Below are 211,207 nucleotides of genomic sequence, written 5' to 3'. Positions count from 1 at the left end.
AAGTACGGAAGAGATAACCGCTGAAGGCATCTAAGCGGGAAACTCGTCTGAAGATAAGGTATCCCGGGGACTTGATCCCCCTGAAGGGTCGTTCGAGACCAGGACGTTGATAGGTCGGGTGTGGAAGCGCAGTAATGCGTTAAGCTAACCGATACTAATTGCCCGTGAGGCTTGATCCTATAACACTGATGGTTATGACCTGGTGATGTAGCGTTCCAAGTGTCGTTCAATACAAAATCTGGCTGCACCGTCAGCAGCCAGCCAACACCAATTACACCCCACCGTGCGTGATCATCGAGTCTGACTCTGATCGCCACACGTTGTGTTTCTTCCAAGATTGGAGCAGTTGCCTAACCGCAGCCGCTCAACCAGTTACGCTTGACGACCATAGCGAGTTGGTCCCACTCCTTCCCATCCCGAACAGGACAGTGAAACGACTTTGCGCCGATGATAGTGGACGGACGTCTGTGAAAGTAGGTCATCGTCAAGCTTTTATTCCGCAGAACCCCACAGGTAACCCCTGTGGGGTTTTGTCTTTGTGAGAGCCCCTTGCGGGCGCCTGTCGAGATCTGCTCCAGGCACGCGCATCGGTCTCGCTACAGGATTGGAGCGTTTGCCCACGATAGGGCAGGCACTCAAGCAGTTACGCCTGACAACCATAGCAAGGTGGTCCCACTCCTTCCCATCCCGAACAGGACAGTGAAACGCCTTTGCGCCGATGATAGTGGACGGACGTCCGTGAAAGTAGGTCATTGTCAGGCTTTGATTCCAGGAACCCCGCAGCTCGCGCTGCGGGGTTTTTTCTTTTGCGGTGTTGTGCGATGAGCTAGCAAGCGGTCGGCGCGGCTGCGGGCGGCTGGGGCTTTTGGGCGAGTGGTTGCGGACCGTCAATCAGGCTGCAAGCCGCGCCAGCATTGAATGTGCACAAATAACAACGGCCGTGGGCGGGGTAGCTTTGTGCGGTAAGATTGACCGAGTCAATTCGTTGGAGCGTTATCGTGAGTGATCCCCAGACCCCCGTGCCCGGAACGACGTTAGACCTGCGCACGCTGACCCACGTTGCCTATGGCTTGTACGCCCTGGGCTTCCTGACGAGCGGTTTCCTGGGCATCGCCACGCTGGCGGCCGTAGTGCTGATGTACCTGAAGCGCTCGGACGCCGCAGGTACCGTCTATGCCGCTCATTTCGACTGGCTGCTGCGTACCTTCTGGTGGGCCCTGCTGTGGCTGGCCATCAGCGGCATCGCGACGCTCATCTTCATCGGCTGGATCGGCCTGGCCGCGACCGTGATCTGGGTGCTGTATCGCCTGATCAAGGGCTGGCTGTCGTTGCTGGAAGGCTCCGCGCCGACTACCTACGCCTGAAGGCTCGCGTTCAAACAGAAGGCCGGCATATGCCGGCCTTTTGCTTTGTTGAGTCTGATCTTGCAGCCCGTACTTGGACAGCAGGTGCGGGCATCAGCGAACAAGCGCTGAGTGCGATTCAGCGTTTCGAAGGCCTCTGCTGGTGCAGGATTATTCACGCATGACATGCATGCCCGCAGCATGTGCAGCCATCGCGCATGGGCCAATCCATGTTGCTTCCGAATGCTGGCCGCGAGACCGTGAGGAAGCCATGCCAACTGCCTGAAGAGGCGCGCCAGGCTTGGCTTTCGGGGAATGCTGGTGTGGGGAATCGGGCCGTGCCGGTGAGGTTGCGGCGAGGCTGTCGCGGTGAGAGAAAGCTGCGCTGGGGAGGCGAGCTCGCCCAGGAATGAACCGGGGCGTCGCGACGATATGAAGGCAGGGACGTACGGGGTACGCCCTTTGCCTGCTTACTTCAGATGTGCGTTGACCAGCTTGGTCAGTTCGAACATCGTGACCTGATCTTTGCCGAAGATCGGGCGCAGCTTGGCATCGGCGTTGATGTTGCGCTTGTTGCTGGCATCTTGCAGGTTGTGCTTCTTGATGTATTCCCAGATCTTTTTGGTGACCTCGGTACGCGGCACGGCTTCCGAGCCGATGACGGCGGCCAGTTCGGCGCTGGGGGTCAGGGGCTTCATGAATGCAGCGTTCGGCTTGCGCGCGGTCGCGGGTTTGGAGGTTGTGGCCATAATGCGGCGCTCCTTCTCTGGCTGTTGGAAAAATTGTCCTGCGGCCGGAGCATAACGTGTCTCTCTCGTAAAGACAAAGGCATTTATCCTCTGTAGCAACTAAAATGCACAGACTGTCCCCTCTATATCGTCATTCTGTAACCTCCTATGTACGCACGATCTCCTTTGGAATCAATTCGCCTCTTTCATGACGAATTGACGGCGCTGCGGCGCGATTTGCACGCGCACCCCGAGTTGGGCTTCGAGGAAGTCCGGACCTCCGGAATCGTGGCGGGCGCGCTGGAGGCGCTGGGGATCGAGGTGCACCGCGGCATCGGCAAGACTGGCGTGGTGGGCGTCATCCGCGGCAAACGCTGCGATAGCGGGCGCATGATAGGCCTGCGTGCCGACATGGACGCCTTGCCCATGACCGAAGACAACGACTTCGGGCACAAGTCGACCAAGCCTGGCCTGATGCACGGTTGCGGCCACGACGGTCACACCGCGGTACTGATCGGCGCGGCCAAGTACCTGTCGCAGACGCGCAATTTCGATGGCACCGCGGTTCTGATCTTCCAGCCCGCGGAAGAGGGGCGCGGCGGCGCGCGCGCCATGCTGGAAGATGGCCTGTTCGATACCTTTCCGTGCGACGCGATCTACGCGCTGCATAACTGGCCGGGCCTGAAGCCGGGCACGATAGGCATCAACCCCGGGCCGATGATGGCCGCGGCCGATCGCTTCGAAATCCTGATCACAGGGCGCGGCGGCCACGGCGCGCATCCTTACCAGACCATCGATCCGGTCACCATCGCAGGGCAGATCATTACGGCGTTGCAGACCATCGTGTCGCGCAACGTCAATCCGCTGGATTCGGCGGTGGTGTCCATCGGATCGCTGCAGGCCGGGCATCCCGGCGCCATGAGCGTGATTCCGCGCGAAGCGAGAATGGTCGGCACGGTGCGCACGTTCCGCAAGTCCGTCCAGGAAATGGTGGAGACCCGCATGCGCGAGTTGGTGTCCGCGATTGCGGGCGCTTTCGGCGGCACTGCCGAGGTCACTTACGAACGGATCTACCCTGCGACCTTGAACACGCCGCAGCACGCCAATCTGGTGGCCGACATCGCCACCGAGATGATAGGCAAGGAGAACGTCGTGCGCGATCTGACGCCCTCGATGGGCTCCGAGGATTTCTCTTTCATGTTGCAGAGCAAGCCAGGCGCATACTTCCGCCTGGGCCAGGGCGGAGCCGATTCCGGCTGCGTGCTGCACAACTCGCATTTTGATTTCAACGATGCCGTCATCCCCTTGGGCAGCGCGATGTTCAGCGCGCTGGCCGAACGGGGCATGCCGCTGGCAGATTAAGAAGCCTTTCCATGTCTACTCAAAACACGACTCAGCTCACCATCACCCGGCCGGACGACTGGCACCTGCATCTGCGCGACGGCGCTGCCCTCGAGGCGGTGGTGGCGGATACCGCGCGCCAGTTCGCGCGCGCAATCATCATGCCCAACCTGAAGCCGCCGGTCACGACCACCGAACAGGCGTTGGCCTATCGTGGCCGCATTCTGGAGGCCTTGAAGAAGGCGGGCGGCAATCCCGATGCCTTCACGCCGTTGATGACGCTGTATCTGACCGACAACACCACGTCGGAAGAGATTTTCCGCGCCTACGAGTCGGGCCAGGTCTACGCCGTGAAGCTTTATCCGGCAGGCGCCACGACCAACTCCGATGCCGGCGTGACCGATCTGCTGGGCAAATGCACGAAGGCGCTGGAAGCGCTGGAAAAATGCGGCATGCCGTTGTTGGTGCACGGCGAAGTGACGGATCCGTCGATCGACCTGTTCGACCGCGAAGCAATCTTTGTCGAGCGCGTGATGAAGCCGCTGCGCCGCGCCTTCCCCGCCTTGAAGGTGGTGTTCGAACACATCACGACGAAAGAGGGCGCGGAATACGTGCGCGACGCGGAAGGTCCCATCGCAGCCACGATCACACCGCAGCACCTGCTGTACAACCGCAATGCGATTTTCCAAGGCGGCGTGCGGCCGCACTTCTACTGTCTGCCGGTGCTTAAGCGCGAAACGCACCGCCTTGCGCTGGTCGAGGCGGCGACCAGCGGCAGTCCGCGCTTTTTCCTGGGCACCGACAGCGCGCCGCACGCGCGCGGGTTGAAGGAGCATGCTTGCGGTTGCGCCGGCTGCTACACGGCATTGCACGCGATGGAGCTGTACGCCACCGCCTTCGACGCGGTCGGCAAGCTGGACAAGCTGGAAGGCTTCGCCAGTTTCCATGGCCCGGACTTCTACGGCCTGCCGCGCAACACCGGCACGCTGACGCTGGTGCGCGAGGCCTACCAGGTGCCCGAGGAAGTCGCGTTCGGCAACACGACGCTGGTTCCGCTGGCTGCGGGTGAAGCGCTGACCTGGCGCGCGCGGGGCTAGGCAATTGCGCCGTCCGGCAAGTCCGGAACAAAAGAAATGCCCCCGGATTTCGGGGGCATTTTTCATGCGCCTCTATATGTATATAGAGACAAGCTGATTACAGCGTGCCTTCGCGGCGCGCTTCCAGCAGTTCCCAGCGGGCGAAGCGCTCTTCGAGTTCGCTTTCCAGCTTGGCCAGTTCGCCGTTGATGCGTTCGACTTCGGCGGGCGCGTCGCGGTAGAGGCTGCCATCGGCGAGCTTGCCGGCAAGTTCCGCTTGTTGCGCCTCCAGGGCGGCGATGGCGTCCGGCAGGCCTTCCAGTTCGCGCAGTTCCCAGGAGTTCATCTTGGCCGACTTGGCCGGTTTGGGCTTGGCGGCCTTGGCGCGCGCGGCGGCATCGTCGACAGGCCGGGCGGCAGGGGTTGCGTCTTCGGCCGGGGCCGCGGGCGCGGGCCGCTGCGCGACCCATTCATCGTAGCCGCCCACGTAATCGCGCCAGCGGCCATTGCCTTCGTAGGCGATGGTCTGCGTAACGACGTTGTTCAGGAAGGCGCGGTCATGGCTGACCAGCAGCACCGTGCCCTGGTACTCCTGCAGCAATTCTTCCAGCAGTTCCAGCGTTTCGATGTCGAGGTCGTTGGTGGGTTCGTCCAGCACCAGCACGTTGGCAGGGCGGGCGAACAGGCGCGCCAGCAGCAGGCGGGCGCGTTCGCCGCCGGACAGGCTGCGCACGGGCGAGCCGGCGCGGGCGGGCGAGAACAGGAAGTCCCCGAGGTAGCTCATGACGTGCTTGCGGGCGCCGCCGATTTCCACCCATTCGCTGCCCGGGCTGATGATGTCGACGAGCGTGGCGTTTTCGTCCAGCTGCGCGCGCATCTGGTCGAAGTACGCGACCGCGACGTTGGTACCCAGCCGCGTCGTGCCGCTGTCGGGTTGCATCTCGCCCAGGATCAGCTTGAGCAGGGTGGTCTTGCCGGCGCCGTTGGGGCCGATGATGCCGATGCGGTCGCCGCGCAGGATGGTGGTGGAATAGTCGTCCACCACGATCTTGTCGCCGAAGGCCTTGTTCACGTGGTCGAGTTCGGCGACCAGCTTGCCGGAGCGCTGGCCCTCGGCCAGCGCGAGCGAGACGTCGCCGACGCGTTCGCGGCGTTCGGCGCGTTCGACCCGCAGCCGTTCCAGGCGGCGCACGCGGCCTTCGTTGCGGGTGCGGCGGGCCTCGACGCCCTTGCGGATCCAGACTTCTTCCTGCGCCAGCAGCTTGTCGAAGCGCGCTTGTTCCAGGCGCTCGGATTCGAGCCACTGGGCCTTGCGCTCCTGCCACTGCGAAAAGTTGCCGGGAAAACTCAGCAGGCGCCCGCGGTCGAGTTCGACGATGCGGGTAGCCACTGCGTCCAGGAAGCGGCGGTCGTGGGTGATGATGACGGCGGCGCCTTTCCAGGTGCGCAGCATGTCTTCCAGCCAGGCGATGCCTTCGAAGTCCAGGTGGTTGGTGGGTTCGTCCAGCAGCAGCAGGTCCGGCTCATCGACCAGGGCGCGCGCCAGCGCGACGCGCTTGCGCGTGCCGCCGGACAGGCCGGCGATCTGTACGTCCGCGGGCAGGCCGAGTTTTTCGAGCACCGAGCGCACGCGCGAGGGGCGCTGCCAGTCTTCATGATCGCCCTCGACATTGCAGACCACATCGAAGACGGTGGCGTTTTCGTCCAGTTCGGGTTCCTGTTCGACCGTGGCCACGCGCAGACCCGAACTGCGGGCGATGTCGCCGTCGTCGGGCTGGGTCCTGCCGTCCAGCAGTCTCAGCAGCGAGGACTTGCCGGCGCCATTGCGGCCGATGAGGCCGATGCGCTCGCCGGCCTGGATGGCGAAATCGGCGTGGTCCAGCAGCGGGTGGTGGCCATAGGCCAGCTGGATGTCGGTAAGGGTGATGAGAGTAGCAAGGGCCATGTGATGGGTATTGTCTGCGGCGTCTGAGCGAATCAAGGCGTATTGTCGCAGGAACCCCGTAACGCCGTTTGCACGGCTAGTGTCGCGGCTTCTTCGGGGACGGAGCTGGCGGGTGTAATAGAATACGCACCGCAAGGCGGGTCGGACGATCGCGGTGGATGCGAATCCATCGAGGAAGGTCCGGACTCCACAGGGCAGGGTAACGGCTAACGGCCGTCCGGCCGCGTCTTCGGGCGCGGTTGAGGAATAGGGCCACAGAGACGAGTCTGCGGGGCGGGCGTGCATCGCGCGCACAGATACGGCCACCTCCGTATCGCGCCGTCCGGCAACGGGCGGCGGCATCGCAGGGTGAAACGCGGCAACCTCTATCCGGAGCAACATCAAATAGGCATGCGTGCGGTCTTCGGACCGCGTAGGGCGGCCCGTCCAAGCATGCGGGTAGATGGCTAGAGCGGCTCAGCAATGATCCGTCCAGAGGAATGATCGTCCGCCAGGGAAACCTGGTGTACAGAATCCGGCCTATAGACCCGTCTTGCAACTCATTCGCAACGCGAGCCTGGTCCTGGCTGGAACCTGGCGTCGCGCTGGCCGGGCCGGACCATTTTTGGGGCCGCTCAAATCGGCGGGCCCGGCTGGAAGCCTTGCCAACCGGAGCAAACGACCGACCGTAAAACAATGCAAAGGCATTGTTAGCCGCCACTTCTGAAGAAGGACTTTTAGATAGTGCCGCAACCTCCTGATTTATTGGGAGGTTTTTCTTTTTGCGGATTTACATATTGATCTAAGTCCTTGTTGTGATTGAAAAAATTGCAACCACGCGCTTGACCGCCCCGATCCCATACCGTAGAGTGGGAAATAGTAGGAAATTGTGCAATTAAGTGGGGTAAAAGTGGTGTTTCAGGGAAGCAGCGCGCTCACGCTGGATGCCAAGGGACGGATCTCGATTCCGACCCGGCACCGTGACGCGCTCATGTCGCAGGCCGATGGCCGGCTGACCCTGACACGCCACCCTGACGGCTGCTTGCTGGTCTACCCGCGGCCCGAGTGGGAAAAGAAGCGCGAGCAGATTGCCGCCTTTCCCATGACGGCGCGCGCGTTGCAGCGGCTGTTGCTGGGCAACGCTCAGGACGTGGAACTGGATGGCTCCGGCCGGGTCCTGATCGCTCCTGAACTGCGCAACGCTTCCGGTATGACGCGCGATGTGATGCTGCTCGGTCTGGGCGCGCACTTCGAGCTGTGGGACGCCGCTACTCTGGCCAGCCGCGAGGCTGAGGACCTGGCCAAGGGTATGCCGGATGTGTTGAATCAGTTTTCGTTCTGAAAAAGTTATGGAATTCGAACATCGGCCCGTTCTGCTGGAGCCGACGGTGGACGCGCTATTGCTGCCTGACTTCGGCGGCAAGGGCGCGGCACGGTCGCATCAGCAGGCCGGGCCGGCTGCGGCTACGCGGGCGGAAGGCGGCGTCTTCGTCGACGGCACCTTCGGGCGTGGCGGGCACAGCCGCGAACTGCTTGGCCGCCTGGGCCCGAGCGCCAGGCTGGTGGTGTTCGACAAGGATCCGGAGGCGATCGCCGTAGCCAGGCAACTGGCGGCAGCGGACCCGAGGGTCACCGTGGTGCATGGCGGCTTTGCCACCATGGCCGAAGAATTGGAGCAGCTCGGCATCGGCAAGGTCGATGGCGTGATGCTGGATCTGGGCGTTTCCTCGCCTCAGATCGATGACGCTGAGCGTGGTTTCTCGTTCATGCGAGACGGCCCGCTCGATATGCGGATGGACACCACTCGTGGTCCCACGGTGGCGGATTGGCTGGCGCAAGCCAGTGTGGATGAGATGCGGGAGGTCATAGCGGATTATGGCGAAGAACGGTTTGCTTTTCAGGTTGCAAAGGCGATTGCTGCTCGCCGCGCAACAAGGCCGCTGCGCACCACGCTCGAGCTTGCCGAGTGCGTCGCCAGCGCCGTCCGCACGCGCGAAAAGGGGCAACATCCGGCCACACGCACCTTTCAAGCTCTACGGATTTACATCAATCGGGAACTCGAAGAGCTCGCGCGCACCCTCGCGGCAGCTCTAGACCTGCTCGCCCCGGGAGGGAGGTTGGCGGTGATCAGCTTTCATTCGCTTGAAGACCGCATGGTCAAGCAGTGCATCGCGGCGGCGGCTCGTCCGGCCGCCGCGCATGCGCGCCTGCCCCTGCGCGAAAGCGAAATGCCCCAGCCGGTCCTGCGCTCCCTGGGCCGCGTGCTGGCCGAAGACGACGAAGTCTCGGCCAACGCCCGCGCCCGTTCCGCCGTCTTGCGCGTAGCCGAACGTACCGAGACGCCGCTGCCCGCCGAGGGCGGCTTCGCGTTCGTGAAGATCGGTTCGCTGCCGGGCAGCGACCTGGCACCCCCGCCGCGTCGCGGCAAGGGAGGGCGCCGCTAATGGGTCGCGTCAACCTGATCGTTGCGGCTTTGCTGATGCTGTCGGCCATTTCCCTGGTCACCAGCCGGTATCAGTCGCGCCAGCTCTTCATCGAGCTGGGACGTGATCAGGCGCAGGCTCGCGACCTGGAAACCAACTGGCGGCGCCTGCAGCTGGACCGCGCCGAACTGGCCCGCAACGCGCGGGTCGACGCCATCGCGCGCGATGGCCTGAAGATGATCTCCATCGTTCCGGATCGCACGCTGTACTTGAACCAGCCGCCCGCTTCCGCCACCGGAGGCGCGCAATGAAACGCGTCCCCTTCTTCGATAACCCCGTGCTGCGCGGGCAATTGCCCACCTGGCGCGCGCGCCTGGTGCTGATCCTGCTGTTCGGCGGGTTCACCGTGCTGGCCGGCCGCGCCCTGTTCCTGCAGGGGCTGTCCACCGAATTCCTGCAGCAGCAGGGCGAGCGGCGCTATGAGCGCACGCTGACCCTGGCCGCGACGCGCGGCAAGATCATGGATCGCAACGGCGCGGTGCTGGCCTCCAGCGTGCCGGCGCGCGCCATCTGGGCGATTCCGGAAGACGCCAAGCAGGCTACCCCGGCGCAGATGGACACGCTGGCGAAGCTGCTGGAAACGCCGCCGGCCGACCTGCGTCACCGCCTGGTCGACGAAGACAAGAACTTCGTCTACCTGAAGCGCCAGGTCTCCATGGACGTGGCCGACAAGATCAAACAATTGGGCATGCCCGGCGTGCACCAGCAGCCCGAGACCCGCCGCTACTACCCGGACGGCGACGTGATGGCTCACGTGGTGGGTTTCAATAGCGTCGAGGATCAGGGGCAGGAGGGCGTCGAGCTGACGTTCAACCAGCAGTTGTCCGGCCGTCCCGGCAGCCGCCGCGTCATCAAGGACCGGCTCGGCCGCGTGATTGAAGATGTGCAGGCCGTGACCCTGCCGGTGGATGGCCGCGACCTGCGCCTGTCGATCGACACGCGTCTGCAGTATCTGGTGTTCAAGGCGTTGAAGGACGCCATGGACAAGCACCAGGCCAAGGGCGCGACCGCCGTGGTCGTGGACGTGCATACGGGCGAGATCCTGGCCCTGGCCAACGTGCCGACCTTCGATCCGAACAAGCGCGAGACCTTCCACGGTTCCAAGCTGCGCAACCAGGCCATCACCGACACCTTCGAGCCGGGCTCGATCATGAAGCCGTTCACCGCCGCGTTGGCGCTGGACCTGGGTCGCATCAGCACCAAGACCCTGTTCGAAACCGGCAACGGCCGATTCCAGTATCAGGGCAGCACGATCAGCGATGTGAGCCGCAACGGCACGCTGGACGTGGCCGGCGTGCTGCGCAAGTCCAGCAACATTGGTATGACGATGATCTCCGAGAAGCTGGAATCCCGCGAAATGTGGGACCGCTTTACCGAACTTGGCCTGGGCCAGGCGCCCCAGGTGGGATTTCCCGGCGCGGCGCCCGGACGCCTGCGTCCCTGGGATCGTTGGCGCCTGATCGAAAAGGCCACCATGGCCTACGGCTACGGCCTGTCGGTGTCGCTGCTGCAGGTGGCGCGCGCCTATACCGTTTTCGCCCGCAACGGCGACATGGTGTCGCTGACCCTGGTCAAGCGCGACAGCGATCCCACCAGCGTCAAGATCTACACGCCCAAGACGACTGAAATGGTGCGCGGCATGCTGGAAGCGGCCGCCGGCCCCGAAGGCACCAAGGCTGCCCAGGTGCAGGGCTACCGCGTCGCCGGCAAGAGCGGCACGGCGCGCAAGATCGTCGACGGCAAATACAGCATGCAGCGCTATCGGAGCTCCTACGTGGGCTTCGCTCCGGTGTCCGATCCGAAGATCGTCGTGGCCGTGTCCATCGACGAGCCGACGATCGGCGGCTATTACGGCGGCGCCATCGCCGCGCCCGTGTTCTCCCAGATCGTGGGGGGGAGCTTGCGGCTGATGGGGGTGCGCCCGGACGCGCCCTTCGAATCCACAATTGTTGCTGGTCTCAAGGAGCCAGGCAGATGAGCGCCAAAGGCTTCCTCTCCAACCCTGTCGCCACGGTTGCCGAAACCGTGGCGTGGTTGCATTCGCGCGTGTCGTTGACCGCGCACCTCAAACTGGACTCCCGCGATATCGAGCCGGGCGATGTGTTCGTCGCCTGCCCGGGCCTGTCCAGCGACGGACGTCTCTATATAGAGAAGGCGTTGGCGCTGGGCGCCAGCGCGGTGTTGTTCGAAGCCCCCGCCAACGATGCCGTCGCGGCCGTGGCGGACCGGGCCGCGATGCTGCCGGTGACTGGCCTGCGCGCCCTGCTGGGCGAGTTGGCCGACACCTGGTACGGCCGGCCCTCGGCCGAGCTGGCGGTGGTGGCGGTAACTGGCACCAACGGCAAGACGTCGTCGGTGCAATGGATTGCGCACGCGCTGAGCCGCAATGACAAGCCCTGCGGCACCATCGGCACCCTGGGCGCCGTGCTGCCCGACGGGCAGACGCTGGGCGGCGACCTGACGACGCCGGACGTCTTGACCGTGCACCGTACGCTGGCCGCCATGCGCGACGCCGGCGCCAAGGCCGTGGCCATGGAAGCGTCTTCCATCGGCATCGAGCAGGGCCGGATGGATGGCGTGCGCGTTGCGCTGGCCGCCTTCACCAACCTGACGCGCGATCACCTCGATTACCACGGCACGATGGAACGGTACGAAGCCGCCAAGGCGCGCCTGTTCCGCTGGCCGGGCCTGACCGCCGCCGTGATCAATGCCGACGACGAAGCCGGCCGCCGCCTGATTGCCGATCTGCCGGCAGGCATGGCAATGGGCTACAGCCTGAGCGAAGCGCAGGACATTCCCGCCGCCATGCGCGCGCGCGATCTCCAGGCCACCGCGCAGGGTCAGATCTTCACGCTGGTGTCGCCGCATGGCGAAGCCCAGATCGTGACGCGCCTGCTGGGCGCGCACAATGTATCGAACCTGCTGCTGGTAGCGGGCGTGCTGTATCAGTTGGGCCTGCCGTTTGCGCAGATCGCGCGCGAACTGGCCGCGACGGACCCCGTCGACGGCCGTCTGCAAACCGTCGAGCCGGTGGCGCACAGCACCCAGGCCAGCACGGGCCGCGGCCCGCTGGTGGTGGTGGACTATGCCCATACCCCGGATGCGTTGTCGCGGGCGCTGACCGCCTTGCGCGCCGTTGCGACCGCGCGATCGGGCCGCTTGATCTGCGTGTTCGGCTGCGGCGGCGAGCGGGATCCGGGCAAGCGTCCCGTGATGGGCCGCATCGCGGCGGACCTGGCCGACCATGTGGTCGTGTCCAGCGACAACCCGCGCACCGAGTCGCCTGAAGCCATCGTCGAACAGATCCTGACGGGCATCCCGGACAGCGTGAAGCCCGACGTGCAAGTGGACCGCGCGCGCGCCATCATGCAGACCATCTGGGCCGCGACGCCCGACGATGTGGTGCTGCTGGCCGGCAAGGGTCATGAAACCTACCAGGACATCGGGGGCGAGAAGCTGCCTTTCGATGACCGGGAATGGGCGCGGCTGGCGCTGCTGCTGCCGCAGGTCAAGGGCGTGTCGACCGACACCCGCCGTATCGGCGAAGGCGAATTGTTCGTGGCGCTGGTGGGCGAGAACTTTGACGCCCATAACTATCTGGATCAAGCCGAAGCGCGCGGTGCGTGCGCGGCCGTGGTGGCGCACGCCGTGCCCGACGCCAGGCTGCCGCAGCTGGTGCTGGGCGACACCCGCGTCGCGTTGATGCGCATCGGCGCTGCGTGGCGCGCGCGGTTCACGCTGCCCGTGGTGGCGGTGACCGGCAGCAACGGCAAGACCACGACCAAGGAAATGATCTCGGCGATGCTGGCCGAGTGGCAGGGTGAAGCGGGCCGCCTGGCGACCGCGGGCAACCTGAACAACGACATCGGCGTGCCGCTGACTCTGCTGCGCCTGCGGCCGGAGCACCGCGCGGCCGTATTCGAACTGGGCATGAACCACCCCGGCGAGATCGCGCAACTGGCCGCGATCGCGGCGCCCTCGGTGGCGCTGGTCACCAACGCTCAGCGCGAACACCAGGAATTCATGCATAGCGTGGAAGCGGTGGCGCACGAGAACGGCGCCGCCATCGCGGCGCTGCCCGAGGATGGCGTTGCCGTATATCCCGGCGACGAACCGTATTCGGCGATCTGGGATGCCCTGGCCGAGCCGCGCCGCGTGTTGCGTTTCGGCCTGCAGCCCGGCCTGGACGTGTACGCCGAGCAGATCCTGGCTGACGTGAACGCCACCCGCTGCCGTGTGGTGACGCCGGTGGGCGTCGCCGACCTGGCGCTGCCGGTGCCGGGCCTGCACAACCTGCGCAATGCGCTGGCCGCCATTGCCAGCGCGATCGCGGCGGGGGCGCCGCTGGACGGCGCGGTGCGCGCCCTGGCAGGTTTCAGCCCGGTCGCGGGTCGCATGCAGCACAAGAGTATGAGTGACGGAACGTTGCTCATTGATGACACTTACAATGCCAACCCCGACTCGGTTCGCGTAGCCGTGGACGTGCTGGCCCGCATGGCCGGCAAGCGCGTCCTGGTGCTGGGCGACATGGGCGAGGTCGGGGACAACGGCCCCGCCATGCATGTCGAGGTGGGCAATTACGCGCGTGAGCAAGGGCTCGACGCGCTCATCACGCTAGGCGAAGCCAGCCGGGCGGCCGCGGCCGCATTCGGAGTGGGCGCACACGCCTGCGCATCGGTAGACGAAGTGGTTGCCGCAATGCGCGGCTTGCGCGCGTCCTGCGTATTGGTAAAGGGATCGCGCTTTATGCGCATGGAGCGGGTAGTGACGGCTTTTTCTACGAATGAAGGTGTGACGGCCAAGGGGCAGGGAGAGCAGAATGCTGCTTGAAATCGCCCGCATGCTGTCTGACGATGTGCGCGCACTGGGGGTGTTCGAATACATCACCCTGCGCGCTGTTCTGGCATGCGCGACCGCGCTGTTGATTGGCCTGGTGGCGGGTCCGCGCGTGATTCGCAAACTGACCGAGATGAAGATCGGCCAGGCCGTGCGCTCCTACGGTCCGGAAACCCATCTGGTCAAGACCGGTACCCCCACCATGGGCGGTGTGCTCATCCTCATTTCCATCGCCATCAGCACGCTGCTGTGGGCGGACTGGACCAACCGCTTCGTGTGGGTGGTGTTGCTGGTGACCTTCGGCTTCGGCTGGATCGGCTGGATGGACGACTACCGCAAGGTGGTCTATCGCGATCCGGAAGGCATGCCCGCGCGGCAGAAGTTCTTCTGGCAGGCCACCATCGGGATGGTGGCCGCGGTGTATCTGGCGTTTGCCGTGTCGGCGCCGGCCAATACCGAACTGTGGCCCTTGTTCAAGGCCTGGGTGGGCAGCGGTTTCACGATGTCTTTGCCGACGCGCGCCGACTTGATCGTGCCTTTCTTCAAGAGCGTGAGCTATCCGCTGGGCGTGCTCGGTTTCGTGGCGCTGACCTGGGCGGTCATCGTCGGCACCAGCAATGCCGTGAACCTGACCGACGGCCTGGACGGCCTGGCCATCATGCCTACCGTCATGGTGGGCAGCGCACTGGGTATCTTCGCCTACGTGGTCGGCCGCGTGGACTATTCCAAGTACCTGCTGTTCCCCTACATCCCGGGAGCGGCGGAATTGATGGTGCTGTGCGCCGCGATTGGCGGCGCCGGGCTGGCATTTTTATGGTTCAACGCGTATCCGGCCCAGGTCTTCATGGGCGACGTCGGCGCGCTTGCCTTGGGAGGCGCGCTGGGCACCATCGCGGTCATCGTGCGCCAGGAAATCGTGCTCTTCATCATGGGCGGCGTGTTCGTGGTCGAGACCCTTTCCGTGATGATGCAAGTGACATGGTTCAAGTACACGAAGCGACGTTATGGAACAGGTAGACGCATTTTCCGCATGGCCCCGTTGCATCATCACTTTGAAGTGGGCGGCTGGAAAGAAACCCAGGTGGTCGTGCGTTTCTGGATCATCAGCATGATGCTGGTGCTGATTGGCCTCTCTACCCTGAAGTTGCGATGAATACGATGGAAACCTCCCGCGCAGACGCGCCGCTCGTCCTGATCCTCGGATTGGGCGAGACGGGTGTCGCCGCCGCTCGCTGGTGCGCCCGCCTGGGTGCCCGCCTGCGCGTGGCCGACACGCGCGCCGAACCGGGCGGGCTGGCCGCGCTGCGCGAATCACTGGCGCAAAGCGAAGTGGAGTACCGCCTGGGCTGCGACGAGTCCTTCGACACGGCGCTGCTGGACGGCGTGAATCAGGTCGTGCTGAGCCCCGGCTTGGCGCCCTCCCAGGCACCCGCGGCCGAGCTGCTGCGCGAGGCCGAGGCCCGCGGCATCGAGGTCGTCGGCGAGATCGAATTGTTTGCGCGCGCTTTGGCCGATCTGGCCGAGACGCGCGAGTACCGGCCGCGCCTGTTGACCGTGACCGGCACCAACGGCAAGACCACAGTCACCGCGCTGACGCGCCAGCTGGTCGAGGCCAGCGGCCTGTCGGCGGTGGCTGCGGGCAATATCAGCCCCGCGGCGCTGGCCGCGCTGATGGAAGCGCTGGACGCCGAATCGCTGCCGCAGGTCTGGGTGCTGGAGCTGTCCAGCTTCCAGCTGGAAACCACGCGCTCGCTGATGGCCGACGCGGCCGTGGTGCTGAACGTCACCCAGGATCACCTGGACTGGCACGGCGGCATGGAAGCCTACGCGCAGGCCAAGGCCCGCCTGCTGAAGATGGCCCGCGTGGCCATCGTCAACCGCGACGATCCGTACACCGTGGACATGGTCGCCACGCTGAACGCGCTGAACGTGCGCAGCTTCGGCCGTGACGTGCCGGAGCTGGTCGGCGACATGGGCCTGGAGCTGGGCCAGGGCGTGGCCTGGCTGGTGGCCTGCGAACCCAACGATTTCGATGAACCCGCGCCGCCGGTGCGCCGCAAGAAGGACGCGCCCGAACCGACGCGCGCCAAGGGCCGTATGAGCCGCCTGATGCCGGTGGACGCCTTGCGTATCCGCGGCATCCACAATGCCTTGAACGCGCTGGCCGCGTTGCAGTTGGCGCGCTGCCTGGACCTGGGCTGGGGGCCGATGCTGCGCGCCTTGCGCGAGTACACGGGCGAACAGCATCGCGCGGCCTTCGTGCGCACGATCGGCGGCGTCGACTACATCAATGACAGCAAGGGCACCAACGTGGGCGCCACTGTGGCCGCGCTGGAAGGCCTGGGCCAGCAAGTCGTGCTGATCGCCGGCGGCCAGGGCAAGGGCCAGGATTTCTCGCCGCTGATTCCCGTGGTGGCGCAGCATGCGCGTGCCGTGATGCTGATCGGCCAGGACGGCCCCGAGATCGGCCGCGTGCTGGCGTCGACCGGCGTGCAGTGCGTGACGGTTGAAACCCTGCGCGACGCCGTGCGCGGCGCCGCTGAATTGGCCCAGCCGGGCGATGCCGTGCTGCTGTCGCCCGCTTGCGCCAGCCTGGACATGTTCCGCAACTATCCGCACCGCGGACAGGTGTTCGTGGAAGAGGTCGAAGACCTGGCCCGCGACCGTGGAGAGATCGCATGAGCCTGATCGCCGATCTCACCGCCAGCGTCAACGCCGTACGGCCCGGCCGTACCCGCATGCGCAATTTCGATCTGCCGCTGGTCATCGCGGCGTCGACCTTGCTGCTGCTCGGCCTGCTGATGGTGTATTCGGCGTCGATCGCGCTGGCCGACGGCCCGCGCTATGCCTCATATGGCCGCTACTACTTCGTGATCCGCCACGGCCTGTTCATCAGCGCCGGCCTGGTGGGCGCGGCGGTGGTGCTGGCGGTGCCGATCCGCGTGTGGCAACGCCTGGCGGTGCCGCTGTTCGTGGTGGCGATGGTGCTGCTGGTGGCGGTGCTGATCCCCGGCATCGGCCGCGAGGTCAACGGCGCGCACCGCTGGATCCCGCTGGGTCCGCTGAACTTCCAGCCCTCCGAACTGATGAAGCTGGCTGCGCTGCTCTACGCTGCCGATTACACCGTGCGCAAGCAAGAGCACATGCAGGCCTTTGCCCGCGGCTTCCTGCCGATGGCGTTTGCGCTGGCCGGCGTCGGCATGCTGCTGCTGCTGGAGCCTGACCTGGGCGCTTTCATGGTGATCGTGGCGATCGCGATCGGCATCCTGTTCCTGGGCGGGATCAACGGCAAGTACTTCAGCAGCCTGCTGGCCGTGCTGGTCGGCACTTTCCTGATGTTGATCTGGCTGTCGCCGTGGCGTCGGGCGCGCCTGTTCGCGTATCTGGATCCCTGGAACGAAGACAATGCCTACGGTAGCGCCTACCAGTTGTCGCATTCGCTGATCGCTCTGGGTCGTGGCGAATGGCTGGGCGTGGGCCTGGGCGCCAGCGTCGAGAAGCTCCATTACCTGCCGGAAGCGCACACAGACTTCCTGATGGCGGTGGTGGGCGAGGAATTGGGCTTTGCGGGCGTGATGCTGGTCATCACCCTGTTCGCCATCATCGTCTATCGCGGTTTCGACATAGGCCGCCAGGCCATCGCCATGGAACGCACCTTCGCGGGCCTGGTTGCGCATGGCGTGGCGATGTGGTTTGGCGTGCAGGCCTTCATCAACATGGGCGTCTGCCTGGGCCTGCTGCCCACCAAGGGCCTGACCCTGCCCCTGATGAGCTATGGCGGTTCGGGCATCGTGATGAACCTGTGCGCGCTGGCCATGCTGATCCGGGTCGACGTGGAAAACCGCGTCATGATGCGTGGAGGGCGGGTATGACGGCCTCTCGCACCATTCTGATCATGGCTGGCGGTACCGGCGGACACATCATGCCGGGCCTGGCCGTGGCTGATGTGCTGCGCGAGCGCGGCTGGCGCGTGCTGTGGCTGGGCAATCCTGAAAAGATGGAAGGCCGGCTGGTGCCGCCGCGCGGCATCGAGCTGGTTCCGCTGCGTTTCCAGGGCGTGCGCGGCAAGGGTGCTTCGGCGCTGCTGAAGCTGCCGTTTCTGTTGCTGCGCGCATTCGGGCAAGCGTGGTCGCGCCTGTCCGACGTGCGGCCCGACGTGGTGCTGGGCATGGGCGGCTACGTCGCTTTCCCGGGCGGCGTCATTGCGGCGCTGCGCGGCACGCCGCTGGTGGTGCATGAACAGAATGCCGTGGCCGGCACCGCCAACAAGTGGCTGGCCAGGATGGCCCGCCGCGTGCTGAGCGGCTTTCCCGGCGTGCTGCCCAAGGGCGAGGCCATGGGCAATCCGGTGCGCGCGGACCTGTGCGCGTTGCCGGACCCGGCCGCGCGCTACGCCGGCCGCAGCGGCCCGCTGCGCGTGCTGGTCGTGGGCGGCAGCCTGGGCGCCCAGGCGCTGAACACGACTTTGCCGCAGGCGCTGGCGCGCCTGCCGCAGGAAAACCGGCCGGTGGTGGTGCACCAGGCCGGCGAGCAACATTTGCCCGCGCTGCAGCAGGCCTACGCCCAGGCGGGCGTGGAAGCCGACTGCCGCGCATTTATCGATGACATGGCGGGCGCCATGGGCGAAGCCGATCTGCTGATCTGCCGCGCGGGCGCCATGACGGTGTCCGAAGTGGCCGCGGCGGGCGTCGCAGCCCTGTTCGTGCCGTTCCCGCATGCCATCGACGACCACCAGACCGCCAACGCGCGCTTTCTGAGCGACGCGCAGGCTGCCTGGCTGCAGCCGCAGACCGGCCTGACGCCCGAATGGCTGGCGCAGTGGCTGGGCCAACGCTCTCGACAAGAACTCCAAGCCGTGGCCGAACGGGCCCGCGCGCATGCGCGCCCCGAAGCCGCGGCCCATATCGCCGACGTCTGTGAACAAGCAGCGGGGCGCGCATCATGAAACACAGAATTCAACACATCCATTTCGTAGGCATCGGCGGCTCGGGCATGAGCGGCATTGCCGAGGTGCTGCTCAACCTGGGCTACACCATCAGCGGTTCCGACCTGAACGAGTCGGCGGTGACGCGCCGCCTGGCCGGCCTGGGCATGAAGATCGCAATCGGCCACGTGGCCAGCAACGTCACGGGCGCCGCCGCCATCGTCACGTCCACCGCGGTGGCGGGCGACAATCCCGAGGTGATCGCCGCCCGCGCCGCCCGCATCCCGGTGGTGCCGCGCGCCATCATGCTGGCCGAGCTGATGCGCCTGAAGCGCGGCATTGCCGTCGCCGGCACGCACGGCAAGACGACCACGACCAGCCTGGTGGCCAGCGTGCTCGCCGCTGGCGACCTGGATCCGACCTTCGTGATCGGCGGCCGCCTGAATTCGGCCGGCGCCAATGCGCGGCTGGGGCAGGGCGACTACATCGTGGTCGAAGCCGACGAATCGGATGCCTCGTTCCTGAACCTGCTGCCGGTGATGGCCATCGTGACCAACATCGATGCCGATCACATGGACACCTACGGGCACGACGTGGCGCGCCTGAAGAGCGCTTTCATCGAGTTCACGCAGCGCCTGCCGTTCTACGGCAGCGCGGTGCTGTGCTCGGACGACGCCAATGTGCGCGAGATCATGCCTTTTGTCTCGCGGCCCATCACGACCTACGGCCTGAACGAAGAGGCGCAGGTGCGCGCCTACGAAGTGCAGCCGGAAGGCACGCGCATGCGCTTCAACGTGCAGCGCACGCATCGCGACACCCTGCTGCCGCCGCTGCAGGTCGAACTGAATCTGCCGGGCCTGCACAACGTGCGCAACGCGCTGGCCGCGATCGCCGTGGCGACCGAGCTGGGCGTGGCCGATGCAGCCATCTGCGAGGCGCTGTCGTCCTTCCATGGCGTGGGCCGCCGCTTCACGCAGACGGGCGAATTCCCTGTGCCGGCCAGTCATGGCGGCGGCACTTTCACGGTGATCGACGATTACGGCCATCACCCGGTGGAAATGGCCGCGACGCTGGCCGCCGCGCGCGGCGCCTGGCCCGACCGCCGCATCGTGCTGGCCTTCCAGCCGCACCGCTACACGCGTACCCGCGACTGCTTCGAGGATTTCGTGCGCGTGCTGGGCACGGCCGACGCGGTGTTGCTGACCGAGGTCTACGCCGCGGGCGAACCGCCACTGGTGGCGGCGGACGGCCGAGCCTTGTCGCGCGCCCTGCGTGTGGCCGGCAAGGTCGAGCCGGTGTTCGTCGAGGACGTGACGGAACTGCCGCAGGCCATCGTGGATTTCGTGCGCGATGGCGACGTGGTGATAGTGATGGGAGCGGGTTCGATCAGCAAGGTCCCCGCTCAAGTTGGAGAACTGGCATGAACACGCAATTCGGCAAGGTCGGTGTGTTGTACGGCGGACGATCCGCCGAGCGCGAAGTGTCCTTGATGTCGGGCACGGGCGTGCACCAGGCGCTGCTCAGCGCCGGCGTCGACGCGCACCTGTTCGACACGGGCGAGCGCAGCCTCTCCGAGCTGGCCGCCCAGGGTTTTGACCGCGTGTTCATTGCCTTGCACGGCCGCTACGGCGAAGACGGCACCATCCAGGGCGCCCTGGAACTGCTGGGCATCCCCTATACCGGCAGCGGTCCGCTGGCCTCCGCGCTTGCCATGGACAAGACCATGACCAAGCGCGTGTGGCTGCAGCACGGCCTGCCCACGCCCGACTTCGAATTGCTGGACGCCGACACCGAGCTGCGCTTGGTACCGGACCGCCTGAGCCTGCCGCTGATCATCAAACCGCCGCATGAAGGCTCGACGGTCGGCATTACCAAGGTGGTGGGCTATTCCGACATGAAGGAAGCCTATGCCGCGGCCGCGCGTTTCGACGCCGAAGTGCTGGCCGAGCAGTTCATCACCGGTCGCGAGCTGACCGTGGCGGTGCTGGGCGGCGGCAAGACCGCGCGCGCGCTGCCCGTCATCGAGATCGCCGCGCCCGGCGGCAACTACGACTACGAGCACAAGTACTTCTCCGACGACACGCAGTATTTCTGCCCGGCCACGCTGCCGCCCGAAGTGGCCGCGGAAGTCGCCGAGATCGCGGTCAAGGCTTATCAGGCGCTGGGCTGCGAAGGCTGGGGCCGCGCCGATTTCATCCTCGACCGCGACAACCGGCCGTGGCTGCTTGAAATGAATACCTCGCCTGGCATGACCAGCCATTCACTCGTTCCCATGGCCGCCAAGGCGGTGGGAATCAGCTACGCCGATCTGTGCGTGGCGATCTTGTCCGAGGCTGCGTGCAAAGTGCGCAGTCCGGCCCGCAACGCTTGACCCGGATACTCTGTGTGGAACGACGCTCGCACCACCAACCTGATCGCCAACACGCTGGCCGTGCTGGCGGTTTGCGCCATGCTCGTCGCGGGTGTGGTGTGGGTGGCGCAACGCCCGTTCTTCACGCTGCAGGCCATCGAGCTGGAATCGATGCCGGACACCGAGCTGCACTACGTGTCCACGGGGGCGGTGCGATCGGCGATCGCGGGCCGCTTCAAGGGCAATTTCTTCACGGTGGACCTGGACGAAGCGCGCGAGATCTTCGAATCGGTGCCGTGGGTCCGGCACGCCACCGTGCGGCGGATCTGGCCCAATGTGTTGCGCGTGCGGATCGAGGAACAGCAGCCCCTGGCGTTGTGGAACGAGAACCAGATGATCAACACCTGGGGCGAGGCGTTCACGGCCAACACGGGCGAGGTGGACGACGAGACCGTTCTGCCGCAGTTCTCCGGTCCGGAAGGCACCGAGTCGCTGGTCGTGCAGCGCTACGCCGAATTGGCGCGCTGGTTCGCCCCGCTGGACATGCACGTCACGCAGCTGGACCTGAGTCCGCGCTACGCCTGGCGCGTGGTGTTGTCCAACGGCATGTCGCTGGACCTGGGCCGCGATCCGGGCGCCGATGCGCCGGATCCGCATGGCCTGCCCGGCGCTCTGCCGTTCGCGGCCCGCATTCAACGTTTTGTGCAGGCGTGGCCCGCCGTGGCGGGGCGCCTGGAAGGGCGCACCGTGACGCAGGCCGATTTGCGCTATCCCAATGGTTTCGCCCTGGCGCTGGCCCCGTTGCCGCCGTCGGAAACCAAATCCAAATCCATACCGAAACCTCCCAAGAAACGCTAACGCCATGACCCGTGACATCAAGGACCTTATCGTCGCCCTCGATATCGGCACCAGCAAGGTGGTGGCTGTGGTGGCTGAAATTTTGCCTGAAGGGCGATTCGAAGTGCTGGGCCTCGGCCAGCACGAATCGCGCGGCATGCGCAAGGGCGTGGTCGTCAATATCGAGACCACTGTGAATTCCATTCAGCGCGCGCTTGAAGAAGCCGAGCTGATGGCAGATTGCAAGATTCGCGACGTCTACACCGGCATTGCCGGCAGCCATATCCGCAGCTTCAATTCCAGCGGCATGGTCGCCGTGAAGGACAAGGAAGTCACCGCCACCGACGTTGCCCGCGTCATCGAGACCGCCAAGGCGGTGAACATCCCGACCGACCAGCAGGTGCTGCACGTGCTGACGCAGGAGTTCATCGTCGACGGCCAGGAAGACATCCGCGAGCCCATCGGCATGAGCGGCCTGCGCCTGGAAGTGCGCGTGCACATCGTGACCGGCGCGGTCAGCGCCGCCCAGAACATCGTGAAGTGCGTGCGCCGCTGCGGCCTGGAAGTGCAGGACCTGATCCTGCAGCCCCTGGCCTCGAGCCTGGCCGTGCTGACCGCCGATGAAAAGGAACTCGGCGTCGTGCTGGTCGACATCGGCGGCGGCACCACCGACGTGGCCATCTTCACCGGCGGCGCGATCCGCCACACCGCCGTGCTGCCCATCGCCGGCGACCAGATCACCAACGACATCGCCGCGATGCTGCGCACGCCGACGCCCGATGCCGAGGAAATCAAGCTGCGCTACGGCGTGGCCAAGCAGGTGCTGGCCAGCCCCGACGAATCCGTGGAAGTGCCCGGCCTGGGCGACCGCGGCCCGCGCCAGGTCAAGCGCCAGGCGCTGGGCGCCGTGATCGAGCCGCGCGTCGAAGAACTGTTCACGCTGGTGCAGCAGGTCGTGCGCGACTCCGGCTACGAGGACCTGCTGGCTTCCGGCGTGGTCCTGACCGGCGGTTCGGCGCAACTGCCCGGCATGATCGAACTGGCGGAGGACGTGTTCCTCAAGCCGGTGCGCGTGGCTGTGCCCGAATACGAAGGCAGCCTGGCCGACGTGATGCGCAATCCGCGCTTCTCGACGGTGATGGGCTTGTTGCAGGAAGCAAGAATGCAGCGCGTGCGCGGCCGCAAGGTCGCCGCCCAGACAGGCAACTTCAAGAGCCTGCTGGCGCGCATGAAGGAATGGTTCATGAACTGAGTTGTAAAGGGCAGGTTGGGGCCTGTCCTTGGTGCGGTTCGCAGCGGTATTGCGGACCGGGCCAGAAGAGGGGAGGCGCTTCAAACCCGTTGCGGGCCCGTCCGGCGACGAGTTTGAGGCGATTCACAAAACATAGGTTGGTTGGGGAATTTTTGTGATTTGCGAAATCGGACTTGTGAGGGAGTCATCATGATGAACTTTGAGATGCTTGAGAACAACACCAAAGGGACCGTTATCAAGGTCGTTGGTGTGGGCGGTGCGGGCGGCAATGCCGTGGCGCACATGATTCGCAGCGGTGTGCACGGCGTGGATTTCATCTGCGCCAACACCGATGCGCAGGCACTGGCGGCGACCAACGCCCCGGTGCAGATCCGTCTGGGCCGCACCGGCCTGGGCGCGGGCGCCAAGCCCGAGCAGGGACGCGCGTCGGCTGAGACCGCGCGCGAGGAGATCCGTGCCGCGCTGAACGGCGCGCACATGGTCTTCATCACCGCCGGCATGGGCGGTGGCACCGGCACCGGCGCAGGTCCGGTCGTGGCCGAAGTCGCCAAGGAACTGGGCATCCTGACCGTGGGCGTGGTCACCAAGCCTTTCACCTTCGAAGGCAACAAGCGCCTGAAGATGGCCGAGGACGGTATCTCGGAACTGGCCAAGCACGTGCATTCGCTCATCGTGGTGCTCAACGAGAACCTCTATGAACTGATGGACGAGGACGCGACGCAGGAAGACTGCTTCCGTTCGGCCGACGACATCCTGCACAACGCTTGCGCGGGCATCGCCGAAATCATCAACGTCGAAGGCAACGTCAACGTCGACTTCGAAGACGTCAAGACGATCATGGGCGAGCAGGGCCAGGCCATGATGGGCACGGCGTCGGCTTCGGGCGCAGACCGCGCCCGCGTGGCTGCCGAGCACGCGATTGCTTGCCCGCTGCTGGAAGGCGTGGACCTGAACGGCGCTCGCGGCGTGCTGGTCAACATCACCGCCAGCCGCTCGCTGAAGATGCGCGAAACGCGCGAAATCATGGAAACGATCCGCAGCTACGCTTCGGACGACGCGACCGTGATCTTCGGCACCGCCTATGACGAGTCCATGGGTGAAAACCTGCGCGTGACCGTAGTTGCGACCGGCCTGGGCCGTGCGCAAGCGCGTCCGCAGCTGGTGCAGAACACCGCTGAAGTGCTGCGTACCGGCACCGACAACATGCCCATGGGCGCGATGCCGGCTGGCGGTCAAGGCGATTACCGCAACCTGGACATGCCGTCTGTCATGCGCAATCCGCGCAGCCAGGCGTCGGCCCAGGTGCGTGCTCTGGAAAGCTCGGGCATGGATCATTTCGACATCCCGGCATTCCTGCGCAAGCAGGCGGATTGAACTTGAGAGCCCGTTTCGGGCTCTAAACGCACTCCCTCATCTCCGGCTTGCCTGTCCCCACAGGCAGGCCGGAGGCGGAGCGGTCCGTGTTTCCCTTGCACGGTTTCAATAAGGGACGGAGGTATCGGTCGGTCCGGACGCCAAATGGCGCCAGGGATCGGACAGAGTTACAATACGTCAGTTACGCCGGCAATCTGCTCGTCTTCTTGCCGGCTTCCTGGCTCAAAACACCCAAGTCTCATGTTCCGACAGCGCAGCATTCAAAATCTCGTCCGCACGACAGGCGTCGGCGTCCACTCCGGACGGCGGGTCGAGCTCACCTTGCGCCCGGCACAACCGAATACGGGCATCGTTTTCCACCGCATCGACCTGCCGCAGGTCGTGGACCTGCCCGCGCAGGCCACGGGCGTGGGCGACACGCGCATGGCATCGGTGCTGCAGCAAGGCAATGTCCGCGTGTCGACGGTGGAACACCTGATGTCGGCGCTGGCCGGCTTGGGCATCGACAACCTGCATATCGACCTCACTGCCGAAGAAGTCCCCATCATGGACGGCAGTGCGGCCACGTTTGTCTACCTGCTGCGCTCGGCAGGCATCGTCGAACAGAACGCGCCCAAGCAATTCATCCGCGTCCTGAAGCCGGTGGAAGTGCGCGAAGGCGAAGGCCGCAACGAGAAGTGGGCCCGGCTGGAACCGCACGAAGGCTATGCGCTGGCGTTTTCGATTGATTTCCGCCACCCCGCCATCGACTCCACGGCCAATTTCGCCGAGATCGATTTCGCCACGCATTCGTACGTGCGTGAAATCGCCCGCGCGCGCACCTTCGGTTTCGTCAACGAAGTCGAGGCCTTGCGCTCCATGGGCCTGGCCCGCGGCGGCAGCCTGGACAACGCCATCGTCATGGACGAGTACCGCGTGCTCAACAGCGACGGTCTGCGCTACGACGACGAATTTGTAAAACACAAGATCCTGGACGCCATCGGCGACCTGTATCTGCTGGGCAAGCCCCTGGTGGCGCGCTATGTCGCGTGCAAGTCGGGCCACGGCCTGAACAACCAGCTGGCCCGCGCGCTGCTGGAGCAGCGCGATGCCTGGGAACTGATCACCTACGAATCGCAGGCGGAGGCGCCGCAGGCGTTCCGCCACGAGTGGAAGCTGGCCTGAGCGGCAAGGCCAGGCCCATCCCCAACCCCCCTGACGCGGGCCCCCTGAGGGGGCGGCGCTGGCGGACCGGCAAAGCCGGCTCCGCGGCGCCCGCGCTATCATCTTGCGCGACGGGGTTCTTGCTTGATTCCTGATCGTTCGCGGTAATTCCCCGGTGCGGTTCCCAACGGATGGCTGCGGTCGTCATCCCCTAGCGCTTAAGGCGCAAACCGGCGGCAAACCATAGTATCGATCCGTCCGAGAACTTGGTTTCGCTTCGTTTCCGGGTGCGCCGGATCAAGGACAACCCTGCCGGCTTCAGCTACTCTTGTGATGCTTCAAGAGCTTGGCGACCGCGTCGGCCAGAGGACCGGGCCGCAGGTTGCCGTGCAGTGTCTCGAACGCGCCCAGGGCGGTATTGCCCAGCGGTTGCGCCTCTTTGGGAGGGCGCGGCTGACGGGCGCCGGGCTTGGGCAAACCCGCTTGTACCTTGACGGCGATTTCGTTAAGGTTCCAGCCTTGGTCTGCCAGGGACCGCGCGATGCGCGGTGCCAATTGACGCATCTTGGCCGCATGCGCGGCACTCGGCACCACCAGGTGGAGGCACTGGTTTTCCAGCTTGCCCACCTGGCATACGGCGCCCAGCGGGGCGGGCAGAACCGCCGCCACCGCGTACTGAATTTGCAGGTGCTTGCGGGCGGTCGCCAGAACTCCGGCGCCCCGCATGTCATGACCCAGCCATCCCAGGGCGGTATCTTCTTTCCGCCGGCTGGAACTGGAACGTTGACGGTATGAAGTGGGTCTATTCATCCCGGCTCTAAGAATTAGGAAGCAAACCTTGAAAATCGTGATTATGCACGCCCGCGACGGGCAGGACGGGCATTTCACCCTGGGCGGCGCGCGCCTCGCGCTGTTTCTGGGGGGCGCCTTGATCACGGCCGCCATCTTTGGCGCCGCATTACAACGATACCTTACTCCGATCCTGCCGGCCGTACATGCCGTGGGCTGGCCCCTGGCGGGCCAATCCGGGCGCGATGCCGATTTCCTGCGGGGCAACATGAATCTGCTGGCCGCCAAGGTCGGTGCGTTGCAGGCCAAGCTGGTGAGCATCGACGGCTTGGGTCAGCGCGTGGCCAAGGTGGCCGGCGTGGCCTATACCGACCCCGAATTGGCCAAGCAGCTGGCCGTGGCGCAACCCGAGGCGCTGACCCAGCCCGAAGCCACCCAGGTCATGGACGACCTGTTCACCGACCACCCGCCGCCCAGCGCGGCCTCGGCCGAGGCGCTGGGCCGCCAGCTCGACGAGATCCAGGCCAGGCTGGCCCAGCAGTCCGACAATCTGAAACTGCTGGACGCGGCGCTGACCAAGCGGTCGGCGGACCAGGCGCGCATGCCGACCGCGATGCCGATCACCGATTATCCCTACCTCAGTTCGTCGTATGGCTGGCGCCGCAACCCCGTGACCGGCCGCAGCGCCATGCACGAAGGCCTGGATTTCGCCGCGCCTCCGGGTACGCCCATCCTGGCGGCCTCGGGTGGCGTGGTGCTGGAGTCCAAGTTCCAGCCGGGCTACGGCAACATGGTCGAGATCGATCATGGCGACGGCCTGATCACCCGCTACGCCCACGCTTCCTCCCTGATGGTGAAGCAGGGGCAGCTCGTCGAACGCGGCCAGCAAGTGGCCCGCGTGGGCAGCTCCGGCCGTTCCACGGGGCCGCATTTGCACTTCGAAGTCCGTCTGGCGGGACAGCCGCTGGACCCGCGCCTGTTCCTGGGGCCGCACCAGACCGCACCGCCTTCCACGGTGGCCCACGCCGCCCAGTGAACCTGGGCGGCCCGCGCCGGTCAAACCGGCCGGCAGCGCTACCCTGGCCATAGGTTCAGGCTATTGCGCTCCATGTGCGTTAAACTGGTTCGTTTTCCAGCGGACCCCCGCTCAACCAATAACATCAAGTCACGGGTGACGCTGCTCCGGCCTTTCGTGGGCGCGGCGTGGCTCGTGCGGCCGACATACGCATGGTTTCTCTGCTCAAAAAACTCATAGGCAGCCGCAACGACCGGCTGCTTAAGCAGTATCGCAAGCTGGTAACCCAGATCAATGGGCTCGAACCCAAGATCTCCGCGCTTTCCGACGCGGAGCTGGCGGCCAAAACCGAGGAATTCCGGTCCCGTCACGCCCAGGGTACGTCCCTGGACGATCTGCTGCCCGAAGCCTTCGCGGTTGTTCGCGAAGCCGGCAAGCGGGTGTTCGGCATGCGCCACTTCGACGTGCAGATGCTGGGCGGCATCGCCCTGCACAGCGGCAAGATCGCCGAAATGCGCACGGGCGAAGGCAAGACCCTGATGGCAACGCTGCCGGTCTACCTGAACGCGATCGCCGGCAAGGGCGTGCACGTGGTCACGGTGAACGACTACCTGGCGCGCCGCGACGCCGAATGGATGGGGCGCCTGTACCACTTCCTGGGCCTGAGCACGGGCGTGGTGGTGCCGCAGCAGCCCAACGAGGAAAAGAAGGCGGCCTACCAGGCCGACATCACCTACGGCACCAATAACGAGTTCGGCTTCGACTACCTGCGCGACAACATGGAATACCGTGTTGAAGACCGTCGCCAGCGCGGCCTGTTCTACGCCATCGTCGACGAAGTGGACTCGATCCTGATCGACGAAGCCCGTACCCCGCTGATCATCTCCGGCCAGGCCGAAGACCATACCGAACTCTACGTCCGCATGAACGCGGTGCCGCCGCTGCTCAAGCGCATGGCGCATGAGCCGAAGCCGCAGGAGCCGGAACCCGAAGGCGACTACTGGGTCGACGAAAAGAGCCAGCAGGTCTACCTGTCCGAAGCCGGGCACGAAAACGCCGAAGGCATCCTGTCGCGCCTGGGCATCCTGCCGGAAGGCGAATCGCTGTACGACCCGCGCCATATCGCGCTGATGCACCACCTGATGGTGGCGCTGCGCGCCAACACGCTGTTCTTCCGCGACCAGCAGTACGTGGTGCAGGACGGCGAAGTGGTCATCGTCGACGAATTCACCGGCCGCCTGATGGTGGGCCGCCGCTGGTCCGACGGCCTGCACCAGGCGGTCGAGGCCAAGGAAGGCGTGAAGATCCAGCACGAGAACCAGACGCTGGCGTCGATCACGTTCCAGAATTACTTCCGCATGTACGAAAAGCTGTCCGGCATGACCGGCACAGCCGACACGGAAGCCTACGAATTCCAGGAAATCTACGGGCTCGAAACGGTCATCATCCCGACCAACAAGCCCATGGTCCGCAAGGACCAGAACGACCAGGTCTTCAAGACCGACGGCGAAAAGTACAACGCCATCCTCGAAGACATCCGCGACTGCCACGAACGCGGCCAGCCGGTGCTGGTGGGTACCACCAGCATCGAGAACTCCGAGCTGCTGTCGGGCCTGCTGAAGAAAGCCAAGCTGCCGCACGAAGTGCTGAACGCCAAGCAGCACGCCCGTGAAGCCGAGATCGTCGCCGAGGCCGGCAAGCCTGGCCACATCACCATCGCCACCAACATGGCGGGCCGCGGCACCGACATCGTGCTGGGCGGCAGCGTCGACAAGCAGGTCGATCTGATCCGCGCCGACGAATCGCTGTCCGATGCCGAAAAGAACGCCCGCATCGAAAAGGTACGTGCCGAATGGAAGCCGCTGAACGAGCAGGTCAAGGCCGCTGGCGGCCTGCGCATCATCGGCACCGAACGCCACGAATCGCGCCGTATCGACAACCAGTTGCGCGGCCGTGCGGGCCGCCAGGGCGATCCGGGCTCGTCGCGCTTCTACCTGTCGCTGGAAGACTCGCTGATGCGCATCTTCGCGGGCGACCGCGTGCGCGCCATCATGGAACGCCTGAAGCTGCCCGAGGGCGAACCCATCGAGGCCGGCATGGTGACGCGTTCGATCGAGACCGCGCAACGCAAGGTGGAAGGCCGCAACTTCGACATCCGCAAGCAATTGCTGGAATACGACGACGTCGCCAACGACCAGCGCAAGGTGCTGTATTCGCAGCGCAATGACGTGTTGGAAGCCGCCAGCGTGGGCGCCACCGTGCAGAACCTGCGCGACGCCGCCGTGACCGAGATGTTCAACACCTACGTGCCGCCGGAATCGGTGGAAGAACAGTGGGATGTGCCGGCGCTGCAGAAGGCGCTGGAGGCTGACTGGCATGTGCAGCTGCCGCTGACGGAAATGCTGGAAAAGGAAACCAACCTGACCGACGACGACCTGCGCGAACGCGTGGTGAGCGCCGCGCGCGAGGCCTATCAGGCCAAGGTCGACCAGGTGGGCACGGAATCGTGGTCGCAGTTCGAGCGTTCGATCATGCTGCAGGCGATCGACACGCACTGGCGCGAACACCTGTCGGCGCTGGACTACCTGCGCCAGGGCATCCATCTGCGCGGTTATGCGCAGAAGAACCCCAAGCAGGAATACAAGCGCGAAGCCTTCGAGCTGTTCTCGGGCATGCTGGATCGCATCCGCGACGACGTGGTCCGGGTGCTGATGACGGTGCGCGTGCAGTCGCAGGAGCAGGTCGAACAGGCCGAAGCCGAAGCGGCGCAGCCGCACGTGCAGAACGTGCAATACCACCATTCCGACTACGACGAAGCGCTGGCCCAGTCTGAACCGGAAAGCGGTGCGCAGCCCGTGCGCAATGCCTTGCCCAAGGTCGGCCGCAACGACCCGTGCCCTTGCGGCAGCGGCAAGAAGTACAAGCAGTGCCACGGCAAGCTCGTCTGATCCAGGAGCCATGATGCTGCATTCCGTCGGCCGCACAGAATTCGACCATGCCGTGGTTATGGTGCGCGACCGGCTGGATGCGCTGGCCCCGCATTTCGAACGCCAGGGTTTTCATCTGAGCGACAAGGCGGTGCACAACCTGGGGTCGTGCAACCGCTTGATCGTGCTGGAAGGCACGTACGTCGAATTGCTGGGCTGGCCGCCCGGCGCGCCGCCCGCGCGCAAGGAAATCGCTGATTCCCCGTTCGGGCTGGAGGCGCTGGTGTTCCGCACCCATGACGCCGAAGCCACCCGCGAGCGCCTGCTGGCGGCAGGTTTTGCCGTCAATCCCGTCCAGGAACTGAGCCGCCCCGCCATGCTGGACGGCCAGGAAGTCCAGGCCCGTTTCCACACCGTGCGTTTCGCCGAGCAGCCCTTGCCCGGCATCCGCATGTATTTCTGTCGCCATCTGACGCCCGAATGCGTGTGGTCGCCCGAACTCATGGCGCATCCCAACGGCGCGCGCAGCTTGCTGCGCATCGATGCCCGCGCGCCCGATGCGCGCGCGGTCGCCGAGCGCCTGGCGCTGGTGGCCGGCGTGCAGGCCGAAGCCGCCAGCGGTGGCTGGGATGTGCCGCTGGCCAACCTGCGCATCCATGTGAGCCAGGATGCCGCAGCGGCGGGGCCTACGCTGTCGACGCTGACTCTGGAAAACAAGGACGGCGCGCATTACACGCTGGATACCGGCCTGTAAGCGCCAGGCGGCAGATGCCGCTGACAAGGACAAAATCGCCCGCAACGTCCGCGTTGCGGGCTTTTTTTGTCCCGAAAAGTATGGTGAGCGCGGCTGGCAAGAGCCCGCTTCCGGGGAAACCCGGGGTTGTTGGGTAAAGTGTATGCACTTTAGTATGCAGTTCATTCCCGACGATCCAACCGACCAGGTGATCCGGCATGACGCAACCCTCAGTCGCAATCCGGCCTGCAGCGCGCACCAAGGAAGCACAGGCCGAGCTGTATGGCGCGGTCAAGGCGATGGCCGTGCGCTTCGAATTCAAGCCAGGTGAGCGCATCAACGAGGTCGAGCTGGCCCGCAGGCTGAACGTCAGCCGCACGCCGCTGCGCGAGGTGCTGAACCAGCTGATGGTCGAAGGTTTCCTGACCCGCTCGGTCAATCGGGGCTTCATCGCCCGCCTGCTCGACGCCAAGCAGATCCACAGCCTTTACGAATACCGCGCAGTGTTGGAGGCGGGCATCGTGCGCGCGGCCTGCGAGCGCGCCACCGACCAGGAGCTGGCAAGCCTGCGGGAATTCGTCGAGCGTTCGCGCGACGTGCCCGAGGACAGCGACGCCACCCGCCTGCTGGAACTCGATGAGGCCTTTCACCTGACGCTGGCGCGCTATTCGCGCAACGAGGAGTTCGTGCGCGCGCTGGAAAGCGTCAACGCCCGCATCCATTTCGTGCGCTGGATCGACATGCTGCAAGGGCGCCGCAGTCATACCCAGGGCGAGCATCTGCGCATCGTCGAGGCGCTGGAGCGGCGTGACATCGACGCTTTGCCGGGACTGATGAGCGCGCATATCGGCCGCCGCCTGGACCAGATCACCGACGTCATACGTACGGGTTTTTCCACGATTTACATGCGGGACCAGGCCGAACCCGCCACGGCAGCGCCGGCCAACACCATACAAGCAGGGGAAAAGCTATGAATCACGGGATAAAGCGCGGACTGGCTGCGCTATGCATGCTGTCCGCCACGGCGGGAGCCTTCGTTGCCGCGCCGGCCGCCGCCGAAGAACGGCCGCTGGTGCTGGTTGTGCCGTATCCGCCCGGAGGCAGCACCGACATCCTGGCGCGCATCCTGCAGCCGCGCCTGTCTCAGCAATTGGGCGGCCGCGCGGTCGTGGTCGAGAACCGGCCGGGGGCGGCCAGCCAGATCGCCACGGCTTTTGTGGCGCGCGCCGAACCCGACGGCAACACGCTGCTGGTCAGCTTCGACAACCACGGCATCAACCCCGCCGTGAAACCCAAGCTGCCCTACGACACGTTCAAGGACTTCGTCGCCATTTCGCAGACGGTGCGTTTCCCGCTGGTGCTGGGCGCCAATCCCGGCGTGCCGGGGGACAACCTGAAGGAGTTCCTGGCCGCGGCAGCCAAGCAGCCGCCCAACAAGTTCAACTACGCATCCACCGGCGTGGGCTCGCTGAACCATCTGGCGCCCGAAGAGCTCAAGCGCCTGTCGAAGGTGGAGCTGCTGCACGTGCCGTACGGCGGCGGCGGACCGGCCATCCAGGCGGTGGTGGGCGGCCAGGCTAGCATGACCTGGCTGAGCTTCGCGGCGCTGCGCGGCCAGATCCAGGCCGGCAAGATCAAGCCGCTGGCGGTGGCGGGCGACAAGCGCCTGCCGGATCTGCCCAACGTGCCGACCGTGGCGGAATCCGGCTTCCCCGGCTTTGTCGCCTATTCCTGGAGCGGCATGTTCGCGCCCAAGGGCACGCCGGAAGCGACCGTCAAAAAGCTGACGGCCGACTTCAAGGCCGTACTGGCCGACCCGGAAATCCGCAAGAAAGTGACCGACGCGGGCTTTGAGATCGTGGCCTCCGACGGCCCGGCGCTGGATGCCTACGTGAAGTCGGAATATGACCGGTGGAGCGCCTTCATCAAGAGCAGCAACATCAATCTGGACAACTGAACGGCTCGCGGCCTGGCGCTGAGGCGCCCGGCCGCGACGCGTGCAACACAAGTGGAGATGACATGGAAAACATGACCGGCGCCGAAGCCATGGTGCGCATGCTGCAGCACAACGGCGTCAAGCACATATTCGGCCTGTGCGGCGACACCAGCCTGCCGTTCTACGACGCGCTGTACCGTCTGGACCACGGCATGCAGCACATCCTGACGCGCGACGAGCGCAGCGCCGGCTACATGGCGGATGCCTATGCCCGCGTGACCGGCAAGGTCGGCGTGTGCGAAGGCCCCAGCGGCGGCGGCGCGACCTATCTGCTGCCCGGGCTGGTGGAGGCCAACGAATCGTCCATTCCGGTCCTTGGCATCACCTCGGACGTGGCGGTGGGCTCGCGCGGCAAGTACCCGCTGACCGAGCTGGACCAGGAAGCCTTGTACCGTCCACTGACCAAGTGGAACCGTACCATCGACCGCGCGGACCAGATTCCCGGCATGGTGCGCGCGGCCTTCCGCGCCCTGACCACCGGCAAGCCTGGCGCGGCCCATCTGTGCTTTCCGTACGACGTGATGAAGCAGCAGGTGGACGCGTCCGATGTCTGGGCCCAGCCCGAGCACGGGCGTTTCCCGTCCATGCGCTACGCGCCGGATCCCCTGGACGTCGCGCGCGCCGCGCAGCGGCTGGTCAGCGCGCGGGCGCCGGTGATCATCTGCGGCGGCGGCGTGGTCATCGCCGGCGCCAGCGGCGCCTTGCAGGAGCTGGCTGAATCGCTCAAGGCCGCGGTCTGCGTGACCGTGAGCGGGCAGGGTAGCCTGGCCGACACCCATCCCCTGAATGCGGGCGTGGTCGGCTCCAACGGCGGCGTGATGGCGACGCGCGACGTGGTGGCCGCGGCCGACGTGGTGCTGTTCGTCGGCTGCCGCGCGGGCTCCACCTCGACCGAGCACTGGCGCTTCCCCAACCGCGACGTGCCCATCCTGCACATCGACATCGATCCCATGGTGATCGGCGCCAATTACCTGACCGAGGTCGGCATGGTGGGCGACGCCAAGCTGGCGCTGGAAGCCCTGGGCGTGGAGGTGGCGGCGCACCTGGCGCACCGTCCGTCCGACGCCGCCGACGGCGCGGTGCTGGCCGGCCGCGCCAAGGAGGCGCGCCGCGCGCAGCTGGCGCCGCTGGCCCACAGCCTGGACGCGCCCATCCGCCCCGAGCGCGTGGTGCAGTCCTTGAACCGCCTGCTGCCCGACGACGCGGTGGTCTGCGCCGACCCCGGCACGCCTTGCCCGTATTTTTCCGCCTATTACGACGTGTCGCGCCCCGGCCGGCACTTCATCACCAACCGCGCCCACGGTGCGCTGGGCTTCTCCATGTCGGCCGCCCTGGGCGCCTGGGTGGGCCGGCCGCAGTCCAAGTGCGTGTCGGTGATGGGCGACGGCAGCTTCGGCTTCACGGTGGGCGAACTGGAAACCATCGTGCGGCACAAGGCGCCGCTGCTGATGGTGGTGTTCTCGAACTCCGTCTATGGCTGGATCAAGGCCAGCCAGAAGGCGGGCTACGACAAGCGCTACTACAGCGTGGACTTCAACCGCACCGACCATGCCCGCATCGCCGAGGCTTATGGCGTGAAGGCCTGGCGAGTCGAGGATCCGTCCAAGCTGGATGCCGCCATCAAGGTCGCGATGGAGCATGACGGCCCGGCGCTGATCGACGTGGTGGCGCAGCCCTTGCAGGACGCGGCCGCGCCGGTCAGCCAGTGGATGGGTTGACGCTGTCGACCAGGTGGTTGACGCCGGTGCACAGGTCGTCCCGGGCCACGCCGTAGATGTGCAGCGATACGGCGATGTCCGGGCCGGCATTGCCCAGGCGGTGGATCTGGCGCAGGCCTTGCGTCGCGGTGACGATGTCGCCAGGGCGGCGGATCACCGTGCCGCAGGCCTGGGCGATGGCGGATTCCTGATCCCAGCGGTAGTGGGTTTCGGTGAGTTCGCCCTGTAGCACCTGGTAGGTGCACCAGGTCTTGTGGCCATGCACCGGGCTGAACTGTCCCGGACGCCAGATAAGGTAGGCCATCGTAAAGGCGCCATGCGGGTCGGCGTAGGCGATATGGCGGGTGTAGGACTCGGCCCGTCCACCGCGGAGTTCCGCGGGCAGGTTCTGCAGCATGTCGCCGGCGTTGGCGACGCTGGCGACCAGGTCGCGCAGCAGGGCGCGCGCGGCGTTCAATTGGGCGGACTGCACCGATGCGCAGAGCGATTGCAGGTCGCCGCCGGCGAGTTGGATGGAAGACATGGCAGGCCTCCGGGCAGAGCTTCCATGGTAGGAGCTTGCGCTGGAATGCCTTTGCCAAATTCGGCGCGCCAGGGCCGCAGATTGGAAAAAAATTCCATTCCGCCCGGCAGCTGCGCGCTCCTATACTGGTCCGCGTTGGCGCAAAGCTGCGCCGGGCAGCGCAATGACAGGGGAGTCAGGCATGGATCTGGGGATCAGCGGCAAGACGGCACTGGTATTCGGCGGCAGCCGCGGCATGGGCCGGGCCTGTGCCCTGCAACTGGCGCGCGAGGGCGTGGCGGTGACGATCGCCGCACGTAACCCGGCCACGCTGGAGCAGGCCGCGGCCGAGATATCGCATGAGACCGGGATAGGAGTCGGCTGGGTGTCGGCCGACCTGACGCAGGCGCAGGGGCGGGATGCGGCCATGGCCGCCTGTCCCCATCCGGACATCCTGGTCAACAATGCGGACGGCCCGCTGCCGGGCGATTTCCGCAACTGGAGCCACGACGACTGGATCGCCGCGCTGGACAGCATGATGCTGGGGCCCATCGACATGATCCGGCGGGTCGTGGACGGGATGATGGAACGGCGCTTCGGGCGCATCGTGAACATTGTCTCGCGCAGTGTGAAGGCGCCGCACGCCGAGCTGGGCCTGTCCAACGGCGCGCGTTCGGGCCTGATCGGCTTCGTCAGCGGTCTGGCGCGGCAGACCGTGCGCCACAACGTCACCATCAACAACCTGCTGCCTGGCGCCTTCGCCACGGATGCGCAGGTCAGGCACATACAAGGCATGCTGGAGCAATCCGGCGGGAAGAGCTTCGAACAGCTCTGGGACGAGCGCGGACGCGCCAACCCGGCTGGCCGCTATGGCCAGCCCGAGGAGCTGGGCGCCCTGTGCGCCTATGTCTGTTCCGCGCAGGCCGGCTACATGACCGCCCAGAACATCCTGATCGACGGCGGCGGCTACCCCGGGACCTACTGAAGTCCGGCGCCCCGGGAGGGCGCAGGCTGGACGCGGGCAGGCGGAACAGGCAACATTGGGGCCGATCCAGCCAAGGAAACCCATGGACCAGACGGACATCAAGATACTGGCCTTGCTGCAGAAGGACGCCACCTGTTCGGTCGCCGAGATTGCCGAGCAGGTGCATCTGTCCGTCACCCCTTGCTGGCGCCGCATCCAGAAGCTGAAGGATGACGGCGTCATCGCCCGCAACGCCATCTTGCTGGATCCCTGCGCGCTGGGCCTGAACCTGACGGTCTTCGTCTCCATCAAGACCAGCCAGCACAACGAGAAATGGACGCAGAGCCTGATCAATGCCGTGATGGCCTTGCCCAACGTGGTGGAGTTCCACCGCATGGCGGGCGACGTCGATTACCTGCTCAAAGTCGTGGTCGAGGACATGGCGGCCTATGACCGCTTCTACCGGCGTCTGATCGCCGCCGTGGACCTGCTGGACGTCAGCGCCAGCTTCTCGATGGAAGTCATCAAAAGCACCACGGAATTGCCGCTGGACGCGGTGTAGGCGGCCGCGCGCAATTTTTTTTCCATGGCAGGGGGCGGCGGGGATGCAAATTCCATTCGGCCTGCCGGCCGGCCCCCATCACGCAATTCTTTTGCGCGGGCTACGGCGTAGGATATTCCCCACTCCCATCATGGGACAAATCGGGATATCAGAGGACCCTATGTCGTTGGCAGTACCCGCCGGCTGCGCCGGTACGGAAAATTCGCGGCGCGCGCTTTCGGTGGATGACCTGCTGGGCGGCTGGAACGGCGTCGACGACCTGTGGGTGTTCGCCTACGGCTCCCTGATATGGCATCCCGGTTTCACCTGGCGCGAACGGCGGTTGGCGACTGTGCGCGGCTATCACCGGTCCCTGTGCCTGTGGTCGCACGACCATCGCGGCTCGCCCGACAATCCTGGCCTGGTGTTTGGCCTGGACCGCGGCGGCTGCTGCCGCGGCGTCGCCTTCCAGATTGCCGCCTGCGACGTGCCTGCGGTGTTCCAGGCGCTGTGGCGCCGGGAAATGGTCACTGGCGCCTACACGCCGCGCTGGCTCACCTGCCATACCGAAGCCGCGCCGGTGCGCGGGCTGGTGTTCCTGCTGAACCGGGCCTGCCAGGAATACGCGGCCGGCCTGAGCGACGACCGTCTGCTGGCGTCGGTGCGCAATGCCGTGGGGCATTCGGGGCCGTGCCTGGACTATGTCGTGGAAACCGAGAGAGCCTTGCGCGCGCATGGCATCGACGATTGGCGCCTGGGCGATCTGGTGCGCAGGCTGGGGCAGGTCTTCTGAGGCCTGGGGTGCGTCAGAAGTGCCAGCGGCCGAACATGAACAGCACGTTGCCCGCGCCAGCTGACCCAGGGATGTAGGTCGCGTAGAGCATCGTGTCCTTATAGCTGGCGCTCACCAGCGGCAGGATGCCGGGAAACGGCACATAGCTCATGATGTCGTGGCGCGCCGTCAGGAAGACGGTGTAGCCCGCGCCCAGACGGACGTTTTCGCTGACGCGTCCGATCTTCAGGAAGCCGTAGCCCGCGATGGGCTCGATCTTGCTGTGCGAATCCAGGAAGGCCATGGCGTACAGGCCTTGCCAGTCGCCATCTTCGTCGTAGATGCTGCGGCCGTAGCCGCCGCCCCAGGCCAGTTCGTTGAAGCTGTCGATCTTCTCTTTGCTGTAGGTGGCCCGGTTGTGCCAGGAATAACCGGTGAAGTACAGGTCATTGCCGCCTTCGGTCCAGATCTGGTCCAGGCGGTTGCAGGCGGACTTGGCCCATGAGGGCATGCTGTCACAGGCTTGGGCGGTGGCGGCGAAGGTGGCGAGCAGCAGGCAAAGGATTGCCGCCCGGAATCTTGCGGTCATTGTGGGCGCTGAAAAGGGGGAGATGACAATCCCATTACTGTAATGGAACAGTCGTCTTTCACCCTGTCAGCTAGCTGTCAAGCGGGCGTCGCCAGAGGGAAGCGGATTTTTCCTGCTGTTGTATGCGAACTACAGCAGGAAAATCGTGGCCAGGCCCAGAAAGATGAAGAAGCCCAGCGAATCGGTGGCGAAGGTCAGGAGCACGGAAGAACCCATCGCAGGATCCTTGCCGAAGCGGGCGCGCACCATCGGCACCAGCACGCCGACCGACGCGCCGACCAGCATGTTGCAGACCATGGCGGCCATCATCACCAGCGCGATCGACACCGAGTGCGAGATGACCCAGGCGAACAGGGCCGCCACCAGGCTGCCGCACAGGCCCACCATCAGGGTGACGAAGAGTTCGCGCTTGACCAGCTGCCACAGGTTGCGGCCCGTGATCCGCCCCATGGCCAGGGCCCGGATGATCAGAGTCATGGTCTGGTTGCCAGAGTTGCCGCCGATGCCGGCCACGATGGACATCAGGAACGCCAAAATGACGATCTGGCTGACCGTGCCTTCGAACTGGGAGGCCACGAAGGATGCCGTGGCGGCGGTACAGAGGTTGAACAGCAGCCAGGGGGCGCGGTTGCGCAGGGCGGTGGACACCGGCGCGAAGATATCCTCTTCCTGCAGACCGGCGCGCGACAGCGCCTGCTCCTGCGAGTCTTCGCGCATCACGTCCACCACGTCGGCGATGGTCACGCGGCCGATCAGGCGGCCCTGGTCGTCCATGACGGGCGCGGAGACCAGGTCGTAGCGTTCGAAGGCGCCGGCGGCGTCAGCATCGGAGTCCAGGGGGTTGAGCGTCAGGAAGTCCGAGTTCATGACGGCGCGCACTTCGGTTTCGGGCTCGCTGACCAGCAGCTTGGACAGCGGCAGGATGCCCTGCAGCTTGTCCTGGCGGTCCACCACGAAGATCTGGTCGGTGTGGTCGGGCAGTTCGTGCAGCCGGCGCAGGTAGCGCAGCACCACTTCCAGGGTGACGTCTTCGCGCACCCGGACCATCTCGAAGTCCATGATCGCGCCCACGCTGTCTTCCGGATAGCCCATGGCTTCCAGCAGCTGTGCGCGTTCCTCTTCGGTCAGGCCCTTCTGGACTTCGGCCACCACGTCGGGCGGCAGGTCGGGCGCCAGGTCGGCCAGCTCGTCGGCGTCCATGTTGCCGGTGGCGGCAACCAGGTCCTGGCGGTCCATCGCCTCGATCAGCGATTCCCGCACCCAGTCTTCGACTTCCAGCAGCACGTCCGCGTCGTGCTCGGGGCTGACCAGCTTCCAGATGGCTTGCCGTTCGTCCTTGGGCAGCGACTCCAGGATGAAAGCGATGTCGGCCGGATGCAATCCGTCCAGCAGGGTCTTGAGTTCGGCCTCGTGCTGGCGGTGCACCAGGTCCTCGACCAGCGAGGCCTTGGAGTCGCCTTCCTCCTGGCGATGCACCAGGTCGGCAACCAGTTGCTGGCGGCGCAGGCGTTCCTGCACTTCCGCCAGGGCGTGTTGGGCGTCTTCCGGGTCGAGGCGGCGGGGCGTCGCGGGCGGTTTCTGCGCGGCGGCGGACTGCGTCATGCGTTACGGCTCAAAGAGTGGGGAGGGGACGGCGGCGGCGGGCTTCGTCGGTGGCGACGTAGGTCAGCGTGGCCTCGGTGACCTTGACGATCTCGGCGTCCAGCCGCTGGCGCTCCGCGTAGACCTCGACGGACACCGTGACCGACGTCGTGCCGGTCTTGATGATGGCTGCGTAGAAACTGAGCAGGTCGCCCACGAACACCGGTTCTTTGAACTGGAACGCATTGACCGCCACGGTGGCCACGCGTCCGGCGGCGCGGCGCGCGGCGGGGATGGATCCGGCGATGTCGACCTGGGACATGATCCAGCCGCCAAAGACGTCCCCGTGGATATTCGCGTCCGCCGGCATCGGCATGACGCGCAATACCGCGTCGCGATCGGCGGGCAAAGTCGTAAACGGGGTTTTGGTGCTGGAGGTCATGCGGCCGACTCCACTGCTAGGGAACCAGCCGATTATGCAGGAAAAACGAGACAGCGGCGTGCATGCGCAAAGCCCGCCGCTGCCTTGGGCGCGGCGGGCCGGGGATCAGGCCGCCAGCTTGACGATGCCGTAGCCGCCGACCAGCAGCCAGAGGTACAGGATCAGGCCCAGCGCCATCACCCGGGGACCGGCCTTGCGGATCTGGGCGAAGCGGGTTTCGATGCCCAGGGCGGTCATGGCCATGGTCAGGGCGAAGACGTCCAGGCGGCGGATGGCGGCGACGGCATCGGCGGGGATGATGTTCAGCGAATTGATGATGGCCAGCACCAGGAATCCCACCGCGAACCAGGGAATGGGCAGCTTGGCGCCTTTGCCCTGGCCGCCGGCATGCGAGGCCGCGCTGCGCAGATACATGCCCAGGATCAGCAGGACCGGCACCAGCAGGGCCACGCGGGTCATCTTCACGATGGTGGCGACTTCGGTGGTGGCGGGATCGACATTGCTGGCTGCGCCGACGACCTGGGCCACTTCATGGATGGTGCCGCCGATATAGATGCCCAGGGCCTGGGTGTCGAGGTTCAGCCAGCCCGCGTGATAGAGCACCGGGTACAGGAACATGGACAAGGTGCCGAACAGCACTACGGTCGCCACGGCCACCGCGCTCTTGTGCGGCGCGGCCCGCAGCGTGGGCTCGAAGGCCAGCACGGCGGCGGCGCCGCAGATGGCACTGCCAGCGGCGGTGAGCATGGCGGTGTCGCGGTCCAGGCCCAGCAGGCGCTGGCCCACCACGGTGCCCAGCAGCAGGGTGCCCACCACGACCGCCACCGAAACCGCCAGCCCGGGCAGGCCCACGGCGGCGATCTGCTGGATGCTGATGTTCAGGCCGTAGAAGGCCACGGCGATGCGCAGCAGGCGCCGCGCGGTGAAGTTCACGCCCGCGCCCCAGTCGGCGGGCATGGTGCCGCGCAGGAAGTTGCCGTAGAGCATGCCGCAGACGATGCCCACGACCAGCGGCGAGAAACCCAACTGGCGGATCGCGGGCAGGTCCGCCAGCTGCATCACCGCGGCGGCCATCAGGCCGACGAACAGTACGCCGTTGAGTTTGTCCCGCCACGGCGTAGCGGCGGGAGTGGCGGCGGGCGAAGCCGGGGTGGCGGGCAGGGGGACGGCGGTGCTGGAAGAGGTACTCATGGCTGGCCTTTTGGCGGAGGCATATCTAAATAACTTCACGAAATATTAATTTCCCGCCTACTATTTGAAAAATCTTTATTTCAGATATGTAATATCAGGAATTCTGATAATTTAGCGACCATGACTCCTGACCAGCTGCTTACCTTCGCCGCCGTGGCCGACGCCGGCAATATCAGCCGCGCAGCGCAGTTGCTAAACCTGTCCCAGCCTGCCGTTTCCGGCCAGCTACGGATGCTGCAGGAATGGTTCGGCGAACCCCTGTACCGCCGCAGCGGCCACGGCATCGCGCTGACCGAAGCCGGCGAGCGCCTGGCCGAGCAGGCGCGCCAGCTGCGCCAGGTGTACCGGCAGGCCCAGGCGGTGCGCGAATCCTGGCGCGGGCTGGAAACCGGCGATCTGCGCCTGGGCGCCAGCACCACCCCCGCCAGCTACCTGCTGCCCAGCCTGGTGGCGGATTTCCGCCTGGCCTTCCCGGCGGTCAGCCTGCACCTGTCGGACGGCAACACGCGCGAAATCGTCGAGCGCCTGCCGGCCCTGGACCTGGCGTTCATCGAGGGCGACGTGCCCGCAGGACTGCCCGCCGACACGGCCGTGCATGCCTGGCGGCAGGACGAAGTGGTGGCGGTGGTGCGTGCGGACCACGCGCTGGCCGGCAAGGGGGCGGTCACGCTGCGCGATCTGGCGGCTTCAGCGCTGGTCATGCGCGAGCCCGGTTCGGGCGTGCGCCGGCTGGTGGAGCGTGCGTTTGCGGATGCGGGCCTGGCGCCGTCCGTGGGGCTGGAGCTGGCCGGCGTGGAGGGCGTGAAGCAGGCAGTGCGTGCCGGGCTGGGCGTGGGCTTCGTGTCCGTCATGTCGATGCGCCATGAGGATGGCGCGCTGGCGGCCTTGCGCCTGTTGCCCAAGCCGCTGACGCGGACTCTGAGCATCCTGGTGCCGCACGCGGACGCGGCCGCCCGCGCCGCCGAACGCTTCCTGGCGATGTGCCTGGCGGTCGGGGCGGCGGACGGCGTTTGAGGGTCAGGCCTTGGCCAGGCGCTTGAGCGCCAGCTGGACCCAGTATGTGCCGCCCAGCGGCAGCAGTTCGTCGTTGAAGTCGTAGCTGCCGTTGTGCAGCATGCAGGGGCCCAGGCCGTGGCCGCTGTCGCGATGTTCGCCGGTGCCGTTGCCGATCCACACATAACAGCCCGGCAGTTCCTGCAGCATGAAGGCGAAGTCTTCCGCGCCCATGGTGGGCTGCACTTGATCGTTGACGTTGGCCTCGCCCACGATGTCGCGCAGCACGTCGGCGCAGAACGCGGCTTCCTCCGCGTGGTTGATGGTCGGCGGATAGTTGCGCTGGAACGTGAACTGCACTTCGCAGTCCATCGCTGCGCAGGTGTGGCGCGCGATCTCTTCCATACGGCGTTCGATCAGGTCCAGCACGTCCAGCGTGAAGGTGCGCACCGTGCCGCGCAATTCGGCGTGGTTGGGCACGACGTTGTCGGCGCTGCCGGCGTGGATCTGCGTGATGCTGAGCACCGCCGCGTCCAGCGGATTGCGGTTGCGCGTGATGATGGTCTGCAGCGATTGCGCCAGTTGCACGGCCGCCATGACGGGATCGATGCCCAGGTTGGGCATGCCGGCGTGGGTGCCCTTGCCCTTCACGATGATGGAGAACTCGTTGCTGGAAGCCATGATGGGGCCGGCGGTCAGGCCGAACTGGCCGGCTTTCATGCCGGGCCAGTTGTGCATGCCGAATACCGCTTCCATGGGGAAGCGCTTGAACAGGCCGTCGTCGATCATGCGCTTGGCGCCGCCGCCGCCTTCTTCCGCGGGCTGGAAGATCACGTAGACCGTGCCGGCGAAATCGCGGTGCTGCGACAGATATTGCGCAGCGGCCAGCAGCATGGCCGTGTGGCCGTCGTGGCCGCAGGCGTGCATCTTGCCGGCGTTAGTGCTGGCATGCTCGAAGGTATTGGCTTCTTGCATGGGCAGCGCGTCCATGTCGGCGCGCAGGCCGACGGCGCGGTCGCCCGGCAGATTGCCGCGGATGATGCCGACCACGCCGGTGCCGCCCAGGCCGCGGTCGATTTCGATGCCCCATTCTTCAAGCTTCGCCGCCACCACATCGGCGGTGCGGAACTCCTCGAACGCCAGTTCGGGATGCGCGTGGATGTCGCGTCGGATCTTGGAAATGTCGTGATGCCACGCGACGATGGGTTCGAGCAGTTTCATGGGGCTCTCGGGCGAAAAAAGGGAACGCAACAAGGGTATCATCAATCAAAAACCAATTTAATGGAGACAAATACCATGACGCGTCCGTGGCTTGCCCATTATCCGCAGGGGGTTCCGGCGGAGATATCGACAGACGGTTATGCCTCCCTGACTGACTTGCTGGACCGGGCCTGCAAGCAGTACGCCTCGCGCATCGCGTGCACCGCGATGGGCAGCAACATTACTTATGCGCAACTCGATGCGCACGCGCAGGCGTTCGCCAGCTGGCTGCAAAGCGTCGGCCTGTCCAAGGGCGAGCGCGTGGCACTGATGATGCCCAACGTGCCCGCCTATCTGGTCAGCATGCTGGGCACGCTGCGCGCGGGGCTGGTGGTGGTGAACGTGAATCCGCTCTACACCGCCGAAGAGCTGCAGCGCCAATTGCTGGACAGCGGCGCGTCGGCCATCGTCATCCTGGAGAATTTTGCGCACACCTTGCAGCGCGTCACGGATCGCGGGCAGCTCAAGCATATCGTCGTGACCGGTCCGGGCGATCTGCTCGGCGGCCTGAAGGCGCCGCTGGTCAACCTGGCCGCGCGCTATGTCAAGAAGATCGTGCCCGCGTGGCAGATCGATGGCGCCCGCATGCTGCCGGATGTGCTGCGCGACGGCGCGCGCCAGCGCTTTGCGCCGCCCGCGCTGTCGATGGACGACGTGGCGGTGCTGCAATACACCGGCGGCACCACCGGCGTGCCCAAGGGCGCGATGCTGTCCCATCGCAACCTGGTGGCCAACGTGCTGCAGACGGAAGCGGTGGCGCAGCCGGTGGTGCACGACCTCGCGGACCAGCAGCTCACCATCATCAGCGCGCTGCCGCTCTACCACGTGTTCGCGATGACCGTTTGCGGGCTGTACGGCCTGCATGCGGGCATGCGCAATGTGCTCATCATCAATCCGCGCGACCAGCCTTCGCTCATCAACGCATGGCGCAAGGTGCCGATCAATGTGTTCCCCGGCGTCAATACGCTGTTTAACGCGCTGGCCCACAACGAAGACTTCGCGCGCCTGGATTTCTCCGGCTTGCGGCTGACCTTGGGCGGGGGCATGGCGGTCCAGCAGCAGGTTGCCGAACGCTGGCTGAAGATCACCGGCAGGCCGCTGATCGAAGGCTATGGCCTGTCGGAGACCTCGCCGGTGGCGACCGTGAATCCCACCAACGCCACCGCGTATTCGGGTTCCATCGGCCTGCCGCTGCCATCCACCGACGTGGCCATCCTCGATGACGAAGGCCGCGAAGTGCCGCTGGGCGAACGCGGCGAGGTGGGCATCCGCGGACCGCAGGTCATGCTGGGATACTGGCAGAAGCCCGAGGAAACCCGCCACTCCATGACCGCCGACGGCTATTTCCGCACGGGCGATATCGGCATCATGGACGAGCAGGGCTATACACGCATCGTCGACCGCAAGAAGGACATGATTGCGGTGTCGGGCTTCAAGGTCTATCCGAACGAAGTCGAGGCGGCCGTGGCCCAGCATCCCGGCGTGCTGGAGTGCGCGGCGATCGGGGTGCCGGACGAGCATTCGGGCGAAGCCGTCAAGGTGTTCGTGGTGCGGCGGGATCCGACGCTGACCGAGGCGCAGATCCAGGATTGGTGCCGGGAAAAGCTCACGGGCTACAAGCGTCCGCGCTATGTGGAGTTCCGCGATGAGCTGCCCAAGAGCAACGTGGGCAAGATATTGCGCCGGGAACTGCGTCCCGACGCAGTGGCGGGCGTACCCGCAGGCAAGGCGGCGTAGGGCCGTCAGTCCTTCTTGTCGAGGTGCGGCGCGATCATCTCGTGCAGGGCGCGTTCGATGGCCTTGTTGCCGGCCACGACGCGCCCGCCGATGGGCCAGGGATCCTGGCGGTGCATGTCGGAACATGCGCCGCCCGCTTCGCGCAGGATCAGCGTGCCGGCGGCCACGTCCCAGGGCGCCAGGCCCATTTCCCAATAGCCGTCGTAGCGGCCGCAAGCGGTCCACGCCAGGTCCAGTGCCGCCGCACCCATACGGCGCACGCCGCGCGCGCGGTTGATGGCGTCATGCAGCATGGGCATGTACTGCGCAGCGAATGAAAAGTCGCGGAACGGGAAGCCAGTAGCCAGCACCGCATCTTCGATGGTCGCCGTGCGCGAGCACTTGATGCGCCGTCCGTTGAGCCAGGCGCCCAGGCCGTGGACCGCGGTAAAGAGTTCCTCGCGGCTGGGGTCGTAGACCACGCCGACCACGGGCGTGTCCTCGGCCAGCGTGTCGGACGCCGATATGGCGGTGCCTGCGTGTGCGATCAGCGCGATCGACACGGCGTAATGCGGGATGTCGTGCAGGAAGTTGGTGGTGCCGTCCAGCGGGTCGATATACCAGGTGGCGCTGCCTTGGGGCTTGCCGCCCGTTTCTTCGGCGACGATGCCGAACTTGGGCGTGCGCGTTTGCAGCTCCTGGATAATGGCGGCCTCCGCCTCGCGGTCCGCCTGGGATACGAGATCGTTGCGCGCCTTGCGGTCGATCACGAGATCGGCGCGGTGATGCGCGTAGGATTGCAGGATGGCCGCGCCGGCATGGGCTGCCGTGACTGCCGCGTCGATCGCGGCGCACAGGTCGATGGGCGAGGTCTGCGAGCGGGGCTGATCATAGGTATCCATGAAACCAGTGTAAGCCCATGTATGCGTCAAATCCGTGGTGAAGCCCCGAAACCGCCATGCCGCGTGGCTTCCGCCCAACGCGGCCGCATCCGATAATCCGCGCTGATTTTCATTCTCTATTTCGTCTGCCGCCGCCGTTTCCATGTCCTTCTCCTATGCCCCCCTGATCCCCGCCAAGGCTGAATTCGACGCCGATGGCCGGCTCTACAGCCCCGCTTATGGCGATGTCTACCATTCGCCGTCGGGCGCGCTGGGACAGGCGGAACACGTGTTCCTGCGGGGCAATGGCCTGCCTGAGCGTTGGCGCGGACGCCGCGCATTCACCGTCTGCGAAACGGGTTTCGGACTGGGACTGAACTTCCTGGCTCTCTGGAAGGCATGGCGCGACGATCCGCAGCGCAGCGCCGCGCTGCACGTGGTGTCGCTGGAAGGGCATCCCTTTGAACGCGAGGACTTGGCGGCTCTCTTGACGCGTTATGCGCCCGAGCCCTTGGCCGGTCTGGGGCGACAACTGGCGGCAGCATGGCCGGTCTTGTTGCCCGGACTGCATCGCCTCGAATTCGAGGGCGGCGCCGTCACGCTGACGCTGGGCTTTGGCGATGCGCAGGTCCTGGCGTCCCGTCTGCGCGTCGGCGTGGACGCGTTCTTCCTGGACGGCTTCGCGCCTGAACGCAATCCGCGGATGTGGGAATTGCCCTTGCTGCGCGACCTTGCCAAGCTTGCGGCGCCCGGCGCCACGCTGGCCACCTGGGCCTGCACCGGCGAATTGCGCCAGGTCTTGCGGACGGCGGGTTTCGAGGCGCGGCGCGCGCCCGGCTACGGCGGCAAATGGCATATGACCGTGGCCACTGCGATTGCCCCTGGAGGTGCGGCCGCGGACGTCCCGCACGCGGAGTCCCGCTACGCCGTGGTGGTGGGAGCGGGGCTGGCGGGAGCCGGCATCGCCCAGGCGCTGGCCGCGCGCGGATGGCGTGTGACCGTGATCGACGCGGGCCGGGTGCAGGGCGCGGCGGCGCACGCAGGGCATGTCGCGGCGGCCTTGACGCCGGTGGTGGCGCGAGACGACAACGCGCGGGCGCGCCTGTCGCGCGCCGGCAGCCTGCGCGCGCTGGCGCGCTGGCAGGGTTTGCCGGCAGGCGCGGCGCCCCTGGTCTGCGGCACGGTCCAGCTTGAGCGCGACGAAGGCCGGTCCGCGGCCTTGGCCGGCACCCTGGAGACCCTGGCCTTTCCCGAACACTGGGTGCGCCAGGTCAGCCGCGACGAAGCCAGCGCCTTGGCCGGCCTGCCGCTGGCGCGCGGCGGCGTGTATTTCGGACAGGGCATGCTGCTGCGGCCAGACTTGTTGATAGAGGCCCTGCTGGCGACCGAGGGCGTCACGGTGCTGCCCGGCACGGCGGCCAGGGTCGAACGCGCCGGCGCCGGCTGGCGCGTGCGCGATGCGGAGGGCGCTGAACTGGCGCGAGCCGATACCGTCGTTCTGGCCAACGCGTTCGGCGCGCGCGCCGTGCTGGCAGACAGCGGCTTGCTGGATCCCTTGCCGCGCGTGGGCCAGATGCACGCGCTTGCGGGAGAAGTGACGCTGCTGCCTGCGCAGACGCTGCGTGGCGGTCCTCGCTGCATCGTGGGCGGCGAGGGCTATCTGCTGCCCGACGTGGGCTCTGGCTGCGTGGCCGGCAGCACCTATGTGCATGGCGCGGCCGAAGCGCGGATCGGCGCCGAGGGCCAGCGTGTCACCCTGGACAAGGCTGCGGGCCTGCTGGGCGGAGGCTTCCCCGAATTCGAATCCCTGGAGCCCGGCAGTCTGCCGGGCTGGGCCGGATGGCGGGCCGTGCTGCCCGGACGCTTGCCCGCCGTTGGAGAACTACCCCACGCGCCGGGCCTGTGGTTGGCCATCGGCTATGCATCGCGGGGGCTGTCTTGGTCGGCGCTCATGGGAGACCTGATCGCCGCGCGTCTGGCTGGGGAGCCGTCGCCTTTGGAAACCGATCTGGCCCAACTTATTTCGCCACGATGAAAAAAAGCCGAAAGGGGCGCCGGGAGCTTGTCCCGGGTGGCGTAGAATGGCAGGAATTGCCGGGATTTGGCGCCAAATTGGCCTGAGTTGGCCGCGAACCTGGCATTTTGGCGGCTCGACGGCCGCTCCTCTTGGGGGGCGCTGGCCGAAGGCTTTAGACCCCTTTTATGGATGAGATCGCAGTCCAAATGAGGGACCGAGTTTATTTCAAAGCCCAAATCCGTCAAAATAGCGTCTTTTGATGGTTTTTGGCTTAAGCCGGGGGATGCTCTGTGCCGCCCAAGTTCGACTTTGCCCATACTACCCAGCTCGAAAACGTCGAGCTGCTGACGTCCCGCCCCAGTCGCATCGATTTCGACGCGGGCGATGGGTTGCATCTGGTAGTCGAGGCGCATGCGCCTGGCGTCTTTCGCCTGCGCTGCGGCGAGGCTAATCACCTTACCGATGACAAGCCCGGCGCGCGTGCTCGCGCCGTGGCGGAAATGCTGCTCGCGCGCCAGGAGGCCGTGGGCGAAGCCGTTATCGCTCCGCGCGACGACGGGGAGGGCTGGCGGATCACCCAGGGTGACGTCTCCCTGGAAATCCTGTCCAACCCCGTGCGCGTCGCGATCTACCGCAACGACGAACGGGTGTTCGAGTCCGAGGTATCCGCGCATACGCCCGCATTCGGGCACAACGCGCTGGACCAGGCCGACGACGCCGTCTGGACGGCGGGTTTCACGCTGCAGTCCGACGAGCGCATCTATGGCCTGGGCGAAACGCCGGGCGATCTGAACCGCCGCGAAGAATCCGTGGTGTCCGACGACCCCGAGCACCGCGCCCTGCCTTTGGCATGGAGCCCGCGCGGCTGGGGGGTCTACGTCAACACCATGCGCCGCGTCGAACACTCGGTGGGCGTGGCGCCTGCGGACTCCGCCTATGTGCTGACCGTGGACGACGTCGTGCTGGACATGTTCCTGTTCGCTGGCGAACCGGGCGAGATCCTCAATCAGTACACCGCCTTGACCGGCCGCGCGGGCCAGCCTTCGCTGTGGGCGATGGGCGCGTGGCTGCAGCAGGCTCCGGGCGAAATGCCCACGGACACCGTGGCCTTGGTCGCTCGCATGCGCGAAAACCAGATTCCGGTGGATGCCGTGACGCTGGCGCAGCCTGCGGCCTGGGGCTTCCAGTCGGACAAGACGGTTTTCGAATGGGACGCCCAGCGTTTCCCGGACGCCAAGCAGATGCTGGCGCTGTTCCACAAGCACCATGTGCATGTCGCCGCTTCCGGCTTCCCGGGCGTGCTGAAGACCAGCCCGCTGTTCGAGGAACTTGAAGACCGCGGCTGGCTGTTGGCCAAGGACGACGGTTCGGCCCAGGTGTTCGACGGCACCGCCGCCACCTCGGGACAGCCGTACGGCCTGCTGGACCTGACCTACCGCGACATCTACAACCTGTGGGTGGAGCGCCATCGCCAATTGGTCGAAGACGGCCTGGACGCGCCCGCGTGCGACGCCCAGATCGCCATCCCCGACGGCGTCACGGCCCGCAACGGCGAAACCGGTCCTGCGCTGCGCAGCATGTATCCGCTGCTGGTGCGCCGCGCGCTGTTCGATGCGGTCGCCGGCCTGAAGGTGCCGCCGGAAGGCGTGGTGCCCAGCTCCGATCTGTTCCCCGCCGCCCAGCGTCTGCCGTGGCAAGTGGGGCCGCAGGTTGAAAACACCTGGGAAGGGCTGCGTCACACCCTGCGCACCGCGTTGTCGATCGGCGCCAGCGGCTTGCCCGTCCAGGTGCATGGCATCGGCTCGGCCGCGCGCGACCGCGCCGGCATGACGCCCGAGCTGTACCTGCGCTGGCTGACCGCCGGCGTGTTCTCGTCGAACTTCGCTTTCCAGGGCGTGGAAGGCCTGATGCCATGGGACTTCGGCGAAGAAACCCTGGCGCATGCCAAGACCTGGATGCAGTGGCGTTACCGCCTGGTGCCTTACGTGCTTGGCGCCATCGAGGACTCGGCGCGCACCGGCTTGCCGGTGCAGCGTTCGATGGCGATGTCGTTCCCGAACGATCCGCACGCGCATGACTGGGACCTGCAATACCTGCTGGGTCCGGCCCTGCTGGTGGCGCCGGTGACCGAACCCGGCAAGCAGGTGCGCGTGTACCTGCCCAAGGGCGAGGCCTGGTGGGACCTGAACACCGGGCACCGCTACGAAGGCGGCACCACCTGGACCATCGATTGCGAACTGGGCCAGTTCCCGGTTTTCGGCCGCGAAGGGCACATGCTCTGTCTTGGACCGGCGGCGCAGCATACCGGCGAGTTCAACTCGGCCCGCATCCTGGACGAGGTCTGGATGTTCGGCATGCCGGTGCATAACCCGGTCGTCATGCGCAACAAGATCCGCGTGATGCAGATGCAAGGCTCCAGCTACATCAAGGGGCTGGAAGGCCTGCGCATCTCTCCGTCCGAGGGCCTGGAAGTCAAGCGCCGCGGCGCGGAAGTCCGCATCTCGCGCGCACGCTGAAAAAGCCGGCTGCGGCCGGTCCGGCACAAAATGGGCAGTCAGGAAGGCTTTCCTTCCTGACTGCCCTTTCGGCGTTATGGCGTGTGCTCCTTAGGGACGCAACCGGGCGCGGGTACGGGCTCTTATATTACTTGTAGTTATAAAAAATGAAAGAAACAGTCGTTCTCTGTAGAAGAGAAAAGATACAAAATCGCTTGCCATGATTCAGATCGAGAACCTATCCAAGACCTACGCCACGCCGCACGGACAATTCCAGGCGCTGCGCGGCATCAACCTGCATATCAAGCAGGGCGAGGTCTTCGGCATCATCGGCCCCAGCGGGGCCGGCAAAAGCACGCTGGTCCAGTGCATCAACTTGCTGGAGCGGCCCAATGAAGGATCGATCGCCATCGGCGGCCAGTCCCTGACCGGCTTGAACGAGGCGCAGTTGCGCGAGCAACGCCGCCGCATCGGCATGGTGTTCCAGGGGTTCAACCTGCTGTCGCGCCGCACGGTGTACGGCAATGTTGCGCTGCCGCTGGAAATTGCCGGCGTGGCCAAGGCCGAGATTCCGGCCCGCGTCGAGCGCCTGCTGGCGCTGGTGGGCCTGGAGCATCTGCGCGACCGCTATCCCAGCCAGATCAGCGGCGGCCAGAAGCAGCGCGTCGGCATTGCCCGCGCCCTGGCCAACAACCCGGACGTGCTGCTCAGCGACGAAGCCACGTCCGCGCTGGATCCGGAAACCACGCACAACATCCTGGCCTTGCTGCGCGACATCAACCGCAAGACCGGCGTGACCGTGGTCATGATCACGCACCAGATGGAAGTCGTGCGCGAGGTCTGCGATCGCGTCGCCGTGCTGTCGCAGGGCGAAGTCGTCGAAATGGGCAGCACGCGCGAAGTGTTCGCGCAGCCGCGCCACGAAGTGACCCGCGCCATGGTGTCGGCCGCCACCGCGTCCGACCTGACCGACGCCACGCTGGCCGCGGTCAAGGAGCGCATCCAGGCGCTTGCCGCCGCCAAGCCGGGCCAGGCCGTGCGTCTGCTGCGCCTGTCGCTGACCGGCACCGACGCATCGGGCTCCTTCCTGTCCGACCTGTACAAGCAGTATTCGCTGGACGTGGGCCTGATCCAGGCGCGCGTGGAAGACATCCAGGGCGTGGCCGTGGGCACGATGTTCGTGCTGGCCCAAGGCGCGCCCGCATCGGTCAAGGACGCGATTGCCGCGCTGGCCGCCCGTGACATTACCGTTGAAGAAATAGCTCATGAGTCCGCAACTGATCGACCTGCTTATTACGTCGCTGCTTGACACCCTGCTGATGGTGGGCGTGGCCAGCGCCATCGCGGTGGTGATCGGCATTCCGCTGGGCGTGATCCTGACGGTGACGGCCCGCGGCAACATGCTCGAGAACCAGTCCGTCAACCATGTGCTGGGCGCGGTGATCAACGCCACGCGTTCGGTGCCGTTCGTCATCCTGATGGTAGCGATCATCCCGTTCACGCGCCTGGTGGCCCAGACCTCCATCGGCACCACCGCCGCCATCGTGCCCTTGTCGGTCGCCGCGATTCCGTTCATGGCCCGCATCGCCGAAAACGCCATGCGCGAAGTCGACCCGGGGCTGATTACCGCGGCGCGCGCCATGGGCGCGTCGCCCATGCAGATCATCATGAAGGTGCTGCTGCCCGAATCCTTGCCCGGCCTCATCGCAGCCACGGTCGTCACTGTCGTCAGCCTGATCGGTTATTCGGCCATGGCCGGCGCCATCGGCGGAGGCGGCCTGGGCGACCTGGCCATCCGCTACGGCTACCAGCGCTTCCAGTCCGACGTGATGGCCGCAGTCGTCATCGTGCTGATCGTCCTGGTCCAGGTGATCCAGAGCCTGGGCGACCGTTACGTGCGCCGCATCTCGCATCGCTGATCCTGCCGGCGCCGCATCCATTTCTCCTCACTTCCGACATTCGGGATACTGCAACATGAGCATCAAGGTTTTGAAGTCGCTGGCCGCGTTCGCACTCGGCGCCGCCGTTTTCGCCCAGCCCGCGCTGGCCCAGGACAAGCCGCTGAAGATCGGCGTGACCGCCGGCCCGCACGCCCAGATCTTTGATGTGGTGAAGCAGGAAGCCGCCAAGCAGGGCCTGAACATCCAGGTCATCGAATTCACCGACTACGTGCAGCCCAACGTCGCGCTGTCCTCGGGCGACCTGGACGCCAACAGCTACCAGCACCAACCCTATCTGGACAACGCCAACGCCGACCGCGGCTACAAGCTGGTCAGCATCGCCAAGACGGTGATTTTCCCCATCGGCATCTACAGCAAGAAGATCAAGTCGCTGTCCGAGCTGAAGGAAGGCGCCCGCATTGCGCTGCCGAACGATCCGACCAATGGCGGCCGCGCCCTGCTGTTGCTGCAGGCCAACGGCTTGATCAAGCTGCGTCCTGATGTCGGCCTGAAGGCGACCCCGATCGACGTGGTCGAGAACCCCAAGAAACTGCGCTTCATCGAACTCGACGCTGCTCAGTTGCCGCGCTCGCTGGATGACACCGATGCGTCGGCCGTGAATACCAACTTTGCGCTGGAAGCTGGCCTGAATCCCGCCAAGGACGCCATCGCCCAGGAATCGCCCGACTCGCCGTACGCCAATGTGCTGGTCGTGCGTGAAAAGGACAAGGACCGTCCCGAGTTCGCCAAGCTGATCGCCATCTATCACAGCCCGGCCGTGAAGCAGTTCATCGAGACCAAGTACAAGGGCGCGGTGGTGGCCGCCTGGTAAGCCCAGCACCGCCAGCTCCAGGAACGGCCGCCGCGAGCGGCCGTTTTTGTTGCTCGGTGGAAGTTATGGGTTGGGGCCTTGCACCGAATTTTGACAAACGGCGCCAAATCGGCCATAATTTCTGGCTTCGGTCGGGTTGTTAGCTCAGTCGGTAGAGCAGCGGACTTTTAATCCGTTGGTCGCGAGTTCGAGTCTCGCACAACCCACCACCCCAATTCTCGTACAAAGCAATGGCTGTCCAAGCATTGCTGTACTCAAGAAAAACGCCGCTATTTCTAGCGGCGTTTTTTTTGCTTCTTGATCATTGTGGTTCATGACCTGGCTATGGACTCGGCTTGTGGCCGGGTTGAAGCCGCTGCTGGACCGGCGCGCGTTGCAGCCGGTCCATTCGTGTTGCTCTCTTACGTAGAGGCCGCAAACGCGATGAGGGTCGGCTCCGCCATCGGCACATGCCGCGGGGACTGGGACGATGCCGTCTTGAACACTTCGACCGCATGCAGCAGGTCGCGCGCCTGTTCCGCCATGGAATGCGCCGCGGCAGCGGATTCCTCGACCAATGCCGCATTCTGCTGCGTCACGGAGTCCAGTTGGGCGATGGCGACGTTGACCTGTTCAATACCGATGGCTTGTTCGCGCGACGCGGTGGCGATCTCTCCTGTTATTGTCTTCATGCGCATCACCGAGGTCACGACGTTCTCCATGTCCCGGCCAGCCCGCGCGGCGAGATCCCGTCCGGCCTGGACCACGGAAGTGGAGGTCTCGATCAGGTCTTTGATTTCCCTTGCGGATGTGGCGCTGCGTTGAGCCAGCGCCCGGACCTCGCCGGCGACCACGGCGAAGCCGCGGCCTTGATCCCCGGCCCTGGCGGCTTCCACCGCAGCGTTCAACGCAAGTATGTTCGTCTGAAATGCAATGCTCTCGATCAGCGACACGATCTGAGCGACCTTTTCGGAGTTGGCGGAAATCTCTGTCATGGCTGCGAGCATCTCGGACACCACGCTGCCAGCTTTCTCGGCTGCCTTGGCTCCTTCAATGGCTACCTCGTCTCCGCTTGCCGCGTTGTCTTGATTCAGTCGCACGGTGGACGTCAGCTGTTCGATGCTGGCGGCTGTCTCTTCCAGAGAGGCGGCCTGCTCCTCGGTACGGTGCGACAGGTCTGCATTGCCTTGGGCAATCTGACCAGCAGCCGTCGAAATCGACGAAGCCGACGATTTGATTGCATCGACGATTCTGGATAGACGTGATCGCATGGATTCCAGACCATGCATCAAGCTGTGGTCATAGCGGGAATCGAGCTGCAGTCGGCTGGTCAGATCGCCATCCGCGATGCTTACCGCCAGGACTTGTGCATCGCCGGGATCGCCACCCAGCTGGCGCAGGATGCTGCGCGCCGTGAGACAGCCAGCAAGCACCCCAAGTAGCAGCGCGATCATGACGGTCGTTCCTACAGCCCATTGCAACTGGTTCGCGAACGTTCGGGTATCCGCCGCGCGTGCGTCGTTGATCTGCGTTTCGAGCGCCGCGAGTGTGGAAAGCGTTTCCTGGAGCACGCGTTGCTTGGGCCGCAGTTCCTCTTCCAGCAGATGTTGCGCGTTCTGGCGGTCGCCGTTCAATCCTTCTTCCATGACACGCACGAACTGCGAACGCATGTCTTGTTGTGCAACGCCGGCGGCGGCGAACAGACGCCTTTCGTCGTTGGTGGTGCCAGAGCGGCTGGAGAACATGCCACCCAGCTTGTCTCGAGATTCGTTGTAGAGTTTCTCCGCTTCATTTGCTCGCAGTAATTCGGCCTTCAGCACCGACGGATCCGTGAGGAGCAGAATGTTGCGGATCGCGATGGCCTGTTCCTGGACTTGGTAGCGCATGTCGATCGCCAGGCGCCGCTGTTCGTTGTTGATCGAGGTGATCTGATAGACATCCTGCTCCAGCGCCCGGATGCCAAACGCGCCGAGAACGCCGGACACCAGCAGCGCCACCATGATCATCGCAAAACCCATGGCAAGGCGAGTACGCATCTTCAGCTTTGATGGCTTCATTTCAATTTCGCTTTCAAAAATGGAATCTCTGTATTCGGTTCACGCTGTCCGGACTATACGGACGCGCTGCGCGCGACAAAAGACAGAAATTTTGTTCCGCCAAGCACTTTTTCCTATTTTGTGGGCGACCGTAGATCACGCCGCGCAAGCCCGCGCGGCGCAGGTGAAAGCCATCCATCGATTTATCGCGCCGGGTTGTCGGACTGCGTGATGACGCAGTTGCGGCCAGAGGCCTTGGCGCGATAGAGCAGTGCGTCCGCTTGCTTCAGCAACGCGTCGATATCGCTGATTTCATCTGCCCGCGCGCAGACCACGCCAAAGCTGCTGGTGATCGACGTTATGGTCCTGCCGTCGGCAGGGACCGTCAGGCGTTCGATGCGGCGGCGCATGCTCTGCGCCATTGCGCTTGCTTGCGCCATGCTGGGAACCGTGCATAGCACCGCGAATTCTTCGCCGCCGATGCGCGCAACGATGTCGGTGCGCCGCCATGTCTGATGGCATGCCTGGGCCACCGCCACCAGCACGTTGTCGCCGCCGGCGTGGCCGTAGGAATCGTTGATCCGCTTGAAATGATCGATGTCGAAGACGATCAAAGTCAGCATCTGTTCCGGCTCATGCAGGCTTGCGCACAAGGCTACGGCGCGGACGTGAAATGCGCGACGGTTGAGCAGCCCCGTGAGGAAGTCTGTCTCCGCCAAGGTCGCCAGATCGGCGATGAGCCGCTCGCGTTCATGCTCTGTCCGGGACTTGGCGATGGCGTCCTCCTTCAATCTCTGAATGGCGTCGAACAGGCCGCGGACTTCCTTCCGATAGCCGGCGCCGGAGATTGGCGCGGGGGCGTTGTCATTGATGGAGTTGATGATTTCGGTGGCCACGACGAATGGTCGTATCAGACGCCAGCGGAACTTGGTGAATCCCCAGGTGGCGGCCAGCAACAGCACGATGGCGACCGCTGTGGTCGTGACCAGTTCCGTCACCGCGTTGACGCGTTGCCGTTCCAGGAGCTTTTCCAATACGCTCAGAACTTCATCGCGGAAGTCGACGATGGATTGCATCAGCGGAACATAACGCTCCTGCGTGCCCGCCTGCGGACTGGGCGAGTCCGCGCTTGAAGGTGGCGTGTGGCGCAAGGTTTCGATGTACTCCAGGCCTGCGCCAAAATACTCAAACTGAACTCGGGGATACGCGCGCGTCTCGAGGTCCGCATGGGTGGAAAGCTGTACTTCAAGCAACGCACGCAATTGCGAAACGCGTCCAAGCTGCTGTTCGATGCGTTGCGTTTCCAAGTCACTGAGAGGGCGACGCTGAACCTGTGCGGGCATGAAGGAGGATCCCAGCAGGCCGGCTTGTTCGCGCAGGCCTGCTGCAAGCATGGCAATGGTCATGAGGCCGGGGCTTTCCACTTCATGTCGGATCACGACGGCCGAGTTGTCGAGCGCGGTTTCCTCGAGAGCGGGAATGAGCCCGGCCATGATGACCACCACGTCATTCAGCTCTTGCGCGCTGATCAGCGCACGCGGCCTGGCGATGAGCCGATCTGCGGCGGCGCGGTGTTGGACCAGGGTCCGCGCGATGTGCTGGATGGTGGCTCGGACATCCCTGCAACTGTCGCAGCTGCGGGTTCGGTGCAGTTCCAGCAGCTCGGCAATTCTGTTGTCGCTGGCGTTGCGCGCGAGTTGTAGTTCTTGCTGTCTGGCCTCGGATACCGGCTGGCCTTCAATCAGCGCCGCATTCATCGAACCGCGTTCCATCAGGACGGTAGCCATCGCCTCCAGCGTGCCCTGGACGACGCCCAGGCTCGACATGGCATCGCGCGCCGCCGCGTGGGCCCGCCAGCTATGCGTAAGTTGAATGCCTATCAGCGCGCTGACCGGGATGAGCACGCCGATGACATAGGCCACCGTGTAGCGGTTCAGGGATTTCAAAAGAACGGTGCGGACGAAGAGATTTCAACAGGCGGGAGGGATAGCGGCAGACTTGCCGCGTCGCGCGCGATTCACTCCTTGGCTCCGAGCGTGTCCTGCAGTATCACTTTGTTGAGCGCCAGGATGGCGATCAGGCGTTCAAGCCGGTTGCACTCGCTTTCCAGCTTGTTCAGCAACTTCAGTTCAGAGGACGCAAGCCCGTCGTAATGCGTCTTCCACTCGTGGAAAATCGCTACGCTCACGCCCATGCGCTTGCAGATGTCAGACATCGGCGTGCCAAGCGTCGCCTGTCTCAACGCATGCCTGATCTGTTCTTCCGTAAAGCCCAACCGATCCATGTTATGCACCCCCCGTATCCTGAGACGAAGTCAATTCCTTTCAAACCATGAGCGCGTACACCCCGAGCAATCGCTTTGACTCATTGCGTCAAGCTACCTGCAAGCCGCGTAGCGCCTGTAGCACTGCAACCCGGGTTTGTCCCAGCACCATGCCGTGCCAATTCGCCTCGTTGCAATAGAACGCGTCCAGCGTGGTCTGCAGGATGGTCCGCCGCAATTCGTCCGGCGCTTCGGGGTGCGCGTGCAGCCAGTTCCTGCCGCACAACGCATGCACCATGGCGTCGAAACGGACAGCCCCGAAAACAATGGCCATCGACGTCGGCAGCGACAAAGGACAGGCCTGATAAATCAGATCGGCAAGCTGGCCGGAGATATCTACCGACACCGAGTTGCCTTGATAGGGAACGGTGATGTCGCTTCCCCACCACTGGCGTGCGCGCGCCACTTCGGCGTCGTCGTGGCGGCCGGCGTAGAGTTTTTCGCCGTGGCCGCGCGGTCCCCAACCGGTGTGCACGTCGATCCAGCCGATATGGGTACGCGTACGCGCATGCTCGTGCAGGATACGGCGCAGGTTTTGCAGCGATGCCGCCGGACGGTCACCGCCATAGAACAGGCCGTTGGCGTGCGAATACTGGCCCCGCGAGACCGCTTGCGCGAATGTGGACTGCCCGTGTTCGGCGATGTACTGGGCGATCAGTTGCTGGTTGGATTCTGTGGGGGGCCATTCCTCGGGCAGCAGCAGGTCGTGCAGCCTTGCGTATTCGGGGTTTGCCGGTAGCGGTCGTCCGTCGAAGGGCAGTCCGTTGCGGTTCAGGTCGATGTTGTACTCGTCCGTCCGGGCGATCCAGGAATAGCCGTAAGGATTGACCGCATGCACCAGCAGCAAGGCCACGCCGGCCTCTCGTGCGCGGGCCAGCATGACGGTATCGTCGAGCAGCGCGAGCTGGCACCCGGAGCCGCAGAATCCTTCCACTCCCAGCACGGCGGATGTCATGATGAGAATCCGATCGGCGTCGGGGTCGCCGATGTAGGCGACATCGGTGCTCAATGCCTCGCCTTCGCTGCCGGTCTGGTCGATGCCATAGGAGTGGAACGAATCGGCGAGCGGCCTGGCCGCCTGCGCAAAACGCTCGCGCGCCTGGGCGTAGCTGCGGGAAAAGTAGCTCGCGCTGGTTCGCATCAGGCCTCCTGTAAGCCGGACAGGGCTTGCAGAACGGCCACGCGGCTTTGGCCCAGGATCATGCCGTGCCAATCGGCGGCGTTGCAGTAGAACGCATCCAGCGTGGCGTTCAGGATGGCGTCGCGCTTGGCGTCGTCGGCCTCTGGATGGGCAAGCAGCCAGTTGCGGCCGCGCAGCGCTTCGATCATGGCGTCAAGGGGAACGGTGCCGAATTCCAGCGCCATCGGCGTGTGCAAGGCGTTCGGACAAGTCTGGTAGATCAGGCCCGCCAACTGGCCGGTAATGTCCACCGATGCGGAACTGCCTTCGTAGGGAACCGCGATATCGCTGCCCCACCATTGGCGGGCCCTGGCGACCGCGGCAGCGTCGCGGCGGCCCGCGTAGATTTTTTCGCCGTGACCGCGAGGCCCCAATCCTGTATGTACGTCGATCCAGCCGATATGCTTGCTGCGGCTGCCGTGCTGTTGCAGGATATGGCGCAGATTCAGTAGCGACGCAGTGGTGTGGTTGCCGCCGTAGAACAGGCCGTCGGCGTGCGTGTACTGCCCGCGGGTCACGACCTGCGCAAAAGCCGCCCGACCATGTTCGGCGACGTAGGCGTCGATGCGCGCGATATTTGCAGCCGTGGGCGGCCATTCCGTGGGCAGCAGCAGATCATGTATCTGCGCATATCCGGAATTCTGCGGCAGGGGGCGTCCGTCGAAGATCTGGTCATTGCGGTTCAGGTCGACATTGTCTTCGTTCGTACGCGCCAGCCAGGAAAACCCGTAAGGGTTGATTGCGTGCACGAGCAGCAAAGCCACGCCGGCCCTGCGGGCGCGTTCCAGCATGGCGGCGTCGTCCAGCAGGGCCAGTTGGCAGCCCGAGCCGCAAAAGCCTTCCACGCCATGCGTGGCGGAGGTCATGATCAACAGCCGTTCCGCGTCCGGTGGACCGATCAACGCGACATCGGTTGCCAACGCTTCGCCTGCGCGGCCCGCGGGTTCGATGACGTAGGAGTGAAAGTGCGTGGCCAGTGGTTTGGCCGCGAGCACGAAACGGTGGCGAGCCTCTTCGTAGCTGCGCGAGAAGTAGCTGGAACCGAGCTGCATCAGGCCTCCTGAGCGTCGATGTCGTCGTGGGTGCGGTCGTCGATCCAGAACAGCACCACTGTTGAAAGAGCTATCGCCACCATCAGGAACCACGCCGGCGCCATGGAGTTGCCGGTCACGTGCAGCAGCCAGGTCACGAAGAACTGCGCGAAGCCGCCGAACACGGAGATGCCCAGTCCGTACACGACCGACATGCCCGTCGTGCGTACGGCCTTGGGGAAGAGTTCGGGAAGCATCGTGAATGCCGGCGCCGACTGCAGCGCCACCAGTACCGCAAACAGGGCGACGAGCAACATCAGCCGTTCGGTGCTGGGTGCGGTCATCAGCCACTGGAAGCAGGGCAGCAGGACGATCAGGGTCGCCAGACGCGACCAGAAGATCACGCGCTTGCGGCCATAGCGGTCCGCAAGCATGCCGACAAATGGCGCAATCAGGAAACCGACAGCGCCGAACACGACGCTTGCCGACAGCGTGGACGTCGCCGGCAAGCCCAATTCCCGGTTGGCATACGCTGGCATGTAGAAGCTGAGGATCTGCGTGCTGACCATGCCGCCGATGAGCAACAGGATGCCCTTGAGTATGGTGACCTTGTAGTCGGCGAAGACGCGGCGCAAAGGTTGGTGAGTGGTGGCGGGGTGCGCGGTCGCGCGTTGCGGTTTGCCGGTGTTTTGAGGCGAGCTGGTCAGCGTTTCTTCGAGGTTCCGGCGGATGTAGGCGCCCACGGGCACGGTCAGGATGCCGATCACGAATGGCACGCGCCAGCCCCAGGCCTGCATCTGTTCCGTTGTCAGTCCCATGGTCAGCAGCGTCACGACCAGTGCGCCAAGCATTACGCCCAGCGACTGGCTGCCGAACTGCCAACTGGAATAGAAGGCGCGCTTGCCTCGTGGCGCATGTTCAACCAGCAGGGTGGTGGAGGCGCCGACCTCGCCGCCCGCGGCGAAGCCCTGGATCAGTCGGGCCAGCACCATCATGACCGGGCCGACCATGCCCATTTGCGCATACGTGGGGGCCACGGCGATCAAGGCACAGCCCAGGCCCATCATCCACAGCGTCAGCGTCATGGCCGCACGGCGGCCGTGGCGGTCGGCATAGGAGCCGATGAGCATGCCGCCCACGGGGCGCATCAGGAATCCGACGCCAAAGGTGGCGGTGGTCAAGAGCAATTGGCCGTAGCCCGAGGCGGCCGGGAAGAACAGCGGGCCGAGCACCAGCATCAGAAAGGTGAAAACGGTGAAATCGAAGAATTCAAGTGCGTTGCCGATGGTGGTGCCAGCGATGACGCGCCGGCGCATGGACGGCGTGTGGAGCGCGTTGGACGCGGTCGCTGCGATTGCGATAGACATGGTTTCCCCTGGTGTCTGGTGAGAGGTGCGCCGATCCGTGGTCCCGGGCCTTGGGCTCGCCTCTCGAAGGGCACTATACGGATGCCCTTGGATAAGAAAAAGAAAGAAAATTCGATTTGGTGAACACTTTTTTATATAGAGCAGCCTCCCTTTCCCCCAGTGTTTTGATCCGGTCGCCAACATGGAATGGCGATTCAGATTCGGGGCGTCACGCCACAGGCGCGTCAGTGTCGTCATGGGGCGGCCACGCCGATCGGAAGGCATGGTTTTCCCTGGTGTCTCTCGGGGGGGGGGGCGCGGTCTGTGCATCCGGGTCTCGGCCCCCCCTTCTTTGAGAGGCACTATAAGGACGCCTTGAAATAAGAAAAAGACAGGATTTGCGTTCTAATGAATACTTTTCCTTATAGGGCGGGTGACCTGGAAAGTCCTGCGCATATACCCCGGGGGCGAATCGTGCCTTGCATGAATGGTGGCCGCGCCGGTGGCGGCGTTCCTGCCGCAGGCTGCCGGTGAATTCCGCGCGAGCACATCTGTGCGCCGCTGCTATATGGTTGCCATAGAATGAAAAACCGAAGTTGCGCGCAGTGATCTGTCCTTTTGTATTCCGCAAAAGTCCGCCGGAGCCGAACGCATGAACCTACGCCAATTGCGCGCCTTCGCGTTGATCGCCGAGCACGGCAGCATCCGCGCCGCAGCGCGAGCGCTCTCCGTGACGCAGCCCGCCGCGACCCGCAGCTTGCGCGAACTCGAACAGACCGTGGGGGTCGATCTCGTGCGCCGCAGCGTCAAGGGTGTGGAGCTGACTACCTACGGCGAGGCGCTGTACAAACGGGCCATCGTCATCCTGCAGGAGACCCGCCGCGCGCGTGAGGAAATCGGTCAGATGCGCGATGGTGAAGGCGGTACGTTGAACCTGGCCGTGAGTTCGGCGGCGCTGGTCGTCGTGCCGGACGCACTGGTTGCATTCCGCGCGCGCATGCCGCGCGTGGCGGTTTCGTTCAATGAAGTGGCGCCGCCTTACAGCCATGAGCAGCTGGAGTCCGGACGCTACGATTTTCTGGTGCAAACCGAGTACGACGGCGAGATCATCGACGGTTTCGCGCATCGTCCGCTGTTCACGCTGCCGCTCGCGGTCGGCGCGCGTCTGGGGCATCCGCTGCGCAAGGCGCGCAGCCTGGCTGAGTTGCATGACGCGCCCTGGCTCGTGCCGGGTAACCCGGAAGCCCCCACAAACCTGCTGAGGCTGGCTTTCGCCGCGCACGGCCTGTCTTTGCCGCGCGACACCATTTCCTGCCATTCGGTGGCAGTGGCGTTGGCCATCATGGCAAAAAGCGATGCGCTGGGCATTTTCGTACGCCCTTTGTTCGAGCATGACCTCCTGCCGGCGAACATGCGCATGATGCCGTTGGCGCATGAGTTGCCTTCTGCCCGCATTTCGATCCTGGCAAAAAAGGAGTCGCCGCCCACGCCGGCCGCCGAGTGCTTCATCGATTGCCTGATCGCCACACGGGACTCCATGTTCGCTGCCTCCAAGGAAGGGCGGTCCAGCGCGCAAAAATCCGGTCTCATGGACTCCGCGGGACTGGCCCTGCCGTGATGCCGGCTGTCGCCCGGAATTTGGGTCAGCGCGCCGGCCTGCCGCGCTTGGGAAGGCTCGCGCCCAGCAGCGCCATGAGCTCCCGATGGTTGCGCACGCCCAGATGCTGGAAGGCCCGGTAGCGATAGGTCAGGGCAGTGGTCTCGGACACGCCCATTTCCAGGGCTGCTTCCTTGGTGGTCAGTCCGTCGAGCACATGCGTGATCAGTTGCCGTTCGCGGCCCGATAGCTTGGTCAAGAGTTGTACCTGCAGCGGCTGGTCCGCGGGCGCGCGCCGGGTCACCTGGACATGGCGCATGACTGCCGCCGCGATCAGCGACGCGTGTTGCGACATGCGCTCGAAGTCCTTGGGACCGTAGTCCGGATACGAAAAGTTCCGGTGCAGACTGACCGCCACCCGGTAGCCGTCAGGGAACACGGCCAGCAGCGACATGCGTTCGCGTATGCCGGGCTCGTCATAGCAGACGCGGCGGTAGTGGGCATCGGCGACCTCTTCGGCGAATTGATGCCCGATCCAGAGTTGGCGCGCTTTGGCGGGTTTGCGCCGGGACAGCCAGATCATGTTGGAGTCCTGCTTGTCGAAGCCCAGGCGCATGTATTCGATGGCGGTCAGCGTCGCGACTTCACCGATGGCGCTGGCGCTCGAAACGGCTTCCACACGCCCGCTGCTGCGCAGCGCAAACACCGTGCAATGACTGGCGGGCAAGGTGGTGCCCAGCGCGTCCAGCACCCCGGCGGCGAAGTTTTCGGCGCCGATTGCATTCATCAGTGCAATGCTCAGCGCCTGGCCGGGAGGAAGGGGCCGCGGCGGCAGCGGCAGCAATTTCATAGCGGGTTAGTCTGTCCTGATTAATTAGGACATATTAACCAGTCCGGCCCCGCAGAATATGACGCAAGCCAATACGGCCTTTTTTTGATGACACGTTCAGGACTTGCGCATGCCCTTGGAAAGAATCGGACCCTTCGAGTACCGGCGCTACCCGCCGTCGCTGCCCCGGCTCAACGCGGAAGGCGGTGAGGCCCGGCATCATCGCGTGCTGATTGCGGGCGGCGGTCCGGTGGGGCTGGCGGCCGCGCTGGGTCTGGCCCGACTGGGCCTGGACAGCGTGGTGATCGAGGCCGACGACTCGGTCTGCGAGGGCAGCCGGGCGGCCTGTATTTCGCGGCGCAGCCTGGAAATCCTGGACCGCCTGGGCGTGGCGCCGGCCTTCATGGAAAAAGGCCTGGCGTGGACCCGGGGCCGCAGCTTTTACGGCACCGAGGAGGTGCTGGTGTTCGACATGCCGTCGACGCCGGGCGACAAGTACCCGCCGATGATCAATCTGCAGCAGTACTACATCGAACAGTTCCTGCTGGACGCCATCGACGACATCAATGGCCGCTTCCCGGGGCGGGTGGATATCCGCTGGGCCAGCAAGGTGGTCGAATGCCGTCCCGACGCCGGGGGCGTGAGCGTGCGGGTCGAAAATCCGCTTGGCAGCTACGAGACGCGCGCCGACTGGCTGCTGGCCTGCGATGGTGGCCAGAGCTTCATACGCTCCAGCCTGGGTCTGGAACTGAAGGGTACGGGCTATCAAGGCCGCTACGCGATCGTCGATATCGAGCTCGCCAGCGACCATCCTGCGGAGCGCCGCGCCTGGTTCGACCCGCCCTGGGCGCGCGGGACCACCATCCTGATGCATCGCCAGCCGGACAACATCTGGCGGGTGGACTATCAACTGGCGGCCGGCGCGGATGCCGCGCAAGCCTTGCAGCCGGATCAGGTGCAGGCATTCGTGCAGACGCATCTGGACGCCATCGGCGAAGGACATCTGCCCTGGACGCCGGTGTGGACTTCGGTGTACCGCGCGGGCGCGATGACGCTGGATGCCTATCGGCATGGCCGCATCCTGTTCGCTGGCAACGCCGCGCATGCCATGCCGATTTTCGGCGTGCGCGGCTTGAATTCAGGTTTTGACGATGCCGACAACCTGGTCTGGAAGCTAGCGGCCGTGCTGCAAGGCAAGGGCGCGGATGCTCTGCTGGACAGCTATTGCAGCGAACGGCGGCAGGCGTTCCACGTCAATGCCGAGAACGCCATGCGCAGTACCGAGTTCATGTCGCCGCCGCATCGCGGCTTCGATCTGATGCGCGAGGCCTGCCTGTCGCTGGCGGGCCGGCATCCGGGCATCGCGCGCCTGGTCAATCCGCGGCAGACGCGAGCCATCGCCTATGCGGGATCGCCCTTGTCGACGGATGACGAGGGCGGGGGCGATTGGGCGCCAGGCGCGCCGATGGCGGATGGCGGGACGGCGGGCGGCGGGCACCTGACCGATCTGCTGACGCCTGGCAGTTTCACTTTGTTGGCGTTCGGCGGCTGGCCGGAACAGGAGGCGCTGGAAGCGCTGACGGCTTCGCCTGCGTGGCGGTTTCTGCCTTGCCGTTGTGCCGCGCCTGCGGCGCACGCGGAGTCGCCGCAGGCCGGCATGGCCTATCTGTTGCGGCCCGACGGCCATGTCTGCGGCCGGTGGCGTTCGCCATCGCTGGACACCGTGCTGTCCGCCATCGAACGCGCCTGCGGGGCGCAAGGAGCCATTCAATGATTGTCGACGCCGCGGTCCAGGACCGTATCTATGCCCGCTGCAGCAACGCCATCGCGACCGCCGGGCGCGGGCGTGAGTCCTTGTTTCTGGCGCGCCTGGCCCTGCTGTTGTTCGAGCAGGTCCAGGACGAGCAGCGTTGCCTGGACGCCATCGAGCACGCCTTGCTTGACCTGCCCAATCCTTCGCTTTCAGCCGACTGACCGGCGACGACCATTCCAAAGGAGACAGACTTGAACCGACGCCATTTCCTCGCGGCGCTGGGGGCCTCGGCCCTGGCCGCAGCCACGCCGCTGGCCCGCGCCCAGGGCAAGTATCCCGACCAACTGATCAAGTGGGTGGTGCCGTATCCCGCGGGCGGAGGCACCGACAACCTCGCGCGCACGCTGGCCGAGTCCATGCGCGCCGCGCTGGGCCAGCAGATCATCATCGACAACCGGCCGGGGGCCGCGACCAATATCGGCGCGGAGCAGGTCGCCAACGCCAAGCCCGACGGCTACACCGTCATGTCGGCGGACAACGGCGTGCTGGCCTTTAACGAGCACCTGTTCCGCAAGCTGGCCTTCAGTCCGGAAAAGGACTTCACCTATATCGGGGCCATCGGCAAGTTTCCGCTGGTGCTGGTGGTGAATCCGGCGTTTCCGGCTGCGGACTTCAAGACGTTCATGGCGCGCGTGCAGGCCGAGCCGGGCAAGGTGGACTACGCCTCGGTCGGCAACGGCTCGCCGCATCATCTGGCCATGGAGCTGTTCCAGAGCCGGACCGGCGCCCGTCTGACCCACGTGCCTTACCGCGGCGCTGCGCCCGCCATGCAGGACGTGATGGGCGGGCAGGTGCCGGTGATGTTCCTGGACCTGGCTTCGGGCGCGTCCATCATCAAGGCCGGCAAGGTGCGGCCGCTGGTCATCGGCTCGCAGGCCCGTTCGCCGCTGCTGCCGGATGTGCCGACGCTGGCCGAACTGGGCGTGCCGGACGCCGAAGTGTTCGCGTTCCAGGGCATGCTCGGCCCCAAGGGCATGCCGGCGCCAGCGGTCGCGCGCCTGAACCAGGAGCTGAATGCGGCGCTGGCCAATCCCGCCGTGGTGAAACGCTTTGCCGAGTTCGGCTTCGAGCCGCTGCCCGGAACGCCTGATGAATTCAGGACTCTGGCGCGCGCCGAATCGGCGCGCTGGGGCGAAGTCATCCGCGCCAACAAGATCTCGCTCGATTGAGGAATCGCATGGACCATACTGCCGCTCGTCCCGTGCAGGGACTGCATCACTTCGCCTGGCGCTGCCGGGATGCCGAGGAGACCCGACGCTTCTACGAAGACCTGTTGGGCTTGCCGCTGGTGCATGTCATCAAGAAGGACTCCGTGCCCAGCACCGGTGAATTCTGCCCCTATGTGCATATTTTTTTCCGCATGCGGGACGGCTCCTGCATCGCGTTTTTCGACCTGGGCGACCAGACCGCGGCGCTGCCATCGCCGAACACGCCCGGTTGGGTCAATCACATAGCCCTGCGGGTGCCGCAGCGCGACGATCTGCTTGCCATGAAGGCGCGGCTGGAGGCCCATGGCGTGGAAGTGGTCGGCGTTACGGACCACGACAGCTACATCGAATCGATCTATTTCTTCGATCCCAACGGCCTGCGGCTGGAGCTGACGGTCGAAGTGGCCGCGCCCGAAGTCGTCGAGGGCTATGTGCGGGAGGCCCGCGCGGCGCTGGACCGCTGGACCGAGGACAAGCGGGGCGCCGCGGCGGCGCCGGGGAGACTGGCATGACCAAGCCTGCCTTGCCATTGCGCGTGGCGACGCGCAGGAACGGCACGCGTGACGGCGAGCTGATGCTGGTGAGCCCGTCGGGCCTGCGATGGATATCCGCGGGGAGCTGCGCCGCTACGCTGCAAACCCTGCTGGATGATTGGGATGCGCTGGCGCCGCAGCTCGCCCGCCGCGCGCAGGAGCTCGACGCCGCCGAGTGGGCGGGAGCGGGCGCGTTCGACGCCAGCCAGTGCATGGCCCCGTTGCCACGGGCCTATCAGTGGGCGGATGCCTCCGTCTACCGCAATCATGCGCGCTTGATCTACCAGTGGCGCCGGGAGCCTATCCCGCCGCGCTACGAAGAGGAGCCGCTGGTGTACCAGGGCGGGTCGGACGTGATGATCGGGCCGCAGGACGCCATCGTGGCGATCGACGAGGCCCATCAGGTCGACCTGGAAGCCGAGGTCGCCGTGATCACCAAGGATGTGCCCATGGGCACCGATGCCGCCCGGGCCGCCGATTTGATCGCGCTGGTGGTCCTGCTCAACGACGTGTCACTGCGCGGGCTGATTCCGGGTGAGCTCTCCAAGGGCTTTGGGTTCTACCAGAGCAAGCCGGCGACCAGCTTTGCGCCCATCGCGGTGACGCCGGACGCGCTGGGCGCCGCCTGGAAGGATTGCATGCTGGACCTGCCCGTGCGCATCGAGATCAACGGCGAGCGCTTCGGCGAGCCTCACGCCAATAGCGAGATCGTCTTCAACTTCGCACAGATCATCGCGCACCTTGCCAGGACGCGCAGCCTGGCGGCAGGCAGCATCATCGGCGCGGGGACCATCAGCAATGCGGATCCGGGCGCGGGCAGCGCCTGCATTACCGAAGCGCGGGTTCGCGCGCAGCTCGACGGAGTGCCGGAAGCGCGGCTGCCGCCCTACCTGCGGCATGGCGATCGCGTGCGCATCCTGGCGCGCGGACCGGATGGCGATGCGCCGTTCGGCGCCATCGACCAATGTGTGCAAATCGCAGGAGGAGGGCGCTGACCGCGGGGATTTCAGGACAGGGTGCGCGCCGGCATGGCCGACAGATCGTGCAGGTTCAGGCCGCAGCTGCGGGCGCGCTCCGCCATCAATTCGCTATGGGCCAGGGCGCGCCGGCTTTCGTCCAGCAGCACGTCGAGCTGTTCCTGCAGGCTGGCCGCCATGGTCCAGGCGCGTTCGGAGAACCGGGCCGAGAAGCTGTCGGCACAGGCCTTGCAGATGGCTGCACCGTTCTGTTCGAGCAGCGGGGCGCCTTGCGCAAGCGTCGATTGGCAAAAAATGCAGGCGAGTGCGCGATTCATGCTGGGCGGCCGGTCCTGGGGTTGAAGGGGCGCGCAACCCGGCGGGTACCAGCGCCCTGACATCAATGGACAACGGCGCTGGCGGCCAACTCTTAAATCGACGGGCCCTTCTAGTCCACGATAAAGCCCCCCGGGCCCGACTGGCCCAGCAGTTCGCGGGCGCATTGCGCCGCCTGGCCGACGGTGGCCACGGCCAGGAATGGCACGCCGAAGGCGCGGGTCATCTTTTCGCCGCGCTTGCGGATCTTGTCCAACGCTTCGGCATTGCCCTCCACGGCGATGAATGCCCGGCAGCGGGCCTTCAGGCGCGGCATGTTGGCGGTCTGCCATTCGATCATGGCCTTGCGGTCGGCCTGACCGGCTTCCTGGCGCATGTCGGGCACGACCATGACGAAGCTCTGGGGGTTGTTTACCAGCATTTCCATTTCGCGTATCCAGCTGGCGGAATAGCCGTCGGGCGCGCCGCCATGCCTGGACGTGACGATGGGAAACTGGGACAGGTCGTGGAAGAAAAACTGTTCGTGGTTCATTCGAATTCTCCGTGAGGAAGGGCGGCGGCGTTCTTGCCGCAGCCGCAGTGGCCGTAAAGCACCAGGCTGTAGGAGTCCAGCAGGAAGCCGCTGCGCTTGGCGATCTTCCTGACCAGCTGGCCCATGGCCGGGTCGCTGGACTCAAGGATCCGTCCGCAATCGGTGCAGACCAGATGATCGTGGTGTCCTTTGTCGTTGAGCTCGTACACGGTGGTGTGAGCGTCGAGCTGAGTTCGTTTGAGCAGGCCGGCGCCTTCAAGTTGCGTGATGACGCGATAAACGGTGGCCAGTCCGATGTTGCTGCTGTCCGAGAGCAGGTTGCGGTAGATGTCGGCCGGGCTCATGTGCAGGCCGGCGTGCTGATAGAAGAGATCCAGGATCTTCATGCGCGGGAAGGTGGCCTTGATGCCGGCATGGCGCAGTCTTGAGTGGTCCATGGGAGGTTTTCCTTGCGTGGCTGATATCCAGGTGAGAATGATGTACATTTCCAACTGGATCCGCTCACCGGAAACCGTCAACCTGTAGCTCAAACCTGCCAACCATGCTTCACGTGGCCGTTGCGCCTCCCCTGCCGGACGTATTGCTGACGCCGTTCAGCGTCCAGGGACGGCGTGAATCCAAAGGCATTGCCGTACCCTCTCATGTCCATGACGAGGGCATGCTGGTGCTCGTGCACGAGGGGCTGGTACTGGTGCAGGCGGGCGCCCAGGTTTGGACGGTGATGCCGGGCAGTTTGGGCTGGATTCCGCCCGGCGTGCAGCACGGCGCGCGCTGGTTCGGCGAGGCGCGCGGGTCCTTCCTGTACGTGCGCCGCGACGCCTGCGGGCGCCTGCCGGACCGCTGCCGCTCCTGGCCCGCGTCCAGGCTGATCGAAGCCCTGATGGACCGCTTCACGTCGGTCCAGCCGAACACGACCTTGTCTCCCGCCTACCAGGAACAGTTGTTCGACGTGCTGCTGGAAGAGCTCAAGCAGCGCGAGCATGAACCCGTGCTGTTGCCCATGCCTGTCGATCCGCGTTTGCAGGATCTGGCCAATACGCTGCTGGACCGGCCAGACGACACCGCCGGCATCGATGAGTGGGCGCAGCGCCTGAGCATGTCCTCGCGCACGCTGATGCGCCGCTTCCGCCAGGAAACGGGCGTCACGCTGGGGCAATGGCGCCAGCAGGCGCGCCTGTTGCGCGCCCTGGAGCTGCTTTGCCGCGGCGGCTCGGTCACCGAGGCCGGCCTCTCGGTGGGTTACGAGAGCACCAGCGCCTTCATCGGCAGCTTCCGCGCCGCTTTCGGCGTGACGCCTACGCGCTACCTGGCCGAACGCGAGTAGTTCAGCCCCCCGGCCGTGGGCTTTACGGATTTTCACGGTTCTCCGACAGTTTTGCCGATCTTCCCGGACACCCCCTGCCTAGTATGACGCCAGGGTCGGACAGGCCTTTTCGTCCTGCCCGCCATGCTTCAGGGGTGTTTCATGAATGACTTGTTTTTATTGGCGTTGCCGCCGTCCGGGAGTGCGCCGTGAGCCAGCAACGCGTCGGCGCGCTGCTTATCCACGGCTTGGGCGGCACCGAATTCGACATGGGCGCCATGCACAAGGTGCTGGCGCGCGCCGGGGTCGAACCCCACGGCGTGACCTTGCCCGGCCATGCCGGTTGTCCGGAAGACCTGCTTGACGTGACGGTCGAGGACTGGATGGCGGTGGTCACGCAGCGCTATCGCGAACTTTGTGCGCAATACGAGGTACTGCATGTCATCGGCATGTGCCTGGGGGCGCTGCTGGCGGTGGAGCTATGCAAGCGCGAATCGCACACGCGCGGCGCGTTGGTGTCGCTGTCCGCGCCGGTGTTCCTGGATGGATGGAGCACGCCCTGGTACCGGGCCGTGCGCTACCTGGTGTATCGCCTGCCGGGCCTGCGGCGGCGGATTCGCGTGCGCGAGGAAGATCCATATGGAGTCAAGAGCGAACTGGTGCGCGCCTTCATCAAGGCGGGGTTCGCGCGCGGCGACGGTTTCCATTACCAGTGGGTGCCGCTGGCTTGCGTGCGCCAGGTGGACCGGTTGCGCGGCATGGTGCGGCGCGGGCTGGAGCGCATGCGCTGCCCGACTCTGATCATGCATGCGGAAGAGGACGAGCTGACCAGTCCGCGCTCAGCCCGCTTCCTGGAGCGGCGCATATCCCAGTCGACGGTGGTGATGCTGGAGGACAGCTATCACATGATCTGCGTGGACCAGGAGCGCGAACGCGTGATGCGCAATGTGCTGGGCTTCCTGGGCAAGGACCCCGACATCGTCCGAATGCGCAAGCGGGTTCGGGCCCCCGCGGCCGATGTCTGCTCCGGGCAGGCGATGCTGGCGCAGGCCGGCCATTCCTGCGCCGGCTGAAACCCGACTCAGGCCGCGGCGGGCTGGTTGGGGTGCAGGGGGCCTTGCGGATCGTTCTCGGCGTCCGGCCGGGGCGGCACCGGGGCTAATCCCAGCGCCAGGCGCAGGCGCTGGCAATCCGGATTGGGCGAGCCGTCCGGCATCCAGATGTCGAATTCCCGGCACGGCGTGGGGCGGTTTTCGTAGATGGCGCAATGGATGCCGGGCTGGCCGAGTTCGCCGCGCAGCGAGATGCAGCGGCCGCCGCCGGTTTCCGTGCCCTTCATGCACGCGCGCAGCGGGCTCATCTGGGTGACCAGTTCCACCGGCACATGGCCGCCGTTCTCGCCTGCCAGTTCGCCGCAATAGAACGACACCCTGAAATGCGCACAGCACGCCCCGCAGTCCAGACAGGGGTTGGCGGCCGGGTCGTCGCCTGCCAGGACGGCGGGAGAGACGAAGGAAATGAGAGAGGACTCTAGCAGGGACATGGCGCGCGGGAGGCTGAAAACCTGTCCAGGCCCCGGCTGGCTCGCAAAACGGGCTGCATGATGCAGACCCCCCGTGCAGCGCCGGGATGCGCGCGGACAGGGCCGGCGCGGGATCAGGGCTGCAAATAGTAGCGGGATATGATCGGCGGCCGCCATGCTTTTTTTGCGCATGGGCGGACTTTTATCGGGGACGTTGCTGCGGTAGCATCGGTAGCCCCGATAGCGCCCAGGAGCCTGCCTTGAACGCCAACACCGAATCCCCCGACGGTCTGATCCGTTGCGGCTGGGTGGACACGTCCGCCGAGTACATGGCCTACCACGACACTGAATGGGGCTACCCCGAAGGCGACGACCGGGCGCTGTTCGAGCAGCTTTGCCTGGAAGGATTCCAGTCGGGGTTGAGCTGGCGCACCATCCTGTCCAAGCGCGACGCCTTCCGCCGCGGCTTCGCCAACTTCGAGCCCGCCAAGGTGGCGAGCTTCGGCGAAAAAGAGGTGTTGAGGCTGCTGGACGACGCCGGCATCGTGCGCCATCGCGGCAAGATCGAAGCCGTCATCAACAATGCCGCCCGTGCGCTGGAAATGATCGAGCGCGAAGGCTCGCTGGGCGCCTACCTGTGGCGCTTCGAAGCCCCGAAGGGGGCGCCGTCGACCCGCGGCGCCTCGACCTCGGCGCAATCCGAGGCCTTGTCCAAGGCGCTGAAGAAACTGGGCTGGAAATTTGTCGGGCCCACCACCGTCTACGCCTTCATGCAGTCGGTGGGCATGGTGAATGACCACAGCCCCGATTGCCATTGCCACGCCGCCAGCGAGAAAGCCCGCAAGGCCTTCAAGCGGCCGGCGTAGCGGCCGCGGGGCAGGGGCTCAGGCGGCGGGCTTTTCGCTGGAGGAGGATGATGCGCCAGCCTGTTCCGGCAGGCTGTAGCGGCCTTCGCGATAGGCCCAACTGGGCCACAGCGCGTGGGCCAGCGCCTCGGACGCCAGTTCTGGATCCAGCGGCACGGGCGCGTATTCCTCGGGCGCCGTATAGCGGTACTGCAGAGGCGTCTTGTTGGGCGCCATCACCAGCAGATCGTCTTCCTTCAGATAGCCGTAGGTATTGTCGTACTGCATGATCGCCCGGCCCGGCGTGCTGCGGGTGAGGTCGTGGCCGATCATGGGGTGCTCGGTGTCCACGCCTATCAGCGACAGCAGGGTCGGCGCCAGGTCGATCTGGCTGATCAGGCGGTCGTCGCGGCGCGGCTCGATGCCGGCGCCCAGGATCACGGCCGGAATATGGAAGTGGCGCACGGGCACCAGGCTGGCGCCGAAGACGCGGGAATCGTGGTCCGCCGCTATCAGGAATACGGTGTTCTCCCAGTACGGCGAGGCTTTGGCGCGTTCAAAGAAGCGGCCCAGCGCCCAGTCGGCGTAGCGCACGGTGTTCTCCACGGTGGCCGGGTTGCCGTCGGTCTGGATGCGGCCTGCCGGGTACTCCCAGGGCGAATGGTTGGACACGCTGAAGGCCAGCGTGAAGGTGGGCTGGTCGCCGTCTTCGCGCAGCAGCCGGTCAAGCTGGTTGAACATGTCTTCGTCCGACGCGCCCCAGGTGCCGACGAAGGCCGGGTCCACGAAATCGGGCCGGTCCACGATCTGCTTGAAACCGTTGCCCAGGAAGAAGCCCTTCATGTTGTCGAAGTGCGATTCGCCGCCGTAGATGAAGCGCGAATGGTAGCCATGGCGTCCGAGCAGGTCGGCCAGCGAGAAGAAGCCGCGCTGCGAGCGCGGCAGCTTCAGCACCGCCTGCGCCGGAGTGGGCAGAAAGCCCGTGACCACCGCTTCCAGCCCGCGCACCGAGCGGGTGCCGGTGGCATAGGCGCGGGTGAAGGTCCAGGCTTCGCGTGCCAGGGCGTCCAGTTCCGGCGTCAGGTCGGCTCCGCCCAGGCCGGCGCAATACTGCGCGCCCAGGCTTTCTTCCAGGATGATCACCAGGTTCAGCGGCCGCGCCGTTTTGCGGGTGGCCACCTGGCGGTGCAGGCTGGGGTAGTCGGGGTTGGCGGGCGGGTTGGGCAGGCCGGCCTGGGCCAGCACCCTCGCGTGCATCTTGTCGTCGTCCATGCCGCCGTACACGGCGGAGGCGGACTTTTCGTTCTTCATGCTGTAGACGGCATAGAACACGTTATAGAGCGAGTTCAACGCCAGCGTGTTGAGCATGCCGTCCGAGCTATAGGCGACCGAGGACGGGTTGATCGGGCGGTGGCCCAGCGTGCCGCGGATGGCCAGGATGACGATGGCCAGGATCGCCAGACTGGCTAGCGGCATCTGCCACCAGCTCAGTTGCGCGTCGGGCAGGGCGTGGCCGAACAGGCCGTAGGCGCCCCAACCAATGAGGCCCACGACGGCCAGACCGCCCACCAGTGCGCCCTTGTAGCCGCGCCAGAGCATGCCGGAGACTTCGCGCGGATGCTTCAGGTATTCGACGAACAGGCGGTTGGGGCGGGAGTCGTATTCCAGGATGAAGGGCGGGGTGGCCACTTCCAGGAAGGCCAGCAGGATGAAGGCGACCAAATACCAGTAGCCGGCCAGCGTGGCGGCCAGCGGGATGTGTCCGAACAAGGGCGACAGCACGGCCGGCAGCGCCGCCAGCACGGCGATCTGGTGCGCGTCGATGCGCAGCCCGCCGAGCAGCAGGGGGAGGAGCCCCCCGGCATCGCGCACGCGCTTGGACTGCCAGGCGGCCAGCGCCAGGCGGCTGAGCGTCAGCAGCGCAAATGCCGCTACCACGAAAATCAAGGTCGAATGCCGCATCGGGCCTCCAGGTTGTTCTGCTGCCCGGTCAGAGGGGCCGGGGTCTGTCGTTCAGGCATTTGAGCGTGACCGGCGTCGAAAATTCGGTAGGCGCCGACGTCTGGGTCACATTTCGCCGTAGGAAGCCATTTCGGTTTGTAACCGACCGTCCCAGGGCTGGGCACGCGCCATGCTGCGCAAACCCCGGCTGGCACGCGCCGGGCGCCACCGCCTGGAGAGCCGGGCGAGGAAAAATCCGCACACATTATGGGGCCGGAAAGCCTGGCTGGCCCTGCGGGCCGCGATACCCTTAAAGGTAACGAGGGCCGGTAGCGGTGCGCCGGCCGCAATGCCAAGGATAATAACCATGACGCGCTCAGGAAAAATAGCGATCGGGATTGTAGGGGGAGCGGCGCTCCTCGTGGCGATTTTGGTGGCGGTGATCGCCACCTTCGACTGGAACCGCGCCAAGCCCTTCATCAACGAACGGGCCAGCGCCGCGATCGGACGCCCCTTTGCCATCAACGGCGATCTCAGCGTCAAATGGACTCGCGAGCCCGATGAAGGCAGCTGGCGGGCCTGGGTGCCATGGCCGCATGTGATTGCCAACGATATCTCGGTGGCCAATGTGCCCTGGGCCAAGGCCCCCCAGTTCGCAACCCTCAAGCGCGGCGAGTTCAGCCTGGCGCTCCTGCCGCTGTTGCGCCAGCGCGTGGTCATCCGCCGCATCCAGCTGACCGAACCCGCCGCCGATTTGCAGCGCCTGGCTGACGGCCGCGCCAACTGGGAATTTACGTTGCCAGAAACCGGCGAGCCTTCGCCCTGGGTGCTGGACATCAACGAGATCGGCTTTGACAAGGGCCGCGCGGCGCTGGTGGACGAAGTCCTCAAGGCGGACCTGACCGTGATGGTGGATCCGCTGGGCAAGCCAGTGCCGTTCGCGGACGTAGCCGGGGCGGCCTTCGCGGCACCGGAGGGTGGCGCCGCGACGTCGCCGCGCGACTACGTATTCGGCTGGAAGCTGGACGGCAAGTTCAAGGGCCTGGCCACCAAGGGCGAAGGCAAGGTTGGCGGCATGCTTGCCCTGCAGGACGCCAGCCAGCCTTTTCCTGTGCAGGCGGACGTGACCATCGGCGGTACCCGGGCGTCAGTCGCGGGGACCTTGACCGATCCGGTCAATCTTGGCTCGCTGGATCTGCGTTTGAAGCTGTCGGGCGCGTCCATGGCGCAGCTGTACCCGCTGACGGGTGTCACCCTGCCGGACACGCCGCCGTATTCCACTGACGGCCATCTGGTGGCCAAGCTGCGCAATCCCGGCGGGGCGGTGTTCGACTACAAGGATTTCAACGGCAAGGTAGGCAACAGCGATCTGCATGGCGACATCAGCTTCGCACTGGGTATGCCCCGGCCCAAGCTGACCGGCAAGCTTTCCTCCAAACAATTGCGCATGGAGGACCTGGGGCCGCTGATCGGCGTGCCGTCGGGCAAGGTGGCGGGCGCCGCAACGGACAAGGCCAAGGACGCGCCGGCCAAGCCCAAGGGCGGCAAGGTGCTGCCCACGCAGGCATTCCGCACGGACCGCTGGCGTGACATGGATGCGGACGTTGCGCTGGACGCCGGCCGCATCGTGCACGACAGCAAGCTGCCGCTGTCGGACCTGTCCGTGCACCTGGTGCTGCAGGACGGCAAGCTGACGCTCGACCCCCTGCGCTTCGGCATGGCCGGCGGCAACATCAATTCCACCATACGGCTGGACGGCTCCGGCTCGACCCTGACCGGGCGCGTGGACATCAGCGCGCGCCGCCTGCGGCTCAAGCAGCTGTTTCCCGCCACAGCCGCCATGCAGAAAACGCTGGGCGAGCTGAATGGCGACATGGCGGTGAGCGGCGCGGGGAATTCGGTGGCCGCCTTGCTGGGCACGGCGACGGGCGATGTGAAAATGCTGGTCAACGATGGCGTCATCAGCCGCAGCCTGATGGAGATCGCGGGGCTCAACGTGGGCAACTACGTCGTCTCCAAGCTGTTCGGCGACGACGAGGTGAAGATCAATTGCGGCGCGGCCGATCTGGAAATGAAGAACGGCGTCATGACGCCGCGCGTGTTCGTGTTCGACACCGAGAACGCGCTGATCAGCATTACCGGCACGGCTGATTTCAAGAACGAGAAGATGGACCTGGACATCACCCCGGACAGCAAGGGCTTCCGCATCTTCTCGCTGCGCTCTCCCTTGTATGTGCGGGGTACGTTCGGATCGCCGGACGTGGGCGTGCATGTGTTGCCGCTGGCGGCGCGTGGCGCGGGCATGGTGGCCCTGGGCGTACTGCTGACGCCGGCCGCCGGGCTGTTGGCGCTGGTTGCGCCCAGCACCACCGACGACAATGCCTGCGGCCCCTTGCTGAAGGAGATGCGCGTGCCGCCCAAGGCCCCGCCGCCCGCTCAGCCCAAAGGCAAATAGGGCTCAGGCCGGCGAGGCCCGGCGCGCTCCGGCCTGGGCATCGTCGTCCGCGACGCAGACGGCGTTGCGGCCATGGTTCTTGGCGTAGTAGAGCGCCTGGTCGGCGCGCTGTAGTACGGCGTCGAGCGTCGCGCCATGTGCGGGGTAGGCCGCCACGCCTGCCGAAATGGTGAGGGGCGTGGCGACGGCACCCGGCTCCGTGGCAATGCGCTGGCGCAGCCGCTCGACCAGCGCGATGGCGGCTTCCAGGGGGGCGCCGGGCAGCAGCATGACGAACTCTTCGCCGCCGGCGCGCGCCACGGTGTCGCCGCTGCGCGAACCTTCGCCCATCAGCTTGGCCAGGGACTGCAGTGCGTGGTCTCCCACCGCGTGGCCGTAGCGGTCATTGATGTGCTTGAAGTGGTCAATGTCGATGACCACGGCGGCCACCGGTTGCTTCTCGGCTTGCAGCAGCGCCAGCGCCTCGTCCATTCCTCGCCGGTTCAAGAGGCCCGTCAAGGTATCCGTGGTGGTTTCACGGCGCAGGTCGCGGATCTTGTGATGGATCGAGGACAGGCCCGCCAGCAGCGCGCGCTTGAGTTGCGCGGCTTCAAAGTACCAGGAGCGCACGTCGCGGATGCGATCCGCCGAATCCGCGTTCTGCATGTGCTTGGCGATGCCGGCCAGTTCGCCTAGCGGCCGGGCGATCCAGCGCGACAGCAGCCAGATGGAAGCCACGGAAAGCAGCAGCAGGGGCAGGGTATGGAGAGCCGTGGTCAGAAGCAGATCGCCCAGGGGCTGCAACGTGGCGTCGACGTGGCGTTGCGCGATGATGCTCCAGCCCATGCCGGGCACTGGCGCATAGCCCGTCAGCAAGGCGTGGCCGTCGTCGTCGGTGAAGCGCATTTCACCGGTTTCGCCTCGCAAGGCGGGGGCGAACGCGTCGGATTTGGAGACGCTTTGTCCCAACCGGCCGCGGTCGGGGTGATAGATCAGGGTGCCGTTGCGATCGATGACGTAAAGAGAGGAGTCGCCGCGGTAGAAGTGCTGGCTCAGCAGGTGATCCAGCATGTTGTGCTCATGCAGGTAAAGCGTGCCGCCGAGAAACCCCAGATAGCGGTGGTCGGCCGAGAAAATAGGGTGGGTGTACAGGATCAGCCAGCGGTTCTTGAGGTCCAGGAACGGAGGGCTGACCGTGGGGAGCAAGGTTGCCTGCGCGCGCCTGACGGCCTCGCTGTTCAGCTGCTGGCCCAGCAACGCGCGGTCCGATGTCGATGCCGCCAGTACCCTGCCTTGCGGCGACACGACAAACGTGGAGTTGAATTGGCCGAGTTGCCGTTCCTGCCGCTGCGTCTCGGCCACCATGTGTTCGGGGTGCACTTCCATGTCGGCCAGCATTTCCGCGCTATACGACAGATAGTTTCTGAGGTCGGTCAGGAACACGTCGGTCACGGAAGCCAGCTTGGACGCGTAGGCCTGATTGAGTTCCAGCGCGGTGCGCAGCAGAAGGTCGCGCTGCACCAGGTAGCTGGCATGCAGGCTGCCCATCAGCGCGAGCACAACCGACAGCAAGCTGATCCACAGGATGAGATGCCGCAGATTGATCCGGAACATGACGTTATCCGTTGGGTATGCTTTCGGTCAGCGCGTCCCAGGCTCTCATTGCCTGTCTGGCCACGGCTTGCAAGGTCTTGCGGCTGGCGCCGTCGCGCGCCTGGATCGACATGCCGTGCAGCACGGTGGTGTAGAAGGCGGCCAGGCTCTTGAGGTCGGCGCCGGCCGGCAGTTCGCCATGCGAGGCGCCGGCATTGAGGCGGGCCAGGATGCGGCTTTGCATGTCGCGGCGGTTGTCGCCCAGGAAGTCGCCCACGCCGGCCGGATTTACGCAGCCTGCCGGCGCGCTCAGCACGATCATGCAGCCCGAGGGCGTGCCGGGAGCGGTGAAGCGTTCGGCGGACGCCAGCAGCATGGACTGGATGGCTTCGCGCGCCGTGGGCGCTTCTTGCAGCGCACGCCGGGCCGAGCCACCCTCGGTCTCGCGGTAGAGCTCCACCGCTTCGCGGAATAGTCCTTCCTTTGAGCCGAATGCGCCATAGAGGCTGGGCGAATTGATGCCCATCGCCGCCGTGAGGTCGGTCAGCGATGCTCCGTCATATCCCTTCGACCAGAAGACGTCCATGGCCTTGCGCAAGGCCTGGGCACGGTCGAAGTTCCTGGGGCGCCCACGTTCTGCCATAGGCGTGATTTTACCCGGCAGGGATTTTTGTGGTGATTGATAAAAAAATAGTTGACGGGCGGTGGAGGGCTCGGCGAATATATTTGTACTGATCACTACAAATATGGGTATCGCAATGCCGAATCTGACTGGAAAAATTGTCTTCGTCACCGGCGGCAGCCGGGGTATCGGGGCCGCCATCGTGCGCCGCCTTGCAGCCGATGGCGCCGACGTGGCGTTCACTTACGTGAGCGCCTCCTCGGCCGCCGGTGCGCAGGCGCTGGCGCGTGAACTGTCGGTGGACGGGCGCCGCGCGCTCGCCATCCAGGCAGATGCGGCAGACGCGTCCGCAGTCCGCGGCGCGGTCGACCGGGCCATCGCCGAGCTGGGCCCCATCGACGTGCTGGTCAACAACGCCGGCATCTTCCTGACCGGCGCGATCGGCGAGACCAGCCTCGACGACTACGAACGCACCATGGACATCAACGTGCGCGCGCCCTTCGTCGCCATCCAGGCGGCACAGGCGTCCATGCCGGACGGCGGACGCATCATCAACATCGGCAGCTGCCTGGCAGGCCGCGCGGGCCGCGCCGGTGTCGCGCTGTATGCCGCCAGCAAGTCCGCGCTGGTCGGCCTGACCCAGGGCCTGGCGCGCGACCTGGGCGCACGTGGCATCACCGCCAACGTAGTGCACCCCGGCCCGATCGACACCGACATGAATCCCGCCGACGGCGCGCATGCGGCGGATCTGGTGGCGGTGCTGTCCTTGCCGCACTACGGCGAAGCGCGTGACATCGCCGGCATGGTGGCGTTCCTGGCCGGGCCGGAAGGGCGCTACGTCACGGGCGCGAGCCTGGCGGTGGACGGCGGATTTGCGGCTTGAGGCCGGTCTGGAAAAAGTTTTTTCCACCTGACTTGCACAAACCAAAAAAGCTGCATATAATCTTGCTTCTTCGCACTACACACATAACGAAACGCAGCGGCAGCGGACTAAACAACGCGCAGCAAAGCGGACGAGACTGAGTGAAGTTGCAGGGCTGTTAGCTCAGTTGGTAGAGCAGCGGACTCTTAATCCGTAGGTCGAGTGTTCGAGCCACTCACAGCCCACCAGAATTCTCTAGTAGTATCAAGCACTTAGCCCACCGAAAGCGGTGGGCTTTTTGCTTTCTGGGAATTTTGACCGCACTTTGACCGCACTACGGTCTTTGAGCGGACCGTGACGGTGGCTGGCGGTCGCTGTTGCAAAAAAGATCGGGCTTAGTTTGCTGGGCGTTTTCTGCAAGCTGGCATCCAGAGAGCAATTATGCCCTGCGTTGGCGCTTATACATCACCTCTTAACATCGTGAGATAAGCACCATGGCCAACATCCAAAAGCGTGGCGAAAGCCAGTACCAAGCAGACATCCGCCGCAAAGGCTATCCCCGGCAGATCGAGACGTTCGAGACCAAAGGCGAAGCCAGGGAGTGGGCGCGCGACCAAGAAAGCAAGATGGATAAGGGTGTGTTTCGCGACCGGCGGGTTGTGGCGGACTTGACGCTGGGCGACGCGCTCGATCGGTACATGGATGAAGTCGTACCGACCAAAGCTCCCGGCGGCCAGCGCAATGAGCGTAACCGCATCCGGTTGTTAAAGAAGCACCCGCTGGCGGGCCGCTTGCTCACCCAGCTTCACGCCTCGGACTTCGCCATGTACCGTAACGAGCGCATGGGACAGGTGGGCAGTGCCAACACCGTCCGATTGGAGCTTGCGCTGCTTTCGCATCTCTACACCATCGGCAAGAAGGAGTGGGGCTGGCCGCTCGATCACGCTTTGAAGGACGTGAAGCGCCCTTCGCCGCCAGAGGGGCGAGAACGGCGGTTGGTCGGTGACGAAGAGGCGCGGTTGCTCGAAAGCGCTGTCAGCGCGAAGGACGTGCAAGAGCCAATCTGGCTGCTGGCGTCGATTCGCCTAGCCTTGGCCACCGGTATGCGCGCCTGCGAGTTGCTGAGCGTGGCATGGGACCAAGTCGACTTGGTGAACGGGGTGGTAAAGCTGACCAAGGCACGCAACGGAAGCAAGCGTGCAGTCGGTCTTAACTTCGAAGCCGTACGCGTGCTCCGCGGGCTACCCAGGAAAGGCGATCGAGTCATCCCTGGCTACTACGAGACTGGCAAGCTGGACGCAGACTTTAAGGCTGCACGGGAAAGTGCTGGGATTGTCGATCTGGTCTTTCATGATCTGCGTCACGAGGCGGCCAGTCGTTTTGCTCCTTACATGATGCCCCAGGAGCTGGCGAAGATCATGGGATGGAAGACCTTGCAGATGGCGATGCGCTACTACAACCCATCTGCTCAAGAGCTCGCGTCCAAGATGAGGCAAGTGGAGGCAGCGCGCTCTGGGCTCCCAGCGCCAACACAGCTGGCGGCCAGCAACGCGGCGGAGCCGCGGCAGCCTGAGGTCACGTCGGAGCTCCATGGCGCGTACTTCAGTCTTGCCGATTCCCTGCCGGATAACGTGATCCATGTCGAGTTCTCTCGGACTCCCGCGGCTGTTGGTAGCGCTGCCCGCAGCGCATAAGGCAATCATCGCGAGCCAGGGTGGGACGAGGAACTACCCAGACGTCTTGGCTCGCGACCAATACCCACTTCCGCAGCGGTAAGGACACATAGCTAGCAGTACGTATTACCGAGGACACATCGAAGATTTCGCTGTGGCAATCCATTTGGATGTGCCATGTCAGCATCTTTGCGTGCTCGTATTGAATCGTCCGCACCACGTCGGCCGTGGTGCGGGCAAGAGAAGTATCTTTCGCGTGTTCGACCGCTCAAGACTGCGCTCGACCTCCCATACCTCCAATTGAATCAGCCATCACAGGCCTTCTGGCTGCAACTGGATATTGATCGGCCAGCAGCTTCGCACGCCTGGCAGGATTGCGATCTACCGCCGCCAACTTATGTTGTCGTAAACCCAATGAATGGGCATGCCCAGTACGGCTACGCGCTGGCCGAACCGGTCTGCGTAACGGAAGCTGCGCGGCCCAAACCGCTGGCGTACCTCGCCGCGATTGAGTATGCCTACAACCGTGTGCTGAGGGCCGATGTGGCGTTTCGAGGCCCTCTTGCGAAGAATCCTTTACACCCGGCTTGGCGCCTGTGGGAGCCCGCGAACGACCCTGTTTACGAGCTGAGCGATCTGGCCGAGCATGTCGAATTGCCAAGCCTCGCGCTGATGCAGGCAGGGCAGTTGAACATGCAATATGCTAGCTTGGGTCGAAACTGCGCACTTTTTGAGCAATTGCGGCGCGTAGCTTACGCCACGGTCAGGTCATACTGGGGGCCAGATGGTCGGGACGCTTTCCTGGCCCACTTGCTGATTCAGGCGGCCTCACTGAACGTCCGTTTTCCGACTCCGCTGGGTACTGGCGAGGTTAAAGGCATCGCGGGGAGCATCGCACGGTGGGTATGGAAGAGGTTTACCCCCGGCGCCTTCCGCGATAGGCAGGCCGCTCGTGGCCGCGCCTCGGGCGTCGCACGCCGAAGCGCTACGCAGGAGAAGCGAGTTCAGGCGATAGCCGCTGCAAGTCGAGGTCTTTCGACCCGCACGATCGCCGAATTGGTCGGAATGAATCAGTCCTCCATCGTACGGTGGTTGCGGGCGGAAGGAAGGGGGTGATGCACGAACCATATCAGGTGACAGCGGCAAAGGCGGGCATAAGCACCACATCAAAAGTCCAGCTCTTGCCGCTCCGCCAGAGTCAAATCTCGTACGCGTTTAGTGGCTTCTTTGGTCTGCAAGGTAGCCAGCGATGGATCTGATTCGGTCAGCAAGTCTTTGAGCGTCGCGCCAGGCACAATCGCGTCCAAATATCGAAGCACCTGACCAATGGCAACGCCACCGTCTCCCCTTTCGATACGGTATGCCGTGTTTCGGGAAAGACCTGCACGGAGAGCGGCATCGATCTGTTTGATCCGCCGAGCGTGTCGCAGGCGCGCGAGTTGGCGTCCCTGGAGTCGCAATTGTTCGCTGATCTCAGCCGTCAGTGTGCTGTTTTGCCGCACCTTCATGATCGTAAAATCAATCCTTATGGAAATTGAGAGCGATTAAACGAGCATTTTCGATGCTTTGCAACTGTTGGAGTCGGGGGCTGGCCGCAAGCGACTACGCGTGACTTCTGCGCCTCATCGAGATGTCTTGTCACGAGAGCGCAGCTCCCGAAGCTCCATGCGCATTCGGCTGGCGGACGTGAGTAGGTTGATCACTGACGTCCAGTACGCTGCGCCTAAGTCTCCGTCCTCGTGAGCGAGCCGCCAGAGCGTTTGAATAGCTAAGGTCAAATCGATCGGTTCGTCAAAATCCTCGGACCCTTCAATGGCACCGCCCGGCGATGTTTCGCCGCTGCCAATACCCCGGTGGCCCGGTTTGAATCCCACGGGGGCGGCAGATGGTGCCCTTTGGCCCGTCACGACCTTTAGGCCGGACTGAGCAATCGCCGGTTTAAGTGCAAGCAAATGGTGCAGCTCAAACGCTGACAGGCCGTAGATTGGGCTAAACAGCCGATAGACGACCTCGTTGTTGTGAACGGCGAGGTACTGGAAAACTGGGCAGCTTGCTTCCAACACGTCGTCGTCTTCGCTGTCATCAGGTTCGAGCAGTCCCAGGGCTTTTGTGCATTCGGTCAGCAGGTCTCGCATCAACGGCCGTGCTGCTGGGGGCAGTCCAGTTAGTCGCAGAAGCTCTTCAATCGAAAGGCGATGTGGTCTGCCTTCTCCTTGCTCGATGCCAAGTTCTATTGCGGCATGAAGAATGCGTTTAGCGGGGGAGCCCAGACGATGCGTGTCCAGGGCATTAGGGTGAAAGTGGATCATCAGGGTTCTCCAGGAAAGTTGTCTCCAGGCTACCAATCCCAAGTTGGAACGTGAACGGTATTGCTCTAGGCGAAGAAAGCTCGCTAGCGGCAATGGCTTGTCGTGATTCATATCTACCTATACGTCTCTGGGCATGTGCCCATCGATGAGGTAATGATCATGAGCAAGGAAGCAGTACCCAAAGGGCAGCATCTGAAGCAGGCGCTACGCGTAGCAATGCGTGAACGATCGGACAGCCTGTCCAACGTTGCCGCTCAGGTGGGGATCAGTCAGAGCTACCTATCCCAGTTGATGAATGGTGACAAGCCGATCGCACAGGTTAGCGATATGCATTTGAGGAGCTTGGCAGCCTATCTTCGAGTGCCCCCTGTTGCCGGTTTTGTGCTTGCGGGTAGGCTCGCAGCTGCTGATTTTTTGGAGCAGGCTCCGCCGTTAGAGGAGCGGCTGGATCAAGCGCTGGTATCAGTCTGCGCGTCTCCATCAGCGGCGGAAGCACAGGTGCAGCTGGAGGAACTGAGGGCTTTATCGGTGCGGGCGAAGGTACTGGTCGTTCTTCTGCATCGAAGGGCGCAGCAAGTGGATCTTTTGGGCTCATCCAATGCGTGGTGGACGTCGAGAAGGTATGTGATTCAGGAATAAGTAGTGAACCACTCGGCCCTCTTCTCAAGATATGAGTAGAGGGCTGCTTTCCGTCGCAGCTGTGGCGTTAAGCACTAGTTAGCGAGTGTTTGCGAGGTGCCTAGCACGGCACACCGCGTCGCGTAACGCTGGCCTCGCTTGCCTACCTACGGAAGTGTGTGTGACAGAGGGGAAGCATGGCGTCGCGACGCACGGGAGCAAGCACGTTCATGTGCTTCGCCATGCGTTTGCGACAGACCTCGATTTGCTGGCTCTCACCGAGAGAGGAGCCTTCACGCAGATCATTTCGATCTCGGGTAAAGCCAGCCGGGCCCTTTGCCCAATGGGCGCGAGCAAGAGGGTGCGTAAGACCGGCTGGCCTTGGAAATCCTTGCTGACTCAATTGAATACAAGCTATCCAGTGGATTGCAGTGATGCGATCAGGACCTTAAAGCGAATCGCAATCGCCTTATCGGAACTCTTTGGCCTCGTGCTGCGGATGCAGCGTACTGCGCGCCGCCTACACACCTACCAGTCGGGCTGTGTCGCATTCCTTGTTTCCAAGTCTGCGAGGTGCCGACACGCGCGAACGTTCATTTCCACGAACGCATCCCAGCTGTAAATTCGCACGAAATGCTGTTCGTAGAACTGATCGACGCGGCATATCGACGGACGGCTCTCGTAAATTAGACAAACCTTTGCAGTGTCGTCATAGTACCGACACGCGCCATCGCCGCGATCCATGTGTCGTGTTTCATTGGCCAGATGGACTTGCCTGCAACACGCTCCGCATTGGGTGCATGGAAAGGAGCTGCGCAGCGCGCCAGCGGTGGAGGCTGGCACCGCTGCTTCCCGCGTGGTCGCTTCAGCCCGCGTAGGCACTAATTTCCTCGATCCGCTTCTGCGTGGAAAGGATCAGTTTGCCGTCCTCGTCGAGGATGGGTGTATCGATCATGGCTTTGAGCAGCTGCGCAAACTTTACTGTACGCAGGACGCCCTCTTGCGCCACCTCAGGGTAATCGGCATAGTCATCGCCATGTTCGGAGATGATATTGGAGAGATTACCCACTGAACGCCGCAATCTGCCGCTGAGTTCAGAGAAGACCTTGTTGGCGAGCTTGGTCACAGTCTGGACGGATCCCAACGTGGTGCATACGACGTTTCCCTCCTTCTTGAAGGTTTGAGCCTGCTCCAAGTTGCTGCGAGCATTGTTCAGCGCCTCTTCCCCTTTACTACCGACGATGTACCCAAAGATCGCCAGCGCGGGTCCTGCCACCATCCCGCCCAAGACCATGGTGCCGAGCGCCATACCGCCGCCACCTGCTGCCAGCGAACCCCCGCCCAACCACGCCAAGGTCGCATTGGTGGCCGCCGCCCCGCTCAATGTCGAGATCGCCGTGCCGGTGCTCGCTGTCGCAAGCAACATGGTGCCGTTGTATGCGCCGAATGCCAGGGCAGCACCGCCACCCAGACCACTCCCCAAGCCGAGACCGGAGCTTTTTAGCAACGCGTAGTCGTCGCGCAGCCCTTGTAGCGTTGATGCCGAGAAGTCGCCAAGCTGGAGCTTGTCTAATTCCGGCGAGTGGACGGCGTCCACATTCTTCAGCTTGCCGAACGTCTCGATGAATTCGGCGATAACGCCGTTGAATGCCCGCAGCTTGCGCGCGCCATAGTCCTCGAGAGTGCCGTGCGCGGATGCGCGCATGGATTCGACCCGCTTCTGGGTCGTCTCAACGATGGACTTTGCGTCGTCGTTGATATCGTTTGCGCTGCTGTGGTCCATGGCGCCGGTTGCGCCCTTGTAGGCGCCGTAAAGTGCGGAACCAATACCGATAGCGCCAAGGATGATGGGGACAGCCATTATTCCTGCTCCTTATTCCAGAATAATTGCGATGGTCTTCTGGGCCTCGATGTGGGTGCTCTGCGCCCGCGCCAGTAGATCTTCGACGATGTAGTCTTCGAGTTGGTGGTGATGCTTGAATTCGGATAGCACCTGCCATTGCACGCTCGAGATGCTGCCGCTGGCCAGCGACAGCAAGAACAACTCGAACAGCATCAGCTTGGGCAACGACGGCGTCGCGGCTTTGTGGTCCTTGAGAATTTCTCGCAGGATGTCTGTCGCCACTGTTACGCGCACAGCGGAATCTCCCCCTGCCGTCAGCGGCTTGGCTTCAAGACGCCGGATGAGTTCTTCGGATACGCTGGTTTGATGAAGTCCAAGCCACGCGGCGGCGGTCTTGTCGGCGACGGGCTTCAGCATGCCAACGGTCTTAAAATTCGCATCTCCGATCAGCGCAGAAGCCAGTTCTTTCATCGCTTCGAATACTTGCTTATGCCATTGAAGCGAAATCGCGTCCGCCTTGAAATCCGCGGTAGTGGCTTCTTCTCTGGGCTTCCCATTCCAGAGCATGGGTCTGTCACACAGGCTGACCAGTTCGGCCAGACGAAGAAAAACGCGCTTGTCATTGTCGGAAAGCTGCTTGAGCAGCATGGAGAGCCTCCGTTTTGGGATGTGCCATAGTTGGTCGGTGTGTGGTGCTCACAGACGCAGCGGTTCGTCGCTGGCCATGAAGAAATCGAATTCGGCTTTAGATTGGAATTGCAGCTGCTTCCCGAGTAGAGTCGCGAATCGATCAATCTCGGAGACGAAATCATCGATTCCGTTGCCTCGCAGACCATCAACTACAAGGAACATCTGCCGTGTTTCCTGTTGCAGCAAAGGAATTTCGCGGGTGATGAACGCGTCCAGCGCGGCTTGTTCGGCGGCCAGTTGCAGGCGCGCTGCCGCCTCGAGCTCTTGCACACGCGCTAGCCGCTCGCGCGATAGGCTGGCGCTCTTCGCAGCATCAAGCGCGGCATGGTAGAACACAGAGGACAAGGTATAGCCGACCATGCCCCCAATCGCAGCGCCGACGAACGGGATGGGTACTACGACTTGCCCGAGGGCAGCCATCATTCCCGACGACAACATGCCGGCCCCCTTCTCCCCGATCTCGGAAAGCAACTCGGTCTCGTTGATCTCGCCAGTGGCGTAGCGCTTGATCGAGGTACCGAGGGATATGCAGACATTCAAGGCTAGGGTGGGAGCGCTGGTGTTCGCTAGAATCCGTATGTGCTGCGACGTGGATTGCTGCATCATTGCTTTCGTCACCGCGCCAATCGCAGCTGTGCCATAGCCGACTGCGCCCGCCGCCAAGGTATCCATCGTCAACTCTTCCGCGGCCTCCTTCATTGACATGCGATCCTGTGCAATGGCGAAGGCATTCTTCAGCAGCGAAACGCTGGCGCCGACAATCGCCCCATATTTCGCGCCTTGCATTCCTGCTCGGTGTGCGGTTCGCGCCATATCGTGCATCGTGGCGCGCTTTGGATGTTCGCGATAGAAGATGGCATCCTTGGTTGTCAATCCACTATCGCGGACGTTTTCGGCAAGCTCATCGTAATTGTCTGCTTCTCGCTGAAGCTTCGCGACCACTTCGGGCGGTCTGCCCTTCTGTTCCGCCTTCAAGGCGTTGCGACGCAAAATCTCGGCCTTCTCGCGACAGAACTGCTGAGCGTCGGCATATTGTTCCGATGGCAGTTCGATCTTCACGCCGCGATATCGAGCGAACGAGCCATTCTCCCGCGCGATGTCCGAGAACAACGTATTGCGGTCGCTGACGAACTTCATCTGGGTCTGTGTGCCGTCGATGATCTTGCCGTCTATAACCTGGACGCGGTCCACGACGTTGTGATTTCGGCCATATTGCGCAAGGTCGTCCGAACGGGCGGTTCGTTGTTTCGATCCGGCGATGATGGCTTCTGCATTGTCGCGGCTAGTCGTGGCCACTTCGGCCGAATATCCAGCCTGCTGCTTGATGTTCTTTACGGCCTCGACTGGATTGGCATTGACTTTGTGCTTGGAAATTCCGTCCAGGCCTTTCGCGAACACCTGGCCCGTATCATTGTCGACGCCGCGGTAACCCTTGATGTACTCGGCTCCGGCGCTGCCGTAGCGGCCAACCGTTTCCCTTGCTGACATGGACACGCCGGCGCGGATAGCGTCACCCGAAATTGCCTCTTGCTCGGCTGGGCCTCGCTTCGCGTCGTCGCCAGGCTCCAGTGCGACGGCCTGTTTACTTTCCTTCATTGGGCAGCACCTCAAGAATTAGGTTTATGCGCAGGACTTCATCTGGGCAAGAAAATGACCCTTAACCTGTTCGAACTCTTCTTTTGTTAGGACACCGCTTTGATAAAGCGCGAAGACGTTCTTCAAGTCTTCTAGGCAGGTCCGCGTCGTTTGAGGGCCAGTCGCGATGACATTCGCATCGGCCTCCGCAGTGGCGGGCTGAGCGCATTTTTCTTTCCGGGAGCCCATATGGGCGCGGATGGCAGCGCTGCCACGGTCGATGGTGTTGGCAGCGGAACGGATGCCGCACGCGAAGAGGATGAACAGGATGACGGCAAGCGTGAGCAGAATAGGCATTCTTGGGAACCGTGGATTTGAAGACCTGCATGTACTTGACATGCCCCGGGGCCTTGTATGCTGTCATTCTCACAGGAGGTCACGACAAAATGTGTCGCAGAGAATTCGCTTCCGCGATTTCCTCACTTTCGTCGGTCAGTCGAACGTCCCAGACTTTCTCCCCGAAGCCTCGCAGCCAACGGTGCAATTGAATGGTTTCCACGACTGATACGGAGAACTCCACCCCTTGCTCGTCCACAATCTCCCGTTGATCTGCCGCCAGGGGGGACTCCCGCATAAGAAACGCGATCTCGGCGTCGACTCGAAAGCTGAGCCGCACTCGCTTCCCATCGCCGAAACTGAACTTGCCGTCGCCGTCGTATCGCTCTAGGTCGAAGTCCATAGGCGGCTCAAAGCCTCGGGTAGTGACGCACGCAGACTGAATGCGATGGAGAGCAAGTATTCGTTCGTTCGAATAGTTTTCATATCGGCACACCAGATAGAGCCTGACGCCCTGCTGCGCCAATCCCAAGGGCATCACACACGCGGATTTCGATTTCCCAGCGGCGTTGCAATAATCGACGTCGAGCCACAAGTTCGAATACAGCGCGTTGCTGACCGCGTCGAACACGCCTTCTTCAATTCGGGGTGGCAACGTCGGCTGCGTCGCGCTGATAACGCGCACCTTCTTAAGCCACTGGCGAGCGGGCTTGTTCGCAGCGGTCTGCCCCATCTGGCTGCGCGCCTGCTCGAAGAATCCGTCCATGGACTTCATGACGCTACCCGGGAGCAGGTGGTGGAGATGCTCGCCGACCAACAACAACACCAAGGCTTCTTGCTCTGACAGGCCGGGGAGCGAAAGTCCGCTAGAGTGCGCCTTCCAGCGATACCCATAAGGCTTTGTGCGTGTGTCGCACTCAATATCGAAATGCTCGCTCAGTGCTTCGAGTTGCCGCTGAATCGTCCGTAGATCGCGCACGATGCCGGCGTTGCTTAACTGCTCGTGCAACTCGGAGGCCGTAACACGACGATTCCTGGGGATACGGCGCAGCAGTTCCACCGCAATGAGTGTGGTCTCCAGGGTCGCTGATCGTTTTGCCATTCAACGGTTTACTTGATAGTCCGCGAATCGATTTTGGGATGTATCTACGACGCAGCCCGCGCATTACCATTGTGAGCTAGCGTTCCCTCAATTCTTTATATCGGTAGGCTTTTCGAATTCTTAAGGCGTTGCGAGCCGCCCTGGGATCGACAGCGGAATTCATCTGCAAATTCGCCACCGGAGCCGGAGTAGATTTCCTTTCGGGGGAGTTTGCTGGGATGTAAAGACCACGACCTTTGGGGGCCGCATTTGATCTATGCCCTGCATGCCTTTCTAGACGTGGTCTTATGGCCCAGAGTGTCGCCTGAATAGCGTGTCTATTTGATCTGGTTTCTGACAGCGTTCTTACGTTCAATCTCGTTGTTACGTTGCTTGATCTCTTCCTTGCTTACGCCGTGTTCGTCTTTGTCGCTGCACGCTGTTAAGCCTAACGAGGAGGAAATGGCAAAAACCACGGCTATCAAGAGTTTCAACATGGGTTTATTTGTGATCAAAAGTGTCTTTGTATCACATATTCCTCTCTTGATCGGATCAGCTGCTTGGCCGAAGCGCTTCGCCGAGGCCTGTGGCCCCACAGCACGGCCGTCGCAGATCTGCGCCGAGAATTGGATCTGAAACTGCCTGCGCTTCATGGACTACGAGGTCAGGGCAGGCGGCTAGGCTATGAGCAGGTGGACGTCAGGTCTACAGGCATTGATCGTTCATCCCGGGCAGCTAGCCGAAGGGGCGCGTCACGCCGATCTTGGAGTCCTTAGCCGGCCTCCGACGGGAGAACTGCACGAACCGCGCAATCAAATGCAGCTGAGCAACGTCTTCAAGGCGCAGGTCAAGTCCATATGGTCTAACGTCGAGTGGCAGGCCGCATTGGAAAGCCCGCTCGCCCTATAGTGGTGCGTCGCTGAACGTTATCAATTCCCCGCGTTTGAAAGGCCGGAGTAGGCTTCTCTCAGTCGCCAAATTTACTTTGGTATTGCCCTTAGATTTACTTTGGTATCGGCTAGAAGCCCCGAAAGAACTTACAGATCTAACGGGAAAGGAGGTCGTGATATCGGAACGTCCTAAGTGCGCTCAAAGCAAAGCTGCTCGCTCGCGATTTGCGATTGTTCGGCCATGGCGCACGATGGGTGATCGTCGGCGATGCAGCGGCATCAATCCGCGGAGAAAAACGATTTCAGGTGTTCTTCGTGCAGGTTGAATGCCGATTCGCTCTTGCGGTGGGCGTAATGCTTCAGCACCGTTTCCAGCTTGTCATGTAGCAGGGCTGCCACCACTGTGTAATGTCCTGGATTTCGATTCAGGAAATCAGTCGCCACGATGTGGCGCATTGCGTGCATCCGCAAGCGCGAGACCTCTGGGATGTAATTCTGAGCTACGTTGGCCATCAACTGCCCAACGTCCTTGTGCATCTTGCCGTGGAGATTGGGAAACACCCAAGGGGCTCCCGGATTCCGACGAACCAAAATCGGGCGGTATAAGTCCAGGTACTCCTCAATCCTGAGACCCAGCGCTTTGGGTAACGGCGCATCGTAGTCCTCATCTTTTGATCCATCGTTTTTAAAGTCCCCTTTCCAGAAGCGCAGGCGCCACGTGCCATCCTCAGCCTGATACAGGTTCGACGCGTACGTGGAAAACTCGTTAGGCCTCACATACTTCATGATGGTTAGCGTACGGTGCCGAAGCGGGTTGGACAGCGAAATCGCAATGAGCAGAGCATCTCGTTTATAGGTGGCTTGAAATACCGAGCCCGGTGCGCAGTTCGCGGAGGCGATGTCCAGTTGCTTGATAGCCCTTTTGAACGGCGCCAAAGGATCGTCAAGGCTCAGTAGATGGAACAGCGGCGCTTTGGGGTCTCGCGACTTTTTTCCCCTCCCGGCGTGTTGCCATGATTTGCACAGATTGTGTGTTTCATCGCAAAGCTGCTCCCACGACCGGCCAAAAGCGAACTCTTGCACCTTAGCTAGCAGTTGGGGATGCTGCCACAGGTACCCATTTCCTGGATTCGTCAAGTTGCAGATTGCGCCAGCCACATTGATTGTGGATTGTGTGACCAGAGCGCGCCTTCATGAACTGGAGGTAAGCTTCTAAATTCTCAGGGATGACCAAGTGTGCGAGGGTCTGCACCTTGTCTACCGGCAGTCCTAGTCCCGCCGAGGCAGTGTTTCCTACTGTTGGTTTGCTCAAAAACCCGAGAAATGCGCGAATGATTTGGAAGTTGCGGCTGGCGCTGGGGCTGTAGTGGCCCTCCGTGACGCAACAGAACCGGTCGCTCGCGATTTCTGGCCCCACCTGATCCTTGGAGAGTACGCGCCAACATCCGCGATGAGAGCGACGCAGACCTACTGGGTGTTCGGCAGTCTTGTATCGCAAGAGCGCGAACCACTCTGCCTCCAGCTCGGAGCTAAATTCGCTTCGTGGCAGATAAAAGGGATCTTTAGCCAGGGAGCGCATGCGTTCGATGTACTTGTCGCCAGCCGCCGCCATTGCGACGCGTACGTCCTTACGGGGATATTCCAGCTTGTTCTCTAGGAAACCACGTTCGAGCCCCAGGTGACGCTCCAGGCGGCGCAATGTTGGCATCCCTTTCTTTACGGGATTCGCTCCGTTCATCCATCGGGGAAGCGTCAATGGTGCGGCGCCGATAGCTTTCGCGATCTCTTCGGGCGTTTGCCCGCTACTGGCGACGGCCAAGCGCAGCTCTTTGTGGAACATTGAAACGCCCGACACGGGAGCCAACTGGGCTTTGCGGTGAAGGGAGTCGACTGTCTTTTTGATTGCCCGGAGCATGCTGAGCTTGTCGGCAGCCGTCTTGCGGTTGCCGCCGGAAACCAGCTGAGCGAACTCTTGCATGCGCTTGAGAAAGTCGGCGGTGAACTCGCGGCTGACCCGCTGACTCAGCTCCTTACCGCAGAACACCAAGTAGGCTTTTAGAGCGGACGTGTGATTGCGCAGAACCTGTTCGGAAAAGGATCCTCGCTCTTGGGTAAGGCGGTTCTTGTGTTGTTCGAGGAGCTCGGTATATGTGATGTCCATTTCGTCTTCGGATAAAGGCGAAACGGGAGGAGCGAAACTCGGTTTGACGCGCGAGGCGAGCTGGGATTGGTAGCTCACTGCGTACGACGAATAGTTGCCTAATTGAAAAATGCCCTGTGATCTTTGCTGTTTTTCTTCCATCGCGCCGCAGTAGTTATCTGAGAACGATGGGTACAATAACATGTTGAATTTAAACTAAGCTTTATGGAGCTAATATATTCGTAGTCAAATCGACTACTGGGTTGGAGTCGTTATTTGGCCTGATTTTCGAAGTTTTCGATCCTTCCGCTTCTAGGTGGTTAGTTGCATCTTGCTGGGTGCGTTTTGGTCGCGGCGGCCGACCGAGAATAGGTATAGCTCCAGACGGCGAGCATGCCGTCTAGGGCTGAAACGGTCCTAAAAAAATGGCCGATTGAGATCGGCCGTTGAGTAGCGATTAGCGACGAGTAGATCAAGGCAAAGTTTTTGCGCTGGATAGTTGCTACTGCACAAGGGTGCTTGTATCAAGTCATGCTGAATGCTATTGAAGGAGAGGTTTCAAGGTTTTTCGGACTTTGCTCTTCAAACCTTCCACAGTGCAACTGCGCGTTCGGCAAACTTCTTGGACCGATCTTCCACTTGCCTGAATTTGAAGTTGGGAATGCTTGCCAGATCCTGAGTCAACTGAATGTTTGATTTGGTGTACTCTACGCACTTCGCCTTGAACGGGTTGTTCGATGCGACTACGTTCAGTTCGTCAGCCAATAGAGTCATGTTGCCGATGCGATGGAGCATCTTGGCGTGTTTGGCTTTCCAACCGTCCCCCAGATAATTAGGCCAGTCTCCAAACTCCTTCTTCGTGCTGGATTTGTCGGCAGCTTTTGGAATGATGTGTTCGAGTTCTAGTTCATCTGGATCGGCGAGGTAATACTCGTTCTTGTGTCCGATGGCCTCATACTCGAACATTTCTAGCGCATATCTTGCCCTATCTATAACGGCGGGTACAAATGGGAACGATGCGAAGGAGGATTCAAATTCCTCATCGTCAGGAGTATGTTCTCTTAATATTGAGACAGCAGCCTTTTCGTAACCATCATTAGCTAAGCCCGTTAGGCTTGCAAAGATAGTTTCCAACTCATTCGAGCGTTTCTCGCAGATGTGCCTGCGCATCATGAAGGCTTCGAGACTCTTCAATAGCCGAAGATGAGCCTTCTCATCCAGATGCGTTCTGCCAAACATATCCAGTAACCATGTGAATGCTTGGAATGCCTTTATGCGCCAAAGATTGTCGATGTGACGATTCACTTTGTTAGATTGAGTCGCGCAGTAAAGTAAGCGTGAGTACAACTCGGCTGATTGTCGCAAGGTCTTTGCAAAGGTTATGAGCTTGACCTTTGGAGACGTATCAAGTGCTTGCTCTTCCTCGCCAGTAACAGCAACATCTTCAGCATCTTCCTCATCGTCCTCCTCACCTCTGATGGAGGCCGATGTGAATTCGGTCATGCGTTCAGCCTCTTTGACGCGACGGAGGTAGTAAGCCTTGAATTCAGCGACTAGCTTTGTTTTAGTCACTTTTCGGTGTAGTTTGCTCGCAAGCCATTGGCGGAAGAAGGCATCACTGTCCAGTCCGTCCAACGCTAAGATCAATTTTCGCCAATCTTCTTTCACCTTCTCCAGCGTACCTTCTGGTAATGAGGATGCGTGCCCTAGCAAGAAGTTTTTGATGATGTCCGTAGGCTTTAATCTCAGGCCGCGGTTGTTGATAGTCTCAAATAGTTTGTATGCATCTTTCGCTGCGCCTACATCTAGTCGGATGATCGACGCACTATTTAGGAGATTATGGTGGAACTCGTATACTTGATTCAGCGGAAGGGAGTTAATCCAGAAAGAAAAATTCTCATGAGCATCACGCAGAAATTTGTTTTCCACCTCTGCGAGGTCGTCTCCCAGCATTACTCGTACGTAATCCGCGTGATCTAAGTCACCTAGCTGCAACTTGGGTCGCTCTTTACGGTCAAGTCCCTTGCTCCGCAGCAGCTTGGATAGTTCCTGTTGAGAGTCAGTATCTCCCTCACGAGCAAAACGACGGGCCAATACTTGCATTAGTATAGTGATCGTTGTGACACGTTGCTGTCCATCGACTAGTTCCAACTGATTAATGCCTGGCTGGTGAGTCTCGGACAGGAAGAGCACTGTACCTAGTAGATGAGTGTCTCCAGAAGGCAACAGCCGCAAGTCATCAAATAGCTCACGCTGTTGTTTCTCACCCCACGCGTAGCGGCGCTGATACGCTGGTATTAGAAATTGCTCGTTGCTTGCCGCGAAGAACTGCTGAAGGCTTAAGGTGGTAGGTTTTATTTGCATTGAGTAGCTGGAAGAGGCTGAGCAATCTGTTCATATGAGATGGTGCGGCATTATGGCTGATTGGTAGGAACATGTTCCCTTCCACACATAGCGCAACAACGGGAGAAGCATAATGAATCGAAATTTCGTATTCCGGGTTAGCTCTTTGATCACTAGAATGACATAGGGATCTCCTGTTCCTCATTGAGTTGAAGTTCTTCCCTCAGCTGGTTCGGCATCTCATCGGTGAAATGGGGGAAGGCTGACCAGGTCCGCTTTCGGTTGGAGACGCTGACGTGTTGCAATAAGGCGTACAGACGACACACGAAACTGACCGTGTTGTCCCTACTGCGGGCCGAGCACCAGAAGATCAGGCCGACATTCATTACTCACCCGCTTCTGTCCGAGTCGTTGCGCGTCGTGGCTCGTCTTTCGCTCGTGACCGTAAGCGTGTTGCGGTGCAGGGAGTCGCTAAACAGCAACTGGTTGGCAGTGGGGCAAGAGTACCTACCCAGGTATTCTTGCCAAAGCCTCGAGGCACAGACCTTGCGGCAGCGCCTCCACGCTAGTCCCATGACCGCCGTACAGATTTCTCAACAACTCGCTCCCTAATCCGGAATTGGTTTGCAAGTGACCCACTGCCTCACTCAATTGCCGGAAGGGTGGAAATAGTCTCAACGGTTTCGACGCTTACCCGAATGACACGCATTATTAAATTGAGAATATAGGTTGGGTCGTTTTGCGCGCGGCACCAGTCATTCGGGTCGTCTTTGATGCCGCTGTCCTTGTCGGTCGAGACCTGATAGCGCTCCATGACCCATTCGATGGCACTCTTACCGTTTACCACGTAGTCATAGGCTTCCAATGGGATGCCGCGCAAGGTGATGCGGCTATTGAAAACTATGATGCTCTTGTCTTTATTTCTGCCGCCAAGCGAGCCAAAGCGCATCTTCTCGACGCGGTAATAAGCCAAGTCATTCAGATCTCCTTTGTCCTTCGCATCCACCTGTACCGGCCAGGGCTCTACAGTTTCATAGTTCAGGTGCAGATCAGCAAGTTTGCGACCGGCGTGGCTGAAGGCGCTAAAGTCTGGCGCATAGGGAATGCGGGGCAACACCTTTTTGAGGTCGGATGCGTATTTCTCGCGGTACTCTGGCGAATGCAGTATCCCGTAAACGTAGTAGAAGATGTCTTCTTTGGTAAGAGTCGAAGTGCGGTAGTGTTTTTGGAAGTTTGCCTGCGCCACATCAGTAATTCCGTCGCGCCTAATATATCCATCGATCTCGGTTACACGCTCCGCTTGCTCAAAACTTAGTCCTGCTTGAATCTGAGAATTTCCTGCCTTCTCATACCAGTAGAGAGGAAAGCACTGACCATTGGAAAGCGTTTGGACATCAAATACTAAATCACTGATCAGGCAGGAAAATTCTTTATTTCCCCCCGCGCCAGTGGCCTGAATGGCAATGTTGCCAACCTTTGGGGAGGGCCAAAGCTTTTCTTTATAATACTCGTTAAAAATTTGGTCATAATAAAGCCAAGACTGGCAGAAAGGTCTGTACGTAACTTTCGCAATTTTTCCGCCATCGAAAATGCCCGCTCGCCCCCTTGCGAGATGAGCAATAAGGCCTCGTGTCCATTTTATTTTTTTTGGGTTGGCATCGATCAATTGTGCAGCCAGCTTCTCACGCTCTTTTGATGAACCAGACTTTTCCAATTTGGCTTGGTGAGCCAACCGTTGCTCATTGTAGAAGTCAATCAAGGAGGTTATGTTCGAAGCCAACTCATCTCGACTTAGGTTGTATGCCCAGTTATCCCGATTGGTTTGAACGCCGCTCGCGCGAAGCGTGAAAATAGCGTCAGCGTCATCGTTTAGTGGGATAAAAGCGCCAAAGTTTCCACTTCTCTGGTTGATCCAATCGTGGTGTTCATTTGGCTCGAGAGCCTTGTGCGGCACCTGCTGATAACTACCAAAATTGCTGACTATTTCCAGCTTTTGCTCGCGGCTTAGGTAGTCGCCAATATCGTGGTAGTGGATTGCAGCCTTGCCCTGATGGTTTTTGCGCTTAATGAGCAGGGTGATGGCCACAGGGGTACGCGAACCTGAGCCAAAAACTTTCCCACCTTCTTGTCGGGATAGTTCCCCGCTAGTGCGCTGATTGCCACGCAGATTGAAGACATAAACATCTGAAAATTCGTCTTGTAAGGCTTTGCGGAAGCCGTCCATCGTGTTGCCATCAATCCAGCCACCATTAGTCACAAAGCAGACAATGCCCTCGTCCTCTATGCGGTCCGAGGCCCAGCGGAAAGCCCGGATATACGAATCGTAAAGGCTATTCTTGTTTGTCGCAGACGAGTAGGCGGCGTATGTGGCGGCAATGCGGTCATCCAGCTTCGAGTAACTCAGATTTCGGTTGTTGTCTCCCGTGTCGTCCTGCCCTACCGAATAAGGCGGGTTTCCCACGATGACTCGGATGTGACGCGCTTTCTGGCGATCTGCCCGTTCGTGGTTTTCCGGTAAGCCTTCATCAAGATCGCCCGTCTGAGGTTCGTTCATTTGGAAGGTGTCGGTGAGCACGATCCCCGGGAATGGCACATATTCTTGCCCAGTGACGCGATGAAATGCCTCTTCAATGTTGATGGCTGCGATGTAGTAGGCCAGCAGCACGATCTCGTTAGCGTGCAACTCATGGCGATACTTGTAGGCCAACTTTTCGGGTGGAATCAGTCCCGTTTCTATCATCCGCACTGGGAAGGTGCCTGTGCCAGTAAACGGGTCAAGGATGTGAACATTCTGGTCAGCCAGCTGGGTGTCGAAGTGTTTCTGGAGTGCGGCATCGGCGCTGTGTAAGATGAAGTCAACGATTTCCACCGGCGTGTAGACAATGCCCAGCCGCTCGACCATGCGCGGGAAGGCAGTCTTGAAGAACTTGTCATACAGTTCGACGATGATCTTCTGCCGGCCCTTAGGGTCCGTGATGCCTGAGGCCCGCTCGCGTACGCTGGCATAGAAGCCTTCCAGCGTTTCATGCTCCTTGTCCAGCGCCTGTGTGTCGAGGATGTCCATGATTTTCTGCATGGACTGCGATACGGGATTTTTGCTGGTAAAGGCATAGCCCTCGAATAGCGCATCGAATACCGGCTTAGTAATGATGTGCTGGGCCAACATTTCGATGGCGTCGTTCTGGCTGACGCTTGGGTTGAGGTTATTCCTGATCCCCCTGAGGAACTCGTCGAATGCCTTTTTTCCCTTGGAATAAGGCTTCTCCAGCAAGGCGCGGATGCGCATCTGGTGGCGGTCGGCGATTTCAGCGATGTCCTTAGCCCAGTCTTCCCAATAGCGGCGATTGCCGCACTTGGTGACTATCTTGGCAAACATGGCGTCCTGCCACTTGCCCAGTTCCTCCGGATCGAAAGCAAAGCCTTGCTGCTCCCAACCCATAGAATCGGCTTTCTCACTTCCACCACCCACGCCGATGACGTTCACGACCCCATTGCCTTTACCCATCAGGTCAATAGTGGCGAACTGCTTGTCCAGCCGATCATCGTGGGCACGCAAAGCGTTGAGCACCTGCCAAACTACGCGGTACTTCTTGTTGTCATCCAATGCTGTTTCGGGCGAAGTATCCTTGCGAATGCCAATAGGCAGAATCACATAGCCGTACTTCTTACGGCCTGTCGGATCTTTGCGCATCACACGACCGACCGACTGAACAACGTCTACCACAGAATCGCGGGGGTTCAGAAAGATGGCAGCGTCCAACGCAGGGACATCTACGCCTTCGGATAGGCAGCGGGCATTTGTGAGAATGCGGCATACCGACTCTTCCTTGCCAATGTTGTCCTTAAGCCAAGAGAGTCTTTGATTGCGCTCCACTACATTCATGGTGCCATCGACGTGTTTTGCTTCCAATGCGGGCAAGTAGTCGATCTGGTCGCCTAAGTCGTTGGAGATGCGTTCGAACTCGGCGGTCAGCAGCTTGGAGTGCTTGATCGATTGAGCGAAGGCAATAGCAGTGCGCATCGCTTGAGGATCGACACTGACATCCAGGCCATCCTCGGCTGCGACGTGCTTGCCCAAGCCGTTCCAGCAACCGACGATCTTTACCGCGTCATCCAACTTGAGTTCGTCCCCGCTGTCGGCGATACGCCGATTTAGCACCCTGCTGACGTGCAATTCATCTACGGCGATTACCAGCACCTTGTAGTCGGACAAGAGATCGCGCCGGACGGCTTCATCGAAGCGAAGCTGATGGAATATGGGACCGAAGGTTGCTACATCGTCCATCGAGAACACTTGCACATCGTTTTCTTCAGCCTTGCTCTTGCTGGCTTCGGCGTAGATGCGCGGCGTGGCCGTCATGTAAAGCCTCTTGCTCGACTTCACATAGGCATTGTCATGTACGCGCACGAATGCGGAATGATCTTCGTCAGGCGCGGTATAGCCCGCGGTGCGGTGGGCCTCGTCGCACACCACTAAGTCGAATGCCATTCCAGTTTTCTGCTGGGCCTGATGTATTACATCGATGGACTGGTAGGTAGAAAAGATCACCGTGATGGCGCTCGCGTCCCTCGTTGCGTTGAGAGAGGCGGCTAGTTTGTTTGCGTTCGTCGTGGCTGGATAAGCCAGTTCGTAGATGCGCATGTCCTCTTCATTGCGGCTGGCCTTGCTATCCGAACACACTGCGAAGCAACGCAACGGCACGCTTGCATCTGCTGTCCATGCTCGCAATGTTTGCGACAGAAGTGCGATGGAAGGGACGAGGAACAGGATATTCTGGCCCGGCTTGACCATCTGCTCGGCGATGATGAGTGAAGTGTAGGTTTTGCCGGTTCCGCAGGCCATGATGAGCTTGCCCCGGTCTTGGGTTTGAAAGCCCTGGATGACTTTGGTCAAGGCTTCGCTTTGATGGGGGCGCGGATCTTTCTTGGGCAGTTTGCGCAGTTGGTCAGGCTTGTCCAGCGATACCTGTGACCAGTCAATTGGGGAGGCGTCTAAGTCCTCTAGGGTCATCAACTCGACCGGGATGGTCTGTCTCTCCAGCGCATCCGCAGCATTCTTGGAGAGAGGCGCAGTCGCTACGATAAGGCGCTGAGTAAATCCACCTTTGCCCGAGAGAGTGAAGAAGTTACCCAGATCGCCCATTGGGATCGGGGAGTCATAAAACTTGCACTGGATCGCGCAGAAACCATCTTCGTCGCGCATCTTCGCCACCAAGTCGATGCCGTTGTCCGGCAGCTTGTAGCTGAGGGCTTCTCGTTGCGGCCAGTCTTTCCAGAGCCAGACATCTTCAAACAATGCAAGATACTGGGGGTCAAGTTTAAGGTACGCGCGTATCAGTCGTTCGAAGCGGTCGCCCAGGTCGCGGTTGAAAATGGATTCGTTCCTGTATTGCTGGAGGATGTCACGGATCATGGTTTTTTTTTCTCTGGCTGGGCATCGACCACTTCCGATTCCCGGCGTGGTGCGACCTTGTAGATAGTCGTTCTGGATACGTTGTAGCGTTCGGCAATTTGTCTGACCGGGATGGTCGCGTCAGACATTAGACGTTGGATCTCTTTGATCTGTAGAGGGGTCAGCTTTGGTCTGCGGCCACCTAATCGGCCTCGAGCGCGAGCCGCCGCAAGTCCTGCTTGGGTGCGCTCCCGGATCAGATTGCGCTCGAACTCGGCCAGCGCGGCAAAGACAGGGAAGACTAGCTTGCCCGCCGCACTACTTGTTTCGATTTTTTCCGATAGGCTTTCGAGGTCAGCGCCCTTCCTCTCTAGCTCGCCGACAATGCGCACAAGGTCTGGTAGGCTGCACCCCAGCCTGTCAAGACGCCAAACGATGAGGGTGTCGCCGGCACGCATGGCGTTCAGGCATGCAGCCAATTCTTTGCGTTCGGCACCCTTGGCGCTGATCGTGTCGGAATATAGGGAGCCAACCGCTACGCCAGCCCGACGCAGCGCGGTAAGCTGCAAGTCGAGATTCAGACCAGCAGTCGAAACTCTGGCATACCCGATGCGTCGCCCCATTTTGTTCGCTTCCGTAGCCAGACTAGAGTGTCCAGCAAACGAATGTTTGTCGGATGTTGAATAGTTGACGAGAAGTTTAACAACGGGGGGGTTGTTTGACCAGATGTAACTGCGCGTGCTAGCAGACGTGCGGACAGGCGAGGTAGCTGTGGCCGCCAATCAATACCTCCTGGTGGGCTGATCAGCACGCTTAGGTACCATCGAAATGGCCCGTTACGCAGTGATCGCCGCAGGGTTCTACCTCGCTGGGAAGTCCGCAGACATACGACCCATTAGGCTTCTTGCTTGAATAGACCACTCTCGAAGGGTACGTGCCGCTCGCGAAGCGCAATCAAAGACATGAAGTTTACAAAGGCGACGACACAGCAACAAATTGACCCCGTTAGGAATTTGCTGCTCGGCGGTTTAGACTCCGGCTTACGGCCGTCAAAGACGCCCGATGCACCAGAAATAAGTCAGGTTTCGAGACTTGTCGGGTGGGCCGTTTACACTCGAACGAGAAGGGCCATCAGTAGGGCCGAAATACATCGCAGGCCTGACATCAGGATCTCTAACCAAAATCCCGAGGCGCCGACGCGGTGAACCGAGACATCGACTCGTTCGATCGAATGTTAAGAGGCGTACAGGAGATGACCTCGTCTTGCAGCCCGTTCACCGGCTAAGCGGTGAATCCCTGGTACTGTCCGCACTTGAGGCCTGAGCGGTCCATGCGATCAACTTTGGAATCAAACCCCTCGGCTACGATGCCTCTAACGGCGGCGCAGTCCAGCCCTGACATTCGGCCTCAGAACCAAAGGACGCACGGCCTGCACATCGTAACGCTAGACACGCGGACGCCTCCACACGTCCAGCTCGTACCGCCCGGCTGTTTCGTCGCACACCACCTCTCCAGCACTCGCAACGTCTCGCACACAGGCAGCCCAGACCATGGCACACCCCACAGTATTGGCGATTGACTTGGAGGGTACCCTCATTTCGAACGCGGTAAGCCAAATTGCACGTCCTGGGCTTCTCGAGTTTCTCGAGCAGTGCAGCGAGCTTTTTCCTCGCGTCGTGATGTTCACTACAGTCGACGAGACACGATTTCGCGCAATCGCTGACTTGCTCATTCAAGAAGGTGTGGCCCCACCTTGGTTCGCCCGACTTGAATACGTGCCGTGGCGTGGCGCTACGAAAGATCTCGCTTTGATTCCCGATGCCGTAGTCACGGACTGCTTGCTTGTCGACGACGTCAAATCCTACGTACATCCGGGACAGCACGCTCAATGGGTCCGCATTGAAAGCTTTTTGCATCCGTATGAAGCGTCCGATACCGCACTCGCAATAGTGCTGCACGAACTGCGACGACGGTTAAGCATGTAGCAGCCAATCCGCAGCAGAGAAGCGGTGACCGGCATGCTTGTCACCGGCAGTACAGGTCCACTGGGGCGTTGAACTGGCCGCGCCGGGATCACAAGGGTGGGCCAGGGTGCGTCGAATTTGCCCTGCATTGCAACAGTATCGGGCGTTCCGGGCACCATCATTCAGTCCAGCCATCTACCTCAGCATCAGTTTCGTCCATCAGGCGTTTTAACTGCTTATCGTCGTTGTCAGACGAGGCTACCGCGAGGCTTTGGCGTTGGCACTCTTCGGCAAACCCCGGTCGCCGGGTGTCAGGCACCCAAATCCGTACTTGACGCAACCCCACCATAAGACGCGCATCCCTGTGCTTTTTCGCACCGGCGTTGATGATCGATGTCCCCATGAACAGCCCCTTGGTCGCTTTCCATGTAATTTTACGCTTGGCACCGTTACATGCAACGCACCTGGGATCCGCGCACAAATATTTTCAACAGCGAAGCTATAGGGGGCGTTTCACGGTCGCTTTCGGTCTCGGGTTCTTGTGAGGATCGTGGCTCATCGCGCTCGAGACTAACCTGTCGACCGTCGTTATGTAATGCCCGCGCCGAAAATGCTGTCAAACTTCGCCGCCCGAACGCCAGCCTGAGAGTGGCTGCTCAGGAATGGGCGGTCAGGGCGGTTGGTGCTGTGCAGCCCGGTAGGTCTGACCACTATGCAGCCTTGCGGTCATCGGTCAAGACCGAATCGAGAGCACCGAACCAGCTCCGGGTATGCACAATCCGGGCAATGTGGGCTCCAGCGTTGAGAATTTCAGCCTTGGTCATTTGGGCAATGTGCTCCCAAGAGTCCATCGGCAACACGTAAGTAGCGTTGTTGACCTGAGGGCATTCCAAGACGCACAGCTTCCGTTGTGTGAAGCCGAACACGACGTATCCCTCGAATCCGCCCAGGCCGACGGCCACAAAGTCCGGCTTCTTCGCCCCGACGGCCGACAGGCGAGCACGTAATACCCCTCGGTTTCCCGCAGGAGCACGTTCGACGACCTCTTCCAGGGCTGGCACCGCCGACTCCCACGGGTTGCGACCCGGGGGGAGTAGTTGCCAGTGCAGGCGCCGCAGTGGGGCATTGACCCAATGAGTCAAATCCCTGTTCAACACCTCGAAGCCGCCGAGTGTTTCGCGCATCATGTTGGCGCTGTTGGTCGCTACTACAACATTTGTTCCATCTTTGATGAACGGACCTGACACGACGTAGATCTGGCCGTCGGCGCGCGTCTTGATTTCCAACTCGATGCTGTAGGGCAAAACGGGGGTGCGGGGGTAGCGTTGGTACGGGACGTCCACCATCTTGGACTTTTCCTCGCTTTGGTGACGCCCCGCAAATTGCGTCCAAGTCCAAACGACTTGGCGGTAGGCTGTCTCCTTCGGCTGGTCGCGGTGAATGATGGAGAAACCCTCGGCGTTACGACGGCATGCCGGCCCTTTGCGGGCCGATGCAAGGATGCGTTGGCCAGGCATTAGCGGCACATCGAATCCTAGATCTTGTAGTCGTGCCTCGAGCCCGGGGTGGACGGCGAAACCGAGCATATATTGCTCGGATGCCTGAAGGTGGTGGAGGTACTTCGTGATGTTGCGTGTTTTCCGGTTAATCTGCATTGTTATATTTCCTCGTAAGTAATTGGGGCTGCAAGTCGCCCTCGCCTTGTAGGACTCTTCTCAACGGTTCCGTGGACGCCGATACTAAAAATTTTTCATCCGGGCCGTCCACGGCGGTTCGGTCGAGAGTCATAGGAGGAGGAGACCCCGTCTATGTCTGCTATTCCCGAACCCGACGAGCGCCTGTCTCAGGCCGAGGTGGAGGCTGTTCTACAGAGCCTGAGCCCGGCCGACTGGAGGCGAGCGGAAGCCATTGCGACGGTCTGCTGTGGTGGCCTGACTGGTTGGACGCCGGACGATCTGTTGCAGGAAGCGTTGTGCCGTCTGTTGAGCGAAACCCGGGTCTGGCGGCCAGGACTTCACCCTCTAGTGGTGCTCAAGACCGTCATGCGAAGCATCGGAAGCAATGTGCGAAAGCACAATGACGCCAGCCCTATCGACCAGAATGTGGTTGTGGAACCGGTCGGAGTCGATCAGGGCGAGAAGGTCGCCGCAGTGCACGGTAAGGTCACCGTCACCCCCGAGGACGAGCTGTCGGGAAAACAGCAGATGGCCGCCCTCTACGCCGCGCTTGGGGGCGATGAAGACTTGGAATTACTAGCCATGACCTGGGCTGACGGTCTTCGAGGTGCTGATGCTCGCGACGCACTGGGATGGGATGAAAGAAAGTATGACGCGGCTCGTAACCGGTTCTTGCGCCGACTGAAAGCGCCGGACCCTGACTTGAGGCCGACATGAATACGAAACCGACCAACGAGTTTGACAGCTTCATCGACGCATTCGTCGAAGAGCTAATCGCGACACCCGACGACCAAGTTCTTGATGGTCAAGACCCGGCTGGAGTGCAGGCCAAGGGGCTTGATCTGCTGCGTGCCGCCAAGAGAAGCGTCAGCAAATCGCGGCTAGCCGCGGCCAAGGCCGGATATGCTGCATTGAAATCAACGCCTGCTCCAGGGCCGCAGACTGTTTCCGCAGAGGAAGCACGGAGCTTCTTGGCACAGGCGGCCAATGACAACAGGTTTACCCTGGCTGCCCGCAATCTAGGCGAGCTACCTGACGACGAGGCCATCGCTCTGTATACGAAAATTAAAAGCCTTGTCTCCAGGGAGGAGGGTGGCAAGTGACCTCCACTGCTGGCGAACGCGCCGAAGCGTTGATTGCGGACCTTGGCATCAGCAGTCCTGACGAACTGGATGTCGAGGCAATTGCCTTCGATTCCCAAGTTGAGGTCGTGTATGAGGCAATGACAGGATGCGAGGCCTCGCTTGTGGGTTATCGCGACCGTGCTATTGCCACCATCAATCCCTCAGGGGTGCGTGGACGGGAGCGGTTTTCGGTGGCTCATGAACTCGGGCACTGGCATTTGCACCGCGGGCGTTCTTTCAAGTGTCGGGTGGACGACCCTAGTGCAAATTTGTCATCGGAGCGAGTCTTGGAAAAGGAGGCGGACAGCTTCGCTGCACACCTGCTGATGCCTAGGCCTCTTTTCAACCCAGTGATCGCGTCACTTGGGAAGCCGACGTTTCAGCAGCTGACCCGAATCGCGACCGAGTTTGAAACGAGCGTGATGGCTACCACGCTGCGCTTAGCCAACATCAATACGCTACCTGTCATCGTGGCCTGCTACGACAGCACAGGCAAACGTTGGGCGATGCCCGCTAGTGACATCCCGCGCCGCTGGGTCTTAAGAGAAAAGTTGGACGACGACTCTTTTACCTATGATCTGCTTCACGATGGCAAGGAGTGTCGAGGTTTAGGGAAGCAACCAGCCGAGGTTTGGTTTGAGAACGACGATGCCGGCGAGTACGAAGTCCAGGAACAATGCATCTTTAGCGCAGCTGGTACAGCGCTAGTCCTGCTCTACCTGGAGTCGTCGATGCTCGAGGTTGGATTCGACTGGAACGTTCGACGGAAATACAACGAGCACGGCTCATACTTCGATCGAAAGACAACAGCACGATAGCTTCAGGCATGCTGTGGCGCACGCTTACGGATCTCTTCGGCCTTGGTTGGGCGGCCGCGTCGGCGTGGGGCGGCCAGGTGGTTGGTCTGCCCTGGTTCTCGGGATGGTGCCGCTTGGCAATTTCCCCCACCGTCCCGTTGGGCATCAAGCCAGGCCCGGACGTCCGTTTGAAAGAATCGCAGCCGACTCCCCAGCTTGACGCAGGGCGGCAGCGACTCACCACGAGCACGGCGGTTGTATAGCGTCTGTACTGACAGTCCTAGGGTTGCGGCCAGTTGCTCAAGGGTCAGAAGGGGTTCCATGAGGACCTCCGGAGGCACTGGCACATGCCAGTCCAGAGTATAAGAAGGCGGGCTACCCATATCGGGCATGTAGTAGAAAAAAGGTTTGGCTGGGGGGATCCGGTAGCTCGTACAATCCGCGTCGGCGCCATCGAAATTGACCGCACTTTTAACGCACTGACCGCAGTAAAGTGCGTTAGGTCGCGGTAAGCTCCGGTAACCTAAGCTCATGATTTTTCTAGATATTGATGTTGGTCTGCCCCTGGCAAAACACCCCTAAAACGGACTCTTAATCCGTAGGTCGAGTGTTCGAGCCACTCACAGCCCACCAGAATTCCAAAGGCCGTTGACGTCATCGTCAACGGCCTTTTGTTTTTGCCGCGTCAAGCTGATGGCAGCGGCAGGCTGCGTGAATCGCCGGGCGTAGGAAAAACGCATCCGCGTCCCGATGGAAAAAGCGGGATGGCGGGGCATGGACTTTGATATGATTGCTAATCATTCTTATTTCCAAATCATTTCGCGCGCGCCATGTCCGCTCCCGATACCGCCCGCCATGCGGCCTTGTTGACTTGGTACAGCGATCATCATGGCTGGCTGGTCGGGTGGCTGCGCCGCAAGCTGGGCTCGTCCTGCGACGCCGCTGATTTCGCGCAGGACACCTTTGTGCGGTTGATCGGCCGCGACGATCTGACGGCGATCAGGACGCCGCGCGCCTACCTCACGACGACCGCCACCCGGCTGGTGATCGACGACGCACGGCGGCGCAAGCTCGAGGCGGTTTGCCTGGAAAGCTGGTCCATTCTGCATGGTGGCGAGACCTCGCCCGCTCCCGAACAGTTGCTTGAAACCGTCGAGATCCTGGCGGAACTGGCGCGCATGCTCGATGCCTTGCCCGCCAAGCCGCGCAGCGCCTTTCTGCTGCATCGGCTGGAGGGATGGAACTACGGCGAGATCGCGGCCGAATTGGGCGTCTCTTCCAGCATGGTGAAGCAGTATGTCGCGCGCGCGCTTGCCCATTGCTACTTGGTGATGGAGGCGGCGTGAAGGCAGAGGCTATCCCTTGCGTCGTGGCGGACGCGGCCCAATGGATGGCCACCTTGCGCGATGAGTGCGCGAGCGACGCCGACCGCGAAGCCTGTCTGCGGTGGCGGGCCGCGGATCCCGAGCACGAACGGGTCTATCGCCGGCTTGAGGATCTTTGGGGAAGTTTCGACCGGGCCGCGGCCTTCGATTCGCCTGCGGCAGCCCGCCGCATCCTGGAGCAGGCCGACCGCAAGCCGCGTACCGGCCGCCGCGCACTGGGAGCGGCCGCGCTGGCATTGCTGGTGTGTGGGGCCGGCCTGTGGCGCATGGCGCCGCCGGCCTGGCTGCTGGCCGATCACCGCAGCGGAGTCGGCGAGTGGCGCGTCATCGAACTGGACGACCACAGCCGCATTACCTTGAACAGCGATTCGGCGATCGACGTACGCTTCGATGCCCGGCAACGGCTGATCACCTTGCGGCAAGGAGAGATCCTCGTCGACGTGGCGCACGAGGACGCGGGACGGCCCTTCGTGGTGCAGACGCCGGACGGCACGGCGCAGGCGCTGGGCACGCGTTATGCGGTGCGGCGCGGCGACGGCCATACGGATGTGGTCGTGCAGGAATCCCGTGTGCGGGCCTGCGCTCAGGCTCCCGCGCCGGTGTGCGCCGATCTGGCGGCGGGGCAGCGCGTGCGCATGGGCGCGGGCCAAGTCGGCGAGGTTGAACCAGTAGACGCAGAACAGGCGCTAGCCTGGACACGGCACAGCCTGGTGGTGGATAACCAGCCACTGGCCGATGTACTGGCGGAGCTGAGCCGCTACCGCAAGGGGCGCCTGCAGTACGACGCGGGTTCTCTGGATGGCCTGCGCGTGTCGGGCGTATTCCCGCTGGAAGCGCCCGATCAGGCCCTGGCATCGCTGGCGGCCAGCCTCCCCATCACGGTCAACCGATACACGTCCTGGCTGGTGCTGGTGCAGCGTCTTTGAAAAAAAAATCTGCATTCCGCTGTCCCTGTCGCGGTTTGCTTCGTCATGACTCATGAGTAGCCATCAATCTGGAGAGGGTCGTCCGCTCATGAGTCATTCCAAGTTCACAGTGCGTATCTTGCGCGCGCTGTCCGCCGCGGCCGCGCTGGCCGCGGTTCATCCCGTCTGGGGGCAGTCGTCGAATGCGTCCGTTGCGGCAGTTGCCCGCACGGTCAACGTGCCGCCCGGTCCTCTGGCTCCCGCGCTGAATCGCTACGCCGAGCAGGCCGGCCTGATCCTGTCGTTCGATCCGGCGTTGACTGCCGGGCTGCAAAGCCCGGGCCTGTCAGGCACGGTGGCGCCCAGGGAGGCGTTCGTCGGCTTGTTGGCAGGCACCGGGCTGGAGGCGATTGCGCGCGGCGAGGCAGGCTATACGATCCGGCGCGCGTCCGGCGCTGCCGCCAGCACGCTGGAGCCGATCACGGTGCACGGCAGCGGCGAGCAGGCCTGGGGACCGGTCGACGGCTATGTCGCGCGTAACAGCGCGACCGCCACCAAGACCGACACGCCGCTGATCGAGACACCGCAGTCGATCAGCGTCATCACCCAGGCGCAGATGGCGGCGCAGGGCGTCAGCCGCGTGGACGAGGCCTTGCGCTATAGCGCAGGGGTGCGCACCGAACCCATCTACGACACGCGCCGCGGCACCTACTATGTGCGCGGCTTCAACGTCGCCAACAACGGTCAGTATCTGGACGGCCTGAAGCTGGCCTACTCGGGCGGCTACGGCGGCTGGGAGGTCGACCCCTACACGCTGGAACGTCTGGAAGTCCTGCGCGGCCCTTCGTCCGTGCTGTACGGGCAGACCGTGCCAGGCGGGCTGGTCAACCAGGTCAGCAAGCGTCCGCTGGATACGCGCAGCGGCGAACTGGCGGTGCAGTACGGCAGCTTCGACCGCAAGCAGCTCTCCGGCGACTTCACCGGTCCCCTGGACGATGCGGGCCAGTGGCTTTATCGCCTGACGGCGGTGGGGCGCGAGGGCGGCACGCAGACCAATCATGTCGATGACGACCGCGTCCTGCTGGCGCCGTCGCTGACCTGGAAGCCCAGCGCGGCGACCTCGATCACGCTGCTCGCGCAGTACCAGCACGATCGCACGGGCAATACGGCCAACTTCCTGCCCGCTGCGGGCACGCTCTGGCCGGTCGCCAACGGCCATATTCCGGTGGACTTTTTCACGGGTGACCCGACCTTCGACCAGACCGACCGGCGCAAGGCGCAGGTCGGCTACCTGGCCGAGCATCGGGTCAACGACCAGCTGACGCTGCGCCAGAACCTGCGCTATTCCACGCTGGACGTCGATTACCGCAGCCTGGGGGCGAACGGAGGCTGGGTGCAGACGCGTGAACCCTACACCGACCTGCGCCGCATTTCGCTGGTCAGCAAAGAGGGCTTCCACCTGTTCACGCTGGACAACCAGGCGCAGTTCAATCTTGCGCATGGGCCGGTGGCGCACACGCTGTTGCTGGGCGCGGATTATCAGGAATCGCGCTTTGACCGGCTCTACGGCTTGCGCACGGCCGCGGTGGATCCGATCAATGTGTGGGACCCGGTGTATGGGCGGCCGTTCCCCGGCGCGACGCCGCAGGCGTCCAACGATACCAATCAGGCGCGCCGGCAGTTCGGCCTGTATGCGCAGGACCAGATCAAGTTCTACGACAAATGGGTGCTGCAACTGGCCGGCCGCTACGATTGGGCGCGTTCCACCACGGGCGAGACGATCCTGCGCACCGGCGTGGAAACCACGACACGCAGCAACGACGAACAATTCAGCGGCAAGGTCGGGCTGGTCTACCTGGCCGACAACGGCCTGGCGCCCTACGCGTCGTACACGGAATCGTTCGAGCCGGTGGCGGGCGCGGGCTACGGCGGTACGCCATTCGAGCCCACGCGCGGCAAGCAGTATGAGATCGGCCTGAAGTATCAGCCGGCGGGCGCCCGCAGCTTCGCGCAGGTCTCGCTCTTCGACCTGCGGCAGACCAATGTGTCGACCGCGGACCTGGCCCATCCCGGCTTCAGCGTGCAGACCGGCGAAATCCGTTCGCGCGGCATCGAGCTGGAAGGCACCTGGGAAGTCACGCCGCAGTTGAACCTGCTGGCGTCCTACACCTACAACGACGTCAAGGTGACCAAGGCGGCGCGGACGGCGGTCAACCTGGGCAAGCGTCCGCCCTACATTCCCGATCACATGGCGTCGCTGTGGGCCGATTACCGCCTGTCGGCGACGGGGCCGCTGGCCGGCCTGTGGTTCGGCGCGGGCGTGCGCTACATGGGGTCGACCAATGACATTCCGGATGCGGTGCATGTGCCTGCCTACACGCTGGTGGACGCGGCGCTGCGCTACGACATGGGGAGCTACCAGTTCTCGCTGAACGCCAGCAACCTGTTCGACAAGCGCTATGTGGCGGCGTGCGACAGCGTGACAAACTGCTATTACGGTCTGGAGCGGACCATCATGGCGCGGGTGGCGTATCGCTGGTAGCGCGATTAAGTTCAGGCTTAATTCTGGGTAAACGCAGGTTGAACCACAGCGGCTGCGTTGCTCTTTATAGTGGGCCTGTACCCACCCGAGAGAGCCGCGCATGTCCAGTCCCGCCGCAGTACCCGCCTATCCCCGGGCCGTGTTGTTCGACCTGCTGACGGCCTTGCTCGATTCCTGGACCCTATGGAACCGCGCCGCCGGCTCCGAGGCCGCCGGACGCGCCTGGCGCGCGGAGTACCTGCGCCGCACCTATGGTTGCGGCGCCTATCAACCCTATGAGCGTCTGGTGCAGGAAGCCGCGTCCGCGGTCGGCCTGCCGGCATCCGCACCCGCCGCGTTGGAGGCGGGCTGGGACGAGCTGCCCGCCTGGGATGGCGCCCGTGAATTGCTGCAGGCCTTGCGGCCGCATTGCCGCCTGGCCGTGGTCACCAACTGTTCCGCCCGTCTGGGGCAGCGCGCCGCCGGTTTGCTGGGCGTGGACTGGGACGTGGTGGTGACGTCGGAGGAGGCGGGCTACTACAAGCCCGACCCGCGCCCCTATGAGCTGGCCTTGGCCCGATTGCAGGTGCAGCCGTCCGAGGCCGCGTTCGTCGCGGGCTCGGGCTACGACATGTTCGGCACCAGCAAGGTGGGCCTGCGCACGTATTGGCATAACCGGGTGGGACTGACGCTGCCTGAAGGCGCGGCGCAGCCGGAGCTGGAATCCGCGCGGCTGGAAGCGGCGCTGCCGTGGCTGCAGCGGTTCAACGCGGCCTGATGGCCGGCCGCCGTGGATGCCGCGCGTCAGTCGGCCGGCAATGAAATCGCATCCCCCAGCCCCTTGACCTCCTTCAGCACGAAAGAGGTGTAGACCTCCTTAACGCCGGGCAGGGCGCCAAGCACGTAGCGCGCCAGGTCGCCGAACGCGTCCAGGTCGCGGGCGATGACCGTCAGCTGATGGTCGTAGCGGCCCGACACGCAATGGCAGGTCAGCACCTCCGGCACGTCCTTGATGGCGTCCTCGAACGCCTTGACGTGCTCGGCGCCCTTCATGTCCAGCGAAATCCAGACGAACGCGGTTACTCCGAAGCCAAGCTTCTTGACGTCGACCTCGGCCCGGTAGCCGCGGATCACGCCCTCGTCCTCCAGGCGCTTGACGCGTCGCCAGCAGGGGGAGGGGGTGAGCGAAACGCGCTCGGCCAGATCGGCGCTGGAAAGCCGTCCGTCGACCTGCAAGGCGGCCAGGATCTGCAGGTCCGTGGGATCGAAATTCTTGCTTTGCACGATTTTTCCAAGAAATTGAAGGTTTCGCTAATTTCAATCCAAAATATTACACATTCGCGTCGAAAATTCGGAAATATTCGCGATTCCGCTCCGGTATCTTTGTTCGATTGCTGGAGGGGGCGTCGACGTCATGAATGCTCCCCGTTTGAACACTATGGAGCAGACATGAAAGATCCGAATCCGATACGCAAGAAGCTGTTGGCCCTGGAGCCTTCCGAGGGGTGCTGGCTGACCCTGGCGAGCCCGGCCGTGGCCGAGGCGATTGCGCATTGCGGCTTCGACTGGCTGGTCGTTGACATGGAGCATGCGCCCAACGACATGGCGGGCCTGACGGCGCAATTGCAGGCCATCGACGCGGCACGCGCGCATGGCGCCGCCGCGTATCCGGTCGTGCGCGTGACGGTGAACGACGCCGCGCTGGTGAAGCGCGCGATGGATTGCGGCGCCCAGACGATCATTTTCCCGAACATCGACACGGCCGAGGACGCGGGCCGCGCCATCGCGGCCATGCGCTTTCCGTGCGAAGGCAATGGCGGCGTGCGCGGCGTGGCGGGGCTGGTGCGGGCCGGCATGTACGGACAGGACCCTTCCTACGTCAGGCGGGCCAATGAGCAGGCCTGCGCGATCCTGCAGATCGAATCGGCGCAGGCGGTACGCAACGTGGCAGCCATTGCCGCGCTGCCTGGGGCGGACTGCCTGTTCGTCGGCACCGCCGACCTGGCCGCTAGCCTGGGCCGGCTGGGAGACCTGGCCCATGCCGAGGTGCGCGAGGCCGTGGGCCGCGTGATCGACGCCGGCCGCACGGCGGGCAAGGCGGTCGGCATTTTCGCCAACGATCCCGAAGAGGCCGCGCGTTACCGCAAGCTGGGCGTGCAATTCATTGCGCTGCACTCCGACGTGGCCTGGCTGGCCCGCGGCGCCCGCCAGGCGCGCGCGCAGTTCAGCGAGGCATGCCGCTGAGGCGGCGGCGCGATCTCAATCTTCTGGCAAGACAGGAACAGGCATGAATACAGCAGTATCTACCGGCGGCGCCACGGCGAGCGCGCGCGCCAGCGTGCAGAGCTTGCGTTCGTCGCAAATCCGCGAAGTCGCCAATGCGGGCATGGGCCGCGCCGACGTGCTGCCCTTCTGGTTCGGCGAACCCGACGAGCAGACGCCGCCCGCGTTCCGCGACGCGGCCATCGCCCACATCGCTTCCGGGCAGACCTTCTATGTACAAACCCTGGGCGTGCCTGCGTTGCGCGAACGCCTGGCCGGGTATGTGAGCGGGCTGCACGGTCAACGTGATGTGGACAACATCGCAGTCACCAGCTCGGGCACGTCGGCGCTGATGACGGCCGTGCAGGCCATCGTGGGCGCGGGCGATCACGTGGTCGCCGTGACGCCCTTGTGGCCCAACCTGGTGGAAATGCCCAAGGTGCTGGGGGCGCGCGTGACGACGGTTGCGCTGTCGTTCTCCGAGAGTGGCTGGCGCCTGGACCTGGACGCCTTGCTCAGCGTCCTGACGCCGGACGTGCGCGCGCTTCTGGTGAATTCGCCGAACAACCCGACGGGCTGGGTGATGACCGCCGAGCAGCAGCGCGCGGTGCTGGAGCACTGCCGCAAGCACGGCATCTGGATCATTTCCGACGACGTGTATGAACGCTACTACTACGAAGGCGCGGTGGCGCCCACCTTCCTGGACATTGCTGCGCCGGACGACCGGGTGGTCAGCTGCAATTCGTTCTCCAAGGCCTGGCTGATGACCGGCTGGCGCGTGGGCTGGGTCGTGGTGCCGCGCGGGCTGCTGCCGGAAATCGGCAAGCTGATCGAATACAGCAACACCTGCACGCCGGGTTTCGTGCAGACCGCCGCGCTTTGCGCGCTTGAACAGGGCGAGCCCGTCATCGCGCGTACCGTGCAGCGGCTGCGGCTGGCGCGCGACCATCTGGCGTCGAAGCTGTCGCAGGTGCCCGGGGTTGAACTCGCGGGTGCGGCGCCGGGGGCGATGTACACCTTCTTCCGCATTCGGGGCGTGTCGGACAGCCTGGCGTTCTGCAAGGATCTGGTCGTGCGCGGCGGGCTGGGCCTGGCGCCGGGCATGGCGTTCGGTCCCGAGGGCGAGGGCTATCTGCGCTGGTGCTATGCCAGCGCGCACGAGCGCCTGGATGAAGGCGTGGCTAGACTGGCGCGCTTTCTGGATGCGGCGCGGAGCAAGGCTGCGTGAGCGCCAAGCCTCAACCTTAGGGTACGACCCATGAATACTGCAGAGCTCCCCCGTTCCCTGGAATGGATAGAACGGCTGGTGCGTTTCGACACGACCAGCCGCCTGTCCAATCTGGGCTTGATCGAAACGGTGCGCGACCACCTGGCCGCGACCGGTCTGGCGCCCCGATTGATCTACAACGCCGACGGCAAGAAGGCGAATCTTTTCGTGACCGTGCCTGCCGCGGACGGCGGCACCCAGGGCGGGGTGGTGCTGTCCGGCCATACCGACGTCGTGCCGGTGGACGGCCAGGCCTGGAGCAGCGATCCGTTCGCGCCCGAGGTGCGCGATGGCCGCCTATATGGCCGCGGCACTTGCGACATGAAGGGCTTCATCGGAACCGCGCTGGCCATGCTGCCGTCGTTCACGTCGCGGCGTTTGCGCGTGCCGCTGCATCTGGCGCTGAGCTATGACGAGGAGGTCGGCTGCCTGGGGGCGGACATCATGCTGCGTGAATTGGCCAAGCTGGATATCCGCCCCGATAGCTGCATCGTGGGCGAGCCCACCGAGATGCGCGTCATTTCCGCCCACAAGAGCAGCAATCTGTACCGCTGCACCGTGCATGGGCATGCCGCGCATTCTTCGTTGACGCCGCGCGGCGTCAACGCGATCGAATATGCGGCGCGCGCCATCTGCCACATCCGCGACATGGCCGACGCCCATCGCCAGAACGGCCCTTTCGACCAGGACTTCGAGGTGCCGTACACCACGGCCAACACCGGCACGATCTCGGGCGGCTTGTCCGTCAACACGATCCCGGACCGTTGCCAGTTCGAGTTCGAATTCCGCACCATCCCGGGCGTGCTGGCGCCAGATGTGATCGGCGGTTTGCGCCGCTACATCACTGGCGAGCTGCGCGACCGCATCAAGGCGGAGAACCCGCAGGCCGACATCGAGCTGGAAGCGCTGGCCGAGGTGCCCGGTTTCGATACCGCCGCCACCGCCGAGATTGCGCGGTTGGCGCAGGCGCTGACTGGCGCGCGCGGCACCGAGAAGGTGGCGTATTGCACGGAGGCCGGCCTGTTCCAGCGGGCCGGCATGACGGCGGTCATTTGCGGTCCCGGCAATCTGCAGCAGGCGCACCGGCCGGACGAGTATGTCGCGCTGTCGCAGATCGGCCTGTGCGAACAGTTCATGGAAAAGCTGGCGGGCCATCTTGCGATGGCCGGCCAATGAGTTGATCGATCGTTAATTTTTAGAAAATAACAGAGGGAAAAATGGCTTATTCGGAGAAGACAACGTGGAATGCGGCCGCCGCCGGCCGCAGCAAGGCGGCGCCGGCAGGCGACCGGCGCGCCCAGGCGCGGCGCGCGGTGATCGCCGCGTCCATCGGCAATGCGCTGGAGTGGTTCGACATGATCGCGTATGGCACCTTCGCGCTGATCATCGCCAAGCTGTACTTTCCGTCCGCCAGCGAGAGCTCCTCGCTGTTGCTGGCGCTGGCCACCTTCGGCGTGTCGTTCCTGATGCGGCCGCTGGGCGCCATCGTGTTGGGCAGCTATGCCGACCGGGCGGGCCGCAAGGCGGCGCTGACGGCGTCCATTTTCCTGATGATGATAGGCACGCTGATCATCGTGGTGGTCCCCACGCATGCGCAGATCGGCGTGGCCGCATCGATCATCATCCTGGTCGCCCGGCTGATCCAGGGCTTTTCGGCGGGCGGGGAATTCGGCAGCGCCACGGCCTTCCTCATTGAATATGCGCCGGACCGGCGCGCCTATTACGCCAGCTGGCAGGTCGCCAGCCAGGGCGCGGCGATCCTGCTGGCCGCCTTGTTCGGCGCGGTGCTCAACGCGACGCTGACCCAGGCCCAGCTGGAAAGCTGGGGCTGGCGCATTCCGTTCGTGTTCGGCCTGCTGATCGCGCCGGTGGGCTACTACATCCGCCATCACATGGATGAAACGCCGGAGTTCAGCGCGGCAGAGGCATCGGCTTCGCCGCTGAGCGACATGTTCGCGGGGCAGAAGCTGCGGCTGCTGGTTACCGTTGGCTTCGTGGCGCTGGGCTCGGTGGGCAACTACCTGGCCCTGTACATGCCTACGTACTCGATCCGCCAGTTGGGTCTGCCGCCTACCATCGGTTTTCTGGCGACGCTGGTCACGGGCGTCATCATGACGGTAGGCGCGCCCTTCGTCGGCGCGCTGGCCGACCGCATCGGACCCGCGCGCATCATGATGGCCGCGGCCCTTTCGACCGCGCTGCTGTGCTATCCCTTGTTCTATCTGCTGGTGTCGTATCCGACGGTGGGCGTTTTGATGATCGTCCAGGTCATCCTGGGCATCCTGGCGACGGCGTACTTCGCGCCCATGCCGGCGCTGATGTCCGCCATCTTCCCCGTGCAGGTGCGCACCACCGGCCTGTCCCTGGGCTACAACATTGCCGTGACGATCTTCGGCGGCTTCGCGCCATTCATCCTGACCTGGCTGATCGCGACCACCGACTCCAAGCTGTCGCCCAGCTATTACCTGCTGGCCATTGCGCTCATGGCGATGGTGTCGCTGAACGTGGCGCGCCGGACGTTCCAGCAGCGTTAGGCGCCGGGCGCCGGCCTTCGCATCGGAGGCCGGCTGGCGGCGGGTGGAATGTAGCCCATTGTTGCGGGCCTGAGCGTTTTTCCGCCCAGGCTGCGGCCGTGTTCCACAGCGCGGTCGCACTATCTTCGGGACCTTCCTGATAGTACAAAATGTTGCCTGCCTCCCTTCGTGTGCTTGCTAGCATGGTCTGGCCGGAATGATCCGGCACACCGACGGAATAAGTGGAGGTTGCCATGAGCTCAAGAACAATATTCAACCGGATCGCAGTCGTTGCGGCGGCGGGTGCATTGCTGGCGGGATGCGCCACGCAGCAGCAGACCAATACCGCCGTGGGCACGGGCGCGGGGGCGGCGATCGGCGCCGGCATCGGCGCCTTGATCGGCCACGGCAAGGGCGCGGCCATCGGCGCCGGCATCGGCGCGGTGGCGGGCGGCCTGGTTGGCTACAACTGGAAGGTCGTCAAGGAAGACGTGCAGAAGTCGGGCGCTTCGTCGCTGGGCATCGACGTGGTCGAAATGCCCGACGGCAGTCTCAAGGTCAACATTCCCAGCGGCGTGTCGTTCGATACCGACAAGACGCAGCTCAAACCCGCGCTGTTGCCGGTGCTGGACAGCGTGGCGCGCTCGCTCAACCAGCATCCTGAACTGCGGGCCAAGGTGGTCGGCCACACGGACAGCACGGGCGCCCTGGCGCATAACCAGACCTTGTCGGTCAACCGCGCCAAGAGCGTGACCGACTACCTCAGCAAGCAGGGCGTGGCAGCGGGCCGCCTGACGGTCGAGGGCCGCGGGCCGAACGATCCGATCGGCGACAATGCGACCGCCGAAGGCCGCGCGCTGAACCGCCGGGTGGAGATCTACCTGTACGCGGTCCAGCAGTAAGCCTGGGCCAGCCCAGTGTCCGAGGCGGCTGGCGCAACGCGCCGCCGCCTGTTTTTTTGGAGTCCGTCATGAGCATGTTCCCTCCCGCCCGCATCGGCACCGATACCGCCGTGGCCGCCCTGTCTGGCTGGCAGGCAGTGGCGATGCGCGACGCTATCGAAAAGCGTTTCCGCTTTCCCAATTTCAATGCGGCATTCGGCTTCATGACGCGCGTCGCCATGTTTGCGGAGAAGCTGAATCATCATCCGGAATGGACCAACGTCTACAACCGCGTGGACGTGACCTTGACCACCCACGACGCCGGCGGCGTGACCGAGCTGGATGTGCGCATGGCGCAGTTCATGGACGAGGCGGCAGCGCAATTGGGCGCCACCGCGCCCAAGGCTTAGGGCGCGTTTCCTGGCGGCGTGGGCGGGAGCGGCTCTTCCGAGCCGTCCGCGTCGGGCTGCAAATGGCTGTTCACGCGGTCCAGCATGTCGCCCAGCAGGCGCTGCTCGTCGGCGCTGAGGCAGCCGAAGATCTCTTCATTGCGGCGGGCGATCAGGTCGATGACGCGCTGGTATTGCACCAGGCCGTCCGGGGTGGGCGCCAGCACCACGCCGCGTCCATCCGAGGCGGACATGGTCTTTTCCACCAGGCCGCGGTCCACCAGCGCCTGCGCCGAGCGGCTGGCCTGGCCTTTGTTCAGATTGGCCGCCAGCGCCAGATCGTTGACTGACAAGGGCGCGTAGCGGCCGATGGCCGCCAGGCAGCGCGCCTCGCCCAGAGGAATCCCGCATTCTTCCAGATAGGCGCGATTCGTGTCCCTGTCCGTGATCTTGTTGAGCACGTGCAGGCGGTAGGTCAGGAATCGTTCCAGGGCGGGCTGTTTCACGTCGGGCGGGCAGGGGCGGAGGCGGGATAGTGTGCCACAGGGCCGTTGGCCAGGCAGGCGGCTTCCGCCTGGGCCAGCAGCGCGGCGGCGTCGCGTGCATCGCTCACGCGGGCCAGCAGCGACAGGCTCAGGATCGACAGGAAGAGCGACGCCTGTTCTTCGCCGACGCGCGTCAGGGTCTGCGCCATGGCGGTATAGACCTGGTCCAGTTCATCGTTGTTCATGCTAGCTCTTCCTTGTGCGCGTCCAGTGCGATCGAGGGGTAGTAGGGCTTGAGCGCGGCGCGCAGGGTGGCGGCCGAGGGGGCGATCCAACGTCCCAGCACGTAGCCGTCAGGCCGCAGCAGGTAGACGGCGCCGGCTTGCGCGCCGTAGCGCTGGCGTAGCTGCCCGTGCGGGTCCTGCAAGGCGTCATCGCCCGTCTTCAGCACGCGCAGCGGCTGGGGGGCGTCGCGGGTGGCGGCGGTCAGGGCGTCCAGTTCGGCCGCCAGAGCGGTGTCGGGGGCCAGCGCCAGCGCGACGAAGCCGGCGCCAAAGCACGCGCTGAGATGCAGCGGCGCGCCGCGATCGTGCAGCAGCGCTTCGGGCGCGGGCTGGCCGGGCGCGGCGGTTGCGCCGGCCTGCGGCGCGCCATCATCCAGGTTCAGCGGCGAGGCATCGTAGGAGATGGGCGCCGATTGCCGCGGGTTGATCAGCTGGCGCACCCGCTCATCCGTCAGCGCCAGGCGCAGGGCGGCCTCGCGCATCAGGCGGAATCCGAAGTCCGGCGGGGCCATGAATTCGGTGCTCTTGGCGCCATAGGTCAGGTTCTGGCGGGTGGCGTGGACGCGCTCCACGCTGTAGCTGTCCAGCAGGCTGTCGGGAGCCTGGCCTCGCAGCACCCAGGCCAGCTTCCAGGCCAGGTTGCCGGCATCGTCCAGTCCCGAGTTCAGGCCCCGCACGCCGAAGATCGGCACCAGGTGGGCGGCGTCGCCGGCGAACAGCACGCGTCCGTGGCGGTAGTTTTCCAAGGTCAGGCACTTGGCGTTGTAGATGGAGATCCACAGCGGCTTCCAAGGCGCGGTTTCGCCGATCATGTCCAGATGGCTTTGCACGCGGGGCAGCACGTTCTCGGGCTTTACGGCCTCTTCGGGGTCCTCGTCGTCGCGGATCTGGTAGTCCACCCGCCACACGTTGCCGGGCTGGCGGTGCATGAGCAGGGTGGAGCCGGGATTGGAAGGCGGATCGAACCAGGCCAGGCGCTCCACGGGGCGGCTGGACTCCTGTTCGATGTCCACGATCACGTAGCGTCCTTCGTACTGCATGCCTTCCAGCTTCAGGCCCATGGCCTCGCGTACGGTGCTGCGGCCGCCGTCGCAGGCGATCAGCCAATCGGCGCGCACGGTCTGGCGGCCGCCTTCGATGTCCACTTCAGCCGTGACGCCGTCCGCGTCGGCGCTCAGGCCGGCAAGCCGCGCCGACCAGCGCAGCTCGGCCAGCGCCGGATGGCGCTGCATGGCCTGATGGGCGTACTCCTCCACGGCGTATTGCTGGATGTTGACCATGGGCGCGTAGCGCTGCAGCGGATCGTGCGGCATCTCGAAATGCAGGACTTCGCTGTTGCGGAAGTAGCTGCGGCCGCCGGTCCAGGCCAGACCGGTGGCGGTCAGGGGCCGGTCGGCGCCGACCCAGCCCATGATTTCCTGCGACCGCCGCGAGATGCAGATGGCGCGGCTGCCGCTGCAATAGTCGTCGTCGGCCTCCAGGGTCAGCGAGGGGATGCCGTATTCGGCAAGCAGGGCGGCCAGCGTCAGGCCGACGGGGCCGCCGCCGACGATGAGGACGGGAACGTGCGCGGGGAGCGGCATGCTGTCTCCAGAAATTGGTTGTTTGCGCAACTATATGCTTAAGAGGTTGCGCGCGCAACTATATTTTTGGGGCAAAAAAAACCCGCCGGATCAGGGCGGGTCTTCGGGCGCGGCGTATCTATCAGTTGCGCACGTAATAGATGCGCATCGCCTGCTGCTTCTGGGCGCCGTCCAGCACGCGCAGCACCACGACCTTGGCAGTGAAACCGTCGGGCAGCTTCAGTTGGCCCAGGGCGTAGTCGTAACGGTCGACGTTCAGGGCGGGGCCTTCCGGCGTGACGGTGGCGGCGCGGCCGTTGGGGTAGGTGCCGTCGATGGAGAAGGTCAGGGTGCCCTTGAACGGCGCGCCCTGGCGATCCTCGCGCATGACCAGCACCTGGTAGTCCAGCAGACCGGGCGCGCGCTTGAAGGTGGCCGAGCGGATGCCCAGGTTGCCGCCGCGCGGGTCGGCGGGCATGGCGTCCTGGAACAGCACCAGTTCCTTGTTCAGCGTGTCAATCTTGCTGCGGGCTTCAGAAAGGTCGGCGGTCAGCTTTTCATGGCCGGACTTGTTGGCGTCGCGTTGTTGGGTGGCTTCCTCAAGCTGGCTTTGCAGGCGCTGGCGCTCCAGGTTGGCGGTGCTCAGTTCGCTGTGCAGCTGCTCGGATTGCTCCACGGTCAGGCGTTGCGGGCCGTAGTTGGTCTGCAGGAAGAGCACGCCGCCGGCGCCCAGGGCGATGCCCACCAGCAGCAGGACCAGCCAGCGCGGCATGCGGCGCGTGCGTTGACCGGGCTGGTATACGGAAGGCTTGAATACAGCCCGTTGCGATCTTCCAAACATCCCCATTCCTAGAAAACTTCCTGTGTGTTTGCTCGCCCGCGCGCTGCGCGTGCAGGTCAAAGCGCTAGAGAATACCCCGTTAGCCGGGACCGTTGGGTGCGCGGACAAGCCTGGTTGCGCACCTTGATATTGTGAAATATGTGGACATCAGCGTGCTTGGCCGGTGAGCTCGGCATCCAGGTCGGCGAGCCGCTGCGGCGTGCCGACATCCGTCCATTTGCCCTGGTGGCGCGCGCCGCGCACCAGGCCGCGGGCCATGGCTTGCCGGAGCAGAGGCGCCAGGGGCGCTGCCGCGCCCCGGGGGACGTCGGCGAACAACGAGGGATGGTAGACGCCGATGCCCGCAAAGGTCAAACGAGGTTCGCCCTGGGCATGGACGCTGCCGTCGGCATCCAGGCGGAAATCGCCAGCCGGATGCTGGGGCGGGTTGTCCGCCAGCAGCAGCCAGGCGCCGCCTTCAGGCAATGTGCGCGCCAAGCCTGCGGCCGCGGCGGGGTCCCAGTCGCACCAGACGTCGCCGTTGACGACGAGGAAGGGCTCGTCGCCCAGCAACGGCAGCGCCTGGACGATGCCGCCGGCGGTTTCCAGCGCGGAGGTTTCGGCCGAATAGCGGATCTGTACGCCGTATGTGCTGCCGTCGCCCAGCGCCCTCTCGATTTCGTGGCCGAGCCAGGCATGGTTGATGACCACGTCTCGGATGCCGGCGGCCGCCAGCCGCCGCAGGTGCCAGACGATGAGCGGCTGGCCGCCCACGGACAACAGGGGCTTGGGCAGGCGGTCGGTGAGGGGGCGCATCCGTTCGCCGCGGCCCGCCGCGAGGATCATGGCCCGCATCAGAAGGTGTATCCGACGCTGACCTGGCGGTCGTCGAGCTTGTCCAGCAGGCGCAGCAGCGGCGTGAAGACGCCGTAGCGCTGGGCCACCTGGCGCACGTAGCCGTTCATGCGCGGAATGTGGGCCAGGTAATGCGCCTTGCCATCGCGGTGATTCAGGCGGGCGAACACGCCCAGGATGCGCAGGTTGCGTTGCAGGCCCATCCATTCATAGGCGCGGTGGAACTCCGCGAAATCCGAGTCCACCGGCAGGCCGGCCGCCCGCGCCATTTCCCAATAGCGGATGGCCCAGTCCAATTGCTGGGGTTCTTCCCAGGTCGTGCGGGCATCCGTCACCAGGGAGGCCAGGTCATAGGTGATGGGGCCGGCCAGCGCATCCTGGAAGTCGATGATGCCCGGGTTCGGTCCGTACTTCGGCTGGTCGCAGACCATCAGGTTGGGCGAATGGTAGTCGCGATGCACCAGCACCTGGGCCTGTCCGCCATTGCTCGCGGACAGCAATGCGAAGATCTTTTCCAGCGCGTTTGCGGTCTTGTCGTCCAGCGTCACGCCGTGATGCTTCTGCACGTACCACTCGGGGAAGAGCTTGAGTTCGTCAGCCAGGCGGGCGGTGTCATAAGTGCCCAGGCCGGCAGTGGAGGCCTGTTGCAGGCGGACCAGGGCGGCCAGGGCCTCTCGATACAGCGTCTGCAGTTCGCTGTCCGGCAGTCCGGCCTGAATGCGCTGGTAGTAGGTCTGCTCGCCCAGGTCGGACAACAGCAGCAAGCCCTGGTCCAGATCCTGCTCCAGCACTGCAGGCACGTTCAGGCCGACGTCCGCCAGCAGACGGTCCACGTGCAGGAAGGGCCGGCAATCCTCGTGTGCGGGCGGGGCGTCCATGACTATCAAGGTGCGCTCGCCGGCGTCCAGCCTGAAATAGCGGCGGAAGCTGGCGTCGGCCGACGCCGGACGCAGCGTGTCGATGGCCAGGTTCAGGCTGGCGGGCAGGCCGCCCAGCCAGTGGCGGATCTGCTCCAGGCGGGGGGCGTGATCGTTTTTCAAGGAAGATCCGTGTCAGAAAGGCAATATTGCTGAGAATTGTGTCCCGAGCACATAAGTCTGGGCCTATGGCGCGGCTTCTCTATAATACCGGCTCGTTTCCGTTAGCATTGGCCCTCCGTGGGTGCCGGTGTCGCGTTCCCACCATCGTCAAAAAGGGCTGTTTTCACTCGTGCGCAAGGTTCGATGGTTGATCCTCTCTGCTGTCAGTGTCGCCGCCGGAGCCGTCCAGGCCCAAGGTAGCCAGGGCAGCGCTCCCGCCGCGTCGTCGACCTCGGCGACTCCCGTGTTGCGCACCTCGCCGGGCCTGCGGATCCACCGCCTGCCGGACGACAGCATTCCCGCCTTCATGGAGGCGGACAGCATTGATGGCGATCCCGACTCTGACCTGACCCTGACGGGCAATGCCCAGGTGCGCCGCATCGACAGCGTGATCAAGGGCGACCGCATCAACTACCGCAAGGACACAGGTGAAGTCGACGTGCAGGGCAGCGCGCGCATGATGCGCGACGGCACCCTGGTGATCGGGCCGAATGCCAAGTTCAACGTCGACAAGTCCTCGGGCGAGATCGAAAAACCCAATTTCTGGATGGGCGCCAACGGCGGCTTCGCCGTCGCCGAGCATGCGGACATCTTCAGCCGCTCGCAGATGCGGCTGCACACGGTGACGTACAGCGGCTGCGCCTGCGAAACGCCGTCCTGGTACATCAAGGCCAATACCGTCGACATCGACTTCGATGAGAATGAAGGTGTGGCCCGCAGCGGTGTGCTGTATTTCAAGGACGTGCCCATCCTGGCGTCGCCTTACATGACCTTTCCGGTCAAGCGGGAGCGCAAGTCGGGCTTCCTGATGCCGACCTATGGCACGACCAGCCAGGGCGGTTTCGATTTTTCGATTCCGTACTACCTGAATCTGGCGCCGAACTATGACATGACCGTGCAGCCGCGCTACTTCTCCAAGCGCGGGCTGCAGCTCGGAGGGGAGTTTCGGTATCTTGGTCCGGGTTTCGCAGGTGATCTGAATGGCACCTACTTGCCCAACGACAATATTACGGGCACCGACCGCTGGATGTATTGGTGGCGTCACCAGCAGACGTTCTCTCATGGCTTCTATGCAGATTGGGATTTCGCCAAGGTCTCGGACGACAATTATTTTCGGGATATTTCCCAGCTGGGCTTGAATCAGGCATCCACAACCTATCTGCCTCAGCGCGCGCGCGTGGGCTGGGGATCGCCTTCCGGCTACTGGAGTGCATACGCCCAGGTCTACAAGTATCAGACGCTGCAGGATCCGGATGCGCCGTTGTCGCCGCCGTACGATAAGGAACCCGAACTCTTCTTCCGCGGAGCACGCTACGATTGGGGTGGCTTCGATGTGGACTGGACCTCGACTGCCGTACGCTTCAAGAAGCCCCTGCTGAACGGCGCACGCACAGGCCCCGAAGGCGACCGCTTGCAGTCATATCCCACGGTTTCCTATCCGATCGTGCGCCCCGGCTGGTTCATAGTTCCGAAGGCGGGGGTGAACTACACCCAATACCAGACCAATTGGTATAGCAGGGACTGGCTGGGCTTGAATGCTGGGACGTCCAGCGCGGGCACCTCGTTTGGCTACCCGCAGTCGCAATCGCGCACGGTGCCCATCATGTCGCTGGATTCCGGCCTGATTTTCGAACGCGATACGACCCTGTTTGGCAAGGCATCTACACAGACTCTCGAACCGCGCCTGTACTACCTCTACGTGCCTTACCGTGACCAGTCCAAGCTGCCGGTCTACGACACGTCGCTGGCCGATTTCAGCTTCTCGCAGGCATTCGAGGAAAATATCTACAGCGGTGGCTGGGATCGCATTGCGAACGCGAACCAACTGACGGCGGCGCTGACCACGCGCTGGCTGGACGCCAATACGGGTTTTGAGCGCATGTCGCTGGCCGTCGCGCAGCGCTTGTATTTCGCCGATCAGAAGGTCACGTTGCCCGGCGAAACGCCGCGTGAAAACGTCCGCTCGGACTTCCTCGTTGGTGCGAGCGCAGCGCTCACGGACACGCTCAGTACTGAAGTCGCTGCGCAATACAACCCATACGACAACAATTGGTCTCGCGGTCTGATCAGTGCACGCTGGGCGCCGCAACGTTTGACCACGATTGCCTTGTCTTATCGTTATCAGCGTGACCCTCAGCCTGGTGTCTACTATCAGCCGCAGGGCCAGAACCAGGTCAGCATGGCGGTACAGTGGCCGTTCAGCAAGCGCTGGTATGGTGTCGGACGGGTGGACTATTCCTTGCGTTCCGGGCCTTCCAGCACGATTGCCGATACGACGGAATCGCCCCGCGTGACGCAGGCCATCGCCGGCCTGGAGTACAAGGGAGATTGCTGCTGGGTGGGCCGCGTGGTCTACCAGCGATATGCGGTCTCCGCCACGGACGCGAACTCTGCGGTGTTCTTCCAGCTTGAACTGACCGGTCTGGGCTCCCTGGGAACCGACCCGATGAACCTGCTGAACAGAAGTATCCCCGGCTACACGCGCATTACGCCGCCTGTGCCTGCCGGGACCACATTTGAAAGGTATGAATGATGCGTAGGTTGCACTCTTTGCGCCGCCTCTCTGGCAATGCGCTGCTGTTGGCCGTGTGCGCCGGCTTGCCCGTGGCCCATGCGGCCGAGCAGGGCGGCAAGGCCGCGAACAATGGCGCCAAGCCGAATTCCGCCGCGCAGAAGAACGCTGCGCCCGCGCCGCAGCGCGAGCAGTTCGTCGATGGCATTGCTGCTGTCGTGGACAAGGACGTGATCACGCTGCGCGAATTGCGCGATGCGTCGTTGCGCATTTCGAGCGAGCTCAAGACCCGGGGCATCCAGGTGCCCGATGATCAGACCTTGCAGCATCAGGTATTGCAACGCCTGATCATGGAGCGCGTGCAGCGCCATGAGGCGGATCGCCTGGGCATACGCGTGGATGATGCGCAAATCGACCAAGCCATCCAGACCATTGCGTCCCGCAACAAGATGACCGTGGCCCAGCTACGCCAGGAAATCGAAAGAACCGGCACGAGCTGGGACGGTTATCGCAAGTCGCTGCGCGACGAGATCCGCACGGATCGCCTGCGTCAGCGCGCGGTGGATTCCACGATCGTGATTTCCGACGCCGAAGTCGACGCGTTTCTGAAGGACCAGCGGCGCAATCCGGCGTTCGGCGCCGCGCCGCAGGCAGCCCCGCAACCGCAGGCCCAGCCGCAGCCCGAACCCCAACAGGCCGCTGCGCCGTCGGGCCCGATGCTCTACGCCCTGGCCCAGATTCTGGTGCGCGTGCCGGAAGGTTCGTCGCCCGAGCAGCTGGCGGTGCTGCGCAAGAAGGCCGAAAGCCTGCTGGCGCAAGCCAAGCGTGGCGATGACTTCGCCAGCCTGGCCGCCGCGGCCTCGGACGGTCCCGAAGCCTTGCAAGGTGGCGTCATGGGTGTGCGCCCGCTGGACGGCTGGCCCGACCTGTTTGTTCAGGCCGTCGGCAATCTGCAAAAAGGCCAGGTCAGCGGCCTGATCCAGAGCGGCAACGGTTTCCACATCATCAAGGTGATGGACCGCGGCACCGCCCAGCCGGCGCCCGCCCGCACGGCCCGCGCCCCGGCGCCGGCCCAGGCGCCGCAGCCCGCCGCCGCGCCCGCGCAGGCGCCTGCGCACCAAGGTCCTGTGGAAGTGATGCAGACTCGTGCGCGCCACATCCTGATCAAGACCTCCACCGTCATGAGCGACGAAATGGCGCGTCAGCGCCTGGAGCAGGTGCGTCAGCGCCTGGTGAGCGGCGGCGCCAAGTTCGAGGACATGGCGCGCCAGTATTCGCAAGACGCGACCGCCCCGCAAGGCGGCGAACTGGGTTGGTTGAACCCGGGCGAAACCGTGCCGCCGTTCGAGGCCGCCATGAACGCCCTGAAGCCGGGTGAAATCAGCCAACCGGTGCAATCGCCCTTCGGCTGGCACCTGATCGAAGTGGAAGAGCGCCGCCAGCACGACGCCACCGACGATATGGCTCGCATGAAGGCCCGTCAGACCTTGTTCGAACGCCGCGCCCAGCCGGCTTTCGAGGATTGGCTGGAGCAGCTGCGCGCCCAGGCGTACATCGACAATCGTCTGGAAAAGCAGCAGAAGATCCAGCAGAACAACCGCTAAACGCATTACAGGCTTTACATGTCCCAGCACCAGGCGCGCAAGCGCTTTGGCCAGAACTTCCTGACCGACGAGAGCGTGGTCGAGTCCATCGTCCGGGCGGTTTCGCCCGCCCGCGACGATACCGTGGTCGAGATCGGCCCGGGCTTGTCCGCGCTTACCCGGCCGCTGCTCGAACGCCTGGATCACCTGACGGCGGTCGAGATCGACCGCGACCTGGCGGCGCGCCTGCGCAAGCAGTTTGACGCCAGCCGCCTGACCGTGGTCGAGGCCGATGCCTTGACGGTGGATTTTTCCCAGTTCGGGCCTGCGCTGCGCGTGGTGGGGAACCTGCCCTACAACATCTCCAGCCCGTTGCTGTTCCATCTGATGACCTGGGCCGATCACGTCCGCGATCAGCATTTCATGCTTCAGCGGGAAGTGATCGACCGCATGGTCGCGCAGCCCGGTTCAGGCGACTTCAGCCGCCTGTCGGTGATGCTGCAGTCGCGCTACCGCATGCACAAGCTGTTCGACGTGCCGCCGGAAGCCTTTGACCCGCCGCCCAAGGTGGTGTCGGCGATCGTGCGCATGGTGCCCTTGCCGGCGGACCGTCTGCGTCCGGTCAGCGAGCGGGCCTTCGAAACCGTGGTGGCGCGGGCATTCTCACAGCGCCGCAAGATGCTGCGCCGGGTGCTGGCGGACTGGGCGCAGCAAGTGCCCTGGGAAGCGCTGGACATCGCGCCTACGGCGCGCGCCGAGGATATTTCGGTGGACCGGTACATCCGTCTGGCGGATGCGCTGGTGGCGGCCGGAGTGCTGCAGGCCGAGTGAAGCTGGATCCGCAAAATGAAGAAGCCCGCGCAAGCGGGCTTCTTCATTTGGGTTTCTACAACATGCGCTTCTGCGCGGTCATCCAGAGCTGCATGACGTCGCGGGCGCGGTCGGCCAGCAGTTTTTCGGCGTCCGTGAGCGCCTGCTGCAGCGTGATGGGGCCGGGCGCCAGGCTGAACGCGGCGCTGATGCCGCAGGCGTGCAGCGCCTCGTAGCCTTCGCCCAGCGAGCCGGCCAGCGCCACTACGGGCACGCCCGCGCGCTGCGCGATCTTCGCCACGCCGGCCGGAGTCTTGCCCCGCAGGGTCTGCGCGTCCATGCGGCCTTCGCCCGTGAACACCAGGGTCGCGCCTTCGACCGCCTGGGCCAGGCCGCCCAGTTCGGCCACGATCTCCACGCCGGGCCGGAAACTGGCACCCAGGAACGCCTTGGCGGCGAATCCCAGGCCGCCCGCCGCGCCCGCGCCTGGGTGGTCGCGATGGTCGGAGCCCAGGTGCTTGGCGCACACATCGGCGAAATTCGTCAGCATCTGATCCAGGATCAGCACCTGTTCAGGCGTCGCGCCCTTTTGCGGGCCGAACACATGCGAGGCGCCCTGTGGGCCGCACAAAGGGTTGTCCACATCCGAGGCAATGTCGATGCGGATCTGGGCCAGGCGCGGATCCAGGCCGTGAGTATCGATGCTGGCCAGCTTGCCGAGCGCGCCGCCGCCGGGCGGCAGGCTGCGGCCGTCAGCGTCCAGCAGGCGCACGCCCAGCGCAGTCAGCATGCCGGCGCCCGCGTCGTTGGTGGCCGATCCGCCCAGGCCCAGGATGATGCGCTTGGCGCCTGCGTTCAAGGCTGCCAGCATCAGTTCTCCCACGCCGTGGCTGCTGGCGCGCATCGGATCGCGCTTGGCAGGGGCGATGAGTTCCAGGCCCGCCGCCGCGGCCATCTCGATCACCGCCGTGCCGTCCTCGAGCAAGCCCCAGACGGCGTCGACCTTGTAGCCCAACGCATCGTTCACCGTCTGTTGGCGTTCCTTGCCGCCGGTTGCCGCGAGCACGGCTTCGACCGTGCCTTCGCCGCCGTCGGCCATCGGAATGCATACCGTGTGAGCGCCGGGAACAGCGGCCTTCACGCCGCGTGCAATGGCTGCCGCGGCATCGGGGGCGGACACGCTTTCTTTGAAAGAGTCGGGGGCGATGACGATTTTCACGGGTTCAGTCGAGCTCGTTTTTCGGTTGAGGTGATGCCCATGATACCTGCGCGGGCGCGGCCGGCGTACCATAGCGTTTTTGTTGTTTTAGCGAGAGTGGATCGTCATGCCCGTATTGCGCCGCACCAAAATTGTCGCCACCCTGGGACCTTCGACTTCGACGCCTGAACGCATAGAAGCGCTGATCCGCGCGGGTCTGGACGTGGCCCGCCTGAACTTCTCGCACGGCAGCGCGGACGACCATCGCGAGCGCGCCCGCATGGTGCGCGAGATCGCCGCCAAGCAGGGCCGCTTCGTCGCCATCATGGGCGACCTGCAAGGCCCCAAGATCCGCATTGCACGCTTCAAGGACAAGCTGGTCCAACTGCAGATCGGACAGCCGTTCACGCTGTCGCGCGTGCATCCCAAGGAAGAGGGCACGGCCAGCATCGTCGGCATCGATTACCCCGAACTGGTGCAGGACTGCCGCGTCGGCGACGAGCTGCTGCTGGATGACGGCCGCGTGGTGCTGGTGGTGGACAGCGTCGAAGGCGACGAGGTCCACACCACCGTCACCGTGGGCGGTCCGCTGTCGAACAACAAGGGCATCAACCGCCGCGGCGGCGGCCTGTCCGCGCCCAGCCTGACCGACAAGGACCGCGTCGACATCAAGCTGGCCGCCGAGATGGAACTGGACTACGTGGCCGTGTCGTTCCCGCGCTATGGCAGCGATATCGACGAGGCGCGCACGCTGCTGGCGGCCGCCGGCAGCCAGGCGTGGATCATCGCCAAGATCGAACGCGCCGAAGCCGTGGCCGACGACGAGGCGCTGGACGCGCTGATCCGCGCCAGCGACGGCGTGATGGTGGCGCGCGGCGACCTCGGCGTGGAGGTGGGCGATGCCGAACTCGTCGGCATCCAGAAGCGCATCATCCAGCACGCCCGCACGCTGAACAAGGTCGTCATCACCGCGACGCAGATGATGGAGTCGATGATCTCCAGCCCCATGCCCACGCGCGCCGAAGTGTCCGACGTGGCCAACGCGGTGCTGGACTACACCGACGCCGTCATGCTGTCGGCGGAAAGCGCATCGGGTCAGTATCCCGTGGAAACCGTGCAGGCCATGGCCCGCGTCTGCCTGGGCGCGGAAAAGCACCCGACCTCGACCAAGTCGCATCACCGCCTGGGCGAGACCTTCACCCGTTGCGACGAGACCATCGCGCTGGCGGCCATGTACGCGGCCAACCATTTCCCCGGCGTCAAGGCCATCATTTCGCTGACCGAAAGCGGTCACACGCCACTGATCATGTCGCGCATCCGCTCGGGCGTGCCTATCTACTGCTACAGCCCGCACAGCATCACGCAAAACCGCGTGGCCATGTTCCGCGGCGTCTACACGATTCCGTTCGCGCCGTCGGACTACGAGCCTGCCGACCTGAGCAACGCCGCCATCGATGAACTTCGCAAGCGCAACCTGGTGCAGACCGGAGATTGGGTGATCCTGACCAAGGGCGACTTCTACCGCGACAGCGGTGGCACCAACGGCATGAAGATCCTGCTGGTGGATTGATACGGCGGGGCAGGAGCGCCGCCCGGGCGCTCCTTGCCGCCGCGCGGCGGGTTTCAGCCGAAGAACCAGTAGCACACGCCGATGGCCGCCAGCACGCCGGCCAGGTCGGCAATCAGGGCGCAGCCCACCGCGTGGCGCGCCCGCAATATGCCCACCGATCCGAAGTACACCGCCAGCACGTAAAAGGTGGTCTCGGTGCTGCCCTGGACCACCGCGGCCAGCAGCGCGGGGAAGCTGTCCACGCCGAAATGCGTCATGGTTTCCAGCATCATGGCGCGCGCCGCGCTGCCCGAGAATGGCTTGACCAGCGCGGTAGGCAAGGCATCCACGAAGCGCGTGTCCCATCCCGCTTGCATCGCCAGCCAGCGGATGCCGTCCAGCAGGAAATCCAGCGCGCCCGATGCGCGCAGCACGCCCACCGCGCAGAGCATCGCGACCAGATAGGGCAGCAGGCTCTTGGCGATGTCGAAGCCTTCCTTGGCGCCTTCGATGAAGGCCTCGTAGACCGGCACCTTCTTCCAGGCGCCCGCCACCAGGAAGGCGATCAGGATGCCGAACAGGACCAGATTGCCCAGCAGCGACGACAGCGAGGCGATGGCCGCCGCCGACATGCTGGCCAGCAGCGCCATGAATCCGCCCATGAGCAGCGCCGCGCCGCCCAGCCACAGCATCACGACCGGATCGATCAGGCGCAGGCGCTGGCAGGCCGCCACGGCCAGGAAACCTGCCAGGGTCGATGCGCTGGTGGCCAGCAGGATGGGCAGGAACACCAACGTCGGGTCCGGCGCGCCCTGCTGCGCGCGGAACATGAACAGCGTCACCGGCAGCAGGGTCAGCGATGACGCATTCAGCACCAGGAACAGTATCTGCGCGTTGCTGGCGGTTTCGGGCGTGGGGTTGAGCGACTGCAGTTCGCGCATGGCGCGCAGGCCGATGGGCGTGGCGGCGTTGTCCAGGCCCAGTCCGTTGGCGGCGAAGTTCAGCGTGATCAGACCGATGGCCGGGTGGTTGCGCGGCACGCCGGGCATCAGGCGCGCGAACAGCGGTCCCAGCACGCGCGCCAGTTTTTCCACCAGGCCAGCGCCCTCGGCGATGCGCAGAAAGCCCAGCCACAGCGTCAGCGTGCCGAACAGCAGCACCATCACTTCCACCGACACGCGCGCCATGTCGAACAGGCTGGCGACCATCATGCGGAAGACATCGGGGTCGCCGATGACCAGCCAGCGGTACAGCGCCGCCGCGGCCGCGGTAAGGAAAAAGCCCAGCCAGAGTTTGTTCAGCATGCGGAGACTGCCCGGATAGCGATGGATTGCGCGCTGCGCGCCGAGGCCCATTGTCGCAGAGTCGGCAGGCCGCAGCTTGGCCCGACGCCGCCAATTCTGGTACTTTGACCTGATACGCCCTGGGGCCTGGGGCCATAACAGTGAGGAAAACTCATGGACTTCAACGCATGGCGCCGGCGCCGCATCTCGGAACCCGCTTACCGCTGGGCGCGCAACGCGCTGCCCGCCATGTCGGCGACGGAGCGCGAAGCCATCGAGGCCGGCGACACCTGGTGGGATGCGGATCTGTTCACCGGCAATCCCGACTGGCGCAAGCTGCTGGACGTGCCGGCGGCCACGCTGACCGCGGACGAGCAGCGCTTCATAGACGGCCCGCTGGCGCGGCTTTGCGCCATGCTGGACGAATGGGACATCACCTGGAACCGGCGCGATCTGCCGCCCGAGGTATGGGACTTCCTGAAGGCCGAACGCTTCTTCGGCATGATCATTCCGCGGCGCTACGGCGGCCTGGGCTTTTCGCCCTATGCGCACTCCGAGGTCGTGCGGCGCATTTCGGCCTACTCCATCACCGCAGGCGTCACCGTCATGGTGCCCAATTCGCTGGGCCCCGGCGAATTGCTGATGCAGTTCGGCACGCCGGCGCAGCGCGACTACTGGCTGCCGCGGCTGGCCGACGGCCGCGAGGTGCCATGCTTCGGCCTGACCAGCCCCGAGGCTGGTTCGGACGCCGCGTCCATGGTGGACACGGGCGTGGTCTGCCGCCAGGTGATCGACGGGCGCGAACTGATCGGCATCCGGCTGAACTGGCACAAGCGCTACATCACGTTGGGGCCGGTGGCGACGGTGCTGGGGCTGGCTTTCAAGCTATCGGACCCCGACGGCATCCTGGGCGGCGCCAAGGACATTGGCATATCGGTCGCGCTGGTGCCGACCGAAGCGCCCGGCGTGGAGATCGGGCGCCGCCACCTGCCCGCCATGCAGGTCTTCCAGAACGGACCCAACCGCGGGCGCGACGTGTTCGTGCCGCTGGACGCGCTGATCGGCGGCGCCGAGCGCGCCGGGCATGGCTGGCAGATGCTGATGAGCGCGCTGGCGGCGGGGCGGGGCATTTCCCTGCCGTCGCTGTCGGCCGCGGCCGCCGTGATGTGCGCGCACACCACGGGCATGTATGCCCGCGTGCGCGAACAGTTCGGCATTCCCGTCGGCAAGTTCGAGGGCGTGCAGGAAGGGCTGGCCCGGCTGGCGGGCAATGCCTATCTGGTCGAAGCCGCCAGGCGCTTGACCTGCGCCGCGCTGAACCAGGGCGTCAAGCCGGCAGTGGTCTCGGGCATCATGAAGTACCACGCCACCGAGCGCATGCGCGGCTCGGTCAACGACGCGATGGACATCCATGCCGGCCGCGCCGTCATCGACGGTCCCAGCAATTACCTGGGCGCGCTGTACCGCGCCGTGCCCATCGCCATCACGGTCGAGGGCGCCAACATCCTGACGCGCAACCTGATCATCTTCGGCCAGGGCGCGATCCGCGCCCATCCCTATCTGATGCCGGAAATCCTGGCGCTGGGCAACCCCGACGAAGACCGTGGCATGGAGGTCTTCCACGACGTGTTCTGGCGGCATCTGCGCCACACAGGCATCAACGCGCTGCGGGCCATCGGCCGCGCCTGGACTGGCGGGGTGCTGGCGCCTGCGCCTTCATCCGGTCCCGTGGCCGGCCACTACCGGCGGCTGGGCCGCTATGCCTCGGGCTTCGCGCTGCTGGCCGATGCCACGCTGGCGCAGCTGGGCGGAGGCCTGAAGCGCCGGGAAATGATTTCCGCCCGCCTGGGCGACATCCTGTCCGAACTGTATCTGCAGTCGGCGGTGCTCAAACGCTGGGAAGACGAGGGCCGCAAGCACGACGATCTGCCGCTGGTGCAGTGGTGCCTGGAGCAGGGCTACGCCAGCATCGAGAAAAGCATGGATCAGGTCCTGCGCAATCTGCCAGGCCGCGTGTTGTCGTGGGGACTGCGCGCGGCCATCCTGCCGCTGCGCCTGGCCAAGGGGCCGAGCGACGCCTTGACCCGGGAATGCGCTGAACTGCTGCTCAAGCCTTCGCCCACGCATGTGCGCCTGGCGGCCGACCTGCATCGCGATGCCGGCGCTGCCGGCGACGATCCGGTAGGCCTTCTGACCCGCGCCTTCGCGCTGGCGGACGCCGTGCAGCCCCTGCGCGACCGCCTGCGCCAGTCCGGCGTGCGCGATTGGCGCGAAGCCCATCAGCGCGGCGCCATTACCGACGCGCAGGCGGCCTCGCTGGAAGAGGCCGAAGCCCTGGTCTCGCGGGTGTTGCAGGTGGACGATTTCGCGCCCGAGGAGTTGTCGCCGCAGGCCGCCAAGGCGGACTCCGGCGAGGCTTAGGGTAGGGACGCAAGCCCCCGCAAGGCGGGAGCGGGGCCTTAGTCGTCCTGATTCGGATCCATGTCCGGGAACAGGATTTCAGTGAACCCGAATTTGCTGAAGTCCTGGATGCGCGACGGGTAGAGCCGGCCGATCAGGTGATCGCATTCGTGCTGCACCACCCGGGCATGAAAACCCTCGGCCTCGCGTTCGATGAGCTGGCCGTAGGGATCTCGCCCGCTGTAGCGGATGCGGCGGTAGCGCGGCACCACGCCGCGCAGGCCCGGCACCGACAGGCAGCCTTCCCAGCCGTCTTCCATCTCGTCCGACAGCGGCGTGATGACGGGATTGCACAGGATGGTCTGCGGCACGGCGGGGGCGTCGGGATAGCGCTCGTTGCGGTCAAAGCCGAAGATCACCAGCTGCAGATCCACGCCGATCTGCGGCGCGGCCAGGCCCACCCCTTGCGCGGCGGCCATGGTTTCGAACATGTCGTCGATCAGCGCATGCAACTCGGGCGTGTCGTAGCGCTCCACGGGCGCGGCCACGCGCAGCAGCCGCGGGTCGCCCATTTTCAGGATGGTGTGGATCATTGAGGTGTCTTCCTGGCTTTGGCCGCGCGGGGCTCAGTCCTGGCGGCCCTTTTTCTGGATGAACTCGATCTTGTAGCCGTCGGGGTCTTCGACAAAGGCGATGACCGTCTTGCCGTGCTTCATCGGGCCGGCTTCGCGCGTGACCTTGCCGCCTTTTTCCTTGACCTTGTCACAGGCTTCGTAGGCGTTGTCCACTTCCAGGGCGATGTGGCCGTAGCCGGTGCCCAGGTCGTACTTGTCCGTGTCCCAGTTGTGGGTCAGTTCGATGACGGCGCCTTCGGATTCGTCCTGGTAGCCGACGAAGGCCAGCGTGAACTTGCCTTCGGGGTAGTCGTTGCGGCGCAGGACGCGCATGCCGAGCACATTGGTGTAGAAGTCGATGGACTTGTCGAGATTGCCGACTCGCAGCATGGTGTGGAGCATACGCATGGGATGGTTTCCTTAAGCGGTGAGGGGGAACGGGAAGAATCCGCCGTTGCCGGCGGCTTCCCGGGTGATGCCGATGTCGCGCAGCGCGCCGCCCATGGCGTCGACTGCCTGCCGCATCTGGTCTGGCCCGAAGGCGCCGATGCAGCCGACCCGGAACGAAGGTTGTTCGGTGTTGTAGAAGTTGCTGAGCACGTAGCCGCGGCGCTTGAGGGCGTCCACGAACAATTGCAGGTTCCAGGTCGGCGCATCCGGGGCGCGGACGTTGACGACGATGGGCCCCTGCAGCGCGGGCGGCAGGTAAGGCGCGAGGCCCAGTTCCCTGACGCCATCATATAGCGTGTGCATGTTGGCGGTGTAGCGCGCCAGGCGGGCTTCGCGGCCTTCTTCGCGGTGCAGCTCCAGCGCCACGGCCAGCGCGGCCAGCGTGGGCGCGGGCGGCGTGAAACGCGGGCCGGCATTGGGCTGCTGGCTTTGCTGGTAGATGTCGGCCAGGTCCAGCGACCAGCTGCCGGCGATGCCGCGCGCCGCTTCCAGGCTGTCGCGCCGCGCCACCACGAAGGCGGCGCCGGGCATGCCTTCCAGGCACTTGTTGGCCGTCAACACCACTGCCTCCACGGCGGGCAGGGCGTGCAGCTCCAGGGGCAGCGCGCCGAAGGCGGATACGGCGTCGACGATGACGCGGCGGCCCAGCGCATGCGCGATGCGCGCGAGTTCGGGCACGTCGTGGCAGATGCCGCTGCCGGTTTCGCTGTAGACCAGCGCCAGGTGCGTGAGCGTGGGATCCTGTTCCAGCGCCTGCGCGACCGCTTGCGGATCGATCCGATCTGTGGGGCCTACGGGCAGCGGCACGGCGACGCGGCCGGCATCGCCGGCCAGCTTTTGCAGGCGGGCGGCGTAGGCGCCGGTGGAGGGCGCCAGCAGGCGGCCGCCGGCGGGGATGAGGCTGCGGATGGCGGCTTCCACCGCGAAGTGGCCGCAGCCCGGCAGCGCCAGCGCGGCATGCTCGTCGGGCGACGCCTGCGCCGCCCGCAGGACGCCATCGCAGACCTGCCGGTAGGTCTGACGGAAATCGTTGTCCCACGGTGCATAGTCTTGCGCCATGGCGGCCTTCACCCGCGCGTCGGTCGTGACCGGGCCCGGAATCAGCAGCAACATTTTCGTGTCTCCAGAATGCCTCAGAACTGAGGCAAGGATGCGGGGTCGTGACGTCGCAGGATGTTCTTGGCGTCTTCGAAATCGGGCAGGATCTGCCCTACTTCGCGCCAGAAGTCCTGACTGTGGTTCATTTCGCGCAAATGGGCAAGCTCGTGCGCGATGACGTAGTCGATGATGGCGGGCGCGAAATGGATCAGGCGCCAGTTCAGCATGATGTTGCCGTCGCTGGTGCAGGAGCCCCAGCGGGTGGCGGCCGACGACAGGCGCCAGCGCCGGATCTTCAGGCCGCTGACTTGCAGGAAGTGGGCCAGGCGCGCGCCGAACCAGGCGCCGGCGCGCTGCTGCAGCCAGGCTTGGGCCGAATCGCGGATGCGGCCCTGGTCCGCCGAGGACGGCAGCGCCAGCCACAGGGTGTCGCCGTCCTGGGGGGCGTCGGCGTCGCCCGACAAACTGGCCTGGCGGCTGTCGCCGCCCACGCCGATCACGATGCGCTTGCCCAGGTAGGGCAGTTCGCCTCCCGGCTGCCAGCGCGTATGCGCCATGGCCAGCTGCTGCTTGCGGGCATGCCATTCGCGCAGCTTGGTCAGGATCCAGCGGGCCTTCTCGCGCACGGCGTCGTCCACCTGCGTCAGCGTCACCCAGTTCGGGGCGGTGACGCGCAAGCCGTCGTCAGTGATCACGAAGCCTATGCTGCGGCGGCGCGAGCGCAGCAGCACGAAGCCGATGGACTGCTGCTCGGTCGCGACCTCGCGCCAACGCGCGCCGGGCGGCAGCGGGTCGGGGCAGGGCGTGGGGACGAGCGAGGCCGCGTTGGGCGACAGCGTCAGCAGCGGTTCGCCCGCAGGGGCGGCGGCCGGCGGCAGATCGGGGAAGAGGGGCTTGGGCGGGACCGGCTTGGGCGAGGCCGCCTCAGGCGCGGCCGGAGCCTTTGGCGCGGCGTTCAGCGGCGGCGCGCCCGTGGGCGCGTCGTGCTGCTGTTCGTCGAACAGGAGTTCGAGCTGATCAGTGCTGGCCATACCTTTCTGGATTGAGACGCCGCATTTCCCCTTCGATCCAGTCCTGAACCTTTTTGTTCAGTTCCTCGGGGGAGAGTCCCTTGGATTCTATCGCGGGACCGATGGACACGGTAACCATGCCCGGATACTTCACGAAGGCGTTGCGGCGCCAGCATTCGCCGGCATTATGCGCCACGGGGATGACGACCGCGCCGGTGCGCGAGGCCAGCAGCGCGCCGCCCATCTTGAAGCGGCCGGTCTTGCCGGGCGGCACGCGGGTGCCCTCGGGGAACAGCAGGGGCCAGCGGCCTTCGTCCAGGCGCGTCTGGCCTTGCTTGACCACTTGATCGAAGGCATCGCGACCCTTGGCGCGGTCGATCGGGATCATGCGCAGCAGCGCCAAGCCCCAGCCGAAGAACGGCACCATGTGCAGTTCCTTCTTGTAGACGAAGCAGACTTCGCGCGGCATGTGGGCCGGGAAGAACAGCGTTTCCCAGGCCGACTGGTGCTTGGACAGCAGCACCGCCGGGCCGTCGGGCAGGTTTTCCCAGCCCTTGACCTGCCAGCGGATGCCGCAGAAGAAGCGCGCGCCCCAGATGGCCAGGCGCGGCCAGCCCACGGTCAGCTTGTAGCGCCAGTGCAGCGGCAGCGGCGCCCACAGGATGCAGGCGAAGGCATAGGGAATGACCGTGACGGCCAGGAACAGGAAGTACAGCAGCGAACGTAGGCGGGCCATTGGATCAATGGTCCTGCAGCAGCGCGTCGACCACGGCCGACAGGTCGTCGCAGACGCGGGTGTTGTCAGGCAAACCGCCCTTGGCCAGCGTTTTCTTGCCGTTGCCGGTCAGCACCAGCCAGGGCGAGCAGCCGACCGACGACGAGGCCTGCAGGTCGCGCAGCGAATCGCCCACCGCCGGCACGCCAGCCAGGTCGACGTCGTAGCGGTGTCCGATCTGTTCGAACATGCCGGGCTTGGGCTTGCGGCAGGAGCAATTGTCATCGGGGCCGTGTGGGCACATGAAGACCGCGTCGATACTGCCGCCAGCGGCGGCCAGTTCGCGGCGCATCTTGGTATGGATGGCCGTCAGGGTGTCCATGTCGAACAGGCCGCGCGCCAGGCCCGACTGGTTGGTGGCGACCACCACCTTCCAGCCCGCCTGCGTCAGCCGGGCGATGGCCTGCAGGCTGCCGGGCAGGGCGATCCATTCGTCCGGATTCTTGACGAACGAATCGCTGTCCTGATTGATGACGCCGTCGCGGTCTAGGATGATGAGTTTCACTGTGCCAGCCTGGAGATGTCAGCGACCTGGTTCATCAGGCCATGCAACTGGCCCAGCAGGGCCAGCCGGTTGGCGCGCACGGCCGGGTCTTCGGCCATGACCATGACGTCGGCAAAGAAGGCGTCCACGGCTTCGCGGACCTGGGCCAGCGTGCTCAGGCTGCCGGCGAAGTCGCCCGCGGCCAGTTGCGCCTCGGCCTTCGGGCGCAGCGCGGAAACGGCGGCGGCCAGGGCCTTTTCAGCCGGTTCCACGAGCGCGGCATCGTTCACCGCGCCGATCTCGCCTTCGGCCTTCTTGAGCAGGTTGCCGATGCGCTTGTTGGCGGCGGCCAGGCTGGCGGCCTCGGGCAGCTGCGCAAAGGCGGCGGCCGCGCGCACGCGCTCGGCCACCTGGTGCAACGGCGGGGTCAGCGCGATCACGGCTTCGACGGCATTGCGGTCGAAGTCGTTGATGAGCTGGTTGCGGTAGCGTTCGTAGATGAAGGCGCGGACTTCGGCCAGCGTGTCGGCGGGGATCTTGCCGGCGGGGAAGGTCCCCGCGGCCAGTTCCAGCAGGCCGTCCAGCGACAGGGGGCCGGCCTCGCTGATCTTGAGCCAGCCGCCTGCGGCCAGTTGTTCGAAGGCGCTGATCAGGCCCAGCGCGGCGCGGCGCAGGCCGAAGGGGTCGCGCTCGCCGGTGGGCGCCAGGCCGATGGCCCAGATGCCGACCATGGTTTCCACGCGCTCGGCGATGAACAGGGTGGCCGCGGTCAGCGTGTCGGCGGTGACGGGCGCGTCGTAGCGGTTGCGGTACTGCGTGCGCAGGGCCTGCACCACGCTGTCGGGCTCGCCGTCGCCGGCCGCGTAGTAGGCGCCCATGACGCCTTGCAGCTCGGGGAATTCGCCCACCATGTTCGAGCCCAGGTCGGCCTTGGCCAGCATGGCCGCGCGGTCGGCGGCGGAGACGTCGCCGCCCAGTTGCTCGGCCACGCCGCGGGCGATGGCGCGCACGCGTTCCACGCGTTCCAGCTGGGTGCCCAGCTTGTTGTGGTAGACGATCGAGCCCAGTTGTTCGACGCGCGCCGCCAGCGGCGTCTTGCGGTCGGTTTCGAAGAAGAACTGCGCATCGGCCAGGCGCGGGCGCACCACGCGCTGGTTCCCTTCAACGATGTTCACCGGATTGTCGGTGTGCATGTTGCTGACGATCAGGAAGCGGTGCGTCAGGCGGCCGGTAGCCGGATCGAACAGCGGGAAGTATTTCTGGTTCAGCCGCATGGTCAGGATCAGGCATTCCTGCGGCACTTGCAGGAACTGCTCTTCGAACTGGCCCACGTAGACGGTGGGGTGTTCGACCAGGGCCGTGACTTCGTCCAGCAGTGCGGCCACTTCGGGATCGTCGCCCAGGGTGGCGTTCAGGCGGCCGGCATGGTCCAGCAACTGGCGCTGGATCTCGTCGCGGCGACCTTCGAACGAGGCCACCACGCGGCCCTTTTCGGCCAGGGTGGCGGCGTAGGCGTCGGCGTCGGCGAAGGACACGGGGCCCGCGCTCATGAAGCGGTGGCCCAGCGTGTCGCGGCCGGCGGCCAGGCCCAGCGCGGACACCGGCACCACGTCGGCGCCGAACAGCGCGACCAGGCCGTGCGCCGGACGCACGAACTTGACGGTGGTGACGCCGTCGGCCAATTGGTAGCGCATGACCTTGGGAATGGGCAGGCCGTTGATGGCGGCGTCGATGCCTTCCTGCAGGCCGGCGGCCAGCTGGGCGCCGGGAGCGGTGCCGCGCGCGACCAGGTAGTCCTGCTTGCCGTCGGATTCACGTTCCAGGGTCGACAGGTCGATGTTCTCAAGGCCCTTGGCGGCCAGCTTCTTCTGCAGCGCGGGCGTGGCCTGGCCGTCTTCGGTCAGGCCGATCTTCACCGGCATCAGCTTTTCGGCATAGGGCTGGTCGGGCGCCTGAGCCAGCACGGCGGACAGGTGCACGGCCAGGCGGCGCGGCGTCGAATACGCGGTTGCGGCGCAGCCGGCGGCCAGCAGGCCGTGGCGCTCCAGCGTGGCGCGCACGCCTTCGGCAAAGGCCTGGCCCAGCTTCTGCAGGGCCTTGGGCGGGAGTTCTTCGGTCAGCAGTTCGACCAGCAGCGGGCGGATGTTCGTCGTCATTTATGCAGCCTCCCCGGCGGCCTTGTCGCGGCCCAGCATGGGAAAGCCCAGTCGTTCGCGGGAATCGTAGTAGGCCTGCGCGACGGCGCGCGACAGGTTGCGGATGCGGCCGATGTAGGCGGCGCGCTCGGTGACGCTGATCGCGCCGCGCGCGTCCAGCATGTTGAACGTGTGCGCGGCCTTCAGCGCGGCCTCGTAGGCGGGCAGCGCCAGCGGCACGTCCATCAGGCGCTTGGCCTCGGCTTCGTAGTCATTGAAGTGCGAGAACAGCATCTCGGCCGACGAATGCTCGAAGTTGTAGGTGGACTGTTCCACTTCGTTCTGGTGGAACACGTCGCGATACAGCACGCGGTTGCCGTTGGCGCCTTCGGTCCAGACCAGGTCGTACACGCTTTGCACGTCCTGCAGGTACATGGCCAGGCGTTCCAGGCCGTAGGTGATTTCGCCGGTGGTCGGCGTGCAGTCCAGGCCGCCCACTTGCTGGAAGTAGGTGAACTGGGTGACTTCCATGCCGTTCAGCCAGACTTCCCAGCCCAGGCCCCAGGCGCCGAGGGTGGGGTTCTCCCAGTCGTCCTCTACGAAGCGGATGTCGTGCTGGGTGGGGTCGATGCCCAACGCCTTGAGCGAACCGATGTACAGGTCCAGGATTTCCGGAGGCGCGGGCTTCAACACGACCTGGTACTGATAATAGTGTTGCAGGCGGTTGGGGTTTTCGCCGTAGCGGCCGTCCTTGGGGCGGCGCGAGGGCTGCACGTAGGCGGCGCGCCAGGGCTCCGGGCCGATCGCGCGCAGGAACGTGGCGGTATGCGAGGTGCCGGCGCCGACTTCCATGTCGTAGGGTTGCAGCAGGGCGCAACCCTGCTTGTCCCAGTATTCCTGGAGCGTAAGGATGATTTGCTGAAAGGTGAGCATAGGATTCTTGGAATTCGGCCGCCGGGCAAGGCTTGCCCTGGGCGTGGGAAACCCGACATTTTAACTGGCCTGGGGCGGTCCGGTTCCCGAATGCCGGGCGGACGGTTACATCTGGGCCTTCGGGGCGGTTCGCAGGGGGACAGTGTGCCGCTGGTGGACGCCCCGCGGGCCTGTCGCTGCGCCTGGAAACCAATGATCGTATGATTCCAGGTTGCGTACCAAGTCTTATATAAAACCCGGAACCTGATTCCGAGAATTCCCGGAAGGAGCAGTCCCATGTCAGACCTGATCAAGGTAGAAGTCACCGACGGCATCCAGATCATCACGATCAACCGTCCCGAGGCCAAGAACGCCATCAACCTGGAGACCGCGCAGGCCATGGCCGCGGCGCTGGACCAGCTGGACAGCCGCGACGACATCCGCATCGGCATCCTGACGGGCGGCGGCGGCACGTTCTCGTCGGGCATGGACCTGAAGGCTTTCGCCAAGTCGGGGCAGCGTCCCTACGTGGAAGGCCGCGGCTTCGCGGGCCTGAACGAGCGGCCGCCCAAGAAGCCGCTGATCGCGGCGGTGGAAGGCTATGCGCTGGCCGGCGGCTGCGAAATGGCGCTGGCTTCCGACCTGATCGTGGCCGCCAGCAACGCCAAGTTCGGCCTGCCTGAAGTCAAGCGCGGCCTGGTGGCGGGCGCTGGCGGCATGCTGCGCCTGCCGCGCCGCCTGCCGTACCACATCGCCATGGAAGTGATCCTGACCGGCGAAATGTTGACGGCCGAGCGCGCCCACTCCTTCGGGCTGGTCAACCGCATCACCGAGCCGGGCGCCGCCCTGGCGGGCGCTCTGGAACTGGCCCGCGCCATCGTCGAGAACGGCCCGCTGGCGGTGCAGACCGCCAAGAGCATCGTGGCGCAGTCGGGCGACTGGGACCAGGCCAGCATGTTCGACCAGCAGCGTCCGCTGATTGCGCACATCTTTTCGTCCGCCGACGCCAAGGAAGGCGCGACCGCCTTCGCCGAGAAGCGCAAACCGGTCTGGCAAGGCAAATAGGAAATGCCCCCACGCCGCGCCCCTGCGGGGCTAGCTGCCCCCCCGAGGGGGGCGCTGTTTGCCTTGGGGCGGCCCGGCGGCAAAAATAGTTCTTTCTCCATCGCGGCGGGCGAGTCACGCCGGCCGCGTTTTCACGTTTTTCATCTAGACCCGATATCGCCATGTCAGTCATCATCAAAGAAGAAGACTTCATCCAGTCGATAGCCGATGGCATCCAGTTCATCAGCTACTACCACCCGGTCGACTACATCCGTCACCTGGCCCGCGCCTACGAGCGCGAGGAAAGCCCCGCCGCGCGCGACGCGATGGCGCAGATCCTGACCAACTCGCGCATGTGCGCCGAGGGCAAGCGTCCGCTGTGCCAGGACACGGGCATCGTCAACGTGTTCCTGAAGGTCGGCATGGGCGTGCGTTTCGAGACCAAGCGCACGCTGCAGGAACTCTGTGACGAAGGCGTGCGCCGCGGCTATCTGAACCCGGACAATCCTTTGCGCGCCTCGGTGCTGGACGATCCGCTGTTTGCGCGCAAGAACACGCGCGACAACACGCCCTGTATCCTGCACGTCGAGCTTGTCCCGGGCGACAAGGTCGACGTGCAAGTCGCTTCGAAGGGCGGCGGTTCGGAAAACAAGTCGAAGTTCGCGATGCTGAATCCGAGCGATTCGCTGGTGGACTGGGTGCTGAAGACGGTGCCGACGATGGGCGCGGGCTGGTGCCCGCCGGGCATGCTGGGCATCGGCGTCGGCGGCACGGCCGAGAAGGCCATGCTGATGGCGAAGCAGTCGTTGATGGAAGACATCGACATGTACGAGCTGCTGGCCCGCGGTCCGCAGAACAAGCTGGAAGAGCTGCGTATCGAGCTGTATGAGAAGGTCAACGCGCTGGGTATCGGCGCGCAGGGCCTGGGCGGTTTGACGACGGTGCTGGACGTCAAGATCAGCACGTTCCCGACGCACGCGGCGTCCAAGCCCGTGGCGATGATCCCGAACTGTGCGGCGACGCGCCACGCGCACTTCGAACTGGACGGCTCGGGCCCCGCTCGCCTGGATCCGCCGTCGCTGTCGGAGTGGCCGGAAGTGCACTGGGCGCCGGACTACAACAAGTCCAAGCAGGTGGACCTGAATACGCTGACCAAGGAAGAAGTGGCCAGCTGGAAGCCGGGCCAGACGCTGCTGCTGTCGGGCAAGATGTTGACGGGCCGCGATGCGGCGCACAAGCGTATCCAGGACATGCTGGCCAAGGGCGAGCCGCTGCCGGTGGATTTCAAGAATCGCGTCATTTACTACGTGGGTCCGGTGGATCCGGTGCGCGACGAAGTGGTCGGCCCGGCGGGTCCCACTACCGCTACGCGCATGGATAAGTTCACGGACATGATGCTGGAGCAGACGGGCCTGATCGCGATGATCGGCAAGTCGGAGCGCGGTCCGGTGGCTATCGAATCCATCAAGAAGCACAACTCGGCTTATCTGATGGCGGTGGGTGGCGCGGCTTACCTGGTGTCGAAGGCTATCCGTGGCGCGAAGGTGCTGGGTTTTGCGGACCTGGGCATGGAAGCCATCTACGAGTTCGACGTGAAGGACATGCCGGTGACTGTGGCGGTTGACGCTCAGGGTACCTCTGTCCATACCACGGGGCCCAAGGAATGGCAGGCCAAGATCGGGAAGATTCCTGTCGCTGTGGCTTGATTCCGTAGGCTGTGAGAAAAACGGCTGCCAGGGGACTGGTGGCCGTTTTTTTTGGCTTTAGTGCTTAGTGCTTCGTAGGCCGCCCGGGCGGCCAATAATGACATACGTGATTTATTTGATTGCTGTGGTGGCCGCTAGCGCGCATGCGGTGAGTGGCGTGTGGGGCTCATCGTCGTCCTGTGACTGGAGTCTTCGCTGTAGGCGCGGCCCGCGTCAGTTCGTCGTCTTTAATCCCTCGCGAAACACGGCGATCTCTACTTGCGTCTTCCCCAGCACCTCCCGCAGCACTTCCTCCGTATGTTCCCCCAGCAGCGGCGGCGCGCGACGGTATTCCACCGGCGAGGCCGATAGCCGCAACGGGCTGGCTGTCACCGCCGCCATGCCGCCCGCCGGATGCGGCATATCGCGGCGCAGCTGACGTGCCAGCGCTTGCGGATGCGCCTGGGCCTGGGCGATATCGTTGATCGGTCCGCAGGGCACGCCCACGGCCTCGAGCTTGGCGATCCAGTCGTCGCGCTGGCCCTGGCGCATGATCTCGGTCAGCAGGCCGACCAGCAGCTCGCGGTTGGCCAGGCGCATGCGGTTGGTGGCGAAGCGCGGGTCGTCGCCCAGTTCGGGTGCGCCGATGGCGCGGCAGTATGCGCGGTACTGCGATTCATTGCCTGTGGCCACGATCAGGTGGCCGTCGCTGGCGGCGAACACCTGGTAGGGCACGACGTTCTGGTGGGCGTTGCCGGCGCGCTGGGGCGCCACGCCGGAGTTGAAGTAGTTCGAGTTCTGGTTGGCCAGCAGGGCGACGTGGCTGTCCAGCAGGGCGATGTCCAGGTGCTGGCCCAGGCCGCTGTTGTGGCGTTCCTGCAGGGCGGCCAGGATGGCCACGGTGGCGTACATGCCGGTGACGATGTCGGTGACCGCCACGCCGGCTTTTTGCGGACCGCCGCCGGGCAGGTCGTCGCGTTCGCCGGTGATGCTCATCAGGCCGCCCATGCCCTGGATCATGAAGTCGTAGCCGGGGCGCTGCGCGTAGGGGCCGTCCTGGCCGAAGCCTGTGACGGAGCAATAGATCAGGCGCGGGTTGATCTGCTTCAGGCTGTCGTAGTCCAGGCCGTACTTGGCGAGGCCGCCCACCTTGAAGTTTTCGACCAGGATGTCGCTGGCGGCCGCCAGTTCGCGGATCAGCGCGGCGCCTGCGGGCGTGGCCATGTCGGCTTCGACGGAACGCTTGTTGCGGTTGGCGCTGAGGTAGTAGGCGGATTCCTCGGTGTCTTGGCCCGCGCCGTCCTTGAGGAACGGCGGGCCCCAGGCGCGGGTGTCGTCGCCGACGCGCGGGCGTTCGATCTTGATGACGTCGGCGCCCAGGTCGGCGAGGTTCTGCGTGCACCAGGGGCCGGCCAGGATGCGCGACAGGTCCAGTACGCGGATGCCGGTCAATGCGGGCGGGCGGTTCATGGCTTCAGCTCCGCGGTGCCGTGGCTCATGACCACCACGCCGCGTTCCTGCGCACGGGCCTGGAAGCGGAGCTGGCCGTCGGGCAGGCGCCAGATGTCGCACTGCAGGGTTTCGCCGGGATAGACCGGCGCCGAGAAGCGCGTGTTCAGGCTGACCAGGCGCGAGGCGTCGTAGCCGCAGCAGCATTTGACGATGGCGTGCGCGACTACGCCGTAGGAGCACAGTCCGTGCAGGATGGGTTTGGGGTAGCCGGCCGCGCGTGCGACCTCGGGGTCTGCGTGCAGCGGATTGCGGTCGGCGTTCAGTCGGTACAGCAGGGCGGCGCTGGCGGGGATGCGGATTTCGCAGCTCAGGTCAGGGGCGCCGTCGGGCGCTGCGGGCAGGGCGGCGGGGCTGTCATCTCCCTGTCCGAAGCCGCCGTCGCCGCGGCAGAAGGTGCTTTGGCGCAGAGTGGCCAGGCAGGCGCCGTCTTCGCCGTGCAGGGTGCGTTCGGTGATGATGATGGCGCCCTTGTCGGCGCCCTTGTCGATCACGTGCGTGTTGCGGCTTCTGCCGATGACCACGCCCGCCGCCGGCAGGGGCGCATGCATGGTCAGCCGTTGTTCTCCGTGGACCACGCGTACCCAGTCGATGCCGGCGCGCGGATCCTGGACCCAGAAGCCCGGATAGCCCAGCACCACGCTCATGGTGGGGAAGGATTGCAAGCCTTTTTCGTACACGTAGCGCAACTGGCCGGCGTCTTCGGGGTCTTGCCCCAGGCCTATGCCCAGGGCGTACAGCATGGTGTCTTTTTCGTCGTAGCGCTGGCGGATTTCGTCGAAGCGCCAGTTCTTCACGGTTGCGTAGTCCAGGGGCATGGCGGCCTCAGATGGGATCCCAGTCGATGACGTCAGGCGAACGCTCCAACGCGTAGAAGTGCTTGCGCATGGCGGGCACGGCGATCTCGGCGATGCGCTCGGGCGTCCAGCCTTCGCCGTGGTGCACGGTGCGCAGCGGGCGCGGCTGGCTCATCAGCATGATCTCGTTGGCGCGCACCGCGAAGATCTGCGCGGTGACCTCGCTGGCCGCGTCGCTGGCCAGATACACGGCCATGGGCGCGACCTTGCCGGCTTCCATTTTCTTCAGCTTTTCGACGCGGGCTTTTTCTTCGTCGGTTTCGGCGGGAATGGAGCTGGTCATGCGGCTCCATGCGAACGGCGCAATGCAGTTGGAGCGCACGTTGTAGCGCGCCATGTCCAGCGCGATGGATTTCGACAGGGCCACGATGCCCAGCTTGGCCGCCGCGTAGTTGGCCTGGCCAAAGTTTCCGATCAGTCCGGACGTGGAGGTCATGTGCACGAACGCGCCGGACTCCTGTTCGCGAAAGTAGGGCGCCGCCGCGCGACTCATGAAGAAGGAGCCGTTCAGGTGCACGCCCAGCACCTGACTCCATTCCTCTTCGCTCATCTTGTGGAAAACCCGGTCGCGCAGATTGCCGGCATTGTTGACCACGGCATCGATGCGGCCGAAGGCGTCGATTGCCGTCTGCACGCAGCGGCTGGCGCTGTCGTACGCGGCCACGCTGTCGGTGTTGGCGACGGCCTGGCCGCCCGCCGCGACGATCTCCTTGACGACCGCTTGCGCGGGGCCATCCGCGCCGCCTTCGCCGGTGAGCGATACGCCGATGTCGTTCACCACCACCTTGGCGCCGGCCTGCGCCATGGCCAGTGCAATGCTGCGGCCGATGCCGCCGCCCGCGCCAGTCACGATCACCACTTTTCCGGAAACTATGCCGCTCATTGAAGCTGACTCCTGTGCTGCGGCGCGCGCGCCGTGTGGAAAACAGTTCCGCATCGAACGCTCTGGTTCGAGGGGATGCACCATGGTAGATTCGACGAGGCATGCGAAGAATTCAAAATTAGATATGCCCCCCTTCTGCGTGGTGGAACATGAGACACGATCTGACGGACCTGCGTTTGTTTCTGAACGTGGGGGAAACACTCAATCTGACCCGGGCTGCGGAACGCACCTTCCTGTCCCTGCCGGCGGCAAGCGCGCGGGTGAAGAACATGGAAGAGGCCTTCAAGGCCCGGCTACTGGTGCGCATGGCCACGGGCGTGGCGCTGACGCCGGCGGGCGAGGTGCTGCTCAAGCATGCGAACGCCGTGTTCCGCCAGCTGGAATGCCTGAACGCGGACCTGCAGCCCTATGCCAGCGGCCTGAAGGGACGCCTGCGCCTGCTGGCCAACACCACGGCCACCAATTCGTTCCTGGCCGACGCCTTGTCCACGTTTCTTGCGGAAAACCCTGACGTGGACGTGGAGCTGGAGGAAAAAATATCTGGCGATATCGTCATCGCCATACGCGCAGGCCAGGGAGACCTGGGGCTGGTGGCGGGCAATATCGACGTGTCGGGCCTGGACGTCACGCCGCTGTTCCGCGATGAACTCACCGTGGTCACGTCGCTGGACCACCCCCTGGCGGCCACGGAGTCCGCGCATTTCGCCGACTTGGTCGATGCCTACCAGTTCGTCGGCATCCACCCCGATAGCGCCATCCAGACCTTCCTGGAAGATATTGCCAGCGGCCTGGGCAAGCGCATCTGCCAGCGCGTGCACGTGGGCAGCTTCGAGGCCGTGTGCCGCATGGTGGAGGCGGGCGCGGGGATCGCGGTGGTGCCGCGCGCCTGCGCGGCGCGCTACAGCCGTCCGGATGCGCTGCACGTGCTCAAGCTGGATGACCCCTGGGCATTGCGCGACCGTCTGCTGTGCCGCCAGCGCGGCCGCGACCTGCCCAGTTTCGCGGAATGCTTCATCGAACATGTGCAGCGTGCGGCCCGCGGCCTGTAGCGCGTTCCGAAGAGGGGCTTTTGCAAATATGTAGCGGTGACTCCGCAGGTTCGGCAAATAATAAAAAAGGCGTCAGGCAGCAGTCCTAGAGCTTGGCCGCCCATAAAACCGAGAACCAGGAGACTGCCGTGACCGATCTACTACGCCGCCGCGCCGTTGCGCGGCTGGGCGCCGCGTGCGCCGCCGCCGCGCTGCCCGCGCTGTTCCCCAAGATGGCCCGCGCCGCCGCCTGGCCGGCGCATGCCGTGAACTTCATCGTGCCGTTTCCTGCGGGCGGCCCCGTGGACACGACCGCGCGCTTCACCACGCAGCCGCTGGGACAGCTGTGGTCGGTGCCCACGGTGGTCGACAACAAGTCGGGCGCTGGCGGCATCGTGGGCGCGCAGTTCGCGGCCAAGTCCGAGCCCGACGGCTACAACTATTTTTTTGCCTCCATCCACCATGCGGTGCTGCCCAGCCTGCGCGGCAATCTGAGCTACGACATTACGCGGGACTTCGTGCCGGTCGGCATGGCGGCGGTGTTTCCCATCGTGCTGGTGGTGAACGCGACGCTGCCCGTGAATTCGGTCAGCGAGCTGATCGCCTATGCCAAGGCCAATCCGGGCAAGCTGTCGTTCAGCTCGTCAGGCACGGGCGGCGGCACGCACCTGGCCGGCGAGTTGTTCAACGCCATGGCCGGCGTGCGCATCCAGCACGTGCCCTACCGCGGCAGCGCGCCCGCCATGCAAGACCTGCTGGGCGGACAGGTGCAGGTGATGTTCGCCGACGGTCCATCCGCCGTGCCGCATCTGAAGGGCGGCAAGGTGCGTGCGCTGGGGGTAGGCAATCCCACGCGTTCCAGCATGCTGCCCGACGTGCCTACCATCGCCGAGTCCGGTCTGCCAGGCTACGAGGCATACTCGTGGAGCGGCGTGATGGCGCCCAAAGGCACCCCGCCCGACATCGTGAAACGCGTGAATGCGGATCTCGTGAAGGTTCTGTCTGACCAGGCCACCGCGCAGGGCATGATCGCCGCAGGCGCCGAGCCCAAGCCCGGCACCCCAGAACAGTTTGGCGAGTTCGTCCGCGATGAAATCGCGAAATGGCGCGACGTCATCAAGACCGCCAACATCAGGCTGGACTAAAGCCGGCGCAGGGCTTCGCGCGCGGCGAGATATTCGGATTCCAGCTGATCCACCAGCATCGCGGCAGGCAGGATTTCCTGCGCCGCGCCCACGCCCTGGCCCGCGCTCCACACATCCTTCCAGGCCTTGGGCCGCGAACTCTTGTCCATGTTCGCGGGCGGGGCCACGCCGTTCCTGGCAAGCTCCAGGGGATCCAGGCCGGCTGCCCGGATGCTGGCCGACAGGTAGTTCGCGGGTACGCCCGAGAAGTAGGGCGTGTAGGTCACGTCTGCCGCCTGCGCCTGCAGCACCATTTCGCGATAGGCGTCGCCGGCCAGCGATTCCTGCGTCGCGATGAAGCGTGTACCCATGTAGGCGAAGTCGCAGCCCAGCACCTGCGCGGCCAAAATGTCCTTGCCGTGGCTGATGCAGCCGGACAGCGCCAGCGGGCCGTCGTAGAAGGCGCGGATCTCGTTGACCAGCGCGAATGGGCTGATCTGCCCTGCATGGCCGCCTGCGCCCGCCGCCACCAGGATCAGGCCGTCGACCCCGGCGTCCAGCGCGCGCTTGGCGTGCCGCACATTGGTGACGTCATGGAATACCAGCCCGCCATAGCCGTGCGCGGCGGCCACCACGGCTTCGGGGGCATGCAGCGAGGTGATGATGAGCGGCACGCGGCGCTCGGCGCAGATGGCCAGATCGCCCTGCCAACGCGGATTGCTGGGGTGGACGATCAGGTTGACGCCATAGGGCGCGATTTGCGCGTCGGGTGCGGCCTGGCGCTTCGCGGCCAGGCCGTTCTCGATGCGCGTGAGCCAGTCGTGCAGCTGCTCCTGCGGACGGGCGTTGAGCGACGGAAAGGTGCCGATGATCCCCGCCGCGCATTGCGCCACCACCAGGTCCGGTCCGGAGACCAGGAACATGGGGGCGCCGATGACGGGGAGGCGGGTGTGGGCGTGCAGCGCGAGCGGGGGATTCATCTGGATGCTCCGGTGGTACTCAATTGGCCTGGATGTTGGCGCTTTGGATGACGTCGGACCACAAGGCGTATTCACGGTCGATGCGCGATTGCAGCGCCTTGGAGTCGCCGGTGTTGATGGTGTAGCCGCCATCGGTCATGGCCTGGCGGAAGGCCGGATCGCTGGAGACTTCGTTCAGCGCGCGGGTCAGGCGGGCCGCGACGGCGTCGGGCAGTTTCTTCGGCCCAACCAGCGCGTACCAGCCGACCACTTCGTAGTCCTTCATGCCGGCTTCGACCATGGTGGGCACGTCGGGCAGTTCGGGGTTGCGGGTCTTGGACGTGACCGCCAGGGCGCGCGCTTTGCCGCTCTTGACGAAGGGGATGGCGGTGCTGGTGATGTCGAACATGAAGGTGATCTTGCCGCTGATCACATCGACCATGGCAGGCGAGTTGCCGCGGTAGGGCACGTGCAGCATGGGCGCGCCCGCCTGCTTCTTCAGCAGCTCGGCCGACAGGTGGTTGGACGCGCCGATGCCGGCGGAACCGAACGACACGGCATCCGGATGGGCCCGGGCGTAGGTGACCAATTCGCTGACGTTCTTGGCTGGGATCTGCGGGCCGATCAGCAGGACGTTGGCGTAGTCCACCACCAGCCCGATCAACGAGAAGTCCTTGCGCGGATCGAACAGCGTGCTGCGCTGTACCAGCGGCGACATGGTGAGGGTGGGGCTGGCGGCGAAGCCCAGCATGTAGCCGTCGGGCGCGGCCTTGGCGGTGGCGTCGGAGGCGATCATGCCGCTGGCGCCGGCGCGGTTTTCCACCACCACGGACTGGCCCAGCTTGTCGCCCAGGTACTTGGCGAAGACGCGGGCGGTGGTGTCCACGGGGCCGCCGGGGGCATAGCCCACCAGCAGCCGGATGGGGCGTTCGGGATAGGCGTCGGCCCAGGCGTTTGAGGCCGTGGCCAGCGCCGCCGTGGCGGCGGCCGCGGCGAGCAGGGTCTTGATGTTCACGCTGTAGTCTCCTTGTGGGTAAGTGGCGGGTCGTGCAGCGGAACAGCTAGCCGCGGCTACGCCAGCCTTTCTTTCAGCGGCTGCTTGAGGATCTTGCCGCTGACGGTGGTGGGAATGGTGTCGATGGGGATGATGCGGGCGGGCCGCTTGTACGGCGCCAGCTGTGCGCGCAGATGCAGCATCAGCAGGTTGGTGTCCACGGTGGCGCCGGGCAAGGGCTCGACGAAGGCGATGACTTCTTCGTTCTGGTCGGCGGTGGGGCGCCCGACCACGGCCGACAGGCGCACGCCGGGGAACGCGTTGATGACGGATTCGACTTCCAGCGGATAGACATTGAAGCCGGAGCGGATGATCAAGTCCTTGGAGCGTCCTGCGATGTACAGTGCGCCCTGTTCGTCGACGTAGCCGATGTCGCCGGTGTTGAGCCAGCCGCCGGGCAGCAGCGCCTGCGCGGTTTGTTCGGGATTGCGGTAGTAGCCCAGCATGACGCCCGGGCCGCGGATCAGGATGTCGCCGCGCTCTCCGGGTGCGGGCGCGCCGTTGTCGGGGTTGCCGATCCGCATTTCCACGCCTTCGACCGCATGGCCGGCCGAGCAGTCGCTGCGCGGCGCATCGATGCGGGTGACAAACATGGAGCCCGCGTATTCGGTGATGCCGTAGCCGTGGTGCATGGCGACGCCGAAATAGCGCTCGGCGTCGCGCTTTAGCGTGGGATCCAGCGCGGCGCCGCCCGTGTACAGGTAGCGCAGGGCAGGGGCGCGCAGCTCTGCGCGCGGCGGCGCCACGGCCATCATGCGGCTGAACATGGTGGGCACGCCCTGCAGGATGCTGACGCCGGGATGGGCCAGGGCCTTGAAGGCGTCGGCGGCGTCGAAGCGGCTGCGCAGCACCAGGCTGGCGCCGGCGTGCACCGTGGCCATCAGCACGGTGGCGATGCCGAAGATGTGCGACATGGGCAGTGCGGCGTAGCCGATGTCCTGCGGCGTCAGGCGGCGCGAGGCGGCGGACACGCGGGCGAAATGCAGCAGGCCGCGGTGCGGCACGAGGACGCCCTTGGGCGCGCCCGTGGTGCCGGACGTGTAGATCACCGTGGCCACTTCCGCGGCCGTGTCGCCAGTTTCGGCCTGCGTGGGCGCATCCGCTCTTGCGGTCTGCATGCCTGGGCCCCAGACGTCCGGGTCGGCGTCGGCGGCGCCGGCGTGCTCGGCATGGGCTGCGGCGGCGGGCGAGACGCCGCTGGTGTAGAGCAGCAGTTCGGGCTGCGCGTGAACGCGGATGGCGTCGATCTCGCGCGCGGACAGGCGCGCGTTCACGCCCACCGGCCAGGCGCCCGCCACGCTGCAGGCAAACAACGCGGCGACCATGGCCGCGCAGTTTTCACCGGCGATCAGCACGCGGTGCCCGGGACGTACGCCCTGTTCTTCGAGCCATGCGGCCGCGGCCTGCACGCGCCGCCAGAACTGCGCGTAGCTCAGTTTGCCGCCGCCTTCCTCGTACAGAAAGGTGGCGTCGGGTCGCTGGCCGGCTTGCTGCGCCAGCAATTGATGGATGCGGGTAAGAGGGGCTGCCGGGGACATGGTTGCGTCGCTCAAAGCGTGGCCTGGGTGCCCAGGATGGCGGTGGATTGGCTGGACAGGGTGCCGCCGTTGCCGTGCACCAAGGCCAGATGCGCATCGGCGACCTGGCGCGCGCCGCATTCGCGGCGCAGCTGGCGGACGGCCTCGATCATGATGAAGACGCCGTACATGCCGGGATGCACGCAGCACAGCCCGCCGCCGTTGGTGTTGACCGGCAGCGCGCCGCCAGGGGCGATGGCGCCGCCCGCGATGAAGTCCTTGCTTTCGCCCTTGGCGCAGAAGCCCAGGTCTTCCAGGAACAGCAGGGTATTGATGGTGAAGGCGTCGTACAGTTCCACCACGTCGATGTCCCGGGGCGCAACGCCTGCCATCTCGAAGGCCCGCTTGCCGGACTCGGCCGCGGCGGTCACGGTCAGGTCTTCCATGGACGAGATCTGGCGGTTCCAGACCGCGGTGGCGTTGCCCAGCACGTAGACCGGCGGACGCGGCAGGTCGCGGGCGCGCTCGGCGCGCACCAGCACGTAGGCGCCGGCGCCGTCGGTGACCAGGCAGCAATCGCGCACGCTCAAGGGATCGGACACCATGCGGGCCGAGAGGATCTGGTCCAGCGTGGCGGGTTCGCGCAATTGCGCTTCGGGATTCAGCTGGGCCCATTGGTTGGCGGCCAGCGCCACCTGCGCCAGGTGCTCGCGACGCGTACCGTATTGATGCATGTGGCGCGCGGCCGCCAGTGCGTAGGAGGACAGGGGACTCAGCGGCTCGTAGGGCGTTTCGTACGGCTGTGGATCGAACTGCTTGCGGACCCGGCCGATCTCGGCGCGGCTCAAGGTGGAAGTGCGCTGCGTGCTGCCATAGCAGACCAGCACCGCGTTGCACTGGCCGGATGCCAGCGCGTGCAGCGCGGGCAGCAGGTGCGCGACGAAGCTGGAGCCGCCCAGCATGGTGCTGTCGATGAAGCTGGGGCGGATGCCCAGGTGTTCGATGACCGGCATGGCCCACATGGGCGCGGCCACGCTGGCGGTGCAGATGCCGTCGATGTCGCGCATGGTGAGGCCGGCGTCTGCCACCGCGCGCTGCGCGGCCTGCACCAGGATTTCCATTTCGGTGTAGCCCGCGGCCTGGCCCAGGCCCGCGTGGCCCACGCCGGCCACCGCCACGGCGCCGCGCAGATCGTTCAGCGTCATTGCGCCTCCTGGTTGGGTCGGAAGATCAGGAGGCCGCGGCCGTCCTGCTGCGCCACCTGCGCGCGCACCGCCATGCCGATATGCACGGCGTCCGGCGCCACGCCTTCGACGCGGCTCATCAGCCTGACGCCTTCCCGCAGGTCTATCAGCGCCACGTTGTAGTCGCCGCCCGCCTCGGGCTTGCGGCGCACCACGGTGGTGGAATAGACCTCGCCGCGCCCGTCGGGCTCGGTCCAGGCGAGTTTGTCCGCGCCGCAATGCGGGCAGATCATGCGGGGGTAGAACACGGCGCGGTTGCAGCCCGCGCAATGCTGGATGAGGAAGCGGCCTTGGTCCAGCGCCTGGCGGTATTGCGCCTCGACGCCTTGCGGCGCGACGGCCTGCTGATCGGGAACGGTCATGATGCCTACGGGTTCCAGTGGATGACGCTTGCAAGTGTCGGCACTGGCGGCGGGTTCGGCCATTCTTCATTGCTGAAGCTGGCCTTCTGCCGGCCCGTAGTGGGGCGCCCTATGTCCTGCGCGAAGCCCGTCTTCGGAAGAGGCAGATTGTCCGGCGTGCCCCCGCGTGGCTAGATATCGGAAAAGGAGCCCGACCATGAATCTGACCTGGACGCCGCAGGAGCGGCTATTCCGCGAAGAAGTGCGCGCCTTCGCCACGGACAAGCTGCCGCAGGACATACGCGACAAGGTGCTGCGCCACCAGCGGCTGGAGCGCGAGGACTACGTACGCTGGCATAACATCCTGGCCGACCAGGGCTGGGGCGCGCCGAACTGGCCGGTCGAGCATGGCGGCACCGGCTGGAATGCATTGCAGCGGCTGATCTTCGAGGTCGAATGTTTCAAGGCCGGCGCGCCGCGCCTGTTGCCATTCGGCCTGTCCATGATCGGCCCGGTCCTGATGAAGTACGGCAGCGCCGAGCAGCAGGCGCGCCTCTTGCCTCGCATCATCCGCGTGGAGGACTGGTGGTGCCAGGGCTATTCCGAACCGGGGTCGGGGTCCGATCTGGCCTCGCTCTCGACCCGCGCCGTGCGCGACGGCGACGAATACGTCGTCAACGGCCAGAAGACCTGGACCACCCTGGCTCAGTACGCCGATTGGATGTTCTGCCTGGTCCGCACCGACCCCGAGGCCCGCGCGCAGCGCGGCATCTCCATGCTGCTGCTGGACATGCGTACGCCGGGCGTGACCGTGCGCCCCATCCGTACGCTGGATGGGGGGCACGACGTGAACGAGGTCTGGCTGGAGAACGTGCGCGTGCCCGTGGCCAACCTGGTGGGCGTGGAGAACCAGGGCTGGACCTATGCCAAGTACCTGCTGGGCCACGAGCGCACCGGCATCGCAGGCCTGGGCCATTGCCACCGCGAACTGGGCGTGCTCAAGCACATGGCGGTGCAGGCGCAGTCCCGGGGCAAGCCCCTGTTGGCCGACGGCCGGTTCCGCGACCGCATCTCGCGCATCGAGGTGGACATCATGGCGCTGGAAATGCTGCTGCTGCGCGTGGCCTCCAGCAACGACGGCACGCCGGGGCCGGAAGCGTCGGTGCTGAAGATCCGCGGCTCCGAGATCCAGCAGGACCTGGCCATGCTGCAGATGGAGGTGGCGGGGCCGGACGCCTGGCCCTATGACCCCGATTGGCTGCAGGCAGACCATGGATACAGCGGTCCTGGGCCGGAACTGGCGGCTGCGGCGGGCGCCGGCTATGCCGACATGCGCAAGACCTCGATCTACGGCGGCACTACCGAAGTGCAGAAGGGCATCATCGCCCGCCTGGTGCTGGGCCTGTAGGCCCGGCCTCGCGCAACCCGACAGGAAGACGACGCATGGATTTCATCTATACCGAAGAACAACGCATGCTGGCCGACAGCCTGCGGCGACTGGTGGACCAGGAATGGACGCACGCGCGCCGCCGGGCCCGGCAGGCGGCGGGCAAGCTGGATGCCGACGCCTGGGCCGCGCTGGCTGAACTGGGCGTTCTGGGCCTGACCATCCCGCAGGATTTCGGCGGCTTCGGCGAAGTGCCCGCCAGCCTGCTGCCCGTGCACGTGGAACTGGGACGCGGATTGGTGTCCGAGCCGGTCATTCCCAGCGCGGTCATGGGCGCGGCGCTGATCGAAGCCTGCGGCGGCGAAGCGCGCGGCTTGTGGCTGCCGGCCATCGCCTCGGGCGACGCCGTGGTCAGCGTGGCGTACCAGGAGCCCGGCCGCCGCTACGACACCGATCCGCGCGATTGCCGCGCCAGCAAGACTGCCGATGGCTGGCGGCTGGACGGCGCCAAGCATCTGGTCTGGCACGGCGCGGCGGCCACCGCGTGGCTGGTCAGCGCGCGCGGCGACGGGGGCGAGACCCTGTTGCTGGCGGTGCCGGCGGATACGGCAGGCGTGAGGATCACCGATACGCCCACGCTGGACGGCGCGCGCTGCGCCCGGCTGGATCTGAACGCGGTCAATCTGGCGCCCGAGGCCTTGCTGGCGCAAGGGACCGCCGCCGACCAGGCGCTGGCGCAGTCCTTGCAATGGGGCACGGCCGCGCTATGCGCGCACGCCGCGGGCGCAATGGAGCGGCTGCTGGAGATCACCGTCGACTACCTGAAGGCGCGCAAGCAGTTCGGCCAACCGCTGGCCTCGTTCCAGGCCTTGCAGCATCGCCTGGCGGAAATGCTGGTGGCCAAGGAACTGGCTTTGTCCATGGCTTATGTGGCGGTGGCGGCGCTGACCGAAACCGACGCAGCGCAGCGCCGCCGCATGATCGCCTCCGCGAAGTTGGAAGCCGCGCGCGCCGGACGCCTGGTGGCGCAACTGGCGGTGCAGCTGCATGGCGGCATGGGCATGACCGACGAGCTGGACGTGGGCGATTACTTCAAACGGCTGACCGTCGTGGACCAGCTGCTGGGCGATACGGCCGAACAACTGGCGGTGCTGGAGGAACTGGCATGAGCGCAGCGGCGACGACTCAGGTCGAAGGCGGCTACACCCAGATCCGCTTCACGCTGGAGCGGGGCGTGGGCGTCATCACACTGAACCGGCCCGACCGGTTGAACAGTTTCACGGAAGTCATGCATGCCGAGCTGGCGCGGGCGCTGGATGCCATGGAGGCGGACAGCGGCCTGCGCGGACTGATCATCACAGGCTCGGGCCGGGGCTTTTGCGCTGGGCAGGACCTGGGCGAGCGCAAGCCGGCTGAGGACGGAGCACGTCGCGACCTGAGCCTGATTCTTGAGCAGTGCTACCGACCGCTGATCACCCGGCTGCGTAACCTGCCGGTGCCGGTGGTGTGCGTGATGAACGGCGTCGCGGCCGGCGCAGGCGCCAGCCTGGCGCTGGCTTGCGACGTGGTGTTCGCAGTGGAGTCGGCGCGCTTCATTCAGGCCTTCAGCAAGATCGGCCTGCTGCCGGATGCCGGCGGTACCTGGTTCCTGCCGCGTTTGGTGGGCTCTGCGCGGGCCATGGGCGCCGCGCTGTTCGGCGAAGCGCTCAGCGCCAGGCAGGCGGAAGCCTGGGGCCTGATCTGGCGTGTGGTGCCAGACGCCGCGCTGGCGGACACGCTGACTGAAGTCGCCGATACGCTGGCGGCCGGACCTACGCGCGCCTATGCGGCTACCAAGGCGGCGCTGCACGCGTCCAGCGGCAACACGCTGGCGCAGCAGTTCGATCTGGAATGCCGCTTGCAGCGCGAACTGGGCTACACCGACGACTACCTGGAAGGCATGCGGGCGTTCGCGCAGAAGCGCCCGCCGGCGTTCACCGGCACCTGAGCTTTGCAGACGGCCGTCAGGGCGTCCGCGCCACCTGGATCTGTTCGATGAGTTCGCGCGCGCAACCCGGCAGAGCGTCGATGTCGCGCACCAGCAGCTTGCGTTCGCGCACCACCCAGGGCTCGTCCAATTCGACCACGCGCAGCTTCATGTCGGCGCCATAGCGCCGCGCGGCGGAGTCGGGGATGACGCCGATGCCCACGCCCGCCTGCACCATCCGGCAGATGGAATCGAAGCTGTAGAGCTGGATGCGCTGGGGCAGGCGCTGGCCCACCTGTTCCAGCTGGTCGCGCAGGAAGGCGACCAGGGTGGAACCTTCGTGCATGGTGATGAAGGGGTAGCGCACCGCCTCGGCCAGCTTGATCTTTTCCTGATCCTGCAGCGGGTGGCCATTGGGCACCACCAGCACCAGCTTGTCGGTGCTGAAGTGGATGGTCTGCAATTCGGGCGCATCCACCGGGCCGGCCACGATGCCCAGGTCGGTGGTGCCGTCCAGCACGCCGCGCACGATGTCGCGGGTCAGGCGTTCCTGCAGGTCCACGGTGACGCCAGGGTGGCCGGACAGGAATTGCGCCAGGATGTCCGGCATGAATTCCGTGACCGCCGTGGTGTTGGCGAAAATGCGGATGTGGCCGGCGTCGCCGTCGGCCTGCTCCTGGAAGTCATGTTTCAGGTGGTCCACCTGGCGCATGATGACGCGCGCGTGCTGCAGCAGCTTCTGGCCCGCAGGCGTGATCTCCACTCCGCGGCTGTCGCGGTACAGGAGGCGGGTATTGAGCTGGTTCTCCAGCGCCTTGATGCGCACGCTGACGGCTGCCAGGGACAGGTGCGCCCGCTTGGCAGCCTGGGTCAGGCTGGGGGATTCGGCGATGTGGATGAACAGGCGTAGGTCGGCGAGGTCGAAGTGCATGGGCCATATATTACGGCGCGAGGCGTCGGGCCGGGAGGCAGGGGTGCGATTCAGGCAGCGCAAACCCCGCCTTGAGCAAAAACGAATTCACAAGCGGGACGGCTTGCGGGCATGCTTCAGTCTGTAAAAACCCCAGCAGAGGATATCGGCATGACATCTACAGATCCGGCCGCCTGGATCGGCAGCGGCGAACGCAGGGCGGACGCCATGGATCCTGGCCACGCCGCGCGCATCGCAGCAACCCTGGGCGGTCCGGCGCCGGTCCAGGGCGATGCCTTGCCGCCGCTGTGGCAATGGGCGTTCTTCATTTCCACGGTGGACATGGGCGGGCTGGGGACGGATGGCCATCCGGCGCGCGGCGGCTTTTTGCCGCCGGCCCAGGACCGCAACCGCATGTGGGCGGGCGGCCGGGTCGAGTTCCGCCGGCCGCTGTTGGTCGGCGTGCCCGCGGAGCGCGAATCCACGGTGATCGATGTCAAGGAAAAGGCAGGGCGCACTGGCGCACTGCTGTTCGTGACCGTGCGCCACGAGTTCCGCCAGGAAGGCGAGGTCGCCATCCACGAGGAGCAGGACATCGTCTATCGGCAGCCGACGCCGCCCAAGCTTACGGGCAGCGAGCCCGCGCCGCAGGCGCAGTGGCGCGATACCGTTGAGCCGTCGCCGGTGCTGCTGTTCCGCTACTCGGCGGTGACCTTCAACGGCCATCGCATTCACTACGACCATCCCTACGTGACGGGCACCGAGGGCTATCCCGGGCTGGTGGTGCACGGCCCGCTCATCGCCACCGAGATGGTTGCCGCCTTCTCCCGCGCCCATCCGCAGGCGCGCCTGACCCATCTGTCGTATCGCGGCCTGCGTCCGCTGATTGCGCCCGCACCCTTCCAGGTGGCCGGCCGCTTGACCGAGCCGGGCGTGGCCCAGCTCTGGGCTGAGCAGGACGGCACGCTGGCCCACCAAGCTGAACTGAGGTTTACAGAATGAGCATAGAGGCCCCCCGTCCCCTGGACGGCATCACCGTCGTCAGCCTGGAGCACGCGATCGCCGCGCCGTTCTGCACCCGCCAGCTCGCGGACATGGGCGCGCGCGTCATCAAGATCGAACGTCCCGGCGGCGGGGACTTCGCCCGCGGCTACGACGAGCGCGTGCGCGGCCTGTCCTCGCATTTCGTCTGGACCAACCGATCCAAGGAAAGCCTGACGCTGGACCTCAAGCGCGAAGAGGCGGGTGGCGTCATGGAGCGCCTGCTGGAGACGGCCGACGTGCTGGTGCAGAACCTGGCGCCCGGCGCCGCTGCGCGTCTGGGACTGTCTTTTGACGCCCTGCACAAGAAGTATCCGCGCCTGATCGTCTGCGATATCTCGGGCTATGGCGAAGGCGGGCCCTATCAGGACAAGAAGGCCTACGACCTGCTGATCCAGAGCGAAAGCGGTTTCCTGTCCGTGACGGGTACCAGGGACGATCCGGTCAAGGCCGGTTGCTCCATCGCCGACATCGCGGCCGGCATGTACGCCTATTCCGCGATCCTGAACGCATTGCTGCTGCGGCAGAAAACGGGCCTGGGCAGCCGCCTGGACGTCTCCATGCTGGAGAGCATGGTGGAGTGGATGGGGTTTCCCATGTACTACGCCTTCGACGGCGCCACGCCGCCCGTGCGCGCGGGCGCGGCCCACGCCTCCATCTATCCCTACGGGCCGTTCCCCGTGGGCGACGGCGCCACCATCATGCTGGGCCTGCAGAACGAGCGCGAATGGCGCGTGTTCTGCGCCCAGGTGCTGCGCCAGGCGGAACTCGCGGAAGACCCGCGCTTCATCTCCAATTCGCTGCGCACCGCCAACCGCGACGACCTGCGCGCGCTGATCGTGGCCGCCTTCGCCGACCTGTCCATCGAACAGGTGACGCAGCGGCTGGAGGACGCGCAGATCGCCAATGCGCGCGTCAACGACATGGCCGGCGTCTGGGCCCATCCGCAATTGCAGGCCCGAGGCCGCTGGAGCCAGGTGGACAGCCCCGCCGGCGAGCTGCCCGCGCTGCTGCCTCCGGCCAGCAGCAACGCCTTCGCGCCGCGCATGGCCGCGGTGCCCGCGGTGGGCCAAAACACCGATGCGGTGCTAGCATCATTGGGATACGCGCCCGATCAGGTGGCGCAGTTCCATGCATCGGAGGTCGTGTGACGCATCCCGTTGTCCGTAGCGCGCTGTTCGTGCCGGCGTCGCGCCCCGAGCGCATCCCCAAGGCGCTGGCCGCCGGCGCCGACGCCGTCATCGTCGATCTGGAAGACGCGGTGGAGCATCTGGCCAAGGCGGCCGCCCGGGAAGCGCTGTGCGATTTCCTGGGGACGAATCCGCGCGCCCGGCTGTGGGTGCGGATCAACGACGCCTCCACCTCCTGGCACGACGACGATCTCAAGGCCTGCCGCGGCAAGCCCGGGGTGGCCGGCGTGCTGCTGCCCAAGGCCGAGAGCCTGGCGCAGGTGCGCCATGTGGTCCAGGCGGGCCTGCGGGTGATTCCCATCCTGGAAACCGCCCAGGGCATCCTCAACGTTGCGGAAGTCGCCGCCACGCCCGGCGTGGAGCGCCTGGCCTTCGGCAGTCTGGACTACGGCCTGGACCTGGGACTGACGCCCGATACGCCGGGGGCGCAAACCGTGCTGGACCAGGCGCGCGTGCAGGTGCTGCTGCACAGCCGCGCAGCCGGACTGGCGCCCGCGCTGGATGGCGTGTTTCCGGGCATCCAGGACCAGGCCGGGCTGGCGCATGCCGCCGGCCGCGCGCAGCAAATGGGCTTTGGCGGCATGCTGTGCATCCACCCCACGCAAGTGCCGGTGATCCACGCGGCCTTCGTGCCCGCGGCGCAGGAACTGGCCTGGGCGCGCCGCGTCATCGCCACGCATCGCGACACTTCAGCCGGCACCTTCATGCTGGACGGCAAGATGGTCGACGCCCCAGTCATCGCACGCGCGCGACTGGTGCTGGCGCAGGCGGGCGAAACCACCGGCATCTAGGCCGGTTCCGCTCACTTCTTTCCGGCAGCTCCATGGGCGAAGCGCTCTTCATCGGACACACTTATATCGACGTCACCGTGCTGGCGGACGAATGGCCTACGGGCGATGAAAAAAGCGTGGCGCGCGACTACGCGGTGTCCTTCGGCGGCAACGCGGTGACGGCCGCGTTCGCCTGCGCGCGGCTGGGCACGCCGCCGGACCTGATCTGCTCGCTGGCATCGGACTGGCTGGGCCACATGTACACGGACATGGCTGCGGCGCACGGGGTGTCGCTGCATGCGCGCAAAGTGAGCCGTTCGTCCCTGTCCTTCATCATGCCCAATCACGGCAAGCGCGCCATCGTGCGTGCGCGCGACGTGGACTACCTGAACGACTTTCCGCGGCTGGACATCGGCGGCTACCGTGCCTTGCACCTGGACGGGCATCAGCCCGACGCCGCCCTGCATTACGCGCAGGCGTGTCGGCAGGCGGGCGTGCTGACCTCGCTCGATGGCGGCGGCGTGCGCGAGAACACCGACGAGCTGCTGCGCCACGTCGACGTGGCGGTCTGCGCGGAGCGCATGTGCGAACAATTGGGGCTTGCGCCGTCAGGCCTGCTGGAACTGCTGAAGGCGCGCGGCTGCCGCATCGGCGCGGTCACCATGGGCGAGCGCGGCATGCTCTGGTACGACGAGACGGGAACGGTGGATGTCCTGCCCGCGCTGGACGTGCCGGCCGCCAGCATTGTCGATACCTCGGGGGCCGGGGACGTGTTCCACGGCGCCTACGTCTGGTCCTATCTGAACCGGCCGGAACTGCCGTGGGCGGAGCACTTCACCTTTGCGCGCGCGGCTTCGGCCCACAAGATCCAGCATCTGGGCAATGAAGCGGGCCTGCCGCAGGTCGAGGACGTGGAGCGCGTGCTGATGGCCTACGCGCCGAAGGAATAGCGGGCGGGCTTGGCCGCCGGCGTTCAGTCCGCGATGCGCATTATCGGCTGGTCGTGGATCGCGGCGATCCAGTCGCCGATGGGCTTGCCTTGCAGCGCCAGGCCGGGAGCCAGGTCGCGCAGGGGCAGCAGCACGAAGGCGCGCAGGTGCATACGAGGGTGGGGCAGCGTCAGCCGCTCATGGTCCAGCACGGTGTCGCCGTACAGCAGCAGGTCCAGATCCAGCGTGCGCGGCGCATTCTTGTAGGGGCGCTCGCGGCCGTGCCGGTTTTCCAGCGCCTGCAGCGCATCCAGCAGGGCCAGCGGGGTCAGATGCGTGTCCAGCGCCGCCACTGCGTTGACGAAGTCGGGGCCGGTGGCTTCGACCGGCGCGCTGCGGTAGAACGGCGATGCCGCCACCGCGGCGATGCCGCCGGTTTCCTGCAATTCAGCCAGGACACTGCGCAGCGTGGCTGCGCCGTCGCCCAGATTGGCGCCCAGCGCGACGTAGGCGCGCACAGGAGCGGTCATGACTTAACCCGCTGCGGGCGGCGTGCCACGCGAGGGCGAACGGCGGGGACGGCGGCGCTTGCGCGGGGCGGAGGGGGCGTCGCCGGCATCGCGCGGTTGGCGGGACACCTCTTCGATCATCTCGCTGCGGGTGACGTCGTCGGCGTTGGCCAGGTCCATCCACCATTGCGCCAGCACGCTGTCGAACTCGCCGGCGGCGGCGCGCAGTTGCAGGAAGTCGCAGGCGGCGCGGAAGCGCGGCTGTTCGATCATGCGGTAGATGGTCTTGCCCATGCGGCGCTCGAAACGTGGCTGCATGAACCAGATCTCGCGCATGTCGGACGAGAAGCGGCGCTGGATGGCGAGCTTTTCGGTCTGTTCGTCCAGCACCGAATCGGCGGCTTGCGACAGGGCGGGGATGGTGTGCTCGCCCTGCGCGCGCAGCTGCTTCCAGCGCGCTTCCACCTGTTGCCACAGCAGCGCGGCGAACAGGAAGCTGGGGCTGATGGTCTTGCCCGAGCGCACGCGCGCGTCGGTGCGTTCCAGCGCAAGCTCCACGAAATGCTCGCCGCCGGGTTGCTCGAGCACCACGTCCAGCAGGGGCAAGAGGCCCTTGTGCAGGCCGTCGGCGCGCAGCTGGCGCAGGCAGTCCATGGCATGGCCGCAGGTCAGCAGCTTGAGCATTTCGTCGAACAGGCGCGAGGCCGGTACGTTCTCGATGAGCTCGGCCATGGTGCTGATGGGCTGGCGCGTGGCCGGGTCGATGGTGCCGTTCAGCTTGGCGGCGAAGCGCACGGCGCGCAGCATGCGGACCGGGTCTTCGCGGTAGCGCTTGGTCGGGTCGCCGATGATGCGGACCTGGCGCTTTTTCAGGTCGGCCACGCCGTTGTGGAAGTCAATGACTTCCTCATTGTGCGGGTCGTAGTAGAGCGCGTTCATGGTGAAGTCGCGGCGCGCCGCGTCTTCTTCGTGCGAACCGAATACGTTGTCGCGCAGGATGCGGCCGTGTTCGTCGGTCTCCTGGTCTTCCGAGGCGGGGGCGCGGAAGGTGGAGGTTTCGATGATTTCCTGGCCGAAGACCACGTGCACCAGCTGGAAGCGGCGGCCGATGATGCGGGCGCGGCGGAACAGCGGACGGATCTGCTCGGGCGTGGCGTTGGTGGCCACGTCGAAGTCCTTGGGCTCCAGGCCCACGATCAGGTCGCGCACGGCGCCGCCGACGATGTAGGCGTCATAGCCGTGCTGGCGCAGCACCTCGCAGACCTTGATCGCGTGGCGCGAGACGTTGCGGCGGTCGATGCCGTGCTTGTCGCGCGTGATGCGCAACGGCCCCCGGGCTGCCGGCGCGAATAGTCGGCCGACGAATTTTTTTATGGTTTCAGTGATCATTTAGGACTTCGAATCTTCCATGTGGTCGAACAAGTCGATCACCTGCCAGCCGCGCTCCTGGGCGATGCCGCGCAGGGTGGGGCTGGGGTTGGCTGCGATCGGGCGGGTCACTTTCTCCAGCAGGGGTACATCGTTGACCGAATCGCTATAGAAAAACGATTCCGAAAAATCCGCAAGTCCCAAACCCATGCCGGCCAGCCAGTCGTTGACGCGCACCACCTTGCCTTCCTTGAAACTGGGCGTGCCCAGGATGCGGCCGGTGTAGCGCCCGCGCAGGTATTCCGCGTCGGTGGCCACGAGGTGGGGCACGCCGAAGGCGCGCGCGATGGGAGCGGTGACGAAGCTGTTGGTGGCCGTGACCACCGCGCACAGGTCGCCGGCTTCCAGGTGCGATTGCACCAGGTCGCGCGCGGCGGGCGTCATGGACGGGCGGATCACTTCTTCCATGAAGGCTTCATGCCAGGCCGCCAGGTCGTAAGGCGTGTGCGCGGCCAGCAGGCCGAGCATGAACTCGGCCGCCTGCTCGGCGGTGAGCTCGCCGCGGTTGTAGCGATCCATCAGATCGTCGTTCTGGCGGCGGGCTTCGGCGGGGTCCCCGGCGCGGCCCGTGCGTGCCAGATAGTCGGCCCATTGGTAGTCGCTATCCAGCGGCAACAGGGTGTGATCCAGGTCGAACAGGGCGAGACGTCGGGAGGTCATGTGCGTTGTGAATCAGGATCTGCGAGCATGGCCCGCAGCAGAGGTAGGGTGATGGGACGGCCGGTGGCCAGGGAATAGCGGTCCAGCGCGTCGATCAGCTCCGCCAGCTTGCGGATGTCGCGCTCGTGGTGCGTGAGCATCCAATTGATGATTTCGGGCGCCAGGTGCATGCCGCGGGCAGCCGCCTGGGCCGACAGGGCGGCCAGCTTGTCGGCGTCGGACAGCGGGTCAAGGCGGAAAACCAGGTCCCAGCCCAGGCGCGTGCGCAAGTCCTCGCGCAGCGGCATCGACAGCGGAGCGCGGTCGCCCGCCAGCGCCAGCGCGAAGGCGCGGCCGGTGGCGGCGGATTCGCGCCAGCGGTTGTAGAGCGCGAACAGGGCGGCCTGGCGGCTGTCGTTCATGCGGTGCACGTCGTCGACCGCCACGAACTTGGGCATGGGCGACTTGGAATCGGCTTCGGCCAGGCGGCGCAGCATGTTTTCGCCAGTCTCGGCGTCGATATAGACGGCGTCGGGGCGGGCGGTCAGCGCGCGCAGCAGATGGCTGCGGCCGCAGCCCGCGGCGCCCCAGATGTACAGGGCGCGGCCAGGAAGCAGCGCGCGCACTGCCGCCAGCGCTTCCCCGTTGGGGCCGGCGATATAGTTGTTCAGCGATGGCGCTGGCGCGGGAAGAACGTCAAGCAGCAGCTGGCGGTTCATGGGAGCTTACAGGGTGCCGAAACGAGGCGGGTAGTACGGGTCAATACGGCTACAGGTCAGTACAACGGGTCAAAACGTCGCTGGCCGGGCGCGAAACTCCGGGGTTTGCACCACGGAACCGACAAAATCAATACCGGCCAACCCTACACTTTAAACCACCTGGGGCCAGGGTGTCGCGTCGATGGGCCTGGGCTGGCTTGGGTTTGCGCCGATCCGGCCCCTCATGCCCGCCCTGGCCGGGCGAGCCGGCGCGGTCGCCGTCCGGACCGCTTTGGCGGCGCCGATCCCTGCTAGTCCCCGCAACATCGTAAAATGCAGGGCGTTCCACCAAAATCCCAGCAATTGTTACATACCCCACGGCATTTCTCATGACGAATCAACCTACCGCCCCTATGACCTACCGCGATGCCGGTGTCGACATCGACGCAGGCGACGCCCTGGTCGACCGTATCAAACCGCTTGCGGCGCGCACCATGCGTCCCGGGGTGCTGGCCGGTATCGGCGGCTTTGGCGGCCTGTTTGAAGTGCCGAAGTCGTACAAGGAACCCGTGCTGGTCTCGGGCACCGACGGTGTGGGCACCAAGCTGCGCCTGGCGTTCGACTGGAACCGCCACGACACCGTGGGTATCGACCTGGTCGCCATGAGCGTCAACGACATCCTGGTGCAGGGCGCGGAGCCGCTGTTCTTCCTGGACTATTTCGGCTGCGGCAAGCTTTCGGTGGATACGGCGGCGGCCGTGGTGGGCGGCATCGCCAAGGGTTGCGAGCTGTCGGGCTGCGCGCTGATCGGCGGTGAAACCGCCGAAATGCCGGGCATGTATCCGGACGGCGAGTACGACCTGGCCGGCTTCGCGGTGGGAGCGGTGGAAAAGTCCGCCATCATCACCGGCCAGTCGATCAAGACCGGCGACGTGGTGCTGGGCCTGGCTTCCAGCGGCGCGCACTCCAACGGCTATTCGCTGTTGCGCAAGATCCTGGAACGCGCCAACGCCAAGCCCGACGACGATTTCCACGGCCAGCCGATGGTCGACGTGGTCATGGCGCCGACGCGCATCTACGTGAAGCAGGTGCTGGCCGCCCTGGCCAAGCACGGCACCAGCATCAAGGGCCTGGCCCACATCACCGGCGGCGGCTTGCTGGACAACGTGCCGCGCATCCTGCAGCCCGGCCTGTCGGCCAAGCTGCACCGTGCCAACTGGGAAATGCCCAAGCTGTTCCAGTGGCTGCAAGAGCAGGGCCAGGTCGAAGACACCGAGATGTACCGCGTTTTCAACTGCGGCATCGGCATGGTGCTGGTGGTGGATCCGGCGCAGGCCGAAGCCATCGCCGCCACGCTGCGCGAGCAGGGCGAGACCGTCAGCACGCTGGGCGAGATCGTCGAGCAGAAGGAAGGCATGGCGCAGACCTTCGTGGTGTAAGCCACGCTGTCCGCAACGAAGAACCGCGCCACGGCGCGGTTTTTTTGTGTCTGGCGCCTGGCTAGGCGCGTCCCGCCAGCGCGACGGCCATCGCGTCTATGGTTTGCGCCACGGCGTCCGCCGCCAGGCAGTCGACGATGACGCGCTCGGGCTGCGCGCGCAGCCAGGTGATCTGGCGCTTGGCCAGCTGGCGCGTGGCGGCGATGCCTTGTTCGCGTGCGGTGGCGAGGTCGACCTCGCCGTCCAGGTGCGCCCACATCTGCCGGTAGCCCACGCAACGGACCGAGGGCAGCCCGGTATGCAGGTCGCCCCTGGCGCGCAGGGCGCGGACTTCGTCGAGCAGGCCGCGGTCCAGCATGGCGTCGAAGCGTTGCTCGATGCGGGCATGCAGCGCGGCGCGGTCGGAAGGCTCCAGGCTGATGGTGAGGTACTGGTTGCCCGTCGCGTCGCGCGGACGCTGGCTGCGCAGCAGCAGGGCCGACATGGGCTGGCCGGACAGCATGCAGATCTCCAGCGCGCGCTGGATGCGCTGGCTGTCGTTGGGCGCCAGGCGTGCGGCAGTGACGGGATCCAGCTGCGCCAGTTCGGCGTGCAGCGCGGGCCAGCCCTGGACGGCGGCGCGCGCTTCCAGCTCGGCGCGCAGCGCCGGATCCGCCTGCGGCAGATCGTCCAGGCCGTCGCGCAGCGCCTTGTAGTACATCATGGTGCCGCCCGCCAGCAGCGGGATGCGTCCGCGTGCGCGGATCTCGTCTATCAGGCGCAGCGCATCGGCGACGAAGTCGGCTGCGGAGTACGACTGGATGGGGTCGAGGATGTCCAGCAGATGCTGCGGCACCTGCGCCTGTTCCTCGGGCGAGGGCTTGGCCGTGCCGATGTCCATGCCGCGATAGATCGTGGCGGAATCGACGTTGACGATTTCCAGCGGCCAGCGCTCGGCCAGCGCCAGGGTGGAGGCGCTCTTGCCGGCCGCGGTGGGGCCGGCCAGGCAGATGACCAGCGGCGTCGCGTTGGGGGAGGAGGACGGCGACAAGCTTATTGTCCGCGCAGGAAGAGCTTGTCCAGGTCGGACACCGACCACTGGATCCAGGTGGGGCGGCCGTGGTTGCACTGGTCGGCGCGTTCGGTTGCTTCCATCTGGCGCAGCAGGCCGTTCATTTCTTCGATGGTGAGCTTGCGGTTGGCGCGCACGGAACCATGGCAGGCCATGGTGGACAGCAGCTCGTTGCGCTGTTCCGTCAGCAGGCGCGACACGCCCACGGCGCCCAGGTCGCGCAGCACGGCGCGGGCCAGCGTTTCGATGTCGCCGCGGGCCAGGATGGCCGGCACCGAGCGCACGGCGATCGAGGTGGGGCCGGACGGGCGCATTTCGAAGCCGAGTTCGTTCAGCTGCTCTTCGTATTCCTCGACCAGCGCCACGTCCTTTTCCTGGGCATGGAACACCACGGGTACCAGCAGATCCTGGCGCGGCAGGCTGCGCGCGTCCAGGGCTTGCTTGAGCTGTTCGTAGACCACCCGCTCGTGCGCGGCATGCATATCCACCAGCACGATGCCGCGGCGGGTCTGCGCCAGGATGTAGATGCCGTGCAGCTGCGCCAGCGCCATGCCCAGCGGATGTTCTTCGTCCGCGGGCAGGGCGGCGACGGGAGCAGGCACGGGTTCGCGCAGCGGCGCGGTCTTGGCGGCCGAGTCGTCATCCAGCGGGCGGTAGAGCGATTGCCAGTCCGCGGCCGGAATGCCGGCGGGTTCGGCGTGCAGGCGGAACGGCACCTGGGTGTGCGGGCGCTGCGGCGCGGGCGATGGGCGCAAGCCGTAAGACGATGATGATGCGTTGCCGCCGGCGTAGGCGGGCGGGGGCGCGTCCGTCATGGGCCGGGGGCTGCTGGCGGGCGCGTAAGGCGAGGCTTGCGGCGCGGCGTCGGTCGCCGCGGCGGTGGCGGGCCGGGCCACGGTTTCGAACCCGGCGTCGTCCGCGTCGTCGTTTTGCGCCGCGGGGGCTGCGGCGGACGCGCCGCCCGTCTGCGCCAGGGTCTGGCCGACCGCATGGGACACGAAGCGATGCACCGCGCCGCTGTCGCGGAAACGGACCTCATGCTTGGCCGGGTGCACGTTCACGTCCACGGCGGCCGGGTCGATGTCCAGGAACAGCACGTAGGCGGGCTGGCGGTCGCCATGCAGTACGTCCGCGTAGGCGGCGCGCAGGGCGTGGCTGACGGTGCGGTCGCGCACGTAGCGACCGTTCACGTAGAGATACTGGCGGTCCGCGCGGGCGCGGGCTGCGGTGGGACGGGTGATCATGCCCGCCAGGCTGACCGTGCCGACCGAGTGCGACAGCAGCAGGCCGTGTTCGGCGAATTCCGCGCCCAGCACGTCACGGATGCGCTGCGGCGGTTCGGCGGGCAGCCATTGGCGCTGCGCGCGGTCGTGATGGAACAGGCGGAAGGCGATCTGCGGATGCGCCAGCGCGATGCGCTCCATGGCGTCGACGCAGTGGCCGAACTCGGTGGCCTCGGAGCGCAGGAATTTGCGGCGGGCCGGCACGGCGTCGAACAACTGGCGCACGTCCACCGTGGTGCCCGGAGGACCCGAGGCGGGGCTGACCTGCATGCTGCCTGCATCGATCTGCCAGGCGTGCTCGCCATCGCGGGTGCGGGAAATGATGGTGACCTGGGCCACGGACGCGATCGAGGCCAGCGCTTCGCCGCGGAACCCCATGGATGCCACAGATTCCAGTTCGTTCAAGGAGCGGATCTTGCTGGTGGCGTGGCGCGCCAGCGCCAGCGGCAGCTCTTCGGGCGGAATGCCGCCGCCGTCGTCGGTCACGGCAATGCGGCGTATGCCGCCGCCTTCCAGGCGCACTTCAATGGCGCGTCCGCCCGCGTCGATGGCGTTTTCGAGGATTTCCTTGAGCACGGATGCCGGCCGCTCGATCACCTCGCCGGCGGCGATCTGACTGATCAGCAGGTCGGGAAGCGCAAGAATGGAGCGGCGTTCGGTCATGTGGCTGGCGTTCAGGTATGGCTATGTGGACGATTTTAGCGTCATGGGCGGGTGGGCTATAGTCGCGGACTGATATCCCATTCCGCTGGCAGGGTTGCTTCAATGCTCGAATTCTTCAATATGGTGCTCCACATCGACAAGACGCTCGGCGTCTGGGTCGCGCAGTATGGCGTGTGGGTGTACCTGGTGCTGTTCCTGATCGTTTTTGCGGAGACGGGGCTGGTCGTGCTGCCCTTTCTGCCGGGGGATTCGCTGCTGTTCATCGCGGGCGCGTTCGGCGCGACCGGGCACATCGATCCGTTCCTGATGGGCGGGCTGCTGATCATCGCCGCCATCACCGGCAATACGGTGAACTACTTCATCGGACGCTATATCGGGCCGCGCGTGTTTTCGATGAACCTGCGCTTTCTGGACCGCGGCGCGTTGATGCGCACGCACGCGTTCTATGAAAAGCACGGCGGCAAGACCATCGTCATGTCGCGCTTCATCCCGGTCGTGCGCACTTTCGCGCCCTTTGTCGCGGGCGTGGCCGACATGCCGCAGTCGCGCTTCCAGCTGTTCAACATCCTGGGCGCGCTGCTGTGGGTGGTGAGCCTGGTGGCCGCGGGCTACTTCTTCGGCAACATCCCGCTGGTGCGCGAACACTTGAATACCATCGTGCTGCTGGGCCTGGCCGCCGCCATCGTGCCGGTGATCGGGGCGGGCCTGTTCAAGCTGATCAAGGCCAAACGCGGCGCGTGAAGCGCCGCAGCGCATGCTGCGGCACACGCGTCACATTGAAAAGGGCGTTGCGCCGTGAAGCGCAACGCCCTTTTTCATGCGGCGGCAGACGTCGCCGTCAGCTCACATCGCCCAGCCGCGCCAGCGGCGGGTTGGCGGTGAAGTAACGCTGGATGCCCGTCATCATGGCCTGCGCCAGCTTGTCCTGATGCGAGGTGCTGCGCAGCAGGGCTTCTTCCTGCGGGTTGCTGATGAAGGCGGTTTCGACCAGCACCGAAGGAATGTCCGGCGCTTTCAGGACCGCGAAGCCGGCCTGTTCGACGCTGTTTTTGTGCAGGCGGTTGATCTTCTTGATTTCGTCCAGGAAGGCGCTGCCCACCTTCAGCGAATCGTTGATCTGCGCGGTGGTGGACAGGTCCAGCAGTACCTTGGCCACCTGGCGGTCGTGGCTGCCAAGGTTGACGCCGCCGATCAGGTCGGCCGCGTTTTCCTTGTCCGCCATCCAGCGCGCCTGGGCGCTGGTGGCGCCGCGCTGCGACAGCGCGAACACCGACGAGCCATTGGCCGAAGGCTTGATCCAGGCGTCCGCGTGGATCGAGATGAACAGGTCCGCGTGCACGCGGCGCGCCTTCTGCACGCGCACGTGCAGGGGCACGAAGTAGTCGTCGTCGCGCGTGAGATAGGCGCGCATGTAGGGCTGGCTGTCGATCAGCGCCTTCAGGCGCCGGGCGATGCGCAGCACCACGTCTTTCTCGCGCAGGCCGCTGCTGCCGATGGCGCCCGGGTCCTCGCCGCCGTGGCCGGGATCCAGCGCGATGGTGACCATGCGCTGCTTGCCGCGGCTGGCGGTGGCGGGCGGAGGCTTGGGCGCGGTGGGCAGCGGGGGCGCCGGTTGCTGGCCGCGCACGCGCGGCGGCTCGGGCGGATCGGCGCGGGTCACCGGGTTGCGCTGGATGTCTTCCAGGATGCGCGCCAGCGGGTCGTCCACGTCGGGGCCGGTCTGCTTGTTCAGGATCGCGACCAGCGGATCCTGGGCGATCTTCGGATACAGGTCCAGCACCAGACGGTACTGGTAGTCGGCCACGGGCTTGAGCGTGAACACCTGGGGCGCCACGGGCTGCTTCAGGTCGAACACCAGCCGCACCACGTTGGGGCGGTTTTGCGCCACCCGCAGGCTCTGGATGTAGGGGTCGTCAGGCCGGACCTTGGAAACCAGGTCGTTCAGGGCCGCGCTGATGGTCAGTCCCTCAATGTCCACCACCAGGCGGTGGGGGTTTTCAAGCGTGAACTGCTCAGCCTTCAGCTCGCTGTCGAGCTCCAGCGTGACGCGGGTGTATTCGTCGGCCGGCCAGGTGCGCACAGCCAGGATGGTCGCCGCCTGCGCCAGGCGCGGCAGGACCGGCAGGACGAGCAGGGTGGCGGCGACGCTGATCAGGCGGCGCCGGGTGGCGCCTGCCGAGGGGAGGGCGCCGACTGGGGCGGGGGGACAATCGCGTTCAACCATGTTTGTCCTCGAGCGGTGTACGCGGTCAGGGTGGCGTCGCGTCCGTCGCCTGCATAGGCTAGGGAAATCAGCAGGTCGGGAGGGGGCAAAAGGCCCCCGGCCCGCTCCGGCCATTCGATCAAAACGACTGCGTCGTCACGCAGTAAATCCCGGAATCCTGCGTCCAACCATTCTCGCGTATCACTAAATCTATAAAAATCAAGGTGATAGAAGTATAAGTTAGAAACTTTATAGGATTCAAGCAGCGCGTAGCTGGGACTTTTGATCCGTCCCGTGATGCCGCTTTCCCGCAACAGGGCCCGTGTGAAGGCCGTTTTCCCCGCGCCCAGGTCCCCCTGGAGGTGGATATGTCCCCCAGCCGGACCGGCCTGGCCGCCGGAAACCAGGGGGGCGAGCTGACGTGCCAGCGATTCCGTGGCGGCTTCGTCGGGCAGGTGCAAGGTCAGGCTGCAAAGAGGGGCGGACATGGCGCGGGGCGAGTGGTAAAAACGGTGGAGGGAGCACGGATGTTTGCGCAATTATAGGAATGCGGGTTTCTGCTAACCTATAACTGATTGTCATTCTCAACATTCTCGCGGCTGGCGCGCTGCCGTCAGCCGTAATCGACGTCGCCACGGAGTAGCACGCGCCATGAAGACCCGCATTGAAAAAGACACGTTTGGTCCCATCGAAGTCCCTGAGGATCACCTCTGGGGCGCCCAGACCCAGCGTTCGCTGCATTTTTTCGCGATTTCCACCGAGAAGATGCCGGTCCCCCTGGTCGAAGCGATGGCGCGGCTCAAGCGCGCGGCGGCCAAGGTCAATGCCGATCTGGGCGAACTGGATCCGAAGATCGCCGATGGCATCGTCCGCGCCGCCGATGAAGTCATTGCCGGTAAATGGCCCAACGAGTTCCCGCTGTCGGTCTGGCAGACCGGCTCGGGCACGCAAAGCAACATGAACATGAACGAGGTGCTGGCCAACCGCGCTTCGGAACTGATGGGCGGCGTGCGCGGCGAAGAACGCAAGGTCCACCCCAACGACCACGTCAACCGCGGGCAGTCGTCCAACGATACCTTCCCGACCGCCATGCACGTGGCGGCGGCGGTGCAGGTCGAGCATCATCTGCTGCCCTCGCTGAAGGCGCTGCGCGCCACGCTGGCGGCCAAGAGCGCCGAGTTCTACGACATCGTCAAGATCGGCCGCACCCACCTGCAGGACGCCACGCCGTTGACGCTGGGTCAGGAGCTGTCGGGCTACGTGGCCCAGCTGGACCTGGCCGAGCAGCAGATCCGCGCCACCCTGCCTGGCCTGCACCAGCTGGCCATCGGCGGCACGGCCGTGGGCACGGGCCTGAACGCGCACCCGCAGTTCAGCGCCAAGGTTTCCGCCGAACTGGCGCATGCCACCGGCACTGCCTTCGTGTCGGCGCCCAACAAGTTCCAGGGCCTGGCTTCGCACGAAGCGCTGCTGTTCGCGCACGGCGCGCTGAAGTCGCTGGCAGCCGGCCTGATGAAGATCGCCAACGACGTGCGCTGGCTGTCCAGCGGTCCGCGTTCGGGCCTGGGTGAAATCAGCATTCCCGAGAACGAGCCGGGCAGCTCGATCATGCCGGGCAAGGTCAACCCGACGCAATGCGAAGCCATCACGATGCTGGCGGCGCAGGTGCTGGGCAACGACGTGGCCATCAATATCGGCGGCGCCAGCGGCAACTTCGAACTCAACGTGTTCAAGCCGCTGGTGATCCACAACTTCCTGCAATCGGTGCGCCTGCTGACCGACGGCATGGCCAGCTTCAACGAGCATTGCGCCGCCGGCATCGAACCCAATCGCGAGCGCATCGCCGAACTGGTCGACCGTTCGCTGATGCTGGTGACGGCATTGAATCCGCATATCGGCTACGACAAGGCCGCGCAGATCGCCAAGAAGGCGCACAAGGAAGGCCTGTCGCTGAAGGAGTCGGCGTTGGCGCTGGGCTACGTGACCGAAGCGCAGTTCGCCGAATGGGTGGTGCCGGCTTCCATGACCAACGCGCACAAGTCCTAGTAAGCGGGCCTGTGCGTGCATGAAAAAAGACCGCCGTGGCGGTCTTTTTTCGTTGTCGGGCCTTGCCGCTCAACCTGCGCCGGTGAGCATCAGCCACAGCGGAATCGTCAACGCCGAAAGCAGCGTGCCCAGCGATATCAGCACGGCCACCATGCGGCCGTCGCCGCCCATGCGCATGGCCAGCACATAGGCCGCGGACGCGGTGGGCAGGGCCGCGAACAATAGCAGCATCTGCGATTCCAGCGGCGGCAGCGCCAGCAGATGCGCGATCAGCAGGGCCGCCGCGGGCAGCGCCAGCAGCTTGACCCCGAGCATCCAGGCGATCAGCGCGCCATGGCCCTTGCCGCCTTCCCATGAAAGGCTGGCGCCCACGCACATGATGCCCAGCGCGAGCGCGGCAGCGCCCAGGCGTCCCAGCGCCGTGTCCAGCGGGCCGGGCAGATGCACGCCGGCCAGATTGCAGGCCAGGCCGGCCAGCGTGGAAATGACCAGCGGGTTGCGTGCCAGTTCGCGCAGCAGGTTGCCGCCGCTGTGGCGCGCCAGGCCGTAGACCGCCGCCATGTTGGCCATCGGCACGGCGAACCCGACGATCAGCGCCATGACCGTCTGGCCCTGGGCGCCGCCCAGGCTGGCCGACAAGGCCAGGCCGAGATAGGTGTTGAAGCGGTAGCCGCATTGCGCGGACGAGGCCAGGCTGAGCGGCGACGGCCGCAGCGCCCAGCGCGCCAGCCAGGTCAGCGCGACGCCGGTCGCGATGACGGCTGCGCAGGCCTGCAGCAGCATGGCGGCGTTGCCGGCGGTGATGGGGGTGCGCAGGATGGACTGGAACAGCAGTGCGGGGAGCAGGACGAAGTAAACCAGGCGCTCGGTGCCGGCGAAGAATTCGCGCGAGAAATTCAGTTTGTGACGCAGCGCCCAACCCAGCGCGACCAGCATGAAATCAGGGAAAACCAGAAGGGCAACGGACATGTGAGAGCAGGTATTTGATGCGCGTCAGAAGGGGATCCCGGCGCTATGCGTCTGTAAGCATTTGCTGCTATTCTCCGTCATTCTGGCGGGCGCATGTGCCACAAGCAACCTATAAAAGCAGTGCTCTCCCTGCGCACAGAACTTGCGCCCTCCCGCCGTTCATTGCTGACCTGTCTACAGGCAGGCGCATCACACAACGGTCCGTACACACACGGGCTCGCATATTGGAGGAAACACACCTATGAATAAAGTCCGCTCCCTGGCCGTGGCCATTGCCCTGGCCTCCGGCGTTGCCGGCACCTTTGGCGCCTCCGCCGCCTTCGCTGCCGACAAGTACCCGAGCAAGCCTATCCGCGTCATCGTTCCGTTCGCGCCTGGCGGCTCGACCGACATCATCGCGCGCCTGGTGACGCAGCGCATGAGCCAGGAACTGGGCCAGCCCATGGTTGTGGAAAACAAGGGCGGCGCCGGTGGCGCCATCGGCGCATCCGAAGCCGCGCGCGCCGATGCCGACGGCTACACGCTGTCGATCGCCACCGTGTCGACGATGGCCGTGAACCCCGCTTGCCGCCCCAATGACCTGCCCTACGATCCGATCAAGGACTTCCAGCCGGTCACCAACTTCGCCAACACCGCCAACGTGGTGGCCGTGAACCCGAAGTTCCCCGCCAAGGACTTCAAGGGCTTCCTGGAAGAGCTGAAGAAGAACCCGGGCAAGTACTCCTACGGCAGCTCGGGCACCTGCGGCGTGCTGCACCTGATGGGCGAATCGTTCAAGATGGCCACCGGCACGGACATCGTGCACGTGCCGTACAAGGGTTCGGGCCCGGCCGTGGCTGACGCCGTCGGCGGCCAGATCGAAATCCTGTTCGACAACCTGCCGTCGTCGATGCCGCAGATCCAGGCGGGCAAGCTGCGCGCCATGGCCATCGCGTGGCCGACCCGCATCGATTCGATCAAGGACGTGCCGACCTTCAAGGACGCCGGCTTCCCGGTGCTGAACCAGCCGGTCTGGTACGGTCTGCTGGCGCCCAAGGGCACGCCGATGGAAGTCGTGAACAAGCTGCGCGACGCTGCCGTGGTGGCCCTGAAGGACCCCAAGGTCATCAAGGCGCTGGACGACCAGGGTTCGGCGCCGTCGGGCAACACGCCGGAAGAATTCGCCAAGGAAATCAAAGAGCAGTATGACTGGGCGAAGGACGTCGTGAAGAAGCAGAACATCAAGCTGGATTGATGCCGCGCGGGGCGGGCGCTGCCTGCCCTGTCTGCACGCAATGACGGGCGCCTTCGGGCGCCCGTCTTTTTTTGTGCGCCGGCCGCCTCAGGCCGCGGCGTCGAGTCCGGCCTGCAGCGCTTCGCAGGCGGCGCGCAAGCGTTCGATGAAGTCACGGTGCAGCGCCGACAGCGGATCCTGGTTGCGCACCATGATGCTGATCGGCACGCGCAGCGCGGGGTCCAGCCGGCGCAGGTTCATGCCGGGACGCAGCATCGCTTGCGCGGTGATGGCGTCCACGATGGCGTCGCCGCAGCCTGCGTCCACCAGCGCGCAGGCCACGTAGTGCGTTTGCACCTGGATGGCGACTTGCGGATCCAGGCCCTGCGCGTCCAATGCCATCTGCAGCAGGGCGCCGGAGGCGTCGGCCGCGTCCAGCACGATCAGCGTGTCGCCCGCCATGGCCGTCAGCTCCGCCAGCGGCAGCGGCCCCGTGCCTTCCTTGCGGCTCAGGTGCACCAGCTCCGTGTGGCCCAGCCCCATGCGGGTCAGGCCCGGATAGTCGTTGGTGTCGAAGGTGATGGCCAGGTCCAGTTCGCGCGTCAGCAGCCCCTGTACGAGTTCGGTGCTGTGATGCGTGTGGATGTCGAAGGTGATGCCGGGCTGCGCCTCGCGGCTGTCGCGCACCACGCCGGGCAGCAGCCCCAGGCCCAGCGCTGGCGCGCAGCCCAGTCGCAGGTGGCCGTTGGGATGGTCGCGCAGGCTGGCGGCCAGCCTGCGCACGCTGTTGAGGTCCTGGTTCAGGCGCGCGACTTCGGGCGTGAGGATCTCGGCTTCGCGCGTGGCGACGAGCCGGCCCTTGACGCGCTCGAACAGCTTGAAGCCCAGCTGCGCCTCGGCGTGCGCCAGGAGCTTGCTGGCCGCGGGCTGCGAGATATGCAGCGCGGCGGCGGCCTCGGTCAGGGATCCGGTACGGCGGATCGCTTCGAAAATCTCGATGTGGCGCAAACGCATGGCACGGTGGGGACGGTGGGCGGAAACCGCGATTCTAAGCCGGATGCGGCTGGCGTCGCGACAGCCGCGGGCGCCTTGACTATCATGAACCCCTGCCGGAAAGCCGGCGCACACTGGAGCTTCCCATGCGCGCACCCCGCCACGCCGCCGCCCTCATGCTTGCCGCCGCGCTTGCCGCCATGCCCGCGGCCTGGGCCCGCACGCCGCAGGCCACCGAGGACCTGAACCCCGAGGCCGCCAGCGGCATACAGACGCGCCAACTGGTGCGTGCGCCGCATTTCATGATGGCATCGGCCAATCCGCTGGCGACGCAGGCGGGCGACGAGATGCTGCGCCGGGGCGGCAGCGCGGTGGACGCCGCCATCGCCGCCCAACTGGTCCTGAACCTGGTGGAGCCGCAATCGTCGGGCATCGGCGGCGGCGCCTTCATGGTGGTGTATTCGGCCAAGAGCGGCCGTATCCAGACCTACGACAGCCGCGAGACCGCGCCCGCCGCGGCCCAGCCGCAACGTTTCCTGGATGCGGACGGCAGGCCGGTGCCTTTCGCCCGCGCGGTGAACAGCGGCCTGGCGGTGGGCGTGCCGGGCTTGCTGCGAGGCTTGGAGCTGGCGCACAAGGAGCAGGGCGCGCTGCCCTGGGCCGACTTGTTCCAGCCCGCGATCCGGCTGGCCGAACAAGGTTTTGCCGTGTCGCCGCGCTTGCATAAGCTTTTGGCCGGCAACAAGGAACTGCGCACGCAAGCCGCGGCCGCGGCCTACTTCTACGCGCCGGACGGCGCTCCCTGGCCGGTGGGCCACGTGCTGAAGAACCCGGAATTTGCGCGCACGCTGCGCGCGGTGGCGGAGCAAGGCGCGGACGCGTTCTACCAGGGCGACATCGCCCGGGATATCGTTGCCGCCGTGCGCGGCCACGCCGTGCCTGGCGACCTGACCCTGGCCGACCTGGCGGGCTATCGCGCCAAGACGCGCGATCCCGTCTGTGGCGCCTATCGCGGCTACCAGCTGTGCGGCATGGGGCCGCCCAGCAGCGGCCCGATCGCGGTGCTGCAGATGTTGGGCGAACTGGAGCAGTCCCCCCTCGCCCGCTACAAGCCGGGCAGCCTGGAGGCGGTGCATTACTTTTCGGAAGCTGGCCGGCTGGCGTTCGCCGACCGCGATTTCTACGTGGCCGATCCGGACTTCGTGCGGGTGCCGGTGCGCGCCATGCTGGACCCCGCCTATCTGCGCGCGCGCGGCGCGCTGATCCAGCCGGACCGCAGCATGAAGGTGGCGCTGCCCGGCGATCCGGAAGGCAAGCTGCTGTCGCTGGGCAAGGACGACGCGTGGGCGCTGCCCTCGACCAGCCATCTGGTGGCGGTGGACGCCCAGGGCAATGCCTTGAGCATGACGACCACCATCGAAAACGAGTTCGGCAGCAAGATCTTCGTGCGCGGCTTCCTGCTGAACAACGAGATGACGGATTTTTCCTCGTCCTACAAGGATCCCGAGGGCCGCCTCGTCGCCAACCGCATCGAACCGGGCAAGCGCCCGCGCAGCTCGATGGCGCCGATGATCGTGCTGCGCGATGGCAAGCCCTATCTGCTGGTGGGGTCGCCGGGCGGTAGCGCCATCATCAACTATGTGGCCAAGACCATTGTGGGCGTGCTGGACTGGGGCCTGGACATCCAGGCGGCCATCGACCTGCCGAACATGGGCAGCCGCAACAAGGAGACCGAGCTGGAGAAGGGCACCGCGCTGGAGGCGCTGGCGCCAGAGCTTGAGCGCATGGGGCATCCGGTGCGCATCACCGAATTCCCCAGCGGCATCCACGGCATCGTGATCGATGCTGGCGGCCTGCAGGGCGGCGCCGATCCGCGCCGCGAAGGCGTGGCCCAGGGCGGCTGAGGCCGCGCGGGCCTATTCGCCGGCGTCGGCGGGACGCAGCGTCGGCGGCAGCTTGCGCAGCGTGGCTGGCGTGCGCGACAGCTTGATCGGCGAACCCACGCCGCGATAGTCGCCTTGCTCCAGCACCATGCCGCGATGGCGGGTATGCGGATGCGCCAAGGCCTGGTCCACGGTCTGTACGGCGGCGGCGGGGACGCCTCCACGCAGCAGACGGTCGGCCAGCGCAGCGGCGTCGTGGCCCGCCAGCAGCGCGGACAGGTCGTCGCGCAAGGATGAGCGGTTGCGCAGGCGGTCGGCGTTGGTGGCGTAGCGCGCATCGTCCGCCAATCCTGGCGCTTCCAAAGCCTGAGCCAGTTGCGCGAACTGGCGGTTGTTGCCGACCGCGAGAAAGATCGGGCCGCTGGCCGTGGGCAGCGTTTCGTAGGGCGCGATGTTCGGGTGCGCGTTGCCGCTGCGCGCGGGCACCTTGCCGCTGTAGAAGTAATTGGGCGCGTGCGGATGCAGCAGCGACAGGGCGCAGTCGTACAGCGTGATGTCCAGGAATTGCCCCAGTCCGCTGCGCGTACGCTCATTGAGCGCCAGCAGGATGGCCACGGCCGCGTTCAGGCCGGTCACCATGTCCACCACCGGCAGTCCGACCCGGGTGGCTTCGCCGTCCGCATCGCCGTTCACGCTCATCAGGCCGCACATGGCCTGGGCGCAGGCGTCGTAGCCGGGCAGGCCGCCCAGCGGACCGTCCGCGCCGAAGCCGCTGACCCGGCAATGGATCAAAGCGGGGAAGTCGCGGCTCAGCGTGTCGTATCCCAGGCCCCATTTCTCCAGCGTGCCGGGCTTGAAGTTCTCCACCAGCACATCGGCGTCGGCCAGCAGATGGCGCAGCAATTCCTGCCCAGCGGGCTGCGACAGGTCCAGCGTCATGCCGTCCTTGTTGCGGTTCACGCCGATGAAGTAGGACGCCGTATCGCCCAGGAAGGGGGGGCCCCAGCCGCGCGTCTCGTCGCCGCCGGGCGGCTCGATCTTCAGCACGTCGGCGCCGTGGTCGGCCAGGATCTGCGTGCAATAGGGGCCGCCCAGCACGCGCGACAGGTCTATCACTTTGCAGCCGGCGAGCGCGCCGGCGTTGGGCAGGGTTGCAGCCATGTGGGGTCCGTTCAGTCGATGGAAACGTGGGCGCTCTTGATGAGGTCGCGCCATTTGGGCACTTCGGCCGAGATGAAGGTCGCCAGGCCCTGCGGCGTCTGGTCCTGGGCTTCGACGATGCCCTGGCTGCGCAGCGTCTGCGCGACCTCGGGATCGGACAGCGCGGTCTTGAAGGCGCGGTTCAGCGTGTCCACTACGTCAGCCGGCGTGCCCTTGGGCGCGACGATGCCGAAGAAGACGCTGACGTCGTAGCCCTTGAGTCCCTGCTCGGAAAGCGTCGGCAGGTCGGGCAGCGCATCCGAGCGCTGGGCGCTGGCCAGGCCGATGGCGCGCAGCTTGCCCGCCTTGATGTAGGGCAGCGCGGTGAGGATGTCGGTGAACGACATCGACACCTGCCCGCCCAGCAGGTCATTGAGGGCCGGTCCCGTGCCTTTGTAGGGGATGTGCATGATCTGGGTGCCGGCCATATTGTTGAAGAGAATGCCGGCCAGGTGCGACGAGGCGCCGTTGCCCGACGAGGCGTAGCTCAGCTTTTCCGGATTCTTCTTGGCGTAGGCGATCAGTTCCTGCGCATTGTTGGCGGGCACTGACGGGTTCACCACCAGGATGTTGGGCAGGTGGCCGATGCGGATGATGGGCGCGAAGCTGGTCTCGGGGTTGTAGCCCTGCTTCTTGTACAGGCTGACGTTGATCGCCAGCGGCCCCGAGGTGCCGAACAGCAGGGTGTAGCCGTCCGGCTTGGCGGTCGCCACGTACTCGGAGCCGATGTTGCCGCCGGCGCCTGCGCGGTTTTCGACGATGACGTTCTGGTTGAGCGGTTGCCGCAGCTTGTCGGCCAGCCTGCGCGCCAGGGCGTCGGTGGGACCGCCCGGCGGGAAGGGCACGATCAGCGTCACGGGCCGGGCCGAGGGATAGGCGTCCGCGGCCAGCGCGGGTGCGGCGGGGGCGATGGCGGCGGCAGCCGCCAGCAGCAAAGGGGCGAAGGTTCGGTTCATGCTTGTCTCCAGTGGTTGCGCGCCGGCTGTGCCGCCGGCGTCGGTTCTTACAGCGCGTATTGCAGGATGGCGCGGCACGCCGTGCTTTCGTCGGCCGCAATGGCATAGGGATCGCGCGGGCCCAGGCGATGCTGCAGCACCTGGTCGGCCAGCAGCGCGCGGCTTTCCAGGCCGGGTTCGGTGGCTTCCCAGCGCAGGGCGGCCATGGAAACCGCGTGGTACAGCAGCGAAGCCGCCTGGCGCGCCAGCTCGGGGCGGTCGGCCTGCGCGGCGTGTTCGGCCAGGGCATAGGTCTGCTCCAGCGCGCGCGCCTGCATGTCGGCCAGTTCGGGCGGGCAGGGGCGGCCTGCGGCCAGCAGGCCGTCGATATGGCTGCGCAGCGCCGGCAGCGAGTTTTCCCGGGTGATGGCGCGCAGCACGTCCAGCGCCACGATGTTGCTGGTGCCTTCCCAGATGGAGCCCAGGTGGGCGTCGCGCACCAGACGCGGTTCGGTCCATTCCTCGATGTAGCCGCAGCCGCCGCGCACTTCCATGGCGTCGCCGGTCACTTTGCGCGCATCGCGGCAGGCGCGGAACTTGATCAGCGGCGTGAGGATGCGCGCCAGCGCCGGATCGGCCGCGCCCTGGTCCGCGTCGGCCAGCGCACGCGCCGTCTGGAACATCACGCTGCGGGCCTGTTCGGCCCAGACCGTCATCTTGACCAACTGGCGCTGCATCAGCGGCATGTCGATCAGGCGTTTGCCGAAGGCGCGCCGGTGCTGCGAGACATAGACCGCCTCGGTCACGGCGCGGCGCATCAGGCCGGCGGCTCGCATGCCGTTGGACAGGCGCGAATTATTGATCATGTCGGCCATGTGCTTGAAGCCGCGGCCGCGCTCGCCCACCAGCCAGGCCACCGCGCCTTCCAGGCGGATCTCGCCGCTGGCCATCGAGCGCGTGCCCAGCTTGTCCTTCAGGCGCAGGATGCGGTAGTGGTTGTGCGTGCCGTCGGCCAGGTCGCGCGGCAGCAGGAACAGCGATACGCCCTTCAGGCCGGGCTGGGATTCGCTGCGCGCCAGCACCATGGCGTAGCCTGCGTCCGGATTGGAGCAGAACCATTTGTCGCCGTGGATGAGCCAGGTGCCGTCGTCCTGCGCCGTGGCGGTCACTTCGGTGGCGCTGACGTCGGACCCGGCGCCCTGTTCGGTCATGAACATGGCGCCCTGGCGCAGCGCATCGAAATCCTGCGAGGTCACTTCGGGCAGGACTCGCTCGACCAGTTCCGGGTCGCCGAACTTGCGCAGGGTGCGAGCCAGCGAGTCGGTCATGCTGACCGGGCAGCACAGGCCGAACTCCGCCTGCACGAACAGGTGGCTGAGCGCGTACTTGGCGGCCGCGGGCATGGGTTCGGGCCAACCCAGGACGCCGCCGCGGTGCGACAGCGCCGCCAGGCCGAATTCGCTGTAGGCCAGGCGCTCCAGTTCGACGTAGGCCGGATGCTTGTCGATGCGGGACTCGTCGGCGCCGGCGCGGCTGCGCACGGACAGCGTGGGCGGGTGCTTGTCGGCGGTGGCGGCCAGTTCGTCCATGACGCCGCCTGCCAGCGCGCCCAGCCGTTCCAGGTGGGGCAGCAGGTGGGCGTGCAGCGCGGGCGGCAGGTAGCGCCGGCTGAGCGCCTCGGCGTAAGGGTCCGCGCTGAACAGGTTTTGTCCGCGCGAATCCGGAACGGGCGTGGCGGCGGTGGGCGCGGTCTTGACGGGGGTATCCATGGCGGCATCCTGCTGAAGACGGGAACGATGCCTGTGATGGTGCTTGCATGGATTAATCTATACAAATACTGTTTGTGTGTAGAACAATCCAAAAAAAGTATGGATTGCAGCCCCAGGGGAGACAAATGGACCTGGATCCGCGCCTGTTGCGCTATTTCATCGCCGTGGCCGAAGAACGCCACTTCAGCCGCGCGGCCACGCGGCTGCACATTTCCCAGCCGCCGCTCAGCTACGCCATCCGCCAACTGGAGGACAACGTCGGCGCGCGCCTGCTGACCCGCACCAGCCGCCACGTCGAGCTGACCGACGCCGGCCAGGTGCTGTACCGGGAAGCCCTGACGTTGCTGCGCCAGGCGGAAGAGGTGCGCACGCTGGTGCAGCGCGTGGACGCGGGCCTGCGCGGCCGGCTGCGCATCGGCTTCGTCGGTTCCATGCTGTACCGCGGCCTGCCGGCGCTGCTCAACGCCATGCGCGCCGAGCTGCCGGACGTGGAACATGTGCTGACCGAATTGAATTCCCATGACCAGATCGAGGCCGTGCGCCGCGGCGAGCAGGATCTGGGCTTCATCCATGCCAATCCGGTGCCGCCAGGCGTGCTGGCGCGCGACTTGATGGCCGAGCCTTTCGTGGTGTGCCTGCCGCAGGCGCATCCCCTGGCCGGCCGGGAATCCCTGCGGTTGGCGGAATTGGCCGCGGACGACTTCGTGTTCTTCGCCCGGGCCGCTTCGCCCAGTTATTACGAGACGGTGCTGTCCATGTGCGTGTCGGCGGGCTTCATGCCCGTGATCCGGCACGAGGTCAGGCACTGGCTGAGCGTGGCGTCGCTGGTGTCGCAGGGGCTGGGCGTGTCCATCGTGCCGGCCTGCCTGTCGCGCAGCGGGCTGGCGGGGACGCGCTTCATTGCCTTCGAGCACGCGGCCCGCTCGGTCAGCCAGATGATCTGGCCCGAGGCTGCGCGTTCGCCGCTGCAGGAAAAGGCGGTGGAAATGGCGGCGCGCCAGTTCCCGCTGGGGGCAGGCGCGCCCGAGGATCCGCCGCCAGGCGAATCCGCCGGACGGCGATCCGCAAGCTGAGGATCAGCGGAAGACGACGGTCTTGTTGCGGTTGAGCAGGATGCGGTGCTCGACGTGGCTGCGCACGGCGCGCGACAGCACCAGGGATTCGATGTCGCTGCCGACCTGGGTCAGGTCCTGGGCGGTCATCGTGTGGTCCACGCGTTCGATGTCCTGGTCGATGATGGGGCCTTCGTCCAGGTCCGAGGTCACGTAGTGGGCGGTGGCGCCGATGATCTTGACGCCGCGCGCATGCGCCTGGTGGTAGGGGCGGGCGCCCTTGAAGCTGGGCAGGAAGCTGTGGTGGATGTTGATGGCGCGGCCGTTCAGCGCGCGGCACATGTCTTCCGACAGGATCTGCATGTAGCGGGCCAGCACCACCAGGTCGATGCCTTCCTGATCGACCAGGGCCAGCACCTGCTTTTCCTGTTCCGCCTTGGTGTCGGCGGTGACCGGCAGGTGGTGGAACGGGATGCCGTAGGACGCCGCCAGGCTGGCGTAGTCGTTGTGGTTCGAGACGATGGCGGCAACTTCGGCGTGCAGATGGCCGCTGTGCACGCGGAACAGCAGGTCGTTCAGGCAGTGGCCCTGCTTGCTGACCATGATCAGCAGGCGTTCCTTGCGGCGGGCGTCATGCAGCTTCAGCTCCATGCCGTATTCCGCCGACATCCCGTCCAGTCGCGCCCGCAGGTCGCTGGCGGCTACGCCCGCCGGGACGTCGAAGTGCACCCGCAGGAAGAAGCGCCCGGTCTCTTCGTCGCCGAACTGCTGCGAATCCAGGATGTTGCAGCCCAATTCGAACAACAGGCCGCTGACGCGGTACACGATGCCCGTGCGGTCGGGGCAGGACAGGGTCAGGATGTAGTCGTTGTGCTGCATGGTTCAGGGAGAGGAGAAAAAGGAGAAGAGGTGACAGTATTTGTTGATGGCGCCACGCGCGGCATGCGCGGCGTGGGGATCATCCGTTCAGACGGGCCAGGGTCTCTTCGGCCAGGGCCAGGCTGGAGGTCAACCCCGGGGATTCTATGCCGAACAGGTTCACTAGGCCGGGCACGCCATGCGCGGCCGGGCCGGCGATGACGAAATCGGCCGCGGGCTCGTGGGGGCCGGAGATCTTGGGGCGGATGCCGGTGTAGCCGGGCGCTAGCGCGTCATCGGGCAGGGCCGGCCAATAGCTGCGCACGGCCTCGTAGAAGACGTCGGCGCGGGCCGGGTCCAGCGTGTAGTCCTCGGTTTCGACCCATTCGGTGTCGGGGCCGAACTTGGCCTGGCCGCCCAGATCCAGCGTCAGATGCACGCCCAGGCCGGCATGCTGCGGCACAGGGTAGATCAGGCGCGAGAACGGCGCGCGTCCGGACAGCGTGAAATAGCTGCCCTTGCACAGGTAATCCTTGGGGATGTTGGACGCGGGCAGACCGTCGATGCGGCGCGCCAGCGCCGGCGCGTGCAGGCCGGCTGAATTGATCAGCACGTTGCAGCTCAGGGTCATGGCGTCGTCGCCGCCGAATTGCAGCTCGAAGCCGCCTTCGGGGCGGACCCGGCCGGACACCAGCGGCGTGTGGAAGACGCACTGGGCGCCGGCGTTTTCGGCGTCGCCCTGGAACGAGAGCATCAGCGCATGGCTGTCGACGATGCCGGTGGACGGCGAGGACAGCGCCGCGGTGCAGCGCAGCGCGGGCTCCAGGCGCATGGCGTCCTCGCCGGAAATGAACTGCAGGTCGTCCACGCCGTTGGCGCGGGCGCGCTGGGCAATGCCCTCCAGCTGCGCGGCCTGTTCCGTCGTGGTGGCGACGATGAGCTTGCCGAGCCGCTTGTAGGGCACGCCGCGCTCGGCGCAATAGGAGTAAAGCAGGTGCTTGCCGCGCACGCAGAGCCGGGCCTTGAGGCTGCCCGCCGGGTAGTAGATGCCGGCGTGTATGACTTCGGAGTTGCGCGAACTGGTGCCGGTGCCGATCGCCTCGGTGGCTTCTGCCACCAGCACCTCGCGTCCGGACTGGGCCAGCGCGCGCGCGATCGCCAGGCCCACCACGCCCGCGCCGATGACGACGCAATCCACATCCACGCTCATGGCGTTTTCCTTTCCGAACGGGCGCCAGCCGGGGTCAGGTCGAAACCGCCGGCATGGAAGACCAGCGGCGGCTCGCCGCTATGGCCGCAGCGCTCCACTTCGCCCACCATGATGACATGGTCGCCCTCGACGTAGCGGCTGCGGTTGTGGCATTCGAACCAGGCGGCGCAGTGGCCGTCCAGCATGGGCGTGCCGCCCGGCGCGTGATGCACCGTGAGGCCTGCGTAGCGGTCCGGCGTCTTGCCGGTGGCGAAGCGGCGCGCCAGCGCGATCTGCTCCGCGCCCAATACGTTGACGACGTAGCGCTCGCACTGCTCGAAGGCGGCCAGCGACGACGAACTGCGCGACAGGCTCCACAGCACCAGTGGCGGGTTCAGCGACACGGAGTTGAAGGAGCTGACCGTCAGGCCGATGGGCGCGCCATCGGGGTCGGCGGTCGTCACGACGGTCACGCCCGTGGCGTAACGGCCCAGCGCGGTGCGGAAAAAGGCGGCGTCAAAATCAGGGGAGGAGGCGGTCATGCAATCGTTAATTGGGGGCGGGCGCGCGGCGCCCGGCATCAAGGCGACAGGCGTTCGATCTTCCAGGCCTGGCCGTCGGCGACATAGCGCAGGCGGTCATGCAGGCGCGAAGGCCGGCCTTGCCAGAATTCGAAGGCGGTGGGCTTCAGGCGGTAGCCGCCCCAGTGCGGCGGGCGCGGTGGCTGTTCGCCGAAGCGCTCGCGGAATTCCCGTTCGCGGGCTTCCAGCTCTTCACGGGTGATGGGCTGGCTCTGGCGCGAGGCCCAGGCGCCGATGCGCGAACCGGCGGGGCGGCTGTGGTAGTAGGCGTCCGACTCGTCGCCGGCCACTTTTTCGACCACGCCTTCGATGCGGACCTGGCGTTCCAGCGGCTGCCAGAAGAACAGCAGGCTGGCGCGCGGCTCGGCCTGCAGGTCCAGGCCCTTGCGGGATTCGTAATTGGTGAAGAACGTGAACCCGCGCTCATCGAAGCCCTTGATCAGGACGATGCGCGCGCTGGGCTGGCCGCTGGCGTCCACCGTGGCCAGGGTCATGGCGTTGGGTTCGGGGACCTTGGCGGCCAGGGCCTCGTCGAACCAGCGGGTGAACTGCTCGAACGGGGAGGCGGCGGCCTGGCCTTCGAGCAGCACGTTCTTGTCGTAGCTTTGACGCAGATCAGAGACGGACATGGGGCTAGTAGTTCAGCGTTGATAACAAGGAGTTTATACCGCCTGGGAGGCGGTACCCTCATTGACCCCGCTCAGGGCGCAGGCAAGATTTCCCGAGGCCGGGCCTCAGGCGCCTTCCGGCAGGGTGTGCCCGTCCAGCTCCAGCCGGCGCGCGATGGCGTCCAGGCGGGCGTCATGGATGCCGGCGGCGCGCAGCGCCTGGGCGGTCTGCATCACGTATTCGGTGCAGGGGCCATAGCGTCCGGCGGCGCGGCGCACGATGGCCAGCAGCTCGGGTTCGGGCAGGGCGCGGATGTAGGCCGGATTGTCCCGGTTCATGATGAAGACCAGCGCCCGCACGGTGCCGGTATCGGTGGCGCAGTTGATCCAGCGGGGCAGATAGGCGCCAGTGGACATCTCGCGCTCCCAGAGCGCGGGGAAATAGGTTGGCACCTGGTCGCCCGCCAGGCGGTAGACCACCCCGCGGCAGGAGCCTCCCCGGTCCAGGCCGAATACCAGACCCGGGCATTCCGGGGTGCCGCGGTTGACCCGCGACCACAGGCACAGCGCCCGGTGGTGGCCGCGCAGCGTTGCCAGCCGGCGCTCCACGAAGTCGAAGTCGGGCCGCCAGATCAGGGAGCCGTAGCCGTAGACCCACACGTCTTCGCCCGATTGCCAGTGGCGCAGCGCCTCGTCCAGTGATTCCTGCCGCTCTTGCGCAGTCCAAAGACGAAAGGGCAGGCTGGCGCCGGAATTGCCGGCGGCGGGAGGAGAGGACTGCATGTTCACGGCTACGCTTTGCGTTCAGATTCGATCGGGGGATTGCGGTTGGCCCAGCCTCCGGCCATCAGGGCCACAGAGTACGCCCAGAAGAGGGGGGCAACGCCAATTACCGCACCGAGCGCGCCGAAGGTCAACGGCAGGGACACCTGCGAGCCGTTGATCAGGGCCATCCGCAGGCCCACGGCCTCGGCGGCGCGGCCCGGCGGCGAATGCTGGTGCAGCAGGGAAAGCATACTCGGCTGGCAGCAGCCCAGGGCCAGACCGAGGATGAAAGACAGCACGATCAGGACGTTAACGTCGGTGAACAGCGGGTAAAGCATGAAATCAATGGCGGCTGTCGCCATCGCTACCCGCACCAGCGTCCAGGACCGCACACGGCGCTGGATGAAGGGCAATATCAGGCGGATAACGAAAGTAGCCGCCGCGAAGGACGCAAGAATGACGCCAATGGTGGTGGCCGACAGGCCGATGGCGACGCCGAAAATGGGCACGACGAACAAATGGGTGTCCCACGCGCCGGACAAAATCGTGTTGACCATCAGGATGCGGCGCAATGCCGGCACTTCCAGCAATTCAGTAACGCGCCGCTTTTCAGCCTCTTTTTTACCTGACAGCTGCGAATCCACCGCCTTCAATTGGTGACGCAAGACATAAAGGCCGCCCGCCGAAAGCAACGGACCCAAGGTCAGCAGGCCGAAGGCCAGACGCGTGCCCAGATGGTCGATCGCCAGCCCGGCGATCAGCGGGCCCGAGAATCCGGACCCCGCCAGCGCCAGCGACATAAAGGAGAAATTGCGCAGCCGTTGAGCCGGTTCCGCGTGGCCCAGCAGGTCTTGCGTGGCGACCTGATGCAACATGAAGCCGATGCCGATGCAACAGGAGGCTATCAGCAGGGCGAACTGGGTCTGTGAGATGAAGGGCAGCGCGGTGCCCGAGGCGACCAGGGCCGTGCCGATGACCAGCGGCCGCACAATGCCGACCCGGTCGACCCAGCGGCCGGCGCGCACAGAGAACAGCATGGGCAGCACCGCGAACACCGCGACCAGCGTGCCCACCTTGAAGGTCGACAGCCCCATCTGCAGCGCAGTGAGGGAAACCGTGATCCGTCCCCCAGTGAGCGCCACGTGATTCATCATGGCCAGCAGGCACAAAAGCACCGCCCCGGAAAATTCTGGGGAACTGGGTGACGAAGAGGGGGATCTATGAGAAGTGGACACGGATACGGCGTAACTGCGTTCATTCTGGCCATATCGTCGCCCTATGTCGAGGCGCTGCTGTTTTGCAGCGCCGCAAACGTATTTTGGCGCCAATCGCATGATGGCGGCTATCTAGGGGCGAAGTCGCATGCTTATGGCGCAAGATGGCGGCACGTTCGCCGCATCTGCGTGCGAGGGCTTGCGTGGGTGACGGACAAAGCGTTGTATCGTTCATGCAACGGAACAATCACGCGGACCTTGACGTTCCGTTCCGCTTTACTGTTTTTCACCGTTTCGCCACAGATCGTCGATGGTTCGGACGCACTAGACGTTTAGGATGTGCAGGCAGCGTGGGCAAGCCTCCCCTTGTCCGGTCCGCAATTCGCAATACCGGCGCTGGCTCGATTTCCAGCGCCACATCCGACAGGTTCAATGAAAAAGTCTCGCAGCAAGTTCAAGCGCTACGCCCTGATCGCCGTTTTTCTGCTTTTAGCCGGGTTCGGCGTGCGCGCCGCATTCTTTTCCGCGCCGCCGCCGCCCACTTTCGCGGTGGCCGAGGTCACCCGGGCCGACCTTGAAGACAGCGTGCTGGCCAGCGGCACCATCGACGCCATCGAACGCGTCAGCGTCGGCGCCCAGGCTACCGGCCAGCTCAAATCCCTGAAGGTGGCGCTGGGCGACCGCGTCAAAAAGGGCCAGTTGGTCGCCGAGATCGACGACATGACCCAGCAGAACGAGCTGCGCAACGCCGAGGCCGCCTTGCAGACCCGGCGCGCCGAGCGGGCCGCCAAGGTCGCCACGCTGAAGCAGGCCGAGCTGGCCTTCCGCCGTCAGCGGCAGATGCTGGCGGCCGACGCCAGTTCGCGCGAGGCCTACGAGAGCGCCGAGGCTACGCTGGGCGTGACCCGCGCCGAAATCGCCTCGCTGGAGGCGCAGATCGCGCAGGCCGAGATCCAGGTCGACACCGCCCGGGTCAACCTGGGCTATACGCGCATCGTCTCGCCCATCGACGGCATGGTGGTCGCGGTGGTGACCAAGGAAGGCCAGACCGTCAACTCGATCCAGAGCGCGCCCACCATCATCAAGGTGGCCCAGGTGGACACCATGACCATCAAGGCGCAGATCTCGGAAGCCGACGTGACCCGCGTGAAGCCCGGCCTGCCGGTGTACTTCACCATCCTGGGCGAACCCGACGAGCGTTACCGCGCCGCCCTGCGCGCCGTGGAGCCGGCGCCGGATTCCGTGCAGAAGGACGACGCGGCGTCTTCGCTTACCGGATCGACCAGCGGCAGCTCCACCACCGCCGCCGTCTACTACAACGGCCTGTTCGACGTGCCCAATCCGGACGAGAAGCTGCGCATCTCCATGACCGCCCAGGTCTTCATCGTGCTGGGCGAGGCCAAGAACACGGTCGTGGTGCCGGCCTCGGCGCTGGGCAAGCGCGGCGAGGACGGCCGCTACGCCGTGCGCGTGGTCCTGAAGGACAACAAGACCGAAACGCGCCAGGTCAGGATAGGCATGAACAACAACGTCCAGGCGCAGGTGCTGGAAGGGCTGGAGGTGGGCGAGCGCGTCGTGTCGGCGGATGCCGCGCCGGCCGCGGCTGCGCCGGGGGCCTGACATGAGCGGGCCTTTGATATCGCTTACGGGCGTGCGCCGCGAGTTTCCCGCGGGCGAACAGACCATCGCGGTGCTGAAGGACGTCAACCTGGCTATCGAGGCCGGCGAGATGGTGGCGATCGTGGGTGCGTCCGGGTCGGGCAAGTCCACGCTCATGAACATCCTGGGCTGCCTGGATCGCCCCACCCGCGGCGAGTACCGGGTCGACGGGCGCAGCACGGGCGAGCTGGACCCGGACGAACTGGCCGAGCTGCGCCGCGAGCACTTCGGCTTCATCTTCCAGCGTTACCACCTGCTGTCCGATCTGACCGCGCAGGGCAACGTCGAGGTGCCGGCCGTCTACGCCGGCAAGCGGCGCGAGGCGCGCCTGGAACGCGCCGATGAACTGCTCAAGCGGCTGGGATTGGGCGACAGGTCCGGGCACCGGCCCGGCCAACTGTCCGGCGGCCAGCAGCAGCGCGTCAGCATCGCGCGGGCGCTGATGAACGGCGGCGACATCATCCTGGCCGACGAGCCGACCGGCGCGCTGGATACGCACACCGGCCAGGAAGTGCTGCGCATCCTGGAAGAACTGAACGCGGCCGGCCACACCATCATCATCGTCACGCACGATATGAATGTGGCGCGCCACGCCCAGCGCATCATCGAGATCAGCGACGGCGAGATCGTCGCCGACAAGCGCAATCCCGACGCGCCGCGGCGCGAACGCGTCAAGGAAGATGCGCCGGCGCTGGCCGCGCGGCCTGTGTGGCAGGCCTACCTGGACCGTTGCCGCGAGGCTTTGCGCATGGCGTTGCTGGCGATGAATGCGCACCGGCTGCGCACCTCGCTGACGATGCTGGGCATCATCATCGGCATCGCGGCCGTGGTGTCGGTGGTGGCGCTGGGCGAAGGCTCGCGCCGCAAGATCCTGGACGACATCAGCGAGATCGGCACCAACACGGTGGAGATCTTTCCGGGCAAGGACTTCGGCGACGAGAAGGCCGTCAATATCCGCACCCTGGTGCCGGCCGACGCCGACGCCCTGGCGCGCGAATCCTATGTGGACAGCGTCACCCCGGAAGTATCCACCAGCAACACGCTGCGCTATCGCAACGTGTCGGTGACCGGCGTGATCCAGGGCGTGGGCGAGCAATATTTCCGCGTGCGCGCCATCAAGCTGGCCCAGGGCAAGTTCTTCGACGAGACCAGCGTGCTGCGGCGTGCGCAGGAAGTGGTGATCGATGACGCCACCCGGCGTAAGCTGTTCGGCTCGCATACCGAGCCCATCGGGCAGGTGGTATTCCTGGGGTCGATGCCGGCGCGCGTGATCGGGGTGACGCAAAAGAAGGAAACCGTCTTCGGCAGCAATGATTCGTTGAACGTGTGGGTCCCCTACACCACGGCGCTGTCGCGCGTGCTGGGCCAGCAGCATCTGAAAAGCATCACGGTGCGCGTCAATGACGCCTCGCCGCCCGCCGCGGCGGAGCAGGCCATCGTGCGCGTGCTGACGCGGCGCCACGTGACCAAGGATTTCTTCGTGTTCAACACGGACGCGATCCGCAAGACCATCGAACGCACCACCGCCACTATGACGCTGCTGGTGTCCATGATTGCCCTGATCTCGCTGATGGTCGGCGGCATCGGCGTCATGAACATCATGCTGGTGTCGGTGACCGAGCGCACCCGCGAGATCGGCGTGCGCATGGCGGTGGGGGCGCGGCGCAGCGACATCATGCAGCAGTTCCTGATCGAAGCGGTGCTGGTGTGCCTGATAGGCGGCGCCATCGGCATCGTGCTGTCCCTGGGGCTGGGCGTGCTGGTGTCCAAGGCCACGGGCGGGTCGTTCCAGATGATCTATTCCACGACATCGATGGTGGCGGCGTTCAGCTGCTCGACGCTGATCGGTGTGCTTTTTGGCTATTTGCCGGCGCGCAATGCCGCGCGCCTGGATCCCGTCGAGGCCCTGGCCCGGGAATGAGGAAGATGAAAGCGGTTTCCCTGATCTGCAAACCTGCCGCCCTGGCGCTGCTGCTGGCCCTGGCCGGCTGCGGCAGCCTGCTGCACACCGACTACGAGCCGCCGCTGACGTCCATTCCAGCCGCCTGGACCCATGCGCCCGCAGGCGACTTCCAGGCCGGGCCGCTGGCCGATGGCGGCCAGTGGTGGCGCAATTTCAACGACCCGACGCTCAACGGCCTGGTCGACGCCGCGCTGGCGCGCAACAACAACCTGGCCGCCGCCGCGATCCGCGTGCGCCGGGCGCAGTACCAGGCTGGAATCACCGAGGACAAGCTGCTGCCGCAACTGGGCGGCAACGCCAATGTGACGCGCAACCGCAATCTGTACGGCGATCGCGCGATCTCTCGGACCAACGCGGCGGAGTTGACTGTCAGCTACGAAGTGGACCTGTGGGGCAAGCTGTCCAGCCAGCGCGACGCGGCGCAGTGGGATGCGCTGGCGACCGAGCAGGACCGCCAGAGTGCCGCGCTGTCCCTGGTGGGCACCACGGCCACGCTGTACTGGCAGACCGCCTTCATCAACCAGCGCATCGCCAGCAGCGCCGAGAGCATCGCGTACGCACGCAGGACGCAGGACCTGGTGCGCGCCCAATACGCGGCGGGCGGCGCGTCGGCGCTGGAAATGGCCGAGGCTGAACAGACCGTGGCCAGCCAGGAAGCCGCTCATACGCTGCTGGTGCAGCAACGGGTGGAATACGCCAACGCCCTGACCATCCTGTTCGACGGCCCGCCGGACCGCATGATGGCCGACCCGGCGCGATTGCCGGGCTATCCCTTGCCGCAAGCGCGCGCCGGCGTGCCGGCCGACCTGCTGGGCCGCCGTCCCGACTTGCGCGCCGCCGAGCTGCGCCTGCGCCAGTCCCTGTCCACCGTCGACGCAACCCGCGCCAGCTTCTACCCGCCGTTGACGCTGACCGGCGCCTTGGGAAGTTCGAGCCCCACGTTGTCCGATGTCCTGAAGAACCCGGTGGGCTCGCTGGGGGCGGCGCTGACGCTGCCGTTCCTGCAATGGAACCAGATGCAGCTCAACATCAAGATCTCCAAGGCCGACTACGAAGAGCGGGTGGTGAATTTCCGGCAGGCGCTGTACCAGGCGATGGCGGACGTGGAAAACGCGCTGTCCAATCGCACGCAACTGCGCTTGCAGGCAGAGCAGCTGGACGCGTCTCTGCGCGCGGCGCGCGAGGCTGAGCGACTGTACGAAGTGCGCTATCGGGCGGGAGCGGTGCCGTTGAAGGATTGGCTGGATGCGCAGGAGAAGCGGCGGGTGGCTGAGGTTTCGAGGGATGAGAATATGTTGAATCGGTTGGTGAATCAGGTGACGGTTTATCAGGCGCTCGGGGGGGATGATGTTGTTGGCGGTGGCGCTGCTGAGTCTGCTGCTGGCGCAGCGGCGGGTTCTTAATCCGTCTGGCGCGTCGGTGCGCTGGGGCGCGCGGGGCAACGATTGCGGTCCGGAGCGTTCGCTCCGGACTTGCCTCGGCGGCCCCCCCCCTTCGTCATCGTCGTCCAGGCCTTCGGCCTTCCCTTCCGATTCCCTCGGGCTTATCGACGCCCCGCGCGCCCCAGCGCACCGACGCGCCAGACTCCGCTTTTGAAACTTGGCGTCAGCTGGGGTGACTGGTCTTCGTAGGATTCTCGCCGACGGTGGGGGTTGGGCGATGGTCTTGCGGGGCCCGCCCCAGGCCGGCCGCCCGGGCGGCCTTTTGGGGCTTACGCGGCGTCTTGCGATTGGTGATGCCGCTGTGCGCTGATGATGATCTGCGCTTGAGCAGGAATCGTTGCTGGGCGACGGATTGCATATGAGTGCATGCCTGCACCCGCGCGCAGCGCCATCCGTACAACTGACTGCAACCATATGCCAAAGAAGGCCGCCCGCGCGGCCGTCTTTGGCGTCCCCGCAAGATCTTTCTCTCTTCCTCGTCGGGGAGAAGAACGCCAAGCACACCACCCGTCCCAGCGACCGGCAAGATTCAATCAGCAGAGCCTGGCGCGGCGGCGCCTGGGGTGGCGCGGGGCGTCGATAAGCCCGAGGGAATCCGAAGGAACCGCCGGAGGCGGTGACGAGGATGACGCAGGGGAAGTCCGGAGCGAACGCTCCGGACCGCAATCGTTGCCCCGCGCCACCCCGGGCGCCGCCGTGCCAGGCGTCTCAAGAACCAGCACCCGTCCCCCAACACCCGCCTGCAATAAAATACGCCCTCATGAACACCCCAGAACCCCAAGCCGACCTCGACCGCCGCTTCGGCAGTCTTTCCCGCCTCTACGGCCCCGAAGCCCCGACCCGCCTGCGCAACGCCCATGTGGCAATAGCAGGCCTGGGCGGCGTGGGTTCCTGGACCGTCGAAGCCCTGGCGCGCTGCGGGGTCGGCGCGTTGACGCTCATCGACCTGGACCACATCGCCGAATCCAACGTCAATCGGCAGATCCACGCTTTGACCGAGACGCTGGGCCAATCCAAGGTCGATGCCATGGCCGAGCGCGTGCTGGCGATCAATCCGGAATGCCGGCTGACGCGGGTGGATGACTTCGTTTCGCCCGAGAACGTCGCCCAGGTCCTGCCCGGCCCGTATTCGGTCATCATCGACTGCACCGACCAGGCCGCGGCGAAGATCGCGATGATCCTGCATGCGCGCGAAATCGGCGTGCCCATGCTGTTGTGCGGCGGCGCTGGAGGCAAGACCGATCCGCTGGCCCTGCGCGCCGGCGACCTGTCGGCTGCGGTCAACGATGCACTGTTGTCCAAGCTGCGCAACAAGCTGCGCCGCGAACACGGCTTTCCGCGAGCTTCCGATCAGAACGGCAAAGCACTGAAGCGCGTGCCGAAGATGGGCATCCATGCCCTATGGTTCGACCAGCCCGCCATCCTGCCCGACGCCTGGACTCGCCCCACGGAAGGCGAGGACGACATGGGCGCTTCGGGCCAGACCCTGGCGCCGCAAGGCCTGTCCTGCGCCGGCTATGGCTCGGTCGTGACCGTCACGGCCACCATGGGCATGGCGGCCGCCAACGAGGCGCTGCGCCTCGCGGTCTGACAAAGACGCTACAACGCCACGAACACCACGCCGTCCTCGATCCTGACCGGATAGGCGGCAATGTTCTCGCGCAGCGGCGAACAGAGCGCGCGCCCGTCGCGCACGTCGAAGCGCCCCTGATGCAGCGGGCATTCGATCTCATGCCCCTCCAGAAAACCGTCGCACAGCCGCGCATTGCCGTGCGTACAGAGATTGGCGGTGGCGTAGACCTCGCCGTCCACGCCATACAGCGCGATCTCGCGGCCGCCGGCCTGCACGGCGATGACGTCGTCTTCAGGCACCTCGTCCCGCGCGATGGCCTTGATCCATTGCGTGCTCATTGCTGTCGTGTCCTTTCTCAGATGGGGTAGATAAGCGAATTCGGCACCAGCTCGCTGTCGAAGATGCAGAGCCGCGATTCGAACTTGAGCCCGTCGGGGCCGCGCCGGACCACGTCCAGATAACGGCCCACGTTGAACACCGTGGTCAGTTGGCTGGGCTTGGTGCGGAACACGGCGTAGTTGGCCTCGGACTCGATGCGGTCGCCCTGTACCGACAGCACTCGCGGCGCGCCCACCACGTGGCGCTGGTAGTAGGGATCGTGGAAGATGGTGTCGGTGGCGCCGTAGATGCGGTCCTTCAGCATGCCGCGGCTTTCGAAGGACATGGTTGCCAGCGGATAGCCGCGCTCGTGGTTCTCGCGCGGCAGCACCTTGTACACGCAGTCTTCCAGGAAAAACTCGGGCCACTTTTCCCATTGTTCCGCGTCCAGCGCGGCGGCGTAGTCGTTGTACAGGCAGGTCAGTTGGTAGTAGAGGGGAAAGTCCAGCATCGTCAGGCCTCCATGACCCGACGCCAATACGCGTACATGCCGCGGATCAGCGTTTCCGTGACCATGTGGTCGGTGTTTTCGGCGGTCTTGCCGCCCAGTTCCGCCACGCTGCGGTGCCAGGGCTTCTGTTCGAAGCCGGATTGCGAGAACTCGATGACCTCGCCGTCGTCCGCCGACACGAAGCCCGCCGGGCCGAACAGATTGGCCTGGCGCAGCCGGCGGCGCGTCATCTCGGGCGTGTCGTCGGCGAAACCGAAGTGCGTCCAGACGAAGTCGAAGGCGTCGTGGCCCACCGGCTGGATGTGGCGCGTGGACAGCGAGTTCACCTGCTGCTGGATGATGACGCTGGGAAACAGCGTCATCAGCACGGCGGTGGGGCCGTTCCACCAGGGCTCCGGCACGATGTCGAGAAAGCGGTCGTCGTTCAGCGACATCTGCTCCTTGAAGCTGGACACGCCGCTGGTCACGCTGCCCTTGCCGCCCTGGCCGCGCGTCGAGATCATGGCGGCGTGGCGCAAGTGCCGGTCCATCTTCAGCTCGGAGCGGTTGTCGGCCCGCCACAGGCCGAAGGTGACGAACCAGGTGTGCAGCAGGCCCGGATGATACGGATCCTTGATGTTTTCCTGCATCAGCTTCCAGTTGCCGGGGATGCGCTGGCGGCTGTAGCCGTGGATCACCAGTTCGCGGCCGTCGAAGACGCGGTCGAAATAATGCAGGATGTCCGGCCCCAGATAATCCTCCAGCGGCTCGACGTCGTGGTCGAACGAGGCGAACACCACACCGTTGCGGCAGGCCACGGCCAGCTTGGTCAGGCCGTGCTCTTGCGGGTTGAAGTCGGGCGGCATGCCGCCGTTGACCTTGCCGTCCTGCTTGACGCCGCGGCGGAACGGCACGCCGATCAGATTGCCCTGCAGGTCGTAGTTCCACTGGTGGTACGGACAGACGAATTCGCTGCGGTTGCCCGAACGTTCGCGGCAGAACTGAACACCGCGGTGGGCGCACACGTTTTCCACCACGCGCACCTGGCCGTCGTTGTCGCGCAGCAGGATGACCGAGCGTTCGCCCACCGCGGTGCGCTTGAAGTCGCCAGAGTTGGGGATCTCGGCCTCCAGGCCCACGTAGCTCCAGTGCGCGCGGTAGAAGAACCGCTCCATTTCGCGCTGATGCAGGGCGGAGTCGGTGTAGACGCCGAAGGGGATGCGGTGGGATCCGTCGTCCTGCCAGCGCGGGGCGAATTGGATGGGCTGCTCGGGGGCGTTCATGATCCGCTCCGGCGACAGGGCGCGGCGGCGGACAGCGTACAGGTACGCATGGCGTGTCTCCTTGGTTCGGCGGACCGCGGGCGCGATCCAGCAGAGCCGGCGCGGCATGGGCGCTGGCGTTTTTTGCATCATCGGGCAGAAGGTGAAATAAATAAATAGAATCTGCTTGATGAGATAAATCACCAGAATCAATATTGGTGGAGACAGCCCATGAACCTGCAAGACGTGGACCTGAACCTGCTGGTCGTCTTCAACGAACTGCGCAAGCACGGCCGGGTGTCGGCCGTGGCCGAGAGCCTGGGCATCTCGCAGCCGGGCGTCAGCAATGCGCTGGGCCGGTTGCGCAAGCTGTTGGGCGACGAGCTATTCCTGCGGACCTCGCGCGGCATGGTGCCCACGCCCTACGCGCAGGATCTGGCGCAGCCCATCGCCGCCGCGCTGGAGGCGCTGCACAGCACCCTGAACGCGCGCGCCGCGTTCGACCCCGCGCATAGCGGTCGTGCCTTCGTGATCGGCGTGAACGACGTGGGCGAGACCTATTTCCTGCCGCGGCTGATGCGCGCGCTGGACCGCGCCGCGCCCGGCGTCACGGTGCGCACCGTGCGCACCACCTCGATCGACGTGAAGGACGAGATGGAGCGCGGCCGCATCGATCTGGCCATGGGCTTCCTGCCCGATTTGAAGAGCGGCTTCTTCCAGCGGCTGCTGTTCCGCCAGCCCTATGTGTGCATCTTCCGCCGCGACCATCCGCTGGCGCGCACCGGGGTCTCGGCGCGGCAGTTCCGCGCGGCCGAGCACGTGGCCATCGCCTCGGAAGGCACCGGCCACGGCGTGGTCGACCAGGTGATAGGGCAGGCCGGCATCCGGCGGCGCCTGCGCCTGACGGTGCCGCACTTCATTGCGGTGGGGCCGGTGCTGGCCGCCACCGACATGATTGCCGTGGTGCCGCAGCGCTTTGCCGACTGCGCCTGCGGTCCGTTCGGCCTGGCAACCGCGCCCTGTCCGGTGAAGATCCCGGAGTCCGTCATCAATGTGTTCTGGCACGCCCGCAACCACCGCGAGCCCGCCAATCAGTGGCTGCGGCAGGTGGTGGTCGACGAGTTTGCGGATTAAGTGTCGCGCAGCGTTACCGGAAACCAGCCGCGCAGCGCATTGGACAGGCGGATTTCCTCGGCGGCATGCAGGTCGGCCAGGGTCAGGACGCGTTCTTCCACCTTGCCCGTTTCGAGCAGTTCGGCGCGCTGCACGCCGGGCAGGCAGCCGCTGTCCACGGGCGGCGTGTACCAGTCGCCATCCAGGCGCAGATAAACGTTGCTGCGGCTGCCTTCGCAGAGTTCGCCGCGCTCATTCAGGTAGAGCAGATCGAAGATGTGCGGATGCGACGGCAGCCATTCGATGGTCTTGGTGTACCAGGGGCGGTAGGTGGTCTTGTAGCGCAGCAGCGGTTCGGATGAACGCAGCGCTTCGGGCGCCAGCATGGCTTCCTGTGCGGGTTGCAGGGGCGGCAGCGGCGCGGTCTGGATGTTGCGGCTGCCGTCGCGCGCCACCAGCAGGCGCAGCCGGTGCGGCCCCGGCGTGGCCAGGCCCAGCGCGGTGATCATGATGTCGGCTTCGACGGCCCGGCCTCCCCAGCCGTAGCCCAGGGCCTTGCAGGACGCTTCCAGACGCTTGAGGTGGCGCCCCAGCAGTGGCACGCGTCGTTCGGCATCGACCAGGATGGTCTCGATCAGTTCGGGTTGCATGGGACTCTCCTGGCGTAAAGGCGCGCTGCGGCCGCGCTCTATCCTACTACCGATGGCGGCCGGCGCGCAGGGGCGCCGGACATCCGGACTGTGGCCTCAGGCCCGCAAGATCCGGGCCTTCCAATGGCATTCCTGCCATTCCTCGGCCGGGTCGGAATCGTGCACGATGCCGCCGCCCACGCTATAGATGCCGTGGCCGGCGTGGTCCAGGACCAGGGTGCGGATGGCGACGTTCAGCGAGAAGTCGCCGTCCGGCGCCAGCCAGCCGATGCTGCCACAATACAGGCCGCGCGGCGCTGTTTCCATCTGGCGGATGCGGCGCATGGCCGCGACCTTGGGGGCGCCGGTAATGGAGCCGCAGGGAAACAGCGCGCGCAGCACCTCTTCCAGCGAGGCGTGCGGCGCCAGCGCCGACACTGTGGACGTCATGGTCCAGACGGTGGGATAGCGCTCCAGCGAGAACAGCGCGTCGACCCGCACCGAGCCCGGCTCGGCCAGCCGGCCCAGATCGTTGCGCAGCAGGTCCACGATCATCAGGTTTTCGGCGCGGTTTTTTTCGCTGGCCAGCAGCGCCTGGCCCAGCCGTTCGTCCTCGGCCGGATCGGGGTCGCGCGGGGCCGTGCCCTTCATCGGGCGCGTGGTCAGGCGCGGGCCGTCGCGGCGCACGAACAGTTCGGGCGAAAACGACAGCACCGTGCGTTCGCCGTCCTGGATGAACGCGCCGTGCGCCACCGGGTTGCGGGCGGCGATGCGCCGGTACAGGGTGGCCGCGTCGCCCTGGAATTGCAGGTCCAGCGGCTGGGTGTAGTTCACCTGATACAGCTCGCCGTCGCCGATCAGGCCGCGGATGGCTTCGATCTGGCGCACGTAGTCGACCTCGGTCATGCGCGGCGCGGGCAGGCTGATGGCGGCTGGCGCGCTGCCTGCATCCGGCGCGTCCCAGGGCGCTTCGTCGTGCTTGCTTTCGAATGCAAGCGCCGTCAGGCGTGGCCTGGCGTCGTCGCGCGGCGGCGTCCAGGGGCCGGCGGGCGGCGCCAATGCGGCTTCGGGCAACAGCCATTCGCCCAGTTCGTAGTCCAGCAACAGGGCGATCCAGCGCCCCTGCTGCCGCTGCGCCTCGATGGCGGCCAGGGCCGGGGCGACCTCGGCGGCGCAGCGCGCCTCGATCCGCGAGCACAAGCCCTCGAATCGCAGCGCGCGGCCCGCCAGCCGGTCTTCAAAGCGACATTCCATGCTTCTTACTGCTGTTGATGTGCCAGGAATTCCTTCAGGACCCGCCCGGTATGGGAATGGTCGCTCAGGGTCATGACGTGTTCGGGCGAGCCTTCGCCCACCAGCTTGCCGCCGCCCGTGCCGCCTTCGGGGCCCAGGTCCAGCAGCCAGTCGGCTTCGGCGATCACGTCCAGGTTGTGCTCGATCACCACCACAGTATTGCCGGCTTCCACCAGCCGGTGCAGCACGTGGATCAGCTTTTCCACATCGGCCATCGACAGGCCGACGGTGGGCTCGTCCAGCACGTACAGCGTATGCGGGATGCGCGAGGCGCGGCCGGTCTTGATCAGACCGTCGGTGAGACGGGCCTTGGACAGCTCGGTCACCAGCTTGATGCGCTGCGCTTCGCCGCCTGACAGCGTGGGCGAGGGCTGCCCCAGCGTCAGGTAGCCCAGACCCACGTCCTGCATCAGCTGCAGGGGACGATGGATCTTGGGATGCGCGGCGAAGTAGCCGATGGCGTCGTCCACTTCCATGGCCAGCAGTTCGCCGGCGTTCTTGCCGCGCATCTGGACGCTGAGGGTGTCGTTGTTGAAGCGCGCGCCGTTGCAGGCGTCGCAAGGCACCTTCACGTCCGGCAGGAAGTTCATCTCGATGGTGCGCATGCCCTGGCCTTCGCAGATCGGGCAGCGGCCGTCGCCGGTGTTGAACGAGAAGCGCGCCGCGGTCCAGCCGCGCATGCGCGATTCCCGGGTGTCGGCGAACTGCTTGCGCACGTCGTCCCAGAAACCCACGTAGGTGGCCGGGCAGGAGCGCGGCGTTTTGCCGATAGGGGTCTGGTCCACTTCCAGCACGCGGTCGATGGCTTCCCAGCCCTTGATGCTGTCGCAGCCGGCCCAGCCCGGCGCCTTGCCTTGCGACACGGCCTGCATCAGATTGTCCAGCAGCACTTCGCGCGCCAGCGTGGACTTGCCCGAGCCCGACACGCCGGTCACCACGCTCAGGCGGCCGACCGGGATCTTCGCGTCCACGCTGCGCAGGTTGTGCAGGCGCGCACCCTTGATCTCGATCATGGGCGTGTCGGCCTCGACCGGCCGGCGGCCTTGCAGAGGATGCTGCAAGGGCTTGGCCAGGTAGCGGCCAGTGACCGATTCGGGCGCTTCGATCAGGTCCTGCGCGCTGCCCTGGGCCACCACGCGGCCGCCGCGGATGCCCGCGCCCGGACCGATGTCGATGATGTGCGAGGCGCGGCGGATGGTGTCGTCGTCGTGCTCCACCACCACCAGCGTGTTGCCGTTGCCTTCCAGGCGCGCCAGCGCGTCCAGCAGGATGCGGTTGTCGCGCGGATGCAGGCCGATGGTTGGCTCGTCCAGCACGTAGCAGACGCCCTGCAGGTTGGAGCCCAGCTGCGCGGCCAGGCGGATGCGCTGCGCTTCGCCGCCGGACAGCGTCGGCGCGGCCCGGTCCAGCGCCAGGTAGTTCAGGCCCACTTCCTGCATGAAGTTCAGGCGTCCGCGGATTTCCGTGAGAATGTCGCGGGCGATCTCGCCTTCGCGGCCGCGCGCCACCAGTCCGGTGAAGAAGGTATGCGCGTCCGACACCGGCAGCGAGGCGAGTTCGGCGATGGACTTGTCGCGCCAGCGCACGGCGCGGGCCACGCGATTCAGGCGGTCGCCATCGCACTGGGTGCAGACCTTGGCCTCTCCTTCGTACCACGCGTTCCAGGCGGTTTCCTCGCCGGTCTGCTCTTCATCGAAGCCTTGCAGCTGCAGGCCGGTGCCGTAGCAGCCCGTGCACCAGCCATGCTTGGAGTTGTACGAGAACAGGCGCGGATCCGGTTCGGGGAAGCTGGTGCCGCAGGACGGGCAGGCGCGCTTGACCGAGAAGTGCTGCTGCTGCAGGTCGCTGTCCAGCGCCTCGTGCAGCTTGTTCACAGGCCAGACCACGGACATCACGCCCTGGCCGTTTTCCAGCGCGTTCTTGACCGCCGCGCGCAGCTCGGCCTCGTTGGCCGGATCCACGACCACGTCCGCGATCGGCAGTTCGATGGTGTGTTCCTTGTAGCGGTCCAGGCGCGGCCACGGGGCCACGGGAATGAACTCGCCGTCCACGCGCAGGTGCGAGTGGCCCTTGGATCCGGCCCATTTGGCCAGGTCCGTGTAGTAACCCTTGCGGGCCGTGACCAGCGGCGCCAGCAGGCCGATGTGCACGCCCTTGTGCTCGCGCAGCAGCCGCGCCACGATCTGGTCGGTGTTCTGCGGCTCCACCGCCACGTTGCAGTCGGGGCAGTATTGCGTGCCCAGCTTGACGTACAAGAGGCGCAGGAAGTGATGGATTTCAGTCATCGTTGCCACGGTGGACTTGCGTCCGCCGCGGCTGGTGCGCTGCTCGATGGCGACCGTGGGCGGGATGCCGAAGATGGCGTCCACGTCCGGCTTGCCGGCCGGCTGCACGATGGCGCGGGCGTAGGCGTTGAGCGATTCCAGGTAGCGGCGCTGCCCTTCGTTGAACAGGATGTCGAAGGCCAGCGTGGACTTGCCCGAACCGGACACGCCGGTGATGACGGTGAACTTGTCGCGCGGGATTTCCACGCTTACGTTCTTCAGGTTGTGTTCGCGCGCATTGCGGATTTCGATCGCCATATTGGCCTGGCGGCGCTCGCGCATCAGGGACTGCAATGGGCGGCCGACGTCCGCGTTGTAGGTTTCGCCGGGCTCGGCGATGCGGGCCGTCAGGCCGGCCTGCTCGACTTCCTGCGCGTCGGCGTCGGTGCTTACCACCACGTCGGCCGGCAGGATGCTGACTTCGTAGTCGCGCAGGGCGGCGCCCGTATGCGACTTGGGGTTGTCCATCAGGTCCTGTGGCGTGCCGGTGCCGATGACCAGGCCGCCGGCGTCGCCGCCTTCGGGGCCCAGGTCGATCAGCCAGTCCGCCGCGCGGATCACGTCCAGGTTGTGCTCGATCACCAGCAGCGTGTGGCCGGCGGCCAGCAACTTGCGGAACGCGCGCATCAGCCGCGCCACATCGTCGAAGTGCAGGCCGGTGGTGGGCTCGTCGAACAGGAACAGGCTGCCCTTCTTGGCGACCTTGGCGGTGGAGATGCCGCTGCGCGCGGCTTCGGCCAGGTGGCCGGCCAGCTTCAGGCGCTGAGCCTCGCCGCCCGACAGGGTGGGCACGGGCTGGCCCAGCCGCACGTATTCCAGGCCCACGTCGGCCAGCGGCGCCAGGCCCGTCTGCACGTCGCGCAGGCCCTTGAAGAAGTCCAGCGCCTCGCTGACCGTCATCTCCAGCACTTCATCGATGGACGCGCTCTTGCCCAGATGCTCGACGCGCACTTCCAGCACTTCCGGGCGGAAACGCTTGCCGTCGCAGTCCGGGCAGCGCAGGTACACGTCCGACAGGAACTGCATTTCCACGTGTTCGAAGCCGGTGCCGCCGCAGGTGGGGCAGCGGCCGTCGCCGCCGTTGAAGCTGAACGTGCCGGCCGTGTAGGCGCGCTCGCGCGCCAGCGGTGCCTGGGCGAACAGTTTGCGGATCGCGTCGAACGCGCCCACGTAGCTGGCCGGGTTGGAGCGCGCGGTCTTGCCGATAGGGGTCTGGTCCACCATGACCACATCGGCGATCTGTTCGGCGCCCAGCAGGCGCTCGAAGGCGCCCGGCGCTTCCGATGGCTTGCCCTTCTGCTTGAGCAGGGCGGGGTAGAGCACGTCCTGCACCAGCGTGGACTTGCCCGAGCCGGACACGCCGGTCACGCAGACCAGGCGGCCCAGCGGCAGCTCGACGGAGACGTTCTTCAGGTTGTGCGCGCTGACGCCTTCCAGCAGCAGGCGCGGCGTGTTCGCCGCCACCGGCATGGGGCGCGGCGCTTCCACGCGCTGGCGGCCGCCCAGGTAGTCGCCCGTCAGCGTGCGCGCCGAGCGCAATTGCGACGGCGTGCCGTCGAAGACGATCTGGCCGCCGCGTTCGCCGGGGCCGGGGCCGATGTCGATGATGCGGTCCGCGGCGACCATGACCTGCGGATCGTGCTCCACCACCACCAGCGTGTTGCCGGCGTTGCGCAGCCGGTGCATGACTTCGACGACGCGGTGCATGTCGCGCGGGTGCAGGCCGATGGACGGCTCGTCCAGCACGAACAGGGTGTTCACCAGCGAGGTGCCCAGCGCCGTGGTCAGGTTGATGCGCTGCACTTCGCCGCCAGAAAGCGTTCGGCTCTGGCGGTCCAGCGTCAGGTAGCCCAGGCCCACGTCGCACAGAAACTTGAGGCGCGCGCGCACCTCGGTCATGAGCAAGTCGGTGGCGGCGTCCAGCGCGCCTGAGAACGACAGCGTGTCGAAGAAGGTCCGCACCCGTTCGATGGGCAGCAGCATCACGTCATGGATGGACAGGCCGCCCAGGTTGTCGAGCTGCTCGCGGCTCCAGTTGGCGCTCACCGGCATGAAGCGCTTGTAGCGGCCGTCTTCCGGCGGCAGCACGGTGTCGGCTTCTTCCTTGGTGCCCAGGCGCCAGAGCAGCGCGTCGGGCTTGAGGCGCGCGCCATTGCAGGTGGGGCAGGGCGTGTAGCTGCGGTACTTGGACAGCAGCACGCGCACGTGCATCTTGTAGGCCTTGGTTTCCAGCCAGTCGAAGAAGCGCTGCACGCCATACCACTGGTGCTTCCAGGCGTCGTTGCCGCCCTTCCAGTCGGGAGTGCCATAGAGCACCCAGCGCTTGTGCTCTTCGCTCATCTTTTTCCAGGGCACGCCCAGCGGCACACCGGCCTTGGGCGCGTATTTCTGAAGTTCGTCCTGGCATTCCTTGTACGACGGCGTGGTCCAGGGCTTGATGGCGCCTTCCAGCAGGGTCTTGTTTTCGTCCGGAATGACCAGGCCGAAATCGATGCCGATCACGCGGCCGAAGCCGCGGCAGGCCTCGCATGCGCCCAGGGGCGAGTTGAACGAGAAGCTGCTGGGCAGGGGATCGGTGTATTCGATGTCGCAGTCGGCGCAATGCAGGCGGTCGCTGTACTTCCAGATGTGGGCGTTGCCGCCCTCGGCGTCCATGACGTACACGGCCAGGTGGCCGGCGCCCATGCGCAGCGCCGTGTCCAGCGCTTCCATGACGCGTTCGCGTTCGGTGCCGGCGAAGCGGAAGCGGTCCTGCACCACGTGCAGGATGCGGCGTGATTCAGTGCTGCCTTTTGCGGCCTTGGCCTTCTTGGCGCCCTTGGCCGGGGCGGCTGTGCGCGGCGCGGCGTTTTCCTCGGCGTGCACGCGGGTGTAGCCCTGCTGCTCCAGGAAGCCGCGCACTTCCTCTTCGGTGAAGTTGGCGGGAACGGCAATGGGAAAAGTCACCACCAGCCGCGGATCGCCGGCGGCGGCGGCGCGTTCGGCCAGCGAGTGGTACACGGAATCCGGCGTGTCGCGCCGCACCACCTTGCCGCACCCGCGGCAATACAGTTTGGCGCCGCGCGCGAACAACAGCTTCAGGTGGTCATTCAGTTCCGTCATCGTGCCGACCGTGCTGCGCGAGCTGCGCACCGGATTGGTCTGGTCGATGGCGATGGCGGGCAGGATGCCTTCGATGCGGTCCACCTGCGGCTTGTCCATGCGGTCCAGGAACTGGCGCGCATAGGGCGAGAAAGTTTCCACATAACGCCGCTGCCCCTCGGCGTACAGGGTGTCAAAGGCCAGCGAACTTTTGCCGGACCCCGACACGCCGGTCACGACGACCAGTTCGCCGGTGGCGATGGTCAGGTCCAGGTTCTTGAGATTGTTCTGGCGGGCGCCAACGATGCGAATTTGGGAGCTCATGGACGGTATCGTAGCCTGAGGGGAGAGGCCTGCCCGAGCGACAACCCATCGCTGGTTCCGAGCGCGGCGATATGGAATAATTGACTATATTGTGAGTCATGAGTCCAATATGTGGACAAAACAAGAACTCACTAGCTGTACAAATAAACAGTATCGCAGATTCGTCTGAAATTCGCGCTGTCGGCGTTGCACGTTCTGCAGATTCACTGCTAAAGGCATATGGCCATTAGCTGGAGACAAACTTGCTGGAAACCAAGGTCCCGGGCGCCGCGGCGTTCGCCAAATTCATGACGGTGCTGCAGGCGGTGGCGGATGCGCCCCAGCCGCCCACGGCCGCGTCGTTGGCGCGCAGCTGCGGCTATCCCCGGCCCACCGTCTACCGCATCGTCGCGGCGCTGGCCGAACAAGGCATGGTGGCCGAAACCGGCGGCACCTACCGCCTGGGGCCGCGCCTGATGTCGCTGGCCAGCCGGGCCTGGTCGCAGTTCGACCTGCGCGCGGCGCTGGCGCCCGACCTGCAGGCCTTGCGCGATGAAACCGGCGAAACCGTGCACCTGGCCGTGCCTGCCGGACACGAGATGACCTATATCGACAAGCTGGAAAGCCCCGGTCCGGTGCGCATGGCCTCGCGCGTCGGGGCCAGCGTGGCGCTGCATTCCAGCGCGGTCGGCAAGGCTTACCTGGCGGCGCTGGATCCAGCCTCGCGGGAACGCCTCTTGCGCGAATTGCCGCTGACTGCCCGCATGCCTGGCACCGTGACCAGCCTGCCCGAACTGCGCGCCGTGCTGGACGCGGCCGCCGCCCGCGGCTACGCCACGGACGACGAGGAAAACGAAGCTGGCATCGTCTGCTACGGCGTAGCCTTGTGCGACGCGGCCGGACGGCCCGTCGCGGGCGTCAGCGTCAGTACCCTGCTGTTCCGGCGGCGCGAAGACCCGCAAGCCGCCTATATCGAACCCTTGCTGCGGCTGCGCGATGCCGCCGCGGCCAAACTCGCCGTCCTGCCGGTATCGCCCGGCGGCGCCTGACCGTCTGCCCCCAAGGAATGCCATGACCGCAACCGCTGCCCCTCTTGCCTCCAAGCTCTCCACCCTCCTGGCCTCCCGGGTCGTCCCCGTGCTGCGCTACACGGACGCCGCCACCGCCGCCTATGCGGCCGAAGTTGCGGTGGCCGCCGGCTGCACCACGCTGGAACTGACCTGGACCATCCCCGGCGTCACCGACCTGCTGCGGGCGCTGCGCGACAAGCACGGCAGCGCGCTGCTGCTGGGCGTGGGCACGGTGCTGGACGAGCACCAGGCGCGCGAGGCCTTGGTCGCGGGCGCGGACTTCCTCGTGTCGCCGGCGCTGGCCACCGACATCGTCGACCTGGCGCATGCGGCCGACGCGCTCTGCCTGCTGGGCGCCTTTACCCCCACCGAAGTGCTGGCGGCGCGCCGCGCGGGCGTGGACGTGGTGAAGATATTCCCCGCAGACACCGGCGGCCCCAAGCACCTGGCCGCGCTCAAGTCGGTGTATCCGGATACCATTTTCTGCCCCACGGGCGGCGTCACCCAGGACAACATGGGCTCGTACTTCGCTGCCGGCGCCGCCATCGTCGGCATCGGCAGCAACCTCTATGACAAGGCGGCCTTCGCTGCCCGCGACACCGCCGCGCTGGTGGCGCAGATCGTTCGCACCCGGGAGGCCGCCCATGGCTGATTTCGATATCGTCGCGTTGGGCGAGCCGCTGGTCGAACTGAACCAGACGCATCAGGACCAGCGCCAGTATCTGCAGGGCTTTGGCGGCGACACCTCCAACGCCGTCATCGCAGCCGCGCGGCAGGGCGCAAGCTGCGCCTATCTGACGCGTGTCGGCAACGACGCCTTTGGCCAGCAGTTCCTGGACTTGTGGCGCGCCGAAGGCGTGGATACGTCAGGCGTGCAGGTGGATGAGCAGGCCCACACCGGCTTGTACTTCGTTCAGCACGGTCCCGACGGCCATGCCTTCAGCTACCTGCGCCGCGGCTCGGCCGCCAGCCTGATGACGCCGGCCAGCCTGGACTCGGGCCTGATCGAACGCGCCCGCTACCTGCACGTGTCGGGCATCAGCCTGGCGATCAGCACCAGCGCCTGCGACACCGTGTTCGCCGCCATCGAGCGCGCGCACGCGGCCGGCGTCCAGGTCAGCCTGGATTCGAACTTGCGGCTGCGCCTGTGGCCGGTGGACCGCGCCCGCGCCGTGCTGCGCGAAACCATGCGCACGGCCGACCTGTTCCTGCCCAGCATGGACGATATGCAGCATCTCACTGGCAACGACGATCCGGAACGCA

The 211,207-nt window shown here is 65.1% G+C and carries 184 protein-coding genes, 2 tRNA genes, 3 rRNA genes and 1 other RNA gene (1 of these 190 only partly in view); 98 read left to right on the top strand and 92 right to left on the bottom strand.

Translation table 11 applies throughout. The annotated features are described in order from the left end of the window. The 4 genes from IB268_RS20425 to IB268_RS20410 form a co-directional block, all read left to right on the top strand. A 23S ribosomal RNA gene (locus IB268_RS20425) occupies window positions 1-179 on the top strand; the annotation flags it as partial. Between the two features lie 198 nt (window positions 180-377). After that, window positions 378-490 (top strand): 5S ribosomal RNA (rrf, locus tag IB268_RS20420). Between the two features lie 158 nt (window positions 491-648). Continuing rightward, window positions 649-761, top strand: a 5S ribosomal RNA gene (gene rrf, locus IB268_RS20415). 237 nt (window positions 762-998) lie between these two features. Then, on the top strand, window positions 999-1,364 hold the full coding sequence (locus IB268_RS20410; RefSeq protein ID WP_013391517.1) for a membrane protein: 366 nt from the start codon (window positions 999-1,001) through the stop codon (window positions 1,362-1,364). Window positions 1,365-1,813: 449 nt separating this feature from the next. Here the strand turns inward: IB268_RS20410 and IB268_RS20405 are convergent, their stop codons facing one another. Beyond that, complete coding sequence (locus IB268_RS20405) at window positions 1,814-2,092, bottom strand: SWIB/MDM2 domain-containing protein (protein WP_006217453.1); 279 nt, start codon at window positions 2,090-2,092, stop codon at window positions 1,814-1,816. A 147-nt stretch (window positions 2,093-2,239) separates the two neighbouring features. On the opposite strand from IB268_RS20405, the gene IB268_RS20400 reads away from it, so the two are divergent. Further along, the gene (locus IB268_RS20400; RefSeq protein WP_054457611.1) at window positions 2,240-3,433 is read left to right on the top strand and encodes a M20 aminoacylase family protein; all 1,194 of its coding nucleotides are present in this window, start codon (window positions 2,240-2,242) and stop codon (window positions 3,431-3,433) included. A gap of 11 nt (window positions 3,434-3,444) precedes the next feature. After that, a complete protein-coding gene (gene pyrC / locus IB268_RS20395; RefSeq protein ID WP_054457610.1) occupies window positions 3,445-4,509 on the top strand; it encodes a dihydroorotase in 1,065 nt (354 codons plus the stop codon). A gap of 97 nt (window positions 4,510-4,606) precedes the next feature. Here pyrC and IB268_RS20390 read toward each other — a convergent pair whose 3' ends face one another. Further along, entirely contained in the window at window positions 4,607-6,433 is a 1,827-nt protein-coding gene (locus IB268_RS20390) for an ATP-binding cassette domain-containing protein (protein ID WP_054457609.1), read from the bottom strand. 133 nt (window positions 6,434-6,566) lie between these two features. Between IB268_RS20390 and rnpB the strand changes: the two genes are divergently transcribed. From rnpB to lpxC, 16 genes are all read left to right on the top strand, one after another. Beyond that, an RNA gene (rnpB, locus tag IB268_RS20385) (RNase P RNA component class A) lies at window positions 6,567-6,971 on the top strand. Window positions 6,972-7,325: 354 nt separating this feature from the next. Continuing rightward, a complete protein-coding gene (gene mraZ, locus IB268_RS20380; RefSeq protein ID WP_006226256.1) occupies window positions 7,326-7,754 on the top strand; it encodes a division/cell wall cluster transcriptional repressor MraZ in 429 nt (142 codons plus the stop codon). Between the two features lie 7 nt (window positions 7,755-7,761). After that, entirely contained in the window at window positions 7,762-8,856 is a 1,095-nt protein-coding gene (gene rsmH, locus IB268_RS20375) for a 16S rRNA (cytosine(1402)-N(4))-methyltransferase RsmH (protein WP_054457608.1), read from the top strand. Beyond that, window positions 8,856-9,146 carry a cell division protein FtsL gene (gene ftsL, locus IB268_RS20370; RefSeq protein WP_054457607.1) on the top strand — a complete coding sequence of 97 codons (291 nt, stop codon included), beginning with the start codon at window positions 8,856-8,858 and terminating at the stop codon, window positions 9,144-9,146. The genes rsmH and ftsL overlap by 1 nt, the downstream gene beginning before the upstream one ends. Continuing rightward, a complete protein-coding gene (locus IB268_RS20365; RefSeq protein WP_054457606.1) occupies window positions 9,143-10,873 on the top strand; it encodes a penicillin-binding protein 2 in 1,731 nt (576 codons plus the stop codon). The genes ftsL and IB268_RS20365 overlap by 4 nt, the downstream gene beginning before the upstream one ends. Continuing rightward, window positions 10,870-13,725, top strand: coding sequence for a bifunctional UDP-N-acetylmuramoyl-L-alanyl-D-glutamate--2,6-diaminopimelate ligase MurE/UDP-N-acetylmuramoyl-tripeptide--D-alanyl-D-alanine ligase MurF (murF, locus tag IB268_RS20360; RefSeq protein ID WP_192354719.1), 2,856 nt, complete (start codon window positions 10,870-10,872; stop codon window positions 13,723-13,725). The genes IB268_RS20365 and murF overlap by 4 nt, the downstream gene beginning before the upstream one ends. Further along, the gene (gene mraY, locus IB268_RS20355) at window positions 13,715-14,884 is read left to right on the top strand and encodes a phospho-N-acetylmuramoyl-pentapeptide-transferase (RefSeq protein ID WP_042796413.1); all 1,170 of its coding nucleotides are present in this window, start codon (window positions 13,715-13,717) and stop codon (window positions 14,882-14,884) included. The genes murF and mraY overlap by 11 nt, the downstream gene beginning before the upstream one ends. Next, window positions 14,881-16,413 carry a UDP-N-acetylmuramoyl-L-alanine--D-glutamate ligase gene (gene murD / locus IB268_RS20350; RefSeq protein WP_192354718.1) on the top strand — a complete coding sequence of 511 codons (1,533 nt, stop codon included), beginning with the start codon at window positions 14,881-14,883 and terminating at the stop codon, window positions 16,411-16,413. The genes mraY and murD overlap by 4 nt, the downstream gene beginning before the upstream one ends. Beyond that, window positions 16,410-17,603, top strand: coding sequence for a putative lipid II flippase FtsW (gene ftsW, locus IB268_RS20345; RefSeq protein ID WP_042796415.1), 1,194 nt, complete (start codon window positions 16,410-16,412; stop codon window positions 17,601-17,603). Before murD ends, ftsW begins: the two co-directional genes overlap by 4 nt. Then, a complete protein-coding gene (gene murG, locus IB268_RS20340) occupies window positions 17,600-18,676 on the top strand; it encodes an undecaprenyldiphospho-muramoylpentapeptide beta-N-acetylglucosaminyltransferase (RefSeq protein ID WP_054457602.1) in 1,077 nt (358 codons plus the stop codon). Before ftsW ends, murG begins: the two co-directional genes overlap by 4 nt. Beyond that, the gene (gene murC, locus IB268_RS20335; RefSeq protein ID WP_054457601.1) at window positions 18,673-20,079 is read left to right on the top strand and encodes a UDP-N-acetylmuramate--L-alanine ligase; all 1,407 of its coding nucleotides are present in this window, start codon (window positions 18,673-18,675) and stop codon (window positions 20,077-20,079) included. The genes murG and murC overlap by 4 nt, the downstream gene beginning before the upstream one ends. Next, window positions 20,076-21,026: a D-alanine--D-alanine ligase gene (locus IB268_RS20330; RefSeq protein WP_054457600.1), complete on the top strand. Its 951-nt coding sequence runs from the start codon at window positions 20,076-20,078 to the stop codon at window positions 21,024-21,026. The genes murC and IB268_RS20330 overlap by 4 nt, the downstream gene beginning before the upstream one ends. Window positions 21,027-21,038: 12 nt before the next feature. Further along, the gene (locus IB268_RS20325) at window positions 21,039-21,863 is read left to right on the top strand and encodes a cell division protein FtsQ/DivIB (protein ID WP_054457599.1); all 825 of its coding nucleotides are present in this window, start codon (window positions 21,039-21,041) and stop codon (window positions 21,861-21,863) included. A gap of 4 nt (window positions 21,864-21,867) precedes the next feature. Next, complete coding sequence (gene ftsA, locus IB268_RS20320) at window positions 21,868-23,094, top strand: cell division protein FtsA (protein ID WP_006217473.1); 1,227 nt, start codon at window positions 21,868-21,870, stop codon at window positions 23,092-23,094. 189 nt (window positions 23,095-23,283) lie between these two features. Then, on the top strand, window positions 23,284-24,468 hold the full coding sequence (gene ftsZ, locus IB268_RS20315; RefSeq protein WP_054457598.1) for a cell division protein FtsZ: 1,185 nt from the start codon (window positions 23,284-23,286) through the stop codon (window positions 24,466-24,468). 240 nt (window positions 24,469-24,708) lie between these two features. Then, window positions 24,709-25,632 carry a UDP-3-O-acyl-N-acetylglucosamine deacetylase gene (gene lpxC, locus IB268_RS20310; RefSeq protein WP_192354717.1) on the top strand — a complete coding sequence of 308 codons (924 nt, stop codon included), beginning with the start codon at window positions 24,709-24,711 and terminating at the stop codon, window positions 25,630-25,632. 297 nt (window positions 25,633-25,929) lie between these two features. Here lpxC and IB268_RS20305 read toward each other — a convergent pair whose 3' ends face one another. Then, window positions 25,930-26,337, bottom strand: a complete 408-nt coding sequence (locus tag IB268_RS20305; protein ID WP_082401228.1) for a DciA family protein — start codon at window positions 26,335-26,337, stop codon at window positions 25,930-25,932. A 127-nt stretch (window positions 26,338-26,464) separates the two neighbouring features. Here IB268_RS20305 and IB268_RS20300 point away from each other — a divergent pair, with 127 nt between their 5' ends. The 6 genes from IB268_RS20300 (at window position 26,465) to IB268_RS20275 (ending at window position 34,789) form a co-directional block, all read left to right on the top strand. Then, complete coding sequence (locus IB268_RS20300) at window positions 26,465-27,436, top strand: M23 family metallopeptidase (RefSeq protein ID WP_192354732.1); 972 nt, start codon at window positions 26,465-26,467, stop codon at window positions 27,434-27,436. A 191-nt stretch (window positions 27,437-27,627) separates the two neighbouring features. Then, window positions 27,628-30,363: a preprotein translocase subunit SecA gene (gene secA, locus IB268_RS20295; RefSeq protein ID WP_175163958.1), complete on the top strand. Its 2,736-nt coding sequence runs from the start codon at window positions 27,628-27,630 to the stop codon at window positions 30,361-30,363. A 13-nt stretch (window positions 30,364-30,376) separates the two neighbouring features. Beyond that, window positions 30,377-31,096, top strand: a complete 720-nt coding sequence (locus IB268_RS20290; protein ID WP_054457594.1) for a VOC family protein — start codon at window positions 30,377-30,379, stop codon at window positions 31,094-31,096. 197 nt (window positions 31,097-31,293) lie between these two features. Beyond that, the gene (locus IB268_RS20285) at window positions 31,294-32,049 is read left to right on the top strand and encodes a GntR family transcriptional regulator (protein ID WP_192354716.1); all 756 of its coding nucleotides are present in this window, start codon (window positions 31,294-31,296) and stop codon (window positions 32,047-32,049) included. Next, complete coding sequence (locus tag IB268_RS20280) at window positions 32,046-33,032, top strand: tripartite tricarboxylate transporter substrate binding protein (RefSeq protein ID WP_054457592.1); 987 nt, start codon at window positions 32,046-32,048, stop codon at window positions 33,030-33,032. The genes IB268_RS20285 and IB268_RS20280 overlap by 4 nt, the downstream gene beginning before the upstream one ends. A 62-nt stretch (window positions 33,033-33,094) precedes the next feature. Continuing rightward, complete coding sequence (locus IB268_RS20275; protein ID WP_192354715.1) at window positions 33,095-34,789, top strand: thiamine pyrophosphate-binding protein; 1,695 nt, start codon at window positions 33,095-33,097, stop codon at window positions 34,787-34,789. On the opposite strand, the gene IB268_RS20270 is transcribed toward IB268_RS20275, so the two are convergent. Beyond that, entirely contained in the window at window positions 34,770-35,312 is a 543-nt protein-coding gene (locus IB268_RS20270) for a cysteine dioxygenase family protein (RefSeq protein WP_192354714.1), read from the bottom strand. The genes IB268_RS20275 and IB268_RS20270 overlap by 20 nt on opposite strands. Before the next feature lie 181 nt (window positions 35,313-35,493). Between IB268_RS20270 and IB268_RS20265 the strand changes: the two genes are divergently transcribed. The 3 genes from IB268_RS20265 to IB268_RS20255 all read left to right on the top strand — a co-directional run bounded on the left by IB268_RS20265 (window position 35,494) and on the right by IB268_RS20255 (window position 37,589). Next, complete coding sequence (locus tag IB268_RS20265) at window positions 35,494-36,276, top strand: SDR family oxidoreductase (protein WP_192353530.1); 783 nt, start codon at window positions 35,494-35,496, stop codon at window positions 36,274-36,276. A gap of 82 nt (window positions 36,277-36,358) precedes the next feature. Continuing rightward, window positions 36,359-36,817, top strand: coding sequence for an Lrp/AsnC family transcriptional regulator (locus IB268_RS20260; RefSeq protein ID WP_042796425.1), 459 nt, complete (start codon window positions 36,359-36,361; stop codon window positions 36,815-36,817). 160 nt (window positions 36,818-36,977) lie between these two features. Beyond that, window positions 36,978-37,589 (top strand): gamma-glutamylcyclotransferase, encoded by a 612-nt coding sequence (locus IB268_RS20255; protein ID WP_054457588.1) that lies wholly within the window; start codon window positions 36,978-36,980, stop codon window positions 37,587-37,589. Window positions 37,590-37,602: 13 nt separating this feature from the next. On the opposite strand, the gene pagP is transcribed toward IB268_RS20255, so the two are convergent. The 4 genes from pagP to IB268_RS20235 all read right to left on the bottom strand — a co-directional run bounded on the left by pagP (window position 37,603) and on the right by IB268_RS20235 (window position 41,371). Beyond that, window positions 37,603-38,157 (bottom strand): lipid IV(A) palmitoyltransferase PagP, encoded by a 555-nt coding sequence (gene pagP, locus IB268_RS20250; protein WP_054457587.1) that lies wholly within the window; start codon window positions 38,155-38,157, stop codon window positions 37,603-37,605. A 129-nt stretch (window positions 38,158-38,286) separates the two neighbouring features. After that, window positions 38,287-39,759, bottom strand: coding sequence for a magnesium transporter (mgtE, locus tag IB268_RS20245; RefSeq protein ID WP_054457586.1), 1,473 nt, complete (start codon window positions 39,757-39,759; stop codon window positions 38,287-38,289). Between the two features lie 10 nt (window positions 39,760-39,769). Then, the gene (locus IB268_RS20240; RefSeq protein ID WP_054457585.1) at window positions 39,770-40,180 is read right to left on the bottom strand and encodes an acyl-CoA thioesterase; all 411 of its coding nucleotides are present in this window, start codon (window positions 40,178-40,180) and stop codon (window positions 39,770-39,772) included. A 105-nt stretch (window positions 40,181-40,285) separates the two neighbouring features. Continuing rightward, window positions 40,286-41,371: a YeiH family protein gene (locus IB268_RS20235; protein ID WP_054457584.1), complete on the bottom strand. Its 1,086-nt coding sequence runs from the start codon at window positions 41,369-41,371 to the stop codon at window positions 40,286-40,288. A gap of 120 nt (window positions 41,372-41,491) precedes the next feature. On the opposite strand from IB268_RS20235, the gene IB268_RS20230 reads away from it, so the two are divergent. Further along, window positions 41,492-42,385, top strand: a complete 894-nt coding sequence (locus tag IB268_RS20230; RefSeq protein WP_054457583.1) for a LysR family transcriptional regulator — start codon at window positions 41,492-41,494, stop codon at window positions 42,383-42,385. A 3-nt stretch (window positions 42,386-42,388) separates the two neighbouring features. Here the strand turns inward: IB268_RS20230 and IB268_RS20225 are convergent, their stop codons facing one another. After that, entirely contained in the window at window positions 42,389-43,585 is a 1,197-nt protein-coding gene (locus IB268_RS20225; RefSeq protein WP_192354713.1) for a M20 aminoacylase family protein, read from the bottom strand. Between the two features lie 75 nt (window positions 43,586-43,660). On the opposite strand from IB268_RS20225, the gene IB268_RS20220 reads away from it, so the two are divergent. Then, window positions 43,661-45,361, top strand: coding sequence for an AMP-binding protein (locus IB268_RS20220; RefSeq protein WP_054457581.1), 1,701 nt, complete (start codon window positions 43,661-43,663; stop codon window positions 45,359-45,361). Between the two features lie 5 nt (window positions 45,362-45,366). Here IB268_RS20220 and IB268_RS20215 read toward each other — a convergent pair whose 3' ends face one another. Next, window positions 45,367-46,242, bottom strand: coding sequence for an inositol monophosphatase family protein (locus tag IB268_RS20215; protein ID WP_054457624.1), 876 nt, complete (start codon window positions 46,240-46,242; stop codon window positions 45,367-45,369). Window positions 46,243-46,384: 142 nt separating this feature from the next. On the opposite strand from IB268_RS20215, the gene mnmD reads away from it, so the two are divergent. The 6 genes from mnmD (at window position 46,385) to IB268_RS20185 (ending at window position 53,714) form a co-directional block, all read left to right on the top strand. After that, window positions 46,385-48,256, top strand: a complete 1,872-nt coding sequence (mnmD, locus tag IB268_RS20210; protein WP_192354712.1) for a tRNA (5-methylaminomethyl-2-thiouridine)(34)-methyltransferase MnmD — start codon at window positions 46,385-46,387, stop codon at window positions 48,254-48,256. 272 nt (window positions 48,257-48,528) lie between these two features. Then, window positions 48,529-50,754: a TIM-barrel domain-containing protein gene (locus IB268_RS20205; RefSeq protein ID WP_054457579.1), complete on the top strand. Its 2,226-nt coding sequence runs from the start codon at window positions 48,529-48,531 to the stop codon at window positions 50,752-50,754. A 199-nt stretch (window positions 50,755-50,953) separates the two neighbouring features. Continuing rightward, complete coding sequence (locus IB268_RS20200) at window positions 50,954-52,042, top strand: methionine ABC transporter ATP-binding protein (protein ID WP_054457578.1); 1,089 nt, start codon at window positions 50,954-50,956, stop codon at window positions 52,040-52,042. Continuing rightward, window positions 51,999-52,652, top strand: a complete 654-nt coding sequence (locus tag IB268_RS20195) for a methionine ABC transporter permease (protein ID WP_042796433.1) — start codon at window positions 51,999-52,001, stop codon at window positions 52,650-52,652. The genes IB268_RS20200 and IB268_RS20195 overlap by 44 nt, the downstream gene beginning before the upstream one ends. 55 nt (window positions 52,653-52,707) lie before the next feature. Continuing rightward, window positions 52,708-53,505, top strand: a complete 798-nt coding sequence (locus IB268_RS20190; protein WP_054457577.1) for a MetQ/NlpA family ABC transporter substrate-binding protein — start codon at window positions 52,708-52,710, stop codon at window positions 53,503-53,505. Between the two features lie 133 nt (window positions 53,506-53,638). Continuing rightward, window positions 53,639-53,714: transfer RNA gene (locus IB268_RS20185), tRNA-Lys, on the top strand. Between the two features lie 192 nt (window positions 53,715-53,906). On the opposite strand, the gene IB268_RS20180 is transcribed toward IB268_RS20185, so the two are convergent. The 6 genes from IB268_RS20180 to IB268_RS20155 form a co-directional block, all read right to left on the bottom strand. Then, window positions 53,907-55,541 (bottom strand): methyl-accepting chemotaxis protein, encoded by a 1,635-nt coding sequence (locus IB268_RS20180; protein ID WP_192354711.1) that lies wholly within the window; start codon window positions 55,539-55,541, stop codon window positions 53,907-53,909. 182 nt (window positions 55,542-55,723) lie between these two features. After that, entirely contained in the window at window positions 55,724-57,466 is a 1,743-nt protein-coding gene (locus tag IB268_RS20175) for a diguanylate cyclase (RefSeq protein ID WP_175163500.1), read from the bottom strand. Between the two features lie 71 nt (window positions 57,467-57,537). After that, window positions 57,538-57,804 carry a transposase gene (locus tag IB268_RS20170; RefSeq protein WP_175163501.1) on the bottom strand — a complete coding sequence of 89 codons (267 nt, stop codon included), beginning with the start codon at window positions 57,802-57,804 and terminating at the stop codon, window positions 57,538-57,540. Window positions 57,805-57,892: 88 nt separating this feature from the next. Then, on the bottom strand, window positions 57,893-58,984 hold the full coding sequence (locus tag IB268_RS20165) for a M14 family metallopeptidase (RefSeq protein WP_125472047.1): 1,092 nt from the start codon (window positions 58,982-58,984) through the stop codon (window positions 57,893-57,895). Beyond that, the gene (locus IB268_RS20160) at window positions 58,984-60,075 is read right to left on the bottom strand and encodes a M14 family metallopeptidase (protein WP_175163502.1); all 1,092 of its coding nucleotides are present in this window, start codon (window positions 60,073-60,075) and stop codon (window positions 58,984-58,986) included. The genes IB268_RS20165 and IB268_RS20160 overlap by 1 nt, the downstream gene beginning before the upstream one ends. Continuing rightward, window positions 60,075-61,421 (bottom strand): MFS transporter, encoded by a 1,347-nt coding sequence (locus IB268_RS20155; RefSeq protein ID WP_192354710.1) that lies wholly within the window; start codon window positions 61,419-61,421, stop codon window positions 60,075-60,077. The genes IB268_RS20160 and IB268_RS20155 overlap by 1 nt, the downstream gene beginning before the upstream one ends. A 631-nt stretch (window positions 61,422-62,052) precedes the next feature. Between IB268_RS20155 and IB268_RS20150 the strand changes: the two genes are divergently transcribed. Continuing rightward, window positions 62,053-63,018 (top strand): LysR substrate-binding domain-containing protein, encoded by a 966-nt coding sequence (locus IB268_RS20150; protein ID WP_054457570.1) that lies wholly within the window; start codon window positions 62,053-62,055, stop codon window positions 63,016-63,018. Between the two features lie 25 nt (window positions 63,019-63,043). Here the strand turns inward: IB268_RS20150 and IB268_RS20145 are convergent, their stop codons facing one another. Then, window positions 63,044-63,784, bottom strand: a complete 741-nt coding sequence (locus tag IB268_RS20145) for a helix-turn-helix transcriptional regulator (RefSeq protein WP_225589009.1) — start codon at window positions 63,782-63,784, stop codon at window positions 63,044-63,046. Window positions 63,785-63,956: 172 nt separating this feature from the next. On the opposite strand from IB268_RS20145, the gene IB268_RS20140 reads away from it, so the two are divergent. Genes IB268_RS20140 through IB268_RS20120 form a run of 5 tightly spaced genes read left to right on the top strand, consistent with a single transcriptional unit; the run spans window position 63,957 to window position 68,375 of the window. Next, window positions 63,957-65,600: an FAD-dependent monooxygenase gene (locus IB268_RS20140; protein WP_192354709.1), complete on the top strand. Its 1,644-nt coding sequence runs from the start codon at window positions 63,957-63,959 to the stop codon at window positions 65,598-65,600. After that, window positions 65,597-65,800 carry a hypothetical protein gene (locus IB268_RS20135; RefSeq protein WP_054457567.1) on the top strand — a complete coding sequence of 68 codons (204 nt, stop codon included), beginning with the start codon at window positions 65,597-65,599 and terminating at the stop codon, window positions 65,798-65,800. Before IB268_RS20140 ends, IB268_RS20135 begins: the two co-directional genes overlap by 4 nt. Window positions 65,801-65,830: 30 nt before the next feature. Then, window positions 65,831-66,808, top strand: coding sequence for a tripartite tricarboxylate transporter substrate binding protein (locus IB268_RS20130; RefSeq protein WP_192354708.1), 978 nt, complete (start codon window positions 65,831-65,833; stop codon window positions 66,806-66,808). An 8-nt stretch (window positions 66,809-66,816) separates the two neighbouring features. Beyond that, entirely contained in the window at window positions 66,817-67,359 is a 543-nt protein-coding gene (locus tag IB268_RS20125; RefSeq protein ID WP_054457565.1) for a VOC family protein, read from the top strand. Next, window positions 67,356-68,375, top strand: coding sequence for a fumarylacetoacetate hydrolase family protein (locus tag IB268_RS20120; RefSeq protein ID WP_192354707.1), 1,020 nt, complete (start codon window positions 67,356-67,358; stop codon window positions 68,373-68,375). Before IB268_RS20125 ends, IB268_RS20120 begins: the two co-directional genes overlap by 4 nt. Before the next feature lie 11 nt (window positions 68,376-68,386). On the opposite strand, the gene IB268_RS20115 is transcribed toward IB268_RS20120, so the two are convergent. The 3 genes from IB268_RS20115 to IB268_RS20105 all read right to left on the bottom strand — a co-directional run bounded on the left by IB268_RS20115 (window position 68,387) and on the right by IB268_RS20105 (window position 69,641). Continuing rightward, complete coding sequence (locus IB268_RS20115) at window positions 68,387-68,674, bottom strand: hypothetical protein (protein WP_054457563.1); 288 nt, start codon at window positions 68,672-68,674, stop codon at window positions 68,387-68,389. Window positions 68,675-68,784: 110 nt separating this feature from the next. Further along, on the bottom strand, window positions 68,785-69,204 hold the full coding sequence (locus tag IB268_RS20110; protein WP_054457562.1) for a hypothetical protein: 420 nt from the start codon (window positions 69,202-69,204) through the stop codon (window positions 68,785-68,787). Continuing rightward, a complete protein-coding gene (locus IB268_RS20105) occupies window positions 69,201-69,641 on the bottom strand; it encodes a Fur family transcriptional regulator (protein WP_054457561.1) in 441 nt (146 codons plus the stop codon). Before IB268_RS20105 ends, IB268_RS20110 begins: the two co-directional genes overlap by 4 nt. A gap of 104 nt (window positions 69,642-69,745) precedes the next feature. Here IB268_RS20105 and IB268_RS20100 point away from each other — a divergent pair, with 104 nt between their 5' ends. Both IB268_RS20100 and IB268_RS20095 read left to right on the top strand, forming a co-directional pair. After that, on the top strand, window positions 69,746-70,528 hold the full coding sequence (locus IB268_RS20100; RefSeq protein WP_119451421.1) for an AraC family transcriptional regulator: 783 nt from the start codon (window positions 69,746-69,748) through the stop codon (window positions 70,526-70,528). 188 nt (window positions 70,529-70,716) lie between these two features. Beyond that, window positions 70,717-71,580 carry a carboxylesterase gene (locus IB268_RS20095; protein WP_054457560.1) on the top strand — a complete coding sequence of 288 codons (864 nt, stop codon included), beginning with the start codon at window positions 70,717-70,719 and terminating at the stop codon, window positions 71,578-71,580. A gap of 8 nt (window positions 71,581-71,588) precedes the next feature. On the opposite strand, the gene IB268_RS20090 is transcribed toward IB268_RS20095, so the two are convergent. Continuing rightward, window positions 71,589-72,050 carry a YkgJ family cysteine cluster protein gene (locus IB268_RS20090; RefSeq protein ID WP_059373686.1) on the bottom strand — a complete coding sequence of 154 codons (462 nt, stop codon included), beginning with the start codon at window positions 72,048-72,050 and terminating at the stop codon, window positions 71,589-71,591. A gap of 239 nt (window positions 72,051-72,289) precedes the next feature. On the opposite strand from IB268_RS20090, the gene IB268_RS20085 reads away from it, so the two are divergent. Continuing rightward, on the top strand, window positions 72,290-72,895 hold the full coding sequence (locus IB268_RS20085) for a DNA-3-methyladenine glycosylase I (RefSeq protein ID WP_192354706.1): 606 nt from the start codon (window positions 72,290-72,292) through the stop codon (window positions 72,893-72,895). Window positions 72,896-72,913: 18 nt separating this feature from the next. On the opposite strand, the gene IB268_RS20080 is transcribed toward IB268_RS20085, so the two are convergent. Continuing rightward, window positions 72,914-74,836: an LTA synthase family protein gene (locus IB268_RS20080; protein WP_192354705.1), complete on the bottom strand. Its 1,923-nt coding sequence runs from the start codon at window positions 74,834-74,836 to the stop codon at window positions 72,914-72,916. A 346-nt stretch (window positions 74,837-75,182) separates the two neighbouring features. On the opposite strand from IB268_RS20080, the gene IB268_RS20075 reads away from it, so the two are divergent. Beyond that, window positions 75,183-77,270: an AsmA family protein gene (locus IB268_RS20075; RefSeq protein ID WP_125472058.1), complete on the top strand. Its 2,088-nt coding sequence runs from the start codon at window positions 75,183-75,185 to the stop codon at window positions 77,268-77,270. 3 nt (window positions 77,271-77,273) lie between these two features. On the opposite strand, the gene IB268_RS20070 is transcribed toward IB268_RS20075, so the two are convergent. Continuing rightward, window positions 77,274-78,863: a sensor domain-containing diguanylate cyclase gene (locus IB268_RS20070; RefSeq protein WP_192354704.1), complete on the bottom strand. Its 1,590-nt coding sequence runs from the start codon at window positions 78,861-78,863 to the stop codon at window positions 77,274-77,276. Between the two features lie 4 nt (window positions 78,864-78,867). Further along, window positions 78,868-79,485: a TetR/AcrR family transcriptional regulator gene (locus IB268_RS20065; protein ID WP_054457553.1), complete on the bottom strand. Its 618-nt coding sequence runs from the start codon at window positions 79,483-79,485 to the stop codon at window positions 78,868-78,870. Window positions 79,486-79,600: 115 nt separating this feature from the next. Here IB268_RS20065 and IB268_RS20060 point away from each other — a divergent pair, with 115 nt between their 5' ends. From IB268_RS20060 to IB268_RS20045, 4 genes are all read left to right on the top strand, one after another. Further along, window positions 79,601-80,347: an SDR family oxidoreductase gene (locus IB268_RS20060; RefSeq protein WP_192354703.1), complete on the top strand. Its 747-nt coding sequence runs from the start codon at window positions 79,601-79,603 to the stop codon at window positions 80,345-80,347. Between the two features lie 151 nt (window positions 80,348-80,498). Next, a tRNA-Lys gene (locus tag IB268_RS20055) sits at window positions 80,499-80,574 on the top strand. A gap of 246 nt (window positions 80,575-80,820) precedes the next feature. Further along, the gene (locus IB268_RS20050; protein WP_192354702.1) at window positions 80,821-82,020 is read left to right on the top strand and encodes a site-specific integrase; all 1,200 of its coding nucleotides are present in this window, start codon (window positions 80,821-80,823) and stop codon (window positions 82,018-82,020) included. A 156-nt stretch (window positions 82,021-82,176) separates the two neighbouring features. Beyond that, window positions 82,177-83,115: a replication initiation protein gene (locus tag IB268_RS20045; protein WP_192354701.1), complete on the top strand. Its 939-nt coding sequence runs from the start codon at window positions 82,177-82,179 to the stop codon at window positions 83,113-83,115. A gap of 50 nt (window positions 83,116-83,165) precedes the next feature. On the opposite strand, the gene IB268_RS20040 is transcribed toward IB268_RS20045, so the two are convergent. After that, on the bottom strand, window positions 83,166-83,507 hold the full coding sequence (locus tag IB268_RS20040; protein WP_192354700.1) for a helix-turn-helix domain-containing protein: 342 nt from the start codon (window positions 83,505-83,507) through the stop codon (window positions 83,166-83,168). Between the two features lie 114 nt (window positions 83,508-83,621). Then, window positions 83,622-84,308 (bottom strand): hypothetical protein, encoded by a 687-nt coding sequence (locus tag IB268_RS20035; RefSeq protein ID WP_192354699.1) that lies wholly within the window; start codon window positions 84,306-84,308, stop codon window positions 83,622-83,624. Window positions 84,309-84,467: 159 nt separating this feature from the next. On the opposite strand from IB268_RS20035, the gene IB268_RS20030 reads away from it, so the two are divergent. Continuing rightward, window positions 84,468-84,947 carry a helix-turn-helix domain-containing protein gene (locus IB268_RS20030; protein ID WP_192354698.1) on the top strand — a complete coding sequence of 160 codons (480 nt, stop codon included), beginning with the start codon at window positions 84,468-84,470 and terminating at the stop codon, window positions 84,945-84,947. 507 nt (window positions 84,948-85,454) lie between these two features. On the opposite strand, the gene IB268_RS20025 is transcribed toward IB268_RS20030, so the two are convergent. From IB268_RS20025 to IB268_RS19970, 12 genes are all read right to left on the bottom strand, one after another. Next, a complete protein-coding gene (locus IB268_RS20025) occupies window positions 85,455-85,769 on the bottom strand; it encodes a YkgJ family cysteine cluster protein (protein ID WP_370540027.1) in 315 nt (104 codons plus the stop codon). 22 nt (window positions 85,770-85,791) lie between these two features. After that, window positions 85,792-86,787 (bottom strand): hypothetical protein, encoded by a 996-nt coding sequence (locus IB268_RS20020; RefSeq protein ID WP_192354697.1) that lies wholly within the window; start codon window positions 86,785-86,787, stop codon window positions 85,792-85,794. Window positions 86,788-86,799: 12 nt separating this feature from the next. Continuing rightward, window positions 86,800-87,417, bottom strand: a complete 618-nt coding sequence (locus IB268_RS20015) for a hypothetical protein (protein ID WP_192354696.1) — start codon at window positions 87,415-87,417, stop codon at window positions 86,800-86,802. Window positions 87,418-87,465: 48 nt separating this feature from the next. Then, window positions 87,466-89,055, bottom strand: coding sequence for a hypothetical protein (locus IB268_RS20010; RefSeq protein ID WP_192354695.1), 1,590 nt, complete (start codon window positions 89,053-89,055; stop codon window positions 87,466-87,468). Between the two features lie 24 nt (window positions 89,056-89,079). Continuing rightward, on the bottom strand, window positions 89,080-89,391 hold the full coding sequence (locus tag IB268_RS20005; protein ID WP_192354694.1) for an SHOCT domain-containing protein: 312 nt from the start codon (window positions 89,389-89,391) through the stop codon (window positions 89,080-89,082). Between the two features lie 79 nt (window positions 89,392-89,470). Further along, on the bottom strand, window positions 89,471-90,472 hold the full coding sequence (locus IB268_RS20000) for a YafY family protein (protein WP_192354693.1): 1,002 nt from the start codon (window positions 90,470-90,472) through the stop codon (window positions 89,471-89,473). A gap of 317 nt (window positions 90,473-90,789) precedes the next feature. Continuing rightward, entirely contained in the window at window positions 90,790-91,104 is a 315-nt protein-coding gene (locus IB268_RS19995; protein ID WP_192354692.1) for a hypothetical protein, read from the bottom strand. Between the two features lie 516 nt (window positions 91,105-91,620). Further along, a complete protein-coding gene (locus tag IB268_RS31340; protein WP_192354691.1) occupies window positions 91,621-92,424 on the bottom strand; it encodes a tyrosine-type recombinase/integrase in 804 nt (267 codons plus the stop codon). A 1-nt stretch (window position 92,425) separates the two neighbouring features. Next, window positions 92,426-93,643: a hypothetical protein gene (locus tag IB268_RS19985; RefSeq protein WP_192354690.1), complete on the bottom strand. Its 1,218-nt coding sequence runs from the start codon at window positions 93,641-93,643 to the stop codon at window positions 92,426-92,428. Between the two features lie 420 nt (window positions 93,644-94,063). Further along, window positions 94,064-95,845, bottom strand: coding sequence for a DUF262 domain-containing protein (locus tag IB268_RS19980; protein ID WP_192354689.1), 1,782 nt, complete (start codon window positions 95,843-95,845; stop codon window positions 94,064-94,066). Between the two features lie 622 nt (window positions 95,846-96,467). Beyond that, the gene (locus tag IB268_RS19975; protein WP_192354688.1) at window positions 96,468-101,237 is read right to left on the bottom strand and encodes a type ISP restriction/modification enzyme; all 4,770 of its coding nucleotides are present in this window, start codon (window positions 101,235-101,237) and stop codon (window positions 96,468-96,470) included. After that, window positions 101,234-101,839 carry a recombinase family protein gene (locus IB268_RS19970; protein WP_192354687.1) on the bottom strand — a complete coding sequence of 202 codons (606 nt, stop codon included), beginning with the start codon at window positions 101,837-101,839 and terminating at the stop codon, window positions 101,234-101,236. Before IB268_RS19970 ends, IB268_RS19975 begins: the two co-directional genes overlap by 4 nt. Before the next feature lie 927 nt (window positions 101,840-102,766). Here IB268_RS19970 and IB268_RS19965 point away from each other — a divergent pair. Further along, window positions 102,767-103,201, top strand: a complete 435-nt coding sequence (locus IB268_RS19965) for an NIF family HAD-type phosphatase (RefSeq protein ID WP_192354686.1) — start codon at window positions 102,767-102,769, stop codon at window positions 103,199-103,201. A gap of 157 nt (window positions 103,202-103,358) precedes the next feature. On the opposite strand, the gene IB268_RS19960 is transcribed toward IB268_RS19965, so the two are convergent. Further along, entirely contained in the window at window positions 103,359-103,583 is a 225-nt protein-coding gene (locus tag IB268_RS19960) for an antitoxin MazE family protein (protein WP_192354685.1), read from the bottom strand. A gap of 307 nt (window positions 103,584-103,890) precedes the next feature. After that, window positions 103,891-104,835, bottom strand: a complete 945-nt coding sequence (locus tag IB268_RS19955; RefSeq protein ID WP_192354684.1) for a hypothetical protein — start codon at window positions 104,833-104,835, stop codon at window positions 103,891-103,893. Between the two features lie 153 nt (window positions 104,836-104,988). On the opposite strand from IB268_RS19955, the gene IB268_RS19950 reads away from it, so the two are divergent. Genes IB268_RS19950 through IB268_RS19940 form a run of 3 tightly spaced genes read left to right on the top strand, consistent with a single transcriptional unit; the run spans window position 104,989 to window position 106,798 of the window. Next, the gene (locus IB268_RS19950; RefSeq protein ID WP_192354683.1) at window positions 104,989-105,573 is read left to right on the top strand and encodes a hypothetical protein; all 585 of its coding nucleotides are present in this window, start codon (window positions 104,989-104,991) and stop codon (window positions 105,571-105,573) included. Next, window positions 105,570-105,959: a hypothetical protein gene (locus tag IB268_RS19945; protein ID WP_192354682.1), complete on the top strand. Its 390-nt coding sequence runs from the start codon at window positions 105,570-105,572 to the stop codon at window positions 105,957-105,959. The genes IB268_RS19950 and IB268_RS19945 overlap by 4 nt, the downstream gene beginning before the upstream one ends. Continuing rightward, on the top strand, window positions 105,956-106,798 hold the full coding sequence (locus tag IB268_RS19940) for an ImmA/IrrE family metallo-endopeptidase (protein WP_192354681.1): 843 nt from the start codon (window positions 105,956-105,958) through the stop codon (window positions 106,796-106,798). The genes IB268_RS19945 and IB268_RS19940 overlap by 4 nt, the downstream gene beginning before the upstream one ends. A 2-nt stretch (window positions 106,799-106,800) precedes the next feature. Here the strand turns inward: IB268_RS19940 and IB268_RS31335 are convergent, their stop codons facing one another. After that, window positions 106,801-107,100 (bottom strand): helix-turn-helix domain-containing protein, encoded by a 300-nt coding sequence (locus IB268_RS31335; RefSeq protein ID WP_192354680.1) that lies wholly within the window; start codon window positions 107,098-107,100, stop codon window positions 106,801-106,803. 507 nt (window positions 107,101-107,607) lie between these two features. Here IB268_RS31335 and IB268_RS19930 point away from each other — a divergent pair. The 4 genes from IB268_RS19930 (at window position 107,608) to IB268_RS19915 (ending at window position 112,366) form a co-directional block, all read left to right on the top strand. Further along, complete coding sequence (locus IB268_RS19930) at window positions 107,608-108,123, top strand: sigma-70 family RNA polymerase sigma factor (protein ID WP_192354679.1); 516 nt, start codon at window positions 107,608-107,610, stop codon at window positions 108,121-108,123. Beyond that, window positions 108,120-109,088 (top strand): FecR family protein, encoded by a 969-nt coding sequence (locus tag IB268_RS19925; protein ID WP_192354678.1) that lies wholly within the window; start codon window positions 108,120-108,122, stop codon window positions 109,086-109,088. The genes IB268_RS19930 and IB268_RS19925 overlap by 4 nt, the downstream gene beginning before the upstream one ends. Before the next feature lie 88 nt (window positions 109,089-109,176). Continuing rightward, complete coding sequence (locus IB268_RS19920) at window positions 109,177-111,609, top strand: TonB-dependent siderophore receptor (protein WP_192354677.1); 2,433 nt, start codon at window positions 109,177-109,179, stop codon at window positions 111,607-111,609. 100 nt (window positions 111,610-111,709) lie between these two features. Continuing rightward, the gene (locus IB268_RS19915; RefSeq protein WP_192354676.1) at window positions 111,710-112,366 is read left to right on the top strand and encodes an HAD family hydrolase; all 657 of its coding nucleotides are present in this window, start codon (window positions 111,710-111,712) and stop codon (window positions 112,364-112,366) included. Between the two features lie 26 nt (window positions 112,367-112,392). On the opposite strand, the gene IB268_RS19910 is transcribed toward IB268_RS19915, so the two are convergent. Further along, complete coding sequence (locus IB268_RS19910) at window positions 112,393-112,872, bottom strand: Lrp/AsnC family transcriptional regulator (protein ID WP_054457549.1); 480 nt, start codon at window positions 112,870-112,872, stop codon at window positions 112,393-112,395. Window positions 112,873-113,037: 165 nt separating this feature from the next. Here IB268_RS19910 and IB268_RS19905 point away from each other — a divergent pair, with 165 nt between their 5' ends. The 6 genes from IB268_RS19905 to IB268_RS19880 all read left to right on the top strand — a co-directional run bounded on the left by IB268_RS19905 (window position 113,038) and on the right by IB268_RS19880 (window position 118,921). Then, the gene (locus tag IB268_RS19905) at window positions 113,038-113,832 is read left to right on the top strand and encodes an HpcH/HpaI aldolase/citrate lyase family protein (RefSeq protein ID WP_192354675.1); all 795 of its coding nucleotides are present in this window, start codon (window positions 113,038-113,040) and stop codon (window positions 113,830-113,832) included. 43 nt (window positions 113,833-113,875) lie between these two features. Further along, window positions 113,876-115,078, top strand: a complete 1,203-nt coding sequence (locus tag IB268_RS19900; RefSeq protein WP_192354674.1) for a pyridoxal phosphate-dependent aminotransferase — start codon at window positions 113,876-113,878, stop codon at window positions 115,076-115,078. A 30-nt stretch (window positions 115,079-115,108) separates the two neighbouring features. Next, on the top strand, window positions 115,109-116,293 hold the full coding sequence (argE, locus tag IB268_RS19895; RefSeq protein WP_192353541.1) for an acetylornithine deacetylase: 1,185 nt from the start codon (window positions 115,109-115,111) through the stop codon (window positions 116,291-116,293). A 41-nt stretch (window positions 116,294-116,334) separates the two neighbouring features. Beyond that, on the top strand, window positions 116,335-117,651 hold the full coding sequence (locus IB268_RS19890) for an MFS transporter (RefSeq protein ID WP_225589007.1): 1,317 nt from the start codon (window positions 116,335-116,337) through the stop codon (window positions 117,649-117,651). Window positions 117,652-117,884: 233 nt separating this feature from the next. Then, on the top strand, window positions 117,885-118,532 hold the full coding sequence (locus tag IB268_RS19885; RefSeq protein WP_054457545.1) for an OmpA family protein: 648 nt from the start codon (window positions 117,885-117,887) through the stop codon (window positions 118,530-118,532). Window positions 118,533-118,600: 68 nt separating this feature from the next. Then, complete coding sequence (locus IB268_RS19880) at window positions 118,601-118,921, top strand: 4a-hydroxytetrahydrobiopterin dehydratase (RefSeq protein ID WP_119451434.1); 321 nt, start codon at window positions 118,601-118,603, stop codon at window positions 118,919-118,921. Here IB268_RS19880 and IB268_RS19875 read toward each other — a convergent pair. The 6 genes from IB268_RS19875 to IB268_RS19850 all read right to left on the bottom strand — a co-directional run bounded on the left by IB268_RS19875 (window position 118,918) and on the right by IB268_RS19850 (window position 123,946). Continuing rightward, on the bottom strand, window positions 118,918-119,406 hold the full coding sequence (locus tag IB268_RS19875; RefSeq protein ID WP_175182155.1) for a MarR family winged helix-turn-helix transcriptional regulator: 489 nt from the start codon (window positions 119,404-119,406) through the stop codon (window positions 118,918-118,920). The genes IB268_RS19880 and IB268_RS19875 overlap by 4 nt on opposite strands. Next, complete coding sequence (locus IB268_RS19870; RefSeq protein WP_054457542.1) at window positions 119,403-119,630, bottom strand: hypothetical protein; 228 nt, start codon at window positions 119,628-119,630, stop codon at window positions 119,403-119,405. The genes IB268_RS19875 and IB268_RS19870 overlap by 4 nt, the downstream gene beginning before the upstream one ends. Beyond that, on the bottom strand, window positions 119,627-121,252 hold the full coding sequence (locus tag IB268_RS19865) for an FAD-dependent oxidoreductase (protein WP_192354673.1): 1,626 nt from the start codon (window positions 121,250-121,252) through the stop codon (window positions 119,627-119,629). The genes IB268_RS19870 and IB268_RS19865 overlap by 4 nt, the downstream gene beginning before the upstream one ends. A 121-nt stretch (window positions 121,253-121,373) precedes the next feature. Next, window positions 121,374-122,072: a DUF6776 family protein gene (locus IB268_RS19860; RefSeq protein WP_054457540.1), complete on the bottom strand. Its 699-nt coding sequence runs from the start codon at window positions 122,070-122,072 to the stop codon at window positions 121,374-121,376. A gap of 147 nt (window positions 122,073-122,219) precedes the next feature. After that, window positions 122,220-122,906, bottom strand: a complete 687-nt coding sequence (murU, locus tag IB268_RS19855) for an N-acetylmuramate alpha-1-phosphate uridylyltransferase MurU (RefSeq protein WP_119451436.1) — start codon at window positions 122,904-122,906, stop codon at window positions 122,220-122,222. Continuing rightward, entirely contained in the window at window positions 122,906-123,946 is a 1,041-nt protein-coding gene (locus tag IB268_RS19850; protein ID WP_192354672.1) for an aminoglycoside phosphotransferase family protein, read from the bottom strand. The genes murU and IB268_RS19850 overlap by 1 nt, the downstream gene beginning before the upstream one ends. Window positions 123,947-124,115: 169 nt before the next feature. On the opposite strand from IB268_RS19850, the gene IB268_RS19845 reads away from it, so the two are divergent. From IB268_RS19845 to rsmA, 3 genes are read left to right on the top strand one after another with little or no spacing between them, the layout of a single operon-like run. Then, window positions 124,116-126,518: an LPS-assembly protein LptD gene (locus IB268_RS19845; RefSeq protein WP_175214056.1), complete on the top strand. Its 2,403-nt coding sequence runs from the start codon at window positions 124,116-124,118 to the stop codon at window positions 126,516-126,518. Beyond that, window positions 126,515-128,101: a peptidylprolyl isomerase gene (locus tag IB268_RS19840; protein WP_192354671.1), complete on the top strand. Its 1,587-nt coding sequence runs from the start codon at window positions 126,515-126,517 to the stop codon at window positions 128,099-128,101. Before IB268_RS19845 ends, IB268_RS19840 begins: the two co-directional genes overlap by 4 nt. Window positions 128,102-128,119: 18 nt before the next feature. After that, window positions 128,120-128,911: a 16S rRNA (adenine(1518)-N(6)/adenine(1519)-N(6))-dimethyltransferase RsmA gene (gene rsmA, locus IB268_RS19835; RefSeq protein ID WP_119451439.1), complete on the top strand. Its 792-nt coding sequence runs from the start codon at window positions 128,120-128,122 to the stop codon at window positions 128,909-128,911. 55 nt (window positions 128,912-128,966) lie between these two features. Here the strand turns inward: rsmA and IB268_RS19830 are convergent, their stop codons facing one another. Further along, window positions 128,967-130,109 carry a glycerate kinase gene (locus tag IB268_RS19830; protein ID WP_175181094.1) on the bottom strand — a complete coding sequence of 381 codons (1,143 nt, stop codon included), beginning with the start codon at window positions 130,107-130,109 and terminating at the stop codon, window positions 128,967-128,969. Between the two features lie 106 nt (window positions 130,110-130,215). On the opposite strand from IB268_RS19830, the gene pyk reads away from it, so the two are divergent. Then, complete coding sequence (pyk, locus tag IB268_RS19825) at window positions 130,216-131,658, top strand: pyruvate kinase (RefSeq protein ID WP_054457531.1); 1,443 nt, start codon at window positions 130,216-130,218, stop codon at window positions 131,656-131,658. A gap of 53 nt (window positions 131,659-131,711) precedes the next feature. On the opposite strand, the gene IB268_RS19820 is transcribed toward pyk, so the two are convergent. Continuing rightward, on the bottom strand, window positions 131,712-132,941 hold the full coding sequence (locus IB268_RS19820; protein WP_192354670.1) for a nucleoside recognition domain-containing protein: 1,230 nt from the start codon (window positions 132,939-132,941) through the stop codon (window positions 131,712-131,714). A 153-nt stretch (window positions 132,942-133,094) separates the two neighbouring features. Here IB268_RS19820 and IB268_RS19815 point away from each other — a divergent pair, with 153 nt between their 5' ends. Continuing rightward, a complete protein-coding gene (locus IB268_RS19815; protein ID WP_125473211.1) occupies window positions 133,095-135,341 on the top strand; it encodes an acyl-CoA dehydrogenase in 2,247 nt (748 codons plus the stop codon). 38 nt (window positions 135,342-135,379) lie between these two features. On the opposite strand, the gene def is transcribed toward IB268_RS19815, so the two are convergent. From def to glyQ, 8 genes are read right to left on the bottom strand one after another with little or no spacing between them, the layout of a single operon-like run. Continuing rightward, window positions 135,380-135,913, bottom strand: a complete 534-nt coding sequence (gene def / locus IB268_RS19810; protein WP_054457527.1) for a peptide deformylase — start codon at window positions 135,911-135,913, stop codon at window positions 135,380-135,382. 33 nt (window positions 135,914-135,946) lie between these two features. Then, window positions 135,947-136,342, bottom strand: coding sequence for a lactoylglutathione lyase (gene gloA, locus IB268_RS19805; RefSeq protein WP_054457526.1), 396 nt, complete (start codon window positions 136,340-136,342; stop codon window positions 135,947-135,949). A gap of 12 nt (window positions 136,343-136,354) precedes the next feature. Beyond that, window positions 136,355-137,497, bottom strand: coding sequence for a 2-aminoethylphosphonate--pyruvate transaminase (locus IB268_RS19800; protein ID WP_054457524.1), 1,143 nt, complete (start codon window positions 137,495-137,497; stop codon window positions 136,355-136,357). Between the two features lie 20 nt (window positions 137,498-137,517). Next, window positions 137,518-138,513, bottom strand: a complete 996-nt coding sequence (locus IB268_RS19795) for a M48 family metallopeptidase (RefSeq protein WP_175213809.1) — start codon at window positions 138,511-138,513, stop codon at window positions 137,518-137,520. Next, a complete protein-coding gene (locus IB268_RS19790; RefSeq protein ID WP_054457522.1) occupies window positions 138,500-139,228 on the bottom strand; it encodes a 1-acyl-sn-glycerol-3-phosphate acyltransferase in 729 nt (242 codons plus the stop codon). Before IB268_RS19790 ends, IB268_RS19795 begins: the two co-directional genes overlap by 14 nt. Before the next feature lie 4 nt (window positions 139,229-139,232). Beyond that, window positions 139,233-139,772, bottom strand: a complete 540-nt coding sequence (gene gmhB / locus IB268_RS19785; RefSeq protein ID WP_054457520.1) for a D-glycero-beta-D-manno-heptose 1,7-bisphosphate 7-phosphatase — start codon at window positions 139,770-139,772, stop codon at window positions 139,233-139,235. Beyond that, window positions 139,769-141,907 carry a glycine--tRNA ligase subunit beta gene (gene glyS, locus IB268_RS19780; RefSeq protein WP_192354669.1) on the bottom strand — a complete coding sequence of 713 codons (2,139 nt, stop codon included), beginning with the start codon at window positions 141,905-141,907 and terminating at the stop codon, window positions 139,769-139,771. The genes gmhB and glyS overlap by 4 nt, the downstream gene beginning before the upstream one ends. After that, entirely contained in the window at window positions 141,908-142,819 is a 912-nt protein-coding gene (gene glyQ / locus IB268_RS19775) for a glycine--tRNA ligase subunit alpha (protein WP_025136700.1), read from the bottom strand. A 276-nt stretch (window positions 142,820-143,095) separates the two neighbouring features. On the opposite strand from glyQ, the gene IB268_RS19770 reads away from it, so the two are divergent. After that, window positions 143,096-143,863 (top strand): crotonase/enoyl-CoA hydratase family protein, encoded by a 768-nt coding sequence (locus IB268_RS19770; RefSeq protein ID WP_054457517.1) that lies wholly within the window; start codon window positions 143,096-143,098, stop codon window positions 143,861-143,863. 161 nt (window positions 143,864-144,024) lie between these two features. Then, window positions 144,025-145,548: a fumarate hydratase gene (locus tag IB268_RS19765; RefSeq protein WP_054457515.1), complete on the top strand. Its 1,524-nt coding sequence runs from the start codon at window positions 144,025-144,027 to the stop codon at window positions 145,546-145,548. A gap of 213 nt (window positions 145,549-145,761) precedes the next feature. On the opposite strand, the gene IB268_RS19760 is transcribed toward IB268_RS19765, so the two are convergent. The 3 genes from IB268_RS19760 to IB268_RS19750 are packed head-to-tail and all read right to left on the bottom strand — an operon-like array spanning window position 145,762 to window position 148,776. Beyond that, the gene (locus tag IB268_RS19760) at window positions 145,762-146,997 is read right to left on the bottom strand and encodes a CaiB/BaiF CoA-transferase family protein (protein WP_192354668.1); all 1,236 of its coding nucleotides are present in this window, start codon (window positions 146,995-146,997) and stop codon (window positions 145,762-145,764) included. Beyond that, window positions 146,994-147,854: a MaoC family dehydratase gene (locus tag IB268_RS19755; RefSeq protein WP_192354667.1), complete on the bottom strand. Its 861-nt coding sequence runs from the start codon at window positions 147,852-147,854 to the stop codon at window positions 146,994-146,996. The genes IB268_RS19760 and IB268_RS19755 overlap by 4 nt, the downstream gene beginning before the upstream one ends. Before the next feature lie 7 nt (window positions 147,855-147,861). Continuing rightward, window positions 147,862-148,776, bottom strand: coding sequence for an SDR family NAD(P)-dependent oxidoreductase (locus tag IB268_RS19750; protein WP_054457509.1), 915 nt, complete (start codon window positions 148,774-148,776; stop codon window positions 147,862-147,864). 149 nt (window positions 148,777-148,925) lie between these two features. Here IB268_RS19750 and IB268_RS19745 point away from each other — a divergent pair, with 149 nt between their 5' ends. Beyond that, on the top strand, window positions 148,926-149,825 hold the full coding sequence (locus tag IB268_RS19745) for a LysR family transcriptional regulator (RefSeq protein WP_054457503.1): 900 nt from the start codon (window positions 148,926-148,928) through the stop codon (window positions 149,823-149,825). Between the two features lie 128 nt (window positions 149,826-149,953). Further along, window positions 149,954-150,949: a tripartite tricarboxylate transporter substrate binding protein gene (locus IB268_RS19740; protein ID WP_192354666.1), complete on the top strand. Its 996-nt coding sequence runs from the start codon at window positions 149,954-149,956 to the stop codon at window positions 150,947-150,949. Here the strand turns inward: IB268_RS19740 and IB268_RS19735 are convergent. From IB268_RS19735 to IB268_RS19715, 5 genes are read right to left on the bottom strand one after another with little or no spacing between them, the layout of a single operon-like run. Next, complete coding sequence (locus IB268_RS19735) at window positions 150,946-151,908, bottom strand: nitronate monooxygenase family protein (RefSeq protein WP_125473202.1); 963 nt, start codon at window positions 151,906-151,908, stop codon at window positions 150,946-150,948. The genes IB268_RS19740 and IB268_RS19735 overlap by 4 nt on opposite strands. Window positions 151,909-151,927: 19 nt before the next feature. Next, on the bottom strand, window positions 151,928-152,902 hold the full coding sequence (locus IB268_RS19730) for a tripartite tricarboxylate transporter substrate binding protein (RefSeq protein ID WP_175181103.1): 975 nt from the start codon (window positions 152,900-152,902) through the stop codon (window positions 151,928-151,930). Between the two features lie 56 nt (window positions 152,903-152,958). Continuing rightward, entirely contained in the window at window positions 152,959-154,479 is a 1,521-nt protein-coding gene (locus IB268_RS19725) for a class I adenylate-forming enzyme family protein (protein ID WP_119451448.1), read from the bottom strand. Between the two features lie 11 nt (window positions 154,480-154,490). Further along, window positions 154,491-155,663 (bottom strand): thiolase, encoded by a 1,173-nt coding sequence (locus tag IB268_RS19720; RefSeq protein ID WP_054457495.1) that lies wholly within the window; start codon window positions 155,661-155,663, stop codon window positions 154,491-154,493. Further along, the gene (locus IB268_RS19715; RefSeq protein ID WP_192354665.1) at window positions 155,660-156,064 is read right to left on the bottom strand and encodes a Zn-ribbon domain-containing OB-fold protein; all 405 of its coding nucleotides are present in this window, start codon (window positions 156,062-156,064) and stop codon (window positions 155,660-155,662) included. Before IB268_RS19715 ends, IB268_RS19720 begins: the two co-directional genes overlap by 4 nt. Window positions 156,065-156,260: 196 nt before the next feature. Here IB268_RS19715 and IB268_RS19710 point away from each other — a divergent pair, with 196 nt between their 5' ends. Genes IB268_RS19710 through paaG form a run of 3 tightly spaced genes read left to right on the top strand, consistent with a single transcriptional unit; the run spans window position 156,261 to window position 159,417 of the window. Beyond that, window positions 156,261-157,451, top strand: coding sequence for an acyl-CoA dehydrogenase family protein (locus tag IB268_RS19710; RefSeq protein WP_125473198.1), 1,191 nt, complete (start codon window positions 156,261-156,263; stop codon window positions 157,449-157,451). 35 nt (window positions 157,452-157,486) lie between these two features. Beyond that, window positions 157,487-158,599, top strand: a complete 1,113-nt coding sequence (locus IB268_RS19705; protein ID WP_054457490.1) for an acyl-CoA dehydrogenase family protein — start codon at window positions 157,487-157,489, stop codon at window positions 158,597-158,599. Continuing rightward, window positions 158,596-159,417, top strand: coding sequence for a 2-(1,2-epoxy-1,2-dihydrophenyl)acetyl-CoA isomerase PaaG (paaG, locus tag IB268_RS19700; protein ID WP_192354664.1), 822 nt, complete (start codon window positions 158,596-158,598; stop codon window positions 159,415-159,417). The genes IB268_RS19705 and paaG overlap by 4 nt, the downstream gene beginning before the upstream one ends. 16 nt (window positions 159,418-159,433) lie before the next feature. Here paaG and IB268_RS19695 read toward each other — a convergent pair whose 3' ends face one another. Next, the gene (locus IB268_RS19695; protein WP_125473195.1) at window positions 159,434-160,327 is read right to left on the bottom strand and encodes a LysR family transcriptional regulator; all 894 of its coding nucleotides are present in this window, start codon (window positions 160,325-160,327) and stop codon (window positions 159,434-159,436) included. Between the two features lie 150 nt (window positions 160,328-160,477). Here IB268_RS19695 and IB268_RS19690 point away from each other — a divergent pair, with 150 nt between their 5' ends. The 4 genes from IB268_RS19690 to IB268_RS19675 are packed head-to-tail and all read left to right on the top strand — an operon-like array spanning window position 160,478 to window position 164,257. Next, window positions 160,478-161,308 carry a MaoC family dehydratase N-terminal domain-containing protein gene (locus IB268_RS19690; RefSeq protein ID WP_054457484.1) on the top strand — a complete coding sequence of 277 codons (831 nt, stop codon included), beginning with the start codon at window positions 160,478-160,480 and terminating at the stop codon, window positions 161,306-161,308. Continuing rightward, window positions 161,305-162,498 (top strand): CaiB/BaiF CoA-transferase family protein, encoded by a 1,194-nt coding sequence (locus tag IB268_RS19685; RefSeq protein WP_054457482.1) that lies wholly within the window; start codon window positions 161,305-161,307, stop codon window positions 162,496-162,498. Before IB268_RS19690 ends, IB268_RS19685 begins: the two co-directional genes overlap by 4 nt. Next, window positions 162,495-163,328 (top strand): CoA ester lyase, encoded by an 834-nt coding sequence (locus tag IB268_RS19680; RefSeq protein ID WP_054457480.1) that lies wholly within the window; start codon window positions 162,495-162,497, stop codon window positions 163,326-163,328. Before IB268_RS19685 ends, IB268_RS19680 begins: the two co-directional genes overlap by 4 nt. Window positions 163,329-163,360: 32 nt before the next feature. Then, window positions 163,361-164,257, top strand: a complete 897-nt coding sequence (locus IB268_RS19675) for a sugar kinase (RefSeq protein ID WP_054457478.1) — start codon at window positions 163,361-163,363, stop codon at window positions 164,255-164,257. 23 nt (window positions 164,258-164,280) lie between these two features. Here IB268_RS19675 and IB268_RS19670 read toward each other — a convergent pair whose 3' ends face one another. From IB268_RS19670 to hda, 4 genes are read right to left on the bottom strand one after another with little or no spacing between them, the layout of a single operon-like run. Further along, window positions 164,281-164,766 (bottom strand): 2-amino-4-hydroxy-6-hydroxymethyldihydropteridine diphosphokinase, encoded by a 486-nt coding sequence (locus tag IB268_RS19670; RefSeq protein ID WP_192354663.1) that lies wholly within the window; start codon window positions 164,764-164,766, stop codon window positions 164,281-164,283. 3 nt (window positions 164,767-164,769) lie between these two features. After that, a complete protein-coding gene (gene pcnB, locus IB268_RS19665; protein WP_119451454.1) occupies window positions 164,770-166,134 on the bottom strand; it encodes a polynucleotide adenylyltransferase PcnB in 1,365 nt (454 codons plus the stop codon). Beyond that, a complete protein-coding gene (locus IB268_RS19660) occupies window positions 166,135-166,833 on the bottom strand; it encodes an HAD family phosphatase (RefSeq protein WP_013391641.1) in 699 nt (232 codons plus the stop codon). After that, window positions 166,830-167,531 (bottom strand): DnaA regulatory inactivator Hda, encoded by a 702-nt coding sequence (gene hda, locus IB268_RS19655; protein WP_054457473.1) that lies wholly within the window; start codon window positions 167,529-167,531, stop codon window positions 166,830-166,832. The genes IB268_RS19660 and hda overlap by 4 nt, the downstream gene beginning before the upstream one ends. 368 nt (window positions 167,532-167,899) lie before the next feature. On the opposite strand from hda, the gene purM reads away from it, so the two are divergent. Further along, window positions 167,900-168,949: a phosphoribosylformylglycinamidine cyclo-ligase gene (gene purM, locus IB268_RS19650; RefSeq protein ID WP_054457472.1), complete on the top strand. Its 1,050-nt coding sequence runs from the start codon at window positions 167,900-167,902 to the stop codon at window positions 168,947-168,949. A gap of 61 nt (window positions 168,950-169,010) precedes the next feature. On the opposite strand, the gene miaA is transcribed toward purM, so the two are convergent. Together miaA and mutL are read right to left on the bottom strand one after the other, a co-directional pair. Next, window positions 169,011-169,979, bottom strand: coding sequence for a tRNA (adenosine(37)-N6)-dimethylallyltransferase MiaA (miaA, locus tag IB268_RS19645; RefSeq protein WP_054457470.1), 969 nt, complete (start codon window positions 169,977-169,979; stop codon window positions 169,011-169,013). Window positions 169,980-169,981: 2 nt separating this feature from the next. Continuing rightward, window positions 169,982-171,946: a DNA mismatch repair endonuclease MutL gene (mutL, locus tag IB268_RS19640; protein WP_192354662.1), complete on the bottom strand. Its 1,965-nt coding sequence runs from the start codon at window positions 171,944-171,946 to the stop codon at window positions 169,982-169,984. Window positions 171,947-172,048: 102 nt separating this feature from the next. Here mutL and IB268_RS19635 point away from each other — a divergent pair, with 102 nt between their 5' ends. Next, the gene (locus IB268_RS19635) at window positions 172,049-172,687 is read left to right on the top strand and encodes a VTT domain-containing protein (protein WP_175163801.1); all 639 of its coding nucleotides are present in this window, start codon (window positions 172,049-172,051) and stop codon (window positions 172,685-172,687) included. Window positions 172,688-172,784: 97 nt separating this feature from the next. Here IB268_RS19635 and IB268_RS19630 read toward each other — a convergent pair whose 3' ends face one another. Both IB268_RS19630 and tsaE read right to left on the bottom strand, forming a co-directional pair. Then, window positions 172,785-174,170 carry an N-acetylmuramoyl-L-alanine amidase gene (locus IB268_RS19630; protein WP_054457465.1) on the bottom strand — a complete coding sequence of 462 codons (1,386 nt, stop codon included), beginning with the start codon at window positions 174,168-174,170 and terminating at the stop codon, window positions 172,785-172,787. Next, the gene (gene tsaE, locus IB268_RS19625) at window positions 174,098-174,637 is read right to left on the bottom strand and encodes a tRNA (adenosine(37)-N6)-threonylcarbamoyltransferase complex ATPase subunit type 1 TsaE (protein WP_054457463.1); all 540 of its coding nucleotides are present in this window, start codon (window positions 174,635-174,637) and stop codon (window positions 174,098-174,100) included. The genes IB268_RS19630 and tsaE overlap by 73 nt, the downstream gene beginning before the upstream one ends. 163 nt (window positions 174,638-174,800) lie before the next feature. On the opposite strand from tsaE, the gene fumC reads away from it, so the two are divergent. Continuing rightward, the gene (gene fumC / locus IB268_RS19620; RefSeq protein WP_054457461.1) at window positions 174,801-176,195 is read left to right on the top strand and encodes a class II fumarate hydratase; all 1,395 of its coding nucleotides are present in this window, start codon (window positions 174,801-174,803) and stop codon (window positions 176,193-176,195) included. A 69-nt stretch (window positions 176,196-176,264) separates the two neighbouring features. On the opposite strand, the gene IB268_RS19615 is transcribed toward fumC, so the two are convergent. Then, entirely contained in the window at window positions 176,265-177,164 is a 900-nt protein-coding gene (locus tag IB268_RS19615; RefSeq protein WP_054457459.1) for an AEC family transporter, read from the bottom strand. A 241-nt stretch (window positions 177,165-177,405) separates the two neighbouring features. Here IB268_RS19615 and IB268_RS19610 point away from each other — a divergent pair, with 241 nt between their 5' ends. Continuing rightward, window positions 177,406-178,398 carry a tripartite tricarboxylate transporter substrate binding protein BugE gene (locus tag IB268_RS19610; RefSeq protein WP_054457457.1) on the top strand — a complete coding sequence of 331 codons (993 nt, stop codon included), beginning with the start codon at window positions 177,406-177,408 and terminating at the stop codon, window positions 178,396-178,398. A gap of 87 nt (window positions 178,399-178,485) precedes the next feature. On the opposite strand, the gene IB268_RS19605 is transcribed toward IB268_RS19610, so the two are convergent. Then, the gene (locus tag IB268_RS19605; protein WP_054457455.1) at window positions 178,486-179,391 is read right to left on the bottom strand and encodes a LysR family transcriptional regulator; all 906 of its coding nucleotides are present in this window, start codon (window positions 179,389-179,391) and stop codon (window positions 178,486-178,488) included. A gap of 125 nt (window positions 179,392-179,516) precedes the next feature. On the opposite strand from IB268_RS19605, the gene ggt reads away from it, so the two are divergent. Beyond that, entirely contained in the window at window positions 179,517-181,274 is a 1,758-nt protein-coding gene (gene ggt / locus IB268_RS19600) for a gamma-glutamyltransferase (protein WP_192354661.1), read from the top strand. 12 nt (window positions 181,275-181,286) lie between these two features. Here the strand turns inward: ggt and IB268_RS19595 are convergent, their stop codons facing one another. Genes IB268_RS19595 through IB268_RS19585 form a run of 3 tightly spaced genes read right to left on the bottom strand, consistent with a single transcriptional unit; the run spans window position 181,287 to window position 185,157 of the window. Then, window positions 181,287-182,414 carry a CaiB/BaiF CoA-transferase family protein gene (locus IB268_RS19595; protein ID WP_054457452.1) on the bottom strand — a complete coding sequence of 376 codons (1,128 nt, stop codon included), beginning with the start codon at window positions 182,412-182,414 and terminating at the stop codon, window positions 181,287-181,289. Between the two features lie 11 nt (window positions 182,415-182,425). Further along, the gene (locus IB268_RS19590) at window positions 182,426-183,409 is read right to left on the bottom strand and encodes a tripartite tricarboxylate transporter substrate binding protein (protein ID WP_054457449.1); all 984 of its coding nucleotides are present in this window, start codon (window positions 183,407-183,409) and stop codon (window positions 182,426-182,428) included. Between the two features lie 47 nt (window positions 183,410-183,456). Then, a complete protein-coding gene (locus tag IB268_RS19585) occupies window positions 183,457-185,157 on the bottom strand; it encodes an acyl-CoA dehydrogenase family protein (RefSeq protein ID WP_175159394.1) in 1,701 nt (566 codons plus the stop codon). A gap of 125 nt (window positions 185,158-185,282) precedes the next feature. On the opposite strand from IB268_RS19585, the gene IB268_RS19580 reads away from it, so the two are divergent. After that, on the top strand, window positions 185,283-186,230 hold the full coding sequence (locus IB268_RS19580) for a LysR family transcriptional regulator (RefSeq protein WP_054457446.1): 948 nt from the start codon (window positions 185,283-185,285) through the stop codon (window positions 186,228-186,230). A gap of 3 nt (window positions 186,231-186,233) precedes the next feature. Here the strand turns inward: IB268_RS19580 and purU are convergent, their stop codons facing one another. The 6 genes from purU to IB268_RS19550 form a co-directional block, all read right to left on the bottom strand. Further along, entirely contained in the window at window positions 186,234-187,088 is an 855-nt protein-coding gene (gene purU / locus IB268_RS19575; protein ID WP_119452128.1) for a formyltetrahydrofolate deformylase, read from the bottom strand. Window positions 187,089-187,167: 79 nt separating this feature from the next. Next, on the bottom strand, window positions 187,168-188,277 hold the full coding sequence (locus IB268_RS19570; protein ID WP_054457440.1) for an NAD(P)/FAD-dependent oxidoreductase: 1,110 nt from the start codon (window positions 188,275-188,277) through the stop codon (window positions 187,168-187,170). Continuing rightward, the gene (locus IB268_RS19565) at window positions 188,274-188,798 is read right to left on the bottom strand and encodes a flavin reductase family protein (RefSeq protein WP_059371570.1); all 525 of its coding nucleotides are present in this window, start codon (window positions 188,796-188,798) and stop codon (window positions 188,274-188,276) included. The genes IB268_RS19570 and IB268_RS19565 overlap by 4 nt, the downstream gene beginning before the upstream one ends. Before the next feature lie 38 nt (window positions 188,799-188,836). Then, window positions 188,837-189,466, bottom strand: coding sequence for a pyridoxamine 5'-phosphate oxidase (pdxH, locus tag IB268_RS19560; RefSeq protein WP_054457438.1), 630 nt, complete (start codon window positions 189,464-189,466; stop codon window positions 188,837-188,839). 105 nt (window positions 189,467-189,571) lie between these two features. Continuing rightward, entirely contained in the window at window positions 189,572-190,234 is a 663-nt protein-coding gene (locus tag IB268_RS19555) for a gamma-glutamylcyclotransferase (RefSeq protein WP_370540026.1), read from the bottom strand. Window positions 190,235-190,236: 2 nt separating this feature from the next. Next, on the bottom strand, window positions 190,237-191,445 hold the full coding sequence (locus IB268_RS19550; RefSeq protein WP_119452129.1) for an MFS transporter: 1,209 nt from the start codon (window positions 191,443-191,445) through the stop codon (window positions 190,237-190,239). A gap of 411 nt (window positions 191,446-191,856) precedes the next feature. On the opposite strand from IB268_RS19550, the gene IB268_RS19545 reads away from it, so the two are divergent. From IB268_RS19545 to IB268_RS19530, 4 genes are all read left to right on the top strand, one after another. After that, window positions 191,857-193,044 (top strand): efflux RND transporter periplasmic adaptor subunit, encoded by a 1,188-nt coding sequence (locus IB268_RS19545; RefSeq protein WP_175181113.1) that lies wholly within the window; start codon window positions 191,857-191,859, stop codon window positions 193,042-193,044. A gap of 1 nt (window position 193,045) precedes the next feature. Next, entirely contained in the window at window positions 193,046-195,004 is a 1,959-nt protein-coding gene (locus IB268_RS19540; RefSeq protein ID WP_054457614.1) for a MacB family efflux pump subunit, read from the top strand. Between the two features lie 5 nt (window positions 195,005-195,009). Further along, window positions 195,010-196,449 (top strand): efflux transporter outer membrane subunit, encoded by a 1,440-nt coding sequence (locus tag IB268_RS19535; RefSeq protein WP_175159402.1) that lies wholly within the window; start codon window positions 195,010-195,012, stop codon window positions 196,447-196,449. Between the two features lie 799 nt (window positions 196,450-197,248). Continuing rightward, a complete protein-coding gene (locus IB268_RS19530) occupies window positions 197,249-198,079 on the top strand; it encodes a ThiF family adenylyltransferase (protein ID WP_192354659.1) in 831 nt (276 codons plus the stop codon). Window positions 198,080-198,087: 8 nt separating this feature from the next. Here the strand turns inward: IB268_RS19530 and IB268_RS19525 are convergent, their stop codons facing one another. The 3 genes from IB268_RS19525 to IB268_RS19515 are packed head-to-tail and all read right to left on the bottom strand — an operon-like array spanning window position 198,088 to window position 200,152. Then, window positions 198,088-198,399, bottom strand: coding sequence for a non-heme iron oxygenase ferredoxin subunit (locus tag IB268_RS19525; RefSeq protein ID WP_054457428.1), 312 nt, complete (start codon window positions 198,397-198,399; stop codon window positions 198,088-198,090). Between the two features lie 17 nt (window positions 198,400-198,416). After that, complete coding sequence (locus tag IB268_RS19520; protein WP_054457426.1) at window positions 198,417-198,890, bottom strand: nuclear transport factor 2 family protein; 474 nt, start codon at window positions 198,888-198,890, stop codon at window positions 198,417-198,419. Between the two features lie 2 nt (window positions 198,891-198,892). Further along, window positions 198,893-200,152: an aromatic ring-hydroxylating dioxygenase subunit alpha gene (locus tag IB268_RS19515; protein WP_192354658.1), complete on the bottom strand. Its 1,260-nt coding sequence runs from the start codon at window positions 200,150-200,152 to the stop codon at window positions 198,893-198,895. A gap of 210 nt (window positions 200,153-200,362) precedes the next feature. Here IB268_RS19515 and IB268_RS19510 point away from each other — a divergent pair, with 210 nt between their 5' ends. Next, window positions 200,363-201,265 (top strand): LysR family transcriptional regulator, encoded by a 903-nt coding sequence (locus IB268_RS19510; protein WP_054457424.1) that lies wholly within the window; start codon window positions 200,363-200,365, stop codon window positions 201,263-201,265. Here the strand turns inward: IB268_RS19510 and IB268_RS19505 are convergent. From IB268_RS19505 to uvrA, 3 genes are all read right to left on the bottom strand, one after another. Continuing rightward, window positions 201,262-201,894: an aminotransferase class IV family protein gene (locus IB268_RS19505; RefSeq protein WP_054457422.1), complete on the bottom strand. Its 633-nt coding sequence runs from the start codon at window positions 201,892-201,894 to the stop codon at window positions 201,262-201,264. The genes IB268_RS19510 and IB268_RS19505 overlap by 4 nt on opposite strands. A gap of 96 nt (window positions 201,895-201,990) precedes the next feature. Beyond that, window positions 201,991-203,127, bottom strand: coding sequence for an aminodeoxychorismate synthase component I (locus tag IB268_RS19500; RefSeq protein ID WP_192354657.1), 1,137 nt, complete (start codon window positions 203,125-203,127; stop codon window positions 201,991-201,993). A gap of 5 nt (window positions 203,128-203,132) precedes the next feature. Continuing rightward, window positions 203,133-208,895: an excinuclease ABC subunit UvrA gene (gene uvrA / locus IB268_RS19495; protein WP_192354656.1), complete on the bottom strand. Its 5,763-nt coding sequence runs from the start codon at window positions 208,893-208,895 to the stop codon at window positions 203,133-203,135. 242 nt (window positions 208,896-209,137) lie between these two features. Here uvrA and IB268_RS19490 point away from each other — a divergent pair, with 242 nt between their 5' ends. The 3 genes in view from IB268_RS19490 to IB268_RS19480 are tightly spaced (at most 22 nt apart) and all read left to right on the top strand, a layout consistent with a single transcriptional unit that may run on beyond the window. Beyond that, window positions 209,138-209,923 (top strand): IclR family transcriptional regulator, encoded by a 786-nt coding sequence (locus IB268_RS19490; RefSeq protein WP_192354655.1) that lies wholly within the window; start codon window positions 209,138-209,140, stop codon window positions 209,921-209,923. A gap of 22 nt (window positions 209,924-209,945) precedes the next feature. Beyond that, a complete protein-coding gene (locus IB268_RS19485; RefSeq protein WP_054457415.1) occupies window positions 209,946-210,596 on the top strand; it encodes a bifunctional 4-hydroxy-2-oxoglutarate aldolase/2-dehydro-3-deoxy-phosphogluconate aldolase in 651 nt (216 codons plus the stop codon). Further along, window positions 210,589-211,207, top strand: the 5' portion of a protein-coding gene (locus tag IB268_RS19480; protein ID WP_192354654.1) for a sugar kinase. It continues 314 nt past the right edge of the window; 619 of the gene's 933 nt are visible here — the first part of the coding sequence; it begins with the start codon at window positions 210,589-210,591; the stop codon falls past the right edge of the window. The genes IB268_RS19485 and IB268_RS19480 overlap by 8 nt, the downstream gene beginning before the upstream one ends.

Source organism: Achromobacter sp. ACM01, from assembly GCF_014851745.1.
Taxonomy (GTDB): Bacteria; Pseudomonadota; Gammaproteobacteria; order Burkholderiales; family Burkholderiaceae_B; genus Achromobacter; species Achromobacter aegrifaciens.
This window is presented reverse-complemented; position numbering and strand designations above follow the sequence as displayed.

Excerpts from the sequence above, each read along its gene's own strand:
- IB268_RS20405 (WP_006217453.1), bottom strand. The coding sequence starts at position 2,092 with ATGGCCACAACCTCCAAACCCGCGACCGCGCGCAAGCCGAACGCTGCA.
- IB268_RS20125 (WP_054457565.1), top strand. The coding sequence starts at position 66,817 with ATGGACCATACTGCCGCTCGTCCCGTGCAGGGACTGCATCACTTCGCC.
- lpxC (WP_192354717.1), top strand. The coding sequence starts at position 24,709 with ATGTTCCGACAGCGCAGCATTCAAAATCTCGTCCGCACGACAGGCGTC.
- mnmD (WP_192354712.1), top strand. The coding sequence starts at position 46,385 with ATGTCCTTCTCCTATGCCCCCCTGATCCCCGCCAAGGCTGAATTCGAC.
- IB268_RS19670 (WP_192354663.1), bottom strand. The coding sequence starts at position 164,766 with ATGACCGCTCCTGTGCGCGCCTACGTCGCGCTGGGCGCCAATCTGGGC.
- IB268_RS19995 (WP_192354692.1), bottom strand. The coding sequence starts at position 91,104 with ATGAAGCGCAGGCAGTTTCAGATCCAATTCTCGGCGCAGATCTGCGAC.
- mutL (WP_192354662.1), bottom strand. The coding sequence starts at position 171,946 with ATGACCGAACGCCGCTCCATTCTTGCGCTTCCCGACCTGCTGATCAGT.
- IB268_RS20060 (WP_192354703.1), top strand. The coding sequence starts at position 79,601 with ATGCCGAATCTGACTGGAAAAATTGTCTTCGTCACCGGCGGCAGCCGG.
- ftsW (WP_042796415.1), top strand. The coding sequence starts at position 16,410 with ATGAGCCTGATCGCCGATCTCACCGCCAGCGTCAACGCCGTACGGCCC.
- IB268_RS20225 (WP_192354713.1), bottom strand. The coding sequence starts at position 43,585 with ATGAAACTGCTCGAACCCATCGTCGCGTGGCATCACGACATTTCCAAG.
- IB268_RS20240 (WP_054457585.1), bottom strand. The coding sequence starts at position 40,180 with ATGACCTCCAGCACCAAAACCCCGTTTACGACTTTGCCCGCCGATCGC.
- IB268_RS19720 (WP_054457495.1), bottom strand. The coding sequence starts at position 155,663 with ATGACGCTGAACGATCTGCGCGGCGCCGTGGCGGTGGCCGGCGTGGGC.
- IB268_RS19610 (WP_054457457.1), top strand. The coding sequence starts at position 177,406 with ATGAATAAAGTCCGCTCCCTGGCCGTGGCCATTGCCCTGGCCTCCGGC.
- IB268_RS19915 (WP_192354676.1), top strand. The coding sequence starts at position 111,710 with ATGTCCAGTCCCGCCGCAGTACCCGCCTATCCCCGGGCCGTGTTGTTC.
- murF (WP_192354719.1), top strand. The coding sequence starts at position 10,870 with ATGAGCGCCAAAGGCTTCCTCTCCAACCCTGTCGCCACGGTTGCCGAA.
- IB268_RS20160 (WP_175163502.1), bottom strand. The coding sequence starts at position 60,075 with ATGCAGCTCGGTTCCAGCTACTTCTCGCGCAGCTACGAAGAGGCTCGC.
- IB268_RS20330 (WP_054457600.1), top strand. The coding sequence starts at position 20,076 with ATGAACACGCAATTCGGCAAGGTCGGTGTGTTGTACGGCGGACGATCC.
- IB268_RS20270 (WP_192354714.1), bottom strand. The coding sequence starts at position 35,312 with ATGTCTTCCATCCAACTCGCCGGCGGCGACCTGCAATCGCTCTGCGCA.
- IB268_RS20200 (WP_054457578.1), top strand. The coding sequence starts at position 50,954 with ATGATTCAGATCGAGAACCTATCCAAGACCTACGCCACGCCGCACGGA.
- IB268_RS20280 (WP_054457592.1), top strand. The coding sequence starts at position 32,046 with ATGAATCACGGGATAAAGCGCGGACTGGCTGCGCTATGCATGCTGTCC.
- IB268_RS19885 (WP_054457545.1), top strand. The coding sequence starts at position 117,885 with ATGAGCTCAAGAACAATATTCAACCGGATCGCAGTCGTTGCGGCGGCG.
- IB268_RS19510 (WP_054457424.1), top strand. The coding sequence starts at position 200,363 with ATGAACCTGCAAGACGTGGACCTGAACCTGCTGGTCGTCTTCAACGAA.
- IB268_RS19685 (WP_054457482.1), top strand. The coding sequence starts at position 161,305 with ATGAGCATAGAGGCCCCCCGTCCCCTGGACGGCATCACCGTCGTCAGC.
- IB268_RS19535 (WP_175159402.1), top strand. The coding sequence starts at position 195,010 with ATGAAAGCGGTTTCCCTGATCTGCAAACCTGCCGCCCTGGCGCTGCTG.
- IB268_RS19795 (WP_175213809.1), bottom strand. The coding sequence starts at position 138,513 with ATGGCCAGCACTGATCAGCTCGAACTCCTGTTCGACGAACAGCAGCAC.
- murU (WP_119451436.1), bottom strand. The coding sequence starts at position 122,906 with ATGCGGGCCATGATCCTCGCGGCGGGCCGCGGCGAACGGATGCGCCCC.
- IB268_RS20285 (WP_192354716.1), top strand. The coding sequence starts at position 31,294 with ATGACGCAACCCTCAGTCGCAATCCGGCCTGCAGCGCGCACCAAGGAA.
- ftsL (WP_054457607.1), top strand. The coding sequence starts at position 8,856 with ATGGGTCGCGTCAACCTGATCGTTGCGGCTTTGCTGATGCTGTCGGCC.
- IB268_RS20140 (WP_192354709.1), top strand. The coding sequence starts at position 63,957 with ATGCCCTTGGAAAGAATCGGACCCTTCGAGTACCGGCGCTACCCGCCG.
- IB268_RS19715 (WP_192354665.1), bottom strand. The coding sequence starts at position 156,064 with ATGACCGTTCCCGATCAGCAGGCCGTCGCGCCGCAAGGCGTCGAGGCG.
- IB268_RS19965 (WP_192354686.1), top strand. The coding sequence starts at position 102,767 with ATGGCACACCCCACAGTATTGGCGATTGACTTGGAGGGTACCCTCATT.
- IB268_RS19505 (WP_054457422.1), bottom strand. The coding sequence starts at position 201,894 with ATGCAACCCGAACTGATCGAGACCATCCTGGTCGATGCCGAACGACGC.
- IB268_RS19710 (WP_125473198.1), top strand. The coding sequence starts at position 156,261 with ATGAATCTGACCTGGACGCCGCAGGAGCGGCTATTCCGCGAAGAAGTG.
- IB268_RS20255 (WP_054457588.1), top strand. The coding sequence starts at position 36,978 with ATGTCGTTGGCAGTACCCGCCGGCTGCGCCGGTACGGAAAATTCGCGG.
- IB268_RS19605 (WP_054457455.1), bottom strand. The coding sequence starts at position 179,391 with ATGCGTTTGCGCCACATCGAGATTTTCGAAGCGATCCGCCGTACCGGA.
- IB268_RS19615 (WP_054457459.1), bottom strand. The coding sequence starts at position 177,164 with ATGTCCGTTGCCCTTCTGGTTTTCCCTGATTTCATGCTGGTCGCGCTG.
- IB268_RS20010 (WP_192354695.1), bottom strand. The coding sequence starts at position 89,055 with ATGAAGGAAAGTAAACAGGCCGTCGCACTGGAGCCTGGCGACGACGCG.
- IB268_RS19500 (WP_192354657.1), bottom strand. The coding sequence starts at position 203,127 with ATGGAATGTCGCTTTGAAGACCGGCTGGCGGGCCGCGCGCTGCGATTC.
- IB268_RS19920 (WP_192354677.1), top strand. The coding sequence starts at position 109,177 with ATGAGTCATTCCAAGTTCACAGTGCGTATCTTGCGCGCGCTGTCCGCC.
- IB268_RS20180 (WP_192354711.1), bottom strand. The coding sequence starts at position 55,541 with ATGAAGCCATCAAAGCTGAAGATGCGTACTCGCCTTGCCATGGGTTTT.
- IB268_RS19540 (WP_054457614.1), top strand. The coding sequence starts at position 193,046 with ATGAGCGGGCCTTTGATATCGCTTACGGGCGTGCGCCGCGAGTTTCCC.
- glyS (WP_192354669.1), bottom strand. The coding sequence starts at position 141,907 with ATGACGACGAACATCCGCCCGCTGCTGGTCGAACTGCTGACCGAAGAA.
- purM (WP_054457472.1), top strand. The coding sequence starts at position 167,900 with ATGACGAATCAACCTACCGCCCCTATGACCTACCGCGATGCCGGTGTC.
- IB268_RS19985 (WP_192354690.1), bottom strand. The coding sequence starts at position 93,643 with ATGGAAGAAAAACAGCAAAGATCACAGGGCATTTTTCAATTAGGCAAC.
- IB268_RS19570 (WP_054457440.1), bottom strand. The coding sequence starts at position 188,277 with ATGAGCGTGGATGTGGATTGCGTCGTCATCGGCGCGGGCGTGGTGGGC.
- IB268_RS20015 (WP_192354696.1), bottom strand. The coding sequence starts at position 87,417 with ATGCTGCTCAAGCAGCTTTCCGACAATGACAAGCGCGTTTTTCTTCGT.
- IB268_RS20080 (WP_192354705.1), bottom strand. The coding sequence starts at position 74,836 with ATGCGGCATTCGACCTTGATTTTCGTGGTAGCGGCATTTGCGCTGCTG.
- IB268_RS20075 (WP_125472058.1), top strand. The coding sequence starts at position 75,183 with ATGACGCGCTCAGGAAAAATAGCGATCGGGATTGTAGGGGGAGCGGCG.
- IB268_RS19755 (WP_192354667.1), bottom strand. The coding sequence starts at position 147,854 with ATGCCCCTGGACTACGCAACCGTGAAGAACTGGCGCTTCGACGAAATC.
- IB268_RS20110 (WP_054457562.1), bottom strand. The coding sequence starts at position 69,204 with ATGAACCACGAACAGTTTTTCTTCCACGACCTGTCCCAGTTTCCCATC.
- IB268_RS19580 (WP_054457446.1), top strand. The coding sequence starts at position 185,283 with ATGGACCTGGATCCGCGCCTGTTGCGCTATTTCATCGCCGTGGCCGAA.
- uvrA (WP_192354656.1), bottom strand. The coding sequence starts at position 208,895 with ATGAGCTCCCAAATTCGCATCGTTGGCGCCCGCCAGAACAATCTCAAG.
- IB268_RS19800 (WP_054457524.1), bottom strand. The coding sequence starts at position 137,497 with ATGTTGCTGCTGATTCCGGGCCCGGTCACGACCGACGCGCGGGTGAAG.
- IB268_RS20265 (WP_192353530.1), top strand. The coding sequence starts at position 35,494 with ATGGATCTGGGGATCAGCGGCAAGACGGCACTGGTATTCGGCGGCAGC.
- IB268_RS20065 (WP_054457553.1), bottom strand. The coding sequence starts at position 79,485 with ATGGCAGAACGTGGGCGCCCCAGGAACTTCGACCGTGCCCAGGCCTTG.
- ggt (WP_192354661.1), top strand. The coding sequence starts at position 179,517 with ATGCGCGCACCCCGCCACGCCGCCGCCCTCATGCTTGCCGCCGCGCTT.
- IB268_RS19485 (WP_054457415.1), top strand. The coding sequence starts at position 209,946 with ATGACCGCAACCGCTGCCCCTCTTGCCTCCAAGCTCTCCACCCTCCTG.
- IB268_RS19905 (WP_192354675.1), top strand. The coding sequence starts at position 113,038 with ATGAAAGATCCGAATCCGATACGCAAGAAGCTGTTGGCCCTGGAGCCT.
- IB268_RS19675 (WP_054457478.1), top strand. The coding sequence starts at position 163,361 with ATGGGCGAAGCGCTCTTCATCGGACACACTTATATCGACGTCACCGTG.
- pdxH (WP_054457438.1), bottom strand. The coding sequence starts at position 189,466 with ATGTCCGTCTCTGATCTGCGTCAAAGCTACGACAAGAACGTGCTGCTC.
- pcnB (WP_119451454.1), bottom strand. The coding sequence starts at position 166,134 with ATGATCACTGAAACCATAAAAAAATTCGTCGGCCGACTATTCGCGCCG.
- IB268_RS19760 (WP_192354668.1), bottom strand. The coding sequence starts at position 146,997 with ATGAACCGCCCGCCCGCATTGACCGGCATCCGCGTACTGGACCTGTCG.
- IB268_RS19815 (WP_125473211.1), top strand. The coding sequence starts at position 133,095 with ATGGACTTCAACGCATGGCGCCGGCGCCGCATCTCGGAACCCGCTTAC.
- IB268_RS19945 (WP_192354682.1), top strand. The coding sequence starts at position 105,570 with ATGAATACGAAACCGACCAACGAGTTTGACAGCTTCATCGACGCATTC.
- IB268_RS20220 (WP_054457581.1), top strand. The coding sequence starts at position 43,661 with ATGACGCGTCCGTGGCTTGCCCATTATCCGCAGGGGGTTCCGGCGGAG.
- IB268_RS20040 (WP_192354700.1), bottom strand. The coding sequence starts at position 83,507 with ATGAAGGTGCGGCAAAACAGCACACTGACGGCTGAGATCAGCGAACAA.
- IB268_RS19870 (WP_054457542.1), bottom strand. The coding sequence starts at position 119,630 with ATGAACAACGATGAACTGGACCAGGTCTATACCGCCATGGCGCAGACC.
- IB268_RS20390 (WP_054457609.1), bottom strand. The coding sequence starts at position 6,433 with ATGGCCCTTGCTACTCTCATCACCCTTACCGACATCCAGCTGGCCTAT.
- pyrC (WP_054457610.1), top strand. The coding sequence starts at position 3,445 with ATGTCTACTCAAAACACGACTCAGCTCACCATCACCCGGCCGGACGAC.
- IB268_RS19530 (WP_192354659.1), top strand. The coding sequence starts at position 197,249 with ATGAACACCCCAGAACCCCAAGCCGACCTCGACCGCCGCTTCGGCAGT.
- IB268_RS19705 (WP_054457490.1), top strand. The coding sequence starts at position 157,487 with ATGGATTTCATCTATACCGAAGAACAACGCATGCTGGCCGACAGCCTG.
- IB268_RS19520 (WP_054457426.1), bottom strand. The coding sequence starts at position 198,890 with ATGCTGGACTTTCCCCTCTACTACCAACTGACCTGCCTGTACAACGAC.
- IB268_RS20290 (WP_054457594.1), top strand. The coding sequence starts at position 30,377 with ATGCTGCATTCCGTCGGCCGCACAGAATTCGACCATGCCGTGGTTATG.
- IB268_RS20230 (WP_054457583.1), top strand. The coding sequence starts at position 41,492 with ATGACTCCTGACCAGCTGCTTACCTTCGCCGCCGTGGCCGACGCCGGC.
- IB268_RS19955 (WP_192354684.1), bottom strand. The coding sequence starts at position 104,835 with ATGCAGATTAACCGGAAAACACGCAACATCACGAAGTACCTCCACCAC.
- ftsA (WP_006217473.1), top strand. The coding sequence starts at position 21,868 with ATGACCCGTGACATCAAGGACCTTATCGTCGCCCTCGATATCGGCACC.
- IB268_RS20275 (WP_192354715.1), top strand. The coding sequence starts at position 33,095 with ATGGAAAACATGACCGGCGCCGAAGCCATGGTGCGCATGCTGCAGCAC.
- IB268_RS20045 (WP_192354701.1), top strand. The coding sequence starts at position 82,177 with ATGTCAGCATCTTTGCGTGCTCGTATTGAATCGTCCGCACCACGTCGG.
- IB268_RS20120 (WP_192354707.1), top strand. The coding sequence starts at position 67,356 with ATGACCAAGCCTGCCTTGCCATTGCGCGTGGCGACGCGCAGGAACGGC.
- IB268_RS20000 (WP_192354693.1), bottom strand. The coding sequence starts at position 90,472 with ATGGCAAAACGATCAGCGACCCTGGAGACCACACTCATTGCGGTGGAA.
- IB268_RS19765 (WP_054457515.1), top strand. The coding sequence starts at position 144,025 with ATGTCAGTCATCATCAAAGAAGAAGACTTCATCCAGTCGATAGCCGAT.
- IB268_RS20260 (WP_042796425.1), top strand. The coding sequence starts at position 36,359 with ATGGACCAGACGGACATCAAGATACTGGCCTTGCTGCAGAAGGACGCC.
- pagP (WP_054457587.1), bottom strand. The coding sequence starts at position 38,157 with ATGACCGCAAGATTCCGGGCGGCAATCCTTTGCCTGCTGCTCGCCACC.
- glyQ (WP_025136700.1), bottom strand. The coding sequence starts at position 142,819 with ATGCTCACCTTTCAGCAAATCATCCTTACGCTCCAGGAATACTGGGAC.
- ftsZ (WP_054457598.1), top strand. The coding sequence starts at position 23,284 with ATGATGAACTTTGAGATGCTTGAGAACAACACCAAAGGGACCGTTATC.
- IB268_RS20165 (WP_125472047.1), bottom strand. The coding sequence starts at position 58,984 with ATGCGAACCAGCGCGAGCTACTTTTCCCGCAGCTACGCCCAGGCGCGC.
- IB268_RS19820 (WP_192354670.1), bottom strand. The coding sequence starts at position 132,941 with ATGCTGAACAAACTCTGGCTGGGCTTTTTCCTTACCGCGGCCGCGGCG.
- IB268_RS20155 (WP_192354710.1), bottom strand. The coding sequence starts at position 61,421 with ATGTCTATCGCAATCGCAGCGACCGCGTCCAACGCGCTCCACACGCCG.
- IB268_RS19595 (WP_054457452.1), bottom strand. The coding sequence starts at position 182,414 with ATGGCTGCAACCCTGCCCAACGCCGGCGCGCTCGCCGGCTGCAAAGTG.
- IB268_RS20190 (WP_054457577.1), top strand. The coding sequence starts at position 52,708 with ATGAGCATCAAGGTTTTGAAGTCGCTGGCCGCGTTCGCACTCGGCGCC.
- IB268_RS19690 (WP_054457484.1), top strand. The coding sequence starts at position 160,478 with ATGACATCTACAGATCCGGCCGCCTGGATCGGCAGCGGCGAACGCAGG.
- fumC (WP_054457461.1), top strand. The coding sequence starts at position 174,801 with ATGAAGACCCGCATTGAAAAAGACACGTTTGGTCCCATCGAAGTCCCT.
- IB268_RS19590 (WP_054457449.1), bottom strand. The coding sequence starts at position 183,409 with ATGAACCGAACCTTCGCCCCTTTGCTGCTGGCGGCTGCCGCCGCCATC.
- IB268_RS19975 (WP_192354688.1), bottom strand. The coding sequence starts at position 101,237 with ATGATCCGTGACATCCTCCAGCAATACAGGAACGAATCCATTTTCAAC.
- IB268_RS20170 (WP_175163501.1), bottom strand. The coding sequence starts at position 57,804 with ATGGATCGGTTGGGCTTTACGGAAGAACAGATCAGGCATGCGTTGAGA.
- IB268_RS19545 (WP_175181113.1), top strand. The coding sequence starts at position 191,857 with ATGAAAAAGTCTCGCAGCAAGTTCAAGCGCTACGCCCTGATCGCCGTT.
- IB268_RS19525 (WP_054457428.1), bottom strand. The coding sequence starts at position 198,399 with ATGAGCACGCAATGGATCAAGGCCATCGCGCGGGACGAGGTGCCTGAA.
- IB268_RS20235 (WP_054457584.1), bottom strand. The coding sequence starts at position 41,371 with ATGAGTACCTCTTCCAGCACCGCCGTCCCCCTGCCCGCCACCCCGGCT.
- murG (WP_054457602.1), top strand. The coding sequence starts at position 17,600 with ATGACGGCCTCTCGCACCATTCTGATCATGGCTGGCGGTACCGGCGGA.
- pyk (WP_054457531.1), top strand. The coding sequence starts at position 130,216 with ATGCCCGTATTGCGCCGCACCAAAATTGTCGCCACCCTGGGACCTTCG.
- IB268_RS20035 (WP_192354699.1), bottom strand. The coding sequence starts at position 84,308 with ATGATCCACTTTCACCCTAATGCCCTGGACACGCATCGTCTGGGCTCC.
- IB268_RS19950 (WP_192354683.1), top strand. The coding sequence starts at position 104,989 with ATGTCTGCTATTCCCGAACCCGACGAGCGCCTGTCTCAGGCCGAGGTG.
- rsmA (WP_119451439.1), top strand. The coding sequence starts at position 128,120 with ATGTCCCAGCACCAGGCGCGCAAGCGCTTTGGCCAGAACTTCCTGACC.
- IB268_RS19745 (WP_054457503.1), top strand. The coding sequence starts at position 148,926 with ATGAGACACGATCTGACGGACCTGCGTTTGTTTCTGAACGTGGGGGAA.
- IB268_RS19970 (WP_192354687.1), bottom strand. The coding sequence starts at position 101,839 with ATGGGGCGACGCATCGGGTATGCCAGAGTTTCGACTGCTGGTCTGAAT.
- def (WP_054457527.1), bottom strand. The coding sequence starts at position 135,913 with ATGATCCACACCATCCTGAAAATGGGCGACCCGCGGCTGCTGCGCGTG.
- IB268_RS20300 (WP_192354732.1), top strand. The coding sequence starts at position 26,465 with ATGCACGCCCGCGACGGGCAGGACGGGCATTTCACCCTGGGCGGCGCG.
- IB268_RS19770 (WP_054457517.1), top strand. The coding sequence starts at position 143,096 with ATGTCAGACCTGATCAAGGTAGAAGTCACCGACGGCATCCAGATCATC.
- IB268_RS20100 (WP_119451421.1), top strand. The coding sequence starts at position 69,746 with ATGCTTCACGTGGCCGTTGCGCCTCCCCTGCCGGACGTATTGCTGACG.
- IB268_RS19630 (WP_054457465.1), bottom strand. The coding sequence starts at position 174,170 with ATGGTTGAACGCGATTGTCCCCCCGCCCCAGTCGGCGCCCTCCCCTCG.
- hda (WP_054457473.1), bottom strand. The coding sequence starts at position 167,531 with ATGAACCGCCAGCTGCTGCTTGACGTTCTTCCCGCGCCAGCGCCATCG.
- murC (WP_054457601.1), top strand. The coding sequence starts at position 18,673 with ATGAAACACAGAATTCAACACATCCATTTCGTAGGCATCGGCGGCTCG.
- paaG (WP_192354664.1), top strand. The coding sequence starts at position 158,596 with ATGAGCGCAGCGGCGACGACTCAGGTCGAAGGCGGCTACACCCAGATC.
- IB268_RS19725 (WP_119451448.1), bottom strand. The coding sequence starts at position 154,479 with ATGTCCCCGGCAGCCCCTCTTACCCGCATCCATCAATTGCTGGCGCAG.
- IB268_RS19900 (WP_192354674.1), top strand. The coding sequence starts at position 113,876 with ATGAATACAGCAGTATCTACCGGCGGCGCCACGGCGAGCGCGCGCGCC.
- IB268_RS20145 (WP_225589009.1), bottom strand. The coding sequence starts at position 63,784 with ATGAATGCAATCGGCGCCGAAAACTTCGCCGCCGGGGTGCTGGACGCG.
- IB268_RS19565 (WP_059371570.1), bottom strand. The coding sequence starts at position 188,798 with ATGACCGCCTCCTCCCCTGATTTTGACGCCGCCTTTTTCCGCACCGCG.
- IB268_RS19890 (WP_225589007.1), top strand. The coding sequence starts at position 116,335 with ATGGCTTATTCGGAGAAGACAACGTGGAATGCGGCCGCCGCCGGCCGC.
- IB268_RS19735 (WP_125473202.1), bottom strand. The coding sequence starts at position 151,908 with ATGAATCCCCCGCTCGCGCTGCACGCCCACACCCGCCTCCCCGTCATC.
- IB268_RS19880 (WP_119451434.1), top strand. The coding sequence starts at position 118,601 with ATGAGCATGTTCCCTCCCGCCCGCATCGGCACCGATACCGCCGTGGCC.
- secA (WP_175163958.1), top strand. The coding sequence starts at position 27,628 with ATGGTTTCTCTGCTCAAAAAACTCATAGGCAGCCGCAACGACCGGCTG.
- IB268_RS20030 (WP_192354698.1), top strand. The coding sequence starts at position 84,468 with ATGAGCAAGGAAGCAGTACCCAAAGGGCAGCATCTGAAGCAGGCGCTA.
- IB268_RS19980 (WP_192354689.1), bottom strand. The coding sequence starts at position 95,845 with ATGCAAATAAAACCTACCACCTTAAGCCTTCAGCAGTTCTTCGCGGCA.
- IB268_RS20005 (WP_192354694.1), bottom strand. The coding sequence starts at position 89,391 with ATGCCTATTCTGCTCACGCTTGCCGTCATCCTGTTCATCCTCTTCGCG.
- IB268_RS20365 (WP_054457606.1), top strand. The coding sequence starts at position 9,143 with ATGAAACGCGTCCCCTTCTTCGATAACCCCGTGCTGCGCGGGCAATTG.
- IB268_RS20150 (WP_054457570.1), top strand. The coding sequence starts at position 62,053 with ATGAACCTACGCCAATTGCGCGCCTTCGCGTTGATCGCCGAGCACGGC.
- IB268_RS19930 (WP_192354679.1), top strand. The coding sequence starts at position 107,608 with ATGTCCGCTCCCGATACCGCCCGCCATGCGGCCTTGTTGACTTGGTAC.
- IB268_RS20115 (WP_054457563.1), bottom strand. The coding sequence starts at position 68,674 with ATGAATCGCGCACTCGCCTGCATTTTTTGCCAATCGACGCTTGCGCAA.
- IB268_RS20020 (WP_192354697.1), bottom strand. The coding sequence starts at position 86,787 with ATGGCTGTCCCCATCATCCTTGGCGCTATCGGTATTGGTTCCGCACTT.
- argE (WP_192353541.1), top strand. The coding sequence starts at position 115,109 with ATGAATACTGCAGAGCTCCCCCGTTCCCTGGAATGGATAGAACGGCTG.
- IB268_RS19660 (WP_013391641.1), bottom strand. The coding sequence starts at position 166,833 with ATGACCTCCCGACGTCTCGCCCTGTTCGACCTGGATCACACCCTGTTG.
- tsaE (WP_054457463.1), bottom strand. The coding sequence starts at position 174,637 with ATGTCCGCCCCTCTTTGCAGCCTGACCTTGCACCTGCCCGACGAAGCC.
- IB268_RS19865 (WP_192354673.1), bottom strand. The coding sequence starts at position 121,252 with ATGCCGCTCCCCGCGCACGTTCCCGTCCTCATCGTCGGCGGCGGCCCC.
- IB268_RS20105 (WP_054457561.1), bottom strand. The coding sequence starts at position 69,641 with ATGGACCACTCAAGACTGCGCCATGCCGGCATCAAGGCCACCTTCCCG.
- IB268_RS20135 (WP_054457567.1), top strand. The coding sequence starts at position 65,597 with ATGATTGTCGACGCCGCGGTCCAGGACCGTATCTATGCCCGCTGCAGC.
- IB268_RS19750 (WP_054457509.1), bottom strand. The coding sequence starts at position 148,776 with ATGAGCGGCATAGTTTCCGGAAAAGTGGTGATCGTGACTGGCGCGGGC.
- IB268_RS19790 (WP_054457522.1), bottom strand. The coding sequence starts at position 139,228 with ATGGCCCGCCTACGTTCGCTGCTGTACTTCCTGTTCCTGGCCGTCACG.
- gloA (WP_054457526.1), bottom strand. The coding sequence starts at position 136,342 with ATGCGTATGCTCCACACCATGCTGCGAGTCGGCAATCTCGACAAGTCC.
- mgtE (WP_054457586.1), bottom strand. The coding sequence starts at position 39,759 with ATGACGCAGTCCGCCGCCGCGCAGAAACCGCCCGCGACGCCCCGCCGC.
- IB268_RS20195 (WP_042796433.1), top strand. The coding sequence starts at position 51,999 with ATGAGTCCGCAACTGATCGACCTGCTTATTACGTCGCTGCTTGACACC.
- IB268_RS19635 (WP_175163801.1), top strand. The coding sequence starts at position 172,049 with ATGCTCGAATTCTTCAATATGGTGCTCCACATCGACAAGACGCTCGGC.
- purU (WP_119452128.1), bottom strand. The coding sequence starts at position 187,088 with ATGCAGCACAACGACTACATCCTGACCCTGTCCTGCCCCGACCGCACG.
- IB268_RS19585 (WP_175159394.1), bottom strand. The coding sequence starts at position 185,157 with ATGGATACCCCCGTCAAGACCGCGCCCACCGCCGCCACGCCCGTTCCG.
- IB268_RS19840 (WP_192354671.1), top strand. The coding sequence starts at position 126,515 with ATGATGCGTAGGTTGCACTCTTTGCGCCGCCTCTCTGGCAATGCGCTG.
- IB268_RS20215 (WP_054457624.1), bottom strand. The coding sequence starts at position 46,242 with ATGGATACCTATGATCAGCCCCGCTCGCAGACCTCGCCCATCGACCTG.
- IB268_RS31335 (WP_192354680.1), bottom strand. The coding sequence starts at position 107,100 with ATGGAACCCCTTCTGACCCTTGAGCAACTGGCCGCAACCCTAGGACTG.
- IB268_RS19695 (WP_125473195.1), bottom strand. The coding sequence starts at position 160,327 with ATGCACTTCGACCTCGCCGACCTACGCCTGTTCATCCACATCGCCGAA.
- IB268_RS19860 (WP_054457540.1), bottom strand. The coding sequence starts at position 122,072 with ATGTTTGGAAGATCGCAACGGGCTGTATTCAAGCCTTCCGTATACCAG.
- rsmH (WP_054457608.1), top strand. The coding sequence starts at position 7,762 with ATGGAATTCGAACATCGGCCCGTTCTGCTGGAGCCGACGGTGGACGCG.
- IB268_RS20050 (WP_192354702.1), top strand. The coding sequence starts at position 80,821 with ATGGCCAACATCCAAAAGCGTGGCGAAAGCCAGTACCAAGCAGACATC.
- mraY (WP_042796413.1), top strand. The coding sequence starts at position 13,715 with ATGCTGCTTGAAATCGCCCGCATGCTGTCTGACGATGTGCGCGCACTG.
- IB268_RS20305 (WP_082401228.1), bottom strand. The coding sequence starts at position 26,337 with ATGCGGGGCGCCGGAGTTCTGGCGACCGCCCGCAAGCACCTGCAAATT.
- IB268_RS20400 (WP_054457611.1), top strand. The coding sequence starts at position 2,240 with ATGTACGCACGATCTCCTTTGGAATCAATTCGCCTCTTTCATGACGAA.
- IB268_RS19515 (WP_192354658.1), bottom strand. The coding sequence starts at position 200,152 with ATGAACGCCCCCGAGCAGCCCATCCAATTCGCCCCGCGCTGGCAGGAC.
- IB268_RS20090 (WP_059373686.1), bottom strand. The coding sequence starts at position 72,050 with ATGTCCCTGCTAGAGTCCTCTCTCATTTCCTTCGTCTCTCCCGCCGTC.
- IB268_RS20070 (WP_192354704.1), bottom strand. The coding sequence starts at position 78,863 with ATGTTCCGGATCAATCTGCGGCATCTCATCCTGTGGATCAGCTTGCTG.
- murD (WP_192354718.1), top strand. The coding sequence starts at position 14,881 with ATGAATACGATGGAAACCTCCCGCGCAGACGCGCCGCTCGTCCTGATC.
- IB268_RS19960 (WP_192354685.1), bottom strand. The coding sequence starts at position 103,583 with ATGGGGACATCGATCATCAACGCCGGTGCGAAAAAGCACAGGGATGCG.